At 72.4% G+C, this 230,686-nt stretch carries 194 protein-coding genes, 3 tRNA genes, 5 pseudogenes and 1 riboswitch (2 of these 203 running past the window's edge); of the genes and pseudogenes, 96 read left to right on the top strand and 106 right to left on the bottom strand.

Going from position 1 to position 230,686, the window contains the following annotated elements:
- Positions 1-861, bottom strand: the 5' portion of a protein-coding gene (gene aspS, locus CD790_RS12430; RefSeq protein WP_144383228.1) for an aspartate--tRNA ligase. Its footprint begins 933 nt before the window's first position; the window shows 861 of its 1,794 coding nt (coding positions 1-861); the start codon lies at positions 859-861; the stop codon falls past the left edge of the window.
- Positions 862-1,068: 207 nt separating this feature from the next.
- On the opposite strand from aspS, the gene CD790_RS12425 reads away from it, so the two are divergent.
- Entirely contained in the window at positions 1,069-3,297 is a 2,229-nt protein-coding gene (locus CD790_RS12425) for a SpoIIE family protein phosphatase (RefSeq protein WP_144383227.1), read from the top strand.
- Here CD790_RS12425 and CD790_RS12420 read toward each other — a convergent pair.
- Together CD790_RS12420 and CD790_RS34550 are read right to left on the bottom strand one after the other, a co-directional pair.
- Positions 3,237-4,307: pseudogene (locus CD790_RS12420) on the bottom strand (AI-2E family transporter); the annotation flags it as partial. The gene CD790_RS12425 and the pseudogene CD790_RS12420 overlap by 61 nt on opposite strands.
- A 103-nt stretch (positions 4,308-4,410) precedes the next feature.
- Positions 4,411-4,866, bottom strand: coding sequence for an ATP-binding protein (locus tag CD790_RS34550; protein ID WP_186318983.1), 456 nt, complete (start codon positions 4,864-4,866; stop codon positions 4,411-4,413).
- A 246-nt stretch (positions 4,867-5,112) separates the two neighbouring features.
- Between CD790_RS34550 and CD790_RS12410 the strand changes: the two genes are divergently transcribed.
- From CD790_RS12410 to CD790_RS12400, 3 genes are all read left to right on the top strand, one after another.
- Positions 5,113-5,967 carry a helix-turn-helix transcriptional regulator gene (locus CD790_RS12410; protein ID WP_144383225.1) on the top strand — a complete coding sequence of 285 codons (855 nt, stop codon included), beginning with the start codon at positions 5,113-5,115 and terminating at the stop codon, positions 5,965-5,967.
- Between the two features lie 11 nt (positions 5,968-5,978).
- Complete coding sequence (locus tag CD790_RS12405) at positions 5,979-6,182, top strand: DUF397 domain-containing protein (RefSeq protein WP_144383224.1); 204 nt, start codon at positions 5,979-5,981, stop codon at positions 6,180-6,182.
- Between the two features lie 231 nt (positions 6,183-6,413).
- Positions 6,414-6,818 carry a hypothetical protein gene (locus CD790_RS12400; RefSeq protein ID WP_144383223.1) on the top strand — a complete coding sequence of 135 codons (405 nt, stop codon included), beginning with the start codon at positions 6,414-6,416 and terminating at the stop codon, positions 6,816-6,818.
- A 127-nt stretch (positions 6,819-6,945) separates the two neighbouring features.
- Here the strand turns inward: CD790_RS12400 and CD790_RS12395 are convergent, their stop codons facing one another.
- The 3 genes from CD790_RS12395 to CD790_RS12385 form a co-directional block, all read right to left on the bottom strand.
- Complete coding sequence (locus tag CD790_RS12395; protein WP_144383222.1) at positions 6,946-7,311, bottom strand: hypothetical protein; 366 nt, start codon at positions 7,309-7,311, stop codon at positions 6,946-6,948.
- A 416-nt stretch (positions 7,312-7,727) separates the two neighbouring features.
- The gene (locus CD790_RS12390) at positions 7,728-8,678 is read right to left on the bottom strand and encodes a pirin family protein (RefSeq protein WP_144383221.1); all 951 of its coding nucleotides are present in this window, start codon (positions 8,676-8,678) and stop codon (positions 7,728-7,730) included.
- A gap of 182 nt (positions 8,679-8,860) precedes the next feature.
- Positions 8,861-9,358 (bottom strand): SseB family protein, encoded by a 498-nt coding sequence (locus CD790_RS12385; protein ID WP_144383220.1) that lies wholly within the window; start codon positions 9,356-9,358, stop codon positions 8,861-8,863.
- Positions 9,359-9,575: 217 nt separating this feature from the next.
- Here CD790_RS12385 and CD790_RS12380 point away from each other — a divergent pair, with 217 nt between their 5' ends.
- From CD790_RS12380 to CD790_RS12365, 4 genes are all read left to right on the top strand, one after another.
- A complete protein-coding gene (locus CD790_RS12380) occupies positions 9,576-11,402 on the top strand; it encodes an acyl-CoA dehydrogenase (RefSeq protein WP_144383219.1) in 1,827 nt (608 codons plus the stop codon).
- 100 nt (positions 11,403-11,502) lie between these two features.
- Positions 11,503-12,807: a M18 family aminopeptidase gene (locus CD790_RS12375; RefSeq protein WP_144383218.1), complete on the top strand. Its 1,305-nt coding sequence runs from the start codon at positions 11,503-11,505 to the stop codon at positions 12,805-12,807.
- Position 12,808: 1 nt separating this feature from the next.
- Entirely contained in the window at positions 12,809-14,881 is a 2,073-nt protein-coding gene (locus CD790_RS12370) for an AfsR/SARP family transcriptional regulator (protein WP_144383217.1), read from the top strand.
- Between the two features lie 167 nt (positions 14,882-15,048).
- Positions 15,049-15,906, top strand: a complete 858-nt coding sequence (locus tag CD790_RS12365) for a DUF4232 domain-containing protein (protein WP_144383216.1) — start codon at positions 15,049-15,051, stop codon at positions 15,904-15,906.
- A 76-nt stretch (positions 15,907-15,982) separates the two neighbouring features.
- Here CD790_RS12365 and CD790_RS12360 read toward each other — a convergent pair whose 3' ends face one another.
- The gene (locus tag CD790_RS12360; protein WP_144383215.1) at positions 15,983-17,788 is read right to left on the bottom strand and encodes an NHL domain-containing thioredoxin family protein; all 1,806 of its coding nucleotides are present in this window, start codon (positions 17,786-17,788) and stop codon (positions 15,983-15,985) included.
- A gap of 137 nt (positions 17,789-17,925) precedes the next feature.
- Positions 17,926-18,702 carry a carbon-nitrogen family hydrolase gene (locus CD790_RS12355; RefSeq protein WP_144383214.1) on the bottom strand — a complete coding sequence of 259 codons (777 nt, stop codon included), beginning with the start codon at positions 18,700-18,702 and terminating at the stop codon, positions 17,926-17,928.
- Between the two features lie 183 nt (positions 18,703-18,885).
- Here CD790_RS12355 and CD790_RS12350 point away from each other — a divergent pair, with 183 nt between their 5' ends.
- Positions 18,886-19,713 carry a maleylpyruvate isomerase family mycothiol-dependent enzyme gene (locus CD790_RS12350; protein ID WP_144383213.1) on the top strand — a complete coding sequence of 276 codons (828 nt, stop codon included), beginning with the start codon at positions 18,886-18,888 and terminating at the stop codon, positions 19,711-19,713.
- A gap of 83 nt (positions 19,714-19,796) precedes the next feature.
- Complete coding sequence (locus tag CD790_RS12345) at positions 19,797-20,201, top strand: DUF1992 domain-containing protein (RefSeq protein WP_144383212.1); 405 nt, start codon at positions 19,797-19,799, stop codon at positions 20,199-20,201.
- Positions 20,202-20,368: 167 nt separating this feature from the next.
- On the opposite strand, the gene CD790_RS12340 is transcribed toward CD790_RS12345, so the two are convergent.
- The 4 genes from CD790_RS12340 to CD790_RS12325 all read right to left on the bottom strand — a co-directional run bounded on the left by CD790_RS12340 (position 20,369) and on the right by CD790_RS12325 (position 24,893).
- Positions 20,369-21,682, bottom strand: coding sequence for a nitrate/nitrite transporter (locus tag CD790_RS12340; protein WP_144383211.1), 1,314 nt, complete (start codon positions 21,680-21,682; stop codon positions 20,369-20,371).
- Positions 21,679-22,413 (bottom strand): GntR family transcriptional regulator, encoded by a 735-nt coding sequence (locus CD790_RS12335; RefSeq protein WP_144383210.1) that lies wholly within the window; start codon positions 22,411-22,413, stop codon positions 21,679-21,681. The genes CD790_RS12340 and CD790_RS12335 overlap by 4 nt, the downstream gene beginning before the upstream one ends.
- 99 nt (positions 22,414-22,512) lie before the next feature.
- Entirely contained in the window at positions 22,513-23,712 is a 1,200-nt protein-coding gene (locus CD790_RS12330) for a cytochrome P450 (protein WP_144383209.1), read from the bottom strand.
- 119 nt (positions 23,713-23,831) lie between these two features.
- Positions 23,832-24,893, bottom strand: coding sequence for a type III polyketide synthase (locus CD790_RS12325; protein ID WP_144383208.1), 1,062 nt, complete (start codon positions 24,891-24,893; stop codon positions 23,832-23,834).
- Positions 24,894-25,784: 891 nt separating this feature from the next.
- Here CD790_RS12325 and CD790_RS12320 point away from each other — a divergent pair.
- Positions 25,785-26,357, top strand: a complete 573-nt coding sequence (locus CD790_RS12320; protein WP_186318982.1) for a Uma2 family endonuclease — start codon at positions 25,785-25,787, stop codon at positions 26,355-26,357.
- Between the two features lie 49 nt (positions 26,358-26,406).
- Here CD790_RS12320 and CD790_RS12315 read toward each other — a convergent pair whose 3' ends face one another.
- Genes CD790_RS12315 through pdhA (CD790_RS12305) form a run of 3 tightly spaced genes read right to left on the bottom strand, consistent with a single transcriptional unit; the run spans position 26,407 to position 29,982 of the window.
- Positions 26,407-27,822 (bottom strand): dihydrolipoamide acetyltransferase family protein, encoded by a 1,416-nt coding sequence (locus tag CD790_RS12315; RefSeq protein WP_144383207.1) that lies wholly within the window; start codon positions 27,820-27,822, stop codon positions 26,407-26,409.
- Between the two features lie 23 nt (positions 27,823-27,845).
- Positions 27,846-28,826: an alpha-ketoacid dehydrogenase subunit beta gene (locus CD790_RS12310; RefSeq protein ID WP_144383206.1), complete on the bottom strand. Its 981-nt coding sequence runs from the start codon at positions 28,824-28,826 to the stop codon at positions 27,846-27,848.
- 1 nt (position 28,827) lies between these two features.
- On the bottom strand, positions 28,828-29,982 hold the full coding sequence (gene pdhA, locus CD790_RS12305; RefSeq protein ID WP_144383205.1) for a pyruvate dehydrogenase (acetyl-transferring) E1 component subunit alpha: 1,155 nt from the start codon (positions 29,980-29,982) through the stop codon (positions 28,828-28,830).
- Positions 29,983-30,329: 347 nt separating this feature from the next.
- On the opposite strand from pdhA (CD790_RS12305), the gene CD790_RS12300 reads away from it, so the two are divergent.
- The 3 genes from CD790_RS12300 to CD790_RS12290 all read left to right on the top strand — a co-directional run bounded on the left by CD790_RS12300 (position 30,330) and on the right by CD790_RS12290 (position 32,779).
- Positions 30,330-31,031: a response regulator transcription factor gene (locus CD790_RS12300; protein WP_144383204.1), complete on the top strand. Its 702-nt coding sequence runs from the start codon at positions 30,330-30,332 to the stop codon at positions 31,029-31,031.
- Positions 31,032-31,264: 233 nt separating this feature from the next.
- Positions 31,265-31,690, top strand: a complete 426-nt coding sequence (locus tag CD790_RS12295) for a pyridoxamine 5'-phosphate oxidase family protein (RefSeq protein WP_144383203.1) — start codon at positions 31,265-31,267, stop codon at positions 31,688-31,690.
- Between the two features lie 24 nt (positions 31,691-31,714).
- Positions 31,715-32,779 carry a phosphotransferase gene (locus tag CD790_RS12290; protein ID WP_144383202.1) on the top strand — a complete coding sequence of 355 codons (1,065 nt, stop codon included), beginning with the start codon at positions 31,715-31,717 and terminating at the stop codon, positions 32,777-32,779.
- Positions 32,780-32,958: 179 nt separating this feature from the next.
- On the opposite strand, the gene CD790_RS12285 is transcribed toward CD790_RS12290, so the two are convergent.
- Positions 32,959-34,584: a protein kinase domain-containing protein gene (locus CD790_RS12285; RefSeq protein WP_144383201.1), complete on the bottom strand. Its 1,626-nt coding sequence runs from the start codon at positions 34,582-34,584 to the stop codon at positions 32,959-32,961.
- A gap of 322 nt (positions 34,585-34,906) precedes the next feature.
- Here CD790_RS12285 and CD790_RS12280 point away from each other — a divergent pair, with 322 nt between their 5' ends.
- Complete coding sequence (locus tag CD790_RS12280) at positions 34,907-36,592, top strand: protein kinase domain-containing protein (RefSeq protein ID WP_144383200.1); 1,686 nt, start codon at positions 34,907-34,909, stop codon at positions 36,590-36,592.
- 141 nt (positions 36,593-36,733) lie between these two features.
- Here the strand turns inward: CD790_RS12280 and CD790_RS12275 are convergent, their stop codons facing one another.
- From CD790_RS12275 to pdhA (CD790_RS12225), 10 genes and pseudogenes are all read right to left on the bottom strand, one after another.
- Positions 36,734-37,297 carry a bacterial proteasome activator family protein gene (locus CD790_RS12275; protein WP_144383199.1) on the bottom strand — a complete coding sequence of 188 codons (564 nt, stop codon included), beginning with the start codon at positions 37,295-37,297 and terminating at the stop codon, positions 36,734-36,736.
- A gap of 72 nt (positions 37,298-37,369) precedes the next feature.
- Positions 37,370-37,912 carry a PadR family transcriptional regulator gene (locus tag CD790_RS12270; RefSeq protein ID WP_144383198.1) on the bottom strand — a complete coding sequence of 181 codons (543 nt, stop codon included), beginning with the start codon at positions 37,910-37,912 and terminating at the stop codon, positions 37,370-37,372.
- A gap of 72 nt (positions 37,913-37,984) precedes the next feature.
- Positions 37,985-38,776, bottom strand: a complete 792-nt coding sequence (locus CD790_RS34545; RefSeq protein ID WP_186319003.1) for a hypothetical protein — start codon at positions 38,774-38,776, stop codon at positions 37,985-37,987.
- Between the two features lie 359 nt (positions 38,777-39,135).
- Positions 39,136-40,119: an NAD(P)H-quinone oxidoreductase gene (locus CD790_RS12255; protein ID WP_144383196.1), complete on the bottom strand. Its 984-nt coding sequence runs from the start codon at positions 40,117-40,119 to the stop codon at positions 39,136-39,138.
- 10 nt (positions 40,120-40,129) lie between these two features.
- The gene (locus tag CD790_RS12250; RefSeq protein ID WP_144383195.1) at positions 40,130-41,185 is read right to left on the bottom strand and encodes a TrkA family potassium uptake protein; all 1,056 of its coding nucleotides are present in this window, start codon (positions 41,183-41,185) and stop codon (positions 40,130-40,132) included.
- Positions 41,182-43,545, bottom strand: a complete 2,364-nt coding sequence (locus CD790_RS36805) for a molybdopterin-binding protein (protein WP_260867509.1) — start codon at positions 43,543-43,545, stop codon at positions 41,182-41,184. The genes CD790_RS12250 and CD790_RS36805 overlap by 4 nt, the downstream gene beginning before the upstream one ends.
- A gap of 296 nt (positions 43,546-43,841) precedes the next feature.
- Positions 43,842-44,687 (bottom strand): annotated as a pseudogene (locus tag CD790_RS12240) (NTP transferase domain-containing protein); the annotation flags it as partial.
- Between the two features lie 31 nt (positions 44,688-44,718).
- Positions 44,719-46,242: a dihydrolipoamide acetyltransferase family protein gene (locus CD790_RS12235; protein WP_144383193.1), complete on the bottom strand. Its 1,524-nt coding sequence runs from the start codon at positions 46,240-46,242 to the stop codon at positions 44,719-44,721.
- Complete coding sequence (locus tag CD790_RS12230; RefSeq protein WP_144383192.1) at positions 46,242-47,291, bottom strand: alpha-ketoacid dehydrogenase subunit beta; 1,050 nt, start codon at positions 47,289-47,291, stop codon at positions 46,242-46,244. The genes CD790_RS12235 and CD790_RS12230 overlap by 1 nt, the downstream gene beginning before the upstream one ends.
- Positions 47,288-48,448, bottom strand: coding sequence for a pyruvate dehydrogenase (acetyl-transferring) E1 component subunit alpha (gene pdhA / locus CD790_RS12225; RefSeq protein WP_144383191.1), 1,161 nt, complete (start codon positions 48,446-48,448; stop codon positions 47,288-47,290). Before pdhA (CD790_RS12225) ends, CD790_RS12230 begins: the two co-directional genes overlap by 4 nt.
- Before the next feature lie 171 nt (positions 48,449-48,619).
- Between pdhA (CD790_RS12225) and CD790_RS12220 the strand changes: the two genes are divergently transcribed.
- Positions 48,620-49,108, top strand: coding sequence for an Lrp/AsnC family transcriptional regulator (locus CD790_RS12220; RefSeq protein WP_186318981.1), 489 nt, complete (start codon positions 48,620-48,622; stop codon positions 49,106-49,108).
- Positions 49,109-49,460: 352 nt separating this feature from the next.
- On the opposite strand, the gene CD790_RS12215 is transcribed toward CD790_RS12220, so the two are convergent.
- Both CD790_RS12215 and CD790_RS12210 read right to left on the bottom strand, forming a co-directional pair.
- Positions 49,461-50,048, bottom strand: coding sequence for a TetR/AcrR family transcriptional regulator (locus CD790_RS12215; RefSeq protein ID WP_144383189.1), 588 nt, complete (start codon positions 50,046-50,048; stop codon positions 49,461-49,463).
- Positions 50,045-51,631, bottom strand: coding sequence for a 3-hydroxyacyl-CoA dehydrogenase (locus CD790_RS12210; RefSeq protein WP_144383188.1), 1,587 nt, complete (start codon positions 51,629-51,631; stop codon positions 50,045-50,047). Before CD790_RS12210 ends, CD790_RS12215 begins: the two co-directional genes overlap by 4 nt.
- 177 nt (positions 51,632-51,808) lie before the next feature.
- Between CD790_RS12210 and paaN the strand changes: the two genes are divergently transcribed.
- Entirely contained in the window at positions 51,809-53,512 is a 1,704-nt protein-coding gene (paaN, locus tag CD790_RS12205) for a phenylacetic acid degradation protein PaaN (protein WP_144383187.1), read from the top strand.
- 125 nt (positions 53,513-53,637) lie between these two features.
- Here the strand turns inward: paaN and CD790_RS12200 are convergent, their stop codons facing one another.
- The 3 genes from CD790_RS12200 to CD790_RS12190 form a co-directional block, all read right to left on the bottom strand.
- Complete coding sequence (locus CD790_RS12200) at positions 53,638-54,390, bottom strand: RNA methyltransferase (protein WP_144383186.1); 753 nt, start codon at positions 54,388-54,390, stop codon at positions 53,638-53,640.
- On the bottom strand, positions 54,387-55,901 hold the full coding sequence (locus CD790_RS12195; RefSeq protein WP_260867508.1) for an HTTM domain-containing protein: 1,515 nt from the start codon (positions 55,899-55,901) through the stop codon (positions 54,387-54,389). The genes CD790_RS12200 and CD790_RS12195 overlap by 4 nt, the downstream gene beginning before the upstream one ends.
- 506 nt (positions 55,902-56,407) lie before the next feature.
- Positions 56,408-57,070, bottom strand: coding sequence for a DUF5819 family protein (locus CD790_RS12190; protein ID WP_222108239.1), 663 nt, complete (start codon positions 57,068-57,070; stop codon positions 56,408-56,410).
- A gap of 184 nt (positions 57,071-57,254) precedes the next feature.
- On the opposite strand from CD790_RS12190, the gene paaA reads away from it, so the two are divergent.
- The 6 genes from paaA (at position 57,255) to CD790_RS12160 (ending at position 62,285) form a co-directional block, all read left to right on the top strand.
- Positions 57,255-58,214 carry a 1,2-phenylacetyl-CoA epoxidase subunit PaaA gene (paaA, locus tag CD790_RS12185; RefSeq protein WP_144383184.1) on the top strand — a complete coding sequence of 320 codons (960 nt, stop codon included), beginning with the start codon at positions 57,255-57,257 and terminating at the stop codon, positions 58,212-58,214.
- Positions 58,211-58,564 (top strand): 1,2-phenylacetyl-CoA epoxidase subunit PaaB, encoded by a 354-nt coding sequence (gene paaB, locus CD790_RS12180; protein ID WP_260867507.1) that lies wholly within the window; start codon positions 58,211-58,213, stop codon positions 58,562-58,564. Before paaA ends, paaB begins: the two co-directional genes overlap by 4 nt.
- The gene (gene paaC / locus CD790_RS12175; protein ID WP_144383183.1) at positions 58,561-59,262 is read left to right on the top strand and encodes a 1,2-phenylacetyl-CoA epoxidase subunit PaaC; all 702 of its coding nucleotides are present in this window, start codon (positions 58,561-58,563) and stop codon (positions 59,260-59,262) included. The genes paaB and paaC overlap by 4 nt, the downstream gene beginning before the upstream one ends.
- Positions 59,256-59,753 carry a 1,2-phenylacetyl-CoA epoxidase subunit PaaD gene (paaD, locus tag CD790_RS12170; protein ID WP_144383182.1) on the top strand — a complete coding sequence of 166 codons (498 nt, stop codon included), beginning with the start codon at positions 59,256-59,258 and terminating at the stop codon, positions 59,751-59,753. Before paaC ends, paaD begins: the two co-directional genes overlap by 7 nt.
- Positions 59,753-60,844, top strand: coding sequence for a 2Fe-2S iron-sulfur cluster-binding protein (locus tag CD790_RS12165; RefSeq protein ID WP_144383181.1), 1,092 nt, complete (start codon positions 59,753-59,755; stop codon positions 60,842-60,844). The genes paaD and CD790_RS12165 overlap by 1 nt, the downstream gene beginning before the upstream one ends.
- Positions 60,845-61,133: 289 nt before the next feature.
- Positions 61,134-62,285: an acyl-CoA dehydrogenase family protein gene (locus CD790_RS12160; protein ID WP_144383180.1), complete on the top strand. Its 1,152-nt coding sequence runs from the start codon at positions 61,134-61,136 to the stop codon at positions 62,283-62,285.
- 87 nt (positions 62,286-62,372) lie between these two features.
- Here the strand turns inward: CD790_RS12160 and CD790_RS12155 are convergent, their stop codons facing one another.
- The 4 genes from CD790_RS12155 to CD790_RS12140 all read right to left on the bottom strand — a co-directional run bounded on the left by CD790_RS12155 (position 62,373) and on the right by CD790_RS12140 (position 66,293).
- Positions 62,373-62,717, bottom strand: a complete 345-nt coding sequence (locus CD790_RS12155) for a rhodanese-like domain-containing protein (RefSeq protein ID WP_144383179.1) — start codon at positions 62,715-62,717, stop codon at positions 62,373-62,375.
- A 39-nt stretch (positions 62,718-62,756) separates the two neighbouring features.
- A complete protein-coding gene (locus CD790_RS12150; RefSeq protein ID WP_313956500.1) occupies positions 62,757-63,779 on the bottom strand; it encodes a hypothetical protein in 1,023 nt (340 codons plus the stop codon).
- Positions 63,780-64,006: 227 nt separating this feature from the next.
- Positions 64,007-65,437, bottom strand: coding sequence for a DUF2252 domain-containing protein (locus CD790_RS12145; RefSeq protein ID WP_144383178.1), 1,431 nt, complete (start codon positions 65,435-65,437; stop codon positions 64,007-64,009).
- A 484-nt stretch (positions 65,438-65,921) separates the two neighbouring features.
- Positions 65,922-66,293 (bottom strand): helix-turn-helix domain-containing protein, encoded by a 372-nt coding sequence (locus tag CD790_RS12140; protein WP_144383177.1) that lies wholly within the window; start codon positions 66,291-66,293, stop codon positions 65,922-65,924.
- 229 nt (positions 66,294-66,522) lie between these two features.
- Here CD790_RS12140 and CD790_RS12135 point away from each other — a divergent pair, with 229 nt between their 5' ends.
- Positions 66,523-67,176 (top strand): FMN-dependent NADH-azoreductase, encoded by a 654-nt coding sequence (locus tag CD790_RS12135; protein WP_144383176.1) that lies wholly within the window; start codon positions 66,523-66,525, stop codon positions 67,174-67,176.
- A 22-nt stretch (positions 67,177-67,198) separates the two neighbouring features.
- Here the strand turns inward: CD790_RS12135 and CD790_RS12130 are convergent, their stop codons facing one another.
- Both CD790_RS12130 and CD790_RS12125 read right to left on the bottom strand, forming a co-directional pair.
- Positions 67,199-68,791: an AlkA N-terminal domain-containing protein gene (locus CD790_RS12130; protein WP_222108243.1), complete on the bottom strand. Its 1,593-nt coding sequence runs from the start codon at positions 68,789-68,791 to the stop codon at positions 67,199-67,201.
- 390 nt (positions 68,792-69,181) lie between these two features.
- Positions 69,182-69,265, bottom strand: a tRNA-Leu gene (locus tag CD790_RS12125).
- A gap of 340 nt (positions 69,266-69,605) precedes the next feature.
- On the opposite strand from CD790_RS12125, the gene CD790_RS12120 reads away from it, so the two are divergent.
- The 6 genes from CD790_RS12120 (at position 69,606) to pknB (ending at position 77,892) form a co-directional block, all read left to right on the top strand.
- On the top strand, positions 69,606-70,472 hold the full coding sequence (locus tag CD790_RS12120; RefSeq protein ID WP_144383174.1) for a DUF3662 and FHA domain-containing protein: 867 nt from the start codon (positions 69,606-69,608) through the stop codon (positions 70,470-70,472).
- 10 nt (positions 70,473-70,482) lie between these two features.
- A complete protein-coding gene (locus CD790_RS12115; RefSeq protein ID WP_144383173.1) occupies positions 70,483-71,034 on the top strand; it encodes an FHA domain-containing protein in 552 nt (183 codons plus the stop codon).
- A gap of 75 nt (positions 71,035-71,109) precedes the next feature.
- A complete protein-coding gene (locus CD790_RS12110) occupies positions 71,110-72,774 on the top strand; it encodes a PP2C family serine/threonine-protein phosphatase (protein ID WP_144383380.1) in 1,665 nt (554 codons plus the stop codon).
- Between the two features lie 22 nt (positions 72,775-72,796).
- The gene (locus CD790_RS12105; protein ID WP_144383172.1) at positions 72,797-74,221 is read left to right on the top strand and encodes an FtsW/RodA/SpoVE family cell cycle protein; all 1,425 of its coding nucleotides are present in this window, start codon (positions 72,797-72,799) and stop codon (positions 74,219-74,221) included.
- Positions 74,218-75,681: a penicillin-binding protein 2 gene (locus CD790_RS12100; RefSeq protein ID WP_144383171.1), complete on the top strand. Its 1,464-nt coding sequence runs from the start codon at positions 74,218-74,220 to the stop codon at positions 75,679-75,681. The genes CD790_RS12105 and CD790_RS12100 overlap by 4 nt, the downstream gene beginning before the upstream one ends.
- A gap of 168 nt (positions 75,682-75,849) precedes the next feature.
- The gene (gene pknB / locus CD790_RS12095; RefSeq protein ID WP_144383170.1) at positions 75,850-77,892 is read left to right on the top strand and encodes a Stk1 family PASTA domain-containing Ser/Thr kinase; all 2,043 of its coding nucleotides are present in this window, start codon (positions 75,850-75,852) and stop codon (positions 77,890-77,892) included.
- Positions 77,893-78,064: 172 nt separating this feature from the next.
- Here the strand turns inward: pknB and CD790_RS12090 are convergent, their stop codons facing one another.
- Genes CD790_RS12090 through CD790_RS12070 form a run of 6 tightly spaced genes read right to left on the bottom strand, consistent with a single transcriptional unit; the run spans position 78,065 to position 82,730 of the window.
- Positions 78,065-78,826, bottom strand: coding sequence for a class E sortase (locus CD790_RS12090; RefSeq protein WP_144383169.1), 762 nt, complete (start codon positions 78,824-78,826; stop codon positions 78,065-78,067).
- A gap of 22 nt (positions 78,827-78,848) precedes the next feature.
- On the bottom strand, positions 78,849-80,366 hold the full coding sequence (locus CD790_RS12085; RefSeq protein ID WP_260867506.1) for a class E sortase: 1,518 nt from the start codon (positions 80,364-80,366) through the stop codon (positions 78,849-78,851).
- Entirely contained in the window at positions 80,363-81,013 is a 651-nt protein-coding gene (locus CD790_RS12080) for an aminodeoxychorismate/anthranilate synthase component II (protein WP_144383168.1), read from the bottom strand. Before CD790_RS12080 ends, CD790_RS12085 begins: the two co-directional genes overlap by 4 nt.
- The gene (locus CD790_RS34535) at positions 81,010-81,186 is read right to left on the bottom strand and encodes a hypothetical protein (RefSeq protein WP_186318980.1); all 177 of its coding nucleotides are present in this window, start codon (positions 81,184-81,186) and stop codon (positions 81,010-81,012) included. The genes CD790_RS12080 and CD790_RS34535 overlap by 4 nt, the downstream gene beginning before the upstream one ends.
- Positions 81,187-81,246: 60 nt before the next feature.
- Entirely contained in the window at positions 81,247-81,918 is a 672-nt protein-coding gene (locus tag CD790_RS12075) for a class E sortase (RefSeq protein WP_144383167.1), read from the bottom strand.
- 38 nt (positions 81,919-81,956) lie between these two features.
- A complete protein-coding gene (locus CD790_RS12070) occupies positions 81,957-82,730 on the bottom strand; it encodes a DUF881 domain-containing protein (RefSeq protein ID WP_144383166.1) in 774 nt (257 codons plus the stop codon).
- A 148-nt stretch (positions 82,731-82,878) separates the two neighbouring features.
- On the opposite strand from CD790_RS12070, the gene crgA reads away from it, so the two are divergent.
- Positions 82,879-83,139, top strand: coding sequence for a cell division protein CrgA (crgA, locus tag CD790_RS12065; protein WP_144383165.1), 261 nt, complete (start codon positions 82,879-82,881; stop codon positions 83,137-83,139).
- Between the two features lie 512 nt (positions 83,140-83,651).
- On the opposite strand, the gene CD790_RS12060 is transcribed toward crgA, so the two are convergent.
- Together CD790_RS12060 and CD790_RS12055 are read right to left on the bottom strand one after the other, a co-directional pair.
- Positions 83,652-84,551, bottom strand: a complete 900-nt coding sequence (locus tag CD790_RS12060) for a rhomboid family intramembrane serine protease (protein WP_144383164.1) — start codon at positions 84,549-84,551, stop codon at positions 83,652-83,654.
- 101 nt (positions 84,552-84,652) lie between these two features.
- The gene (locus tag CD790_RS12055; RefSeq protein ID WP_144383163.1) at positions 84,653-85,186 is read right to left on the bottom strand and encodes a peptidylprolyl isomerase; all 534 of its coding nucleotides are present in this window, start codon (positions 85,184-85,186) and stop codon (positions 84,653-84,655) included.
- Between the two features lie 271 nt (positions 85,187-85,457).
- On the opposite strand from CD790_RS12055, the gene CD790_RS12050 reads away from it, so the two are divergent.
- The 8 genes from CD790_RS12050 (at position 85,458) to CD790_RS12005 (ending at position 98,175) form a co-directional block, all read left to right on the top strand.
- Positions 85,458-86,183, top strand: coding sequence for a DUF5324 family protein (locus tag CD790_RS12050; RefSeq protein WP_144383162.1), 726 nt, complete (start codon positions 85,458-85,460; stop codon positions 86,181-86,183).
- Between the two features lie 225 nt (positions 86,184-86,408).
- On the top strand, positions 86,409-87,293 hold the full coding sequence (locus CD790_RS12040) for an effector-associated domain EAD1-containing protein (protein ID WP_144383161.1): 885 nt from the start codon (positions 86,409-86,411) through the stop codon (positions 87,291-87,293).
- Positions 87,294-87,483: 190 nt separating this feature from the next.
- The gene (locus tag CD790_RS12035; protein ID WP_260867505.1) at positions 87,484-88,698 is read left to right on the top strand and encodes an FxsB family cyclophane-forming radical SAM/SPASM peptide maturase; all 1,215 of its coding nucleotides are present in this window, start codon (positions 87,484-87,486) and stop codon (positions 88,696-88,698) included.
- Between the two features lie 300 nt (positions 88,699-88,998).
- On the top strand, positions 88,999-90,339 hold the full coding sequence (locus CD790_RS12030; protein WP_144383160.1) for a hypothetical protein: 1,341 nt from the start codon (positions 88,999-89,001) through the stop codon (positions 90,337-90,339).
- Positions 90,336-94,262 (top strand): FxSxx-COOH system tetratricopeptide repeat protein, encoded by a 3,927-nt coding sequence (gene fxsT / locus CD790_RS12025; protein WP_144383159.1) that lies wholly within the window; start codon positions 90,336-90,338, stop codon positions 94,260-94,262. The genes CD790_RS12030 and fxsT overlap by 4 nt, the downstream gene beginning before the upstream one ends.
- A gap of 36 nt (positions 94,263-94,298) precedes the next feature.
- Positions 94,299-95,414, top strand: coding sequence for a hypothetical protein (locus CD790_RS12020; RefSeq protein WP_144383158.1), 1,116 nt, complete (start codon positions 94,299-94,301; stop codon positions 95,412-95,414).
- Positions 95,411-96,967 carry a hypothetical protein gene (locus CD790_RS12010; RefSeq protein WP_186318979.1) on the top strand — a complete coding sequence of 519 codons (1,557 nt, stop codon included), beginning with the start codon at positions 95,411-95,413 and terminating at the stop codon, positions 96,965-96,967. Before CD790_RS12020 ends, CD790_RS12010 begins: the two co-directional genes overlap by 4 nt.
- Positions 96,964-98,175, top strand: a complete 1,212-nt coding sequence (locus tag CD790_RS12005) for an amidase (protein WP_144383155.1) — start codon at positions 96,964-96,966, stop codon at positions 98,173-98,175. Before CD790_RS12010 ends, CD790_RS12005 begins: the two co-directional genes overlap by 4 nt.
- Before the next feature lie 91 nt (positions 98,176-98,266).
- Here CD790_RS12005 and CD790_RS12000 read toward each other — a convergent pair.
- Positions 98,267-98,339, bottom strand: a tRNA-Ala gene (locus tag CD790_RS12000).
- A 119-nt stretch (positions 98,340-98,458) separates the two neighbouring features.
- On the opposite strand from CD790_RS12000, the gene CD790_RS11995 reads away from it, so the two are divergent.
- Together CD790_RS11995 and CD790_RS11990 are read left to right on the top strand one after the other, a co-directional pair.
- Positions 98,459-99,004, top strand: coding sequence for a DNA-binding protein (locus CD790_RS11995; protein ID WP_144383154.1), 546 nt, complete (start codon positions 98,459-98,461; stop codon positions 99,002-99,004).
- A 25-nt stretch (positions 99,005-99,029) separates the two neighbouring features.
- Positions 99,030-100,967 carry a serine/threonine-protein kinase gene (locus CD790_RS11990; RefSeq protein ID WP_144383153.1) on the top strand — a complete coding sequence of 646 codons (1,938 nt, stop codon included), beginning with the start codon at positions 99,030-99,032 and terminating at the stop codon, positions 100,965-100,967.
- Positions 100,968-101,081: 114 nt separating this feature from the next.
- Here CD790_RS11990 and CD790_RS11985 read toward each other — a convergent pair whose 3' ends face one another.
- The 11 genes from CD790_RS11985 to dnaA form a co-directional block, all read right to left on the bottom strand.
- Entirely contained in the window at positions 101,082-102,455 is a 1,374-nt protein-coding gene (locus CD790_RS11985) for a hypothetical protein (RefSeq protein WP_260867504.1), read from the bottom strand.
- A 125-nt stretch (positions 102,456-102,580) separates the two neighbouring features.
- A complete protein-coding gene (locus CD790_RS35165) occupies positions 102,581-102,715 on the bottom strand; it encodes a DLW-39 family protein (RefSeq protein WP_003958712.1) in 135 nt (44 codons plus the stop codon).
- A 218-nt stretch (positions 102,716-102,933) separates the two neighbouring features.
- Positions 102,934-103,007, bottom strand: a tRNA-Ile gene (locus CD790_RS11975).
- Positions 103,008-103,080: 73 nt separating this feature from the next.
- Positions 103,081-103,818, bottom strand: a complete 738-nt coding sequence (locus CD790_RS11970) for a DUF3566 domain-containing protein (protein WP_186318978.1) — start codon at positions 103,816-103,818, stop codon at positions 103,081-103,083.
- 3 nt (positions 103,819-103,821) lie between these two features.
- Positions 103,822-106,455: a DNA gyrase subunit A gene (gyrA, locus tag CD790_RS11965; protein WP_144383152.1), complete on the bottom strand. Its 2,634-nt coding sequence runs from the start codon at positions 106,453-106,455 to the stop codon at positions 103,822-103,824.
- Between the two features lie 50 nt (positions 106,456-106,505).
- Entirely contained in the window at positions 106,506-108,536 is a 2,031-nt protein-coding gene (gyrB, locus tag CD790_RS11960) for a DNA topoisomerase (ATP-hydrolyzing) subunit B (protein ID WP_144383151.1), read from the bottom strand.
- 487 nt (positions 108,537-109,023) lie between these two features.
- Positions 109,024-109,590, bottom strand: a complete 567-nt coding sequence (locus tag CD790_RS11955; protein ID WP_260867503.1) for a DUF721 domain-containing protein — start codon at positions 109,588-109,590, stop codon at positions 109,024-109,026.
- The gene (recF, locus tag CD790_RS11950; RefSeq protein WP_144383150.1) at positions 109,587-110,768 is read right to left on the bottom strand and encodes a DNA replication/repair protein RecF; all 1,182 of its coding nucleotides are present in this window, start codon (positions 110,766-110,768) and stop codon (positions 109,587-109,589) included. Before recF ends, CD790_RS11955 begins: the two co-directional genes overlap by 4 nt.
- Positions 110,769-110,840: 72 nt before the next feature.
- The gene (gene gnd / locus CD790_RS11945) at positions 110,841-111,716 is read right to left on the bottom strand and encodes a phosphogluconate dehydrogenase (NAD(+)-dependent, decarboxylating) (RefSeq protein WP_144383149.1); all 876 of its coding nucleotides are present in this window, start codon (positions 111,714-111,716) and stop codon (positions 110,841-110,843) included.
- Between the two features lie 123 nt (positions 111,717-111,839).
- Complete coding sequence (dnaN, locus tag CD790_RS11940; RefSeq protein ID WP_144383374.1) at positions 111,840-112,970, bottom strand: DNA polymerase III subunit beta; 1,131 nt, start codon at positions 112,968-112,970, stop codon at positions 111,840-111,842.
- Between the two features lie 1,047 nt (positions 112,971-114,017).
- Positions 114,018-115,889, bottom strand: coding sequence for a chromosomal replication initiator protein DnaA (dnaA, locus tag CD790_RS11930; protein ID WP_144383148.1), 1,872 nt, complete (start codon positions 115,887-115,889; stop codon positions 114,018-114,020).
- A 415-nt stretch (positions 115,890-116,304) separates the two neighbouring features.
- On the opposite strand from dnaA, the gene rpmH reads away from it, so the two are divergent.
- The 9 genes from rpmH to CD790_RS11885 all read left to right on the top strand — a co-directional run bounded on the left by rpmH (position 116,305) and on the right by CD790_RS11885 (position 122,946).
- Positions 116,305-116,442: a 50S ribosomal protein L34 gene (gene rpmH, locus CD790_RS11925; protein ID WP_125638610.1), complete on the top strand. Its 138-nt coding sequence runs from the start codon at positions 116,305-116,307 to the stop codon at positions 116,440-116,442.
- A gap of 15 nt (positions 116,443-116,457) precedes the next feature.
- Positions 116,458-116,829, top strand: a complete 372-nt coding sequence (gene rnpA / locus CD790_RS11920; RefSeq protein ID WP_144383147.1) for a ribonuclease P protein component — start codon at positions 116,458-116,460, stop codon at positions 116,827-116,829.
- Positions 116,826-117,143 carry a membrane protein insertion efficiency factor YidD gene (yidD, locus tag CD790_RS11915; RefSeq protein WP_144383146.1) on the top strand — a complete coding sequence of 106 codons (318 nt, stop codon included), beginning with the start codon at positions 116,826-116,828 and terminating at the stop codon, positions 117,141-117,143. Before rnpA ends, yidD begins: the two co-directional genes overlap by 4 nt.
- Positions 117,144-117,146: 3 nt before the next feature.
- On the top strand, positions 117,147-118,295 hold the full coding sequence (yidC, locus tag CD790_RS11910) for a membrane protein insertase YidC (RefSeq protein WP_144383145.1): 1,149 nt from the start codon (positions 117,147-117,149) through the stop codon (positions 118,293-118,295).
- A 14-nt stretch (positions 118,296-118,309) separates the two neighbouring features.
- Positions 118,310-118,819, top strand: a complete 510-nt coding sequence (locus CD790_RS11905) for a R3H domain-containing nucleic acid-binding protein (RefSeq protein WP_144383144.1) — start codon at positions 118,310-118,312, stop codon at positions 118,817-118,819.
- Positions 118,820-118,934: 115 nt separating this feature from the next.
- Positions 118,935-119,648 (top strand): 16S rRNA (guanine(527)-N(7))-methyltransferase RsmG, encoded by a 714-nt coding sequence (gene rsmG / locus CD790_RS11900; protein ID WP_144383143.1) that lies wholly within the window; start codon positions 118,935-118,937, stop codon positions 119,646-119,648.
- Positions 119,649-119,966: 318 nt separating this feature from the next.
- Positions 119,967-121,043 (top strand): ParA family protein, encoded by a 1,077-nt coding sequence (locus CD790_RS11895; protein WP_144383142.1) that lies wholly within the window; start codon positions 119,967-119,969, stop codon positions 121,041-121,043.
- Positions 121,040-122,149 carry a ParB/RepB/Spo0J family partition protein gene (locus tag CD790_RS11890; RefSeq protein ID WP_144383141.1) on the top strand — a complete coding sequence of 370 codons (1,110 nt, stop codon included), beginning with the start codon at positions 121,040-121,042 and terminating at the stop codon, positions 122,147-122,149. The genes CD790_RS11895 and CD790_RS11890 overlap by 4 nt, the downstream gene beginning before the upstream one ends.
- Positions 122,150-122,328: 179 nt before the next feature.
- Positions 122,329-122,946, top strand: a complete 618-nt coding sequence (locus CD790_RS11885; RefSeq protein WP_144383140.1) for a GNAT family N-acetyltransferase — start codon at positions 122,329-122,331, stop codon at positions 122,944-122,946.
- Between the two features lie 98 nt (positions 122,947-123,044).
- On the opposite strand, the gene trxA is transcribed toward CD790_RS11885, so the two are convergent.
- From trxA to CD790_RS11850, 7 genes are all read right to left on the bottom strand, one after another.
- Complete coding sequence (gene trxA / locus CD790_RS11880; protein ID WP_144383139.1) at positions 123,045-123,371, bottom strand: thioredoxin; 327 nt, start codon at positions 123,369-123,371, stop codon at positions 123,045-123,047.
- Between the two features lie 42 nt (positions 123,372-123,413).
- The gene (trxB, locus tag CD790_RS11875; RefSeq protein WP_144383138.1) at positions 123,414-124,364 is read right to left on the bottom strand and encodes a thioredoxin-disulfide reductase; all 951 of its coding nucleotides are present in this window, start codon (positions 124,362-124,364) and stop codon (positions 123,414-123,416) included.
- A 105-nt stretch (positions 124,365-124,469) separates the two neighbouring features.
- Positions 124,470-125,519 (bottom strand): hypothetical protein, encoded by a 1,050-nt coding sequence (locus tag CD790_RS11870; RefSeq protein ID WP_144383137.1) that lies wholly within the window; start codon positions 125,517-125,519, stop codon positions 124,470-124,472.
- On the bottom strand, positions 125,516-126,205 hold the full coding sequence (sigM, locus tag CD790_RS11865; RefSeq protein ID WP_144383136.1) for an RNA polymerase sigma factor SigM: 690 nt from the start codon (positions 126,203-126,205) through the stop codon (positions 125,516-125,518). Before sigM ends, CD790_RS11870 begins: the two co-directional genes overlap by 4 nt.
- Before the next feature lie 31 nt (positions 126,206-126,236).
- Positions 126,237-128,024 (bottom strand): protein kinase family protein, encoded by a 1,788-nt coding sequence (locus CD790_RS11860; RefSeq protein ID WP_144383135.1) that lies wholly within the window; start codon positions 128,022-128,024, stop codon positions 126,237-126,239.
- A gap of 118 nt (positions 128,025-128,142) precedes the next feature.
- Complete coding sequence (gene murJ / locus CD790_RS11855; protein ID WP_144383134.1) at positions 128,143-130,542, bottom strand: murein biosynthesis integral membrane protein MurJ; 2,400 nt, start codon at positions 130,540-130,542, stop codon at positions 128,143-128,145.
- Positions 130,543-130,587: 45 nt separating this feature from the next.
- On the bottom strand, positions 130,588-132,954 hold the full coding sequence (locus tag CD790_RS11850; RefSeq protein ID WP_144383133.1) for a DUF6049 family protein: 2,367 nt from the start codon (positions 132,952-132,954) through the stop codon (positions 130,588-130,590).
- Between the two features lie 183 nt (positions 132,955-133,137).
- Between CD790_RS11850 and CD790_RS11845 the strand changes: the two genes are divergently transcribed.
- Positions 133,138-134,622, top strand: a complete 1,485-nt coding sequence (locus tag CD790_RS11845; protein ID WP_144383132.1) for a CCA tRNA nucleotidyltransferase — start codon at positions 133,138-133,140, stop codon at positions 134,620-134,622.
- Between the two features lie 133 nt (positions 134,623-134,755).
- Here CD790_RS11845 and CD790_RS11840 read toward each other — a convergent pair whose 3' ends face one another.
- The 4 genes from CD790_RS11840 to CD790_RS11825 all read right to left on the bottom strand — a co-directional run bounded on the left by CD790_RS11840 (position 134,756) and on the right by CD790_RS11825 (position 138,572).
- Positions 134,756-135,184: a hypothetical protein gene (locus CD790_RS11840; protein WP_144383131.1), complete on the bottom strand. Its 429-nt coding sequence runs from the start codon at positions 135,182-135,184 to the stop codon at positions 134,756-134,758.
- A 108-nt stretch (positions 135,185-135,292) separates the two neighbouring features.
- Positions 135,293-136,561 carry an MFS transporter gene (locus CD790_RS11835; RefSeq protein ID WP_144383130.1) on the bottom strand — a complete coding sequence of 423 codons (1,269 nt, stop codon included), beginning with the start codon at positions 136,559-136,561 and terminating at the stop codon, positions 135,293-135,295.
- Positions 136,562-136,739: 178 nt separating this feature from the next.
- Positions 136,740-137,822, bottom strand: coding sequence for an inositol-3-phosphate synthase (locus tag CD790_RS11830; protein ID WP_144383129.1), 1,083 nt, complete (start codon positions 137,820-137,822; stop codon positions 136,740-136,742).
- A 51-nt stretch (positions 137,823-137,873) separates the two neighbouring features.
- On the bottom strand, positions 137,874-138,572 hold the full coding sequence (locus CD790_RS11825; protein ID WP_144383128.1) for a PadR family transcriptional regulator: 699 nt from the start codon (positions 138,570-138,572) through the stop codon (positions 137,874-137,876).
- A 368-nt stretch (positions 138,573-138,940) separates the two neighbouring features.
- On the opposite strand from CD790_RS11825, the gene CD790_RS11820 reads away from it, so the two are divergent.
- Positions 138,941-141,673, top strand: a complete 2,733-nt coding sequence (locus CD790_RS11820) for a transglycosylase domain-containing protein (RefSeq protein WP_144383127.1) — start codon at positions 138,941-138,943, stop codon at positions 141,671-141,673.
- A 210-nt stretch (positions 141,674-141,883) separates the two neighbouring features.
- The gene (locus tag CD790_RS11815) at positions 141,884-143,419 is read left to right on the top strand and encodes a glycosyltransferase family 87 protein (protein WP_144383126.1); all 1,536 of its coding nucleotides are present in this window, start codon (positions 141,884-141,886) and stop codon (positions 143,417-143,419) included.
- 22 nt (positions 143,420-143,441) lie between these two features.
- Here CD790_RS11815 and CD790_RS11810 read toward each other — a convergent pair whose 3' ends face one another.
- The 3 genes from CD790_RS11810 to CD790_RS11800 form a co-directional block, all read right to left on the bottom strand.
- On the bottom strand, positions 143,442-144,473 hold the full coding sequence (locus CD790_RS11810; protein ID WP_144383125.1) for an alanine racemase: 1,032 nt from the start codon (positions 144,471-144,473) through the stop codon (positions 143,442-143,444).
- 83 nt (positions 144,474-144,556) lie between these two features.
- Positions 144,557-145,675, bottom strand: a complete 1,119-nt coding sequence (locus tag CD790_RS11805) for a peptidoglycan bridge formation glycyltransferase FemA/FemB family protein (RefSeq protein WP_144383124.1) — start codon at positions 145,673-145,675, stop codon at positions 144,557-144,559.
- Positions 145,676-145,857: 182 nt separating this feature from the next.
- A complete protein-coding gene (locus CD790_RS11800) occupies positions 145,858-146,181 on the bottom strand; it encodes a hypothetical protein (protein WP_144383123.1) in 324 nt (107 codons plus the stop codon).
- A gap of 254 nt (positions 146,182-146,435) precedes the next feature.
- Between CD790_RS11800 and rpsF the strand changes: the two genes are divergently transcribed.
- The 4 genes from rpsF (at position 146,436) to rplI (ending at position 148,211) form a co-directional block, all read left to right on the top strand.
- Complete coding sequence (rpsF, locus tag CD790_RS11795) at positions 146,436-146,726, top strand: 30S ribosomal protein S6 (RefSeq protein ID WP_004950685.1); 291 nt, start codon at positions 146,436-146,438, stop codon at positions 146,724-146,726.
- A gap of 70 nt (positions 146,727-146,796) precedes the next feature.
- Positions 146,797-147,372, top strand: a complete 576-nt coding sequence (locus CD790_RS11790; protein WP_144383122.1) for a single-stranded DNA-binding protein — start codon at positions 146,797-146,799, stop codon at positions 147,370-147,372.
- 137 nt (positions 147,373-147,509) lie between these two features.
- Positions 147,510-147,746 carry a 30S ribosomal protein S18 gene (gene rpsR / locus CD790_RS11785; protein WP_003978893.1) on the top strand — a complete coding sequence of 79 codons (237 nt, stop codon included), beginning with the start codon at positions 147,510-147,512 and terminating at the stop codon, positions 147,744-147,746.
- A gap of 18 nt (positions 147,747-147,764) precedes the next feature.
- On the top strand, positions 147,765-148,211 hold the full coding sequence (gene rplI / locus CD790_RS11780) for a 50S ribosomal protein L9 (RefSeq protein WP_144383121.1): 447 nt from the start codon (positions 147,765-147,767) through the stop codon (positions 148,209-148,211).
- A 161-nt stretch (positions 148,212-148,372) separates the two neighbouring features.
- Here the strand turns inward: rplI and CD790_RS11775 are convergent, their stop codons facing one another.
- Positions 148,373-149,758 (bottom strand): MATE family efflux transporter, encoded by a 1,386-nt coding sequence (locus CD790_RS11775; protein ID WP_144383120.1) that lies wholly within the window; start codon positions 149,756-149,758, stop codon positions 148,373-148,375.
- Between the two features lie 439 nt (positions 149,759-150,197).
- On the opposite strand from CD790_RS11775, the gene dnaB reads away from it, so the two are divergent.
- A complete protein-coding gene (gene dnaB, locus CD790_RS11765; RefSeq protein WP_399217448.1) occupies positions 150,198-151,709 on the top strand; it encodes a replicative DNA helicase in 1,512 nt (503 codons plus the stop codon).
- A gap of 13 nt (positions 151,710-151,722) precedes the next feature.
- Here dnaB and CD790_RS35695 read toward each other — a convergent pair.
- Positions 151,723-151,821 (bottom strand): annotated as a pseudogene (locus CD790_RS35695) (dienelactone hydrolase family protein); the annotation flags it as partial.
- 254 nt (positions 151,822-152,075) lie between these two features.
- Between CD790_RS35695 and CD790_RS11755 the strand changes: the two are divergent.
- Positions 152,076-153,488 carry a serine hydrolase gene (locus CD790_RS11755; RefSeq protein ID WP_144383117.1) on the top strand — a complete coding sequence of 471 codons (1,413 nt, stop codon included), beginning with the start codon at positions 152,076-152,078 and terminating at the stop codon, positions 153,486-153,488.
- Positions 153,489-153,643: 155 nt separating this feature from the next.
- Here CD790_RS11755 and CD790_RS36800 read toward each other — a convergent pair.
- Both CD790_RS36800 and CD790_RS11745 read right to left on the bottom strand, forming a co-directional pair.
- A pseudogene (locus CD790_RS36800) lies at positions 153,644-154,058 on the bottom strand (GNAT family N-acetyltransferase).
- Positions 153,995-154,534 carry a MarR family winged helix-turn-helix transcriptional regulator gene (locus CD790_RS11745; RefSeq protein WP_144383116.1) on the bottom strand — a complete coding sequence of 180 codons (540 nt, stop codon included), beginning with the start codon at positions 154,532-154,534 and terminating at the stop codon, positions 153,995-153,997. Before CD790_RS11745 ends, CD790_RS36800 begins: the two are co-directional and overlap by 64 nt.
- Positions 154,535-154,718: 184 nt before the next feature.
- On the opposite strand from CD790_RS11745, the gene CD790_RS11740 reads away from it, so the two are divergent.
- The 4 genes from CD790_RS11740 (at position 154,719) to CD790_RS11725 (ending at position 160,231) form a co-directional block, all read left to right on the top strand.
- Complete coding sequence (locus tag CD790_RS11740) at positions 154,719-155,942, top strand: MFS transporter (RefSeq protein ID WP_144383115.1); 1,224 nt, start codon at positions 154,719-154,721, stop codon at positions 155,940-155,942.
- A 199-nt stretch (positions 155,943-156,141) separates the two neighbouring features.
- A complete protein-coding gene (locus CD790_RS11735; RefSeq protein WP_144383114.1) occupies positions 156,142-156,774 on the top strand; it encodes an HAD family phosphatase in 633 nt (210 codons plus the stop codon).
- Between the two features lie 363 nt (positions 156,775-157,137).
- Positions 157,138-159,231, top strand: coding sequence for a globin domain-containing protein (locus tag CD790_RS11730; protein ID WP_144383113.1), 2,094 nt, complete (start codon positions 157,138-157,140; stop codon positions 159,229-159,231).
- A gap of 49 nt (positions 159,232-159,280) precedes the next feature.
- A complete protein-coding gene (locus CD790_RS11725; RefSeq protein ID WP_222108238.1) occupies positions 159,281-160,231 on the top strand; it encodes a pyridoxamine 5'-phosphate oxidase family protein in 951 nt (316 codons plus the stop codon).
- A 50-nt stretch (positions 160,232-160,281) separates the two neighbouring features.
- Here CD790_RS11725 and CD790_RS11720 read toward each other — a convergent pair whose 3' ends face one another.
- From CD790_RS11720 to CD790_RS11700, 5 genes are all read right to left on the bottom strand, one after another.
- Positions 160,282-160,782 carry an NUDIX domain-containing protein gene (locus CD790_RS11720; protein ID WP_144383112.1) on the bottom strand — a complete coding sequence of 167 codons (501 nt, stop codon included), beginning with the start codon at positions 160,780-160,782 and terminating at the stop codon, positions 160,282-160,284.
- 41 nt (positions 160,783-160,823) lie between these two features.
- A complete protein-coding gene (locus CD790_RS11715; RefSeq protein ID WP_144383111.1) occupies positions 160,824-161,720 on the bottom strand; it encodes a LysR family transcriptional regulator in 897 nt (298 codons plus the stop codon).
- 215 nt (positions 161,721-161,935) lie between these two features.
- Complete coding sequence (locus CD790_RS11710) at positions 161,936-163,222, bottom strand: cystathionine gamma-lyase (protein ID WP_144383110.1); 1,287 nt, start codon at positions 163,220-163,222, stop codon at positions 161,936-161,938.
- 2 nt (positions 163,223-163,224) lie between these two features.
- Positions 163,225-163,737: a low molecular weight protein-tyrosine-phosphatase gene (locus tag CD790_RS11705; RefSeq protein WP_144383109.1), complete on the bottom strand. Its 513-nt coding sequence runs from the start codon at positions 163,735-163,737 to the stop codon at positions 163,225-163,227.
- A gap of 24 nt (positions 163,738-163,761) precedes the next feature.
- Positions 163,762-164,142 (bottom strand): phage holin family protein, encoded by a 381-nt coding sequence (locus CD790_RS11700; protein ID WP_144383108.1) that lies wholly within the window; start codon positions 164,140-164,142, stop codon positions 163,762-163,764.
- A 48-nt stretch (positions 164,143-164,190) separates the two neighbouring features.
- Here CD790_RS11700 and CD790_RS11695 point away from each other — a divergent pair, with 48 nt between their 5' ends.
- The 3 genes from CD790_RS11695 to CD790_RS11685 all read left to right on the top strand — a co-directional run bounded on the left by CD790_RS11695 (position 164,191) and on the right by CD790_RS11685 (position 165,863).
- Positions 164,191-164,508 carry a cupin domain-containing protein gene (locus tag CD790_RS11695; RefSeq protein ID WP_144383107.1) on the top strand — a complete coding sequence of 106 codons (318 nt, stop codon included), beginning with the start codon at positions 164,191-164,193 and terminating at the stop codon, positions 164,506-164,508.
- Positions 164,509-164,672: 164 nt separating this feature from the next.
- Positions 164,673-164,885: a DUF5326 family protein gene (locus CD790_RS11690; protein WP_144383106.1), complete on the top strand. Its 213-nt coding sequence runs from the start codon at positions 164,673-164,675 to the stop codon at positions 164,883-164,885.
- A gap of 540 nt (positions 164,886-165,425) precedes the next feature.
- Positions 165,426-165,863, top strand: a complete 438-nt coding sequence (locus CD790_RS11685; protein WP_144383105.1) for an SsgA family sporulation/cell division regulator — start codon at positions 165,426-165,428, stop codon at positions 165,861-165,863.
- Positions 165,864-166,066: 203 nt separating this feature from the next.
- Here CD790_RS11685 and CD790_RS11680 read toward each other — a convergent pair whose 3' ends face one another.
- Positions 166,067-167,578 (bottom strand): YibE/F family protein, encoded by a 1,512-nt coding sequence (locus CD790_RS11680; RefSeq protein ID WP_186318998.1) that lies wholly within the window; start codon positions 167,576-167,578, stop codon positions 166,067-166,069.
- A gap of 43 nt (positions 167,579-167,621) precedes the next feature.
- Positions 167,622-167,762: riboswitch (TPP riboswitch) on the top strand.
- Here CD790_RS11680 and thiC point away from each other — a divergent pair.
- Positions 167,755-169,500: a phosphomethylpyrimidine synthase ThiC gene (thiC, locus tag CD790_RS11675; RefSeq protein WP_144383103.1), complete on the top strand. Its 1,746-nt coding sequence runs from the start codon at positions 167,755-167,757 to the stop codon at positions 169,498-169,500. It overlaps the preceding riboswitch by 8 nt.
- 57 nt (positions 169,501-169,557) lie before the next feature.
- Here thiC and CD790_RS11670 read toward each other — a convergent pair whose 3' ends face one another.
- The 3 genes from CD790_RS11670 to CD790_RS11655 all read right to left on the bottom strand — a co-directional run bounded on the left by CD790_RS11670 (position 169,558) and on the right by CD790_RS11655 (position 173,637).
- Entirely contained in the window at positions 169,558-170,424 is an 867-nt protein-coding gene (locus CD790_RS11670; RefSeq protein WP_144383102.1) for a hypothetical protein, read from the bottom strand.
- A 194-nt stretch (positions 170,425-170,618) separates the two neighbouring features.
- Entirely contained in the window at positions 170,619-172,004 is a 1,386-nt protein-coding gene (locus CD790_RS11665) for a metallophosphoesterase (protein ID WP_399217347.1), read from the bottom strand.
- A gap of 532 nt (positions 172,005-172,536) precedes the next feature.
- Positions 172,537-173,637 carry a LacI family DNA-binding transcriptional regulator gene (locus CD790_RS11655; RefSeq protein ID WP_144383101.1) on the bottom strand — a complete coding sequence of 367 codons (1,101 nt, stop codon included), beginning with the start codon at positions 173,635-173,637 and terminating at the stop codon, positions 172,537-172,539.
- 414 nt (positions 173,638-174,051) lie between these two features.
- On the opposite strand from CD790_RS11655, the gene hisC reads away from it, so the two are divergent.
- From hisC to CD790_RS36795, 6 genes and pseudogenes are all read left to right on the top strand, one after another.
- On the top strand, positions 174,052-175,131 hold the full coding sequence (hisC, locus tag CD790_RS11650; protein ID WP_144383100.1) for a histidinol-phosphate transaminase: 1,080 nt from the start codon (positions 174,052-174,054) through the stop codon (positions 175,129-175,131).
- Positions 175,132-175,613: 482 nt separating this feature from the next.
- Positions 175,614-177,209 carry a cytochrome ubiquinol oxidase subunit I gene (locus tag CD790_RS11645; RefSeq protein WP_144383371.1) on the top strand — a complete coding sequence of 532 codons (1,596 nt, stop codon included), beginning with the start codon at positions 175,614-175,616 and terminating at the stop codon, positions 177,207-177,209.
- Positions 177,210-177,243: 34 nt separating this feature from the next.
- Positions 177,244-178,245, top strand: a complete 1,002-nt coding sequence (gene cydB, locus CD790_RS11640) for a cytochrome d ubiquinol oxidase subunit II (protein WP_144383099.1) — start codon at positions 177,244-177,246, stop codon at positions 178,243-178,245.
- Between the two features lie 12 nt (positions 178,246-178,257).
- A pseudogene (gene cydD, locus CD790_RS11635) lies at positions 178,258-182,619 on the top strand (thiol reductant ABC exporter subunit CydD); the annotation flags it as partial.
- Positions 182,620-182,889: 270 nt separating this feature from the next.
- Positions 182,890-184,569, top strand: a complete 1,680-nt coding sequence (locus tag CD790_RS11630) for a GAF domain-containing sensor histidine kinase (RefSeq protein ID WP_144383098.1) — start codon at positions 182,890-182,892, stop codon at positions 184,567-184,569.
- A 292-nt stretch (positions 184,570-184,861) separates the two neighbouring features.
- On the top strand, positions 184,862-186,457 hold the full coding sequence (locus CD790_RS36795; protein WP_399217343.1) for a peptidoglycan DD-metalloendopeptidase family protein: 1,596 nt from the start codon (positions 184,862-184,864) through the stop codon (positions 186,455-186,457).
- Positions 186,458-186,483: 26 nt separating this feature from the next.
- On the opposite strand, the gene CD790_RS11620 is transcribed toward CD790_RS36795, so the two are convergent.
- Positions 186,484-187,362: a Cof-type HAD-IIB family hydrolase gene (locus CD790_RS11620; RefSeq protein WP_144383097.1), complete on the bottom strand. Its 879-nt coding sequence runs from the start codon at positions 187,360-187,362 to the stop codon at positions 186,484-186,486.
- Positions 187,363-187,625: 263 nt separating this feature from the next.
- Between CD790_RS11620 and CD790_RS11615 the strand changes: the two genes are divergently transcribed.
- The 3 genes from CD790_RS11615 (at position 187,626) to CD790_RS11605 (ending at position 190,319) form a co-directional block, all read left to right on the top strand.
- Positions 187,626-188,540: an LLM class flavin-dependent oxidoreductase gene (locus CD790_RS11615; RefSeq protein WP_144383096.1), complete on the top strand. Its 915-nt coding sequence runs from the start codon at positions 187,626-187,628 to the stop codon at positions 188,538-188,540.
- A 269-nt stretch (positions 188,541-188,809) separates the two neighbouring features.
- The gene (gene htpX, locus CD790_RS11610) at positions 188,810-189,724 is read left to right on the top strand and encodes a zinc metalloprotease HtpX (RefSeq protein WP_144383095.1); all 915 of its coding nucleotides are present in this window, start codon (positions 188,810-188,812) and stop codon (positions 189,722-189,724) included.
- A gap of 4 nt (positions 189,725-189,728) precedes the next feature.
- Positions 189,729-190,319, top strand: a complete 591-nt coding sequence (locus CD790_RS11605) for a PspA-associated protein PspAB (protein WP_144383094.1) — start codon at positions 189,729-189,731, stop codon at positions 190,317-190,319.
- A gap of 63 nt (positions 190,320-190,382) precedes the next feature.
- On the opposite strand, the gene CD790_RS11600 is transcribed toward CD790_RS11605, so the two are convergent.
- Positions 190,383-190,835 (bottom strand): hypothetical protein, encoded by a 453-nt coding sequence (locus CD790_RS11600; RefSeq protein ID WP_144383093.1) that lies wholly within the window; start codon positions 190,833-190,835, stop codon positions 190,383-190,385.
- 62 nt (positions 190,836-190,897) lie between these two features.
- On the opposite strand from CD790_RS11600, the gene CD790_RS11595 reads away from it, so the two are divergent.
- The 3 genes from CD790_RS11595 to CD790_RS11580 all read left to right on the top strand — a co-directional run bounded on the left by CD790_RS11595 (position 190,898) and on the right by CD790_RS11580 (position 193,948).
- A complete protein-coding gene (locus tag CD790_RS11595; protein ID WP_144383092.1) occupies positions 190,898-191,422 on the top strand; it encodes an SMI1/KNR4 family protein in 525 nt (174 codons plus the stop codon).
- Between the two features lie 339 nt (positions 191,423-191,761).
- Positions 191,762-192,667, top strand: a complete 906-nt coding sequence (locus CD790_RS11585; protein ID WP_144383091.1) for a LysR family transcriptional regulator — start codon at positions 191,762-191,764, stop codon at positions 192,665-192,667.
- A gap of 303 nt (positions 192,668-192,970) precedes the next feature.
- A complete protein-coding gene (locus CD790_RS11580; RefSeq protein ID WP_144383090.1) occupies positions 192,971-193,948 on the top strand; it encodes an aminoglycoside phosphotransferase family protein in 978 nt (325 codons plus the stop codon).
- Positions 193,949-193,963: 15 nt separating this feature from the next.
- On the opposite strand, the gene CD790_RS11575 is transcribed toward CD790_RS11580, so the two are convergent.
- From CD790_RS11575 to CD790_RS11560, 4 genes are read right to left on the bottom strand one after another with little or no spacing between them, the layout of a single operon-like run.
- Positions 193,964-194,722, bottom strand: coding sequence for an ABC transporter permease subunit (locus CD790_RS11575; protein WP_144383089.1), 759 nt, complete (start codon positions 194,720-194,722; stop codon positions 193,964-193,966).
- A gap of 16 nt (positions 194,723-194,738) precedes the next feature.
- Positions 194,739-195,656 (bottom strand): ABC transporter ATP-binding protein, encoded by a 918-nt coding sequence (locus tag CD790_RS11570; protein ID WP_144383088.1) that lies wholly within the window; start codon positions 195,654-195,656, stop codon positions 194,739-194,741.
- Between the two features lie 4 nt (positions 195,657-195,660).
- Positions 195,661-196,545, bottom strand: a complete 885-nt coding sequence (locus CD790_RS11565; protein ID WP_144383087.1) for an ABC transporter permease subunit — start codon at positions 196,543-196,545, stop codon at positions 195,661-195,663.
- On the bottom strand, positions 196,532-197,575 hold the full coding sequence (locus CD790_RS11560) for an ABC transporter ATP-binding protein (protein ID WP_260867502.1): 1,044 nt from the start codon (positions 197,573-197,575) through the stop codon (positions 196,532-196,534). Before CD790_RS11560 ends, CD790_RS11565 begins: the two co-directional genes overlap by 14 nt.
- 373 nt (positions 197,576-197,948) lie before the next feature.
- On the opposite strand from CD790_RS11560, the gene CD790_RS11555 reads away from it, so the two are divergent.
- The 5 genes from CD790_RS11555 to CD790_RS11535 all read left to right on the top strand — a co-directional run bounded on the left by CD790_RS11555 (position 197,949) and on the right by CD790_RS11535 (position 203,738).
- Entirely contained in the window at positions 197,949-198,794 is an 846-nt protein-coding gene (locus tag CD790_RS11555) for a M24 family metallopeptidase (protein WP_144383369.1), read from the top strand.
- Positions 198,795-198,901: 107 nt separating this feature from the next.
- Positions 198,902-200,665 carry an SDR family oxidoreductase gene (locus CD790_RS11550; protein WP_260867532.1) on the top strand — a complete coding sequence of 588 codons (1,764 nt, stop codon included), beginning with the start codon at positions 198,902-198,904 and terminating at the stop codon, positions 200,663-200,665.
- Between the two features lie 121 nt (positions 200,666-200,786).
- The gene (locus CD790_RS11545; RefSeq protein ID WP_144383085.1) at positions 200,787-201,689 is read left to right on the top strand and encodes a metal-dependent hydrolase; all 903 of its coding nucleotides are present in this window, start codon (positions 200,787-200,789) and stop codon (positions 201,687-201,689) included.
- A gap of 274 nt (positions 201,690-201,963) precedes the next feature.
- A complete protein-coding gene (locus CD790_RS11540; RefSeq protein ID WP_144383368.1) occupies positions 201,964-202,989 on the top strand; it encodes a MerR family transcriptional regulator in 1,026 nt (341 codons plus the stop codon).
- Positions 202,990-203,288: 299 nt separating this feature from the next.
- The gene (locus CD790_RS11535) at positions 203,289-203,738 is read left to right on the top strand and encodes a phospholipase (RefSeq protein WP_144383084.1); all 450 of its coding nucleotides are present in this window, start codon (positions 203,289-203,291) and stop codon (positions 203,736-203,738) included.
- A gap of 172 nt (positions 203,739-203,910) precedes the next feature.
- On the opposite strand, the gene CD790_RS11530 is transcribed toward CD790_RS11535, so the two are convergent.
- From CD790_RS11530 to CD790_RS11490, 9 genes are all read right to left on the bottom strand, one after another.
- On the bottom strand, positions 203,911-204,756 hold the full coding sequence (locus CD790_RS11530; RefSeq protein WP_144383367.1) for an HAD family hydrolase: 846 nt from the start codon (positions 204,754-204,756) through the stop codon (positions 203,911-203,913).
- A gap of 224 nt (positions 204,757-204,980) precedes the next feature.
- Positions 204,981-206,264 (bottom strand): serine--tRNA ligase, encoded by a 1,284-nt coding sequence (gene serS, locus CD790_RS11525; protein WP_144383083.1) that lies wholly within the window; start codon positions 206,262-206,264, stop codon positions 204,981-204,983.
- 703 nt (positions 206,265-206,967) lie between these two features.
- Positions 206,968-207,903 (bottom strand): prephenate dehydratase, encoded by a 936-nt coding sequence (gene pheA / locus CD790_RS11520; RefSeq protein ID WP_144383366.1) that lies wholly within the window; start codon positions 207,901-207,903, stop codon positions 206,968-206,970.
- 187 nt (positions 207,904-208,090) lie between these two features.
- A complete protein-coding gene (gene efeB, locus CD790_RS11515) occupies positions 208,091-209,563 on the bottom strand; it encodes an iron uptake transporter deferrochelatase/peroxidase subunit (protein ID WP_144383082.1) in 1,473 nt (490 codons plus the stop codon).
- The gene (locus tag CD790_RS11510; RefSeq protein ID WP_144383081.1) at positions 209,560-211,860 is read right to left on the bottom strand and encodes a copper resistance protein CopC; all 2,301 of its coding nucleotides are present in this window, start codon (positions 211,858-211,860) and stop codon (positions 209,560-209,562) included. The genes efeB and CD790_RS11510 overlap by 4 nt, the downstream gene beginning before the upstream one ends.
- A gap of 20 nt (positions 211,861-211,880) precedes the next feature.
- Positions 211,881-212,381 (bottom strand): copper chaperone PCu(A)C, encoded by a 501-nt coding sequence (locus CD790_RS11505; RefSeq protein ID WP_144383080.1) that lies wholly within the window; start codon positions 212,379-212,381, stop codon positions 211,881-211,883.
- Complete coding sequence (locus tag CD790_RS11500; RefSeq protein ID WP_144383079.1) at positions 212,381-213,037, bottom strand: SCO family protein; 657 nt, start codon at positions 213,035-213,037, stop codon at positions 212,381-212,383. The genes CD790_RS11505 and CD790_RS11500 overlap by 1 nt, the downstream gene beginning before the upstream one ends.
- Positions 213,038-213,402: 365 nt before the next feature.
- Positions 213,403-214,170, bottom strand: a complete 768-nt coding sequence (locus tag CD790_RS11495; protein WP_144383078.1) for a YcnI family protein — start codon at positions 214,168-214,170, stop codon at positions 213,403-213,405.
- Between the two features lie 118 nt (positions 214,171-214,288).
- Positions 214,289-215,083, bottom strand: coding sequence for a hypothetical protein (locus CD790_RS11490; RefSeq protein WP_144383077.1), 795 nt, complete (start codon positions 215,081-215,083; stop codon positions 214,289-214,291).
- 451 nt (positions 215,084-215,534) lie between these two features.
- Between CD790_RS11490 and CD790_RS11485 the strand changes: the two genes are divergently transcribed.
- The 6 genes from CD790_RS11485 to CD790_RS11465 all read left to right on the top strand — a co-directional run bounded on the left by CD790_RS11485 (position 215,535) and on the right by CD790_RS11465 (position 221,504).
- Positions 215,535-216,035 carry an ATP-binding protein gene (locus CD790_RS11485; protein ID WP_144383365.1) on the top strand — a complete coding sequence of 167 codons (501 nt, stop codon included), beginning with the start codon at positions 215,535-215,537 and terminating at the stop codon, positions 216,033-216,035.
- Between the two features lie 809 nt (positions 216,036-216,844).
- Positions 216,845-217,465, top strand: a complete 621-nt coding sequence (locus tag CD790_RS11480; protein ID WP_144383076.1) for a carbonic anhydrase — start codon at positions 216,845-216,847, stop codon at positions 217,463-217,465.
- 35 nt (positions 217,466-217,500) lie between these two features.
- Complete coding sequence (locus CD790_RS11475; protein ID WP_144383075.1) at positions 217,501-219,021, top strand: SulP family inorganic anion transporter; 1,521 nt, start codon at positions 217,501-217,503, stop codon at positions 219,019-219,021.
- Between the two features lie 408 nt (positions 219,022-219,429).
- A complete protein-coding gene (locus CD790_RS34530) occupies positions 219,430-219,582 on the top strand; it encodes a hypothetical protein (RefSeq protein ID WP_186318976.1) in 153 nt (50 codons plus the stop codon).
- 135 nt (positions 219,583-219,717) lie between these two features.
- A complete protein-coding gene (locus CD790_RS11470) occupies positions 219,718-220,956 on the top strand; it encodes a hypothetical protein (protein WP_144383364.1) in 1,239 nt (412 codons plus the stop codon).
- Between the two features lie 26 nt (positions 220,957-220,982).
- A complete protein-coding gene (locus CD790_RS11465) occupies positions 220,983-221,504 on the top strand; it encodes a hypothetical protein (protein ID WP_144383074.1) in 522 nt (173 codons plus the stop codon).
- A 157-nt stretch (positions 221,505-221,661) separates the two neighbouring features.
- Here CD790_RS11465 and CD790_RS11460 read toward each other — a convergent pair whose 3' ends face one another.
- The gene (locus tag CD790_RS11460; RefSeq protein ID WP_260867501.1) at positions 221,662-222,036 is read right to left on the bottom strand and encodes a helix-turn-helix domain-containing protein; all 375 of its coding nucleotides are present in this window, start codon (positions 222,034-222,036) and stop codon (positions 221,662-221,664) included.
- Positions 222,037-222,100: 64 nt separating this feature from the next.
- On the opposite strand from CD790_RS11460, the gene CD790_RS11455 reads away from it, so the two are divergent.
- The 4 genes from CD790_RS11455 (at position 222,101) to CD790_RS11440 (ending at position 224,554) form a co-directional block, all read left to right on the top strand.
- Positions 222,101-222,796 (top strand): NAD(P)-binding domain-containing protein, encoded by a 696-nt coding sequence (locus tag CD790_RS11455; RefSeq protein ID WP_260867500.1) that lies wholly within the window; start codon positions 222,101-222,103, stop codon positions 222,794-222,796.
- Positions 222,797-222,982: 186 nt separating this feature from the next.
- A complete protein-coding gene (locus CD790_RS11450; protein ID WP_186318975.1) occupies positions 222,983-223,363 on the top strand; it encodes a PadR family transcriptional regulator in 381 nt (126 codons plus the stop codon).
- Entirely contained in the window at positions 223,360-223,926 is a 567-nt protein-coding gene (locus CD790_RS11445) for a hypothetical protein (RefSeq protein ID WP_144383072.1), read from the top strand. Before CD790_RS11450 ends, CD790_RS11445 begins: the two co-directional genes overlap by 4 nt.
- A gap of 148 nt (positions 223,927-224,074) precedes the next feature.
- Complete coding sequence (locus tag CD790_RS11440; RefSeq protein ID WP_144383071.1) at positions 224,075-224,554, top strand: nuclear transport factor 2 family protein; 480 nt, start codon at positions 224,075-224,077, stop codon at positions 224,552-224,554.
- 26 nt (positions 224,555-224,580) lie between these two features.
- On the opposite strand, the gene CD790_RS11435 is transcribed toward CD790_RS11440, so the two are convergent.
- The gene (locus tag CD790_RS11435) at positions 224,581-225,135 is read right to left on the bottom strand and encodes a methylated-DNA--[protein]-cysteine S-methyltransferase (protein WP_144383070.1); all 555 of its coding nucleotides are present in this window, start codon (positions 225,133-225,135) and stop codon (positions 224,581-224,583) included.
- A 202-nt stretch (positions 225,136-225,337) separates the two neighbouring features.
- Between CD790_RS11435 and CD790_RS11430 the strand changes: the two genes are divergently transcribed.
- Positions 225,338-226,177, top strand: coding sequence for an isocitrate lyase/phosphoenolpyruvate mutase family protein (locus CD790_RS11430; protein WP_144383069.1), 840 nt, complete (start codon positions 225,338-225,340; stop codon positions 226,175-226,177).
- A gap of 32 nt (positions 226,178-226,209) precedes the next feature.
- Here the strand turns inward: CD790_RS11430 and CD790_RS11425 are convergent, their stop codons facing one another.
- From CD790_RS11425 to CD790_RS34525, 3 genes are all read right to left on the bottom strand, one after another.
- Positions 226,210-226,590 (bottom strand): hypothetical protein, encoded by a 381-nt coding sequence (locus CD790_RS11425; protein ID WP_144383068.1) that lies wholly within the window; start codon positions 226,588-226,590, stop codon positions 226,210-226,212.
- 164 nt (positions 226,591-226,754) lie between these two features.
- A complete protein-coding gene (locus CD790_RS11420) occupies positions 226,755-227,681 on the bottom strand; it encodes an AraC family transcriptional regulator (RefSeq protein WP_144383067.1) in 927 nt (308 codons plus the stop codon).
- A 5-nt stretch (positions 227,682-227,686) separates the two neighbouring features.
- Positions 227,687-227,848, bottom strand: a complete 162-nt coding sequence (locus tag CD790_RS34525) for a hypothetical protein (RefSeq protein ID WP_186319002.1) — start codon at positions 227,846-227,848, stop codon at positions 227,687-227,689.
- Between CD790_RS34525 and CD790_RS11415 the strand changes: the two genes are divergently transcribed.
- The gene (locus CD790_RS11415) at positions 227,841-228,311 is read left to right on the top strand and encodes a DUF1772 domain-containing protein (protein ID WP_313956495.1); all 471 of its coding nucleotides are present in this window, start codon (positions 227,841-227,843) and stop codon (positions 228,309-228,311) included. The genes CD790_RS34525 and CD790_RS11415 overlap by 8 nt on opposite strands.
- A gap of 127 nt (positions 228,312-228,438) precedes the next feature.
- Here CD790_RS11415 and CD790_RS11410 read toward each other — a convergent pair whose 3' ends face one another.
- Both CD790_RS11410 and CD790_RS11405 read right to left on the bottom strand, forming a co-directional pair.
- A complete protein-coding gene (locus CD790_RS11410; protein ID WP_144383065.1) occupies positions 228,439-229,923 on the bottom strand; it encodes an aminopeptidase P family protein in 1,485 nt (494 codons plus the stop codon).
- 101 nt (positions 229,924-230,024) lie between these two features.
- Positions 230,025-230,686, bottom strand: partial view of a PP2C family protein-serine/threonine phosphatase gene (locus CD790_RS11405; RefSeq protein WP_144383064.1) — the end only. 970 nt of this gene lie beyond the right edge of the window; the window shows 662 of its 1,632 coding nt (coding positions 971-1,632); the start codon falls outside the window, past its right edge — the gene reads right to left on this strand; it ends in the stop codon at positions 230,025-230,027.

Genomic DNA, 230,686 nt, shown 5'->3' with positions numbered 1-230,686 from the left:
GCCGTACTTCAGCAGCGCCTCGCGGAACGGGACGCGCGGGAAGGGCGAGGTCACGTGGCGGCCCTTGCCGAACTCCTCGAAGAGCTCGGTCATGACCTTCTCGATGACCTGGAAGACGTCCTCCTGCTCGACGAAGCTCATCTCGACGTCGAGCTGGTAGAACTCGCCCGGGGAGCGGTCCGCGCGGGCGTCCTCGTCGCGGAAGCACGGCGCGATCTGGAAGTAGCGGTCGAAGCCGGCGATCATCAGCAGCTGCTTGAACTGCTGCGGGGCCTGCGGCAGCGCGTAGAACCGGCCCGCGTGCAGCCGGGAGGGGACCAGGAAGTCGCGCGCGCCCTCCGGGGAGGTGGCGGACAGGATCGGGGTCGCCATCTCGTTGAAGCCCTGCGCGGTCATCTTCTGCCGGATCGCGGCGATCACCGCGGAGCGCAGCATGATGTTGCGGTGCATCCGCTCGCGACGCAGGTCGAGGAAGCGGTACTCCAGCCGGCGCTCCTCGTTCACCCCGTCCTCGGGGAAGACGGTGAAGGGCAGCGGCTCGGCGGCGCCGAGCACCTCGACCTCGGTGACCTCGACCTCGATCTCACCGGTCGGGAGCTCCGGGTTCACGTTGTCGGCGCCGCGGCTGACGACCTTGCCGTCGACCCGGACCACGGTCTCCTTGGTGAGGTGGCTGAGCGCCTCGTTGGCCGGGGTGCCCGGACGGGCGACCAGCTGGACCAGGCCGTGGTGGTCGCGCAGATCGATGAAGAGGATGCCGCCCAGATCGCGCCGATTGTGCAGCCAGCCGCTCAGCCGCACGTCGGAGTCGACATCAGCGGCGCGGAGCTCGCCGCAGGTGTGGGACCGGTACCGATGCATCGTTCATCCAAGTCGTCTGGTCGGGCACGTCGTCTGGTCGGGCACTGGGGCCGTGCCGCCACGGGCGGTGATCTACGGTGAATCTTGAACGTTGAATCACGGTGGATCACAGTGGGCGGTACATACCACGCAGGAGGCCACCCGCAAGGGTACCGGCGTCACGGCGTTCACTGGTAAGCCCGTAGCAAATCCCCCTAAGGTGGTGCAATGCACACCGAGGATCTCCTGGCGGCCATCGCGACGGGCCTCTGGCGCTGGGTCAATGCCTCGCGCACGGTCAACCTCGACGCCGAGGCGGCCCGGCTCATGGGGCTGCCCGCCGAGCCCACGACGCTCACCGAGGCCGCCGCCCGGGCCCGCTTCCACCCGGTGGACTGGGTCGAGGTCATGGGGATCGTGCGGCTCGCCGTCGCCGAGGGCACCCTGGCCGAGGCCCGGGTGCGGATCGTGGACGAGCAGGGGAAGGTGCTGCGCACGGTGCGCAGCCGCACCCGCCCGGTCCGCACCTCGGGGGACTTCGAGCTGATCGGCACCATTCAGGAGGTCGTCGAGCCGCAGCCGGGCACCACCGCCACCGCCGGCCCCGCGATCACCGGCGACTGGCGGCGCAGCCGAGAGGCGTTCCTGCTGGACGCCGGGCGGGCGCTGGCCGAGGCCCGGTCCACCGCGGAGGTGCTGCGGGTGGCCGCCGGCCTGTCGATGCCCGGCTTCGAGCCCTCGGGGCTGGCCGTCTTCAGCCTGGAGGGCGACCGCATCCACATCATCGGGCAGCACGGCCACGACCTCGGCAACGAGCGGGCCTTCACGGACCTGAGCCTGGACGCCGCCTACCCGGCGGCGGAGGTGATACGCACCGGCCGGGCGATCTATCTGCCGTCCCCCGACAGCTACCGCAAGCGCTACCCGACCGCCTGGCCGATCATCGCCCCGTACCGGCGCCAGTCCTGGGCCTATCTGCCGCTGATCGCCGCCGGACGCACCATCGGCGCCTGGGTGGCGACCTTCGACAGCCCGGTCAGCTTCTCCCCCGACGAGCGCTCGGTGCTCACCACCGTCGCCCGGATGCTCGCCCAGGCGCTCTCCCGCGCCTCCCTCCAGGAGACCGAGCGGGAGCTGGCGGACGGCCTCCAGCGGTCCATGCTGCCCGCCCGCAAGCCCGACATCCCCGGTCTGACGGTGGCCGCCCGGTACATCCCGACCGGCGGCGGACTCCAGGTCGGCGGCGACTGGTACGACGTGATCCCGCTGCCCTCCGGCCGTACCGCGCTGGTCATCGGGGACGTCCAGGGCCATGACGTACGGGCGGCGGGGCTCATGGGCCAGCTGCGGATCGCGCTGCGCGCCTACGCGGCCGAGGGCCACCACCCCGACGCCGTGCTCTCCCGCGCCTCCCGCTTCCTGTACGGACTGATCGACGGCGACGGCCACGAGGAGATCGCCGACCCGCGCTTCGCCACCTGCCTCTACGCCGAGGTGGACCCGGTCGCCGGAACGCTCGACATCGCCCGCGCGGGCCACTGCGACCCCGCCGTGCGGCTCGCCGACGGCACCCTGGTCACCCGACCCACCGCCGGCGGGCTGCCGCTGGGCGTCAACCCCGACAGCGACTACCCCACCACCCGCATCCTGCTGGACCCCGGCGAGACGCTGCTGATGTGCACCGACGGCCTGCTGGAGACCGGCGGCCACGACCTGGAGTCCGGCTGGGAGCGGATCCGCTCCGTCTGCGAGGAGCGGGGGCAGCTCCAGGACAGCCCCGGCGAGGACCTGGAGGCGCTCGCCGACGCCCTGGTGCAGGCCGTCCACGGCCCCTCCTCGCACCACACCACCGGCCCGCTCGCCGACCGCCGCGAGGACGACATCGCGCTGCTGCTGGTCAGCCGGGACTCCGAGGTCTGCGTGGTCGGCCCCGGCACCGCCCCGGTCCGCCGCACCGCGGTCACCGTCGCCCAGGCCGAGCCGGAGCGCATCGCCAGCTCCCGGCACCAGCTCCGCGAGATGCTGCACGACTGGTCGGACCCCGAGCAGATCGAGTCCGGCGTGCTGATGCTCTCCGAGATGATCACCAATGTGCTGGTGCACACCGACGGCGACGCGCTCATCGTCGCCGAGGTCAGCGGCAGGCAGGGCACCCGACGGCTGCGCGTCGACGTCGCCGACGGCAGCGACGAGCTGCCGCACCGCCGCCACCCGGGCGAGCTGGCCTCCTCCGGGCGCGGCCTGCTGCTGATGGAGATGCTGGCCGACTCCTGGGGCGTGGACCCGCGGGGCGCGGGCAAGTGCATCTGGTTCGAGCTCTACGAGGCCGAGTCCGGACCGTCGACCGGACCGGGGTCGTCGGGGGAGCGCTCGACGGCGTCGGAACCGGAGTCGGGGCCGGGAACGTCCCCGGAGCCTCCGGGGCGGGGCGAGCCGGCGGCCGCGGCGGCCGAGTAGCCGGCCCGCAGCTCGGAGAGGATGCCGAAGGCGGCGGCCGTGAGCGGCACCGCGAGCAGCATCCCCAGGATGCCGGCGACGCTGGCACCCGCCGTGATGGTGATCATGACGATGGCGGGATGCATCTGGACCGTGCGGCTCTGGATCACCGGCTGGAGCACATGACCCTCGATCACCTGGACCGCCACCACCACGCCCAGCGCCCACAGCGCGGTGACGATGCCGCCGTCGGCGAGCGCCACCAGCACGGCGACGGCGCCGGAGAGGAAGGCGCCGAGGTACGGGATGTAGGCGCCCACGAAGACCAGCGCGCCCAGCCCCACCGCGCCCGGCACGCTCAGGATCAGCAGCCCGATGGTGATGAGGGTGGCGTCGATCAGCGCGATGAGCGTGGTGCCGCGCATGAAGCCCTCGACCGCCTGGAAGGCCCGCCTGCCCATCGCCTCCAGGTGGGGCCCGCGCCCGCCGGGGGCCAGCTCGTGCAGGGCGCCGACCACCCGGTCGCCGTCGCGCAGGAAGAAGAAGGTCAGCAGCAGCGCCAGCACCGAGATGGCCAGCATCTCGCCGACGACGCTGATGCCGGCCAGCAGCCCGGTCGCCGCCTTGCCGCCGTACTTGCGCCCCAGCTCCCGGAGGTTGGAGGCCATGTCGCCGAGCGAGTTGCCGGCGATGCCGAAGTGCTCCCGGAACCGGGTGGCGACCTGCTTGATCGAGCTGACGATCTGGTCACCGCTCTCCAGCAGGGCGCTGACCACGATGTATCCGGCGCCGCCGACCACCGCGACCAGCACCAGACAGGTCAGCCCGGCGGCCAGCGAGCGCTGCACCCCCACCCGGATCAGCCGCCGGTGCAGCGGCGCGAGCAGCCCGGTGCCGAGCACCGCGAGCAGCACGGGCGTGACGGCCGCCTTCAGGTGCCAGCACAGCCACAGCCCCACCGCCCCCACCCCGGCGACCAGCAGCAGCACCCCACACCACGCGGCGACCCGCCGCGCGACGCGCGGCAGCAAGGCACGCTCCCCTGACTCTCCGATGGCCACCCACCCAGCCCACCACGGGCTCGCCGGGGGCGCCCGCTCACAGGACCCGGCGGGGTGACGCCCCATCACCTTCTCAGGGGGCGTCGTGTCTCCCGTCGTCGTCCAGCCGGAACCAGACGGACTTGGATTGCGGCTGCCGGCCGCCGTAGAGGTCGGTCCCCCAGTCGGCGGCGAAGGCGTCCAGGATGCGCAGCCCGCGCCCGCGTTCCGCTTTCGAGGACAGGGCTCTCGCCACGGGGAGGGCGGTGCTGTCGTCGTGCACGTGCACGGTCACCTGACGGTCCGTGACCGTGACGGAGACGGTGACCAGGGGCGCCCGGGTGTGCCGGTGGGCGTTGGTGACCACTTCGGACACGCACAGCTGCGCCACGGAGACGAGCTGGGAGTTCCGGTGGCCGGTGGCCAGCAGCAGATCCCTGAGGAACCAGCGCGCCAGGCCGGCGAGGGCGGGTGTGTTGGGCCCGGTGAAGCTGTAGTTCTCGGGCGGACGGCCGGGCGGCGGTACGGAAGCGGTCAAGGCCATCGTCATGTCGTGGTCTCCCAACGCGGACTGTCGCTGCCTGGGTTTGCGGACGGCTCGCCGCCGTGGCGTCGCCGACCCGGGGGTGTCCAACGGGTCGGCGGTGCCGTGGAGTTGCCGGCGTGCCGCGCCGCACTCTTGGGTGACCATAGGGACATACATGCCCCGGAGCAAGGGTGCCCCCAAAGTCCCATACGAACGGGTGGACCGCCGGATGGATACCCGGCAGACTCTGGGCAGACAGAGGAAGGTGACATGCCACCGAGAGACCATCCGACCGCGCGCCAGGCGCGACTCGGCGCCGAGCTGCGGAAGCTGCGAGAGAGCGCGGGCATGGCCGCTCGCGAGGCAGCCGGACTCCTGTCGATCGACCAGGCCAAGATCAGCCATATAGAAGCCGGGCGAGTGGGCGTCAGCGAGGAGCGGATCCGCCGCCTCGCGACCTTCTACTCCTGCGACGACGCCGGGCTGATCGACGCTCTGTGCACCATCGCCCGCGAGCGTCGCGGGCAGTTCTGGTGGGACGAGTACCGAGGAGTCCTCTCGCCCGGATTCCTCGACATCGCCGAGCTGGAACACCACGCCACCCACCTGCGCTACCTGCAATCCGTGACGTTCCCCGGCGTTTTCCAGACGGAGGACTACGCCCGAGCGCTCTTCGCCGGCGTCATCCCGGCACTTCCGGACGACGAGGTCGAGGCGCGTGTCGAGCACCGCATGAAGCGTCGCCGGATCTTCGAGCGCACCGCTCCACCGGCTTTCGAAGCCACCATCCACGAGGCCGCACTGCGGATGCGCATCGGTGGCCGCAAGGTGATGCGGACACAGCTCGAATTCCTCATGGAGGTGTCCGAGTGGCCATGTGTCACCCTGCGCGTCATCCCGTTCACCGCGGAAGAGTTCGTCGAGGCGACTCAGACCGTGCTCTATGCGGGCGGCGTCGTCCCGCAACTGGACACCGTGCAGATCGACACGCCGTTCGGCGGTCGCTTCCTCGACGCTGTCGCCGAACTCAACAAGTATCGGGCGCTGTTGGATTTCACGCACCGAGTGTCGCTCGATCCCCAAGAGTCTCGGCAATTCATCCATCATGTCGCACGAGAACTGTGAGAAGCCGAAGAATGAGCGCTGACATCCAGTGGCAGAGGTCCTCTTTCTCCGGGGGCGGAGGTGAACAGTGCATAGAGCTCGCGCAGACGTCAGACGCCATCCTGATCCGCGAGAGCGACGACCCGCGAGCCGTCATCACCACCACCCGAAGCAAGCTTGACGCGTTCATCAGCGGAGTGAAGGCGGGAGAGTTCGACCACCTCGTCGGCGGCTGACACTCCCACCTGCACCACAGCCCCTCGCCTCCGGCGGCGAGGGGCTGTTGCCTTTAATCAAGCGACAACCATGCCCCGTAGCACGCTTGCCACTTAGCATTACGTGACGCTACGGCTGCGGCACGTAACCGGCCGGGGCGCGCAGCCCGCCACCGCCGTGCCCGCGTTCGGGCTGCTCACCGCACTCGCCCCCCGCCGGGACGCCCCACGCGTCAAGGATCCGGAGCCGCCATGCCCACCCAACCCCTACCGCTCAGCACACTCGGGGCCGCATCCCTCTTCAACATCCCCGCCACTGCGGGCCCCGGCGTCCTCTGCACATGTGTCGTCGCCAAACCGGGGCCCTCGGGAATCACCCACCGCACCACCGCGCAGAAGCGAGCCAGGACCCCGGCCGAAGCCATCGACTGGATCCGCGTGGCCCTCCGCGCCGCCGCGCCCGCCCTGCCCCCGCAGAAACGCCGCCACGTCCTCTCCTGGGCCGACGGCGACGGGCACCGCACGGCGCTGTCACAACTGCAACGCGGCGAGCCGTACGGCATCTCCGTCTACGCGGACGGCGGGAAGATCACCTGGACGGTGGCGCCACACGCTCCCCGACCGCCCTCTTCAGGGGCGCGACATGAGAACCCCTAACGCACTGCGCCCCGCCAGACAGGGCGGGGCGCAGCGCGGGTGGCGGAGCACGTCTCCGCCGTGAGTCCGTCGGACCCCGGGCCGGGTCGCGCCGATGGCGGCGACGCCCGGTCCGGGCCTGGCTCGACTAGTCGTCGTGCTTGTACAGGTAGACCCAGTTCTCCTTGCCCTGGTCGGCGGGCACATGGACATCGTCAGCGGACCAGTAGTTGGTGCAGCCGTAACCGTGGTAGTACTCGACGCGGACGTCGCCCTTCCACCACCAGCCGGACGTCAGGATGGTCATACCGGAGCGGTTGAAGCACCCCGAAGACCACTGACCATTGTGGGCCGGTCCGCTGACCCGCATCGACATGATGGTGCTCGACGCGTCGGTGAGGCGGATCTGCTGGCCGTTGGTGCCGGCGGCAGCCGTGCCGGCACCGACGACCAGGCCGGCTCCGGCCAGACCGAGTGCGGCGACGGCCGTCACGACCTTCTTCGCTATGCGCATGATTTCCCCCGTGGAATTCGATGACGTACAAGATCATCTTATGGGGGGTGACGGGGCCATGTCCATCATGACCGCGTCAACACGTTCGCCGGTCGGACACGCCGCCGGCCCCCTCAATCGGCTTGCGCTGGAAGACGGTTGACGTACGCCTCCGGTCCGACAACGTCGACAGCCGGGGGCGGCGGGCGCCGCGCGGCAGGTGCAGGAACCGCGCGGCGCGTCCGGGGCCGGCCCGGGGCCGGGATGCCACTCGCCCCCCGAAGGGGGCGGGTGGGTGGGAAAGAGGTGGCGCCTCGAGCCGGGGCCGACTGCGGACCGACGCCCGGGGCACCCGCCCCGGGAGGGGGCGGGTGGGTGGGGAAGACGGGCGCCGGGGTCTCGGACCGGTGGGCCAGAAGGGGCCCGGCCCGGAGGGCTCAGGCGTCGGCCGGGATCGTGCCCAGGCGGCCGGCCTGGAAGTCCTCGACGGCCTGGGCCAGCTCGGCGTGGGTGTTCATCACGAACGGGCCGTAGTGCATCATCGGCTCGCGGATGGGGAGCCCGCCGAGCAGGACGACCTCGAAGTTGGCCGAGCGGGAGTCCTGGGTGCGGTCGGCGCGCAGGGTGAGCGTGTCGCCGGCGCCGAAGACGACGGCCTGGCCCATCCGGAAGGGGCGACCCTCCGCACCGGCGAGGCCGCTGCCGGCCAGGCCGTACGCCAGGGCGTTGAAGTCGGCGCGCCAGGGCAGCACGACCTCGGCACCCGGGCTCACCGACAGGTGGGTCATGGTGATGGGGGTGTGGGTGGCCCCCGGCCCCTGGTGACCCCCGATGTCGCCGGCGATCAGCCGGATCAGCGCGCCGCCGTCGGCCGAGGAGAGCAGCTTGACGCTGCCGCCCCGGATGTCCTGGTACTTCGGCGCGATCATCTTGTCCTTGCGCGGCAGGTTCACCCACAGCTGGAGGCCGTGGAAGAGGCCGCCGCTCAGGACGAGCGCCTCGGGTGGGGTCTCGATGTGCAGCAGGCCGGAGCCCGCGGTCATCCACTGGGTGTCACCGTCGGTGATCACACCGCCGCCCCCGTGCGAGTCCCGGTGCACGAAGGTGCCGTCCATGATGTAGGTGACGGTCTCGAAGCCGCGGTGGGGGTGCCAGGGCGTGCCCTTCGGCTCCCCGGCCGCGTAGTCCACCTCGCCCATCTGGTCCATCATGATGAACGGGTCGAGGTGCTTGTAGTCGATGCCCGCGAAGGCGCGGCGGACGGGGAAGCCCTCCCCCTCGAATCCGCCGGGCGCGGTGGCGACACCGAGCACCGGGCGCTGCCGACCCTCCGCCGGCGCCGCCACGCGCGGGAGGGTCAACGGGTTGTCAACGGTCACAGCTGGCATCACGGCCTCCTCGGTCGTTCAACATTCAACTTAGTTGAAGGGTGAACGACCCGCAAGAGCGCCTTTATTTCCCAGCCATGTCCGGAATGCACCTCGGCCCCCGCGCCCGCGCCCGCGTGGCGGGAGCCGGGCCCCGCGCCCGCGTGGCGGGCACCAGCGGCGGCGGGCACCCGGACCACCGGCTATCCGTACATCCGCCGCATCGCGAAGTCGACCATCTGCTCCACCGCCTTGGCATCGAAGACCATCCGGTGGTCCCCCTCCATGTCGAGCACGAAGCCGTAGCCGGTGGGCAGCAGGTCGATCACCTCGGCGCCCGTGATCACGAAGTACTTCGACTCCTTGCCCGCGTAGCGGCGCAGCTCCTTCAGCGAGGTGAACATCGGGATGACCGGCTGCTGGGTGTTGTGCAGGGCCAGGAAGCCGGGGTTCTCGCCGCGCGGACAGTAGACCTTGGAGGTGGCGAAGATCTGCTGGAAGTCCTCGGCCGACATCGACCCCGTGGTGAAGGCCCGGACCGCGTCGGCCAGCGACGGCGGCGACGGCTCGGGGTAGAGCGGCTGCTCGCCGTAGCCCGGCATCTGCATCTCGGGCGACATGTGCATCTGCGGCTGCTGCGGCGGTGGCGGCGGCGCCGCGTAGCCCTGCCCCACACCCGCGTTCTGGTCGTAGCCGTACATGCGCAGCAGCGTACTGACTGCGGCGCTCCCCGGCTAAAGGGCGCGGTTTCCCGACGCCCGTCCGACCACTCGCCGTCACCGGACGGCTCCACCCAGGGGCCTTGGTCACAGTTGTCCGATAGAGGGTTGCCTCTTATTACCGACGGGTAGCATCATGGCGACTACCGATCGAAGCCTGAAGAGGTCCTGCCTCCCGAGCCTTACGGAGCCCGTCGCCATGGGGCACTACAAGTCGAATCTCCGCGACATCGAGTTCAACCTCTTCGAGGTTCTCGGCCGCGACAAGCTGTACGGCACCGGCCCGTTCGCTGAGATGGACGTCGAGACCGCCAAGAGCGTGCTCTCCGAGATCGCCCGGCTCTCGGAGAACGAGCTCGCCGACTCCTACGCGGACAGCGACCGGAACCCGCCGGTCTTCGACCCCGAGACCAACACCGCCCCCGTCCCGGCCTCCTTCCGGAAGAGCTACGAGGCGTACATGGACGCCGAGTGGTGGCGCCTGGGCGTGCCGGAGGACCTCGGCGGCACCGCCTGCCCGCGCTCGCTGCTCTGGGCCTGCGCGGAGACGATCCTGGGCTCCAACACCCCGATATGGATGTACGCGTCCGGCCCGGCCTTCGCCGGCGTGCTGCACCAGGAGGGCACCGAGGAGCAGCTGAAGATCGCCCAGCAGATGGTGGAGAAGCAGTGGGGCTCCACCATGGTGCTGACCGAGCCGGACGCCGGCTCGGACGTGGGCGCCGGCCGCACCAAGGCGATCAAGCAGGAGGACGGCTCCTGGCACATCGAGGGCGTCAAGCGCTTCATCACCTCGGGTGAGCACGACCTCTCCGAGAACATCATCCACTTCGTGCTGGCGCGTCCGGAGGGCGCGGGCCCGGGCACCAAGGGCCTGTCGCTGTTCGTCGTCCCGAAGTACGACTTCGACTGGGAGACCGGCGAGCTCGGCGAGCGCAACGGCGTCTACGCCACCAACGTCGAGCACAAGATGGGCCTGAAGGCGTCCAACACCTGTGAGATGACCTTCGGCGCCAACCACCCGGCCAAGGGCTGGCTGCTCGGCGAGAAGCACGACGGCATCCGCCAGATGTTCAAGATCATCGAGTTCGCCCGGATGATGGTCGGCACGAAGGCCATGGCCACCCTCTCCACCGGCTACCTCAACGCCCTGGAGTACGCCAAGGAGCGGGTGCAGGGCCCGGACCTGGCCGCCTTCACCGACAAGGCCTCGCCGCGCGTCTCCATCACCCACCACCCCGACGTGCGTCGCTCGCTGATGACCCAGAAGGCGTACGCCGAGGGTCTGCGCGCGCTCGTCCTCTACACCGCCAGCGTCCAGGACGAGATCGAGGTCCTGACCGCCGCCGGCGAGGACGCCTCCGCCGCGAACCGCCTCAACGACCTGCTGCTGCCCATCGTCAAGGGCTACGGCTCGGAGAAGGCGTACGAGCAGCTGGCCCAGTCCCTGCAGACCATCGGCGGCTCCGGCTACCTCCAGGAGTACCCGCTGGAGCAGTACATCCGGGACGCCAAGATCGACACCCTCTACGAGGGCACCACCGCCATCCAGGGCCAGGACTTCTTCTTCCGGAAGATCGTCCGCGACCAGGGCCTGGCGCTCACCGCCCTCTCCGAGGAGATCAAGAAGTTCCTGGCCGAGGCCGCCGGCGGCGAGGACCTGGCCGCCGCCCGCGACCAGCTCGCCAAGGCCGCGGTGGACCTGGAGGGGATCGTCGGCGCCATGCTGACCGACCTCGCCGCCACCGAGCAGGACGTCAAGGCCATCTACAAGGTCGGCCTCAACGCCACCCGGCTGCTGATGGCCACCGGTGACGTGGCCCTCGGCTACCTGCTGCTCAAGGGTGCCGCCGTCGCCGCCGACAAGCTGCCGTCCGCCTCCGCCAAGGACGTGGCCTTCTACACCGGAAAGATCGCCGCCGCGAAGTTCTTCGCCAAGGAGATCCTGCCGGGCGTCTCCGTGCAGCGCACGATCGCCGAGAGCGTCGACCAGTCGCTGATGGAGCTGGACGAGGCCGCCTACTAGGCCCGCCGACGGCTCATCCCCGGGGGGATCTCCCCCTCGACCCCGCGCCGGGGCCCGTTCCTCCAAGGAGCGGGCCCCGGCCGCTCCTTATCCTGAGGACATGAGCTACGCGTACCGCTTCGACCGCGGCCACACCGACGACCTGCTCTCCTTCCTCGCGGCCGGCCCCTCCCCGTACCACGCGGTGGCAGCCGCCGCCGAGCGCCTGGAGAAGGCCGGCTTCCGTCAGGTCGAGGAGACCGACGCCTGGGACGGCCAGGCGGGCGGCAAGTACGTGCTCCGCGGCGGCGCGATCGTCGCCTGGTACGTGCCCGAGGGCGCGAGCCCCGCCACCCCGTACCGCATCGTGGGCGCCCACACCGACTCGCCCAACCTGCGGGTGAAGCCGATCCCGGACACCGGCGCGCACGGCTGGCGGCAGATCGCCGTCGAGATCTACGGCGGCCCGCTGCTCAACACCTGGCTCGACCGCGACCTGGGGCTCGCCGGCCGGCTCTCGCTGCGCGACGGCGGCGAACGCCTGGTCAACATCGACAGACCCCTGCTGCGCGTGCCCCAACTCGCCATCCACCTCGACCGGTCGGTCAACACCGAGGGCCTCAAGCTCGACCGCCAGCGCCACATGACCCCCGTCTGGGGCCTCGGCGACACCCGCGAGGGCGACCTGCTGCGCTTCCTCGCCGAGGAGTGCGGGGTGCACGCGGCCGACATCACCGGCTGGGACCTGATGACGCACAGCGTGGAGCCCCCGGCCTATCTGGGCCGCGACCGGGAGCTGGTCGCCGGTCCGCGGATGGACAACCTGCTGTCGGTGCACGCCGGTACGGCCGCGCTCGCCGCCGTCGCCTCCCGCACCGACCGCACCACCCCGCTGCCGTACATCCCGGTGCTCGCCGCCTTCGACCACGAGGAGAACGGCAGCCAGTCCGACACCGGCGCCGAGGGCCCGCTGCTCGGCAACGTGCTGGAGCGCTCGGTCTTCGCCCGCGGCGGCGGCTACGAGGACCGGGCGCGGTCCCTCGCCGGCACCGTCTGCCTGTCCTCCGACACCGGCCACGCCGTCCACCCCAACTACGCCGACCGACACGAGCCGGGCCACCACCCGGTGCCCAACGGCGGCCCCATCCTCAAGGTCAACGTCAACCAGCGGTACGCCACCGACGGCCGCGGCCGGTCCGTCTTCGCCGCCGCCTGCGAGCGCGCCGGCGTGCCGTGGCAGAGCTTCGTCTCCAACAACGCGGTGCCCTGCGGCACCACCATCGGCCCCATCACCGCCGCCCGACACGGCATCACCACCGTCGACATCGGTGTCGCGATCCTGTCCATGCACTCGGCGCGCGAGCTGTGCGGCGCGGAGGACCCCCATCTGCTGGCCACCGCGCTCGCCTCGTTCCTGGAAGGCTGAGGTGGAGTTCGGACTGCTCGGCCCGGTCGCCGTCACCACCCCCGGGCACGGACCGCTGCCCCTGGGCCCGACCAAGCGGCGCAGCGTGCTGGCCATGCTGCTGCTCCAGCCCAACACCACCGTCTCGGTGGAGCAGTTGATCGCCTGCCTGTGGGAGGAGGAGCCGCCGGTCCACGCGCGCACGGTCATCCAGGGCCATGTCTCCCAGCTCCGCGCCGCCCTCGCCACCGGGGGCGCGGAGGCGTACGGCGTCGAGCTGGACACCGTCGGCCGCGCCTACCGGCTGCGCACCCCGGAGACGCTGGTGGACGCGCACCGGTTCAGCGAACTGGCCGCGCTGGCCCGGCCGGAGGACGAGCCGGCCCACGCCATCGACCTGCTCCGCGAGGCGCTGTCGCTGTGGCGCGGCCCGGCCCTGACCGGCACCGTCTCCAGCCCCCCGTTCGCCGCGGCCGCGCACGCCCTGGAGGAGCGCCGGCTGGCCGCCGTGGAGTCCCTCGCCACCGCCCACGTCACGCTGGGCGAACACGACCGCGCCGCCGCCGCCCTGGCCCCCCAGGCCGCCGCCCACCCCCTCCGCGAGGGGCTCGTGGCCGCCCTCATGCTCGCCCTCTACCGCATCGGCCGGCAGTCCGACGCCATCGACTGCTACCACCGCACCCGCCGGATGCTCGCCGACGACCTCGGCGTCGATCCGGGCGAACGGCTGCGCGGGGCGTACGAGGAGATCATCACCGGGGCGCCGACCCGCCGTCCGGAGACGCACGGCCGCCCGGCCGGTCGGCCCGCTCCGTACGGGGCGCCGTCCCCCGCCGGCCCCGGCCTCGGCTCCGGCCTCGGCTCCGGCCTCGGCCCCGGCCCCGTCTCTGGCCCCGTCTCTGGCCTCGGCTCCGGCCTCGGCGGGCCGAGGGACACCACGGCCCCGCAGCAGCCGGGAGACACCCCCGCCGTGTCCTGGGGCGTGGGTCCGGCGGGCGGGACCGAGGCCGCCGCGCCCCGCCCGCGATGGGCGCGGCCGGAGAGCCCCGCCGCCTCGGGGAGCGACGCCCCCGCGACGCCCGCGCCGCAGCTGCTGCCCCGGCCGCCCGCCGGATTCCTGGGCCGGGACGCGGAGTTGGCGCAGCTCACCCGGCTGGCGCTGCCGGAGGCGGAGTGCGCGGAGGACAGCAGGGTGGCCCTGGTGACCGGGCCGGCGGGAGTCGGCAAGACGGCGCTGGCGGTGCGCTGGGGGCACGCGCACGCGAGGGCCTTCCCCGACGGGCGGCTCTTCGCCGACCTGCGCGGGTTCAGCGCGCAGGAGGCCGCCGAACCCGCCCACGTCCTGCGGGACTTCCTGCTGACCCTGGGTGTGGCCGCCGACCGCATACCCGAGTCGGTGGAGGCGGCCTCCGCGCTGTACCGGTCGCTGGCGGCCGGCCGCCGGCTGCTGGTGGTGCTGGACAACGCGGGCAGCTCCGCCCAGGTGCGTCCACTGCTGCCGGCCGGCCTGAACTGCGTGACCCTGGTGACCAGCCGCAGCCGGCTGGACGGGCTGGTGGCCACCGACTCGGCTCGCTCGCTGCGGCTGCACGCGCTCGGCCCCGAGGACGGCGTGGCGCTGCTCGGCGCCGTGCTCGGGCCCGATCGCGTCGCCGAGGATCCGGCGGCGGCCCAGGAGCTGGTCGCGCTCTGCAACGGGCTGCCGCTGGCGCTGCGCGCGGCCGCCGCCCAGCTCACCGCCCGCCCCCGCTGGCGGCTCGCCCGCCTCGCGGCCGCGCTGCGCGACGAACGCCAGCGACTCGCCCTGCTCTCCGCCGAGGACACCGGCGTGTCGGCGGCCCTGCGGGCCTCCGTCGCCCGGCTCTCGGCCGACGACGTACGGCTCCTCGCCACCCTCGGCACCAGCTTCGCCCGAGAGGTGGACGCGGCCGCGGTGGCCGAGGTGGCCGGCGCCGACCCCGAGCGCACCAGGGACGCGCTGGACCGGCTGGCCGAGATGCACCTGATCGACGAGGAGGCCACCAACCGGTACGTCATGACGGACCTGGTCAAGCTGTTCGCCCAGGACGAGGAGGGCCCGACGGAGCCGCGTTAGGGGATGCGGTCGCGGCCGTTGACGACGGGCAACCCGATCGCGTTAGCGAGACGTTAGCGGCGCGGCAACGCGCTGGCAGTGAAGCGGCAGCGTGGCACGGCAGGCTCATAGCCGTACCGACCGACAGGCCGTCACCAGCCGCTCGCTTCACTTTCGGGGGACCCGTCATGAGCATCAACTCCGCCGCCCGCCGCGCCCGCCTCCACTCCGTTCGCATCGCCGCCACCGCCGTGGCCGCGCTGGCCGCCACGGTCGTGCTGAGCGCCTGCGGCTCCGACGACGACGGGGTGAAGAAGTCCCGGGGCCAGGCGAGCACCACGGTGACGCCGGAGGCGGACGCGCCGCAGGGTGCCGGGGGCACCGAGGCGGACGCCGCGTCGACCGGGAAGACCGGCGGCACCGGCGGTACGGGGGGCGGCGCCCACAAGCCCGGCTCCGGCGCGACCGACGTGACGGGCGGCTCCGGCACCCAGGGCAAGAACGGCGGCACCGGCACCGGCACCGGCACCGGCACCGAGAAGAGCGGTGGCACCGGCGCCGAGAAGAACGGCGGTTCGGACACCGCGAAGAACGGCGGCACCGGCGGCGGCACCGAGAAGGGCGCCATCACGCCGTGCACCAACGCCGGCACCTCGCTCGGCGTCGCCCCCGCCAAGCGCCCGGTCAACTACCAGCTGATCACCCTGACCAACACCGGCAGCCGCAGCTGCACGGTGATCGGCTACCCGGTGGTGACCTTCGGCCCCGACCTGGACGGCTCCGCCGACAAGCGCCGGGACACCCACCCGCAGGCCGTGGTGACCCTGAAGCCGGGCGAGTCGGCCTACGCCGGGCTGAACACCAGCCCGGCGGACCAGCAGGACGACGGCAAGCGCCCGCACGCCACGTCGATCTCGGTGGACCTGATGAAGGAGGACGGCGCGACCTACGTCGGTCAGCCGCGCCGCTCGCCGGTCTCGGACCTGTTCGTCTCCGACCCGACCGTCACCGCCTGGCAGCAGGACGTCGCCGACGCCCTCCTCTGAGCGCCCGCACCGAAGCGCCCGAGGCCGGGCGCCCGCACCGAAGCGTCCGGGGCCGAGAGCCCGGACCCGAACGACGTCAGGCGTCCATGCCCGCCAGCACCAGCGGCAGCCGGGGCGTGCCCTCCGCGGTCACGCGGACCGGCACGCCCCAGTCCTGTTGGTGGACGTGGCAGGCGGGGTACTCGTTGGCCGGGTCGTCGTCGCAGGAGGCGGCCATCGCGGAGACGTGCAGCACGCCCTCCGTGACACCGTCGGCGAGCACCAGTTCCCGGCTCAGATCGGTTCCCTGGCCCGCGCCCTGCGCCAGCAGCTCCGGCGGGGTGGAGCTGACCAGCAGCCGGGTCGACGGCCCGTAGCGGGTGTCGAGCTTCTGACCGGCCGGGGCCTGGAAGATCACGTCCAGCCGGAGGCCGCCCGGGGCGACCTCGGTGGCCGCGCGCTGGGTGCGGTGCGCCACCGCCTCCACCCGCACGGCCTCCTCGGGCAGGCGCAGCCGCGTCAGCCGGTGCCGCGCTGACTCCACCACCACGATGTCCCCGTCGACCAGCACCGCGTCGGAGGGCTCGCGCAGATCGGTGGCGAGGGTGGTGACCTCGCCGGTGGCGGGCTCGTAGCGACGCAGCGCGTGGTTGTACGTGTCGCTGACCGCGACCGAGCCGTCGGGCAGCGCGGTGACGCCCAGCGGGTGCTGGAACAGCGCCTGGTCGGCGGCGCCGTCGCGGTGGCCGAAGTCGAAGAGTCCGGTGCCGACGACGGTGTGCACCACCAGCTCCCGGTCGATCCAGCGCAGGGCGCTGGTCTCGGAGTCGGCGATCCACAGCCGGTCCTCGGTGGCGGCGAGCCCCGAGGGCTGGGCGAACCACGCCTCGGCCGCGGGCCCGTCGACCAGCCCCTCGTTGGTCGTGCCGGCGGCGACCTCGACGGTGCCCTCCGCCGGGTCGTAGCTCCACAGCTGGTGGACGCCGGCCATCGCGATCCACAGCCGGTCGGCGAACCAGGCCAGGTCCCACGGCGAGGAGAGGTCCACCTCCCGGGCGGGCCCGCTCGTCGCCGAGCCCTGCCACCACTGCCGGCCGGTGCCGGCGATCGTGGTCACCTCGCCGGTGGCCGGGTCGAGCCGGCGCAGCGCGTGGTTGACGGTGTCGGCGACGACCACCGCGCCGTCCGGCAGGAGCGCGAGCCCCTGCGGCTCGCTGAACCGGGCCTGCTCGGCCGGCCCGTCGACGAGGCCGCGCTCGCCGGTGCCGATCCGCCGCACCACCGTCTCCCCGTCGGCGGCCAGCTCCACGAGCTGGTGCCGGGTGGTGTCGGAGACCAGGAAGCCGCCGCCCTCCAGCAGCAGCGCCTTGCCGGGGAAGCGCAGATCGGTGGCGACCGGCTCCGGCGCCACATACGGGCCGTCGCCGCGGCGCAGTGTGCCCTTGGCCCCGTGCTCCGCCTCCAGCTCCGCCACCAGGGTGGCGATGGCGTGCGCATGGCCCTCGCCGGCGTGCTGGGCGACCACATAGCCCTCGGGGTCGATCACCACCAGCGTCGGCCAGGCCCGCACCGCGTACTGCTTCCAGGTGGCGAGCTCGGGGTCGTCCAGCACCGGGTGGTGCACCTCGTACCGCTCGACGGCGTCGACGACCGCCTGGTGGTCGGCCTCGTGCGCGAACTTCGGGGAGTGCACCCCGATGATCACCAGGGTGTCGCGGTGCTTCTCCTCCAGCTCCCGCAGCTCGTCCAGGACGTGCAGGCAGTTCACACAGCAGAACGTCCAGAAGTCCAGGATCACGATGCGCCCGCGCAGCGCGGCGAGCGAGAGATCGGTACCACCGGTGTTCAGCCAGCCGCCCTCGCCGATGAGCTCGGGGGCGCGGACGCGTGCACGTGTAGCCATGTCGACATCCAACCTCACCCCCCGGGGGCCCATTCCCGGCGTCCGGCATCCGGGACGCCCGGTGTCGTACGGCGGACACCCGGTACGTGGTCAGGCCGGACACGCGGTACGGCGGACGCCCGGTACGCCGCGTCCCGCTACAGGCGCCGGTCCTTCAGCGCCGGGAACTCCTCGCGGGTCTTGGCCACCCGCGCCAGGTCCAGCTCGACGCTGAGCACCTCCTCCTCGGCGCCCGCCTCGGCGAGGACCTCGCCCCAGGGGTCGACGACGACGCTGTGCCCGGCCTGCGGAACGCCGCCGTGGGTGCCGGCGGTGCCGCAGGCGAGGACGTACGCCTGGTTCTCCACCGCGCGGGCGCGGGCCAGCAGGGTCCAGTGCTCGCGACGGCGGGCCGGCCAGCCGGCGGGGATCACCAGCAGTTGGGCGCCGCCGTCGACCAACAGCCGGAACAGCTCGGGGAAGCGCAGGTCGTAGCAGGTGGCCAGGCCCAGGGTGACCCCGGGCAGGGAGACGGTGACGGCCTCCTCGCCCGGCGCCATCATGACCGCCTCACCCTGGTCGAAGCCGAAGCGGTGGATCTTGCGGTAGGTGCGGACCAGCGCGCCGTCGGGCGCGAAGACCAGCGAGGTGTTGTAGAGGACGCCGCCCTCGGCCCGCTCCACGACGGAGCCCGCGTGCAGCCACAGCCGCGCGTCGCGGGCGGCCGCCGACATCGCCTCGGCGGTGGGCCCGTCGAGGGCCTCGGCCTCGGCGGCGAAGGACTCGTAGGCGAAGGCGCCGACGGGCCAGAGCTCCGGCAGCACCACCAGGTCCGCCCGGCCCTCCTGCTCGCGGACCAGCCCGGCGGCGCGCGCCCGGCGCCTTTCCACCGACTCGTCCGGGTCCACACCGATCTGGATCAGGGAGGCGCGCACAACTACCACCGCTCTCACTCGTGTCGAGTCACGTCGAGCCACGTCGGTCCGGTCACCGGGACCTACGAGGAGCCTTGCGCAGAGCCTACGATCAGAGGCGAAAGACCTGCCGGGGTGCCCTTGCGCAGCGTAACTTAATCGCCTAACAGCACCCAGCCCGCGTACAACCGCCCGAGGGGTCCCGTGACCGTCCATCCCAGCCTGCAGACCTCCGTCGACGCTTGGACCCATTCCGTCGAAGCGATATCCGAGTTGGTGGCGCCACTCGTGGAGGGCGAGTGGAACCGGGCCACCGAATGCCCCGGTTGGTCGGTGCGGGACGTCGTCTCGCACGTCATCGGCCTGGAGACCGAGATGCTCGGGGATCCCCGCCCGATCCACTCGCTGCCGCGCGACCTGTTCCACGTCACCGATGAACTCTCCCGGTACATGGAGGTTCAGGTGGATGTGCGGCGCTGCCACACCGCGCCCGAGATGACGTCCGAACTGGAGTACACCGTCATCCGCCGGTCCCGCCAGCTGCGCAACGAGAAGCGCTCCCCCGACACCCTGGTGCGCGGCCCGCTCGGCGGCGCGGAGGTCACCCTGGAACGCGCCCTGCTGCTGCGGGCCTTCGACGTCTGGGTACACGAACAGGACCTGCGTCGGGCGCTGGGCCGGCCCGGCAACCTGGACTCCCCCGGCGCCCACGTCGCCCGTGATGTGCTTCTGCACGGCCTGCCCAAGATCGTCGCCAAGCTCGCCGCCGCGCCCGCCCACTCGACCGTGGTGCTCGACGTCACCGGCCCCGTGGAGTTCATGCGCACCGTCCGCGTCGACGCCGAGGGGCGCGCGACGCTCGACGGCAGCGTCTCGCTCGGTCCCACCGTCACGCTCTCCATGGACTGGGAGACGTATGTGCGGCTGAGCTGCGGCCGGGTGCGCCCGGAGGCCGTCGCCGACCAGCTCAAGACCGACGGCGACCTGGACCTCGCCCAGGCGATCCTGCGGAACTTCTCCCTGACCCCGTAGCCGCGCCCCGGAGCCGGACGCCGCGGCCGGACCCCGTGGCCGGGCCCCCTGGCCTCCGCGGCCGGTCGCGGGACAATCGAGGTATGACCGAGCGCAAGCCCCCCGGCGTCAGCTTCGAGTCGTTCGCCGACAAGCAGATACGCGAGGCCGAGGCCCGCGGCGACTTCGCCGACCTGCCCGGCTTCGGTAAACCCCTCCCCGGCCTCGACGTGCCGTACGACGAGGAGTGGTGGATCAAGCGCAAGATGGCCCGCGAGCACCTGTCCGTGCTGCCTCCGACGCTCGCCCTGCGGAAGGAGGCGGAGGACGCGCTGGCCGCGGCGGAGCACGCCGCGAGCGAGTCCCAGGTGCGCCGGATCATCGCCGAGATCAACGAGAGGATCCGGGAGAACCTCCGGCGCCCGCCCAGCGGCCCCCCGCTGGGCCTGACGCCCTTCGACCCGGAGGCCGTCGTCCGCGACTGGCGTGAACGCCGCCACGGCGCCTGAGAGCCTGCCCCGTACGCAGGGGCTCCGCGGGACGTGCCTGCATGGGCCGTCGATCGTCTGCGGGTCCGTTGTCGCTGGTCGCGCCCACGCGGCGGCAGCCGCACATCTGGCACAGCCCCGCGCCCCTTCGGGCGCTGCTGAGCCGCAGCCGAACGCACTACAGCCGCTCAGACCGGTACGTGGACGGCCTCCACGCGGCTGGCCACCACCCGCTCCCGCTCCCGTCGGTGCGCGCGTCCGCGCAGCCGCAGGATCTGGACGGTGCCCAGCGCCTGGAGTACGAAGATCGAGGCGAAGGCGGCCCGGTAGTCGTCGCCGGTGACGTCCAGGAGCACGCCGATGGCCAGCAGGGTGGTCATGGACGCGATGAAACCGCCCATGTTGACGATGCCGGAGGCGGTGCCGATGCGCTCGGGCGGGTTGGCCGGCCGGGCGAAGTCGAAACCGATCATGGAGGCGGGGCCGCAGGCGCCCAGCACCACGCAGAGCGTGATCAGCAGCCACAGCGGGGCATGCCCGCGCGGCCAGGACAGCACCGCCGCCCAGCTGAGCGCGGTGGCGGCGACGGTGCCCAGCGCCAGCGGCGTACGGGCGGCGTGGTGGCGGGCGATGATCTGCCCGTAGACCAGGCCGATCACCATGCTGGAGAGCACCACCAGGGTCAGCAACTCGCTGGCGGTGGCGCGGGACAGCCCCTGCGCCTCCACCAGGAACGGCATCCCCCACAGCAGCAGGAAGACGAGGGCGGGGAACTGGCCGGTGAAGTGCACCCACATCCCCAGCCGGGTGCCCGGCTCCCGCCAGGCGTCGGCGATCTGCCGCCGGACGAAGCCCCGGCCGCCGCCGCGGGCGGCCGGGGGCGGCTCGTGCCCCTTGGGGTGGTCGCGCAGGAAGAGCACCGCCAGCGACACCACCAGCGCCCCGCCGACGGCACTGCCCGCGAAGGTGCGCGTCCAGCCGAAGTGGTGCAGCAGTTGGGCAAGGACCAGCGTCGAGATCAGGTTGCCCGCCATTCCGCACAACGCCGCCACCTGGGCTATCAGCGGCCCCCTGCGGGCGGGGAACCAGCGGGCGCCCAGCCGCAGCACGCTGATGAAGGTCATCGCGTCCCCGCAGCCGAGCAGCGCGCGGGAGGCCAGCGCCATGCCGTAGGAGTGCGAGAAGGCGAAGCCGGTCTGGCCCAGGGTGAAGAGCAGCGCGCCCAGCGTGAGGACCTTGCGGGTGCCCAGCCGGTCGACCATCAGGCCGACGGGTATCTGCATGCCGGCGTAGACCAGCAGTTGGAGGATGGAGAAGGTGGACAGCGCGGAGGCGTTGATGTCGAAGCGCTCCGCCGCGTCCAGCCCCGCCACTCCCAGGCTGGTGCGGTAGGTTATGGCGACGAAGTAGACCGCCACGCCCAGCCCCCAGACGAGGACCGCGCGGCGCCCGCCCGGTGGGTCGCCGGGCAGGGCGGCTATCTCTCCCCCCGCCGCGCTCATCGCACGTCACCGCGGGCGAGGTTGCGCACCCATCCCACGTGCCGGTGCACCACGGCGGCGGCCGCGTCCGCGTCGCCCGCGCGCAGCGCGTCGAGGATCTCGCCGTGCTCGGCGATGTTCTTGGCGATCCGGTCGGGGTGGGCGTGCATCACCGCGACGCCCATCCGCAGCTGTCGGTCGCGCAGCTGGTCGTAGAGCCGGTAGAGGATCTGGTTGCCCGCACTGCGGACGATCTCGGCGTGGAAGGCGCGGTCGCTGTCGGCGACGGCGGCCAGGTCGCCGGCGTCCGCGTGCCGCTGCTGCTCGGCGAGGAGCAGCGCCAGCCGGTCCAGCAGCTCGGCGCGCGGCGCCAGGGCGGCCTTGCGCACCGCGTGCTCCTCGACCAGCAGCCGGGTCTCCACCACGTCGGCGATCTCCTGCGCCGACACCGGCAGCACCAGGGCGCCCTTCTTGGGGTAGAGCTTGATCAGCCCCTCGACCTCCAGGCGCAGCAGGGCCTCGCGGACGGGGGTGCGGGAGACGCCGACCGCCTCGGCGAGATCGCCCTCGGTCAGCAGTGTGCCGCCCTCGTAGCTGCGGTCGAGGACGGCACGTTTGACGTGGGCGTAGACGCGCTCGGCGGCGGGTGGCTGCTTGGCCGACGCGGGGGCCGCCGCGGAGGGCGCGGCGGCTTCGGACCCCGCGGCGGAGGCGCGCGGACGATGGGCTGCGGGAGCGGGGGCGGGGACCATGCACACATCATAGATACAACACGTATACGTGGGCAGGGCCCGTCCGCGATCCGGGATGAGCCCTGCCCAAAGCCGCTGTCCTCGGCTGCCGTTCGGCCCTCACCAGGCGACCGGCAGCTCCAGCGGGTAGCGCCAGATGGAGTTGGTGTTCCAGGGCACCTCGTCCTCCGACACGGCCAGCTTCAGGCCGGGGAAGCGGTCCAGCAGCGTGCCGATCGCGACCTCGAACTCCAGGGAGGCCAGCGGGGCGCCGAGACAGTGGTGACCTCCCCAGCCGAAGGTCATGTGCGGCTGCGAGGGCCGCTCCAGGTCCAGCTCGTCGGGCCGCTCGAACCTGTCCCCGTCCCGGTTGGCGGCCAGGTAGGAGACGTGCACGAAGTCGCCGGCGCGGATCGTCACCCCGCCCAGCTCCACGTCCTCCACGGCGACCCGCGGGATGCCGACGCCCTTGCGGAACGGGATGTAGCGCAGCAGCTCCTCGATCGCCTGCCCGCGCTTCTCCGGCCGGTCGCGCAGCGTGGAGAGCACCTCGGGCCGGGTGAGCATGGTGTACGAGATGTTCCCGATCTCGTACGTGGTGGTGTCCTGGCCGGTGATGAGCAACACCATGGCCATGACCGTCAGTTCGTCGTCGTCGAGGATCTCGTCCCCGTCACGGGCCGTGGCCAGGGTGCTGATCAGGTCGTCGCCGGGGTTCGCCCGTCGCTCCGCGGTCACCTCGGCGAAGTAGGCGCGCAGCTCGGCCTTGGCCCGGATGGCGTCCTCCTTGCCCGCGGCCCCCATGCGCATCATCGTCCAGGCGTGGGAGCGCAGCGTGGGACGGTCCGACTCCGGAATGTCGAGGACCTCGCAGATCGTCGTCATGGGCAGCGGCTGCGCGAGGTGCTTGAACAGGTCGGCGGGCGGGCCGTGCTCCGCCATCCGGTCCAGCAGCTCGTCCACCACGTGCTGGGTGCGCTCCCGCATGCGCTCCACATGCCGCGGCGCGAAGCCCTTGGAGACCAGGCTGCGCAGCCGGCTGCTGGCGGGCGGGTCCATCACGTTGATCGCCTCGGGCTGCACGATGGGCTCCGGCGTCAGCCGCGGGTAGTCCCGGCCCACGACCGCGTTCCGGCTGAACCGACGGTCGGTGGTGACCGCCCGCACGTCCTCGTACCGGGTGACCAGCCATGCCTCGCCGTCGCCGTACGGCAGCCGGATGCGGGCGATGGGGCCCTCCTCCATCAGCTTCCGCAGCGTGGGGTCGAACTCCAGCCCCTGGGCGAAGTCGAAGGGGCAGGTCGTGACGTCGGGTTCCATGACGGGTGCTCCAAACTAGGCGGATACGCGGCGGGTACGCGGCGGGGGGGGACGCGGGCACGCGGCGGGTACGGGGTGCGGTACGGCACGGCTACGGGCGCGACGCGGGCGCCGCCGCCTCAGCGGTGGCCGTTCTCCTGCCAGGTGCCGATCGTCATCTCGGCGGTGATCCCCGGCCCGAAGCCCGCGATGATGCCGCGCGCGGAGTGCTTCATCGAGCCCTCCTCGAAGAGCCGGTCCAGCGCGTCCAGCACCAGCGCACTGGCGATGTTGCCGTACTCGGTCAGCGTCGCCTTGCTGTGCCGGAACACCTCCGGCGGTACGTCCAGGAACTTGACCAGGTCGTCCAGGAGCCGGGGACCGCCCGCGTGCACGATGTAGAAGTCCAGCCCGGAGGCGTCCCAGCCATGGCCCTCCATCAACTCCCGCAGCACCGGGGCGAGCTGCTCCATCGTCCCCGGCACCCGCTTGTCCAACTGGAAGTGGAAGCCGGTGGCCTTGATCGCGTAGCTGATCCAGTCCTCGGTCCCCGGCACCAGGTGCGAGCCGTTCCGCTCCAGCCGGATCCCGCTCCCGGTCTCCCCGCCCTTGATGACCGCCGCCGCGATGCCGTCGCCGAACAGCCCGTCCGACAGCAGCTGCCCGATGCCCACGTCCGTCGGCTGGTAGCACAGCGAGCAGAACTCACACGCCACGATCAGCGCGTTCTTGTCCGGGTAGGCCATGCAGAAGTCATGCGCCCGGTTGATCGCCGCCCCACCGGCGGCACAGCCCATCTGCGCGATGGGCAGTTGTCGCGTCACCGGCTTGAAGTCCATCGCGTTGATCAACCACGCCGTCATCGACGGCATCATGAAGCCGGTGCACGAGACGTAGACGATCAGGTCGATGTCCGTCGTCTCCAGCTCCGCGTTGGTCAGCGCCTGCCGGATCACGTCCGGCACCCGCTTCTTCGCGTGCTCCTCGTACAACCGGTTCCGGGTCTCGAAACCCGGGTGCTCCAGGGTCTCGGCCATCGGCCGGATGATGTGACGCTCACACACCCCCGTGTGCTCGATGAGCCGTAGTACCAGCGGTAGATGCGGATGGTCCGCATGTATTCGACTGGCCAGTTCGAGGGTTTCGTCCAGGGTGACGACGTGCTCCGGCACCGCCACCGCTGGCCTGCACAAGACCGCCACGGTTCGCATCCTTCGCGCCTGGCCCAGGGCATGTCCCCTTGGCTGTAACCCGATGGCACCACGCCCCCGGGCGAGCCGCCCGCGGTATACGTCCGTACGAGCGACCCCACCGACGCACCGCCCGGAAGGGCAGTGCCTTGCGCCGTACCTTGCGCCGTACCTTGTGGCCACGCACCACGGGGCGGCATTCGGCCCGGCCGGGTGCGGCTTTCGTCTCGCGCCTTCGGCGCAGAACGGGCAACAACGGCGAGGGAGGGGGCGAGCACAGCACCATCGCCGCCCGGCGGCCCGGTGGAAGGTGACGGCCCCCACCGGCAGCGGCAGGGCGCCGGTGACCGAGATCGCCCGTCTGATCCATCTAATGCGCTGATCCGCGACGCCTGCGGTACCCCTTCTCCGAGTCGTTTGACCGGTTACTTGCCCTGGATCAAGCGATTATGAGGAGGGGTGTCTGGTCCCAGCGGAAACCGGAAGCTCCCCCTCCGCTGCGAATCTTTGCGCCGGAGGCGCGAGACGATACCCGCGCCCGGCCGATCCGAATGCCGCCCAACGCCACTGAGCCGCCCCACGCGTTCCGGCCACAACGCGATGGCTAGTCCGGCGCCGCCCTCATCGTCTGCGTGGTACTGACGGTTCCCGTCACCGAGGTCTTCGTCAGGGAACGCTGGCTTCGCCGCTGGTGGTACGCGCTTCCAGTGGCCCTGGGTTTGGCCGCACTGCTCCGGCTGACAGCTTTCGCACCCTCGCTCTGACATGGGTTACGGGCGAACGAAGTCCTCGACTCCGCCCACACCCGATCGGCATTCCGGCAGGCGCACTGTGGCTGGTCAGCCCCGGGCGAGCCGCGCCGCCGATTAAACTCGAAGGGCCATCGGTCCGCGAGGAGTCGCCATGGACACCAAGACCTACGACCGTCTGCGCGCCATCGCCGTCGAACTCCCCACCGAGCCCCCCATCTGGGCCGTCGAGATCGACGAGGAGGGCATCACTCTGATGATGAGCCCGGTCAAGCGGCACGAGCTCATTACGCTGCGGCTGCGGCGTCAGCTCGACGCGCAGTTGGCCGAGACCCATCCGGAGCTGGTGGCGCACAGCGGGCCGGAGATCGAATCGCCCGCGATACAGCGCATGCGTCGACCCGACCTGCTCGTTCTCCCCGAGTCCGTGCTGGAGGAGGAGGGCGACTACGTGGACCCGGTCGATGTCGTCCTCATCGCGGAGGTCGTCTCACGCTCGAACCCGGACAACGACTACGAACGCAAGATGCGGGACTACCCGGCGATGGGCATCCCCACGTACCTGATCATCGACCCGCGCAAGGGGACGGTCGCCGTGCTCGGTGACCCCGGAGCAGGGCCGGACGGGCCCCGCTACCGGGCTCGTCACGACTACGTCTTCGGGGACACCGTTCCGGTCGGTCCGTGGAAGGTCACGACGGACGAGTTCCTCTTGTACGAGCAGTGAAGTCGGCCGGAGCGGGGCACACAGCGTCCCCGCCCCGGCCGACGACAGGTCAGCCCCAGGTGATGAGCCGCTTCGGGTTCTCCAGGATCGCCGCCGTGTCGGCGAGGACCTTGGAGCCCAGTTCGCCGTCGACCAGGCGGTGGTCGAAGGAGAGGGCGAGGGTGGTCACCTGGCGCGGCTTGACCTTGCCCTTGTGGACCCACGGCTGGAGCTTGATGGCTCCGACGGCGAGGATCGCCGACTCGCCGGGGTTGAGGATGGGGGTGCCGGTGTCGACGCCGAAGACGCCGACGTTGGTGATGGTGACCGTGCCGCCGGACATGTCCGCCGGGCTGGTCTTGCCCTCGCGGGCGGTCGCGACCAGGTCGGCCAGGGCCGTCGCCAGCTCGGGGAGGGTCTTGGCGCCCGCGTCCTTGATGTTCGGGACGATCAGACCGCGCGGCGTGGCGGCCGCGATGCCGAGGTTGACGTAGTCCTTGTAGACGATCTCCTGCGCGGCCTCGTCCCAGGCGGCGTTGATCTCCGGGTTGCGCCGGATGGCGAGCAGCAGCGCCTTGGCGACCAGCAGCAGCGGGTTGATGCGCAGCCCGGCCAGGTCCGGGTCCTGCTTGAGCTCCGCCACGAGCTTCATGGTGCGGGTGACGTCGACGGTGACGAACTCCGTGACGTGCGGGGCGGTGAAGGCGCTGGCGACCATCGCCTGGGCGGTGGCCTTCCGTACGCCCTTGACGGGGACGCGGCGCTCGCGGGCGCCGGCCGGTACCACCTCCGCGACGGGCTCCGCCACCGGCTGGGCGACCGGCGCCGCGGGCGCGGCCGCCTTGTGGACGTCCTCGCGGGTGATGGTGCCGTCCGGGCCGGTCGGGGTGACCGTGGCCAGGTCGATGCCCAGGTCCTTGGCGAGCTTGCGGACCGGGGGCTTGGCCAGCGGCCGGGCGGCGGTGGGGGCCGCGAAGGCGGAGGCGGTCGGCAACGGCGCGCCGACATGGCCGTTGAGCTCGCCCTGGAGGGCCGCCGCCGCGGGGTTCGGCTGCGCCGGGACCGGCTGGCCCGGGCGCGGCTTGCGCGGGCGGCGCTTGGTGGAGGACGGGGCGGCGCCGTAGCCGACGAGCACCGCCTGACGGCCCTGGGGCTCCTCGTCCTCGGTGGAGGTGGTGGCAGCGGCGGAGGTGGCGGCCGCGGGGGCCGGGGCCGGCTCGCCCTCGGACGCCCCCGTGTCCACGGTGATGATCACCGTGCCGACGTCCACCGTGACGCCCTCGCCGAAGCGCAGCTCGTGCACCACTCCGTCGTAGGGGATGGGCAGTTCGACGGCGGCCTTGGCGGTCTCGACCTCGCAGACCACCTGACCGTCCGACACCGTGTCGCCCGGGGCGACGTACCACTTGAGGATCTCGGCCTCGGTGAGCCCCTCGCCCACGTCGGGCATCTTGAACTCGCGGAAGCGCTGATCGGTTGCAGCCATGGTCACGACTCTCCTCAAGCCCTTCAGTACGCCAGCGCGCGGTCGACGGCGTCGAGCACTCGGTCCAGTCCCGGAAGGTACTCGTCCTCGAGCCGGGACGGCGGGTACGGGGCGTGGAAGCCGCCAACCCGCAACACCGGGGCCTCCAGGTGGTAGAAGCACCGCTCGGTGATCCGAGCGGCGATCTCCGAGCCCGTGCCCAGGAAGACCGGAGCCTCGTGCACCACCACCAGCCTGCCGGTCTTCTCGACCGATCGCTGGATGCTGTCGAAGTCGATCGGCGACATGGACCGCAGGTCCAGCACCTCGATCGACTTGCCCTCCTCCGCGGCGGCCGCGGCGGCGTCCAGGCAGACCTTCACCATCGGGCCGTAGGCCGCCAGCGTCAGGTCGGCGCCCTCGCGCGCCACCCGCGCCGCGTGCAGCGGGTCGGGGATGGCGGAGACGTCGACCTCGGACTTGTCGTGGTAGCGACGCTTGGGCTCGAAGTAGATCACCGGGTCGTCGCTCTGGATGGCCTGCTGGAGCATCCAGTAGGCGTCCGAGGCGTTCGACGGGGAGACCACCTTCAGGCCCGCGACATGCGCGAACAGGGCCTCGGGAGACTCGCTGTGGTGCTCGACGGCGCCGATGGCACCGCCGTAGGGGATGCGGATGACGACCGGCAGCTTGACCTTGCCGAGCGCACGGGCGTGCATCTTCGCCAGCTGCGTGACGATCTGGTCGTACGCGGGGAAGACGAAGCCGTCGAACTGGATCTCGGCGACGGGGCGGTAGCCGCGCAGCGCCAGACCGATGGCGGTGCCGATGATGCCGGACTCGGCCAGCGGGGTGTCGATGACGCGGTCCTCACCGAAGTCCTTCTGCAGACCGTCGGTGATCCGGAAGACGCCGCCGAGCTTGCCGACGTCCTCACCCATGATCAGGACCTTGGGGTCGTTCTCCAGCGCGGTGCGCAGCGACGCGTTGATCGCCTTGGAGAGCGACATCTTCTCGCCGGCCATGTCAGTTGCCCTCCTCGGTCACGAACGAAGCCTGGTACTCGGCGTAGGCGGCGCGCTCCTCGTCCACCAGGGCGTGACCGTCGGCGTAGATGTGGTCGAACATGGCCATGTCCTCCGGGTCGGGCATGGACCGCACGGCCTCCCGGACCCGCTTGGCGAGCGCGTCGGCCTCGGCCTCGACCTCGGCGAAGTACGCCTCGTCCGCGTGGCCCTCCTCGGTGAGCAGGGTGCGCAGCCGCAGGATCGGGTCCTTGGCCTCCCACAGCTCCCGCTCCTCGGAGGTGCGGTAGCGGGTGGGGTCGTCGGAGGTGGTGTGGGCGCCCATCCGGTAGGTGAACGCCTCGATCAGCATCGGCCCCTGGCCGGTGCGGGCCCGCTCCAGGGCGGCCCTGGTGACCGCGAGGCAGGCCAGGACGTCGTTGCCGTCGACCCGGACGCCGGGGAAGCCGAAGCCCTGGGCGCGCTGGTAGAGCGGAACGCGGGTCTGCCGCTCGGTGGGCTCGGAGATGGCCCACTGGTTGTTCTGGCAGAAGAACACGACCGGCGCGTTGTAGACCGCGGAGAAGGTGAACGCCTCGGCCACATCGCCCTGGCTGGAGGCGCCGTCGCCGAAATACGCGATGACCGCGGAGTCCGCGCCGTCCTTCGCCACACCCATCGCGTAGCCGGTCGCGTGCAGCGTCTGCGAACCGATCACGATGGTGTAGAGGTGGAAGTTGTTGCTGTTGGGGTCCCAGCCGCCGTGGTTCACGCCGCGGAACATGCCCAGCAGATTGGTCGGGTCGACCCCGCGACACCAGGCGACGCCGTGCTCGCGGTAGGTGGGGAAGACGTAGTCGTCGTCGCGCAGCGCCCGGCCGGAGCCGATCTGCGCGGCCTCCTGGCCCAGCAGCGAGGCCCACAGGCCCAGCTCGCCCTGGCGCTGGAGGGTGGTGGCCTCGCCGTCGAAACGGCGGGTGAGCACCATGTCCCGGTACAGCCCGCGCAGCTCTTCGGCGGTCAGGTCGATGGAGTAGTCCGGGTGCTCGACCCGCTTGCCTTCGGGGGTCAGCAGCTGGACGAGCTGGGGTTCGTCCGCCGGGCGTTGCTTCGCGCTGCTGGCGCGCTTGCTGCTGCTGCGGCGTGGCTTGCGCGCGGCAGGGCTGTCCACGGTCACGTGTGCTCCTCCGTCTGTCCGGCCTCCGGGTTCGCCGGTGGCCTTGGTGTCCCCCCGGTCGAAGACTGGGGGAGGCTCGCCTGTGGGCCCGCGGCGCACGGGGTGGGTGCGTCGTGGTCCGACGAGGCGCGACAGGTGTCCCGGCGGTTGGCCCGCAAAAGGCACGTTACCCAGTGCGTCGCATCTCTGCGAAACCCCCTCTGACCTGCAATTTTGCTTGGATTTCCAAGTAAATCGAGAGCCATCGGGAACATTCACTGGTCACGGCCCCACGGGACGCCGGAACAGCGGCACGTTATCCCGCAGGACAAGAGCAAGGGAAGACTTTGTGTGTGAGACTGGATCCCGTGCACGAAGAAGGAAAAATCACGGTATTTCTGCTCGATGACCATGAAGTAGTCCGGCGTGGCGTGCACGAGCTCCTGGCCGTGGAACCCGACATCGAGGTGGTCGGAGAGGCCGGCACCGCGGCGGACGCGCTCGCCCGCATCCCGGCCGCCCACCCCGATGTCGCCGTGCTGGACGTTCGTCTGCCGGACGGCAGCGGGGTCGAGGTCTGCCGTGAGGTCCGCTCGCGTGACGACTCCATCAAGTGCCTGATGCTCACCTCCTTCGCGGACGACGAGGCCCTGTTCGACGCGATCATGGCGGGTGCCTCGGGCTATGTCCTCAAGGCCATCCGCGGCAGCGAACTGCTCTCCGCCGTACGGGACGTGGCCGCCGGGAAGTCGCTGCTGGACCCGGTCGCCACCGCGCGCGTCCTGGAGCGGCTGCGGGACGGGACCGGCCCCAAGGGCGACGAGCGGCTGGCCGCCCTCACCGAGCAGGAGCGCCGGATCCTCGACCTGATCGGCGAGGGCCTCACCAACCGCGCCATCGGCGAGCGGCTCCACCTCGCGGAGAAGACCATCAAGAACTACGTCTCCAGCCTGCTGTCGAAGCTGGGCATGGAGCGGCGCTCCCAGGCCGCGGCCTACGTCGCCCGCCTCCAGGCCTCCGGCCCGCCCCGGGAGGGCCGGCAGGGCGGCGTGGGCGGCAAGGCCGACTGACCGAGGCGGTGGGCCGGGACACCGCGCGGCCGACCGAGATGGCCGAGCGGTGAGACGTACCGAAATATGCCCCATCGGGTGAAAGGCACGCCTCCGTTCGGGGGAGTTAAGAACCGGAGCGTCCCGGCCCGCCCCAGCCCGTGACCTTTCCGCCGCAATCGGGACCTACGGCCCCACCCGAGAGGGGCCGCCGCCCCTATCGAAGGGCGCCGTCGTGCCGCGAAGGTGGGGCCATGCCTCCCGATGCCACCGTCGACGACCGCGCCATGGCGCTGCTGGCCCGCAGCCCGTACGGACGGCTCTCGGTGAGCATGGGGGCGCTACCGTCCGTCACCGTGGCGCGGCACATCGTCACCGACGACGAGGTGGTGCTGCGGATGCACCGCGGGCACGGGTACCACCGCGCGTGCGACGGCCATGTGGTGGCGTACGGGGTGGACACCGTTGACGCGGGCGAGGACGAGTTCTGGAGCGTGCAGTGCGTCGGCACCGCACGCGTGGGCATCCCGGGGCCGGCGGAGTTGGAACGCTTCGGCGCGGCCCCGCGGACCGCCGACGGCGCCCCCTTCGAGCCGGTCTATCTCCGGGTGCGGCCACGCTTCATGACCGTCCATCACATCGCAGGCGTGCCCAACCGTCAACCCGGGCAACCCGGATGACCCGGGTGATTTAACATCTGGCGCGTGCCGCGCTCACATGTCACCCTCGCCGAGACCACCGCTTCTCCCGACGGGGCGACACTGAACGCCCTGCTGCGCCGCTACGAATCCACGCTCATCGGAGAGTTGCTGTCCTGCGAACCGCTCACGCAGGGCCTGCTCAACCGCGGGTACCACCTCACCACCACCCGCGGCCGGTTCTTCCTCAAACACCATCTCGACGGCGACCGGACCGCCCTCGCCCGGCAACACCGCGTCACCCGCCGGCTGGGCGCGCGCGGACTGCCGGTGGCGCCGCCGATCGCCGACGTCGACGGCGCCACGGTCTCGGTCCTCGACGGGCGCTGCTACGCCCTGCACCCGTGGGTGGAGGGGCGCCACCGGGACGGCGCCGAACTCAGCCGCGCCCAGTCATGGCGCCTGGGCGCCCTGCTCGGGCTGGTCCACACCTGCCTGGAGGAGGTCATCGACCCGCGGACGCCCGCCCCCCGCGACGCCTCGCACGCCCCGGACGTCACCGGCGCCGACCCGGACCACACCTTCGCCCTCATCGACCAGCTGTTGGCCCTCGCCCGCTCCCGCCGCTCCCGCGACGCCTTCGACGAACTGGCCGAACACCGACTGCTCGAACGCCGCGCCCTGCTGGAACGGCACGCCCACCGCCGCCCGGAGGCGAGCACCGTCCCCGCCACCGGCTGGGTACACGGCGACTTCCACCCGCTCAACCTGCTCTACCGGGACGCCGAGCCCGCCGCGATCGTCGACTGGGACCGGCTGGGCGTACAGCCGCGTGCGGAGGAGGCGGTACGGGCCGCCGCCATCTTCTTCGTGCGCCCCTGCGGCACCCTGGAGCTGTCGAAGGTGCGCCCGTACGCGCGGGCCTACCGCTGCGCCATCGGCGCCGGACAGGACGAACTCGCCGCCGCCGTACACCGCGTCTGGTGGGAGCGCCTCAACGACTTCTGGATGCTGCGCTGGCACTACCAGCTCGGCGACCACCGCGCGGACCCCCAGTTCCCCGCCGCGGCGGCCCTGGCCGTGTGGTGGACCCGCGAATACGACGCCGTACGCGAGGCGTTCGTCGCCTGACCCGGGGCCGTGGGGGTCACGGCCGGGCGGCCGTGCCACGCGACAGCCGGTACGGCCGCCGGAGCGGGCGTACCACCGCGGGACCGCCGGGGAACGGCGGTGGGAAACGCGTACGCCCCGCGCGGGGCGTGAAGAGCCCCCGCGCGGGGCGTACGGACGGCTGGGGGCCGCGGGGCCGGTCAGCCCTCCACGGGGTCCTCGCCGCCGCCCGTGGGCGGCTCCGGGTCCGTCGGGGTCTCCCCGCCGCCGCCGCTGTCGTCGCCCGTCGGGTCCGTCGTCGCCGGCGGCGTGGTGACCGGGTCCGACGGCGGGTCGGTCGGGGCGGTGGTCACGCCGCCGCTCGGCTCGCCGCTGGGCACGTCGGTCGGGCCGGGGCTGTACGTGTTGGTCGGCCTGTTGCCCGTGGGCCAGTTCCCGCCGTTGCCACCCGTCTGCGGGGCGCCGGTGTTGTCGTCCGGCACGTCGCCGCCGCCCGGGATCGAGGTGTCCGGCGGGGCCGACGTCGGCTTCTTGCTCGGCTCCTTGGACTTCGGGTCCTTGCTGGAGCTCTGGCTCTGCTTGGGCCTGGTCGGCGTTTCCTTGTCGTTGCCACTGAGCTTCATCGCGAAGGCGACGCCGGCCGCGATCGCGATGACGGCGAGCACCGCCAGCAGCCACACCCGGCGGCGTCCGCCGCCGCCGGAGGGCCGGGAGCCGCCGTCGAAGCCGCCGTCGTCGTCGCGGTAGCCGCCGGTCAGCAGCGGCTGCTGGGAGGTGTCGCCGTGGGCCGGGTGCGGCAGGGCGGTGGTGCTCGGCATGCCCATGGCCGGGGTGGAGGCGCCGAGGTGCTGGGTGACCGGCCCGGTGTTCCAGGTGCCGGTGTGACCGCCGGCCTCCTGGAGCATCTGCAGCGCGTACTGCACCAGCCCGCGCATCTCCTCGGCGCTCTGGAACCGGTCGTCCGGGTCCTTGGCCAGGGCGCGCATCACCATGCCGTCCAGCTCCGGAGGCACCGCGCCGCCGGAGACCTCCGAGGGCGGCACCGGGATGTCCTGGACGTGCTGGTAGACCACGGAGAGCGGGGTCTCGCCGACGAACGGCGGGCGCTGCGCCAGCAGCTCGTACAGCAGACAGCCGGTGGCGTAGAGGTCCGAGCGGTGGTCGACGGCCTTGCCCAGCGCCTGCTCCGGCGAGAGGTACTGGGGGGTGCCCATGACCATGCCGGTCTGGGTCATGGTGGTGGACGCCCCGTGCAGCGCCCGGGCGATGCCGAAGTCCATGACCTTGACCGCGCCGCTGTTGGTGATGATCACGTTCGCGGGCTTGATGTCGCGGTGCACGATGCCGTGCTGGTGGCTGTAGGCCAGCGCCTCCAGCACCCCGGAGACGATGATCAGCGCCTGGTCCGGCGGCGGCGCGTCCGCGTTGAGTAGCAGATCGCGGATGGTGTGGCCCTCGACCAGCTCCATCACGATATAGGGGACGGTCTGCTGGCCGACCACGTCCTCGCCGGAGTCGTACACGGCGACCACGGCGTGGTGGTTCAGACCGGCGACCGACTGCGCCTCGCGCGTGAAGCGGGCCTTGGAGACCGGGTCCTCGGCGAGGTCGGCGCGGAGCAGCTTGACGGCGACGGTGCGGCCCAACCGCACGTCCTCGGCGGCGAACACCTCCGCCATACCGCCACGGCCGAGGCGGCCGGTGAGGCGGTAGCGGCCGTCGCCGACCAGTCCGCCGTTACCCCACAGGTCCGGAGATTCCGACATTCCGGACGTCCCGTTGGCGTCAGGTTCGGAGGGCCCCTGGGCGCTCTGGGTCTGTGCCATCGGTCCTCGCCGTCGTGGTCTGTCCGCTCGCGCGGGCGGTTACGGTGCGTACGGTGCGCGCTGATTGCTCTGACAGTGAACGCTACAGGCTCCGCGGGGTGCACCGGTCCGTGATGGACCGGTCATCAAACCCGTTGAGGTCGAAGCGACGCAAATCACGTGACGGCTTCTTGCGCATCCGGTCACGGAACGGGCACTCGGCTTGACGTGTCCGTGGCCTGGGGCAGACTTGGCCAAGATATCGAGTCATCTAGATCAAGACACGCCGATCCAAGCGCGGGTTTCAGCGTCGGGGCAGGGCGCCGAGGGGGAAGTAACAACGATGAGCCAGCACGGCGCTTCGGGCCGCTACGCGGGCCAGTCGATCGGCGGGGGCCGTTACCAGCTGCAGGACCTGCTGGGTGAAGGCGGCATGGCCTCCGTGCACCTGGCGTACGACACGGCGCTGGATCGCCAGGTCGCCATCAAGACGCTCCACACCGAGCTGGGCCGGGAGGCGTCCTTCCGCGAGCGCTTCCGGCGCGAGGCCCAGGCGGTGGCCAAGCTCTCGCACACCAACATCGTCTCCGTCTTCGACACCGGCGAGGACGAGATCGACGGCGCGCTGATGCCGTACATCATCATGGAGTACGTCGAGGGCAAGCCGCTGCGCGCGGTGCTCGACGAGGACGTGCGGCAGTACGGCGCGATGCCCACCGACAAGGCGCTGAAGATCACCGGCGATGTGCTGGCGGCGCTCGAGGTCAGCCACGAGATGGGGCTGGTCCACCGCGACATCAAGCCCGGCAACGTGATGATGACCAAGCGCGGCGTCGTCAAGGTCATGGACTTCGGCATCGCCCGCGCCATGCAGTCCGGGGTCACCTCGATGACCCAGACCGGCATGGTGGTCGGCACCCCGCAGTACCTCTCCCCCGAGCAGGCCCTGGGCCGCGGCGTCGACGCCCGCAGCGACCTGTACTCGGTCGGCATCATGCTCTTCGAGCTGCTGACCGGACGGCTCCCCTTCGACGCGGACTCCCCGCTGGCCATCGCGTACGCGCATGTCCAGGAGGAGCCGGTCGCGCCGTCCACCATCAACCAGTCCATCCCCCCGGCGGTGGACGCGCTGATCGCGCGGGTGCTGAAGAAGAACCCGAACGAGCGCTTCCCCACCGCCGAGGCCATGCGCGACGAGTGCGCCCGGGTCAGCCGCACCGGCCAGACCGGCGCCTCCCCGATCATCATCTCGGGCGGCCCGCCGGCGCAGAGCGGCGCCGGCCTGGGCGCGGCGGTCTTCCCGCCCGTGGACGCCCCCGCCGCCGGCGCACACGGCGTCCAGACGCCGTACCAGACGCCGCAGGGCCCCGCGGGGGCCCAGGGCCCGGGGCAGCCCGGCTCCGGCCAGTACAGCGGCTTCGGCCCGTCGACCCCGGCGCCCCCCACGCACCAGCAGGGCTACGCGACGACCCCGACGCCCGCGTTCCAGGGCGGCGCCCACACCCCGCCCCCGTACAACGCCACGCCCACCCCGGTCCCCTCCGGCGGCGGCAACCGCGACAACGGCAACAAGCGGGTGATCATCGGTTCGGCGGTCGTCGCGGCGCTCGCCGTGATCGGCGTGATCGTCGCCATCGCGGTCAGCGGCGGGGGCAAGTCCGAGGACGACCCGAAGGCGGACGACACCCACAGCAGCTCCTCCGCCCCGACGCCCTCCGACACCCCCTCGGGCTTCAACCCCGGCGAGGACGTCAAGACGAAGACGATCGACCCGGAGGAGTGCCAGAACGCCAGCGAGGCGTACGACGAGGCGGGCGCCTACAACGTCCCGGACTTCCAGTACCTGTACGTGGACTCCGTGAAGGCGTGCATCAAGGCGGCGGGCTGGAAGTACAAGGTCATCGAGGTCGACGAGAACGTCTTCGGCAAGGGCTCGATCATCAGCTACACGCACAAGGACAACGACGCGTACAACCCGCAGACCGAGACGATCGAGCTGACCGTCTCGACCGGCAAGCCGGGGGCGTAACCCGCACGCGCGACAACGCGACGCCCCCGCGCGGCGAGAGCCGCGGGGGGCGGACGGCGGTCGGGTCGCACTCACGGCGACCGCGTGTCGCACGGGGACGTCGAAGATCCGAAGATCAGAGATACGGGGAAGACCCGAAGATCAGAGGTAGGGGCCGGAGCGCTCACCGCCGCGATGCTGACCCCCGTCGGAGTCGTCTCCGCCGAGCACGCCCGGCGGCAGCGCGCGGCGCATCTGCTCAAGCTGCGCGCGGGCGGCCATCTGCTGCGCGAAGAGCGCCGTCTGAATGCCGTGGAACAGCCCCTCCAACCAGCCGACCAGCTGCGCCTGGGCGATCCGCAGCTCGGCCTCGGTCGGGATCGCCTCGTCCGTGAAGGGCAGCGAGAGGCGCTCCAGCTCCTCGATCAGCTCCGGGGCCAGGCCGTCCTCCAGCTCCTTCACCGAGCTGGAGTGGATCTCCTTCAGCCGCACCCGGCTGGCCTCGTCGAGAGGCGCCGCCCTGACCTCCTCCAGAAGCTGCTTGATCATGCTGCCGATGCGCATGACCTTCGCCGGCTGTTCGACCATGTCCGTCACGGGAACCTCGCGCGACTCGTCGTCATTGCTGCCGTCGCCAGGGGCGGCGCCGCCGAGGGCCATGCCGTCCGGGCCGACGACCAGGACGTGCGGGCTCTCCTGCGACCGTTCGTTCATCGGCTGGTTCATGTGCCCATTCTCTCGCACCCGTCTATCACCGAGATGGTGCCCCCATCGGGGGCTGATCCACCTCCCCGGAGGCTACGGACACTCCAGAGCGGCGAAAGAGCCGGTCAACCGGGCCTCGCACCCGTCCAGCCAGCGGGCCTCCGCCTCGGCCTGGGCGATGAGCCGGTCGAGGACCAGCAGCCGGGCGATCCCGTCGCGCGTGGCGGGCCGCGCCGCGTCGGTCCGTAGCCGCGCGTAGTCCCGCAGGGCTCGCGCGGTGTGGCGACGCTGCTCCTCGAGGACCGCGCGGACGTCCACCTCCGGCGCCGCGACGGCCATGGCCAGTTTGATGGCGAGTTCGTCACGCGGCGGGTGGGCGCGGTCGACCGGGGACTCGTACCAGTCGCGCAGCTCCGCCCGGCCGGCGTCGGTGATGGCGTAGAGCACGCGCCCCGCGGCGTCCACCCCCTCCTGGACGACCAGGCCGTCGCGCTCCAGACGGCCCAGCGTCGTGTAGACCTGACCGACGTTCAGCGGCCAGGTCGTCGCGGTCCGCGCCTGGAACTCGGTCCGCAGTTGGGCGCCGTACCGGGTGCCGCTTGCGAGGAGGGCCAACAGTCCGTGGCGAATCGACATATCGCGTATGTATAGCCGCTCGGAGGATGAACGGAATATCGGGGGGACGGGCGGGGAGGAGAGGTGAGGCATTCAGGAACGCCGGAGGCGGAGGCCCAGAAAGGCCAGGCCGAGGCCGGTGAGGGCCAGTCCGGTCCCCAGCGGCAGCACCCGCGTCACCCGCCCCGAGTGCACCGCCTGCTGTGCCCTGCCGTCCCACCCGGTCGCCGCTCCGTCCGGCGGCTCCGCGGTCCCGCCGGTCCCGGAGACATACGGCGGCGGGGCCGGATACGAGGTCGGGGCCGGCGAGGTCCAGGCCGGCACGATCAGCTGTCCGGGCTGCCGGGGGCGGGGCCGCTGCGCGTCGCGGGTGACGAGCGGGGGCCGCTCGCTGGGGCCGGGCGTCGGCGGAACCGTGGTCGAGGGGGGCGCCGCGGCGGTGGCGGCGGGGGAGGCGCCGGCGGAAGCGGAAACCAGGCCGGAAGGGGAAGCCGGGCCGGGTGCGGGTGCGGGTGTGGGAGCGGGTGCGGGTGCCGGGTCCTGTGGGGCGGCGCCGGCCGCCGGAGGTACGCCGCCCGGCGCCTGGGTCTCGGCGGGGGCGTGGGGGCGCGTCGTCGCGGCCTTCCCGGCCGGGGGCGCCCACCCCGGCTCCGGGGCGGGCCAGACGTCGAGCGCGGCTTCCTCGTCCGCGGGCGCCGCCGCACCGTTCTCGGGGGTCGCCGGGTCCTCCCCGGGGGGCGTCCGGTCGCTCGCGCCACGGCCGTCGTCGACGGCTATGCCCGCGTGGTCCCGGGGGTCCTCGTGCGCCAGCGCCGCGGGCCCGCTCAGCGCGCATACCGCGGTCAGCAGAGGGACCGCCAGTCGTGAACCAAGCGCGGTAGCCACGGCCGTATCCCTCCCGTGCTGGCGCCGTCGAGTGACGGATTCAGCGTCACATGAGGGGAGGGATACGGCACCTCAGGCGGTCCGTTGGTGGGCGGCCCGGTCGAACCGTCGGCGAGCCCGAGCGAACCCGCCCGGCCAACCGTCGGCGAGCCCGGTCGAACCCGCCCGGCCAACCGTCGGCAAGCCGGTCGAACCGTCGACGCCGTCGGCGGGGCCGGTCGTCGCGTCGTCGGTCGTCAGTCGTCGGCTGTCAGCAGTCGGCCGTCAGTCGCCGGCCGTCAGCAGTCGGCCGTCAGTCGCCGGCCGTCAGCCGTCGGTCGTCGGTCGCCGGTCGCCGGTCAGCGGTCAGCGGTCAGCGGTCAGCGGTCAGCGGTCAGCAGCACCTTCCCCACGTGCCCGCTCTCCTCCAGCACCGCCTGCGCCGCGCCCGCGTCCCGCAGTGGGAACGTCCCATGCACGATCGGCCGCACCCGGCCGCCGCCGATCAGCGGCCAGACGTGCTCCCGCACGGCCGCCACGATCGCCGCCTTCTCCGACAGCGGGCGCCGCCGCAGCCCGGTGCCGGTCACGGCGCAGTTCTTGGCGAGCAGCGCGCCCAGGTTGAGCTCCGCGCGGGTGCCGCCCTGGAGGCCGATGATCACGAGCCGGCCGTTGACCGCGAGCGCGGAGACGTTCCGGTCGAGGTACTTCGCGCCCATGATGTCGAGGATGACATCGGCGCCGGCACCGTCGGTGGCCCCGCGCACCTCCTCCACGAAGTCCTGCGCGCGGTAGTCGATCAGGATGTCCGCGCCCAACTCGCGGCAGGCGGCCAGCTTCTCCGGGCCGCCGGCGGTGACCGCGACCCGCGCCCCGATCGCCTTCGCCAGCTGGATGGCCATGGTGCCGATGCCGCTGGCGCCGCCGTGCACCAACAGCGTCTCACCGGGCCGGAGATGGGCGATCATGAAGACGTTCGACCAGACGGTGCAGACGACTTCGGGCAGCGCCGCCGCCGTGACCAGGTCGACGCCGTCCGGCACGGGCAGCAACTGGCCCGCCGGCACGGCGACCTTCTCCGCGTAGCCGCCTCCCGCCAGCAGCGCGCACACCTCGTCGCCGACGGACCAGCCGGAGACCCCGGGGCCGAGCGCCGCGATCCGGCCGGAGCACTCCAGGCCCGGGTACGGGGAGGCGCCGGGCGGCGGTGGGTAGTGGCCCCGGCGTTGCAGCAGATCGGCGCGGTTGACGGCACTGGCCACGACCTCGACCAGGACTTCGCCCTCGCCGGGCACGGGGTCCGGGACCTCCGCCCACACGAGGGCCTCGGGGCCACCGGGTTCGGGAATGGTGATCGCATGCATGGCCGCGAGGCTACTCCGGGGGCCGCGCCCGGACGATGGTGATCAGGCGGTCGGTGGCCTGCAGCGGGCTCGCCTCCGGATCGTCGTAGCCGAGCAGCCGGTGGCCGCGCAGCACGGAGACCACCAGGTCGTCCGTCTCCCGGACCGACCTGCCCACCTCCGCCTTGACGACCGTGCGCTCCACCAGGTCCAGGCCGGTGCCCTGCTGGATCAGGTCCTCGATCACCGCGCCCGCGCTGGGGCTCTGCACGCTCATGCCCAGCAGCCGGCCGGCCGCGCTGGCGCTCGTGATCACGGCGTCTGCGCCGGACTGGCGGAGCAGCGGGGCGTTCTCCTCCTCCCGGACGGCGGCCACGATGTTGGCGCCCTTGTTGAGCTGCCGCGCGGTGAGCGTGACCAGCACGGCGGTGTCGTCCCGCTGGGTGGCGATGACGAACTGCCGGGCCCGCTGCGCCTCCGCGCGGAGCAGCACGTCGCTGCGGGTGGCGTCGCCCACGACGCCCACGAAGCCCTCGGAGTTGGCCGCCTCGATCACCTTGGGATTGGGGTCCACGACCACCACCCGGTCCTTCGGCAGGCCGGTCGCGCGCAGGGTCTGCACGGCGGAACGGCCCTTGGTGCCGAAGCCGACGACGACGGTGTGGTCGCGCAAGGCCGACCTCCAGCGGTTGAGGCGGTACTGCTCGCGGGTGCGCTCGGTGAGCACCTCGAGGGTGGTACCGACCAGGATGATCAGGAAGAGCACGCGGAGCGGGGTGACCAGCAGGATGTTGGTCAGCCGCGCGCTGTCGCTGTGCGGGACGATGTCGCCGTACCCGGTCGTCGACAGGGTGACGGTGGAGTAGTAGACCGAGTCGAGGAAGTCGACCCTGCCGTCGGCGTTGTCGTGGTACCCCTCGCGGTCCACGTAGACGATGGCCACCGTGGCGACCAGCACCAGCAGCGCCAGCAGCACCCGGCGGCCGACCTGCCGCAGCGGGCTGCCCACCACGAGGTGCGGCAGCTGGACCCGGAGTCCGCGGTCCTCGGGCTCGCGGGCGGCGGAGTCGTGCGCGGGCAGCTTCACGGGGTGCTCCGGGGCGGGGTGGTGGGTCGGCCGCCGCGGAGTCCGGGTGGCGCGGGCGACCAGCCGTCGGCGGCCCCGGGGGGCCGGGTGTCCGGGTTCGCGGCGGCCCACGGCAGGCGCAGGACCTCGACCGCCTCCCCGCGCTCCACCCCGCCGGGCGGGATGGCGGCGAGCCCGTCGGCCAGCGCCAGGCCGCGCAGCATGGCGGGGCCGCTGAAGCGCAGCGGAACCGCTTCTCCGCCGCGGTGGGCGACGGGGACGAGGCGGGTGTCGCGCGCATGACCGGGCACGGCGGCGGCCAGCGGGGCCGCCGAGCCGGGCGCCCCGGGCGCCGGGCGCGCGCTGAGCCCGTGGAGCAGCGGCTCGGCGAGGGTCAGCAGCCCGGCGACGGCCGCGAGCGGGTTGCCGGGCAGCCCGACCAGATACTGGTGGGGCAGGGGGTGTTCGGGGGCCGGGCGCTTGGCGGTACGGCGCTTGCGACCGGCGCGCTGGGGCTCGCCTCCGTCGACTCCGCCGCGCGGCAACCGCGCGAGCAGCATGGGGTGGCCGGGGCGTACCGCGACCCCGTCGACCAGCAGCTCCGCCCCGAGCCTGCGCAGGGTCGGATGGACGTGGTCGACCGGGCCTGCGGCGGTGCCGCCGGTGGTGAGGACGAGGTCGGCGGAGGACGCCTCCACCACCGCCGCGTACAACGCCTCGGCGTCATCGGGGACATGGCGGGTGGCCAACACCTCCGCCCCGAGCGCCGCCAGCCAGGGGCCGAGCATCGGACCCAGCGCGTCACGGATCCGGCCGCTCTCCGGCAGCCCGGCGGTCAGCAACTCGTCTCCCACGACCAGCACTTCCACGCACGGCTTGCGGGCGGTCTCCAGCTCGTCGTAGCCGGCCGCCGCGGCGAGACCGAGCACGGCGGGCGTGATCAGCGTCCCGGCGGACAGCAACCGGTCACCCTCGACGCACTCCTGGCCCCGGGGCCGGATGTCCTGCCCGGGGACGACGGGGTGGGCCGGGCGGGCCCGCAGCCAACTGCCGACGCCCCCGCTCTCGTCCACGACACCGTGCTCGGTGCGCAGCACGGCGGTCGTCCCGGGCGGCACCGGGGCCCCGGTGGCGATCCGCACCGCGTGCCCGTCGGCGAGCGGCGCCGCCCGCCCATCGCCGGCGAGGATGCCCCGCGCCGTCCGCTCACCCTTGCCGGGCGCCGGCAGCCGCCACGGCCCGGGCCCCGCCAGGGCCCAACCGTCCATGGCGGAGGTGTCGAAGGAGGGCAGGTCGGTCAGCGCGGTGAGCGGGGCGGCGAGCACCTGTCCGAGGGCCTCCGCCAGGGGGCGCTTCACGGTCGCCGGCATCCCGGCGCCACCGGGCTGGTCCCCGTGGCCGACGGCCTCGGCGGCCCAGGCGCCGCCCGCGTCGAAGGCGAGGCGGCGGGCGGCCGCCCAGGCCAGGGCCCCAGACCGGGGCTTGGGGTGCTGGCCGGGCTCGCCCGCCCAGCCGGAACCACCTGAGCCACCTGAGCCACCTGAGCCACCAGGACTGTTGGGGCTGTGCGCACCGCCGGAGCCGTGCGGGCCGGTCGAACCGCCGGTGGCATGGCGCTCGCGAGGGGTCCGCGGGTCCTGGCCACCCGGCCGCTCCCCCTGGCGCTCCCCCTGGCGCCCACTCCGACCGTCGCGGCTGTCACGGCTGTCCCGGCTGTCGCGGCTGTCCCGGGCGTCGCGGCTGCCCCGGGTGCTGCCGGCGGGGCCGTCCGTGCCACCTTCGCGACCGGAGTGGCTGGAGCTACCGGGGTTACTGGAGTAGCCGGAGTAGCCGGAGTAGCCGCCATAGCTGGAGCGCCCGGCGCCTTCGGGGTGACGAGACCGGGCGGAGTGGCCATACCCGTCGCGCGCGTCCCGGCTGTCGCGGGCATCCCGACCGTCACGGGCGTCGCGGGCATCCCGGCTGTCACGGGCATCCCGGCTGTCACGGGCGTCGCGCTCATCGCGACCATCGCGGTGAGCGCGGTCATCGTCACCGTGGCGGCGAGCGCGGCCGTCGCTCAGTCCCAGGACGTCGCCGTACGGATCGTCGTCGCGGCCGGAGCTCCGCCTCCCGCCCGCCCCGCCCCGCGGTGGCTGCGGCTCCCGGCTGCTCGGGCCGTTCCACATCCCGAGAACGTCGTCGTACGGGTCCTCGGCCGCCGGCGAGAAGCGACGTGAGCCGCCCGCCGCAGCCGCGGCACCCGTCCCCCCGAAGTCCCCGGGCTCGCTGTGGCCCTGGGCCGCGCGGGGCTCGCCTTTGCCCTGCGCGGGGCCGGTCTCCGCTCGGGGCCGACGCCCCTCGTTGGCGAGCGCCAGCGCCTGTTCGAGCTCGCGATCCACGTCCCGCTCCGTCATCCCGCGGACTGCCCCGGCGCCGCGCTGCCACCCGCCCGGCCGGACCCGCCTGCCTCCCCGGATCCACCGGACCGGCCCGTGCCACTCGACTGGCCCGCGCCACCAGGCTGGCCGATGCCACCGGACTGGCCCGTGCCGCCAGGCTGGCTCGCGCCATCCGTCTGGCCCGCGCCACCGGACTGGCCTACGCCACCGGACTGGCCCGTGCCGCCGGCGGCGGACGTCCCTGCGGCGACGCCGGACTCGGCGGCGGGCGTCCCGGCCGGGGCAGCGGACTCGGTGGCCTCCGCCGCCCACCGCGCGGCCAGGTCGGTGGCCTTCCGCATCGCGTCGGCGAGGGCTTCGGGGCCACCGCCCCGCTGCGCCGCCGCGTAGCCGACCAGGAAGGTGGTCAGCGGGGCGGCGGGCCGCGCCACGCCGTGCGCGGCGTCCCGGGCGAGGTCGAGGAGCGCGGCGGTGTCGACATCGAGGTCGACCCCGAGCTCGGCCTTGACTGCGGTGATCCATTCATCCAGCACATGCCCATGCTCCCTGATACGCGCGCGGGCGGCGCCGATGTCGTCCCAGGTGTCGCAGTCGAAGGACGCGGTGGGCTGGTGGAGGCGGCCGAGCGACAGCTCCGCGGTGAGCAGCCGCAGTGGCAGCCCGGAGAGCGTGCCGTGCTCGGCCGCCAGCAGTCCGAGCTCGCGGCGCAGGGCCTCGGCGCGGTAGACGGCGACCAGCGGCTGCTCTCGACCGGAGGCATCGGTCGACAGCACACCGTCGCCGCCCGCCTCGCCGCCCGCGTCGCGGCCGAGCCCGGCGCGAAGCGCCCGTACCGTCGCGGCGGTGAGGAACGGCAGGTCCGCGGAGACGACCAGGACGACCGGGGCGGTGACTTCCGCCAGCCCCGCCGCCAGCGCGGCCAGCGGTCCGCCGCCGGGCGGCGCCTCGCGTGTCCAGCGCACGGGCCGGCCGGTGGTGCGACGCGGCCCGACCACGACCGTGCGCCCGGCGTCCGCGCAGGCGCTCAGCACCCGGTCGAGCAACGGCCGTCCGCCCACGCTCAGGCCGGGCTTGTCGGCCCCGCCCAGCCTCCGCGCCGCGCCTCCGGCCAGCACTACCGCGTCATATCCACCCGCGCTCACCCCACGAGTATGGCCGCTTCGCGCGGCGGCGCTACAGCGTCCGCAGCAGCATCACCGGCCGCTCGACGCAGTCCGCCACGTACCGCAGGAACCCGCCGGCGGTCCCTCCGTCGCAGACCCGGTGGTCGAAGGTGAACGACAGCTGCACCACCTGCCGCACCGCCAGCTCGCCCTCGTGCACCCACGGCTTGGGCACGATCCGCCCCACGCCCAGCATGGCGGCCTCGGGGTGGTTGATGATCGGCGTGGACCCGTCGACTCCAAAGACCCCGTAGTTGTTGAGCGTGAAGGTGCCGCCCGTCAGCTCCGCGGGGGTGAGCCTGCCCTCCCGGGCCGCCTCCGTCAGCCGCCCCATCTCCGCCGAGAGGTCCTCCGCGCTCCGGGTGTGGGCGTCCCGTATGACGGGCACCACCAGCCCGCGGTCGGTCTGCGCGGCGAACCCGAGGTGCACCGAGGGCAGCCGGACGATCTCCCGGGCCGCCATGTCGACGGTGGCGTTCAGCTCGGGGTAGCGGGCCAGCGCCGCCGTGCAGATCCGGGCCAGGAGCGCGAGCAGGGACACCTTGGCACCGCCGGCCGCGTTCATCGCCGCCCGCGCGGCGAGGAGTTCGGTCGCGTCGGCGTCCACCCAGCAGGTGGCGTCGGGGATCTCGCTCCGGCTGCGGGAGAGCTTGTCGGCCACCGTGCCGCGCAGACCGCGCAGCGGCACCCGCTCCTCGCCCGGCACCGGCGCGACCGCCGCGGGGGCCGCCTGGAGCCGGGCCGCCGGGACCGGCTCGGCCGCAGGGCCCTCGCGGACCACCCGCTCGACGTCGGCCCGCAGGATCAGGCCCTCGGGTCCGCTGCCGCGCACCTCCCGGAGATCCAGCCCGTGCTCGCGCGCCAGGCGCCGGACCAACGGCGAGATCACCGGGATGGGCCCTTCCGGAACGCTCTGCGGCCGCGTCATCACGCCGACGGCCGCGGGAGCCGGCGAACCGCCGGAGACCACCGGCCGCGCGGAGCCGGTGTCGCTCCCGGAGCGGGCCGCGGAGGCGGCGTCCGCGCGGGGCGCGGAGCGGGCGTGCGCGGCGGCGCCATCCCGGGCCCCGGTGGCCGGGGCGCCCGACAGGAGCGACCCCGCTCCGGGCGCCCGACCAGGACCCGTCGGCCGGATCCGCCGACGACGGGCGGCGGGCGCCCCCGTGCCGTACCCGACGAGGACGTTGCCCGAGCCCTCGTCGCCGCCTTCCCGAGCGCCGCCCGCGCCGCCCTCGGCGCCGTGGCCCTCCGCGCCGCCGCCCTCGGCCGGCGCGCCGTCGCCGTGGACCGTCGGCACCGCGACCGTCAGCAGCGGAGCGCCCACCGGCAGTTCGGTGCCCTCTTCACCGAACCGGGCGGTCACCACCCCGCCGTACGGGCAGGGCACCTCCACCATCGCCTTGGCCGTCTCCACCTCGACCACCAGCTGGTCGATGGTGACGACGTCACCCACCTCGACCAGCCAGCGGACGATCAACGCCTCGGTGAGTCCCTCCCCGAGGTCGGGCAGGGTGAACTCGCGCACGACGGGCATCAGCCCACGCTCCCCTCGGTCCAGTCGGACTCCCACTGCAGCCGGGCCACGGCGTCCAGGACCCGGTCCACGCCGGGCAGATGGTGTCGCTCCAGCATCGGCGGCGGATACGGGATGTCGAATCCCGCGACCCGCAGCACGGGCGCCTCCAGGTGGTGGAAGCAGCGCTCCGTGATCCGCGCGGCGATCTCCCCTCCCGGACCGCCGAAGCCGGTGGACTCGTGCACGATCACCGCCCGCCCGGTGCGCCGGACCGAGGCGCAGACCGTCTCGTCGTCGAAGGGCACCAGCGAGCGCAGATCGACGACCTCGAGGTCCCAGCCCTCCGCGCGGGCCGCCTCCGCGGCCTCCAGGCACACGGGCACGGACGGTCCGTAGGTGACCAGCGTGGCCGCGCGGCCGCCGGGCACCGAGGCGCGGCGGCGCACCACCGCGCGGCCGATCGGCGCGACCTCCTCGGGGTGGTCGGGCGACCAGTCGGCCTTGGACCAGTACAGCCGCTTCGGCTCCAGGAAGACCACCGGGTCGTCGGAGGCGATGGCGGCGCGCAGCAGCCCGTAGGCGTCGGCGACGGTGGCCGGGGTGACCACATGGAGGCCGGGGGTGGCCATGTAGTACGCCTCGGAGGAGTCGCTGTGGTGCTCCACGCCGCCGATGCCGCCGCCGTAGGGCACCCGGACGGTGATGGGCAGCGGCATGGCTCCGCGCGTCCGGTTGCGCATACGGGCGACATGGCTGATGAGCTGCTCGAAGGCCGGGTAGGCGAAGGCGTCGAACTGCATCTCGACCACCGGCCGCAGCCCGTACATCGCCATGCCCACGGCGGTGCCCAGGATCCCCGCCTCGGCCAGCGGGGTGTCCGTACAGCGGTCGTCGCCGAACTCCTTGGCGAGCCCGTCGGTGATCCGGAAGACCCCGCCGAGCGTGCCGACGTCCTCGCCCATGACATGCACGGTCGGGTCCGCGGCCATCGCGTCGCGCATGGCGCGACCGAGCGCCTGCGCCATGGTGGCGGGCTTACGGGCGGTCTCCACGGCCGTGGCGGTCATCGCGTCCCCTCCTGGGCCTCGTTCTCGCGGTCTTCCTGGCCCTCGGCGTCGAGCTCGGCGCGCAGCTGCGCCGCCTGCTCGCGCAGTTGGCCGGTCTTCTCCGCGTACACGTGCTCGAACAGGTCCATCGGGTCGAGGACCGGGTCCCCGTTCATCCGCTCGCGCAGGTCCGCGGCCATCGCCTCCGCGTCCTGGCGTATCGCCTCGACGCGGTCGTCGTCGATGAGGTCCCGCCTCCTCAACTCCGCGGTGATCAGGTCGATGGGGTCGTGGCCGCGCCACGCCTCCAGCTCCTTCTCCGAGCGGTAGCGGGTCGCGTCGTCGGCGTTGGTGTGCGCGTCGACGCGGTAGGTGATGGCCTCGACCAGGGTGGGGCCGCCGCCCTCCCGGGCCCGCCGCACGGCCTCGCCCAGCACCTGGTGCACGGCGGCCGCGTCGTTGCCGTCGACCAGCCGGCCCGGCATGCCGTACCCCACCGCCTTGTGCGCCAGGGACGGGGCGGCGGTCTGCTTGGCGAGCGGCACGGAGATGGCGAAGCCGTTGTTCTGCACCAGGAAGACGACGGGGGCCTGCCAGACCGCCGCGAAGTTCAGCGCCTCGTGGAAGTCGCCCTCGCTGGTGCCGCCGTCGCCGACCAGGGCGAGCGCCACCACGTCGTCGCCCTTGAGGCGCGCGGCGTGCGCGAGGCCGACGGCGTGCGGCAGCTGGGTGGCCAGCGGGGTGCACAGCGGGGCCACCCGGTGCTCGCGCGGGTCGTAGCCGGTGTGCCAGTCGCCCCGCAGCAGCGTCAGCGCCCGCACCGGGTCGAGGCCGCGCACCACGGCGGCCAGGGTGTCCCGGTAGCTGGGGAAGAGCCAGTCCTGCTCCTCCAGCACCAGTGCGGCGGCCACCTGGCACGCCTCCTGACCGGTCGAGGAGGGGTAGACGGCCAGCCGGCCCTGGCGGGTGAGCGCGGTGGCCTGGGTGTTGTACCGGCGGCCGCGCACCAGCTCCGCGTAGAGCCTGCTCAGCAGGTCGGGCGAGACGTCGTCGGCGGCTGAGGTGCCCAGCAGGCGGTACGGCTCGGCATCGGGCAACAGCGGCGCGGCGTCGACGCGGGGGCGCCAGGCGGGCGGGGGCGTGGGCCGGTACGCACCGGGCTGCTCAAGGACCGTCATGGCGACCTCAACCTCCTCATCGTCGGGGAGTGGGCAGGACCTCACGGCCCTCCCCTACCGATTGTTCGGTCGATGGCACATTTTGGCTACAGGCGACGGCGGCCTGTGGACAAACGGTTCTCCACAGCCTGAGATGAAAGCAGGGCGTCCATGAAGGGGAGGCGGGACGGTATGCAGGGCGAACAGATGGCCAGTTCCGGTGAGAAACCCCCGGCACGTCCCCTCGACCCGATCGACCGCGACATCCTGCGAATGCTGCAGGCCGACGGCCGCGCCTCGATACGCTCCGTCGCCGAGCATGTGCACATCTCGCGCGCCAACGCCTACGCGCGGATCAACCGGCTGCTGGACGACGGGGTGATCCGGGGCTTCACCGCCCGCGTCAACCAGGAGCGGGCCGGGCAGGGCGCGTCGGCCTACATCACGCTCAAGATCGTGCAGAACTCCTGGCGCACGGTCCGCGAGAAGCTCGGCGAACTGCCGGGTGCCGCGCACATCGCACTGGTCAGCGGGGATTTCGACGTCCTGCTGCTGGTCCACACCCCCGACAACCGCTCCCTGCGCGAGCTCGTCCTCACCCGCATCCAGGCCATACCGGAAGTGCTGAGCACCCGCACCCTGCTGGTCTTCGAGGAGACGGACCTCGACGCGGAGCACTGACGGCGGCACGGCGGGCCTGGGACGGTTCGGGCCCGGCAGGGGAGTGGGGACGGCCGCCCGAGGTGGCGGTCGACCATACGCAGGCGCGCCGGCGCGGGGCGCAGCCGTGCGGCTCCGGGCCTGCACGCGAGCACGCAAACGCCGGACGTGCGGTACGGATCGGGTCCGTACGGTACGCCCGGCGCTGTTCGGGAGCGGGGTCCTTCGAGGGCATGTGCGGGCAGGTCAGGGCCGAGGCGCCCGGTCCGCCGGCCGCCGGTGCGGGCAGGCCGAGGCCGAAGCGCCCGGTCCGCCGGCCGCCGGTGCGGGCAGGCCGAGGCCGAAGCGCCCGGTCCGCCGGCCGCCGGTGCGGTCAGGTGCGCAGGCCGGCGAAGGCGGTGCGGACCACGGCCTCGGCGACGTCTTCGCTGCTGGCGACCCCGCCGCGGTCGGGCCGGTACCACTCCACGATCGAGTTGATCATCCCGAAGAGCAGTCGGGTCGCCAGCCGCGCGTCCACGTCACCGCGCAGGTCGCCGTCGGCCGCGGCCTGCTTGAGCAGCTCGGCGACCTCGTGGTCGAACTCGCGGCGGCGCGCCATCGCCCACCGCTCGGTGTCGGTGTTCCCGCGCACCCGCAGCAGCAGGGTGACGTACGGCAGCTCCGCCATGAGCACCTCCGCGGTGCGCCGAGCCACGTACTCCAGCCGCTGCACCGCCCGGCCCTCGACCGCGCCGGGCTCCTGGAGGATGCCGAAGAGCCCGTCCAGGGCGCGGGTTATCGCCCGCTGGAGCAGCTCCTCCTTGCCCTTGACGTGGTGGTAGATGGAGGACTTGGAGATCCCCGCGGCGCGTGAGAGGTGCTCCATCGAGGTGCCGTCATAGCCGCGCTCGTTGAACACCTCGACGGCGACCGCGAGCAGCGAATCCGGCGTGTAGGTGTCGCGCTTGGCCATGGTCATGAGGAAATCACATCCTTCGCGCCGGCGTCGTCGGTGTCCGTGTCGCGGTCACCGTCGTCCGCGTCGACGGCCGCGAACGCCGCCTCGCACAGCGCCAGGGACGGGGCGTAGCGACCGGTCGGGTAGCGCTGATGAAGCTCGTCGAGGAGGTCACGGGCCCAGTCGGCGCCCAGCCGCCGCCCCCACTCGACCGGCCCCAGCGGGTAGTTCACGCCGGCCCGCATCGCGGTGTCGATGTCCTCGGCGCTCGCCACGCCCCGGGCCACGGCGTCGGCGGCGAGGTCCACGAGCATCGCGACGGTACGGGCCACGATCATGCCGGGGGTGTCGCCGACCAGGCTGACCTGCTTGCCCAGCGCCTGGAAGAAGCCGATGGACTCCGCGCGGGTGCGCTCGGTGGTGTCGCGGGAGGCGGACAGGGCGATCCGGGTGGCCGCGCGGTAGTCCAGCGCCAGGTCGAAGTAGACGACGTCCCGGAACTCCATCGAGGTCTGGCCGTCGGCCAGCACCAGCTGTCCCCCGCCGGGCAGCACGAACCGGGTGCCCTGGTCCTCGTCGACCTGGCGCACCTCGATGCCCGCCTCGCGCGCCAGGGCGACCAGCTCGGCGGCGGGCCCCAGATCGCCTTCGGCCACGACGTACGCCGGGGGCTCCGCGGGCGGCGCGGTGTGCGGCCGCGGGCGTTCCGCGCCGTCCGCGTAGTCGTACCAGCCGCGACCCGTCTTCCGGCCGTGCAGCCCCGCCTCCACCAGCCGGCGCTGCGCCAGGGAGGGCGTGAACTTCGGGTCCTGGAAGAAGGAGGTCCACACCGACCGGGTCACCGCCTCGTTCACGTCCTGGCCGATCAGGTCGGTGAGCTCGAAGGGGCCCATGGCGAAGCCGCCGCACTCGCGGAGCACGGCGTCGATGGTGGCCGGGTCGGCGACCCGCTCCTCGTAGACCCGGAACGCCTCGGCGTAGAAGGGTCGGGCGATCCGATTGACGATGAAGCCGGGGGTGTCGGTGCAGCGCACCGGCGTCTTCCCCCAGTCGGCCATGGTGGCGTACGCGCGGTCGGCGGCGGCCGCGTCGGTGGCGAAGCCGCTCACCACCTCGACCAGCGGCAGCAGCGGAGCGGGGTTGAAGAAGTGCAGGCCGACGACGCGCCCGGGCACCCGCAGCGCACCCTGCACGGCCGTCACCGACAGCGAGGAGGTGTTGGTGGCCAGCAGACAGTCGTCGGAGACGACCGTCTCGAGCGCGGTGAACAGCTGCTGTTTGGCCCCCAGTTCCTCGAGGATGGCCTCGATGACCAGGGCGCAGTCCGCCAGCCCGGAGAGCTCGGCGACGGGGTGCAGCCGGGCCCGCGCCGCGTCGCGCTCGGCGGCCGAGAGCCCGCCCTTGGCGACCAGCCGGTCGAGCCGAGCCATGATCGCCCCGGCGGCCGTCTCGGCCCGCCCCGGGGCCACGTCGTGAAGTCGCACGGTGTGGCCGGCAACCAGCGCCACCTGGGCGATTCCCTGCCCCATGGTGCCGGTGCCGACGACGGCGACGGTGCTCGTGCGCGCAATCCCCAGGGTGTCTTCCCGGTCGTTCGCAGTCATGCCGCTCATCCTCTCGGACAAGTTGTCCACAGCTTCGACAGGCCCCCTTGTACCGACCGATCGTTCGGTTAATCTATCTCTGTCGGCACGCCGTCGCCCACCGTTCCGCACCACCGACCGCACCCGGGGCGCCCTCCGCGCCCCGATCCATGGAGCTCACCGAGGAGTTGGTCAGTCGTGACCGCCGGATTCACCACAGCGCAGTTGATCGAGAAGCACCGCCCCACCCTCGACCAGGCCCTGGACGCGATCCGCACGCGGGCGTACTGGTCGCCGCACCCCGAGCACCCCAAGGCGTACGGAGAGGGCGGCAGCCTGAGCGCCGCCGACGGCCAGGCGGCCTTCGAGGCGCTGCGCGGCAAGCGCCTGGAGCTGGACCAGCCGGGGACGGTCGGCTGGACCGGCGGGGAGGTCTCGCCGTACGGGATCGATGTGGGCGTGGAGTATCCGCACGCGGACCTGGACGTGTTGCTCCCGGCGATGCGGGCCGGGATGGCTGCCTGGCGGGATGCCGGTCCGGAGGCGCGCGCGGCGGTCTGTGTGGAGATCCTGTCGCGGATCAGCGCCCGCACCCACGAGTTCGCGCACGCCGTCATGCACACCAGCGGCCAGGCCTTCATGATGGCCTTCCAGGCGGGCGGGCCGCACGCGCAGGACCGCGGCCTGGAGGCGGTGGCGTACGCCTTCGCCGAGCAGACCCGCACCCCGCAGACCGCCGACTGGTCCAAGCCTCAGGGCAAGCGCGACCCGCTGGAGCTGCGCAAGGCGTTCATCGCCGCCCCGCGCGGCATCTCGCTCCTGATCGGCTGCAACACCTTCCCCACCTGGAACGGCTACCCCGGCCTCTTCGCCTCCCTCGCCACGGGGAACGCGGTGCTGGTCAAGCCGCATCCGCGGGCCGTGCTGCCGCTGGCGCTGACCGTCCAGGTGGCGCGCGAGGCGCTGCGCGACGCGGGCTTCGACCCCAACCTGGTCGCCCTGGTCGCCGAGCGGCCCGGCGAGGGCATCGCCAAGACCCTCGCGGTGCGCCCCGAGATCCGCATCATCGACTACACGGGCTCGACCGCCTTCGGCGACTGGCTGGAGGCCAACGCCCGCCAGGCGCAGGTCTTCACCGAGAAGGCCGGCGTCAACACCGTCGTCATCGACTCCACCGACGACTACAAGGGGATGCTGGGGAACCTGGCCTTCTCCCTCTCCCTCTACAGCGGCCAGATGTGCACCACCCCGCAGAACCTGCTGATCCCCCGCGACGGGATCACCACCGACGCCGGGCCCAAGAGCTATGACGAGGTCGTGGCCGACCTGGCGGCGGCCGTCGGCGGGCTGCTGGGCGACGACGCCCGGGCCAACGCCCTGCTGGGGGCCATCGTCAACCCCCAGGTCGGCGAGCGCCTCGACGCGGCGCCGGGCCTCGGCGAGGTGGCCCTCGCCTCGCGTACCGTGGCCAACCCCGACTTCCCCGGCGCCACCGTCCGCACGCCGGTGATCGTCAAGCAGGACGGTGCGCGCAAGCGGTGGGAGGGCACCGAGGAGCCGGCCTATCTGGCGGAGTGCTTCGGACCCGTCTCGTTCGCCGTCGCCGTCGACTCCACGGCGGACGCGGCCGATCTGCTGCGTCACACGATCCGGGAGAAGGGCGCCATGACGGTCGGCGCCTACACCACCTCGGCGGAGGTGGAGCGCCTGCTGGAGGAGGCGTGCCTGGAGGAGTCGGCGCAGCTCTCCCTCAACCTGACAGGGGGCGTGTACGTGAACCAGACCGCCGCGTTCTCCGACTTCCACGGCACCGGCGGCAACCCCTCGGCCAACTCCACGCTGTGCGACGGCGCGTTCGTCGCCACCCGCTTCCGCATGGTGGAGGTCCGCCGCCAGGGCTGAACCTCCGGGTGGCCGGGCCTCGGGACGTCGAGGCCCGGTCCGGCCGGTCCGCCAAGGCCGGACGGCGCGGTCCCTCACAGCGGCCGGCGCGGTCTCTCCGCCGGCTGGCGCGGTCGTCCCGCCGGCTAGCGCGGCCCTCCCCAGTGGAAGAGCGTCATGGCCACGCTGGTCGCGAGGTTGTAGCTGGAGACCTGGGGCCGCATGGGGAGCGAGAGCAGCCGGTCCGCCCGACCGCGGAGCTCCGGGGAGATGCCGTGCCGCTCGGAGCCGAAGGCGAGCAGCGCGTCGTCGGGGAGGACGACGGATCGGATGTCCTCCCCCTCCGGGTCCAGGGCGTACAGCGGACCGGCGGGCAGCGCGTCACGGTCGACGTGCTCCACGGCGGTGGCGTAGTGGAGGCCGGCGCCCGCGCGCACCGCGTTGGTGTGCCAGGGGTCCAGGTCGCCGGTGGTGACCACCCCGGTGACCCCGAAGCCGGCGGCCAGCCGGACCACCGCACCGACGTTGCCGAGATTGCGGGGGTTGTCCAACACCACGATCGGCGCGGACCTGGGGCGCCGGTCCAGCGCCTGCCGGTTGTCCACGCGGGCGCGGCGGGTCGCCAGCGCGGCGACCTGGGTGGCGTGCCCCTTGGGCACCAGCTCGCGCAGGGCCTCCTTCGGCACCTCGACCACGCGGTCGTCGAACGCGCCCGTCATGTCCTCGGCCAGCCCGGCGGCCAGAGCCAACACGGACTCCTTGTCGCTGGTGATCGCGCACCGGATGTCCGCCCCGAAGCGGAGGGCGTGCTTCAGAGCGTGGAAGCCGTCGAGCAACACGGCGTCGGGGGCGGCCTCGCGCCATTGCCGAAGGGCACGCGCGGCTTCGTGGTCGGTCACTTCGTCAGCCTACGGCCATGGCCGTCACCGGCCGACTCGCGGCCTTCGCTCCACCTGGGCGGCACGACCGCCGCGGTCACGCCCCTTCGGACACGCCCGTCCGCGGCACTTTCCACCTCCGGCGCACCCGTCCGCGGCGCACCCGTCCCCGGTGCACCCGTCCCCGACACGTCGGGCGTGGTCGCCGCGGGGCCGGGCAGGAGCCGGTCTCGTATCCGCCGGACGCGGCCCCCGAGCCAGCGCAGCGCGCTCGTCGGAAGGAAGACCGAGTCCGCCGCGATCATCGCCAGAGACAGGAAGGGCAGGCCCAGGGCGATCGCGATCCCGATGTGCTCCATCACCATCACGGCGAGCAGGACGTTCTTCACACGCCGGTTGAAGAGCGTGAAGGGGAAGGCGACCTGGACGGCGACGGTGCCGTACGTCAGCGCCATCACCAGCAGACCGTTGTCGGCCAGTTGGTCGGCGAGGCCGGGCCAGGGGGAGAAGTAGTCCAGGTGCAGCGCGTAGTAGAGCGCGGTGCCGTCCTGCCAGCGACTGCCCTGGATCTTGTACCAGCCGGCGGTCGCATAGATCAGACACACCTCGGCCATGATCACCAGCAAGGCGCCGTTGTGCACGACGTTCGCGAGCGCGTCCAGGACCAGGCGCGGCTCTCCGGGCGCGTACCGACGTACCAGCCACCAGACCGCGTGCACCAGCCACAGGCCCCACAGCACCGCGGCCCAGCCCAGACCCGGGAGCGGGCCGCGGGCGGCCCAGGCCAGGTCGGCGTCGGTTCCGAGGTGGACCATGGCGAGCGCGACTCCGGTCGCAGCCCAGAGCACGATGCCGACCCTGTCGCGTGGAAGCCGGCCCTCCCGCTCCCGCCCGGACCGCCGGGCCGCGCGGCGCGCGTCCAGCGACCAGACCTGGCCGCACCGCGTCAGCACCAGGTAGGTCGCCATCAGATGGACGACGTTGTCGCCGCCGTCCCCGATGAAGATGCTGCGGTTCTGCAGCGACAGCACACCGACCATGAAGAGCACGGACATCGTGCGGGTGCGCCAGCCGAGCAGCAGCAGCGCGCTGGAGGCGAGCGACAGGCCGTAGACGAGCTCGAACCACAGCGTGCCGCTCGACCACATCAGCGCGCTGAAGGCGTGGTTGGCATCCAGCACCTGACGGGCCATGTCCCAGTCCAGGGGGGCGTCCGGCCCGTACAGCTGGCGCCGGTGCGGCCACTCGCGCACCAGGAAGGCCAACCAGGTGAACGCGAATCCGATGCGTATGACGGCGGTCTGGTACGGGCCGAGCGCGGAGCCGGTGACCCGCGCGAGGCCCCGCCCGAAGGCCGCCTCGACCGGCGCACTCAGGCGGGCGGCGACGGACGACCGAGCGGAGCGGGCCGCGACCCCGGCGGGCGCCGCGGAGCCCGGAGGGACACCGGGATCCGCCGGGCCTCCCGCCCGGGACGGCACGCCGCCACCACCCTGCGGCGGCACCGTGGCACCGCTCCGCGGCGGCACCATGGCACCGCTCCTGGAGGGGACACCCGCACCGCCCTGCCGCGGCACGGCGGACGGCGGCACGGCAGGCGGAGGCGGCACGGCAGGCGACGGCGGCAGGGCGGGCGCCGGCGGCGGCACGGCAGGCGACGGCGGCAGGGCGGGCGCCGGCGACGGCACGGCTGGTGCCGCCCGCCCCGCGCCGCCCGCGGGACCCGCCTCGCGCTCGGGATCACGCTCGAGCGCAGGCTTGGGCAGCCCGGACCAGGGAGCAGAGGTGACCGCCGCGCCGGCGGGGTCGCGAGTCGACCCGACCCCGAGCTCTGTTGCGCCCGCGTCCGCGGGGCCGCCGGAGTCCGCAGGGGCGGCCGGGGCGATCGCCGGGCCTGTCCCGGCATCGGCCCCGGAGTCGGCGGCCCCGGAGTCCGCGGCGCCGGAGCCCGCGGGGAAGGCGGAGGCGTGCGGAGCGGCCGGGGCGATCGCCGGGTCCGTCTCGGGGTCGGGGGCGCCGGCGGGAGTGGCGGGGTCGGTCACCGGTTCGTCCCTTCCGGCAGGTCGGCTTCGGTCACCGGCCACCAGGGCAGGACCCGGTGGAACGGCTTCGTGTTGATCTTCTCGTCGCTCCACGGCGGCGGGGCGACCGGCGTGGTCACCGAACGCACCTGCACCCGCTCCACCGTGCCACCCTCCTCCTTCGCCCCGAGGCGGTACATCACGATCCGCCGCAGATACCTCTCGAAGAGCAGGGCGCGCTCGGTCACCGGCTGTTCCTTGGCGTCGTGCGAGCCCGCGTAGAAGTCCCAGGCGCGGCGCAGCACGTTCTGCTGCATGTGGCTGGGCAGCAGGTTGTGCCGGATGGCCGCGCCGTCCTGGGCGGACAGATCGACCCAGTCGGTGACGGCGGTCCCGCCGTCACGGGTGCGGATCTCGGCGCGCGCCTGGACGGCGATGTTCTGCTGGAGCGGATTGGGGGCGAAGAGCTTCCAGTTCTGTTCGAACTCGGGGTAGACGTACTCGTCGATCAGGTCGCCGTGCTGCTTGCTGGCCGTGTTGGGCGGAGCGACGTGCAGAAAGACCATGGCCACGTGCACCACCGCGGCCACCGCGACGACCGCGACCGCCACCGCGACGATCAGTTGCGCGGGCGTGGAGAGCCCGGCCACGCCACCCGGCTTCCCGGCTTCCGGCTCCATATCCCCGCCCCGATCCCCGTGCGGCCCGACCTGTACGCCCCCGGAACGGTACCCACAGGGACCCACCAGGCCCAGCGGGCCCGAGTTATCCACAGGGTTGACACCCTACGTGCCCTCGGCTCACCATTGAACCGAACGATCGGTCGGTTGGTCGGCCGGTCGCCCGGCAGCGAGGGGGCTTCGCATGACCACGATGGCGGCGGATGCCGCGGACACCGCGGCGTATGAGGCGGTGTTCGACGCCGCGCTGGCCGCGGAGGAGCGCATCGAGCCGCGTGACTGGATGCCCGAGGAGTACCGGGCGTCGCTGGTCCGGCAGATAGCGCAGCACGCCCACTCCGAGATCATCGGAATGCAGCCCGAGGCGAACTGGATCACCCGCGCGCCCTCACTGCGCCGCAAGGCGATCCTGATCGCCAAGGTCCAGGACGAGGCAGGCCACGGCCTGTATCTGTACAGCGCCGCCGAGACCCTGGGGACCAGCCGCGAGGAGCTGCTCGACAAGCTCCACGCGGGCCGCCAGAAGTACTCCTCGATCTTCAACTACCCCACCCTGACCTGGGCCGATGTCGGCGCCATCGGCTGGCTGGTGGACGGCGCGGCGATCACCAACCAGGTGCCGCTGTGCCGCTGCTCCTACGGGCCGTACGCGCGCGCGATGGTCCGGATCTGCAAGGAGGAGTCCTTCCACCAGCGCCAGGGGTTCGAGCTGCTGCTGGCTCTCAGCCAGGGCACCGAGGAGCAGCACGCCATGGCGCAGGACGCGGTGGACCGCTGGTGGTGGCCGTCGCTGATGATGTTCGGCCCCCCGGACGACGAGTCGGCACACTCCGCCCAGTCCATGGCCTGGAAGATCAAGCGCCACTCGAACGACGAGCTGCGCCAGCGCTTCGTCGACATCTGCGTGCCCCAGGCCGAGGCGTTGGGCCTCACGCTGCCCGACCCGGACCTGCGGTGGAACGAGACCCGCGAGCACTACGACTTCGGCCCGATCGACTGGGACGAGTTCCGCCAGGTGCTGCGGGGCAACGGCCCGTGCAACGAGCAGCGGCTCTCCCAGCGCCGCCGGGCCCATGAGGAAGGCGCCTGGGTGCGCGAAGCGGCCGCGGCCTACGCCGCGAAGCACGGAGAGGCACGGTCATGAGCACGGGCGCGAACACGCACCCCGCGGATGCGCGACAGCCGGACACCCGCCCGGAGGCGGCCGGCGATCCGGCCGACTGGCCGCTGTGGGAGGTCTTCGTCCGCAGCCGGCGCGGACTCAGCCACACCCATGCCGGCAGTCTGCACGCCCCGGACGCGGCGATGGCCCTGCGCAACGCGCGCGATCTGTACACCCGTCGCTCCGAAGGCGTCTCGATATGGGTGGTGCCGTCCACGGCGATCACCGCCTCCTCGCCGGACGAGAAGGATCCCTTCTTCGAGCCCTCCGCCGACAAGCCCTACCGCCACCCGACCTTCTACGCCATCCCGGAGGGGGTGCGTCACCTGTGATCGCCGCACTCGCCCTGGGCGACGACGCGCTGGTGCTCTCCCACCGGCTGGGGGAGTGGGCCGGCCACGCCCCCGTGTTGGAGGAGGAGGTGGCCCTCGCCAACATCGCCCTCGACCTGCTCGGACAGGCCCGGGTGCTGCTGTCCATGGCCGGCGACGAGGACGAACTGGCCTACCTCCGCGAGGAGCGGGCCTTCCGCAACCTCCAGCTGGTGGAGCAGCCCAACGGGGACTTCGCCCACACCATCGCCCGCCAGCTGTACTTCTCCACCTACCAGGAGCTGCTCTACGACCAGTTGGCCGCCGGCTCCGGTCCCTTCGCCCCGCTCGCCGCGAAGGCGGTCAAGGAGGTCACGTACCACCGGGACCACGCCGAGCACTGGACGCTGCGGCTCGGCGACGGCACGGCGGAGAGCCATGAGCGGATGCGCGCCGGGCTGGAGGCGCTCTGGCGGTTCACCGGCGAGCTGTTCGAACCCGTCGAGGGGTGCGAGGTCGACTGGACCGCGCTGCACGACGGCTGGTTGACCCGGATCGGCGACGTCCTGGCGCGCGCGACGCTCTCGCTCCCCGAGGGGCCGCGGCACACCGCCTGGACGGCGGGCGGCGGGCGCCAGGGCATCCACACCGAGTCGTTCGGCCGGATGCTCGCCGAGATGCAGCATCTGCACCGCAGCCACCCGGGGGCGACATGGTGACCACGACCCCCCTGGAGGCGAGGCTGCTCGAGCTGGCGGGCTCGGTGCCCGACCCCGAGCTGCCGATGGTGACGCTGGCCGAGCTGGGCGTGGTGCGGGGCGTGCGGATGCTGGCAGCCGGCCGGGTCGAGGTCGAGCTCACCCCGACCTACACCGGTTGCCCGGCGATCGAGACGATGGCCGCCGACATCGAGACGGTGCTGCACGACCACGGCATAGCCGAGATCGAGGTGCGCACCGTGCTCTCGCCGCCCTGGAGCACGGACGCCATCACCGATGAGGGCCGCCGCAAGCTGGCCGAGTCCGGGATATCCCCACCGCGCCCCACCGGCCCCGCACACGGCCCCGTGCCGCTGGCGCTGGCCATCCGCTGCCCCCACTGCGGCTCCACCGACACCGCGCTGCTCAGCCGCTTCTCCTCCACGGCCTGCAAGGCGCTGCGCCGCTGCGAGACGTGCCGCGAACCGTTCGACCACTTCAAGGAGTTGTGATGGCCCGCACCTCGACCGCCGCGGTCCACCACGGCGCCTTCCACCCGCTGCGGGTGACGGCGGTCGACCGCCTGACCGCCGACGCGGTGGCCGTGACCTTCGCCGTCCCCCCCGAGCTGCGCGAGACCTTCCGCTACACCCCTGGGCAGCACATCGCGGTCCGCCGGGTGGCCAACGGCTCGGAGGTCCGCCGTACGTACTCCATCTGCACCCCGGTCCTCGGCGCCGAGGGGCCGGAGGCCGTGCAGGTCGGGGTGCGGCTGGTGGACGGCGGCGAGTTCTCCACCTACGCCCTCAAGGAGCTGGCGGTCGGCGATGTGGTGGAGGTGCTGCCTCCGGCCGGCCGTTTCACCCTGGCCCCGCGGGCGGGCAGCTTCGCCGCGATCGTCGGCGGCAGCGGCATCACCCCCGTGCTGTCGATGGCGGCCACCCTGCTCGCCACCCGGCCGGACGCCCGCTTCTGCCTGATCCGCAGCGACCGCACGGCCGCCTCCACGATGTTCCTGGAGGAGGTCGCGGACCTGAAGGACCGCTGGCCGGACCGGTTCCAGCTGGTGAGCGTGTTGTCCCGGGAAGACCAGCAGGCCGGGCTGGTCTCCGGTCGGCTGGACCAGGAGCGGCTGGCCACGCTGCTCCCCACGCTGCTTTCGGTGGAATCGGTGGACGGCTGGTTCCTGTGCGGGCCCTACGGTCTGGTGCAGGGCGCCGAGCAGGCGTTGCGCGCTCTGGGCGTGCCGCGCGGCCGCGTCCACCAGGAGATCTTCCATGTGGACGACGGCGCCTCCCCCGCGCCGAGCCGCTCGGGTCCCCCGGTGCACGCCACGCTGACCGCCACCCTGGACGGCCGATCCGGCAGCTGGCCCGTCGAGGACGGCGAAACGCTGCTGGATTCGGTGCTGCGACACCGCGCGGACGCGCCCTACGCCTGCAAGGGCGGGGTCTGCGGGACCTGTCGGGCGTTCCTGGTCTCGGGCGAGGTGCGGATGGATCGGAACTTCGCGCTGGAGCCGGACGAGGTCGAGGCGGGCTATGTGCTGGCCTGCCAGTCCCATCCGGCGGGCGAGGAGGTGGAGCTCGACTTCGACCGCTGACGACGCGACGACCGGCGGCCGGCGGCGGCCGGCGGCGGCCGGCGGCGGCCGGCGGCGGCCCGACGAGTGGTGGACGCCACCAAAGAGACGGCCGGCTGATGCACCGGCGCCAGGCATCGCACTGGCGCTATGCATCGCACCGGTGTCGGCGCCGACACCGACACCGGCATCGCACAGGACCGTTCCCTTCTTCTAGAACCTGTTCTATCTTGACGGGCTGTCAGATGGGGCTGAAGAGCTCCCTGACTGACCGTCGGAGCGGCAGGGTGCGCGGAGGGGACGGCGAGACGTGGACTTCACCTTCACCGAAGAGCAGCAGGCGGCCGTCGAGGCGGCGCGAGCCGTCCTCTCCGGCGTCGACCCGGACGGCGTTCCCAGCCCCGCCCGGGGACGCGGTGCGGTGGCCGAGGACTTCGACCGCCTCCTGTGGCGGCGTCTCGCCGCGGCAGACCTGCTCTCACTCACCCTCGATCCCCGCTACGGCGGCGCCGGACTGGACCCCATCGCCCTCTGCCTGGTGCTACGGGAGGCCGGACGGGTCCTGGCCCGGGTGCCTCTGCTGGAACACTGCGCCGCCGCGCTCACCGTGCAGCACCACGGCGGCGCGGAGCTACGCCAGGCGGTGGCGGCCGGCGCGGGGCGGGGCGAACGCGTGCTGACCGTCGCAGCCCACGGCCGCACCGGCCACGATCCGGCGGAACTCGCCGTCCGGGCGGACCACGACGGCGCCACATGGACCCTGGACGGCGTCCAGACCGCCGTCCCCTGGGCCCAGAGCGCCGACGATGTGCTGCTCCCGGCGCACACCGACACGGGTCGGACGGTGTTGGCCCTGGTCCCCCGCGGCCAGGAGGGAATGACCCTGGAGGAGCAGACCTCCACCAGCGGGGAGCGGTACGCCCGGCTCCGGCTGGAGGCCGTACGGGTCACCCGCCGCGAGGTCATCACGGCGGACGGAGCCTGGGAGCGGCTGCGTCTCCTGCTGACCACCGGCACCTGTGCGCTGGCGCTCGGTGTGGGATCGGCGGTACTGGACCTGACCAGCGGGTACACCAGCAAGCGCGAACAGTTCGGCTTCCCGCTGGCCACGTTCCAGGCCGTCGCCGTCCAGACAGCCGACCGCTATATCGACCTGCGCGCCATGGAGGCCACCCTGTGGCAGGCCGCCTGGCGGCTCTCCGCCGACGGCCCGGACACACCGGCCGTCCGCAGTGGGCTGCCACTCGCCGCGGATGTCGCCGTGGCCAAGATCTGGGCCGCGGAGGGGGTGCGTCGCGTGGTGCAGACGGCACAACACCTCCACGGTGGCTTCGGCGCCGTCACCGACTACGCGCTCCACCGCTACCACGCCTGGGCCAAGCAGCTGGAACTGTCGCTGGGCCCCGCCGCGGCCCATGAGGAGGCGCTGGGGGAGCTGCTCGCCACCCATCCGCTGAGCTGAGCCGGCAGTCCGAACGCGGGCAACCGACGGACGCGATCGACCGGCACGGCCGAGGCGGCGCACCGCACGAGACGGGACGGAGGACGGTCAGATGACGCTGCCGGCGCCGCCCGCGGCGTCCACCACCGGTCGACCGACGGCCGCCCAGTGCTGCATCCCGCCGCCGACGTTCACCGCGTCCACGCCCTGCTGCAGCAGATACGCGGCCACCTGGGCCGAGCGACCGCCCGCGCGGCAGATCACATAGACCGTGCCATCGGCGGGCGCCTTCTCGGTCAGCTCGCCGTAGCGCGCCACGAACTCGCTCATCGGGAGGTGCAGCGCTCCCTCGGCGTGCCCGGCAGCCCACTCGTCGTCCTCCCGGACGTCCAGCAGAAATCCATCGGACGGCACCTCGGCGGCCGCCACCTCGGGCACCCCGGCAAACTGCATGATCCGTACCTTTCTCGCGTCGCCTCGGACCTGAGGAACTTAACCCACCAGCTCCGCCAGGCGGGCTTCCTTCTCGGCGACCTGGGCGAGCAGCTGTTCGGCGATCTCCTCCAGCAGCCCGTCCGGGTCCTCCGGCGCCATCTTCAACATGGCGCCGATGGCGCTGGACTCCAGCTCCGCGGCCATCGCCGCCAACAGCTCCTTGCGCTCGGCCAGCCACTCCAGCCGTGCGTACAGCTCCTCGCTGCGGCTCGGCCGTCGCTCCGCCGGGCGCGGCCCCGCCGCCCACTCCTCGGCCAGCGCCTGGAGCACGCCCTCGTCCCCGGCGGCATAGGCGGCGTTGACCCGCACGATGAACTCGCCGCGCCGCCGCCGCTCGCCCTCGTCCTCCGCGAGGTCGGGGTGCGCCTTGCGGGCCAGCTCACGGTAGAGGCGCCGGGCCTCCTCACTCGGCCGCACCCGCGCCGGCGGCCGCACCGGCTGCTCGGTGAGCATCGCGGTCGCCTCCGGGGACAGCCCCTCGGAGTCCATCCAGCCGTGGAACAGCTCCTCGACCGACGGCATCGGCAGCACCAGGCCCCGCGCCTCCCGCGCCCGGCGCTGATCCTCGGGGTCGCCGGTGCGTGCCGCGACCGCCTCCGCGATCAGCGCGTCGAGCTCGTCCAGCCGCGAGTACATCGGGCCGAGCCTCTGGTGGTGCAGGCGGGAGAAGTTCTCCACCTCGACCCTGAAGGTCTCCACCGCGATCTCGAACTCGATCAGCGCCTGCTCCGCGGCCCGCACCGCGTTGTCCAGCCGTCGTGTGCCCTCGTCCTGCTCCGCGTCCCCCGCCGGCTCCGCCGCCTCGTCGGCAGACTCGGCGGACCGCGCGGCCGCCTTCCCGGACTCGGTGGACTCGGCGGGCTCGGTGGGCTCGGGTTCGGCGGGCTGCCCAGCCGGCTCGGCGGGCTCGGCGGGCTCCGCCGCGGTGTTCCGCGCCGTCTCGGCCGCCGTCTCGTTCTCCGGCCGCGACTCCGCGGCCGAGGCCGACTGGCGGGCGTGCTGCGCTTCCGGGTTCGTCACCCGCACAGCCTACGTCCGGCGACCGTCGCCGGACGTCAACGGCTTCGCCCACCGGTCACCGACCCAGCCCTACCCGGCCACCCGACCGGCGCAGGGAAGCCGGGCCCACCCCGCGCGCCGGGCCCACCGCGCTCACCGGCCCACCCCGCGTGTGACGGGCCGCCCCCGCGCCGGGCCCGGACCGGCTGCTCCGCACCCGGCCGCCCGGACACGCGCCCACGCCCCGGTCAGACGCCCGGCTCGGCCGCTATTCGACCGTTGCGGATCGCGGTCACGAGCTCGGCGTGATCTGCCTCGGTGCGGTCGGCGTAGGCGACGGCGAAGGTCGCCACCGCCGTGTCCAGTTCGTCGTTCTTGCCGCAGTACCCGGCGAGCAGCCGAGGGTCGACGCTGTGGGTGTGGGCGCGGGCCAGCAGGGCGCCGGTCATCCGCGCGTAGTCGTCGACCTCCGCGGGGGCGAGGGCGGCGGGATCCACACTGCCCTTGCGGTTGCGGAACTGCCGCACCTGGTAGGGCCGCCCCTCGACCGTCGTCCAGCCGAGCAGGATGTCGCTGACGACCTGCATGCGCTGCTGCCCGCGGATCACTCGCCGCCCCTCGTGGGAGACCTCCGGCACCACGAACCCGGCCTTCACCACATGGGGCACCAACGCCGACGGCCGGGCCTCCTTCACCTGGAGCACCAGGGGCTCGCCCCGGTGATCGAGCAGCAGCACCACATAGGAGCGCGTGCCCACGCTGCCCGTGCCGACCACCCGGAAGGCCACGTCCTGCACCGCGTAGCGCGCCAGCAGCGGCAGCCGGTCCTCCGGCAGCGTGTCCAGATAGTGCCCGAGCGATGCCGTGACCGCCGCCGCCTCGGCGTCCGGCACCCGCCGCAGCACCGGCGGCGCGTCGACGAAGCGTCGCCCGGCGCCCGCGCCGGGGACGGCCTCGGTCGCCTTGGCGGCGAAGCGGGCGCTGGTGTTCCGCCGGGCCTTGTCGGCGACGCGCTCCAGCGTGCCGAGGAGGTCCTTGGCGTCCGCGTGCGAGACGAGTTCCTCGTCCGCGATCGCGTTCCAGGCGTCCGCCGCGGACAGCTTGGCCAGCAGCCGCAACGTGCGGCGGTACGCGCCGACCATGTCGTAGGCGGCCGTACGACAGGCGGCCGCGTCCGCCCCGACCTCCCGCCCCACCAGCACCAGCGAGGTCGCGAGCCGCTTCACGTCCCACTCCCAGGGGCCGTGGATGGTCTCGTCGAAGTCGTTGAGATCCATGACCAGATGGCCGCGCGCGTCGCCGTACAGCCCGAAGTTGGCGGCGTGCGCGTCACCGCAGAGCTGGGCACCCACGCCCGTGACCGGCGTCGTCGCCAGGTCGTACGCCATCAACCCGGCCGAGCCGCGGAGGAAGGCGAACGGGGAGGCCGCCATCCGGCCCACCCGGATCGGGGTCAGCTCCGGCAGCCGGCCGGCGCTGGACTGCTCGACCGCCGCGACCGCGTCCGGCCGCCCGGCACCGATCGACAGCTCCTGGTGCGCGGCCCGCGGCACCCGCTGCCGCAGCTCCTTGCCACGCCGGCGCAGCACCCCGCCGTAGGGCTCGCGCGCGAAGCCCGGCACATGGGGCAACCGCCGGGGCGCGATCGCTTCCCGCCCGTCGGCCGCCCGCACCCCCACCGCCGGCCCCGATGGCCCCGATGTCGATGTGGGCCGTGACCCCGATGCCCCGTCCGCCGAACCCGCGGTGCGCCGCCCCGGCCCCGACGATGCCGCGGTCGTCTCCGCGACCGACGCCCGCGCCGAGGCCCCCGCCAGGGACCGCGCCGGCGGCCCCGCCGCCTCCCCCGCGTGCATGGCTTCGGACATCGCGCACCCCCGTTCCTCCGGCCGGCCGCAGATCAGCGTCGACCCGAGCACGACCGTACCCCGCTCCACCGCAGCCGTCAGATCCTGTGGATAACCGCCTGTGGACAACGTCCGGCGGCGTGCGGCGACGGACGGCGACAGTCGACGACGGACGGCGACAGTCGAGGGCAGACGGCGGCGGTCAGCGACGCCCCGGCGACGGACGGCGACGGACGGGCGACCGCTGCCGGGCCGACGGCCGCCAGCAGACAGCGCCGTACGGCCTCAGCGCCGTACAGCCTCAGCGCGTACGTCCTCAGCGCCGGAACCGCTCCGGGCAGTCCCCGCCGTTCGACAGATAGGTCTCCGCCCACCGCCCCAGCTCGCGCAGCGCGGGCTCCATCGCCCGGCCCGCCTCGGTCAGCCGGTAGCTGACCCGCAGCGGCGGGCCCGCGTCCACCTCCCGCACGACCAGGCCGGCCGCCGACAGCTCGGCGAGCCGGTCCGACAGCATGCGCTCGCTGATCCCCGGGATGGCTCGCCGCAGGTCGGCGAAGTACGCCTGCTGCTCCAACAGCACGGCCACGACCAGGCCGGTCCACCGCTTCCCGAACAGCTCGAAGACGCGCGTCATGTCGTCCCCGACCTTCTTGCACGTCTGCTCGGGGTGTGCGCCGCGGTCTGTCATGCACACCAGCGTACTGCCGCCAGGTAGTGGACTATAAAAAAGTAAGTAGCTGTGTTATCAATAGCTACGTACGGAACGGCGGCACCTCCCCGCCGCCGGACCCGATCGACGGCGGCACTGCCCCGCCGCCGAACCCGACGGAACGGCGACCTTCCCCGCCGCCGAACCCGCCCAAGCCGACCCGAGCCGACCCGAGCCGGCCCGACCGAGCTGATACGGAGCCCTCCGCATGCCCACGCTTCTGCACATCGACTCGTCCGTCTTCCCCGCCGAGGGGTCCGCCTCCCGGTCGGTCACGGCCGCCTTCCGCAAGGAGTGGGAGGCCCAGCACCCGAACGGCAGGGTCGTCTACCGCGACCTCCACGCCGACCCGGTGCCTCACCTGGCCTTCGACGGCGCGTTCGCCGGCTTCATAGGCCCCGACGAGCGCACGCCGGAGCAGCGGGCCGCCTTCGCGCTCCGCGAGGAGCTGGCCGGCGAGCTGGAGCAGGCCGACGCGGTGCTGATCGGCGCCCCGATGTACAACTTCACGATCCCGTCCGGCCTCAAGGCGTGGCTGGACCACGTGATCATCAACGGGCGCACCTTCGGCACGGAGAACCCCACCGCCGCCGGCACCCCGGTGGTCGTCGTCGCCAGCCGTGGCGGCGGCTACGGCCCGGGCACCCCGCGCGAGAGCTTCGAGTTCGTGACCACGTACCTGGAGAAGGTGCTCAACGGCGGACTCGGCCTGGAGGTCGAGTTCATCGTTCCCGAGCTGACCCTGGCCCGCTCGGTCCCGGCCATGGCCGACCTCGTCCCGCTCGCCGACGCCTCCCGGGAGGAGGCCCACGCGGCGGCCGTCGCGAAGGCCAAGAGCCTCGCCGCCCGCTTCGCCGCCTGATCCCCCTCGAGACCGCCCGCCCTCAGAGAAGGCCCTCGCCTCTGGGCGCGTTCCACAGGTGGTGCATGGCGTACGAACGCCACGGCCGCCAACCGTCCGCGTCCGCGGGCGAGGCACCCACCCGGCGCATGGCGGCCCGCACCGCCGCGTCGCCCTCCAGCAGGACGTCGGGGTCGCCCAGCGCGCGCATCCGGATGTAGCCGGCGGTCCAGGGCCCGATGCCGCGCAGCGCCAACAGGTCCCGTCGGGTCCGCTCGCGGTCGGCGCCCGCGTCGAGCCGGATGGAGCCCTCGGCCAGGGCCACGCTCAGCGCGCGCAGCGTGGCCCGCCGGGTCTCGGGCATGCCGATCTCCGTCAGCTCCGCCGCGGCCACCTCCGCGACCTGTGGGAAGAGATGGGTGAGAGTGCCGCTGGGAGCGCACAGCGGCTGCCCGTACGCCGTCACCAGGGCGTCCCCCAGGCGGCGCCCGGCCGCCACGGACACCTGCTGTCCGAGGACGGCGCGCACGGCCAGTTCGTGCGGGTCCGCGGCGCCCGGCGAGCGCAGCCCCGGCCGGGCCGCCACCAGGCGGCCGAGCACCGGGTCCGCGCCGAGCCGTGCCACGACCGCGTACGGGTCGGCGTCCAGGTCGAAGAGCCGGCGCATGCGCTGCGCGGCGGTGGTCAGGTCACGCAGGTCGCTCAGGAACAGCCGGCACTCCAGCCAGCCGTCGCCCACCACCTCGTCCACCTCCGCGATGCCGACCCCGACCGGCAGTCGCAGGGTGCGCCGGTAGGTGCGGGTCCCGCGCTCGCCCACCATCTCCTCGACACCGGTGATCGCGCGCCGCGCGAGGTAGTCGAAGATCTCGGCCGCCGCGTAGGGGCCGCGGAACGCCAGCCGCAGCGGGACCCCGCCCGGGCCGGAGCCGTTCGCCGGGCCGGAGCCGTCCGCCGGGCCGGCGGCCTCGCCCGTGGCCGCCCCGGCGCCCCCCGCCGCAGCCGTTCCGCCCACCGTTCGCGGCCCTGCCGCCGTCCCGCCCGCCGGTCGCGCCACCGGCCCGAAGCGCGAGGTGCGGCCGGGAACGGCGACGCGCAGCTCGCTCGGCGTGGCCGCGTAGATCTCCCGGATGGTGTCGTTGAACTGACGGATGCTGGAGAAGCCGGAGGCGAAGGCGATCTCGGCCGCCTGGAGTCCGGTGGTCTGCAACAGCACCCGCGCGGTGTGCGCGCGCTGCGCCCGGGCCAACGCCACCGGCCCGGCGCCCAACTCCGCGTTGAGCTGGCGCTGCACCTGCCGGGCGCTGTAGCCGAGCCGGGCCGCCAGCCCCGCCACGCCCTCCCGGTCCACGACTCCGTCGCCGATCAGCCGCATGGCCCGACCCACCACGTCGGCCCGGGCGTTCCAGTCCGCGGAGCCCGGCACGGCGTCCGGCCGGCAGCGACGGCAGGCCCGGAAGCCCTCACGTTGCGCGGCCGCCGCGGTGCGGTAGAACCTGACGTTCCGGCGCTTGGGGGTGGTCGCCGGGCAGCTCGGCCGACAGTAGATCCCGGTCGTGGCGACGGCGAAGAAGAACTCCCCGTCGAAGCGTGCGTCCCGGCTGCGCACCGCCTCGTACCTGCCGTCTTCGCCCAGCACATCCGCGTCCGTCTTCACGCCTCCACTGTGCTGCCGGCCGGGCCGGGCCGCTGGCGGAAATCGGACATGACGTCCGCGACGAATCCGCCGCTCCGCGCGGCGGTCATCTTCACTCCACCGCACCATGTGAGCCGGATCACGCCGCCGGCGGTCCGCGTCGCGCCGGAGAGACCACCGAAGAGAGCACCGGCGAGATCGTCGGAGGCGGCACCCGGAGAAGAAACCGGAGAGACAACTGGAAAGGCAACCGGAACGTGCGTCACCGTGCGCCACAAGACAGACAAGGGGAACAGACGGGAACAGAGGCAACAGAGGAAGCGCGGACACACAACGAGAAACGGGCCCCCACCGATGACTTTCGTCACCGACGGAGACCCGTCTCACTTGTGCGCGAGGGGGGAGTTGAACCCCCACGCCCTTTCGGGCACTGGAACCTGAATCCAGCGCGTCTGCCTATTCCGCCACCCGCGCATGGGTGCTGTCGTTAGTTTGTCACACACTCACCGGAGTGTTTTGGTCCGGATCTCTCCGGGCCCCGTGTGCGGCGCCTTCCGACATGCAGAACATTAGCACGCTGTGGAGCGTGTCCTCACACGCGTTCTCGTCGGCCTCCTCCCGGCCGCCCCTCCCCCCGACCGGAGACCTCGCCGGTTGCGGGACACTGTCTTGAAGGCGCCTCTACGATCCCCTGTGAGAGGTGACACTGCTCCACAGGGCCAGGAAGGGGAACCACCCGATTTCCCGACGCGTGGATACGATCAGTAAGCAGTATCAGGACGACACTGAGGATGACTGAGGAAGGAGGTGCCCCGTGGGAGTACTGAAGCGCTTCGAGCAGCGTCTCGAAGGACTCGTGAACGGCACCTTCGCCAAGGTGTTCAAGTCCGAGGTGCAGCCGGTGGAGATCGCGGGCGCGCTCCAGCGCGAGTGCGACAACAACGCCACGATCTGGAACCGCGACCGGACCGTCGTCCCCAACGACTTCATCGTCGAGCTGAGCGCGCCCGACTACGAGCGGCTCAGCCCGTACGCCGGACAGCTCGGCGACGAGCTGTCGGGCATGGTGCGTGACTACGCCAAGCAGCAGCGCTACACCTTCATGGGCGCGATCAAGGTCCACCTGCAGAAGGCCGACGACCTCGACACCGGGCTGTACCGCGTGCGCAGCCGCACGCTGGCCGCCAGCGAGTCCCAGGCCGGGGCGTCCGGCGGACCGGAGCCCCAGCTCCAGCAGCACCCGCAGCCGCCCACCCAGCGGCCGACCGGGGGGCGCCCGGGCTCGTCCGGCTTCCCCGACCGGCCCGCGGGCGCGCCTCCCATGCCGAGTGCGCCGCCGCCCGCCGGCGGGGCCCGGTCCGGAGCGCGGCCTCCGGGGGCCGGCGGGGCCTCGTATCCGCAGGTCCGACGTTGGATCGAGATCAACGGCACGCGCCACCAGATCTCCCGGCCCACGCTCGTACTGGGCCGCAGCACCGATGCGGACGTCCGCATCGACGACCCCGGAGTCTCGCGCAGACACTGCGAGATCCGGGTCGGCACACCCTCGACCATCCAGGATCTGGGGTCGACCAACGGCATCGTGGTAGACGGGCAGCACACCACGCGCGCTACGCTCCGCGACGGCTCGCGCGTCGTCGTGGGCAGCACCACCATCGTTTACCGGCAAGCCGAAGGGTGAAGCGGGGGCAATGTCAGAGCTGACCCTCACGGTCATGCGGTTGGGTTTCCTCGCCGTACTGTGGCTGTTCGTCATCGTGGCCGTACAGGTCATCCGGAGCGACCTGTTCGGGACCCGGGTGACACAGCGGGGATCCGCCCGCCGCGGTGGGCGCGGACCCGCCGGCCCCGACCGCGGCCAGCAGCAGCGGCAGCAACAGCAGCAGTCCGCCCCGCCGCAGCAGCGCCAGCAGTCCGGCGGCCGGGCCGCCAACCGCGGCCGGCGCGGCGCGCCGACCAAGCTGGTCGTCTCCGAGGGGACGCTCACCGGCACCACCGTGGCCCTGCAGGGGCAGACCATCACGCTCGGCCGGGCCCACGACTCGACGATCGTGCTGGACGACGACTACGCCTCCAGCCGGCATGCCAGGATCTACCCGGACCGTGACGGCCAGTGGATCGTCGAGGATCTCGGGTCCACCAACGGCACGTATCTCGACCGGACCCGGCTCACCACGCCGACCCCTGTTCCGCTGGGCGCGCCGATCCGTATCGGCAAGACCGTCATCGAGCTGCGGAAGTAGTACGACCATGACGACCGGAGGGTGGGCAGCGTGGCAGCAAAGGGGCTGTTCCCGGAGCCGACGGGCGAGGTGCGCATGAGTCTGTCACTGCGTTTCGCCGCCGGGTCGCACAAGGGCATGATCCGGGAGGGCAACGAGGACTCCGGCTACGCCGGTCCGCGGCTGCTCGCCATCGCCGACGGCATGGGCGGTCAGGCCGCCGGTGAGGTCGCCAGCTCCGAGGTGATCTCGACCCTCGTCCAGCTCGACGACGACGTCCCCGGCTCCGACCTCCTGACCTCGCTCGGCTCCGCCGTGCAGCGCGCCAACGAGCAGCTGCGGGTGATGGTCGAGGAGGACCCGCAGCTGGAGGGCATGGGCACCACGCTCACCGCCCTGCTGTGGACCGGGCAGCGGCTGGGCCTGGTGCACGTCGGCGACTCCCGCGCGTACCTGCTGCGGGACGGGGTGCTGACCCAGATCACCCAGGACCACACCTGGGTGCAGCGGCTGGTCGACGAGGGCCGGATCACCGAGGAGGAGGCCACCACCCACCCGCAGCGCTCCCTGCTGATGCGCGCGCTGGGCAGTGGCGACCACGTCGAGCCCGATCTGTCGATCCGCGAGGTCCGGGCCGGCGACCGGTATCTGATCTGCTCGGACGGCCTCTCCGGGGTGGTGAGCCACCAGACCCTGGAGGACACCCTCGCCAGCTACCAGGGCCCGCACGAGACGGTGCAGGAGCTGATCCAGCTCGCCCTGCGCGGCGGCGGCCCCGACAACATCACCTGCATCGTCGCCGACGTCATGGACGTGGACGACAGCGACTCCCTGGCCGCGCAGCTCAGCGACACCCCGGTGATCGTGGGCGCGGTGGCCGAGAACCAGATCCAGCTGGGCGACGGCGGTGCCGCGCAGACGCCGGCCGGCCGCGCCGCCGAGCTGGGCCGCGCCAACCGCTCGGTGCCGCAGCAGGGCGAGGTCCCCGGCGGCTTCGGACCGCCCGGCAGCGGCGACCCGAGCCTGGGCGAGCTGCCGGACGGCAGCTACGGGGCCTACGCCGACGCGGACTTCACCAAGAAGGGCGGCCGCGGCAGGTGGATCAAGCGGTCGCTGTACATCGGCCTGGGCCTGGCCGTGATCGCGGGCGGGCTCTACGGCGGGTACCGCTGGACGCAGAAGCAGTACTACGTGGGTGCCAACGGCGACCACGTCGCGATCTACCAGGGCATCAGCCAGGACCTCGCGTGGATCAGCCTCAGCAAGGTCCACGAGGACCACGCCGAGATCGAACTCAAGTACCTCCCCGTCGACCAGCGTGACCGGGTCGAGGACACCATCGCGGTCAGCGACCTGAGCGACGCCCGGAAGAAGACGAAGGACCTGCAGACGCTCGCCAGCGCCTGCAGGAAGGCGGACGAGCTGGCCAAGGCCGAGGAGCAGCGGCGCAAGGCCGAGGCGGACCGGCGCAAGGCCGAGGAGCGACAGAAGGATCTGGCCAAGGACGGCCGGGGCGGCGGCGCCGCCGGCCAGCCGAGCACCACGCCGCCGGCCAGCCCGGCCGGCGACACCGAGGGCGGCATCGTCGTCCGCACCTCCTTCGTGGCCGCCCCGACGCCGACCCCGACCGCCGACCCGTCGACCTCCACGCCGTCCACCAAGCCCGCGACGCCGAGCGCCACTCCCACCCCGAGGCCGGGCCCCAGCCTCACCGAGGAGGAGCGTCAGGTGGTCCCGCAGTGCAGCAGCGCCCAGCAGTGAAGCCGTAGGGGGCCGACCAGCAATGAGCAGTACCACCACTACGACCACCATCAGCACGGTGGGGCCGCCCAGTCGGCGCAACACCGAGCTGGCGTTGCTCGCCTTCGCGGTGATCATCCCGGTCTTCGCGTACGCCAACGTCGGCCTGGCGCTCAGTGACGAGCTGCCCTCCGGGCTGCTCAACTACGGTCTGGGCCTCGGCTTCATGGCCGCGGTCGGCCACATCATCGTGCGCAAGTTCGCGCCGTACGCCGACCCGCTGCTGCTGCCGCTGGCCACCCTGCTCAACGGCCTGGGCCTGGTGCTGATCTGGCGGCTGGACCAGTCCCAGCGGCTGGCGCGGCTGGCGAAGGGCGAGTACGTCGCCTCCGCCCCCAAGCAGCTGATGTTCTCCGCGATCGGCATCGCGCTGTTCGTGGCCGTGCTGCTGATGCTCAAGGACCACCGCAGGCTGCAGCGCTACACCTACATCTCCATGGCCGGGGCTCTGGTGCTGCTGCTCCTCCCGCTCGTGCCCGGCCTGGGCATGAACGTCTTCGGCGCGAAGATCTGGATCCGGGTCGCCGGCTTCTCCATCCAGCCGGGAGAGTTCGCGAAGATCGTCATCGCGATCTTCTTCGCCGGCTATCTGATGGTGAAACGGGACGCGCTGGCACTCGCCAGCCGCCGCTTCATGGGCCTGTACCTGCCCCGCGGCCGTGACCTGGGCCCCATCCTCGTCGTCTGGGCGATGTCCATCCTGATCCTGGTCTTCGAGACCGACCTGGGCACCTCGCTGCTGTTCTTCGGCATGTTCGTCGTCATGCTGTACGTGGCGACCGAGCGCACCAGCTGGATCGTGTTCGGCCTGCTGATGGCCGCGGGCGGCGCGGCGGTCGTCGGCTCCGTCGAGCCGCACGTCAACATCCGCGTGATGGCCTGGCTGCACCCCTTCGCCGTCTACGACGAGTCGCCGCCGAGCTGGGCCACCACGGACCAGATCGCGCAGGCGATGATGGCGTTCGGCTCCGGCGGCACCATGGGCACCGGGCTGGGCCAGGGCAACTCCGACCTGATCGGCTTCGCCGCCAACTCCGACTTCATCCTCGCCACGGTCGGCGAGGAGCTGGGCCTGGGCGGCACCATGGCCATCCTGCTGCTCTACGCACTGATCGTGGAGCGCGGCGTGCGCACCGCGCTGGCGGCCCGCGACCCGTTCGGCAAGCTGCTGGCCGTCGGCATGTCCGCGGCCTTCGCGATCCAGGTGTTCGTGGTCGCCGGCGGCGTCATGGGCCTGATCCCGCTGACCGGTATGACCATGCCGTTCATGGCCAACGGTGGTTCATCGGTGATCGCCAACTGGGCGCTGATCGCCGTGCTGATCCGTATCAGCGACACCGCGCGCCGTCCGGCACCGGCGCCGGCACCGAATCCAGACGCCGAGATGACCCAGGTGGTCCGCCCGTGAACAAGCCCGTGCGCCGCATCGCCATCTTCTGCGGCCTTCTGGTCTTCGCCCTGCTGCTCCGAGACAACTGGCTGCAGTTCGTCCAGGCCGACGAGCTCAAGGACCACGAGCACAACCGCCGGGTGCTGATCGCCCGCTACAGCCAGCCCCGCGGCAACATCATCGTGGACGGCAACGCGATCACCGGTTCGGTGGAGACCGACAGCACGGACTTCAAGTACAAGCGCACGTACAAGAACGGCGAGATGTGGGCGCCGGTCACCGGCTACGCCTCGCAGGTCTACGGCTCCAACCAGATCGAGAACCTCGAGGACAAGATCCTCACCGGCGACGACGACCGGCTGTTCTTCAACCGCACGGTCGACATGTTCACCGGCAAGGAGCGCAAGGGCGGTGACGTGATCACCACCCTCAACTCCAAGGCCCAGCAGGCCGCCTTCAAGGGGCTGGGCGACAAGCGCGGCGCCGTCGCCGCGATCGACCCGCGCACCGGCAAGATCCTGGCGCTCGCCTCCACCCCGTCCTACGACCCGTCGACCATCGCCGGCGGTACGGACAAGGACGAGGACGCCTGGAAGGCGCTGGACAAGAAGAACAACCCCGACGACCCGATGCTCAACCGGGCGCTGCGTCAGACCTACCCGCCGGGCTCCACCTTCAAGGTCGTCACCGCGGCCGCCGCGCTGGAGAACGAGCTGTACGGCAGCGTCGACGAGCCCACGGACACCCCGCTGCCCTGGACCCTGCCCGACACCCGGGTCCAGCTGAAGAACGAGGGCAACATCCCCTGCAAGAACGCTTCGCTGCGGGTCGCCCTCCAGTACTCCTGCAACACCGTCTTCGGCAAGATCAGCGCCGACCTCGGCAACAAGAAGATGAAGGAGCAGGCGGAGAAGTTCGGGTTCAACGAAGAGGTCTTCACCCCGGTCCGCGCCGACGCCAGCATCTACCCGAAGGACAACCGGCCGCAGAACGCCATGGCCGGCATCGGCCAGGCCAGCAACCGCGCCACCCCGCTCCAGATGGCCATGGTCGCCGCCGCGATCGCCAACGACGGCGAGCTCATGGAGCCGTACATGGTCGACAAGCTGCGCGCCCCGAACCTCAGCATCATCGAGCAGCACGAGCCCAAGCCGATGGGCGAGCCGATCTCCTCCGACACCGCGCACAAGCTGCAGGACATCATGGAGACGGTGGTCGAGAAGGGCACCGGCAAGAACGCCCGGATCCCGGGCGTCACGGTCGGCGGCAAGACGGGTACCGCCCAGCACGGCGTGTCGAACAGCAAGAACCCCTACGCCTGGTTCATCTCGTACGCCAAGGGTGACAACGGCTCCCCGGTCGCGGTCGCCGTGGTGATCGAGGGCTCGGACACCACCCGTGACGACATCGCGGGCGGCAGGCTCGCCGCCCCCATCGCCCGCTCGGTGATGAAGGCGGTGCTCGACAGCGAGAAGTGACACCGGTCACGCCTGACGCCGATTCCGCAGATCCCTGTACCGGTCGGGTATCAGGTGAAGGTCACGGCCGGGACCCGCACACCGTGCCGGGTAGCGTAGGCGCAAGCAGCACATCGCCGGGCCCCACACCGGTGCGGTCGGGAAAGACGGAAGAGGGCTGGAGTAGCTATGGAAGAGCCGCGTCGCCTCGGCGGCCGGTACGAGCTGGGCTCGGTGCTGGGCCGCGGTGGCATGGCGGAGGTGTACCTCGCGCACGACAGCCGCCTCGGCCGCACCGTCGCCGTGAAGACGCTGCGGGTGGACCTCGCCCGCGATCCGTCCTTCCAGGCCCGGTTCCGCCGAGAGGCCCAGTCGGCCGCCTCGCTCAACCATCCGGCGATCGTCGCCGTCTACGACACCGGCGAAGACTACGTCGACGGCGTCTCGATCCCGTACATCGTGATGGAGTACGTCGACGGCTCCACCCTGCGTGAGCTGCTGCACTCCGGCAGGAAGCTGCTGCCCGAGCGCTCGATGGAGATGACCATCGGCATCCTCCAGGCGCTGGAGTACTCGCACCGCAGCGGCATCGTGCACCGCGACATCAAGCCCGCGAACGTCATGCTGACGCGCACCGGCCAGGTCAAGGTGATGGACTTCGGCATCGCCCGCGCGATGGGCGACGCCGGCATGACCATGACGCAGACCGCCGCGGTGATCGGCACCGCGCAGTACCTCTCGCCCGAGCAGGCCAAGGGCGAGAGCGTGGACGCGCGCTCCGACCTCTACTCCACCGGCTGCCTGCTGTACGAGCTGCTGACCGTGCGCCCGCCGTTCGTCGGGGACTCCCCGGTGGCGGTGGCCTACCAGCATGTGCGGGAGGAGCCGCAGCCGCCGAGCACCTACGACCCCGAGATCACCCCGGAGATGGACGCGATCGTCCTGCGGGCGCTGGTCAAGGACCCGGACTACCGCTACCAGTCGGCCGACGAGATGCGGGCCGACATCGAGGCTGCCCTGGAGGGTCAGCCGGTGGCGGCCACCGCCGCGCTGGGCGCGGCCGGCTACGGCGGTCCCGAGGACCAGCCGACCACCATGCTCCGCCCGCAGGACCCGACGGCCGCGCCGACCTCGATGCTGCCGCCCGTGCGGGACGACGACGGCGGCTTCGGCTACGACGAGCGCCCGGACCGGCGCCGCGGCGGCGGTGAGAAGAAGAGCCACACCTCCACCGTGCTGCTGGTCGTCGCCGGCATCCTGGTGCTGGTCGGCGCGATCTTCATCGGCAAGGCGGTGTTCGGCGGGAGCGGCAACAAGGACAAAAAGGTCGATGTGCCCGTGCTCACCGGGAAGACGCTGAAGGAGGCCCAGGAGGCGGGCGTCAACGGCGGCTTCACGGTCAAGGCGACCGGCTCGGAGTTCTGCGAGCAGAAACGCAACACCATCTGCAGCCAGGAGCCGAGCGGCGAGGGCGCCCAGGTCGAGCGGAACGGCACCGTCGAGGTGGTCCTGTCCAAGGGCAAGAAGCCCGCGGAGAAGGTCCTGGTGCCGGACGTCCTGAACATCCAGTTCGAGGACGCCAAGGCGGCGCTGGCGGCCAAGGGCTTCACCAACGTCAAGCAGGTCACCCAGATCTCCGAGCAGACCGCGGGCAAGGTCATCGACCAGAGCCCGCGCGACAAGCGGGTGACCCCGGACACCGAGGTGACCCTGACGGTGGCGATCGCGCAGACCAAGGCCGTCGTGCCGGACGTCACCAACAAGTCGCTCGCCGAGGCCACCGCGACCCTGACCGGCAAGGGCTTCAAGGTCCAGTCGAAGGAGGTCGAGAAGGCCGACGTGGCGCCCGGCACGGTGATCAGCCAGACCCCGCCCGGCGGCCAGGAGGTGGTCGCTGGCTCGCAGATCAACCTCGAGGTCGCCAAGGCCCCGGCGACGCCGCAGAACGTCCCGGTGCCGGACATGAGCCGGATGACCCTCAAGGACGCCAAGAAGGCCCTGGAGGGCGCCAAGCTCACCGTCGGCACCGTCACCGGCCCGCCGGACGACAACGCGACCGTGCTGATCAGCACCCCGGCCGCCGGCACCCAGGTGCCCGAGGGCACCGCGGTCAACCTGCTGACCATGGTCGGCCAGCCCGGCGGGGACAACGGCAACGGGGACGCCAACGGCAACGGCGACCCCGGCGGCGGGGAGGAAGACGACGGCTGGTGGGGCGGCACCAGCGGCTGACGCCAGCGCCTCCGGGCCGCCCAGCGGCCCATCGACAGCCACGAGAGAGCCCCCGGCACCGTTCAGGTGCCGGGGGCTTCTCCGTAGCCTCAGGGGCCTCCGGGATCGTCGGGGAGGCTGCGGCGTCGCCCGCGGAGCACGGGCTCGTGGGCTCTACGGCTCACATGGTCGGCTAGCGCAGCTCCGCGGGCGGCGTGCGGTCGGCGTCGACCTTCTCGGTGCGCACCAGCTCGCCCCAGACGATGTAGCGGTACTTCGAGGTGTAGACCGGGGTGCAGGTCGAGAGGGTGAGGTAGCGGCCGGGCTTCTTCCGGCCCGAGCCCTCGGGGACGGCGTTCAACACGCCGACGTCGAACTTCGAGGTCTCGTCGAGCTTGGCGAAGACCTTGTAGACGTACCAGGTGTCGCGGGTCTCGAAGACCATCGGATCCCCGTCGTCCAGCCGGTGGATGTTGTGGAACTTCGCGCCGTGCCCGTCGCGGTGGGCGGCCAGGGTGAAGTTGCCCGTCTTCTCCCACGGCATCGCCGACTTCACCGGCTCGGTGTAGAAGCCCGCCACGCCGTTGTTGAGGACGCCGCTCGAGGTGCCCTTCTTGACCAGGATCTCGCCCTCCTTCAACGCCGGTACGTGGAGGAAGCCGATGCCGTCCTTGGTGTCGAGGCCGCCGGGGCCCTGGGCCCACTGCTTGCGCACCCGGTCGCCCTGCTTCCTGGCCTCGCGGTCGGCGAGCACGTTGGTCCACCACAGGGAGTAGACGACGAAGAGCGCGAGCAGCACCCCGACGGTGATCAGCAGCTCGCCGAAGACGCCGACGGCGGTGGCGATCCGGCCCCGGGTGCCGCGGTTCGGGCGCGGGGACGCGGCCGTGGGGGTCGTCTCCGGTGCGGCCCCGGCGCTCTCGTCCCGGTCGTCTGTCGTGCTCGTGCCTGCCACCGCGTCGTGCTCCGTTCCTCGCTCACCCGACGAGCGCGTCCGGCTTGCCCTCGCTGCGCGGCCGCTCGTCGACCATCTTGCCCCAGACGATCATTCGGTACGTACTGGTGAACTCCGGCGTGCAGGTGGTCAGGGTGATGTACCGGCCGGGGCTCCTGAAGCCGGAACCCGCCGGCACGGGGGCGATGACACCGGTGTTGGAGGGCGGGGTCTGCGGGAGGATACTCCGCATCTCGTAGGTGAAGAAGGCCCGCTGGGTCTCCACGACGATCTTGTCGCCGGGCCGCAGCCGGTTGATGTAGCGGAACGGCTCGCCATGGGTGTTGCGGTGCCCGGCGATGGCGAAGTTCCCCTTCTCGTCCCACGGCATCGCGGTCTTCAGCCGACCGTCGGCGTAGTGCCCGACCATCCCGCGGTCCAGGACCTTGTGCTTGTCGATGCCCTCCGCGATGGGCGCCTTCACATCGAGCTTCGGGATGTAGAGGATGGCGAACCCCTCGCCGGGCGAGAAGACGCCCGGGTCCCGGTCGCCCCGGTCCCACTTCTCGTGGAGGTTGTTCGCCGCGCCGTTGGCGAGCTGGTGGGCTCGTATGTTGCTCCACCACAGCTGGTACGTGACGAACAGCAGCATCAGCACGCCGACGGTGATGAACAGCTCGCCGACCAGCCGACTGATGATCACACCGGGGCCGGCCCTGCGCGCCCGCGCCGCCCGCCGGGCCTCCATACGGGTGCGGGGCGGCCCCGCGTCGGCGGTCTCCGCGCGGCCCCGCGGCCGCGGCGCCGCTTCCGGCGTCCCGCGCGGGCCGCGCCCGCGTCTGCCGCGGCGGGCGGCCTCCTGGGCGGCCCTGCGGCGGGCGGCCCGCCCCTCGGCGATCGGCCCCGCGGCCGCCGGCGACGCCGCACGCCCTTCTCCCGCCCCGCGCGGGGGCTCCGCCTCGATCCTGCGGAGCACGGTGGTCACCTCGGCGGCGGTCTCCGGCTCGACCCGCCGCAGCACCGTCGTCCCGTCCTCGGTCGGCGGCTCCGGGAGCTCCGTGGGCTCCGTGGACTCCGTGGACTCGTCCGTGGAGGAGGACGTCGGGGCGGGAGACTTCGGGCCGGCGGGCTTCGAAGCGGCGGGCCGCGGGTCGGCGGGCTCTGGGTCGGCGGGGCGCGGGTCGGCGGGCTCCGCCTCGATCCTGCGGAGCACCGCGGTCGCGTCGGCGGGCGGCGGCGTCCGACCGGCGGCGGTCACGTCGGCCACGTCGGCCACGCGCAGCATCATCGTCTCGTCGTCCCGCAGCGGCTGTGCCACCTGGAGCGACACATACGCCCCGTAGCCCACTCCGCTCGTGGTCGCGGCGTCCGGCGGCGCGCCCGGCGGCTCCGCCGTCGGCAGCGGGTCGTTCAGCGGGTCCTCAAGGCCCTCGACAGCCGCCACGAACGCGGCGTCCTCGTCCTCGTAGCCACCGCGGACGTCCGGGACGTCGGGCGGGTACGGGACGGGCCGCGGGGCGCCGTGCGGGGCGCCCTCGCGCTCGGGGCGGAGTGCGGTCACTCGCCGGCCTTGCCGCCCGCCGTGCCGACCACCGGCGCCAGCCCCGCGGACCGCGCCACCGCCCCGGTGTCCCCGCACATGGCCAGCCAGTTGGCCAGCATCAGGTGACCCCACTCGGTGAGCACCGACTCGGGGTGGAACTGCACCCCCTCGACCGGAAGTTCACGGTGGCGCAGCCCCATGATGATGCCGTCGGCGGTCCGCGCGGTGACCTCCAGCTCGTCCGGCAGCGCGGACGGCTCAGCGGCCAGCGAGTGGTAGCGGGTGGCGGTGAACGGGGAGGGCAGGCCGCGGAAGACCCCGGCGCCCTCGTGGGTCACCGGCGAGGTCTTGCCGTGCAGCAGCTCGGGGGCGCGGTCCACGACCCCGCCGTAGGCCACCGCCATGGACTGCATGCCCAGGCAGACGCCGAAGACCGGGACTCCGGTGTCGGCGCAGTGCCGCACCATGTCCACGCAGACGCCCGCCTGTTCCGGGGCACCGGGGCCGGGCGACAGCAGCACGCCGTCGAAGCCGTCCTGCGCGTGCGCGGTGGAGACCTCGTCGTTGCGCAGCACCTCGCACTCGGCACCGAGTTGGTAGAGGTACTGGACGAGGTTGAAGACGAAGCTGTCGTAGTTGTCCACGACCAGGATGCGCGCGCTCATCGGTTCCCTGCCATTCCCTCGTCCACGGTCACGTCGTTGAACGGCAGCAGTGGCTCCGCCCAGGGGAAGACGTACTGGAAGAGCACGAAGACGATCGCCAGGATCAGCACAAGGGAGATCAGTGCCCGAACCCACGCGTTCCCCGGCAGATGTCGCCAGATCCAGCCGTACATGCCGTCCCTTCCGATCGCGGTGCAGCACCAGACTAAGGGGCCGGACCGGGCGCCGGAGGGTCAGCTGCGCAAAGCGTCCGGCTTCCCCGCGCCGACCGGCGCCGTGGCGTCCAGGTGCGCCCAGGCGATCAGCCGGTGGCTGTGGCCCCACTCCGGGTCGCAGGTGGTGAGCGTCAGATAGCGGCCGGGCCGCCGGTGGCCGGAGGCGGCCGGCACCGGGTCGAGGACGGCGGTGTCGGTGGGCCGGGTGCGGTACGGCCGGCGGTCGACGCGGTAGGTGTACCAGGTGGTGCCGTCGCTGAGCACCACGGCGTCACCGGGGCGCAGCCGGGGGAAGTCCTTGAACGGGTCGCCGTGGGTGCGCCGGTGACCGGCCACCGCGAAGTTTCCACGCTCGCCGAGCCGCGCGGTGCGCGGATAGTGGCCGAGCCCCTTGGCGAGGGTGCCGGGGGACGTGCCCTCCAGCACGGGCTTCACCCAGTCGGCGCCGAAGCGGGGGACGTACATGGCGGCGAAGGGCTCGCCGGGGGCGTAGGGCCGCCGCCTCGGCTCGGGGGAGGTGGCGACCGCGCCGGTCGACCAGCGGTCCCGTAACCGGTCCAGCTGCTCGTCCATGGCGGCGTCCGCGCGCACCCCGCTCCAGTAGAGGACGTAGCCGACGAAGAGCACGAGCACGGCGCCGACGGTGATGCACAGCTCGCTGAGCGCTCTGACGACCAGCCGCACCGACATCGCCGGACCGCCCCCTCTCCCCCAGAGGCTTCGGCCCTCTACTTGAGCGGCCGAGCCTCGTGGAGTTCCACTGTGCCCGAGTAGCCCGGCAGCGTCACGGCGTCCTCGTTGTCGACCTTCCAGCCGAGGCCGTACGCCTCGACGTACTGCCGGTAGTTCTGGATCGCCGGCGAGGCGCTCAGCGCCGCGCGCAGCTTCTCCGGATCGCCGACCGCGGTCACCTTGTACGGCGGCGAGTACAGCCGGCCCTGCAGGATCAGGGTGTTGCCGACGCAGCGCACCGCGCTGGTGGAGATCAGCCGCTGGTCCATCACCTGGATGCCCTCGGCGCCGCCCTGCCACAGGGCGTTGACCACGGCCTGGAGGTCCTGCTGGTGGATGACGAGGTCGTTGGGTTGCGGGTCGGGCACGCCGGGGATCCGGGGAGTGGCGTTCGGCGGGGCGTCGTCGAGGGTGACGGTCAGCCCCGACCCTTTCAGCGGGCGGGTACCCGCCGCCCCCTCCAACTGCTCGATCCGGGCCTGGGCCGCCTTGGAACCGCCCTCGTCGGCGCCGCGGGTCAGGGCGTCCACCTGGTCGCGCACCCGCGCCGTGGAGTCGTCGAGCTTGGTGTTCTTGCGGCTGCGCTCCTGGATGAGGTCCGACAGCCGCAGCATCGATTCGTCACTGCGCAGATCGGTGCCCTTGGCGGTGTTGAAGCTGATCCAGAAGATCAGACCGGCGAGGGCGAACACGGCGACGGTCAGCAGCCGTACGGGGCGGAAGGAGGGGCGGCGCGGGCTCGGGGTGGGGGAGTCAGCGGAATTGCTCAACGTACCCTTACTCCTTACGACGCCGCGGAAGGACTACGCTAACGGACGGCCGGGGGAAGGAAGAGCTCAGCGTCGCCGTCCGCCTCGGCGCCGCCCTACCCAGACCATCCCCGCGCGGTCACGCAGCGCATCGACAGGAGAGTTCCTCGTGCCGAAGTCACGGATCCGCAAGAAGGACGACTACACGCCGCCGTCCTCGTCGAAGCAGGCGACCACCATCAACCTCAACAGCGGTCGCAGCTGGGTCGCGCCGTTGATGCTGGCGATGTTCCTGATCGGCCTGGCCTGGATCGTCGTCTTCTACGTGACCACCGGGGACATGCCGATCAAGGCGTTCGGGAACTGGAACATCGTGGTCGGATTCGGCTTCATCGCGGCCGGTTTCGTCGTCTCCACCCAGTGGAAATAGCCGTCTCGGCCGTAGCTTCCCCCTAAGGTGTCCACAGAGTTATCCACAGCAGGGGAAAACTCAGAAGATCTGTGGATAACCTCTGTGAGGTTGACGCCGGTCTGACAGTCGAGACTCCACAGCTCCGCAGGTCAGCGCGGAGCGGACAGATGTTCTCCACAGGTTGCGCAAGATCGGGCACATGCTGTGGACAACTGTCATCCAAGCCGATCGCCGAGTGGCCCCCACGGTCACCGGCGGTCGGCTTCATGGCGTTGGGGACGAGGACACCGGGCGCCCCACGACCTCCCGTCGGCCCCCTCCACCACCGTCCACAGCCGGGGCCGGCGGAGCCGCCGCACGGCCGATGACCCGGCCGATGACCCGGCCGGAGACACGACCGATCCACGCGCCTTCACAGCCGGTCAACACGGCCGATGACGGGGACGCTCCACAGCCAGGGGCACGGTGTTCCACAGCCTGGGCACGGCGCCGGCCGGCGGGCCGCGCACAGCGCGCCCCGGCGGTGACGCTCAGCGCGTGAGCTCCAGGGTGCGGACACCGATCATCACCACGATGCCCAGCAGCACCACCGCGCAGGTCACGGCCTGCACCAGGTCGCGGCGGTCGCGCGGGGCGTGCACCATCCCGTAGGCCACCAGCGTGCCGGCGATCAGACCGCCGATGTGCGCCTGCCAGGCGATGTTGGACCAGGTGAAGGTGAAGAGCAGGTTCAGCGCCAGCAGCGCGATGACCGGCCGCATGTCGTAGTTGAGCCGGCGCATCAGCACCGCGGTGGCTCCGAGCAGGCCGAAGATCGCCCCGGAGGCGCCCAGGGATGCCTGCGTCTGATCGGCCAGCAGATAGGTGAGCGCGCTGCCGCCCAGGCCGGAGAGCAGGTAGAGGGCGAGGAAGCGGGCGCGGCCGAGCGCGGCCTCCAGCGGCGGACCCAGCCACCACAGCGAGAGCATGTTGAAGGCGATGTGCATCGGCTGTTCGTGCAGGAACATCGCCGTGACCAGCCGGTACCACTCGCCCTCGGCGACGCCCTCGCGCGCGAACGGCTCCGGGGGGAAGGCGCCGACCAGCACCAGGTCGTTCAGCAGCCGGTCGCCGACGGCCAGCACCGCGATCCACACCGCGACGTTGATCGCCAGCAGGATCTTGGTGATCAACCGCGGGTCGTCGCTGATCGCGCCGCCGGCTATGGTGCGCGGCCGCGCGGCCGTCCGGTACGAACGCCCGCTGGTCCCCGCCATGCCGGAGGCCGCCGTGGCCCCCGCGGCGTGACCGCCGCTGACGCACTCGGGGCACTGGAAGCCGACCGAAGCGGAGATCATGCACTCGGGGCAGATCGGCCGGTCACAGCGCGTGCAGCTGATGCCGGTCTCCCGGTCCGGGTGCCGGTAGCAGCAGACCGCCTGGTCTTCCATGTCTCCCCTTGTCCCCCGTTTCCTGCCTGCGCACGGGAACCGCCCCGCCTGCCCTCAAGACGGACGGGCGGGGCACAGGGTTCCCGTACGAACCGGGCGTATCAGCCCTCGCGGGTCTCCACGACGACGCTCTGGATGACGATGTCGTTCACCGGGCGGTCGGTGCGCGGGTTGGTCTGGGCGTCCGCGATGGCGTCCACGACCTTCTTGCTGGCCTCGTCGGCGACCTCGCCGAAGATGGTGTGCTTGCCGGTCAGCCAGGTGGTCGGCGCCACGGTGACGAAGAACTGCGAGCCGTTGGTGCCCGGGCCGGCGTTGGCCATGGCCAGCAGGTACGGCTTGGTGAAGGCCAGGTCCGGGTGGAACTCGTCCGCGAACTTGTAGCCGGGGCCACCGGTGCCGTTGCCCAGCGGGTCACCGCCCTGGATCATGAAGCCGCTGATGACACGGTGGAAGATCGTGCCGTCGTACAGCTTCTCCGTGGTCTTCGCACCGGTCTCCGGGTTGATCCACTCGCGCTCGCCCTTGGCGAGCTCGACGAAGTTCCGGACCGTCTTGGGCGCGTGATTCGGCAGCAGCCGGATCTGGATGTCGCCCTGGTTGGTCTTCAGGGTGGCGTAGAGCTCCTCAGCCACGATCTACCTTCCATCAGTCTTCACGGACATCTCGATCCTCGCACGGACCTGAGTACAACGAGTAGCCGCCGGCCCGGTCGCGGGCTCCGCCGGAGTCCCGCTTGACCCGGATGCCGATTCACATATGCCTCATACCTCCTCAGCAGGCATGATCTTCAAAAGGGTGGAAAGACGACACATCGCGTATTGGGGACAGACGTCCTGGGGTACAGACCCCAGACCCGGAGTACGCCACCGAGTACGCCACGCAAGGAACCGACGAGGAGGATCCGTGACCCGCAAAGACAGCGTGCGCGCCGTGACCGGCACCGCGAAGGACAGTGTCCGGCACGCTGCGGAGGTGGTGGCGCCGTACGCCGGCACAGCCAAGGACGCCGCCGCGCACTACGCCCACGAGGCCCGTACGCGCGTCGCGCCCAAGGTGTCCCACGCCGCCCACCAGGCCCGGTGCGCCGCCGGCGAGCAGTACCACGCGCACCTGGCCCCCCGCATCGAACACGCCCGCGGCGCCCTGCCGCCCAAGGTCGACGCCGCCGCCACCCGCGCCGCCAAGCGCACCCGCGAGGCCGCCCGACACGCGGCGGAGTACACCGCCCCGCGGATGGAACACGCCGTCGCGGTGACCCGGGCGGCGGCCGGACCCGCCCGAGAAGAGGCCATCTCGCGCTCCGCCGCGGCCTTCGCCGCGCTGCGCGGCGAGGTGACCCCGGAGGAGATCCACAAGATCGCCAAGAAGCGTGCCCGCCGCGCCCGGACGGGCCGGATGATCAAGCGGATGGCGCTGGTCGCGCTGGTCGCGGGCTGCGCCTACGGCGCCTGGAAGTGGTGGGACCGGCAGTCCAACCCGGACTGGCTGGTCGAGCCGTCCGCCGCCACCGAGCTGGACGACCGCTCCTCGTTCTCCTCCGTCGACGGCAGCGGCCCGAACTCCACCCTCGACCCCGAGGTCCAGGCCAAGCAGGCGGAGACCGACGACGACGGCGAGGAGAACCGCTGACCGCGCGGACCACCCGCCGCCGGACGGCGGCGCACACCGCTACGCGCGCCCCCGGCCGCGCGTAGCGGTCGCCCGCGCGGTCCGCGGTCCGCGGTCCGCGATCCGCGATCCGCGATCCGCGATCCACTGGGGCTCGACCGAGGAGAAATCGGCAGCTCTCCTGCCCTCTTGATGTCAGAACACGCATAATTGCCATGGTTCTGGCGTGACTTCGGGGGAGAGCACATGTCGACACACGACCTGTCCGCGTCCGACTCCGAACGGCGGCTGCCGGGGGACGTCGATATCACCGACGCCGAGCGGGACGAACTACTCAGCGCGGTGGCGGAGGTCTACAGCACCCTGGGCGAGGCGCGTCTGCTGCTCTCCGCCATGAAGGTGCCCAGAAGCGCTCGCGTGTCGTTCGACGGCGGCTCGGACGAGGCGTGGACCCTGCTCTTCGAGAGGCTCGACAACGGCGTCGTCGAGCACCCCTACCGCCGGATGCTGAGCGCCCTCCGCGCCCAGTACCCCTACCAGCCCGTCTTCCGCCGGCTGATCGAGCGCCACCTGGGGCCTCCGGCACCGCCGGACCCCGTCGTCGAACCGGTACCCGTCGTCGATCCCGTGCCCGTCATCGAACCGGTACCCGTCATCGATCCCGTGCCCGCCGTCGATCCCGCACCCGTCATCGGCCGCGTACCCGTCGTCGCCCCCGCGCCGCCCCGCGAACCGGCGCCCGCGCCGACCCCCGTGCCCGCCGTCGAACTCGCGTCCGCCGGCGCGTCCGTACCCGCCCCCGCGCCCGCCCCCGTGGTGCCGCCCGAGCCGGTGGACCTCGCCCCCGCGCGGGCGACGGTGGCCCTCACCGTGGAGGACGGCTCCGGGCAGCTCCACAGCGACCTGGAGGTGGCGCGCGACAGCCGGATAGGCGACCTCGCGGTGTGGGCGCTCAGCTGCTGGCCGATCGCCCCGGGCGAGGACCGCACCGGGCGCCGGGTGGAGCGCGTGCTGCCCGACGGCCGGCACGAGGAGCTCGACCCGTCGGCGACGGTGCGGGAGGCGGGGCTCGACGACGGGGACCTGGTGCGGGTGTTGGGCACCTGGCCCGCCCTCGGCGCCGGGGGGTGACCGGCGGCTGGACGGCGAGCGGGGGGCCGGGCGCCGGCCCGCCCTCGGCACGCCGGAGGTGACCGAACCGGCCCCGAGGATTGGCCGAGCAGCGACTCCACCGGGCCGGGGGCCCTCGCTACGGTGGACTGGGGGGATTGCGACCACGCGGCGGCGCCGTCAGGCTCAGGCGAATCGGGGGTACCCGTACGTGAAGACTTCCGCTCCGCGGCGGCAGGCACCCACCTTCCAGTCGGCCACCGCCCCGAGCCCACCCTGGCCGGCGCCCCCGGCGCCGGACGGCCTCCCGCGCGCCCGCGCGTTCGACCAGTTCGTCGTGAAGCTGCACAGCCGCTGCAACCTCTCCTGCGACTACTGCTACGTCTACGCCCTGCGGGACACCGGCTGGCGGGACCGGCCGCGCACCATGTCGGCGCGGACCGTGGACCGGCTCGCCGAGCGGATCGCGGAGCACGCCCGGCGCCACCGGCTGCCCGCGGTCCGGGTGATCGTGCACGGCGGCGAGCCGCTGCTCGGCGGGGCCGGCCCGGTCACCCGACTGGTGGAGACGGTGCGGGACCGGCTGCGCGGCACCGGGGCGGCGGCGCGGTTCACGGTGCAGAGCAACGGCGTGCTGCTCGACGCCCCGCTGCTGGCCGAGCTGGCCCGTCATGACATCCGGGTCGGCCTCAGCCTGGACGGCGACCGCGCGGGCCACGACCGGCACCGCCGACACCGCGACGGCCGGGGCAGCCACGCCGAGGTGGAGCGGGCCCTGGAACTGCTGCGCCGGCCCGAACACCGCCCGCTGTTCGAGGGGCTGCTGTGCACCGTCGACCTGGCCAACGACCCCGAGCGCTGCTACGACGCGCTGGCCGCCCACCGCCCGCCGATGATCGACTTCCTGTTGCCGCACGCCACCTGGGACCACCCGCCGGCCGGCGCGGCCGCGGGCGACGCCCCGTACGGGCGCTGGTTGGCGACGGCCTTCGACCGGTGGTGGGCGGCGGGCCGGCCGCTGCGGGTACGGCTCTTCGACTCCGTGGTCGACCTGTGCCGGGGCGGCACCGGACACAGCGAGACGGTCGGGACGGCGCCCGCCGCGGCCGTCGTCATCGAGACGGACGGCTCGATCGAGTGGACCGACTCGCTCAAGGCGGTGGCCGACGGCGCGGCCGCCACCGGCCTCGACATCCACCGACACTCACTGGACGCGGCGTTCGCCCTGGAGGAGACCGTCGCGGCCCTCGACGACGGGCTGTGCCGGACCTGTCGGGCCTGTCCGGTGTCCGGAATCTGCGGCGGCGGGCTGCGCGCCCACCGGTTCGGACGCGGTCAAGGTTTCGACAATCCCTCGGTCTACTGCCGCGACCTGGGACTTCTCATCACACACATCCGGAACACCCTGCGTCATTTGGCTGATTGACGCGTTCTTGAGGGACGGACCGCGTCACCTTCCCTATATTGGGGTTGTGCGATCCGACCACACGGCGTCGCACAACAACACGTCTTGCCGGCCGGTTGTCGAAACGGAAGACGGTGCTTGGGGGATGCTGTGAGGCCGCTCTTCTTCACGAGCTACGCCGCGTCAGCCGGCGACCGCGGACAAGTCCAGCGGTTTCACTACGATGTTCAGAGCGAACTCTACAGCCGCCTGGGGCGCGAGGCGAGTTCACGAGGGCATCTGAAGAGCCCGGCCCCGGTCCCGGAACCGGACCCGGCCGCGTTGGACTGCCGCGCGCTGCTGGCGCTCTACTCCGACGCCTACCTGCGCAGCCCGGACTGCGCCCGTGAGTGGTCCGTCTTCCGCGAGCGGATGGCCCGCAGCGCCCGGCAGACCGGCCATGAACCACGGGCACTGGTGGGCGTCGTCTGGCGCCCGGACGGGCTGGTGCTGCCCCTGTCCGTGGCCGAGGCCGGCCCGCTGCTGCCCAGCGGCGGACAGGGCTATCCGGCGGGCGAGTTCGGCACGCTGCGGGACCCGGAGCACTGGGCGCAGTACCGGGACCTGGTCCGGCTGGTGGCCGACCGGCTGATCACGGGTACGCAGGCGGACCTTCCGACCATGTCCACGGCGGACGCCCGGTCGATCCCGCTCCGCTTCGATCCCCACGCGGGCACCGCGCCCCCCGCCCCGGCGGCGCCTCCCCGCGCGGCCCGCCCGACCGGCGCCCCGCGCCCCGGCACTCCGGCCCCGCACCCGCCGCCCACCGCGCCGCCCGGGCCGCCGCGCGCCAAATGGCGGCCGGTGTACGACCTGCCGCGGGCCGCGGGCCGGCCGCGCGCGGACCGCGGCCCCGGCACGGCCGCCAGGCGCCACCGCGTCACCCTGCTGCTGCTGGCCGGCACCCGCTCCCGCATGGCGGCCCTACGCACCGCGTTAGCCCCGTACGGGGACAGTCCCGAGGACTGGCAGCCGTTCTGGCCGCACACCGAGGAGAGCGCCGTCGACGTCGTCCAACGGGCCCTGGAGGACTACGGGGTGGAGGAGGTGACGGTCTGCCCGTTCACCCCGGAGAGCGGCGCGGCCGAGCCGGTGGCGCTGCCCCCGGAGCCGCCGGGCGCCGACCCCGACCCGCCGGTCGTGCTGCTGCTCGTCGACCCCTGGCTGGCCCGCGAGGCCAGGCCCAGCCGGGATCCGGGGCTGTCCGCGCTGTGCGAGCGGCTCTCCGCCCGGGGCGCGGCGTTCGCCGGGGTGGTCGCCGTCCTGCCCCGTACCGACGCGGAGACCTGGGAGAACACCCCGCAGTTGCGCGACGCCCTGCTGGCCCAGGCGGCCGGCTGTCGACTGCGGGCGCCGCACCACGAGGTCGGCAGCGCCGAGGGGCTGGCCCACACCGTGATCGGGGCGATGGCGGACGTGCTCACCGTGTGGCCCGGCGGCCAGGGCCGGAGCGAGCCGGGCGAGCCGGACGGCAGACCCCCGCGCGGGGCTCGGGAGCCGGAGGAGCGCGCCGAGTGGCCGACCCGCCGCTCCCGGGAGCGGGACGCCTGGTCCCCGGTCCCGGCCGGGCCGCGCTCCGCGCTGTTGTCCCACCGGTCCGGTGGAATCTGGGGTGATGGATGACCGTCGACGGCTCCGCCGAGATCATCTCCTTCTACACCTTCAAGAGCGGCGCCGGGCGCACCATGGCGGTGGCCAACACCGCCTGGATCCTGGCCAGCGCGGGCAAGTCGGTGCTGACCGTCGACTGGGACCTGGACGCGCCGGGTCTGCACCGCTACTACCAGCCGTTCCTGACCGATCAGGGGCTCTCCGCCAGCCGTGGGGTGCTGGACATCCTGATCGAGTTCGCGATCCAGGCCGGCCACACCCGCCCCGACGAGCTGCACCGGCTGTACGAGGACCACGCCAACCTGCTGCCGTTCACCGTCCAGCTCGACGCGCACTTCGCCGGCGGCGGCCGCCTGGACTACCTGGGCCCCGGCATCCACGACGGCGAGTACCGCAACCGCATGGCCCGGATCAACTGGAGCTACTTCCTCCGGCAGGAGGGCCTGGGCTTCCTCACCGAGCTGCGCGAGCGGATCCGGCGCAGCGGCTACGACTACGTGCTGATCAACGGCCGCACCGGGCTGTCCGACGGGGCCGACGTCTGCACGCTGGTGCTGCCCGACACCGTGGTCCTCGGGCTGACCATGAACGAGCCGTCGACCGAGGGCTGCGCGGAGGTCGCCCGCCGCATCCGGGACCGGTCCCACCGGGACGGCCGGGAGATCCGCATCCATGTGGTGCCGCTCCGGGTCGAGACCTCGCAGGACGACCGGCTGGCGCACCGGCTGACGGAGCTCCGCCACACCTTCGGCCCCTTCGTGCGCCCCGCCGACGACCAGACCCAGGAGGGGTACTGGAGCGAGCTGCAGATCCCGTACCGCCCCTTCTACGCCCTCGGCGAGGAGCTGGCGGTCCTGCGCGAGGACCCGCGGAACCCGCTCGGCCTGCTGTCGCAGTACGTCAAGCTCACCGCGCGGGTCTCCGGTGGAGCGGTCGCCACCTTCCAGCCCACCTCCGAGCAGTTGCGCCGGCTGTACAACCGCGCCTACGACGCGGCGCGCCGCGGCGCCGAGCCGGAGACCGTGGTGCTGCTGCACGCCCCCGAGGACCAGGTCTGGGCGGACTGGATCCGCGAGCAGCTGCGGCTGATCGGCGTCCGGGTGGCCGACCGCGACGGCGCCGGGGCGCCCCCCGACGAGATCCCCGAGCAGACCGACGCCGTCGTGGTGCTGCTCTCCTCCCACCTGCACGGCTCGCCCGACGGGGAGACCGCCACCCGGCTGGCCGAGGGCGCCCCGGTCGGCCGGCCGCGCAGCCGGCGCACCGTCGGGGTGCGGGTCAGCGGCGCCCGGCTGCCCACCCGCTTCGCCTGGCACGACGCGGTCAACCTGTTCGGGCTGACCGCGCAGGCGGCCACCGTCGCCCTGCTGTCCCGCTTCGGCTTCCCGGGCTGGGGCGAGAACCCGCCGCCGGACGCCGCGGCCGGCCCGCGCTTCCCCGGACGGCTCCCCGAGGTGTGGAACCTCGGGCTGCGCAACTCCGCCTTCACCGGCCGCGCCGAGACGCTCTCCCTGCTGCGTGAGCGCTTCGGCCGCGGCGTCGGCTCCCCGGGCTCCGCCCAGGTGCTGTACGGGATGGGCGGCGTGGGCAAGAGCCAGATCGCCCTGGAGTACGCCCACCGGTTCGCCTCCGAGTACGACGTGGTGTGGTGGGTGCCCGCCTCCGACCCGGACAACATCCGCACCTCCCTCACCGAGCTGGCGCGCGAGCTGCACCGGGCGTCCGGCGTCCCCGGGGCGCCGGGGGCCGGCGAGGACCTGGACCAGCTCCGCCGGGACCTGCGACTGGGCCGTCCGTTCGAGCGGTGGCTGCTGATCCTGGACGACGCGGCCGACCCGCGCGCCGTACGGGACCTGCTGCCCGGCACCGGCCACGGGCACACCCTGGTCACCTCGCGGAACAGCGCGTGGAACCAGTACGCGGAGCCGGCGCGGGTGGAGGAGTTCAGCCCGGAGGAGAGCCTCACCCTGATGGGCACCCGACTGCCCACGGCCCCCGAGGGGGAGCTGGCCCGGCTGGCCGACGCGCTGGGACACCTGCCGCTGGCCGAGGAGCAGGCGGCGGCCTGGCTGCAGAGCGGCTCGCTGTCGGTCGCCCAGTTCATCGAGCGGGTCGAGACCAATGTGAACCTGCTGGACGAGGGCTCCGCCCCGGACTACCCACTGTCCTTCGCGGCCACCTACGACCTGGCCTACGACCGGCTCAAGAAGGAGGACCCGGCGGCGGCCAAGCTGCTGGACCTGTGCGCCTTCCTCTCCCCGGACGGGGTGTCGCTCTCCGTCGTCCAGTCGCCGGCCATGCTGAAGCTGCTGGCCGCGGTGGACGAGCGGCTGCGGGACAGCATGCGGCTGGGCACCGTGCTCACCAGCCTGGACCGGCGGGCGCTGGCCGTGGTGGACCAGTCCACCACCACGGTCCGGGTGCACCGCATCGTGCAGACCCTGCGCCGCGCCCGGATGGGCGAGGAGCTGAGGGAACGGACCCGCCGCGAGGTGCTGGAGGTGCTGGCCTCGCTCGCCCCCGGCGATGTGGAGGGCGACGACCTGCGGCACGACGCCACCTTCACCGAGCTGGACCGGCATCTGCTGGTCTCCGGCGCGCTGGAGTGCGACGAGCCCGTGGTGCGCCGCTGGGTGGTCAACCAGGTGCGCTACCGCTGGCGCCGCGGGCAGTGGGCCTCCGCCCGCGACCTGGGGCTGCGCATCCTGGCCGACTGGCGGGAGCGCTTCCCCGCCGAGGACGCCGCCGCGCTGCGGCTCGCCACCCAGGTCGCCAACGCGCACCGCTCGCTGGGCGAGTACCAGCGGGCGTACGAGCTGGATTCGGCCACCCTGCGCGCCCAGCGTGCCGCGCTGGGCCGGGACGACCCGTACACCCTGATGACCGCCCGGGGGTACGCCGCGGACCTGCGCGCGCTGGGCCACTTCGCCGAAGCGCTGGTCGAGGACCAGGGCACCCTGCTGCGGTTCCGCGACGTGTTCACCGACGAGCACCCCGACACCGCCATGGCCGCCAACAACCTCGCCCTGTCCTGGTACTTCATGGGCTCCTACCGGGACGCGGTGCAGTACGGGCAGATGGCGTTCGACGTCTCCCGGCGACTGCTGACCGACGATCACCCGCGGACCTGGGCCTCGTACGCCAACCTCGGCCGCTACCACCGCGAACTGGGCGATCTCGAGTCGTCGTTCACCCATCTGCGGGAGGCCCGGGACCGGCTGACGGAGATCGAGGGCGGCAGCGGACACCAGACCCTGAGCACCCTGCGCAGCCTGGGCGTCAGCTATCTGCGGGCCGGCGACCCGAACGCCGCGGTGCCGCTGTTGCGGCGCGCCCACGAGCAGAGCCGCGACCAGTGGGGCGACGACCACCCCGCGACCATGGAGGGCGCGCTGGCCATGGCCGCCGGGCTGCACGCGCTCGGCCGGGACGACGAGGCGGCCGACTACGCCCGCAAGGCGCTGGACCGCTATGTCCGGGTCTTCGGCGACCAGCATCCGTTCACCGATGTCTGCCGATCCAACCTCGCCCTGTACCTGCTGGACGGCGGACTGCCCGGGGAGGCGCACGGCTACGCCACCGACGCCGCCGACCAGCTCACCCGCACCCTGGGCCACGACCATCCGTTCACGCTGGTCGCCCGGATGAACTTCAACAACTGCCGTGCCGCGCTGGGCGATCTGGAGTACGTGCCCGCCGAGGACCGGAAGATCCACGCCGAGTGCGTACGGCGGTGGGACCGCGACCATCCGACCGCCCTGATGGCCACCGCCAACCTCGCGGCCAGCGGGCCGCCGGAGGCGGCGGCGGAGCTGCGCACCTCCGTCGAGGTGCGCGGCAGGGAGGCGCTCGGCGCCGGGCACCCGCTGACCCGGGCGCTCACGGCCCTGCCGTACCGGCGGCTCGGCACGGACGTGGAGATCAGCAGTGTCTGACGTCGGACGTGTCTGATGCAGGGGGGAAACTCATCGATGGCACAGAACGGAGCGGACACCGTGGAGGAACCCCGGGTGCGGTTCCCCGACGGTGAGAGTCCGCAACTGCGCGCCCTGTCGCGACGGCTGAGCCCGGCGCTGGACCCGGAGGAGCTGCCGCACCTCGTCCTCTACGACCACGACATCGCCAAGATCTCCGTCACCGCGGCCGGTTCCGAGGAGCCCGAGCCGTCCGACAGCCGCCATGAACGGACCGGCCGCCAGCTCTACTACCTGCTCAGTGGTCTGGAGCCGGAGCTGGCCGAGCTACGCAGCGGCGCGCTGATCCGCACCGTGGTCCGGGTGCCCGACGGCGCCCTCTTCTTCTACCTGGTCGAGGCCGGCTCACACCTGTACGGCGCCACCTCGCGCCCGGACCGGATCGAGGCCGCCGACCAGACGATAGCCCGCACGGTCAACGAGCTCCGGCGATCCGTGCGGTACAGCGAGCTGAACTACGGCGCGTACTCCAGCTGGCGCCGCGGCGACACCCCATGGAAGGCGGCGGAGGCGCTGTCGCACGACACGCTCGACACCGGCGCGCCCAGCACCACGGCCAGTGGTCCCGAGGCCACCGCGGACCGCGCACCCGGTGCGCCCCCGGACGAGAAGTCCGACGCGAGCCCGCAGGGCCCGGCGGAGGTATCCGGGGGTGCGCCGACGGACGCGCCGGAGCCCCTCCCGCCCCACGTCTCCACCTCCGCCCCGGGCTCGGCCGCCGCCCAGCTCGCCCGCGCCCTGGCCGTGTCCGGGCTGCACTACCTCGCCCACCACACCCCCGACCGCGCCCCGCGCGCCGTCGCCGACCTGCTCGACCACCCGGAGCTGAGCGACTTCTTCCGGCACATCAGCCGCGACCAGCGCCGGGAGCGCTACCACCGGGTCGGCGCGCTACTGCCCGGCCTGGTGGCGCGGCTCAACGACTCGCTGTGCGCGGTGATCGGCGGCGAACTGGTGCGGGTGGTCCTCGATGTGGAACAGGGCGCCATCTACTACCACGCGCTGCCCGACGGCGGCTATCTGGTGGGCGTCACCGTCGACCAGGAGCGGGTCGCCGAGGCGGACGAGCGCCTGGCGCGGCTGGGCCACGAGCTCACCGGGGAGGGAGGATGAGCACGCCCGCCGCGGAGCCCGCGGAGGCCGCGGAGGCCGCGGAGGCCATGGAACCCACGGAGCCCGCGGAGGCCGCGGACGCCCGCGACCCGCCGCCCGCCGGTGGCGCGCCGCGGGCCGCCGGGCGGGAGGCCCCGGAGGACGCGGCGGGTCGGGACACGCCGAAGGACGCGGCAGGTCGAGACGCGCCACGGAAGGCGGTGCGGCGGAGGGCGGTGCTGCGGGACGCGCTCCTCAGACCACTGCTGCTGCCGGCCGTCCTCGCCACCGTCGGCGTGCTGCTCGGGCAGTGGCTTCCGCTGGCGGACCACATCGAGGACCCCGGTTACAGCTATCTGACCGGCGGGCTGCTGGCCGTCGGCCTGTACGGCAGCGCGTACGGCATCGCGCGCCCCCAGGCCCGCCGGGACCTGGGCCGGATCCTGGTCGCCGTCACCTTCGGCGTCCTCCTGAAGGCCGCGCTGATCGCCGGGGTGCTGGCCCTGGCCCACCCGGACCGGCCCGAGTACCTGGTGCTCGCGGTCGCGATGGCGCAGATCGATCCGTTGTCGGTCGCCGCGCTGATGGAGCGTCGGGAGATGTCGCCCCGCGCGAAGTCGCTGCTCGCGGCCTGGGCCTCCTTCGACGATCCGGTCACCACGATCCTGGTGGTGTACGCCGGCGCGCTGGTGCTGGACGGGGCCGAGAGCGTGGGCGCCGGCGGCGCCGCCTACGGGGCCACGCTGCCGCTCAACCTGGCATTGGTGCTCCTCGCTGCGGCACTCTGGGCGGCGCTGCGCGGCCGGGCTCCCATGGTGGGGTCCGGGACGCGCGGGGCCCCGACGACGACTGCGGCGGCACCCGCCGCCGGCGTGGCCCCGACGGCCGCGACGGCCTCCATCGCCGGCGGGGTCCCCACGACCGCGGCGGACTCCTCGGACGACAAGCTCCCCACCACCGCGAACTTCTCTGCCGACGAGGCCCCCACCACCGCGGCGGGCTCGGAGGCCGGCCGGCTTCGCACCGCCGCGCAGACCACCGCGCTGCTGGCCCTGCTGGCCCTCGCCACCTGGCAGTTCCTCATGCTGGGGCTCGCGGTCACCGCGCTCTTCTTCCGCCCCGCCCTCGGCCGGCTGCTCGGCCGGGCCACCTCGCTGTCCCTGCTGGTGGCGACCCTGCTGTTGGGCATGCTGCTCACCCAGGGGGTGCACCCGGGCACCGGGGTGCTGCTCGGCGCGACCACCTTCCTGGCGCAGACGGCGGTGGCGAGCGTGATCACGCGCGGGTTCGACCGCCGCGACCGGCTCGCCCTGGCGGTGAGCCAGCAGAACGGCATCACGGCGATCATCCTCGCCCTGCTGCTCCAGCCGCTGCTGCCGGAGGCCGTCGCGATCATCGCCCCGGCGATCATCACCGTCAACGCCCTGCACGCGGCGGCGACGGGTCTGCTGGCGCTTTCCGCTCGCGGGCGTGCCGGCACGCCCGCACCCGGACCGGGTGCGCCGCCACAGGATGAGTGCTTGGCTGAGCCGTCACCCGCACCACGGCACGGCCGGGAAAGCAGGTCCCTGTGAAGCCTTCCGGGCTCGGCGTCGAGGAATACGGCCGGCTGTCCGCCTGTCGGATAGCCACCGAGGTCAACGCCGGCCGTCTGTCGGCACGGGAGACCGTCGCGGCCGCGCTGTCCCGGATCAGCGACACGGATGAGGAGTTGCGGGCGTTCACCGCGCTGTGGCCGTCCTTCGCCGCCGAGCGGGCGGAGGCGGTGGAGCGACAGGTGCGCTCCGGAGTGAACCTGCCTCTCGCCGGGGTGCCGCTGGCTCTCAAGGGCACCGAGGGGGTCACGTCCGTGCAGGCGGTACGCCTCATCGAAGCAGGCTGCGTGCCCGTGGGCACCACCGCCACCCCGGGCGGGGGGACACGTTGGCAGACCTGGGGGCACACCGATCGCGGCCCGACGCTCAACCCCTTCGACTCCTCCTGGACCCCAGGGGGGTCGTCGGCCGGATCAGCGGTCGCCGTCGCCGCACGGATGGTCCCCCTCGCGACGGGGAGCGACGGCGCTGGATCCGTCCGCATCCCCGCGGCCTGGTGCGGAGTCCTCGGGCTGAAACCCACCAACGGCCGGGTGCCCGCTCGCGACCGGGCGGGCCTGAATGTCGGCGGCCCGCTGGCCCGCTCCACGGAGGACGCCGCCGCCTATGTCGACACGGTCGCCGGCATGACGACGCGGAGCACTCTCACAGCACCGCCACGAGCCCTGCGCACCGCATGGTCGGCCACGCTGGGCTTCGCCACGACGGAGGCGAGGATCGCCGAGACGGCGTACGCGTTCCTGAGCAGGCTGGCGGATGCCGGGGCGGTCGAGATCCACGACACCTCCGTGCGGCTCGCCGATCCGGCGCCGTGCTGGCGAGCGCTGCGGCGATCTCCCGTGATGGACGCTCAGGCCCGCGGCGTAAGAGACCTCAACAACGGAGAGCTCGAACGCGTACTCACCCGGTGTGACCTCATAGCCACCCCCACCACACCCAGCGCACCCCATGGTCACCAGGGGCCGGGAGAGGCCATGAGCGTGGCGCTGACCTGGGCCTTCAACATCAGCGGTCACCCCGCCATCAGCATTCCCGCGGGTTTTACGGCATCGGGCGAACCGGTCGGCCTGCATGTGGTGGCCCGACACCACAGGGAAGCGGATCTCATGGCCCTCGCCACCGTCGCGGAGACCATGAACAGCGCGACGGCGGCGCCGAGCGCTCCAGCGCACACGGTGCCCGGGTGAAACCTCGGCCACGTCGGGATCCCCACCTGCGCGGTAGGCGGAAAAAAAGACCCCCCGACCGCGTTCTCGCAGGTCAGGGGGGTCAACGGGGTGGAGCCTAGGAGAGTCGAACTCCTGACATCCGCCATGCAAAGACGGCGCTCTACCAACTGAGCTAAGGCCCCGTCGCGGATCAGGATACCCGGTGCCGGCCACCTTTCCCGACCGGGTATCGCCCGTACGTACCGCTCTCCGTAGGATGCCACGCGAGATTCGCGGCAGCGAAGCGAAGGGGAGAGAGCGTATGGACGCAGCACAGCAGGATGCCACCGCCCGCGCACGAGAGCTGCAGCGCAGCTGGTACGGGGAGCCGCTGGGGGCGCTCTTCCGCCGTCTCATCGACGACCTCGGTCTCAACCAGGCCCGTCTGGCGTCCATTCTCGGCCTCTCGGCGCCCATGCTCTCCCAACTCATGAGCGGCCAGCGCGCGAAGATCGGCAATCCCGCGGTGGTGCAGCGGGTGCAGGCGCTCCAGGAGCTCTCCAGCCAGGTGGCGGACGGCAGGGTCAGCGCGGCCGAGGCCGCCGAGCGCATGGAGGAGATCAAGAAGACCGCCGGCGGCTCGGTCCTCAACACCAGCCAGACCGCCGCCAGCACCGGCGCCCCGACCGTGCGCCGCGTGGTGCGCGAGATCCAGTCGCTGCTGCGCTCGGTCTCCGCCGCGGGCGACATCATCGACGCCGCCGACGCGCTCGCCGCGACCCACCCCGAACTGGCGGAGTTCCTCCGCGTCTACGGCGCCGGGCGGACCGCCGACGCGGTGGCCCACTACGAGGCGCACCAGAACTGACCACGGACAGCGCGGGGGCGGGGCGATGGGCGAGGTCTTCGCGGGCCGTTACGAACTGGTGGATCCGATCGGCCGCGGCGGCGTGGGCGAGGTGTGGCGGGCCTGGGACCAGCGTCGACAGCGCTATGTGGCGGCCAAGGTGCTCCAGCAGAGCGACGCGCACACCCTCCTGCGCTTCGTGCGCGAGCAGGCGCTGCGGATCGACCACCCCCATGTGCTGGCGCCGGCCAGCTGGATGGCCGACGACGACAAGGTCCTGTTCACCATGGACCTCGTCGGCGGCGGGTCGCTGGCCCACCTCATAGGCGACTACGGCCCCCTGCCGGCGCGCTATGTGTGCGTGCTGCTGGACCAGTTACTGGCCGGGCTCGCGGCGGTACACGCCGAGGGCGTGGTGCACCGCGACATCAAACCGGCCAACATCCTGCTGGAGGCGACCGGCACCGGCCGCCCCCATGTCCGCCTCTCCGACTTCGGCATCGCGCTGACGAAGGGTGAACCCCGGCTCACCGAAGCCGACTTCGTGATGGGCACCCCCGGCTACTTCGCGCCGGAACAGATGAGGGGAGCCGAACCCGACTTCCCCGCCGACCTCTTCGCGGTCGGGCTGGTGGCGCTCTATCTGATCAACGGTCGAAAACCCGACGCCGAGGCGCTGGTACGACGGTTCACCGAGCACGGGGTGCCCCATCCGCCGGACGGGGTGCCCGAGCCGCTGTGGCAGGTGATGGCCGGGCTGCTGCAGCCGGATCCGGACGTCCGCTTCCGCACCGCGACCGGAGCCCGCAAGGCGCTGCGCGACGCCACGGAGCTGCTCCCCGAGCCCGACCTCGACGACGAGGTCATCGAGGTCTTCGACCAGCTCGGCCCGTTGCCGGCGGGCTTCGGCCCGGACGGCCCGGAGCGCAGGCCCCGCCGCTCCCACCGCAAGCCGCCCCCGGAACCGCCGCTCGCGGCCCCGGGCACCGCGCCCACCCCGGAGACCGCCCCACTGCCGGACAACCCGCCGTCGCCGGGGACCCCGGCCCACCCGGGCATCCACCCCCTGTCCGGAACCCCCGCTACGCCAGGCGCCCACCCGGGCGTCCAGCCCCCGTCCGGGATCCCCGCCCCGCCAGGCGCCCACCCGGGCGCCCACCCGGGCGTCCAGCCGGCCGCCCCCGGTACGCCGCCGGCCGCCCCGGGTCCGCCATCCCCCGCCTACGGCACGCCGCCACCCGTCCCGGGTCCGCCATCCCCCGCCTACGGCACGCCGCCACCCGTCCCGGGTCCGCCCGGGCCGGGGGCGACGGCCCCGCCATGGCCCCCACCACCACATCCCGGCGCACCGCTGTGGACGGCCGCCCCCGCCCCACCCGGCGCCGACCACGGGCTCCCACCGGGCACACCCCCCTGGCCCGGCACACCCTCAACGGCCGCCGGGCACGGGCCCGGACACCACGACCCGCGCCACGCACCGCCCAGCCCCGGCGCCGAGCCTCCACCGACTCCGGGCACACCCCCCTGGCCCGGCACAACCTGCCCTCCCGCCGCCGGGCACCAGGCGGCGGGACAGGCGACCCCGCGCCAGCCGTCCCCCTGGCCGCCCACACCGTCCCCACCCGACGCCGGCTCGCACCCCCACGCCCTCGGCGCGCCGGGCGCCCCGCCCTGGGCCGGCGGGTCCGCCCCGTCCGGTTCGCCGTCGCGGTCGGACTCCGGCGGGCTTCCGCTGCCGCCGCCGGTGACGCCGCCCCCGCCGGGCGCCGCCGCGCCGGCGCCGTCGTACGTACCGCTCGCCCCGGCGCACCCGCCCACGCCCGCGCCGGGCACGCCGGTCTCCGGGGCCGGGGCGGGGGCGTCGACTCCAGGCGGTGGACGGCGGCGGCGGGACGGGCCGCCCGCGAAGGCGGTCATGGCGATCCTGGTCATCGCCGCGCTCTGCTACGCGGTCGGGCTGTGGGCCTGGCTGGCCTCGGGCTGAGCGGGCCGGCCGGGCGTCCTCGCCCGTGGCCCCGCGCGACCGCGCACCACCGCCGCGGGAGCGGCGGGGGTCGCCGCCTGTGACGAGAACGGCGCCGCGGCCCGCACGCCCGGCTCAGTGGGCCGTGGGCCCGTGCCCCGTTCCCGTGCGGCGCCGGGCGACCAGCGTCCACAGCCCCAGTCCCAGCAGCAGGGCCGTCCCCGTGCCGAAGCCGGCGTACGCGACGGCCCGCAGGCCGTCGTCGTCGGTTGCGGCCGCGCCGCCGTCCGCCCGGTCCGGCCCCTCCGTGCCGCCGGTGGCGGCCGGCGCGTAGCGCGGGCCGACCTGAGCCCGTCCCGTGACGACCACCCGCAGGGTGACCGGGACGGCGCCGCCGGCGCGGGCCTCCGCCTTGGGGTCGAGGGTGACGGCGAGGTAGTAGGACCCGGCGAGGCTCATCGCCCGGACCTCGCCTCTCGTTCGGTCATAGCGGTTGGCGTACGCCACCGGGGCGGTCGGGCCGACCGCGTCCTCGGTGGGCCGGCTGGCGGCCCCGACGGTCCGACCGTGTCCGACGAGGCCACGCTCGGGGTTGTACACGGTCAGCCCGACGGCGTCGTCCAGGGCTCCCGGGCCTTTCCGGTCGGCGTCGGCGGGCGGCTCGACGATCGCGTAGAGCCGCTGGCCCCACAGCAGCGGCACCCGGTAGAAGCGGGTCTCGCCGGGCTTGATCTCGCCTTCCCACACACCTGTGGACAGGAACTCCGCGTCGCGGAACGCACTGCCGCCCTTGCGCGCCCGGGCCGGCTGGTCGGGCACCGTGGGCGGCTCGGTGCTCCAGCCGTCCCGCGGCGGCCCGGCCTCGCGCCCGTCGTCCGTGGCCACCGGACGCTCCAGGGTGAACCTCAGCTCCATCGGCCAGCGCTCGGGGCCGGCTCCTTCGCCGCCGAGCCGCTCCACGGCGACGTCGTAGGCCCCGGCCCGCTGGCACTCCGGCGGCGTGCCGGGGCCCGGCTGCCGGGAGGCGGAGTCGGCCAGCGGCTGCGCGGTCCCCGCCATCACGATCGTCGGGCGGGCCTGCCCGCAGAGCTCTCCGGACCCGCTCCGTAGCGAGATCCGGATGCCGTCGACGTCCGCGGTCACCGTCGAGCCCGGCGCGGGCACCGCCACAGCCGAGACATGGGCCGTGGACTCCGCGTCCAGCCGCACCGTGTAGTGCCGCGTCTCGCCCGGACCGATGTCGTCCCGGTAGCCGCGCCGCACGGTCATCGACGGGCCCTTGCCGGCCCGCGCCGCCCCGCGTACGCGCTCTCCCTGCGGCTCGTATGACTCCGCGTTCGCGGCCTCGTCAGCGGGCCGGTGGGGGAGGGACGCGCCCCGCTCCGGTGCCTCCCCGGCCTTCCGCGGCACCGCCCCGGCTCCCGGGGCCGCGGCCACGGCCAGCGCGCACACCGCCGCCGTCACGGCCAGCCGTCCCCGGCCGCCGCCCCCGCCGCCGACCTTCACCACGCGTCACCCCTCGCCGTACCAGCCGCCGAACCGCGCACTCTTTGCCTATGCAAGCATTTCGTTCGCAAAAGCCAACGAGGCCCCGGCCGCCACAGCGGCCAGGGCCTCGCGCAGAACGCTTTGTCTCACACACCCGAACCTGCGGGCACGGAGTCGGTCGCCTCCGTCCACAGATCCTGCTCGGCGCGATCCGCCTGGATCTGGCGGTACACGAGGAGCCCGCCGATGGCGGCCAGTGCGACCAGGAGAAGCTTCTTCACCGCGCGACCTCGTCTCTTCCTTGACGTAGGGGACCTCTGGCGCCCGATGATACACACCAGCCGATACCGATCGGTTACCTATCTCCGCCTTGCGGGCGGCAACAACCGGACAGACATCCGTTCGCCCCTGGCACCAACTCCGCCGCCGGCCGGCCGGGTCGACGACGCCGGGAACCAAAAGACCCCCAATCCCGAGGGATTGGGGGTCTTTCGCACGGTGGGGCTAACAGGACTTGAACCTGTGGCCTCTTCCTTATCAGGGAAGCGCTCTAACCGTCTGAGCTATAGCCCCGCGCTGCACCGAAAGATTAGCGCACCAGAGCCCGTGTCCCAAAATCGGTCTCCGCCGACCGCCCCGGGAGGGGCTACTCGTCCTCCGCCAGGGTCACCTCGACACCGCCCACGAAGCCCGCGGAGAGGTTGTAGATGAAGGCCCCGAGGGTGGCCAGAGCGGTGGCCAGCACCACGTTGATCGCGGCGACGATCGAGGTGAAGCCCAGGACCCGCGGCAGGGACAGGAAGGACTCCAGGTCGAAGCCGCTGTCCTGCTTGGACTCGGTGGCCTCGCTGATGGTGCCGCCCACGGCGGAGAAGACGCCCATCGCGTCCATCACCATCCACAGCACTCCACAGGCCACGACGGTGCAGATGCCCAGCGCTATGGCCAGCAGGAAGCTGACCTTCATCACGGACCAGGGGTCGACCTTGGCCACCCGCAGCCGCGCCTTGCGGGTACGGGGGACCGTGCGGGCCGCCGCGGGGGCCACGGCGGCCCCGCCGCGGCCCCGCCGGGCGGCGGACTTGCCGGAGCCGCCCGCGGGGGCTCCGGAGCCCGCCGGCGGCGCGTACGCCTGCGGCGGCTGATAGGGCTGGGCGCGCTGCTTGCCGCCGGAGCGCTCACCGGGCAGCGGGCCCGGGGTGGACACCTCCTGCTGCCGCTTCGAGCCGCGGGCGGCGTCGCGAGCGTCCGTCACGGTACGCGTTCCCCCTTGGGACTCGTGGGAGTCGGCGGAGCCACGGGCACCGTCGCCTTCCGGCGCCTTCGGCGGCGTCCGCTTGGCGTCCTTGCCGCCGCTCGACGCGGTGCCCGTGGCTCGGCTCACGACCTACTCCTCGGTCTGCTCGGCCGAGGACACGGCGCCCTCGGCTGCCTCGGTCTCGGGACCGCCCTCGGCGCCCTCTTCGACCTCTTCAGCCTCGCGGCCCGCCTCGGCGTTCCTGGCGATGCCCACGACGGCATCCCGCTTGCCCAGGTTGATCAGCTGGACGCCCATGGTGTCACGGCCCGTCTCCCTGACCTCGTTGACCCGCGTACGGATCACACCGCCGCCGAGCGTGATGGCGAGGATCTCGTCGCTCTCCTCGACCACCAGCGCGCCGACCAGCGAGCCCCGGTCCTCGACGATCTTGGCAGCCTTGATGCCGAGGCCGCCACGTCCCTGGACGCGGTACTCGTCCACGTTGGTGCGCTTGGCGTATCCACCGTCGGTGGCGGTGAAGACGAACGTACCGGGCCGGACGACATTCATCGAGAGGAGCTCGTCGCCCCCGCGGAAACTCATGCCCTTCACGCCGGAGGTGGCGCGACCCATGGGGCGCAGCGCCTCGTCGGTGGCGGTGAACCGGATCGACTGCGCCTTCTTGCTGATCAGCAGCAGGTCGTCCTCGGCGCCGATCAGCTCGGCGCCGATCAGCTCGTCCTCGCGGCCGTCCTCGGCCTCCCGGAGGTTGATCGCGATGACGCCGCCGGAGCGGGGCGAGTCGTAGTCCTTCAGCGGGGTCTTCTTCACCAGGCCGGACTTGGTGGCGAGCACCAGGTAGTCCGCCGCCTCGTAGTCCCGGACCGCGAGGATCTGGGCGATCTGCTCGTCCGGCTGGAAGGCCAGCAGGTTGGCCACGTGCTGGCCGCGGGCGTCCCGACCGGCGTCCGGCAGCTCGTACGCCTTGGCCCGGTAGACCCGGCCCTTGTTGGTGAAGAACAGCAGCCAGTGGTGGGTCGTGGAGACGAAGAAGTGGTCGACGATGTCGTCTTCCCGCAGCTTGGTGCCGCGCACGCCCTTGCCACCGCGCTTCTGCGAGCGGTAGTCCTCGGTCTTGGTGCGCTTGACGTAGCCGCTGCGGGTGATGGTGACGACGATGTCCTCCTCGGCGATCAGGTCCTCGATGGACATGTCGCCGTCGAAGGGCACCAGCTGGGAGCGCCGGTCGTCGCCGAACTTCTCGACGATCGCGGTCAGCTCCTCGCTGATGATCTGCCGCTGCCGCTCCGGCGAGGCCAGGATGGCGTTGTACTCGTTGATCTTCTGCTGGAGCTCGTCGTGCTCGGCCACGATCTTCTGGCGCTCCAGGGCCGCCAGCCGGCGGAGCTGCATCTCCAGGATCGCGTTGGCCTGGATCTCGTCGATCTGCAGCAGGCCCATCAGGCCCTCGCGCGCCACCTCGACCGTGTCGCTGCGCCGGATCAGCGCGATGACCTCGTCGATCGCGTCCAGCGCCTTGAGCAGACCACGCAGGATGTGGGCCCGCTCCTCGGCCTTGCGCAGCCGGAAGCGGGTGCGCCGGACGATGACCTCGATCTGGTGCGTCACCCAGTTGCGGATGAACGCGTCCAGCGAGAGCGTGCGCGGCACCCCGTCGACCAGCGCGAGCATGTTGGCGCCGAAGTTGGTCTGGAGGTCGGTGTGCTTGTAGAGGTTGTTCAGCACGACCTTGGCGACGGCGTCCCGCTTGAGGACGATGACCAGCCGCTGGCCGGTGCGGGAGGAGGTCTCGTCCCGCACGTCGGCGATGCCGCCGATCTTGGCGTCCTTCACCAGGTCGGCGATCTTCTGCGCCAGGTTGTCCGGGTTCACCTGGTACGGCAGCTCGGTGACGACCAGGCACTGCCGGCCCTGGATCTCCTCGACCTCGACCACCGCGCGCATCGTGATGGAGCCGCGGCCGGTGCGGTACGCCTCCTCGATGCCCTTGCGGCCCACCACCAGCGCGCCGGTGGGGAAGTCCGGGCCCTTGATGCGCTCGATGAGCGCGTCCAGCAGCTCCTCGGGGGTGGCCTCCGGGTTGGCCAGGTACCACTGGGCGCCCTCGGCGACCTCGCGCAGGTTGTGCGGCGGGATGTTGGTCGCCATGCCGACCGCGATGCCCGCCGAGCCGTTCACCAGGAGGTTGGGGATACGGGACGGGAGGACCGTCGGCTCCTGGTTACGGCCGTCGTAGTTGTCCTGGAAGTCGACGGTCTCCTCGTCGATGTCCCGGAGCATCTCCATGGCCAGCGGGGCCATCTTGCACTCGGTGTAGCGCATGGCCGCCGCCGGGTCGTTGCCCGGCGAGCCGAAGTTGCCGTTGGAGTCGACCAGCGGCATCCGCATGGACCAGGACTGGGCCAGGCGCACCAGCGCGTCGTAGATCGAGGCGTCGCCGTGCGGGTGGTACGTACCCATGACGTCGCCGACCACGCGGGCGCACTTGTAGAAGCCCTTCTCGGGGCGGTAGCCGCCGTCGTACATCGCGTACAGCACGCGGCGGTGCACCGGCTTGAGGCCGTCCCGGACGTCCGGCAGCGCGCGGCTCACGATCACGCTCATCGCGTAGTCGAGGTACGAGCGCTGCATCTCCGTCTCGAGGCCGACGGTCTCGATGCGAACGGTGCCTTCCTCTTCCTGGGGGGTGACGGCGTCGGTGGGCCGCTCGCCGTCCGGCGTGCCGGTGCCCGGGGTGGTGGTGGGAGTGTCGTCGGCCATTGCTGGTCAGAGTTCCTTTCGAAGCGGTCCGAGGCTTGCTGCCGGCCGACTCAGATGTCGAGGAAGCGGACGTCCTTGGCGTTGCGCTGGATGAAGGAGCGCCGTGCCTCGACGTCCTCGCCCATGAGCACGGAGAACAGGTCGTCCGCCTGGGCCGCGTCGTCGAGGGTGACCTGGCCGAGCACCCGGTGCTCGATGTCCATGGTGGTCACCCGCAGCTCCTCGGCGTTCATCTCGCCCAGACCCTTGAAGCGCTGCACCGAGTCGTCCTTGATGCGCTTGCCGTTCTCCCGGCCCGCCTGGATCAGCGCGTCGCGCTCACGGTCGGAGTAGGCGTACTCCACCTCGTCCCGGCCCCACTTGATCTTGTACAGCGGGGGGCGGGAGAGGTAGACGTGCCCGGCCTCCACCAGCGGCCGCATGAAGCGGAAGAGGAAGGTGAGCAGCAGGGTGTTGATGTGCTGCCCGTCGACGTCGGCGTCCGCCATCAGGATGATCTTGTGATAGCGGAGCTTGCCGATGTCGAAGTCGTCGTGCACACCGGTGCCGAAGGCCGAGATCAGCGCCTGCACCTCGTTGTTGTGCAGGATCTTGTCGACGCGCGCCTTCTCGACGTTGAGGATCTTTCCGCGGATCGGCAGGATCGCCTGGTACTGCGGGTCGCGGCCGGACTTGGCCGAGCCACCGGCGGAGTCACCCTCGACGATGAAGATCTCGCACTTGGTCGGGTCGTTGGACTGGCAGTCGCTCAGCTTGCCCGGCAGCGAGGCCGTCTCCAGCAGACCCTTGCGGCGCGTCAGGTCGCGGGCCTTGCGGGCCGCGACGCGCGCGGTGGCCGCCTGGATGCCCTTGCGGATGATGTCCGCGGCCTCGTTGGGGTTCCGGTCCAGCCAGTCCGCGAGGTGCTCGAAGACGATCTTGTGGACGTAGGTCTTCGCCTCGGTGTTGCCCAGCTTGGTCTTGGTCTGGCCCTCGAACTGCGGCTCGCCCAGCTTGACCGAGATGATCGCGGTCAGACCCTCGCGGATGTCCTCACCGGTGAGGTTGTCGTCCTTCTCGCGGAGCAGCTTCTTCTCACGGGCGTACTTGTTGATCAGCGTGGTGAGCGCCGCGCGGAAGCCCTCTTCGTGGGTGCCGCCCTCGTGCGTGTGGATGGTGTTGGCGAAGCTGTAGACACCCTCGCTGTACTGGGTGTTCCACTGCATCGCCACCTCGACCGAGAGCATCCGCTCCTTGTCCTCGGACTCGAAGCCGATGACGGTCGGGTGGATCAGCTCGCCCTTGCGGGAGTTGAGGTACTTGACGAAGTCGACGATGCCGCCGTCGTAGCGGTAACGGACGCTGAGCGGCTTGCCCTCCTCGTCGACGTGCGCCTCGCGCTGGTCGGTCAGCGAGATGGTCAGGCCCTTGTTGAGGAACGCCATCTCCTGGAAGCGCCGCGACAGCGTCTCGAAGGAGTACTCGGTGGTCTCGAAGATGTCCGGGTCGGCCCAGAAGGTGACCGTGGTGCCGGTCTCCTCGACGGCCTCGTTCTTCTGCAGCGGCGCGGTGGGCGTGCCCAGCTTGTAGTCCTGGGTCCAGCGGAAGCCGTCCCGCTTGACCTCGACCGCCACCTTGGAGGACAGCGCGTTGACGACGGAGACGCCGACGCCGTGCAGACCGCCGGAGACGGCGTAGCCACCGCCGCCGAACTTGCCGCCCGCGTGCAGCACGGTCAGCACGACCTCCACGGCCGGCTTCTTCTCCACCGGGTGCAGGTCGACCGGGATGCCACGGCCGTTGTCGACGACGCGCACGCCGCCGTCGGCCAGCAGCGTGACGTCGATGGTGTCGGCGTGTCCGGCCAGCGCCTCGTCGACGGAGTTGTCGACCACCTCGTAGACCAGGTGGTGGAGGCCGCGCTCACCGGTCGAGCCGATGTACATGCCGGGTCGCTTACGGACCGCGTCCAGACCCTCCAGGACGGTGATCGCGCTGGCGTCGTACGACGGCGTTGACACGGTCTGGCCGTCGTCGGTGGACGGGATGTTCTCGTTGAGGTTGCCGGAATCGGCCACGAAGCGCCCTTTCTGGCACAGCACAAGCCGGCTCCGGACAGGCGGGAGCGGCTGCGTCGTTCTGCGTTAGTCGACGTGTCCCGCCATCTAGGCGGGATTAGCTTCCAGTCTACCGGTAGCACTGACATGAATGGGGGTTTGCTGGCGCCTGAGTCCGCGTGTGCCGCCCTGAACCGACCTCCACCGACTCCCCATATCTGGGTGAGGGCTTCAGGAGGCTCACACCGGCACTCAGCGCTTCGGGATGTCAACCAACGGCTACCGTGAGCGGAGTCTCAACCACAGCCGCGACGATCTGCGCGCGCGGGGGGCTCACCCCGCCCGCGCCGGCCCCCGCGCACGGGGGCTCACCCGGGCCCGAAAGACGCGCCCCCGGCGCGCCGGTGCGCACTGGTGTGCGACCCGGCGGGTGCGGTGACCCCCGCGCGCACGGCGCCCCGCCCTCGTCCGTCGTCCTACGCCTCCGAACCGCCCCCGGCCCACCGGGGACGGGCCACCACGGGCGGACCGATCAGCCGTAGGTGTCGCCGGGTCCGGAGCTGCCCGGCGCCCGGAGCGGACCGTAGCGCCGCGGCGGGCCCCCCGGACCCCAGACCTTGATCAGCTTGACCGTGCCCTGCCCCAGATCCTGGTTGAGCCGCGCCACCAGTTGGGGGGCCAGCAGCCGCAGCTGCGTCGCCCAGGCCGTGGAGTCGCAGCGCACGGTCAGCACCCGCGCCTCCTCGTCGTACCGCTGGGGCTCGCAGTGCTGCGCCACCTCGGGGCCGACCAACTGCGACCAGCGGCCCATCACCCCGCCGACCGCGGCGGGGGTCTCCCAACCGCGCTCAGTGATCAGCCGGTTGATCGCCGCGCCGAGCGACAGCGGATCGCGGCCGTCGGCGCGCGCGCCGGAGCGCAGGCCCCCGCGGCGCGCCTGCTTGCGCTGCTGGGCGGCGGCACCCCGGGCCCGCGCCTGCTCCTTGGCGGCGCGCAGCGCCACCCGTGCCAGATCGATGCCGGACGGCTCCGGAGTCCCGGACCCCCCGGCCCCCGACCCCGGGGTCTGCCCCGGCTGGTGCTGCGGCTGCCCGTTCATGCCCGCTCCACCACGCCGCCGGACACCGAGAACCGGGTCCCCCGCAGGACGCCCGGCACATCGTCGTCGACCGCCGCCGTCACCAGCACCTGCTCCCCCGGCGCGACCAGCTCCGCCAGCCGCGTCCGACGCCGCTCGTCCAGCTCGGCGAAGACGTCGTCCAGCACCAGCACCGGCTCGTTCGCCCGCCGACCCCCGGCGCCCTCGTCCGCGGGTCCCGCCGGGCCCGCCGGACTCTCGGCGCGCAGCAGCTCATACGAACCCAGCCGCAGCGCCAGCGCGTACGACCAGGACTCGCCATGGCTCGCGTACCCCTTCGCGGGCAGCTGACCGAGCCGCAGCAGCAGGTCGTCGCGGTGCGGTCCGACCAGCGTGACGCCGCGCTCGATCTCCTGCTTGCGGGCCGCCCCGAGGGCCGCGAGCAGCACCTCGTACAGCTCCTCGCGGGTGTGCGCGCCCGCCATCGCCTCGCCCGCGGAGCCCCGGTACTCGAGGGCGAGCGGCCCGCCACCCGGCGCCAGCTGCTCGTACGCCTTGTCGGCCAGCGGCTGAAGGGTGCCGACCAGGTCGAGTCGGTGCGCCAGCAGCTCGGCGCCGGCCCGCGCCAGGTGCTGGTCCCAGACGTCCAGCGTGGACAGGTCCAGGGAACGACCACCGTGCCGCCGGGCCATGGCGGCCGACTTCAGCAGCGTGTTGCGCTGCTTGAGCACCCGGTCGTAGTCGGAGCGCACCCCCGCCATGCGCGGCGCGCGCGCCGTGACCAGCTCGTCGAGGAAGCGGCGCCGCTCCCCCGGATCCCCCTTGACCAGCGCCAGGTCCTCCGGCGCGAACAGCACCGTGCGCACGATGCCGAGCACGTCGCGCGGTCTGACCTGCGAGGAACGGTTGATGCGGGCCCGGTTGGCACGGCCCGGGTTGAGCTCCAGCTCGATCAGCTGACGCCGCTCGCCCTGGGTCACCGCGGCCCGTATCACGGCCCGGTCGGCGCCCATCCGCACCAACGGGGCGTCGGAGGAGACCCGGTGGCTGCCGAGCGTGGCCAGATAGCCGATCGCCTCGACGAGATTGGTCTTGCCCTGGCCGTTGGGGCCCACGAACGCGGTGACGCCCGGGTCGAGCTCGACCTCGACCCGGGCGTACGAGCGGAAGTCGGCCAGCGACAGATGTGAAACGTGCACGGTGACCGCCGACCTCCCCCGGCTGCTGAGCTGGGTACTACGACGTCGGCGCCTGGGCGCCGACGTGCTTTCCTACTTGTTCTCCACGGCGTGCCCGCCGAACTGGTTACGCAGCGCCGCGATCATCTTCATCTGCGGCGAGTCGTCCTGGCGCGAGGCGAAGCGGGCGAACAGCGAGGCGGTGATCGCCGGCAGCGGCACCGCGTTGTCGATCGCGGCCTCCACCGTCCAGCGGCCCTCGCCGGAGTCGGCCGCGTAGCCCCGCAGCTTCTCCAGGTGCTCGTCGTCGTCCAGCGCGCGAACGGCCAGGTCCAGCAGCCAGGAGCGGATGACCGTGCCCTCCTGCCAGGAGCGGAAGACCTCGCGGACGTCGGTGACCGAGTCCACCGCCTCCAGCAGCTCCCAGCCCTCGGCGAAGGCCTGCATCATCGCGTACTCGATGCCGTTGTGGACCATCTTGGCGAAGTGGCCCGCGCCGACCTTGCCCGCGTGCACCGCGCCGAACTCGCCCTCGGGCTTGAGCGCGTCGAAGATCGGCTGCACCCGCGCCACATGCTCGGCGTCGCCGCCGTACATGAGCGCGTAGCCGTTCTCCAGGCCCCAGACGCCACCGGAGACGCCGCAGTCCACGAAGCCGATGCCCTTGGCCGCGAGCTCCTCGGCGTGCTTCTCGTCATCCGTCCAGCGCGAGTTGCCGCCGTCCACGACGACATCGCCGGGGGAGAGCAGCTCGGCCAGATCGTCGATCGTGGACTGGGTCGCCTGGCCCGCCGGGACCATGACCCACACCACCCGCGGACCCGTCAGGGAATCCACAAGCTCCTTGAGGCTGTGGACATCCGCGAGGTCCGGGTTGCGGTCGTATCCGATGACGGTGTGGCCTGCGCGGCGAATGCGCTCGCGCATGTTGCCGCCCATCTTGCCGAGACCGACGAGACCGAGCTCCATCAGTGATCCTTCGTGCCGTAGTCGTAGCGCTGTGCCTGCGTCGAGCCTACGCCCGCGGGTTCGTGCACACCTGTGGGCTCAGCCGCTCAGTCTGAGCGCCGCGGACCGATCGGCTGTGCGGCCTCAGCCGGACAGCCGCACCGGCATGATCAGGTACTTGTACGCGTCGTCCGCCTCGGCGTCCAGGGCCGGCTTGCCGCTCAGCAGCGCCGGCTTGGTGGAGGTGGTGAACGACAGCTGCGCCACCGGGGCGTCGATCGCGCTGAGACCGTCCAGCAGGAAGGTCGGGTTGAAGGCGATCGAGATGTCGTCGCCCTCCAGCTGCGCGTCCACGCGCTCCACAGCCTGTGCGTCGTCGCTGGAGCCGGCCTCCAGGATCAGCACGCCCTGCTCGAAGCTGAGCCGCACCGGGGTGTTCCGCTCGGCGACCAGCGCCACACGCTTGACGGCCTCGACGAACGGAGCCGTCTCGATCACCGCGACGGAGTTGAACTCGGTCGGGAAGAGCGTCCGGTACTTCGGGAGATCGCCCTCGAGCAGCCGGGTGGTGGTGCGCCGGCCGGCGCCCTCGAAACCGATCAGGCCCTCACCCGCGCCGGAGCCGGAGAGCGCCAGCGCCACGGTGTCACCGCTGGTCAGCGACTTGGCGGTGTCGAGCAGCGTCTTGGCGGGCACCAGCGCGACGGCGGAGACGTCCGGGGTCTCCGGCTTCCACAGGAACTCTCGGACCGCGAAGCGGTAGCGGTCGGTGGAGGCCAGGGTGACGGTGTCGCCCTCGATCTCGATCCGGACGCCGGTGAGCACCGGGAGGGTGTCGTCGCGGCCGGCGGCGATGGCGACCTGGGCGACCGCGGAGGCGAAGACCTCACCGGGGACGGTGCCGGTGGCGGTCGGCATCTGCGGCAGCGCCGGGTACTCCTCCACAGGCAGGGTGTGGAGGGTGAAGCGGGAGGAGCCGCAGAGCACGGTCACCCGTACACCGTCGGTGGAGATCTCCACCGGGCGGTTGGGGAGGGCCCGGCAGATGTCGGCGAGCAGCCGGCCGGAGACGAGGACGGTGCCCTCCTCGTCGACGTCCGCCTCGACGGAGACACGGGCCGAGACCTCGTAGTCGAAGCTGGAGAGGCTCAGCGAGCCCTCCTCGGCCTTCAGCAGCAGGCCCGCGAGGACGGGCACCGGCGGACGGGCCGGGAGGCTGCGGGCCGCCCAGGCCACTGCCTCCGCGAGTACATCGCGCTCCACCCGGATCTTCACCGGAACCGCCTCCTGCTGTTGCTGGCTCGCCCTGCTGGCCTTCGTCGTCGGCTGAGTGCCGGAGACCAGTCTGACGTACGCCACCGACAGACGGTGCGGCTCGGGGTCAAGTCGAGGTCCGGGGTGTCGAGCGCCGCGAAGCCGAGTTGTGCACAGGCCCCGCTTCGAACCGAATTCCTCGCTCTAACTACGTGGTCGTAGTAGTAGGGCCTGTGGAAACGGTGGACAACTGCGTTTGCGCAGGTCAACACCGATTTTTTGTCCACTGCCCCTGTGGGCGGACACGGTGGATAACCGGGGGTGTCTGTGGACCGCGCGAAGTTACACACACCCCATGCACAGGGGAGCCCCGGTTCTCCCCAGCGCTGTCCCCAGTTTTACCCAGGTTCCCCACAGCCCAACCAGGCTTCTCGGTGTGACGCCTTTCACTCGTGTCAGCTACGGGGGGCTTTTCCTTGCCGAACAGTGGACAGGGGTGTGGAGAAGCTGTGGGCAACGGCGGTCCGGCTGTGGGCGGGCGGTGGACAACGGAGTCGGCCCCCTGTGGACAGTTCCGTCGTCCACAGTCTGTGGACTCTCGATTGCCACAATTCCACAGACCCCTGACCTGGGTGGATCTTGCCCGGACGACCGGCCCTGTGGACAGCTTCGGGATAACTTCCGCTTCCCCAGGGTGTGGATCGTGGATAACCCCCGAATCTGTGGAGAACCGGCCGCTCGGCGCGGAAATCGAACACCGCCGTGGATGTGTTCGGGGGACAGGCGCCGACAGAGGCGGTCGCGAAGCGGCCAGAAGACGCCGAGAACCGGTCGTGGAGCGGGCCGTGGAGCCCGTCCCCGGGGCTGGTCGGACGCCGGTCGGAGGGCGTGCGGGAGCGGATTCCCTGGCCTCTCGGAAGCGGTTGTCCACTGTCTGTGGAATGGCTTCGGGCGCGCGGAGGGAGGTCCGAAGCGGGCCGCCTGGAGGCCGCCGGGAAACGGCGAGGGCGCCCCGGGGAGAGTTCCCCGGGGCGCCCTTCGGCGCGAAGCACGGCGCCCTCGGCCCGCCTAGCCGTTCTTGATGCGGTTGGTCAGCTCGGTCACCTGGTTGTAGATGGAGCGCCGCTCCGCCATCAGCGCCCGGATCTTGCGGTCCGCGTGCATCACCGTCGTGTGGTCGCGGCCGCCGAACTGGGCCCCGATCTTCGGCAGCGACAGGTCGGTGAGCTCCCGGCACAGGTACATCGCGATCTGCCGCGCGGTCACCAGCACCCGGCTGCGCGAGGCGCCGCACAGGTCGTCGACCGTGTGCCCGAAGTAGTCCGCGGTCGCGGCCATGATGGCGGTGGCGGTGATCTCGGGGGCGGTGTCCTCGCCGCCGGGGATCAGGTCCTTCAGCACGATCTCCGTCAGCCCGAGGTCCACCGGCTGGCGGTTGAGGCTGGCGAACGCGGTCACCCGGATCAGCGCGCCCTCCAGCTCGCGGATGTTGCGTGAGATCCGCGAGGCGATGAACTCCAGCACCTCCGGCGGGGCGTTCAGCTGCTCCTGCACCGCCTTCTTGCGCAGGATCGCGATCCGCGTCTCCAGCTCGGGCGGCTGGACGTCGGTGATCAGACCCCACTCGAAGCGGTTGCGCAGCCGGTCCTCCAGGGTCACCAGCTGCTTGGGCGGCCGGTCCGAGGAGAGCACGATCTGCTTGTTGGCGTTGTGGAGCGTGTTGAAGGTGTGGAAGAACTCCTCCTGCGTCGACTCCTTGCTCGCCAGGAACTGGATGTCGTCGACCAGCAGGATGTCCATGTCGCGGTAGCGCTTGCGGAACGCGTCCGCCTTGCCGTCGCGGATGGAGTTGATGAACTCGTTGGTGAACTCCTCGGAGCTCACATAGCGCACCCGGGTGCCCGGGTACAGGCTGCGCGCGTAGTGCCCGATGGCGTGCAGCAGGTGGGTCTTGCCCAGCCCCGACTCCCCGTAGATGAACAGGGGGTTGTACGCCTTGGCGGGCGCCTCGGCCACCGCGACCGCGGCGGCGTGCGCGAAGCGGTTGGACGCGCCGATGACGAAGGTGTCGAAGAGGTACTTCGGGTTCAGCCGCGCGGTCGGCTCGCCGGGGCCGGAGGCCGGGGCGGGCTGGCCGGTGAGCGCACCGCTCCCGCCGGAGCTCCCGCCCGGTCCACCGGAACCCCCCGTTCCGCCGGGGCCACCGGGGCCGCCCGGACCACCGGGGCGGGCGGGGAGCACCGGACCGCCGCCGGGCGTGCCGGGGCCACCCGGTCCGCCGCGGGGCCGGTCGCCCGGCTCGGGGAGCTCGCGGCCGGACGGCTCGTAGCCGTGCTGGCCGTGCTGTGAGGCGTAGGGGTCGCCGCCCTCGGGGAAGCCGCCGAGGCGCTGCTGCTGCCAGCCGTAGTCGTCCTGCGGCCGGGGCCACGCGCCGGGCTCGGGGCGGCTCGAGGGGTAGTCGGGGTAGGCGGGGCGGGCCGTCGGCAGCTCGTCGCCGCCGCGCCCGTAGCCCTCGTACGGCTGGCGGCTCTCGTACGCGTCCCGACCCTCGTACGCGTCGCGGCTCTCGTACGCGTCGCGGGCCTCGTATGTGTCGCGATTCTCATACGCCTCGCGCTGCGGAGGCTGCGGCTGGTGGCGCTGCGGCGGGGCCGGGGGCTCGCCGGCGGAGTCGTCGACGGTGATCGCGATACGGATCGGGCGGCCGCACTCACGGCTCAGCGTGTCGCTAATCAGCGGCGACAGCCGGCCCTCGAGCACGCCCTTGGCGAACTCGTTGGGGACCGCGAGCAGCGCCGTGTCGGCGACGAGGGCCAGCGGCTGGCACCGCTTGATCCAGTGCTCGTCCTTCGCCTCGACGCCGTGGCCACGGCCTTCGCCGAGGAGTTGTTCGAGCACGCGCGGCCACACTGCGGCAAGATCGGCGGGTACGTCAGCCACAGGGCACGCTCTCTCACTCGGGGCGGGGGACGCCGACAGGTCCCACGGATGTGTGGTTCTCGCGACGGGCGGGAAGGAATCGAAGCCCAGCCACGGTAGTCAGGCTCGGGGCGTGGTTCAAGTCGTTGTCCACAGGGTGTGTACAAATGTGCCATGCGATGTTCCCGGGCGTTCTCCTGACCCTGGGGACAGTGGGACACCCCACGACCCGCCGGTTTGACCGGATGGCGTAGTCGCGCGTACCGTAACCAGGTCGAGTTGTCGATGGCTGCTGCCGCCTGCCTCCGATGGGCAAAGACCACAGACATAGTGGTTGTGAAGCGGTGCACTCGGGCGTATTGCGAGCTTCTCGTGGGCGCACGGTGACAGCCAGGCGATGTCCCGCCACCACCCGATTCATTTCTGGAGCCCCCGAGTGAGCAAGCGCACCTTCCAGCCGAACAACCGCCGCCGCGCGAAGACCCACGGCTTCCGGCTGCGGATGCGCACCCGTGCCGGTCGCGCCATCCTCGCGGCCCGCCGTGGCAAGGGTCGCGCGCGCCTGTCCGCCTGATCGCAAGGTCGTGACGTGCTGCCTGACCAGCATCGGCTGAGGCGGCGCGAGGACTTCGCGACCGCGGTACGCCGAGGACGCAGGGCCGGACGCCCGCTCCTCGTCGTCCACCTTCGAAGCGGTGCAACGGACCCGCACGCATCTGGGGAGAGTGCTCCCCCGGTGCGTGCGGGTTTCGTCGTCAGCAAGGCCGTCGGCGGCGCCGTCGTCCGCAATCTGGTGAAGCGGCGGCTGCGCCACCTGATGCGCGACCGCCTCGATCGGTTCCCCGAAGGTAGCCTGGTGGTCGTACGGGCGCTGCCCGGTGCGGGTGAAGCGGGTCACGACCAGCTGGCCCGCGATCTCGACACTGCTCTGCAGCGGCTGCTGGGAGGGGTGCCGAAGTGAAGTACCCGCTGCTCTGGCTGATCAAGCTGTACCAGTGGACCATCAGTCCCCTGTTGGGACCGGTCTGCAAGTACTACCCGTCGTGCTCACACTATGGCTATGAGGCCATCAAGGTGCACGGTGCGGTGAAAGGGACGGCTCTGACGGCCTGGCGCATCCTGCGCTGCAATCCGTGGTCGCTCGGGGGCGTCGACCACGTCCCTCCCCGGAAGCGTCCGGTCTGGCATCAGCGGCTGAGGAGCCGCCTCGGTGGGCGCACAGCCGTCCCGCCTGCCGCACAGCCCGAGACTCAGCCCAACGCCCAAGGAGTCTGATTCGTGGACACGATCCTCGGTCCTCTCTATACCGCAGTTTCCTGGATCATCGTCCAGTTCCACTCGCTGTACAGCCTTGTCTTCGACAAGGACAGTGGCTGGGCCTGGGGTCTGTCCATCGTCTCCCTGGTGGTCGTGGTCCGTATCTGCCTGATCCCGCTCTTCGTGAAGCAGATCAAGGCGACCCGGAACATGCAGGCGCTCCAGCCGAAGATGAAGGCCATCCAGGAGCGCTACAAGAGCGACCGGCAGCGCCAGTCCGAAGAGATGATGAAGCTCTACAAGGAGACGGGCACCAACCCGCTCTCGAGCTGTCTCCCGATTCTGGCCCAGTCGCCGTTCTTCCTCGCGCTCTACCAGGTCCTCAACAAGATCGCGAACAACCACACGGTCGGCGTCATCGACGACCAGGCGCTGCTGGACAGTGCGCGTAACGCCCACATCTTCGGCGCCCCGCTGGCCGCGAAGTTCATGGACTCGGCGGAGAAGGTCGAGTCGCTGGGCGCCTCGCTGCTCGACGTCCGGGTCGTCACGGTCACCATGATCGTGCTGATGTCGCTGTCGCAGTTCTACACGCAGCGCCAGCTGATGACGAAGAACGTCGACCTGACGGTGAAGACGCCGTTCATGCAGCAGCAGAAGATGCTGATGTACGTCTTCCCGATCATGTTCGCCGTCTTCGGCATCAACTTCCCGGTCGGTGTGCTCGTCTACTGGCTGACCACCAACGTCTGGACCATGGGCCAGCAGATGTTCATCATCCGCCGGAACCCCACCCCGGGCAGCATCGCCTACACGCAGCGCCAGGAGCGGCTGCGTGCCAAGGGCAAGCTCAAGGAGGAGCCGGCCGAGGTCGAGGCGAAGAAGGCCGCAGAGGCGGCCCGTGCGGCTCGCCAGCAGCCGAAGCGGCAGACGAAGTCGAAGCGCCAGTCCGGGACCGCCCAGCGTTCCGCGGGGGCCGACCAGGCCGAGTCCGGAGAGCGGCGCTCCCTGGCTTCGACGCCCTCGGGGCAGAAGATCTCCAAGGAGAAGAAGGGCGGGGCGCAGGGCGGCAAGCCGGCCGGCGGCACGGCTTCTGGCTCCTCCCGTAACGCCAAGTCCGGACAGCGCAAGGGCGGCCAGCAGCGGCCCAAGCACCCGTCCAAGAAGTAAGAAGGAGCCCATCCGTGACGGAAGGCACCACGCCCGCTGCCGAGGGTGTCGACACCCTGACCCGCCTGGAGCAGGAGGGGGAGATCGCGGCCGACTACCTTGAGGGGCTGCTGGACATCGCGGACCTCGACGGCGACATCGACATGGATGTCGAGGCCGATCGCGCCGCGGTGTCGATCATCAGCGACTCGACCAGCCGTGACCTGCAGAAGCTGGTGGGTCGCGATGGCGAGGTCCTGGAGGCCCTCCAGGAGCTCACCCGGCTCGCCGTGCACCGGGAGACCGGTGACCGCAGCCGGCTGATGCTGGACATCGCCGGCTTCCGCGCCCGCAAGCGCGAGGAGCTCACCGCCCTGGGCGCCAAGGCCGCCGAGGAGGCCAAGGGCAGCGGTGAGCCGGTGAAGCTCAAGCCGATGACGCCCTTCGAGCGGAAGGTCGTCCACGACGCCGTCGCGGCCGCGGGGCTGCGCAGCGAGTCCGAGGGCGAAGAGCCCGAGCGCCGAGTGGTCGTCCTCCCGGCCTGACCGGCTCGGTTTCCGGCTTCATGCCGTACTCGGCCCCGTCTGCTCGCAGACGGGGCCGAATCTTGTCAGCCTGACATCAGCGTTCCCAGAGTGCTTGTACGGAAGGACGGTCCCCGTGACGGAAGCAGCGGAGCTCCCCCCGGCGCCGGAGGTGGCTCGGGACGTATTCGGCGACTGCTTTCCGGAGGCTGTGCGCTATGCGGAGCTCCTGGCCGACGTCGGCGTCACCCGCGGCCTGATCGGCCCGCGTGAGGTGCCTCGGCTCTGGGAGCGCCATCTGCTGAACTGCGCGGTGCTCTCCGAGGTGGTCCCGGAGGGCGTCTCGGTGTGCGATGTGGGCTCCGGCGCCGGTCTGCCCGGCATCCCGCTGGCCCTGACCCGCCCGGACCTGCGGATCACCCTGCTCGAGCCGCTGCTGCGCCGCACCAACTTCCTCCAGGAGATCGTGGAGCTGCTGGGGCTCGACCATGTGACGGTGGTGCGCGGGCGGGCCGAGGAGGTCCTGGGGAAGCTGCCTCCGGTGCATGTGGTCACGGCGCGGGCGGTGGCCCCGCTGGACCGGCTCGCCGGCTGGGGCGTCCCGCTGCTGCGCCCCTACGGGGAGATGCTCGCGCTCAAGGGCGACACGGCCGAGGAGGAGCTGAAGCACGCCCGGGCGGCGCTGAGCAAGCTCGGCGTGGTGGACACCGAGGTGCTGCACGTCGGTGAGGGGATCGTGGACCCGCCCTCCACCGTGGTGCGCGTCGAGGTCGGTGAGAGCCCGGGAGGTGTGCGGTTCGCCGCGAAGCGGGCGAAGGCGGCCCGGAAGGGCACCCGCCGGCGTCGCTGAGTCGGCTTCCGTGGAACGAAGGCCCGTTGTCGGGTCCAGCGTCTCGGCTGGGCCCATGACGGGCCTTCGATTTTAGGCACAATGCTCCATACAAGCTGTCAAAACTACCCATTCCGGAGTGTCGTGGCGGCCGGGCGGTAGTGCGCGTGCATCGTGTTTCACGTGAAACGTCGCTCTCTGCTGCATGGAATCATCAGCCGTGGTCGCGCGGCTGCCGCGCCGCGTGGCCGCAAGCCCGTCATGAGGGGCACGGAGTTGTCCACAACGGTGGATTCCTCCACAGAAGAACGGGCCTCGCTGGTTCACGAACCCCAAAACATGGCAGGCTCTGTTCATCGCGAGCCTGATGTCGAGGAGAGTGAATCCTTGCGGTCCGACGCCAACATCGCGGGGCCGATGACCGACCCGGTCCCCGGCCCCCGTACCGAATCGGCGGGAGAGGGTGTTTCACGTGAAACACCGCCCCCGATGGACAGCGCCCCCATCGGTCGCGCCGCACAGCTGGCAGTCGAGTCGATCGGCCGCACGGGCAACGGTCTACCCCGGCCCGAGCAGACCCGCGTGATCGTGGTCGCCAACCAGAAGGGCGGGGTCGGCAAGACGACCACCACGGTCAACCTCGCCGCCTCCCTGGCGCTCCACGGCGGGCGCGTGCTGGTGATCGACCTCGACCCCCAGGGCAACGCGTCCACGGCCCTGGGCATCGACCACCACGCCGAGGTGCCCTCGATCTACGACGTCCTGGTCGACAGCAAGCCCCTCTCCGACGTGGTGCAGCCGGTCCCCGATGTGGAAGGGCTGTTCTGTGCCCCCGCCACCATCGACCTGGCCGGAGCCGAGATCGAGCTGGTCTCGCTGGTGGCCCGGGAGAGCAGGCTCCAGCGAGCCATCCAGGCGTATGAGCAGCCGCTGGACTACATCCTGATCGACTGCCCGCCCTCGCTGGGCCTGCTGACCGTGAACGCCCTCGTCGCGGGCGCCGAGGTGCTGATCCCCATCCAGTGCGAGTACTACGCGCTGGAGGGCCTGGGGCAGCTGCTGCGGAACGTCGATCTGGTGCGGGGGCATCTCAACCCCAAGCTCCATGTCTCCACGATCCTGCTCACGATGTACGACGGCCGCACCCGACTGGCCTCGCAGGTGGCGGAGGAGGTGCGCAGCCACTTCGGCAGCGAGGTGCTGCGGACGAGCATTCCGCGGTCGGTCCGTATCTCGGAGGCGCCCAGCTACGGGCAGACGGTCCTCACCTATGACCCGGGATCCAGCGGCGCGCTGTCCTATATGGAGGCCGCCCGTGAACTCGCGCTCCGGGGGGTCGGAGTGCACTACGACGGCCGGCACGCCCATGTGCTGGCCCAGAACAACCAGCACAGTGTGCAGGAGGGGATTCAGTGAGCGAGCGACGCAGAGGGCTGGGCCGTGGGCTCGGTGCGTTGATTCCTCCCGCGCCGAAGGCGGCGGACAGCGCCGGCCCTGCGGTCTCGGCCGGAGCCACCTCGCCCGCCGCGGTGCCGGTGCTGACCCCGGAGCGGGGTGTGGCCGCTGCCAAGGTCACCGCGCTGCCCTCGACGCCCGTTTCACGTGAAACGGAGCCCGCGTCCACGACCGAGGCGGCTCCCGCGCCGACGGTCACCGAAGAGGTGGCCGGAGCGCACTTCGCGGAGCTGCCCCTGGACTCCATCAAGCCGAACCCGCGGCAGCCGCGTGCGGTCTTCGACGAGGACGCCCTCGCCGAGCTGGTCACCTCCATCCAGGAGGTCGGTCTCCTCCAGCCGGTCGTCGTACGGCAGCTGGGGCCCGAGTGGTACGAGCTCATCATGGGCGAGCGCCGCTGGCGTGCCTGCCGCGAGGCGGGGCTGGAGAAGATTCCGGCGATCGTCCGGGACACCGACGACGAGAAGCTGCTCCTCGACGCGCTGCTGGAGAATCTGCACCGCGCGCAGCTCAACCCGCTGGAAGAGGCGGCCGCGTACGACCAGCTGCTCAAGGACTTCAACTGCACCCACGACGAGCTGGCCGACCGCATCGGACGCTCGCGGCCCCAGGTCTCCAACACGCTGCGTCTGCTGAAGCTCTCCCCGGCGGTGCAGCGCCGAGTGGCGGCCGGGGTGCTCTCCGCGGGCCACGCCCGCGCGCTGCTGTCGGTCGATGACGCCGAAGAGCAGGATCGGCTCGCACACCGCATCGTCGCGGAGGGACTCTCGGTGCGTGCGGTGGAAGAGATCGTGACCCTGATGGGGACGCGGCCGGAGAGCAACCGGAAGGCCAAGGGGCCCCGCGCCGGGGCGCGTGTCTCGCCCGCCCTCAGCGACCTCGCCACTCGGCTCTCCGACCGCTTCGAGACCCGGGTGAAGGTAGACCTCGGTCAGAAGAAGGGGAAGATCGTCGTCGAGTTCGCCTCGATGGAGGATCTTGAGCGCATCCTGGGCGCGATGGCGCCGGGTGAGGGCAGGGTTCTGGAACAGAGGCTCTCCGAGGAAGTGGCGGGCGCGTCCGAGTAGGGCAGAGCTCGCACAGGACGGGTCGGGTTCCACATGATCGGAACACGACCCGTTCTCTTTCCCCTTTGGCGGTATCAGCGCGATGTGCGCGCGGATACGATGCGATCAGGTAGGGCGCATCCATTGACCAGTCGGCCGCTCTCGGCGCGGCCGGCGATGGAGTGAGGAACTGGTGCTGCATGGGGCGTCGGCTCGTACCGCTCACGCTGGACAACCTTCCGGATATCCCCAAGCGCTGTCGGGCGTGTGTCTTCTGGGAGCTCGACCCCGTCAGCGGTGAGGCCGCTGTCAGAGCCGGTCGACCGGAGTTGGAGAAGGAAGCCTGGATCTCGGCGGTGCTGCTGGAGTGGGGCTCCTGCGGCCGTGTGGTCTATGTCGACGAGGTTCCCGTGGGCTTTGTGCTCTATGCGCCCCCGGCGTATGTGCCGCGCTCCACGGCGTTTCCCACCAGCCCGGTGTCCGCGGACGCGGTGCAGCTGATGACCGCCTGGCTGATGCCGGGGTACCAGGGCCAGGGACTCGGCCGGGTCATGGTGCAGACGGTCGCCAAGGATCTGATCCGGCGGGGCTTCAAGGCCATCGAGGCGTTCGGCGACGCCCGCTGGAAGGAGCCGGCCTGTGTGCTGCCGGCCGACCACCTGTTGGCCGTCGGCTTCAAGACCGTGCGCCCCCACCCGCGCTATCCGCGGCTGCGGCTGGAGCTGCGCACGACGATCTCGTGGAAGGAAGACGTCGAGCTGGCCTTGGACCGGCTGCTGGGCGCGGTGCAGAAGGAACCGGCGCTTCGACCGCTGTGAGAGGTCTTCCCCGCTGCTCGGTTTCACGTGAAACCGTTGCACGGAGACATGACGAAGGGGCCGCCCATCGGGCGGCCCCTTCGTCATGTCTGCTCGGCTCAGGCCAGGAAGTCGCTCAGGTCGCGCTCGATGGCGGCCTTCGGCTTGGCACCGACGATGGTCTTGACGACCTCGCCGCCCTGGTAGACGTTGAGCGTCGGGATGGACATCACGCCGTACTTCGCGGCCGTGGCCGGGTTCTCGTCGATGTTGAGCTTGGCGATGACGATCTCGTCGTGCTCGGACGCGATGGCCTCCAGCGACGGGGCGATCTGCTTGCACGGACCGCACCAGGCCGCCCAGAAGTCGACGAGCACCGGCTTGTCGCTCTTGAGGACGAGCTCCTCGAAGTCGGCGTCGGTCACGGTCACCGTGGCACCGGCCATGGCAATCTCCTTAATCAGTGGGTGCTGGGGGAAGCGGGGTGGTCAGACGGCGCTCTGGGCGTCGGCCAGCACGGCGAGGTAGCGCTCGGCGTCGAGAGCGGCGGAGCAGCCGGTGCCGGCGGCGGTGATCGCCTGGCGGTAGGTGTGGTCCACGACGTCGCCCGCGCCGAAGACACCGGGCACGCTGGTCCGGGTGGACGGGGAGTCGACCTTCAGGTAGCCGTCGTCGTCGAGCTCCAGAACGCCCTTGAACAGCTCGGTGCGCGGGTCGTGGCCGATCGCGATGAAGAGACCGGTCACCGCCAGCTCCGAGGTCTCCCCCGTCGTGGTGTTGCGCAGGGTCACGCCGGAGAGCTTGCCGTCGCCGTGGACCTCGGCCACCTCGCTGTCCCAGGCGAACGAGATCTTCGGGTCCGCGAAGGCCCGCTCCTGCATGGCCTTGCTGGCGCGCAGGGTGCCCCGGCGGTGGATCACGGTGACCGACTTGGCGAAGCGGGAGAGGAAGGTCGCCTCCTCCATGGCGGTGTCGCCGCCACCGACCACGGCGATGTCCTGGTCCTTGAAGAAGAACCCGTCACAGGTGGCGCACCAGGAGACGCCGCGACCGGAGAGCTCGTCCTCACGCGGCAGCCCCAGCTTGCGGTGCTGGGAGCCGGTGGCCACGATGACGGCCTTGGCGCGGTGGACGGTGCCCTCGGAGTCCGTGACGGTCTTGATCTCCTCGCTGAGGTCGACCGCGGTCACGTCGTCCGGCACCAGCTCGGCGCCGAAGCGCTCGGCCTGGGCGCGCATGTTGTCCATCAGGTCCGGGCCCATGATGCCGTCCCGGAAGCCGGGGTAGTTCTCGACTTCGGTGGTGTTCATCAGAGCACCGCCCGCCGTGACGGAACCCTCGAAGACCAGGGGCTTCAGCGCGGCACGGGCGGTGTAGAGCGCGGCCGCGTACCCCGCGGGCCCGGAACCGATGATGATCACGTTGCGGACGTCGCTCACTGATGTCTTCCTTGTCTGTGCGGACGGTGACGGTCGGGGAGACTCATCCCACCCAACGGATCCTACGGGCCCAACATTCCCGAAGACGCCAACGCTCGCCCGAGCTCATCCCCGCTTGAAGGTCTCGGTGACCAGAACCCTCCCGGCGGACGCCGGCGAGTCGCCGACACAGGAGGCGTCGATCACGAAGACGTCGACGCGCGCGCTGTCGGCCGGGTGCGGCAGGACGACCAGATAGGCGGCGGAGCCGTCATAGGTCCTCTGCTGGGCCGCAAGGGGCGTCTCGGCGCGGCCGGTGCCCGCCTGGATACAGGACGGCACCGGGAGGTCCCCACCCTGGAGCGGCGCGTTGGACGACTCCTTGGTGGTGAGGCCCCGTGTGCCGTCGGCCTGGCTCCCGCCCTGCTGGCCGGCCAGCAGCTGCCGGACCTGGGACTCCAGCTCGCTCGACGAGAGCGCGGGGGAGCCGCTCGCCTCGGCCCGGGTGTCGCCTTCGGACGTCGCCTTGTGATGACCGTCGTCGGAGCCCGAGGGGAGGAAGAGGCTGCCCACGCCCAGCACGGCGGCCGCGCACGCGGCGCCGAGCAGCACCCTCGGCCAGCGCCGGCCACGCCGGGGGACGCCGGGGCGGGAGGTCTGTCGGCCGGGCCCGCTGGCGGCCCGCGGCCGCCCTGCCGGCCGGTCGGACGCGGTGGCCGCAGTGGTCGTGGTGGCCGTGGGCGCAACGCTCTCGACGACCTTCGGTGCCGGTTCGGTGGTGTGCTCGGGCTCACGTGAGGTTTCGCGTGAGGTTTCCCGAGAGGTTTCGCATGAGGTTTCACGTGAAACGAGGACGGAGCCATGGTCGGCCGTGGAGGTGGGCGTTTCACGTGAAACGTCGACGTGGGTCTCCGGGGCGGTCGCGTCGAGGAGCGCCTCGGCGGCGAGGGCCGCGTCGATACGGCCCGCGATGTCGGCGGGCATCCGCACGGGGCCGGGGAGGGTGCCCAGCAGGGAACGGATCTCGTCGAGCGAGGTACGGACGTCCGCACACAGCTCGCAGCCCTCGAGGTGCCTTCGAAGATCGGCGGTGCGGGTCGGCGACAGCAGACCGTCGTTCATGGCGGAGATCTCCGCGACCTCCGGGTGCTCATCCGTGTCGGTCGTGGATGTCACGCTCGCCCACCTCCGCCCTTCACGGCATCTGCGTCGTTCGGTCCTGCCGCCGGTGGGACGGATGTCCCCTGCGTCCGGTTCCTTGCCCGGTCCGATGGTTCGCTATCCCTCGCACTCGGGTGGAGATGCGAGATCAGCGGCAGCAGCCGAGCACGCCCCCGGGCACAGCGACTTTTGACCGTGCCCATGGGGATATCCAGGATCTGCGCCGCCTCGGCTACCGGGTATCCCTGCATATCGACCAGCACCAGGGCGGCGCGCTGCTCGGCGGGCAGCCGTTCCAGGGCGCGCAGTACCTGCCGGTGCAGATCGCTGCGCTCGGCGGGCGCGGCGGCGGACTCATGGGGTTCGAGAAGCTGCTCCAGCCGCTCGGTGTCGGCGACCGGTGAGGTGCGCCGCGTGGCCGACTTGCGGGCACGGTCGAGGCAGGCGTTGACCGTGATGCGATGCAGCCAGGTGGTGACGGCCGACTGGCCCCGGAAGGTGTGAGCGGCCCGGTAGGCGGACACCAGGGCGTCCTGGACCGCGTCAGCGGCCTCCTCGCGGTCCCCCAGCGTGCGCAGGGCCACCGCCCACAGCCTGTCCCGGTGCCGCCGGACGATCTCCCCGAATGCCTCGCGATCGCCCCGCACGTGGGCAGAGAGGAGGTCGGCGTCGCTCACCCCGCCGTACACGGCGTCATCCAACGTCCAACCCCCCTCCCCATGTGGCCTCTGGCTAGCCGGTGAACGTGATCTCTCTGATGGCCTGCTTGTAGCGGTTCACGTAGTTCGGCTCGGGGGGTGACTCCGGAAGTGCCGTGATCCAGACGAGGACGTAGCGGGTCTTGACGACCTTGTTCTCGGGGACGGAGAGCTTTGCGGTCGTGCCAGGCTCCGTGGTCGTCGCGAGCTTCTTGAAGCTGCTGACCGGGTTGCGGGCGTCTGCCCAGGGCTCCAGGGAGTCCGTGGCATACAGGGCGACCGTGGTGTGACCCCCCGGATTCGCGCTGTACTGCAGATCGAGGGAGGCCCCGGTGACCTTCTGCGGCGACCCGAGGTCGTAGACGATCCCCACGCCCTTCTTGACGTGCGGGTTGAATTCAGGGCCTTCGATGAAGCTCTTGGTGCGCCAGACCGTGGAGGCGTTGCCGTCGTAGGTGCTGTCCGCGGCTTCGGGGCTCTGGAGGTTGGAGCCCGGAGAGAACTCCGCCGCGTCCTTGATGTCCAGCTTCTTGGCGACAGGCTTCGGCTTGTCGTCGTCCTTCTTCTCCTCGCCGTGGTCCTGGCCCCCCGACTGCTCCTCCTTCTTCAGGAGGGCGTCCGCCAGCTGCCAGCTGCCCAGCCCGAGGGCCGCGATCAGCAGGGCGGAGACGGTCCACTTCAGGGCCTTGCCGGTGCGGGTCTGCAGCGGCGGCGGGGGCGGCGGAGGCATCGGCATGGGGCGGCCGGCACGGGGATGGGCGCCGTGGGACGGCGGCTGACCGTATCCGCCGCGCTGGTAGCCCTGGTGCTGGTAAGCCTGGTGCTGGTACGCCTCAGGAGGCGTGAAAACGGGCTCCGGGGGCCGGATGCGGGGCATCGCGGCCACCGCCTTGGCCAGCTCCTCAGGCGTGGTGCAGGGCGGCTCCTGGCGGGACGCCGTGGCGCCGTCGTTGACCAGGGCGCGCATGGCGAGGTCGGAGAGCCCGCGGTGGACCCCCGCGCGGACCTGGTCCGGCGCGATCAGCCCGATGCCCTTGGGGAGGCCCGCGAGGCCGTACGCGTCGTCCTCGTAGGGCCAACGCTGAGTCAGTGCGGCGTACAGCAGCGCGCCGATCGACTCGGTGTCGGTGCGCTGCGGGTGGTCGGAGGAGATCCCGCGGAGCGCGGCCATGACGGCTAGGCCGCGAATGCGGTACTGCCCCGAGGAGGTGCGCAGCACGGAGCCGGGGGTGAGTCGGAGGTGGGCCAGGCCCTCGCGGTGGGCGGCGGCCATGGCCTGGGAGACCTGGCTGACGAGTTGGTAGGCGTCGTGCGGCTCCAGCGGACCGCCGGCGAGGACCGCGGTCAGCTCCGTCGCGTCAGGAAGCCACTCGTGGACGACGTAGACGAGGTCGTTCTCCTCGACGGCGTCGAGGACCTGGACGAAGCGCGGGTCGCCCAGCAGCGCCGCGGAGCGCGCGGCGGCGAGCACGGGGCGGGCTCGGGAGTGGTCGGCGGGCAGCACGTGAATGCCCACGGCCCGGCGCAACTTCTCGTCGACGGCCCGCCAACTGCTGAATCCGTCCAGACGTGTGACGCACTCTTCGAGGCGATACCGTCTGGCGAGTTTGTGGCCGCTGTGCAGTTCAGGTGGGCTCGCCTTGGCCGCGGAGCCTTTGCCCGCGACCGAGTTGGCCGCCGCGTCGCCGGATTGCCCGGCGCCCGCGCCGGCCTTCTTGTCGGTCCCCGCCCCGTCGGTCATGGCCTCGTCCGCCTCAGCGGTCAGCGGCTCCTCGCCGCCGCTGTCAGCCACGTCGACGGCAGCCGTGCTCCGTTCCGCCACCGTCGTTCCTGCCTCCCCATCCGTTGCGCTTTGGTCCACAGCCGAAAGCCAAGACCAATTGTGCCCACAGTCCGCCGCTATGCACGACACACGGTGGCGCACGAAGGTTGTGCTCAGGTCAACGGCCGAGACGTCCGCGGACCATACCAACCATGGCGTTCAGCTCGGCGATGCGCATCCGCTTCGCAGCCAGATAGAAGATGACGATCAGGGTGATGCCGCCCGCGGTCAAGGCCGCGACGGAGCCCGCGATGCCCTTGCCCAGCACGTTCATGACGGCGTATGCGGCGGCGCCGCCCAGCAGCGCGGCGGGGATGCTGGCACCCGCCAGACGGGTGTACGTACGGACCACGTGGCGGCCGTCCAGATCGCCGCCCAGCCGCGTGCGCAGGCGCTTCCAGGCGACGCCTACGCCGATCGCGTAGGCGAGGCCGTAAGAGGCGGCCATGCCGGCCACGGCCCACTGTGCGGGGAGCAGCACGTAGCAGAGGGCGGAGGCGGCGGCGTTCACGGCGGCGACGATCACCGTGTTGTAGAAGGGCGTGCGGGTGTCCTCGTAGGCGTAGAAGCCGCGCAGGACGACGTACTGCACGGAGAACGGGATCAGGCCGAGGCTGAACGCCATGAGGATGTAGCCCATGGTCACGGCCTGGTTGGTGCCCGAGGCGCCGAAGAGCAGGGTGCTGATGGGGACGCCCAGCGCGAGGAAGGCGAAGGCGACCGGGACGATGGCCACCGCGGAGGTGCGCAGGCCCTGCGAGATGTCGTCGCGTACGGCGCCCGCGTCCCCGTCGTGGGCGGCCCGGGAGAGCCTGGGCAGCAGCGCGGCCATCACGGAGACGGTGATGATCGCCTGCGGCATGCCCCAGATCAGCTGGGCGCTGGTGTAGCCGACGAAGCCGGCGCCCTTGACGCCCTCCTGACTGGCTTCGGCGCCGGCCGCGGTGGACAGCCGGGTGACCACGACCAGGCCGACCTGGTTGGCCAGGACGAACAGCACGGTCCACTTGGCGAGCCTGGCGGACTTGCCCAGGCCCTTGCCGCGCCAGTCGAATCGCGGCCGGTAGCGGAAGCCGGTCGCCCGGAGGTAGGGGAACATCGCCAGCGCCTGGACGGTGAGGCCGAGCAGGGTGCCCATGCCGAGCAGCCGGATGCCCTCGGCGGTGATCGTCGTTTCCGTCATATTGGACTCGGCGTGAGTGCCGAACACCCAGATGAACAGGGAGAAGGAGGCGATCACGACGACGTTGTTGAGGACCGGGGTCCACATCATGGCGCCGAAGCGGCCGCGCGCGTTGAGGATCTGCCCCACCACCACGTGCACACCCATGAAGAAGAGGGTGGGCAGGCAGTAGCGGGCGAAGGTGACGGCGACCTCGTTGCCTGCGGGTTTGCTCGCGATCTCGGGGGAGAGCAGCTGGATCAGCCAGGGTGCCGCGAACATCGACACCACCACCAGGGCGCCGAGGACCACCATGGCCAGGGTGAGCAGCCGGTTGGCGAAGGCGACGCCCCCGTCGTCGTCCTCCTTCATGGCGCGGACGAGCTGGGGCACGAAGACGGAGTTCAGGCCGCCACCGACGGTGAGGAAGTAGACCATCGCCGGAAGCTGGTACGCGACGCCGTAGGCGTCGCCGAGCATCAGGCCGCCGAGCGCCGCGACGATCACGATCTGGCGGATGAAGCCGGTCAGTCGGGAGACCAGGGTGCCGGCGGCCATCAGCGCGCTGGACTGGAGGACGCTCGCGGCCTTGCCGCGCTTGCGGGCGGTGGCCGGTGCGGGCGCCTCCATCTCCTCCAGGGGCTCGGGCTCCGCCGCGGGCGGCGGCATGGGCCCGCCCATCGGCGGCGGCACCGGCGGGTACGCCTGCTGGTGCTGCTGGTGCTGCTGCACCTGGGGGTAGGGCTGGGTCTGCTGCTGCGCGGACTCCATGGTGTGGGCGGGCTCCATGGTGGCCTGCTGCCCGTACGGCTGCTGGTCGCGGTAGAGGTGCGCGAAGGCGTCCGGCTGCGGCCGGTCGTCGGCGGCATGGGTGACCAGGTCGTCCACGCCCACGTACTGGGTGTGTGCCGGGTCGTCGCCGTAGGGGAGGTGCTGGGAGGGCCCCTCGGGCTGGGGCGCGGGCGTGGGCGCCCACACGTGCGGGTCCGGGGCGTGCTGGCCGGGGGTCGGCTGGCCGTACAGCTGCCCCTGCGCCGGGGGACCGGCGGGCGGCGGCGGGTGCGCGGCGCGGTCGTAGCGGGCGTCCGTCAGCGGATCGTGCGCATAGGGATCCTGCGTCGGGTACGGGTAGGCCTCGAAGGTGCCGGTGTCGTAGCTGCCTCCGCCGTACGGGTCGTGCGCGTACGGGTCCTGGAGGTACGGCAGCCGGCTGTACGAGATCTGGCGGGGGTCGCCCAGATACGGGTCCTGCTGGTGCGGCTCCGGGGCATACGGAGCGTGGGGCGCGTGCGGCACCCGGCCTGCCGGGTCCTCACCCCGGCCATGGCCGCGATCACCGTCGTACGGCGCGTTCATCGCTACCCCACCTCATCGTCTGCGGCCGACCGGCCCCGCCATTGCTCAATGGTCCACTTTCTCACCTGAGCCGGATGGCTCAGCGTTTTGCGAACCGGTGTCCGGGGTCGGGTCACTCGGCTGCTCGGGGACGACGGCGTTCGGACCACCGCTCTCGTCAGCCCTTTCGTCCTCGTCCGCGGCTTTGGCCCCGTCGGTCATGTCGGTTTTGTTGTTCTCGTCACTGTCGCCGTCATGGCCGGCGCGCTTGCGCTGGACGTAGATCCGGATCCCCGCCAGGACCAGCAGCAGGACGCCGCCCGCGATGACCAGGATGACGGTCGAGGTGGCCTCCGTGACGTTCACCTCGAAGGGCATCTCCTCGCCGTAGGGCTGACCGTCCGCGGTGATCAGCTGGGCCGTGACGAAGACCCGGCCGTTGGCCTTGGCCGTGGTGCCGAACTTCAGCGACTGGCTGTGGCCGCGCTCGATGTCGATCGTCTGGGCGTCGCTCACCTGGAGGCGGATGGGTTGGCTGGACTTGAGGCTCAGCGTCAGCCCCTTCACGTCCTGGGCCAGCCCGTTCTGCACGGTCACCGGGATCGTCGCGCTCCGCCCCGACAGCGTGACCTTGGTCTTGGGAATCAGCCTGACCTTGCCGCTGAGCTCCTTGAGGTACGCGTTGATGGAGCGGCGGTAGTCGGTGGCGCCCGTGGCGTCGGCACGCCAGGACGTGGACATCTCCCGCATGATCGCGGTGCCGAAGGGGGTGACCACCCGCTCCTTGGCCGTGAGGATGACCTTGAAGCGGTTCAGCGCCACCTGGGTCTTCTGGATCTCCTCGAAGGCGCCGGTCGGCAGCTCGTGGCGGCGCAGCGCGGTGCGGTACGCGCGGTCGCCCGGCACCTTGCGGGTGGCCCCGGGGTCGGGCTTGGCCCTGGCGGCGTCCCCGAGGGTGGAGGGCTGGGTCCAGCGCCCGCCCTGGAGCCCGCGGAGGGCGGCGGCCATGGCCTGGGCCTGGCTGGTGGTCGGCATGCGCTGTGGCGCGACGACGATGCTGCGCTGCTTGTCGGGCGCCTGCATGGTGAGCATCTGGCTCTGGGCGAGGAAGCGCTGCACGGCCGGGGTGGCGTTCTCGGCGCGGGTCATGTCCCCGGAGAACACGGTGGACAGTCGGGCGTCCGCGACGATCGCCGTGTTGCCGCCGCCGATCTGCCGGGCGGCGGTGGGCGTGTACAGCAGGTCACCGGTCTCGCGCAGGCTGTCGCCGCGGGCGATGATGTTGTGGGCGCCGGCCGAGGTGGCCACGCCGACGATCGAGCGGTCGATCGCGCCGTCCACCGGCCAGGCGAAGTCCGTGCGCGGCTTCACCCCGAGGATGGACTCCACGGTGGTCGCGGAGAGCTTGGTGGCCGACTGGAGGTGACTGAGCGTCCCGGAGACCTTGGTGCCCCGGTGAGCGAGCGAGGCGAGGTCGGGGTCGGCGAAGGGCAGGGCGACCACCTGATGCCCCTGTACCGCCTTCTGGAGCTCGCCGAGCCACTGCCTGGCGTCGGCCTGGCCCTCCCCGTCCTCGGTGGAGCCGTCCTCCTTCTCGATCAGGTAGTCCTCGGTCATCGCATGGGCCGAGGCCAGGAGGTCGGGGTCGATGACCCAGGTGACCGGGAGGTCCTTGCCGAGCGCGACCATCTGCTGCAGCCGCCCGCCGGGGGCGAGGTCGGCCCGCAGGGTGTCGTCACGGAAGATCGGAGTCTGCTGCTCGTCGGCCTCGGTGCGGGCCATCAGGTGGCTGGTGGAGATCAGCGGCCACAGATAGGTGAGGCGGGTCTTCTTGGGGGCGCCGGACGGCTGCCAGGGCAGGAAGGTCCGCTCGATGCCGAGCACGTGCGGCCAGGGCTCGCTGCCGGACTCGCCGCTGAGCGCGACCCCGATGAGGTAGGCGCCGGGCTGGTTCAGCCTGAGCTCCTTGACCGGCACGGAGAGCGTGAAGTCGCGGCTGACTCCGGCCGGCAGCTTGGCGACCTTCCTGGCGTACTTGCCGCCGATCTCCAGACCGTCGCGGCTGGAGTCGTACCCCTTGCGCTCGGCCGCGTCCTCGATCGCGGTGCGGCTGTTCATGGGCGGGCCGACCCGCAGGGCGACGGAGGCGCCGCGGACCGTGGAGCGGCCGTTGTTGGTCACCGTTCCGGTGATCTTGAGGGTGTCGTTCTCCGACGGCGTGGTGGGGGTGAGGCCGGTGATGTCGACGTCGACCGTGCGGGAGCCGCTGGGGGCGGCGGCCGGCTGGGGGCCCGTCGCCCGGGCCGCCGGTGCCGCGGGGAGCTGAAGCACCCCCGCGAGGAGCGGCACACCGGCGAGCAGTGCCGCGGTGCGCCGGAACCACCGGCGGGCGGGAGCAGAAGGGGTCCCCTGGAACTCTGCCGCCTCGGCCACGCGCTCGCCCGTCCCTCGTCGTCGTCAGTGGTCGTCGGATTGTGCGTCCACGCATGGTAACGATGCCTGCTGGAGCGAAGTGCCGCGGAGGGTTCTACAAGATCACGCCACGATTGACGCGTTCACAAACCCGGGCATAAACGAGGACGCTTCCCTCCGTGCGGCCACGTACCCTGTTCTGTTGTGCCGAATGCCAACAATGACAGCCCCACCCAGCAGCCGACGACCGAACTGAGCCAGGCGCAGCGCCGGGCCGTGAGTGAACTTCTGCGGGTGTCCCCCGTCGCCGACGATCTTGCCAGCCGATTCCAGGAGGCCGGGTTCCACCTCGCCCTGGTCGGTGGCTCGGTCCGCGACGCGCTGCTCGGGCGGCTCGGCAACGATCTCGACTTCACCACGGACGCCCGTCCGGAGGATGTGCTGAAGATCGTCCGGCCGTGGGCCGACGCGGTGTGGGAGGTCGGCATCGCCTTCGGCACGGTCGGCTGCCGTAAGAAGTCCCCGATCGCCAACGCGGCCGTTCAGGACTATCAGATCGAGATCACGACTTATCGCTCCGAAGCATATGACCGCACCTCGCGCAAGCCGGAGGTGTCCTACGGCGATTCCATCGAGGAGGATCTGGTCCGCCGGGACTTCACGGTCAACGCCATGGCGGTCGCCCTGCCGCAGAAGGAGTTCATCGACCCGCACAACGGCCTGGAGGACCTGGCCGCGCGGGTGCTGCGTACCCCGGGGACCCCGGAGGAGTCCTTCTCCGACGACCCGCTGCGCATGATGCGCGCCGCGCGCTTCGCCGCGCAGCTCGACTTCGAGGTGGCTCCCGAGGTCGTCGACGCGATGAAGGCGATGGCCGACCGGATCGAGATCGTCTCCGCGGAGCGCGTGCGGGATGAGCTCAACAAGCTGATCGTGGCGGCGTACCCCCGGAAGGGGCTCACGCTGCTGGTGGAGACCGGTCTGGCCGACCGGGTGCTGCCCGAGCTGCCGGCGCTGCGGCTGGAGCGCGATGAGCACCACCGGCACAAGGACGTCTACGAGCACACGCTGACCGTGCTGGACCAGGCGATCGCCCTGGAGGAGAACGGCCCGGACCTGGTGCTGCGGCTGGCCGCGCTGCTGCACGACATCGGCAAGCCGAAGACCCGCCGGTTCGAGAAGGACGGCCGGGTCTCCTTCCACCACCACGAGGTGGTCGGGGCGAAGCAGACCAAGTTCCGCATGACGAAGCTGAAGTACTCCAACGACCTGGTGAAGGACGTCTCCCGGCTCGTCGAGCTGCACCTGCGCTTCCACGGCTATGGCACCGGGGAGTGGACCGACTCGGCCGTGCGCCGCTACGTCCGCGACGCCGGGCCGCTGCTGGACCGGCTGCACAAGCTGACCCGCTCGGACTGCACCACGCGGAACAAGCGCAAGGCCGCCGCCCTCTCCCGTGCCTACGACAGCCTGGAGGAGCGCATCGCCCGACTCCAGGAGCAGGAGGAGCTGGACGCGATCCGTCCCGACCTGGACGGCAACGAGATCATGGAGATCCTCGGCATCGGCCCGGGTCCGCAGATCGGCAAGGCGTACAAGCACCTGCTGGAGCTGCGGCTGGAGCACGGGCCGATGGAGCGCGACGCGGCGATCGCGGCGCTCAAGGAGTGGTGGGCCGCACAGGGCTGATGCCACGGGGCGGTTTCACGTGAAACATCGTGAAACCCCCCTCCCACCCATACGACGAGGGGCCGTTGTTTCACGTGAAACAACGGCCCCTCGTCGTATGGAACGGCTCCCTCGGTGGAGAGCGGTAGCGGGGTTACTTCTTGGCGTTGCCCAGGCAGAGCACGAAGGAGTCGCTGCCTTCCTTCCAGGTGATGGCGGCGACGGTGCCCGCGGTGCTCTGGCAGGCAAGATCCGAGAGGCTGGTGCCGTCGACCTTCTTCAGCACCTTGTGGGTGGCCTTGGCGTCGGTGCACTCCAGCTTCTCGATGTCAGGGTTGCTGGTGGAGCCGGTGTTCTGCAGGCAGTCGCCGGCGGCCAGCTCCAGCGTGTCGTCTCCGACGCCGCCGAGGTACGCGCCCACCGCGATGCCGATGCCCGCGATCGGAAGAACGATGTTCCGGGCGATCTTCTTGAAGTTGCGGCGGGGCGGGGCGGGGGCCGGCGGAGCCGGGTAGGCGTTGAACTGCCCGCCCGGAGCAGGGGGCTGCTGAGCGAACGGGTTGCCCTGAGGCGGAGTGGTCACGGAGTTCCTCGAACTGATGCGTGCAGACAAGTGATTGCCGGGCGTAAGTTACCTGCGCGCCGCCGCCGAACTGCAATTCGCAGAGGCTCTGTGGCACTGATGTGACACTTACCGGCGGCGAAATCCCAGGAAAGCGACCGCAATCACCGCATAGATCACCGCCACCCCCACCACCAGCACCACCGACCGTCCGTCAGGCGGCAGCATCAGCGCGGCGACCGCCGCGGCGCCGACGAAGGCGACGTTGAAGAAGACGTCGTAGAAGGAGAAGATCCGGCCGCGGAACTCGTCGTCGACGGTGGCCTGGACGACCGTGTCGGTGGCGATCTTCGCGCCCTGTGTGGTGAACCCCAGGACGAAGGCGGCGGCGAGCATCGGGGCGGGCTCGAAGGGGAGGCCCAGACCGGGTTCGAGAACGGCCGCCGCCGCGGCGCAGAGCCCGATCCAGCCGGTGGTGCCGAAGCGGGCCACCGCCCAGGGGGTGACCACCGCCGCGGCGAAGAAGCCCGCCCCCGAGAGCGCGACGGCGAGCCCCAGCAGCGCCAGGCCGTCGGACTCGCTGTCGCCCCAGGCGTACCGGCAGAGCATGAGCAGCATGACGGTGAGCGCGCCGTAGCAGAAGCGCATCAGCGACATCGCGGCCAGCACGCGCGCCGCCAGGGGCCGCTCGCGCAGGTGGTGCAGGCCGGCCGCGAGACCGCGGGCGGTGCTTCGCAGGGCCGTGCGCAGCCGTGGCTGGAGTTGGCCCGGCTCGGGTCCCAGCAGGCCGGGCGCCATGCGGAGGGCGGCGAGCCCGGCGCCGAGGTAGATCACCGCACCGACCAGCACCACCAGCGCGTCCGAGGTCGAGCCCTCCGGGGCCGCGAGGCGCACGGCGAACGCCAGGGTGCCGCCCAGGGTCGCCGCGAGGGTGCCGGCGGTGGGCGAGAGCGCATTGGCCATCACGAGCCGCTCATGGGTGTCGACGACGCGCGGCAGGGCGGCCGAGAGACCGGCGAGGACGAAGCGGTTGATCGCCGTGACGGTGAGCGCCGAGGCGTAGAAGAGCCCGTCGGGGACGTCCGCGAGGATCAGCACCGCGGTGCCGGCGGCGAGGGCGCCGCGCAGCAGATTGCCGTTGAGCAGCACCTGGCGCCGCCGCCAGCGGTCCAGGAGCACCCCGGCGAAGGGGCCGAGCACGGAGTAGGGAAGCAGCAGCACGGCCATGGCGGAGGCGATGGCGGCCGCCGAGGTCTCCTTCTCCGGGGAGAAGACGACATAGGCGGCGAGCGCGACCTGGTAGACGCCGTCGGCCAGCTGGGACAGCAGACGGACGGTCAGGAGGTGGCGGAAGTCGCGTAGCTGGAGCAGCACCCGCAGATCGCGCACAACAGGCATGGCGCTCAGCCTCACACACCGCACCGGCCCCCGGGTGCATTACCCGGGGGCCGGTGATCATCGGTTCGGCCTTCCGCGCGGGGGGACCCGGCGCATGGCGCGATGCGCGGGGCGATCCCGGCGGTGTGCCGGCCTAACGCGCCGAGCGGCTCGGATGCCGACGCGTCATGAGCGCTTGTCAGCTCTCGACCTCGCCCTTGATGAACTTCTCGACGTTCTCCCGCGCCTCGTCGTCGAAGTACTGCACCGGCGGGGACTTCATGAAGTAGGAGGAGGCGGAGAGGATCGGGCCGCCGACGCCACGGTCCTTGGCGATCTTCGCGGCGCGCACCGCGTCGATGATCACACCCGCGGAGTTCGGGGAGTCCCAGACCTCCAGCTTGTACTCCAGGTTCAGCGGGACGTCGCCGAACGCACGGCCCTCAAGGCGGACGTACGCCCACTTGCGGTCGTCGAGCCACGCCACGTAGTCGGACGGGCCGATGTGCACGTTCTTCTCGCCGAGCTCCCGGTCGGGGATCTGCGAGGTGACGGCCTGCGTCTTGGAGATCTTCTTGGACTCCAGGCGCTCACGCTCGAGCATGTTCTTGAAGTCCATGTTGCCGCCGACGTTCAGCTGCATCGTGCGGTCCAGGATGACGCCCCGGTCCTCGAACAGCTTGGCCATCACGCGGTGCGTGATGGTGGCGCCGACCTGCGACTTGATGTCGTCACCGACGATCGGCACACCGGCCTCGGTGAACTTGTCCGCCCACTCCTTGGTGCCGGCGATGAAGACCGGGAGGGCGTTGACGAAGGCGACCTTCGCGTCGATGGCGCACTGCGCGTAGAACTTCGCCGCGTCCTCGGAGCCGACCGGGAGGTAGCAGACCAGAACGTCGACCTGCTTGTCCTTGAGGACCTTGACGATGTCGACCGGCTCCTCGGCGGACTCCTCGATGGTGGCCCGGTAGTACTTGCCGAGGCCGTCGAGGGTGTGGCCGCGCTGGACGGTCACGCCGGTGCTCGGCACGTCGCAGATCTTGATGGTGTTGTTCTCGCTGGCACCGATGGCGTCCGCGAGGTCGAGGCCGACCTTCTTCGCGTCCACGTCGAAGGCGGCCACGAACTCCACGTCACGGACGTGGTAGTCGCCGAACTGCACGTGCATAAGACCCGGCACGCGGCTGTTCGGGTCGGCGTCCTTGTAGTACTCGACGCCCTGGACCAGCGACGCGGCGCAGTTGCCCACGCCGACGATGGCTACGCGAACCGAACCCATTCCGGTTGCTCCCTGTGTGTACTCGACAGAGCTCTGCGGGGGTGCAGAGCCTCACTTAGCGGTGTCATCGGACGGATCCGGCCGGGAACCACCCCGGTGCCGGGGCAGGCCGCCCGTGTCTCCTGACCGGTCCTGTCTCCGGGCCTGCGGCCCGGGGGACTCCGGCTCGGCGGCACCGTTGCGCTGGTCGCGCCCGGCCCGCTCGCTCTCGATCAGCTCGTTCAGCCACCGAACCTCGCGCTCCACCGACTCCATGCCGTGCCGTTGCAGCTCGAGCGTGTAGTCGTCCAGGCGCTCGCGGGTGCGGGCCAAGGAGGCCCGCATCTTCTCCAGGCGCTCTTCGAGCCGGCTGCGCCGACCCTCCAGCACCCGCATCCGCACATCGCGCGAGGTCTGGCCGAAGAAGGCGAAGCGCACGCCGAAGTGCTCGTCCTCCCAGGTGTCCGGCCCGGTGTGGGAGAGCAGCTCTTCGAACCGCTCCTTCCCCTCGGCCGTCAACCGATAGACGATCTTCGCCCGCCGGCCGGCCAGGGTGGCCGCGAGGGCCTCTTCCGGCGCGCTGCCGGGCTCCTCGATCAGCCAGCCGTTGGCGACCAGCGTCTTGAGGCAGGGGTAGAGGCTGCCGTAGCTGAAGGCACGGAACACCCCGAGTGAGGTGTTGAGGCGTTTCCGCAGCTCATAGCCGTGCATGGGAGACTCGCGCAACAGGCCGAGGACGGCGAACTCAAGGATGCCGGAACGCCTGCTCATCCCCCGCCTCCCTTGTCGCTTACGTGCCCCTATGCCGGACTATGCCGTGCTGATGTATCGACTCGATACATCCTGACGATAGAACGAGCCCCCTGTCGCGACAAGTGGGGGCACGGTGAACGGCATCACATCACCGATTCGTGGGAGTCAACCTGCCTGATTTGGAGTGAAGATGTCGGGTCAGCGCCTTTTGGCCATGCGTACTCTGGTCGCCATGCAGACCACCGGGAACCGTGTGACACCAGAAAACGTCCTCGTCCCGGATGCAGTGCGCCCGGACGCTGCCAGCGGCCGGATCGCGCATCGGGGGGACCGGAAGCCACCTGCCGCTTTCAGGCGATAGCGCCTGCCCGAGGAGTAGTCGTTCCATGAGCGAGCACCGTCGCAAGCCGCCGCAGCCGCAAGGTGGCGGACGCGCAGCGGCCCGACGTGCCGCGCAGCAGCCACCAGGGCGCCGCGCGACACCACCGCACAGCACCACGGGGTCGGCCGCCGGCCCGCACAGCGAGGAACACCCCTACGGCGGCCGGGCGGAGGCCCGGCGCGCCGCGCAGCGCGGTGGCAGACGACGCGGGGCCGATCCGGCGGCCGCCCACGGCTCGGGCCCCGGCGGCGCCGGCGGCGGGCGCCGCGGCGGCGGAGGAGGCGGCGCGGGCGGCCGGGGCCACGGCCCCGGTGGCGGCGGTCGCCCCGGCAAGAAGCGCCTCATCGACTATCCGCGGTTCGGCAAGAGCGGCTTCCGCCGCTGGCTGCCCTCGTGGAAGCTGGTCACGGGCACCTGTCTGACCTTCATGGCGCTGCTGGTCGCGGCCGTCGGCATCGGACTGATGCTGGTGGAGGTGCCGACCGCGCAGGCCGCCTCCAAGACCCAGAAGAACGTGTACTACTGGGCGGACGGCGAGCGCATGGTCGTCTCCGGCGGCGGTGACCTCAACCGCCAGATCGTGCCGCTGAGCGACATCCCCGAGTCCATGCAGAACGCGGTCATCGCGGCCGAGAACGCCAGCTTCTACGAGGACTCCGGCGTCGACCCGATGGGCATCGCGCGCGCGGTGGTCAACATGGCCAAGGGCGGTCAGACCCAGAGTGGTTCGACCATCACCCAGCAATTCGTGAAGAACACCTACCTGGGCCAGGAGCAGACGCTCAAGCGCAAGGTCACCGAGCTGTTCATCTCGATAAAGGTCGGCGCCACCGAGAAGAAGACCGACATTCTCGAGGGCTATCTGAACACCGCCTACTACGGCCGGGGCGCCTACGGCATCCAGGCGGCCGCCCAGGCGTACTACGGCAAGGACTGCAAGAAGCTGACCGTGAGTGAGAGCGCCTTCCTGGCAGCGACGCTCAACGGTCCCAACCTGTACGACCCGGCCGGCGGCGTGGGCGCCAACGCCACCGCGAAGAAGAACACCAACCGCGCCAAGGCCCGTTGGGAGTGGACGCTCCAGCGCGAGGTCGAGACGGGCAGGCTCGAGGCGTCCGAGCGCGACAAGGCGGTCGCCAAGGGCTTCCCGCAGCCGCAGAAGCCCAGGCCCGCGACCAACAAGGCGGGCCAGATCGGCTATCTGACCGACCTGGCCGACAACTACATCATCGCCAACAGCGGCATCTCCAAGGCCGAGCTGGACCGGGGCGGCTACCAGATCCACACCACCTTCGACCGTAAGAAGGTGCAGGCGCTGGAGAAGGCCGTCACCAAGGTGAGCAAGGAGAACATCAAGCCGCAGCAGCGGCCCGACAAGGACACCTTCGTGCAGTTCGGCGGCGCCTCCGTGGAGCCGAAGACCGGAAAGATCGTGGCGATCTACGGCGGCAAGGACGCGCTGGAGCACTACACCAACAACGCCGACTACACGGGCGTCCAGGTGGGCTCGACCTTCAAGCCGTTCGTGCTCGCCGCCGCGATGACCGACGGCGTCCGCGACAAGAGCGGGCCGCGGGACCAGCCCGCCTCGATGCGCACCCCCGTCTCGCCGAAGAGCATCTACAACGGCGACAACAAGCTGGCCCTCCTCGACTACAACGGCACCGTCTGGCACGACAAGAACGGCAAGGAGTGGCACCAGCGCAACGACGGTGACGAGAGCAAGGGCAAGGTCGATCTGCGCACCGCGATGCAGTACTCGGTGAACACGCCCTACATCCAGCTCGGCATGGACGTCGGCACCGACAAGGTGCGGGACGCGGCCATCGCCGCCGGTCTGCACAAGGACCAGCTGACCTCCATCACCCCGACCTTCTCGCTCGGCACCTCGGCGCCCAGCGCCATCCGGCTCGCCGGGGCGTACGCGACCTTCGCCGCCAGCGGCAAGCAGGCCGACCCGTACTCGGTGGAGTCCGTGGAGCGCAAGGGCGTCGAGGTCTACAACCACAAGGACCACGCCGAGATCAAGCAGGCGTTCTCGCCCGAGGTGGCCGACAACGTCACCGACGTGCTCAAGACCGTGGTGGAGAAGGGCACCGGCACCAACGCGCAGATCGGCCGCCCGGCGGCGGGCAAGACCGGCACCACCGACGACAACAAGTCGGCCTGGTTCTCCGGGTACACCCCCCAGCTGGCGACCGCGATCGGCATGTGGCGCGTGGACGACCGGGCCACCAACCAGAAGTTCCTGCCCATGTACGGCGTGGGCGGCCAGCCCTCCATCCACGGTGCCTCCTTCCCGTCCGAGATCTGGGCGGACTACATGCGCGAGGCGCTGAAGGGCACCAAGGCCAAGGACTTCCCGAAGCCCGGTCCGATCGGCGACACGGTCTACGGCGAGGGCGCCAGCCCCTCCGCGACGACCGCCGAGCCGACCCGGACCGAGGAGGAGAAGGAGAAGGAGAAGACGGAGGAGCCGGAGAAGAAGCCGTCCAAGAAGCCCTCCAAGATCCCGTCCCAGTCCCCGTCCAGCACCAGCCCGTCCCCGAGCCCGTCGTGCGACCTGTTCGACCCGACCTGTGAGGGCGACTCAGGCGGCTCCGACGGCCCGGGCGGCGGCAACGGCAACGGCGGCGGGAACGGCAACGGCGGCTCCGACGACACCAGCCCCAGCCCGTCGTCGAGTCCGCCGGCGACCGAGGACGAGGACTTCTTCGGCGGTGGATCGGGCTACTAGCCCACCGGAGGAACCCACCGGCACATCCCAGACGGCCGTGGCCGCGCGGAGCACCCGCTCCGCGCGGCCACGGCCTTTTCCACGCCCGCTACCACGGACCGCGCGGTCGCGCATGTGGGCGGCGTGCGCCCGTACGGCGCACACCGCGCGGGTCGCTCGACTGGGGCGGCTCCCGCTGCCGCCCACAGACCCGTACGGCAGGATGGCCGCATGAAGAGCGCGCGTGACGATTCTCAGCCGACGCGGCCGACCGCCGAGGACGAGGTGGCGGCGGCCGGCAGCGAGCTGATCGGCGGGCCGGCAGGACGCCGCGCGCTGTTCGGCACCAGTTGGTGGACACCGGTGCGGGTGATCGCGCTCGTCGCCATCGGGATGTTCGCCCTCGGCATGGTGCAGAAGGCGCCGTGCTACGACGGCGCCTGGTTCCACGGCGCCAGCAGCCAGTACACCCACGCCTGCTACTCCGACATCCCACACCTCTACAGCGGGCGCGGCTTCGCCACCGACCTGGTCCCCTACTTCGACCGGATCCCGGTCAACGTCTCCGGCGGCATGGACTACCTGGAGTACCCGGTGCTCACCGGGCTCTTCATGGAGGTCGCCTCCTGGCTGACCCCGCAGGACGGCTCCATCCAGGACCGCGAACAGATGTACTGGATGGTCAACTCCGGGATGCTGATGGCCTGTGCGGCCGTGGTCGCCATCTGCGTGGCCCGTACCCACCGGCGCCGCCCCTGGGACGGCCTGCTGGTCGCCCTCGCCCCCGCCTTCGCGCTCACCGCCACCATCAACTGGGACCTGTTCGCGGTGGCGTTCGCCGCCGGCGCCATGCTCATGTGGTCACGCGGCCGGTCCTTCAACGCGGGCATCCTCATCGGCCTCGCGACCGCCGCCAAGCTCTACCCGGTGTTCCTGCTCGGGCCGCTGCTGCTGCTCTGCCTGCGCGCGGGCCGCTGGCGCGCGTTCGCACGGGTGGCGATCGGGGCGGTGGGGGCCTGGCTGGCGATCAACCTGCCGATCATGCTCACCACCGCGGGCGGCCATCTGCACCTGCGCGAGGGCTGGCTGAAGTTCTACACCTTCAGCCAGGAACGGCCGGTCGACTTCGGCTCGTTCTGGCTGATCATCTCGCAGCGCACCGGGAACCCGCTGGAGGACGTCAACACCTACGCCACGGTGCTGATGCTCTTCGCCTGCGCCGGAGTGGCGGCCCTGGCGCTGTGCGCGCCGCGCCGGCCGCGGCTGGCGCAGCTGGCCTTCCTGATCGTCGCGGCCTTCGTGCTCACCAACAAGGTCTACTCGCCGCAGTACGTGCTGTGGCTGGTTCCGCTCGCCGCGCTGGCCCGCCCCAAGTGGCGGGACTTCCTGATCTGGCAGGCCTGCGAGGTGGTGTACTTCGTCGGCATCTGGATGTACCTCGCGTACACCACCAGCGGCGACCAGCGCCACGGCCTGCCGCCGGAGGGCTACCAGCTGGCGATCGCCATCCACCTGCTGGGCACCCTGTACCTGTGCGCGCTGGTGGTGCGGGACGTGCTGCTGCCGGAGCGGGACGTGGTGCGCAAGGACGGCTCGGACGACCCCTCGGGCGGCGTCCTGGACGGGGCGCCCGACGTGTTCGTCCTGCGGGACCTCGGCGGGCACCACGGCCACCACGGACGGCCCGAGGACGCCCCGGTGGTGCACTGGGGCCGGCCGGAGGGCGACGGCACCCCGCCGCCCCCGCCGATATCCCCGAAGGGCTGATCCGCGACCGGCGCGACCGGTCCTAGCAGTCGAGCATCCGGTCGAACTGCGTGGTGGTGTGCCGCAGATGGGCCACCAGCTCGTCACCCACCTGCGGGGCCGCCACATCGCCCGGCACGAAGAGGATCGACACCTGCATGTGCGGGGGCTCGGCGAACCAGCGCTGCTTGCCGGCCCAGACGAACGGCGAGAGGTTGCGGTTGACCGTCGCCAGACCCGCCCGCGCCACGCCCTTGGCCCGCGGCATCACGCCGTGCAGGGCCTTCGGGGCCTCCAGGCCGACGCCGTGCGAGGTGCCGCCCGCGACGACCACCAGATAGCCGTCGGAGGCCACCTTCTGCTGGCGGTAGCCGAAGCGGTCGCCCTTGACGACCCGGGTGACGTCGAGCACCGAGCCCCGGTACTGCGTCGACTCGTGGTCGCCCAGCCAGAGCCGGGTGCCGATACGGGCGCGGAACCGGGTCTGCGGGAACTGCTGCTGGAGGCGGGCCAGCTCGTCCGACTTCAGATGGCTGACCAGCATGGTGTGCAGCGGCAGCCCGGCCGAGCGGAGCCGGTCCATCCAGGCGATGACCTCCTCCACCGCGTCGATGCCGTCGGCGCGGTCCAGCGGCAGGTGGATGGCGAAGCCCTCCAGCCGGACGTTCTCGATGGCCGCGTGCAGCGCCGGCAGGTCGTGCTCGGAGACGCCATGCCGCTTCATGCTGCTCATGACCTCTATGACGACCCGCGCCCCGGCCAGGCCGTGCAGACCGTCGATCGAGGAGACCGAGCGGATCACCCGGTCCGGCAGTGGCACCGGCTCCTCACCGCGGCGGAACGGGGTCAGCACCAGCAGGTCGCCGCTGAAGAGGTCCTTCATCCGGGCGGCCTCGTAGGTGGTGCCCACGGCGAGGACGTCGGCGCCGATGCGGGTGGCCTCCTCGGCCAGCCGCTCGTGGCCGAAGCCGTATCCGTTGCCCTTGCAGACGGGCACTATGCCCGGGAACTGCTGGAGCACGGACTGCTGATGCGCCCGCCAGCGTGCGGTGTCGACGTAGAGGGTGAGCGCCATGGCGGGAGCGGACCTTTCTCGTTTCCGGCGGTGAATCCGAGGGCTGGGGGTGGCGCGGGGCCGTTCGGGCCCCGCGCACGGGTCTAGCGACGCGACATGTAGATGTCGAGCGCCTTGTGGAGCAGCTTGTTGAGCGGGAAGTCCCACTCGCCGAGGTACTCGGCGGCCTCGCCACCGGTGCCCACCTTGAACTGGATCAGGCCGAAGAGGTGGTCGGTCTCATCCAGCGAGTCGCTGATGCCGCGCAGGTCGTAGACGGAGGCGCCCATGCCGTAGGCGTCGCGCAGCATCTGCCACTGCATGGCGTTGGACGGACGGACCTCGCGCTTGTGGTTGGCGGAGGCGCCGTAGGAGTACCAGACGTGCCCGCCGACGATGAGCATGGTGGCGGCGGCGACGGCCTCGCCCTCGTGCAGGGCGAAGTACAGCCGCATCCGGTTGGGGTCCTCGGAGTTGAGGACGCTCCACATGCGCTGGAAGTAGCTGAGCGGGCGCGGCCGGAACTTGTCGCGCTCGGCGGTGATCTCGTACAGCCGCTGCCACTCGCTCAGGTGCTCGTAGCCGCCCTGGACGACCTGGACGCCGGCCTTCTCGGCCTTCTTGATGTTGCGGCGCCACAGCTGGTTGAAGCCCTTGTGGACGTCCTCCAGCGAACGCTGCTGCAGGGGCACCTGGAAGACATAGCGGGGCTGCACGTCGCCGAAGCCCGCGCCGTCCTCCTCGCCCTGCTGCCAGCCCATGCGGCGCAGCTTGTCGGCGACCTCGAAGGCCCGCGGCTCGATGAAGGTCGGCTGCACGTCGCGCAGCCGCTTGACCTCCGGGCTCTGGATGCCGGCCTTGATGGCGGCGGCGTCCCAACGGCGGATGATGACCGGCGGGCCCATCTTCACCGAGAAGGCGCCCTGCTGCTTGAGGTGGGCCAGCATCGGCCGCAGCCAGTCCTCCAGGTTGGGCGCGTACCAGTTGATGACCGGGCCCTCGGGCATATAGGCCAGGTAGCGCTTGATCTTCGGGAGCTGGCGGTAGAGGACCAGACCGACGCCGACCAGCTGTCCGGTGGGGTCGAACCAGCCGAGGTTCTCGGAGCGCCACTCCGACTTCACGTCCGCCCAGGCCGGCACCTGCATGTGGCTGGCCGCGGGCAGGCTCTGGATGTACGCCAGATGCTGCTCTCGGCTGATAGTCCTCAGGGTCAGGCTCATTGCGGGGCGCTCCTCGGCAGGTTTGTCCCCAGGGTCGGGGCTCCGGCTCTCGCGCCGAAGCCTACTGTGACCGTGGAGCGCACCGTCTGGGCGTTCGGGTTCAGGCCCGCGTGCCGCGCCCGTTCAGCCTCGCGCGCCGCGCCCCGAAGCGGGCCGCGGCGCGCCGGCGGCGGGTCCGACCGCTAGCCGATCACACCGCCCCACAGGCCGCCGTGGGCCAGGCCGAGGTAGAAGCCGACACCGGATGCGCCCAGGCCGATCATCAGCAGAAATCGTTCGCCGGTGGTCGCCGAGATCATCTGCCCCCACAGTCCGACCCCGATGCCCACCAGCCCCGTCCAGGAGCTGAGCAGGTGCAGGTGGTCGAACTGCGCGGTGATGAACGCGACAGCGCCGAGGGCCAGCGTCACGACCGCGAGCGTGTTCTCCAGCGGATGTGGCTTGCCGTCCGTGTCGAGCAGGGAGAAGAGGCCGTGGCGGTGGTTGGTCCGTGCTGCCTGTGCCATGTGGCACCTCCATAGGCCAAGGCGGCGCACTGTAACGCCGCTCACACCCGATGCGTACAGATTGCGGCGACCCACGGGCGGATTTCAACCGGAAGCGCCGGGCCGGGTACTCTGTACGGTCTGCACTGGTGTCTGTCTGGATGCCGGGACCATGCGATCGGCTGAAACGACGGTCGACGCCGGTGCGGAACGCATCACGACCCTCCTGCCACGGAACGACCGTGGCCGCTGAGTCCAAAGGAGGTGGGTTCCACATGCGTCACTACGAGGTGATGGTCATCCTCGACCCCGATCTGGAGGAGCGCGCTGTCTCCCCCCTGATCGAGAACTTCCTTTCCGTCGTCCGTGAGGGCAACGGCAAGGTCGAGAAGGTCGACACCTGGGGCCGTCGTCGTCTCGCTTACGAGATCAAGAAGAAGCCCGAGGGCATCTACTCGGTCATCGACCTGCAGGCCGAGCCTGCGGTCGTCAAGGAGCTCGACCGCCAGATGAACCTGAACGAGTCGGTCCTCCGGACCAAGGTCCTCCGTCCCGAGACCCACTGAGCTCCTAGCTCACTGCTCGGGTCCGAGTAGCAACAAGCAGCCAGAAGCAATCCCGCCGAGAGGTTCACCCATGGCAGGCGAGACCGTCATCACGGTCGTCGGCAATCTTGTCGACGACCCCGAGCTGCGCTTCACCCCGTCCGGTGCGGCGGTCGCGAAGTTCCGTGTCGCGTCCACTCCCCGCATGTTCGACCGCCAGACCAATGAGTGGAAGGACGGCGAGAGCCTGTTCCTCACCTGCTCGGTGTGGCGTCAGGCAGCGGAGAACGTCGCCGAGTCGCTCCAGCGAGGCATGCGCGTCATCGTGCAGGGCCGGCTGAAGCAGCGTTCCTATGAGGACCGCGAGGGCGTCAAGCGCACGGTCTTCGAGCTGGACGTCGAGGAAGTCGGCCCCAGCCTCAAGAACGCCACGGCCAAGGTCACCAAGACCACCGGTCGCGGCGGCCAGGGCGGCTATGGCGGCGGTGGCCAGGGTGGCGGCGGCTGGGGCGGCGGCCCCGGCGGCGGCCAGCAGGGCGGCGGCGCTCCGGCCGACGACCCGTGGGCGTCCAGCGCGCCCTCCGGCGGCCAGCAGGGCGGCGGTGGTGGCTGGGGCGGTGGCTCCGGCAACTCCGGCGGCGGCTACTCGGACGAGCCGCCCTTCTAGGTCCGTACGCGCTGTTTCACGTGAAACGCGATTCACGTGGAACACGGGTCGCGTGAAGCCTCGGTTTCACGTGAAACAGCGCGCGACGCGGATCAAGGGCGACAGCACAAACTTCTTGATCACACTGGAGAGAGACAATGGCGAAGCCGCCTGCTCGCAAGCCTAAGAAGAAGGTTTGCGTGTTCTGCAAGGAGAAGATCTCCTACGTCGACTACAAGGACACGAACCTGCTGCGGAAGTTCATTTCCGACCGCGGCAAGATCCGTGCCCGCCGGGTGACCGGTAACTGCACCCAGCACCAGCGTGACGTCGCCACGGCCGTGAAGAACAGCCGTGAGATGGCGCTGCTGCCCTACACCTCCACCGCGCGCTAAGGGAAGGGTGACCGAAACATGAAGATCATCCTCACCCACGAGGTCTCCGGCCTCGGCACCGCCGGCGACGTCGTGGACGTCAAGGACGGTTACGCTCGCAACTACCTGGTCCCGCGCGGTTTCGCGATCCGCTGGACCAAGGGTGGCGAGAAGGACGTCGAGCAGATCCGCCGTGCCCGCAAGATCCGCGAGATCGCCACGATCGAGCAGGCCAACGAGATCAAGGCTCAGCTCGAGGGCCTCAAGGTCCGCCTGAACACGCGTGCCGGCGAGGCCGGCCGCCTGTTCGGCTCCATCACCCAGGCCGACATCGCCTCCGCGATCAAGGCCGCCGGTGGTCCGGACGTGGACAAGCGCCGCGTCGAGGTCTCCGCGCCGATCAAGACCCTGGGCGCCCACCAGGTGTCCGTGCGTCTGCACAGCGACGTTGTCGCCAAGCTCGGCGTCGAGGTCGTCGCCGCCTGAGTGCCGCGTGATCGCTGCCGCTCGGCATAGCGTGACGAGGGGCCGCATCCCATGGGGGTGCGGCCCCTCGCTCATGCCTCGTGGGCGGTCGCCTGTGGTTTCCGGGTGGGTCGCCCGTGGTTTCAGGGTGGGCGATCTCGGCGGCGGGACCCGTCGGAGTGCTATCCGCGCACCGCGCCCGTGATGAGCCAGCGGCCCGACCGGGCGCGGAACCAGAGGGTCGCCATGCGGGTCGTGGTCATCAACGCCAGGGCCCACCAGAGGGCCGTCAGGCCGCCGTCCAGCGAGGGGACGAGCAGGGCGACGGGAGCGAAGACGGCAAGCGTGGCGAGCATCGCCCAGGCCAGGTACGGCCCGTCTCCGGCCCCCATCAGGACCCCGTCGAGGACGTAGACGACGCCCGCGACCGGTTGGGTGAGGGCCACCACGAGCAGCGCGGGAAGCAGGGCCTCCCGGACCGCGTGGTCGCCGGTGAAGAGCGGGATGAACAGGGGCCGGGAGGCCACGACGAGCAGCCCCAGCAGCGCCCCTGAGGCGATCCCCCACCGGACCATGCGGCGGCAGACGGCACGGGCGCCCTCCGTGTCGCCCGCGCCCAGATAGCGGGCGATGATGGCCTGCCCGGCGATGGCGATGGCGTCCAGGGCGAAGCTGAGCAGGCTCCACAGGGTCATGATGATCTGGTGGGCGGCGATGTCCGCGTCGCCGAGGCGGGCGGCCACGGCGGTGGCCAGCAGCAGCACGGCGCGCAGCGACAGGGTGCGGACCAGCAGCGGGACGCCGGCGCGGGCGCAGGCCCGTATCCCGACGGCGTCGGGGCGCAAGGAGGCACCGTGCCGTCTGGCGCCCCGGACGACGACGGCGAGGTAGACGGCGGCCATGCCGCACTGGGCGATGACCGTGCCCCAGGCGGAGCCGGCGATGCCCAGATCGGCCCCGTAGACCAGGATGGCGTTGAGCGCGGCGTTGGCGGCGAAGCCGCCGACGGCGACGTACAGCGGTGTACGGGTGTCCTGGAGGCCCCGCAGCACGCCGGTGGCGGCGAGCACCATGAGCATGGCGGGGATGCCGAGGGCACTGATCCGCAGATAGCCGATGGCGTGCGGTGCGGCGGAGCCGGAGGCGCCGAAGAGGTCGACGAGGGCGGGCGCGGCGGGCTGGGCGACGGCGACGAGCACGACGCCGATGAGGAGGGCGAGCCAGACCCCGTCCATGCCCTGGCGGACCGCGGCGGCCGGTTCGCCCGCGCCGACGCGGCGGGCGACGGCGGCGGTGGTGGCGTAGGCGAGGAAGACGAAGATGCTGACCACACTGGTCAGCAGTGCGGCGGCTACGCCGAGGCCGGCCAACTGGGGGGTGCCGAGGTGGCCGACGACGGCACTGTCGACCATGACGAAGAGGGGCTCGGCGACGAGTGCGCCGAAGGCGGGGACGGCGAGCGCGATGATCTCGCGGTCGTGGCGGCGGGCGCCGCCGCGGGGGGCACGCCGGGCCGGGCGCCGGATGCGGGAACGCTCGCTCGGCGCGGTCACGGGTGCCTGGTTCATGGCGTCAATCTAATCTTCCACAGGTAAGATACTCAAGTGCATTGCACTCCTTACTTCCCGTCACGCAAGGCGATCTTCTCTGTGCCCTTTGTCGCGATCTTGCGCTGGCCGAGGAAGTTTTTCTTCCTCACAGCCCTTGGAAGGAGAATCCGCAGGTCAGAGCCGTGGCGTAGGGGTGTGTGTGGTGTTGTCCACAGCGCTGTCCCCCGTGTCGTGCACAGGTTCAGCGGCGTTCTCCACAGGAAGCGCTCCCTCGTCCACATGGCCTGTGGATAACCAGATTGGCGGACGGCCCTCATGGGCCTACCGTGGTCCGGCGCCCGCCGCTGTGACCGGAGCCCGAGCGCCCTAGTTTTCAGAGCGTTGTCAGAGCCGTGCCGTCAGCAGAAGGGGCACCGCGAAGTCCGCACCGCGGACGGGAGGAGGTGGCGGGGTGAGCATGCCCGAGCCCCTGGACGACCCCTGGGCCGACGCCGGCCCCGGTGACCGGTTCCCCGCTCCCCGGCCGCGCCGCGACGGCGGCGGCGGAGCCGGCGGCGCCCGAGGCGGAGGCGGCGCCCGAGGCGGCCGCGACGACCAGCACGATCGCGACCGGGACGGCGGCGGCGCCTGGGGGGACGGCGCGGGGTTCGAGCGGGTCCCTCCCCAGGACCTGGACGCCGAGCAGTCGGTGCTCGGCGGCATGCTGCTCTCCAAGGACGCCATCGCGGACGTGGTCGAGGTCCTCAAGGGCCACGACTTCTACCGCCCCGCGCACGAGACGATCTACCAGGCCATCCTGGATCTCTACGCCAAGGGTGAGCCCGCCGACCCGATCACCATCGCCGCCGAGCTCACCAAGCGCGGCGAGATCACCCGGGTCGGCGGCGCCTCCTATCTGCACACCCTGGTGCAGTCCGTGCCGACCGCCGCGAACGCGGAGTACTACGCCGAGATCGTCCACGAGCGCGCCGTGCTGCGCCGCCTGGTCGAGGCGGGTACCCGCATCACGCAGATGGGCTACGCGGCCGACGGGGACGTCGACGAGATCGTCAACAGGGCCCAGGCGGAGGTCTACGCCGTCACCGAGCAGCGCACCAGCGAGGACTATCTGCCCCTCGGCGACATCATGGAGGGCGCGCTCGACGAGATCGAGGCGATCGGCTCGCGCAGCGGCGAGATGACGGGCGTGCCGACCGGCTTCACCGACCTGGACGCGCTGACGAACGGTCTCCACCCCGGCCAGATGATCGTCATCGCGGCCCGCCCCGCGATGGGTAAGTCCACGCTGGCCTTGGACTTCGCACGGGCCTGCTCCATCAAGAACAACATGCCGAGCGTGATCTTCTCGCTCGAGATGGGCCGCAACGAGATCGCGATGCGTCTGCTCTCGGCCGAGGCCCGCGTCGCCCTGCACCACATGCGCTCCGGTTCCATGACGGACGACGACTGGACCCGGCTCGCCCGCCGGATGCCCGACGTCTCCGCCGCCCCGCTGTTCATCGACGACTCGCCGAACCTGTCGATGATGGAGATCCGCGCCAAGTGCCGTCGGTTGAAGCAGCGCAGCGACCTCAAGCTGGTGATCATCGACTACCTCCAGCTGATGCAGTCCGGTGGCTCCCGACGTGCCGAGAGCCGTCAGCAGGAGGTCTCGGACATGTCCCGTAACCTCAAGCTGCTGGCCAAGGAGCTGGAGCTGCCGGTCATCGCGCTCTCCCAGCTGAACCGTGGTCCCGAGCAGCGCACGGACAAGAAGCCGATGGTCTCCGACCTGCGTGAGTCCGGTTCGATCGAGCAGGACGCCGACATGGTCATCCTGCTGCACCGTGAGGACGCCTACGAGAAGGAGTCGCCCCGCGCGGGCGAGGCGGACATCATCGTCGGCAAGCACCGTAACGGCCCGACCGCCACCATCACGGTCGCCTTCCAGGGCCACTACTCGCGCTTCGTGGACATGGCCCAGACCTGAGCCGTCCCCTACCCGCGGGCCGGCGGTCGACACCGGCGGGGAGCGCGAGGTGCCCGACCATCGTCAGGCCCTCGGCGGGGTATTCGACCGTGCGCGTGGTGACCGTCGTCATGAGACGAGACCGCAGTGATCGTCGAGCCCGGTCGGGCCGGTCTTCACTGTCGGCGGAACCGCGCGGGCGGGGGCCCGTGGATCGGCGCTGGGGAAGGCTCCGGTTCCGGCGGAGCACGTCGACCCCGATGCGAACCAGGCCGCCGGCCACCGCCACGTCGGTGAGGGAGCCCCGTCTGACCACGGCCACTCCGCCTGAGGCGGCCGTGCCGGTCGTCTACGGTCTCGAGATCATCGGCGTCTAGGGTGCGGGGCATGACCGCCGAATCCGTCGCCCAGTACGACGCCCTCGAGTTCGCCGCACCGCTCCCCGCCACCCGCCGCGCGCTGCTGCACCGGCTCGCGGTCGGCCAGACGGAGGGGCGCACCCCGTCGCTGGTGGGGTGCGTGGTCCGGGATGGCCGCGTGGTGTGGACGGGGGCGCGCAGCTGCGTGGACGGGCACGCCCCGGACGGCGACACCCAGTACCGCATCGGCTCGCTGACCAAGACCTTCGTCGCGGTGCTGGTGCTCAGGCTGCGGAACGAGGGGCTGCTGCGCCTCGACGACCCGCTGGTCGACCATCTGCCGGAGGCCACCGAGGCCGGCACCGCCACCGTCGCCCAACTGCTCTCCCACACCGCCGGACTCGCCGCCGAGCCGCGCGGGCCCTGGTGGGAGCGGACGCCGGGAGCGCTGCGCCCCGAGCCGGGAGACGTGTTCGGCGAGCGGCCGCTGGTGCACCCGGCCGGCCGCCGGTTCCACTACTCCAACTCGGGCTTCGCGCTGCTCGGCGCGGTGGTGGAGCGGCTGCGCGGCGCACCCTGGAACGAGGTGCTGCGCCGCGAGGTGCTGGAGCCGCTGGGCCTGCGCCGGACGACGACCCGGCCGTGCGCGCCGCACGCCGGCGGCTGGGCCGTGCATCCCTGGGCGGATGTGCTGCTGCCCGAACCGGCCGCCGAGACCGGGCTGATGAGCCCCGCCGGGGAGCTGTGGTCGACCGCCGAGGACCTGGGTCGGTGGGCGGCGTTCCTGCTCGACGGCGACGATCGGGTGCTCGACGCCGCCACCCTGGCCGAGATGCGTACGCCGGCCGCGGTCCAGCAGCCCGGCGACCGGGACGGCGGCTGGGGCCTGGGCCTGCAACTGACCCACCACCAGGACCGGTTCCTCTTCGGCCACGGCGGCTCCATGCCCGGCTTTCTCGCCGCCCTGTGGATCAGCCCCGAGGACCGGCTCGCCGCCGTCGTGCTGGCCAACGCCACCTCGGGCCCGCAGGTCGGCCCGGTCGCCGCCGACCTGGTGCGGATCGTGGCCGAGCACGAGCCGCCCATCCCCGAGCCCTGGCGGCCGCTCCCCGCCGACGAGGTCGACCCGGCGCTGTTGGAGCTGACCGGCCCCTGGTTCTGGGGCGCCGCCCCCTTCGTGCTGCGGCTGTGGGCCGGACGGATGCTGGAGCTGTCCCCGGTCGGCGCCGTGGGGCGCGCCTCACGGTTCCTGCCGGAGTCGGACGGCACCTGGACCGGGCTGGACGGCTACTACCTGGGCGAGACGCTGCGCGTGGTTTTCGACGCGGACGGCGCGCTCAGCCACCTCGACGTGGGCACCTTCGTCTTCACCCGCGAGCCCTACGGATCGGAGGACGTGGTGCCCGGCGGGGTCGACCCGCGGGGCTGGCGGGGGCTGTGACGCCGGGAGCGGGCTCGGATCAGGCCCGGATGGCGCCCGGATGAACCGGAACGGGGCGGGCCCGCCGCCGGGCCCGCCCCGTCCCACGGGCGCTCAGCCGCGTCGGGCCCCGTTCCGCAGACGCTCAGCCGCGTCGGGCCCCGCTTCGCGGGCGCTCAGCCGAGCCGGAGCTTGAAGCCCACACGGGAGGCGGCGCATCCCAGCCGCTCGTAGAACCGGTGCGCGTCGGTGCCGGTCGCGTCCGAGGTGAGCTGCACCAGTCGGCAGCCCGGGCGGCGCGACTCCTCGATCGCCCACTCGCTCGATCGCCCACTCGATCAGCAGGGTGCCGAGCCCGCCGCCGCGCTCGTCGGCGTGGACGCGCACCGCCTCGATGAGGGAGCGGGCGGCCCCGCGCCGGGACAGCCCGGGGATGACGGTCGTCCCGTCCGGCTGCGCGTTCCCTCCGGCGGCGTGGTCACCTCGCCCCCGTGTCCCGTCTCGCCCGCGTACCCGCGCGCCGGCGCTCAGCGGCGCGCCGCGGTCTTCCGCGGCGACAGGAGGGCCCAGGGCCCCGTCGCTCGCAGGGATTTCACGGCCTCGACCAGGGGGGCCAGCTCGGGGCGCCGGGCGGCCTCCTGGAGGGCCTCACGCAGCGCGGACTCGTTGGTGGGGCGCGCCTCCTCCAGGAGCGCGAGACCGGCCGGGCTCACGTCCGTGTAGATCCCGCGCCGGTCGGTCGGGCAGATGTAGCGAGACAGCAGACCGCGCTCCTCCAGGCGGCTGACCAGCCGGGTCGTGGCGCTCTGGCTCAGCACGACGACATCGGCGAGCTGGTGCATCTGGAGGTGCCCGCCGTCCCCCTCGTGCTGGTAGCTGAGCACGTCCAGGACGGAGAACTCGCGGGCGCTCAGCCCGTGCCCCGCCTGGAGGGCGCGCTCGACATGGGACTCGATGCGGCCGTGCAGGGAGGACAGGGCGCACCAGCCCTGCGCCAGCACCCGTCCGCCCCCGGGGTCGCCGGTCGCGCCGTCCTCGACGGTCTTCGGCTCCTGCTGTCGCGGCATGGGCCCTCCTCTTCCGATGTCGCCGGGGCCTCCCCTGACGCGGCCCCCTCCCAGGATAGGGCAACAGCGAAATAGTCAGCCCTTGCAAGTAAAGCGCGTCTGCAACTATTGTGTTCGCGTCTTACGTTCTGGCGCAATGGATCCCGCTCCGGGACGCCCGCGCACCCCGACCGAGGAACCCCCTATGCCTCTCGCCCTGCTGGCGCTCGCGATCGGCGCCTTCGGTATCGGCACCACCGAGTTCGTGATCATGGGTCTGCTGCCCGAGGTGGCCGACACCTACGACGTCTCCATCCCCGTCGCCGGATACGCGACCACCGGGTACGCCCTCGGTGTCGCGGTCGGCGCCCCGCTGCTGACGCTCCTCGGCACCCGCTTCACCCGCAAGCAGATGCTGATGCTGCTCATGGGCGTCTTCATCGCGGGCAACCTGCTCTCCGCCCTCGCCCCCACCTTCGGGTTGCTGCTCGCCGGCCGAGTGGTGGCCTCGTTCTCGCACGGCGCGTTCTTCGGCATCGGAGCGGTGGTCGCCGCCGACCTCGTCGCTCCGGACAAGCGGGCCAAGGCCATCGCGACCATGTTCACCGGCCTGACGATCGCCAACGTCGTCGGCGTGCCGATGGGCACCTGGATCGGGCAGCACTTCGGCTGGCGCGCCACCTTCTACGCCGTGGCCGCGCTCGGCCTGCTGGGCCTGGCCGGCATCGCCGCGCTCGTTCCGGCCCGCCCGGGCCCGGCCGCGGCACGGCTCGGCAGCGAGCTGGCCGCCTTCCGCAACCCGCAGGTCTGGCTGGCCATGATCATGACGGTGCTCGGCTTCGGTGGCGTCTTCTCGGCCATCACCTACATCACGCCCATGATGGCCGAGGCCGCCGGATACGCGGAGTCCTCCGTGGCCTGGCTGCTCGTCCTGTTCGGGCTCGGACTGGTCGTCGGCAACCTGATCGGCGGGCGCTTCGCCGACCGCGCGCTGATGCCGATGCTCTACGTCTCCCTGGGCGGTCTCGCCGTGGTCCTCGCCCTCTTCGCCTTCACCGCCCACGACAAGGTCGCCGCGGCCGTCACCCTCGCCCTCATCGGCACGCTCGGCTTCGCCACCGTGCCGCCGCTCCAGAAGCGGGTGATGGACCAGGCGCCGACCGCCCCCACGCTCGCCTCCGCGGCCAACATCGGCGCCTTCAACCTCGGCAACGCCCTCGCCGCCTGGCTCGGCGGCCTGGTCATCTCGGGCGGCCTGGGCTACACGGCCACCAGCTGGGTCGGCGCCGCGATGGCCGCGGCCGCCCTCGGCACCGCCATCCTCTCCGCCACCCTGGAGCGGCGCGCCGCGAGCGGTGGTCGGATCGTGACGCGCGGCGGCGCGGCGGCGACCTCGACCGTGGAGGAGGCCGCGGCCTCCACGCACTGACGCACCGACCGCGGCGGGCCGGGGAGGCGAGGACGGAGCCACCGGCCCCCGGCGTCACGGCTGCTCCCGTGTCACGGCCGCCTCCGTGGCACGGCTGCCCCGTGCACGGCCGCTCCCGTGCACGGGCCGTGTCCGGGGGCGGCTCGGCCGGGAGACGCCGGTACCGGGCCGTCCCCAGACCCACCCCTACCCTCGGGCCATGACCAGACTGCATCTGTTCGACCTCGACGGCACGCTGATCCACGGGTCGGCCGCCGCGATCGAGATATCCCGGCAGCTCGGCGTCGAGCGGGAGATCGGCGAGCTGGAGCGGGAGTTCGCGGCCGGCGGGCTCAGCACGGCGCGGTTCGCGGAGCGCGCCTGCGCGTTGTGGGGCGACCTGTCCGAGGCGCAGGTGACCGCCGCCTTCGACGGAGCGCCCTGGCTGGCCGGGATCCGGGAGGTGTGGGCGGACATCCGGGCCCGCGGCGAGCGCTGCGCGGTGATCTCCCTCTCGCCGAACTTCTTCGTGGAACGACTGCTGGACTGGGGCGCCCACGCGGCGCGCGGCTCGCACTGGCCCGCCGTGCCGTTCCGCGATCCGGTGGACCCGACGGGCATCCTCACCCCGGCCGCCAAGGTGCGGATCGCCGACGAGCTCTGCGCGGAGTACGGACTGACCCGGGCCGACTGCGTGGCGTACGGGGACTCGATGTCGGACGCCGAACTGTTCGCCGTGCTCCCGCGGTCGGTGGCGGTGAACGCCGACCATCATCTCAGTGGAATCGCGTCATACACGTATGCCGGGAGGGATCTCCGCGAGGCATACGAATTGGTGGGTAACCGCGGGTAATTACCGTTAATGCCGCGATGGGTGAGGTGTTCACGGCGGGGGGTTGTGCATTTATTCCAGGCCGGTAGGGTCGACTGCGGTTACCCGCCGGCAGGGCACGGAGCGCGGTGCCGCGACAGCCGACCACCCTAGGGTAAATCGGCTCCCGCCACGTGGACTTCCGGCTTTTGTCCTATGCCACCCAGGACTGCTGGCATGCTGCACGACGGGATACGCGGCCGGCTTCGAACGTTCGAAGACCGGCTGGACCGAGTGCACCGGAACGGGAATGCGCAGGGCACCGCACGGCGTCTCCGCTCTCTCGATCGCGGACCGCCGTGGACGTGCGAAGACCGGCAGAGAGATGTTCGAGGCGAGGCAACCATGGACGCTCCGACCACCACGTCGTCCGACGGCGACGACTCCGGCGGCAACAGCGGCGACTGGGGCTGGTTCACCCCGAGCAGGGGGAGCGGCAAGGGCGTGGAGTACGCCGAGCTCGTCGAGCCCACCCTGTATCCGGCGAACACGGCGTACGGAGAGCCGGCCGAGCACACCGGTCGCCTTGAGCACACACGGCCCGCGGAGCACCCCGACCCCGCGGGCCCCGCGGCCCGTACCCCGGACACGCCTTCCGCGGCCGACCCGCGCCGGCCGGGCCCCGGCGGCCGGGCCTGGGCCTCGGAGGGCGGAGCACCGCACCCGTCCGGCCGGTCGGTGAGCCCGGCCGGGCCGGAGGGCGGCGCGCCGGAGCGTCGTACCGAGCCGGCGGCGGGGCCCGCACCGGCACAGTGGGAACGGGTCTCCGGCCCGGCCCCGGCCGCCCCGGCGACCGCCCTGCACCGGACGGCCGCCGCCCCCGCCTCCGCCCCGTATCGAGCCCCCGCAGCCCCGTCCCCGTCCCCGGCGTCGGCACCGGCACCGGCGTCGACGTCGTCGGTGCCGGCCCGGATCGGGCACCAGCGCCCCGCGGAGGCGGCACCCGGTCCCGCCGCCACCAGACCGGGCGCCGGACCGGTTCCGGCTCCGGCCCGTACCCAACCGCCCCGACGGGACGCGCCCGCGGCCCCGGCCAGCGGGGTCTCAGCCCCCTTCCCCGCCGGAGCGCCGACCGCGCGGGCCGGTGCGGTGTCCCCGACAGCGCCGGCCCCGTCCGCCCCGGCCCCCATCACCCCGGCCTCGCCCGCGCCGGCCCCGACCACTCCGGCTCCGCCCACCCCGGCCCCGGCACCGTCGACGCCCTCCACCCCACCAGGGCCGATGCCCGCCGCCGCGCCGCCGCTCCCCGGGCCGATGCCGCCCGCCGCGCCGCCGCTCCCGGCCGTGGAGTCCCCGCGCGAGACGACCGCCCCGTCGCCGGACGCGATCCTCATCCGTCGCACCATGGCCGAGTTGGAGCCGATCGCCGACAAGGCGACCTCGTACTTCTACGCGCTGCTCTTCCTCCGCAACCCCGGGGTCCGGGACCTGTTCCCCGCCGCCATGGACGCCCAGCGGGACCGGCTCTTCAAGGCGCTGCTGACCGCCGCCAAGCACGTCGACGACACCGACATCCTCACCGAGTACCTCACCCACCTCGGCCGCGGCCACCGCAAGTACGGCACGCTGGCCGAGCACTACCCGGCCGTCGGCGAGTGTCTGATCGACGCGCTCATCCGCTACGCCCCGGAGTCCTGGGACGCGGCGACCGAGGCGGCCTGGGTGCGCGCCTACACCGCCATCTCCCAGATCATGATCGACGCCGCGGCCGAGGACGAGCTGCGGGCTCCCGCCTGGTGGAACGCCGAGGTGGTCGCCCACGAACGGCGCACCTCCGACATCGCCGTGCTCACCCTCCGGCCCGACCAGCCCTACCCGTTCCTCGCCGGGCAGTACGCCTCCCTGGAGACGCCGTGGTGGCCTCGGGTGTGGCGGCACTACTCCTTCGCCGCCGCCCCCCGCCCGGACGGCCTGCTCGCCTTCCATGTGAAGGCGGTCCCGGCGGGCTGGGTCTCCACCGCCCTGGTGCACCGCGCCCGACCCGGCGACGTGATCCGACTCGGTCCCCCGGCCGGCTCCATGACCGTGGACCACAGCACCGACAACGGGCTGCTGTGCCTGGGCGGTGGCACCGGCATCGCCCCCATCAAGGCGCTGGTGGAGGACGTCGCGGAGCACGGGCGACAGCGCCCGGTCGAGGTCTTCTACGGCGCCCGCAGCGACCAGGACCTCTACGACATCGACACCATGCTGCGGCTGGCGAAGTCGCATCCGTGGCTCGCGGTCCGGCCGGTCGTCGCGGACGGCCCGACCAACGGGATCAGCGGCCGGCTTCCCGACGCCGTGCGCAAGTACGGACCCTGGAACAGCTATGACGCCTATCTGTCCGGCCCACCCGGAATGATCCGCAGCGGAGTGCACGCCCTTCAGGGCATCGGCATCCCGTCCCACCGGATACGCCATGACTCCGTCGAAGAACTCGTCGCGGCCGGGAGCTGAGTTGGGGCCGCGAGCAGACCACGAGGCCCAGATGGGATGGGAGGCCGAGATGAGGTGGGAGACCGACGCGCCGCCGCCCGGCGCCGTGCCGGCCCGGGGTTCCGTCCCGGCTCTGGACGGCGTGCCCGCGCGGGGTCCCGTCCCGACCCTGGGCGGCGTGCCGGCCCAGGGTCCCGCTCCGGTCCGGGGGGCCGCCGCCAGGCCGGGCAGCGAGGGTGAGCGCGCGCTCCAGCAGCGCCTCGACACCACCGCGCGCGCCGACCGCTTCTACGACGAGCAGGTGCTGGACCGGCTCAACTCCCGGATGCGGGAGTTCATCGCCCGCCAGGAGATGTTCTTCCTGGCCACCGCCGACCGGCGGGGCGAGTGCGACAACACCTTCCGCGCCGGACCGCCCGGCTTCCTCCGCGTCTTCGACGACCGGACGCTCGCCTACCCCGAGTACCGGGGCAACGGGGTGCTGGCCAGCCTCGGCAACATCGAGGAGAACCCCCATGTCGGCCTGCTTCTGGTCGACTTCGTCCGCGACCGGATCGGCCTGCACGTCAACGGGCGGGCCCGGCTGCTGGACGACGCCGAGCTGCGCGCCGAGCGGCCCGGGGTTCCGGTCGACCCGGTGCCCGGCCGCCGGGCGGTGATCTGGGTCGAGATCACGGTCGAGGAGGCGTACGTCCACTGCTCCAAGCACATCCCCCGGCTGCGCAGGGCGGATCCGCCCCGGCCGCGCGGCGCCGTCGACCGCGAGGGCGACCCGGTCGGCCGGAGCGGCCGTGCGGCCCCCGGGGAGACCGACGGCGACCGCGAGCGGGACTGGGGGACGGACGACCACCGGCGCAAGGGCGGTGACTTCTTCGGCGCCGCGGCCCAGGCGCCCCAGCGCCGTGCGGAGCGAGCCACGGCCCACCACGAGCGGTGGCACCGGGAGGTGCGGCGCACGCTGGACCGCGCGGAGCGCCCGGATCTGGCCGTGGGGCAGCCGTTCACCCACTGGTTCGGCTGACCGTCTCGCCCGTCGTACGACCGTGCGCCGGGCGGGTGCCCGGGACGGCGCTATCCGGCGACGCCGAAGTCGTCGGCGAGCAAAGCCAGCACGCCCTCGATGTTGGCGTCGAGGTAGGCGGCGAGCGAGGGCGGCACCACGTCCACGGAGGCGATCCCCTTGCGGGTGAAGGGGATGCGCACCACCTCGTACTCCCCGCACGGCTCTTCGACCTCGGGGCCGTGCCGCCGGGACAAGTCCATCGATTCCAGTCGGCAGACGAAGAAGTGCTGGACCTTCACCCCATGCGCGGCGTGGTGCAGGCTGTGCGAGACCGTGTCGACGAAGGCCGGGACGACCCGGGTCACCGTGCCCCCCAGCTCCTCGTCGACCTCCCGGTGCAGCGCGGCCACGACGCTCGCGTCACCGGGCTCCACCCCGCCGCCCGGGGTGATCCAGTAGGGAGCCTCACCGGGCTTGGTCCGCTTGATCACGATCATTTCGAGGCTGGAGCCGACGCCGTCCAGCAGGATGGCGCGGGCGGTGCGCTTGACCACGAGTCGTTCGGCCATAGAGGACAGATGCCGCGCACGGCGCCCGGTGAAACACCGGTTCACCAGTCCACGGCGGCACGCAGCAGCCACTCGTGCGCGCGCGCGAGGTGCGGATGGGCGAGCGCTCCGACCCGGACGACCAGGAAGTACGTGCGCAGCGGCGGCACCGGGGGGTTGAGCAGTGCCACCACCTCACCGCTGTCCAGCGCGTCCATGCACAGATAGCGGGGGAGCACGCCGAGCCCGGCCCCGGCCGCCACCGTGGCCAACACGGCGCGCAGATCCGGCGCTATCACCGTGCCGGGCGCGGCCGGCTTGGCGTCGAAGACCGTGGTCCAGTAGCGGCTGACGAAGGGGAGGCACTCGTGCACCTCGACGATCGGGAGGCGTTCCAGCGCGTCGACGCCCTTCATCCGGAGCATCGCCTGGCCGCCCAGCCGGGCCGCCCACCGCGGCGCCGCCACCAGCACATGCTCCTCGTCACAGAGCGGGGTGGCCCTGAGCAGTCGGCCGCGCGGACGGCCGGTGGTGATGGCCAGATCATGGTGGCCCGCGGCCATCCCGGCGAACAGCTCCTCGGTGCCGCCGAAGGCGGTGCGCACCGTCAGCCCCTGGGCGATCAGCGGGGTCAGCGCGGGCAGCACGCGCAGCGCGGTGAACTCCGGGGGCCCGGCCAGGTGCAGGGTGCGCGGCGTGGTCGGGTCGTCCAGCCCGGCCTCGGCGATCTCCACCAGTGCGTCCAGGTGTGGGGCGACCTTGTGGGCGAGTTCGTCGCCGACGGTCGTGGGGGTCACCCCGCGCGCCCTGCGCAGGAACAACGGGCGTCCCAACTGCCGCTCCAGGGCGCGTATCTGGCCCGTGACGGCAGGCTGGGAGAGTCCGAGGAGAGCGGCGGCGCGGGTGAAGGACCCGGCGCGGTGCACGGTGACGAAGGTGCGTAAGAGGGCCAGATCCATATGGTTCCCCTCGGCTCGACGGGCCCTGGCCGCCGGTCAACTATAAATATGCCGATAGGGCCATGTCGCTACGGTGATTGGACACTGACGCAGAGTCAACTAGCCTTGTTCGAGCGGCTCTAGAAGCTGAGAGCCGGGGCGTCTCAAGCCACGAGGGGGGAGGCTTGAGACGCCCGCCTGACGTAGCGGCGGCGTAGCGCGGGCGTGCGGCGCGTTCAGTCGGCCGATCGGGCGGCGGCCCGGTCCAGCGCGTCCAGCAGATCCGCGATCAGGTCCTCGGGGTCCTCGACGCCCACCGACAGCCGGATGAAGCCCTCCGGCACGGCGTCGCCGCCCCACCGCGCGCGGCGCTCGGCCGTGGAGCGCACGCTGCCGAAGCTCGTGGCGTCGTCCACCAGCCGCGACGCGTCGAGGAAGCGTCGGGCGTGCGCCCGGTCCGGCAGCACGAAGGAGACCACGCAGCCGTACCGTCCGGCGCGCATCTGCCGGGCCGCGACCGGGTGCGCGGGGTCGCCCGGCAGGCCCGGGTGGCGCACCCCGGTGACCTCGGGGCGCGTGGCCAGCGCGGTGGCCACGGCGAGCGCGTTGGCGGCCTGTCGGTCCACCCGCAGCGCGAGGGTGGCCAGGGAGCGGTGGGCGAGCCAGGTCTCCATGGGGCCGGGGATCGCGCCGACCGTCTTGCGCCACGCGCGCACGGTGCCCGCCAGCTCCGGGTCGCGGGTGGCCACGTACCCCAGTAGCACGTCCCCGTGGCCGGACAGCGCCTTGGTGCCGCTGGCGACCGAGAAGTCCGCCCCGAGCTCCAGGGGCCGCTGGCCGAGCGGGGTGGCCAGGGTGTTGTCCACCGCGACCAGCGCGCCGCGCGCGTGCGCCGCGGCGGCGAGTCGGCGGATGTCGCAGACGTCCAGACCGGGGTTGGAGGGCGTCTCGAGCCACAGCAGCCGCGCGCCGTCCAGCACGGCCAGCTGCGCGTCGTCGGCGGTGGGCGCGGTGCGCACCTCGACGCCGTAGCCCTCCAGTCGCCGGCGCACGGCGGTCAGCAGCTGGTAGCCGTCGTCGGGGAGGACCACCGCGTCGCCCTGGCGCAGCTGGGAGAAGAGCACGGCCGAGATCGCGCCCATGCCGGAGGCGAAGGCGACGGTCTCGGCGGCGGCGTCCGGCGATTCCAGCTCGCCGATCGCCCGTTCCAGCAGCGTCCAGGTGGGGTTGGCGTCCCGGCCGTAGGCGTACGGGGCCTGCCCGAGGTCGACGGCGTCGGGCAGGTGGTAGTGCGCGGCGAAGACGGGGCCCGGCAGGCTCGGCCGGTAGCTCTCGGCGTCGGGGAGCCCGGCCCGTACCGCCCGGGTGGCGTCGGCGTCGCCCCGGCGCCTCGCCTCGCCGGCAGGCGCGCGACCGGTCGGCGGGGAGTCGCCGGCGGTCGCGCCGTCGCCCGCGGGTGTCCCTCGCGCCGGGTCCGGGCTCGCGGGCCCGCGCCCGCCGGCGCGCACGTCCTCGCCGCCCATGGTCACACCGCCGCTCGGACCCCGAGGTCGGCGACCGCCGCACGGACCGCGTCCAGCAGCCCCTCGCTGGCCGACTCGACCATCTCCAGGCACTCGTGGAAATGGTCCATGCCGCCGTAGTACGGGTCGGGGACGTCCAGGTCGTCGGGCTCGGACGGGTCGTAGGAGCGCAGCAGCCGTACCTTCGCGGCGTCCTCGGGGGTCGGGGCGAGGTCGCGCAGCGTGCTCAGGTGCTCGCCGTCCAGGGCGATCACCAGGTCGAGCTCGTCGAACCAGTCGGGCTGGAACTCGCGGGCGGTGTGGTCGAGCTCGTAGTCGTTCTCGGTGAGGACGGCCAGGGCGCGGCGGTCGGCCCCGTCCCCCTCGTGCCAGCCACCGGTGCCGGCGCTGTCGACCGTGACGAGGTCGCCGAGGCCGGCCTCCTCGACGCGGGCGCGGAAGACCGCTTCGGCGATAGGGGAACGGCATATGTTGCCGGTGCAGACGAAACAGACACGGAATGACGGGACTCTCATGAGCCCCATCATCCTCGACGGTGTTCAGTCCTTGTCATCGGGCAGGATCGCGTTCATCGCCCAGGAGACCACGGCGATGATCAGGCCGCCGAGCACGGCCGTGCCGAAGCCGTCCACATGGAAGCCGAGGTCGAACTCTCCGGCGAGCCAACTGGTCAACAGCAGCATCAGCGCGTTGATCACCAGGATGATCAGGCCCAGGGTGAGGAGGTACAGCGGCAGCGCCAGCAGTTTGACCACGGGCTTGACGACGGCGTTCACCACACCGAAGAGAAGCGCGACCAGGAGCAGGGTGAGGATCTTGCGGCCGGTGTTCTCTCCGGTGAGAGTGATGTCCTTGAGCAGCCAGATGGCGACCGCCAGGGCCGCCGCGTTGGCGATCGTCTTGACTAGGAAATTCCTCATGGTTGAGATCGTTGCAGACGACCACGGCCGGACAAGGGGAAAGATCACATGAAGGCGTTCCGACTCGACGAGCTGGAGGCCGAGCGCGCCGCCAACGACGGCGCGTATCTGCAGTTCCTGCGCGAGCGCAATATGTCGGTGGGGCTGTACGCATTGGACGCGGGCGCCGTGGACCCGCAGCGGCCGCACGGCCAGGACGAGGTCTATCTGGTGGTCAGCGGACGCGCGTCCATCACGGTCGGCATGGAGACGACACAGGTGGCGCGCGGCAGCGTGGTGTACGTGCCGGCCGGTGTGGCGCACAAGTTCCACCACATCAGCGAGGATCTGCGGGTCGTCGTGGTCTTCTCCCCGCCGGAGGGCTAAGCCCACAAGGGCGGCTCCTCCGCCTCGGAGCCGACGCGGCCCCGGCCACCCCGTAGGGGGACGGTCAGGGGCGGACGGGGGCCGCGCGGCCGGATTTCCCCGTCTTGGCGTCCTAGCATCGAAAGTGCGAGACGACGGATTCCAGGAGAAGGCAGGGACCGAGTGTGACCACCAAGATCTTCAAGGGTTTGCCGTGGTGGGTGACGTGGATCGCCATTCCGGTGCTGGTGCTCGCGGTCTTCGGCGGATTGATCATGAGCGTGGTCAGCGTCGTCCTCTGGCTGGTCTTCCGGATCCTGCTTCTGGTGGCGCTCGTCGGCGGACTGATCTACGCGGTCCGGAAATTCACCGCCTCCTCGTCGCGCCGCGATTGGTGATCTTGCGACACCACCCCTGACGAACTCCCGCGCCGCCCGGGCGGGCGTCACTCCCCGCCCATGGGAAAGTCATCACCCGCCCATGGCGGAAGTCCTACTGCCGTCGTGTCAACGCCCCACAAGTACGCCTCGGGAGGGACATCGCGCACCCATCCGCCGCCGTGAGGCATTACTCCTGTGAAGACACACCCAGGGGGTGCCTGTTGGCGACGGAGCAGCGGGGCGCGGTGTATGCGCCGGCCCTGATCACATCGAGCACATCGGCCGCATCGAGCCCATCGATCGCACCGATTTCGGCTGAGCGGGGCGGAGGCGCTGGCCATTTCCAGGCCCTTGATCCGCGCACGATGACTCCGTTCCGCAAGCGGTTCGCTACGCTCCAGAGTCGACCGGGTCATCAGCACGCTCGCGTTCTCTTTCGGTATCTGAAGACCCACTCCTTGTGATCAGTCAGCCCTCGGCGGAGCATGGCGTCAAGAGGGCTTGGCATCCAAACCTGGCCATTCCCAATCGAATTCGGGGCGGCGAACGATGCGAGACATGCGCGACACAGTCCAGGCGGAAGTGACGATGTCCTTCGTGGTCTCCCACGACCTCTCCTTCCGCATCCCGGTCGAGCTGGGATACGACAGCGCCGACCCGTACGCGGTGGAGATCACCTTCCATCTACCCGGAGACGCCCCGGTGACCTGGGCGTTCGCCCGGGAGCTGCTGCTCGACGGGCTCAGCGGACCCATCGGCGAGGGCGATGTCCATATCGCCCCCACCTCCCCCAAGGGCCTCTCCGACGTCTTCATCCGGCTCCAGGTGGGCGGCGAGCGGGCCCTTTTCCGCTCCGCCGCCGCCCCGCTGGTGGCGTTCCTGGACCGCACGGACCGGCTGGTGCCGTTCGGCGAGGAGCGCACCGCCATCGACCCGGTGGGCGATCTGGAGGCGGAGTTGGACCGGATCCTGGCGGAGGACCGCTACGCGGGCTGAGGACGGCTGGCGCGGGCTGAGGACGGCTACGCGGGCGGAGGTCCGCTGAGGCGGGAGGACGGCTACGCGGGCGGAGGTCCGCTGAGGCGGGAGGACGGCTGGCGCGGGCTGAGGACGGCTACGCCGGCTGAGGTCCGCTGACGCGGACGGAGGCGGACCGGGCCCGTGCGGCCCGGTCCCTCGGCGGCGTGCCGCGCGGGCTCCTATCGCCCGCGCGGCTTCGCCCGCCGGCGTCGGCCGCGGCCGCCCGCCCCGATCTGGGACGCGCCGTCCTTGCCGCCCGCCCCGGCCCGTGCGGCGCCGCGCCCGGCGCCCGCCGGTCCGCGGTCGGCGGAGACCACCAGCGCGGCGAGCGCGGTGGTCACCGGCACCGACGCGACCAGCCCGATGCTGCCGACCAGCGTCCGCACGATCTCCTGGGCGACGAGCTCGCTGGTGGCCACCGTGCCGACGCTGCTGTCCGCGATCGAGAACAGCAACAACAGGGGCAGCGAGGCGCCCGCATAGGCCAGCACCAGCGTGTTGACCACCGAAGCGATGTGATCCCGTCCGATCCGCATCGCGGATGCGTACAGTTTGCGCCAACCCGCCTCGGGGTCGGCGTCCTTGAGCTCCCACACCGCCGAGGTCTGGGTGACCGTCACATCGTCCAGCACACCCAGCGAGCCGATGATGACGCCCGCCAGCAGCAGGCCCTGGAGTTCGATGTCCGGGTAGAGGCCGTGCACCAGGCCGGTCAGGTCGTCGGTGTCGCCGGTCAGAGCCGCCCACTCGATGAACACCGAGCCCAACACCCCGATCAGCAGCAGGGAGATGAGCGTCCCGAGAACGGCCACCGAGGTGCGGGCGGTCAGTCCGTGACACAGATAGAGCGCGATGAGCATGATCGCGCTGCCTCCGATGACCGCCACCACCAGCGGGTTCGACCCCTGGAGGATGGCCGGCAGGATGAACATCGTCAGCACCGCGAAACTGATGGCCAGCGCCAGCAGCGCGAAGACGCCGCGCAGCCGTCCCACGGCCACCACGGCGAGCGCGAACAGCGCGGCGAGCACGGCCATCGGCACCGACCGGTCGATGTCGCTGACCGAGTACTGGAGGTTCTCGGGCGCCTTGGGCGCGTACGCCAGCTTCAACTCCTGGCCGGTGGAGTACTGCCGCGAGGCGTTCGGCTGCACGATCTCGGAGAACGTGCGGCCCTTGTCCTTGCCCGAGGTGACCTCGATCGTCGCTCGCTTGCAGAGGTCGTCCCCCTCGGCCGGGGGCTCTCCCTGCGGCGGCTGCCCCGGTTCGCCCGGCGGCGGCGCCTGCGGCTGCGCGTTGACGTCGGCGCACTTCACCTCCTCGACCTTCACCACCCGGCCGGAGACGGTCTGCTGGTCGAAGCCGAGGCCGGAGCGCTCGCCGCCCTTGCCCTCGGGCGCCCCGCCCGGCCACAGCACGACCAGGCCGACGACGACGGCGGCGGTGAAGGGGATGAGGACGGCGGCGATGATCTTGCGGAGGTGGGCCGAGACCGGGGTGGCGGGGCCATGGCCGTGACCATGGCCGTGACCATGGCCGTGCGCATGGCCATGGCCGCCGCCGGATCCGGCGCCGGGGCCGCCGCCGTGGTCGCCGCCCGCTCCGGGTGCGGCGGGCGGTTCGCTGGACGGGGGGTGCGGTGGGGGCTGTGCTGAGGGGCTCACCGTTCGATCATCGCAAGGAAAGTCCATCCCCCTGTTCAGCACGCCGGAGCAACCGTTAGCGTTGGGGCACCTTTGCAATCGCGGGAGCTCGGAGCACCGGGCTGAGAGGGCGCTGACCTCCGTACGGAACGGACACGTACGGAAGCCGCTGCGTCGACCGCTGAACCTGTTACCGGGTAATGCCGGCGTAGGGAGTGGGTCTCATGACCATGCAGGATGCACGCACGCGCGCGATCGGCTGGCACAAGTCGTACATCGCGGGCTCGCGACCGGACCTGAAGGTCCCGGTCCGTCAGGTGCACCTCACCAATGGCCAGGACGTGACGCTGTACGACACCTCCGGCCCGTACACCGATCCCGACATCGAGACGGACGTCCGGCGCGGGCTGTCGCCGCTGCGGGAGAACTGGATCGTGGCGCGCGGCGACACCGAGGAGTACTCCGGCCGTCCACCGCGCCCCGAGGACGACGGGATCAAGCACACCTCGCCGCGCGGCGGGCTGCGCAACCTCGACGCGGTCTTCCCCGGCCGGCCCCGGCTGCCGCGCCGCGGCCGCGACGGGCAGCCGGTGACGCAGCTGGCCTACGCCCGCCGAGGGGAGATCACCCCGGAGATGGAGTACGTCGCGATCCGCGAGAACGTCTCCCCGGAGGTGGTGCGGGAGGAGATCGCCGCGGGCCGCGCGGTGCTCCCCGCCAACGTCAACCACCCGGAGATCGAGCCGATGATCATCGGCAAGCGGTTCCTGGTGAAGGTGAACGCCAACATCGGCAACTCCGCCGTCACCTCCTCCATCGAGGAGGAGGTGGAGAAGATGACCTGGGCCACCCGCTGGGGTGCCGACACGGTCATGGACCTCTCCACCGGCCGCAACATCCACACCACCCGCGAGTGGGTGCTGCGCAACTCCCCGGTCCCCATCGGCACCGTCCCGCTCTACCAGGCGCTGGAGAAGGTCGACGGCAAGGCCGAGGAGCTGACCTGGGAGGTCTACAAGGACACCGTCATCGAGCAGGCCGAGCAGGGCGTCGACTACATGACGGTCCACGCCGGCGTGCTGCTGCGGTACGTCCCGCTGACCGCCCGCCGCAAGACCGGCATCGTCTCCCGCGGCGGCTCGATCATGGCCGCCTGGTGCCTGGCGCACCACAGGGAGAACTTCCTCTACGAGAACTTCGAGGAACTCTGCGAGATCCTCGCGGCCTACGACATCACCTACTCCCTCGGCGACGGGCTGCGTCCGGGCTCCATCGCCGACGCCAACGACGAGGCGCAGTTCGCCGAGCTCCGCACGCTGGGCGAGCTCAACCGGATCGCCAAGCGCCACCACGTGCAGACCATGATCGAGGGCCCGGGCCATGTCCCGATGCACAAGATCAAGGAGAACATCGACCTCCAGCAGGAGATCTGCGAGGAGGCGCCGTTCTACACCCTCGGTCCCCTCACCACCGACATCGCGCCCGCCTACGACCACATCACCTCCGGCATCGGCGCCGCGATGATCGCCTGGTGGGGCACCGCGATGCTCTGCTACGTGACCCCGAAGGAGCACCTGGGCCTGCCGGACCGGGACGACGTCAAGACCGGCGTCATCACCTACAAGATCGCCGCCCATGCGGCGGATCTGGCCAAGGGCCACCCGGGCGCCCAGGAGTGGGACGACGCCCTCTCCGACGCCCGCTTCGAGTTCCGCTGGGAGGACCAGTTCAATCTGGCCCTCGACCCGGACACCGCCCGCGAATTCCACGACGAGACGCTTCCGGCGGAGCCCGCGAAGACCGCGCACTTCTGTTCCATGTGCGGTCCCAAGTTCTGCTCCATGAAGATCTCGCAGGACATCCGGCGCCAGCACGGCGGGGAAATGGACGAGGCCGAGGCCGGAATGGCCGAGAAGTCCAAGGAGTTCGCCGCGTCCGGCAACCGGGTCTATCTCCCGATCGCCGACTGACGCGCGGAGTGGACGGCCCGAAGTCGCGTTCCATGAAGGCGGCTTCGGGTCCTCCCGTTATTCCGGTCCGTGCTCAGGGCCCCCGAAGTCGGGGCTGGTGAAGTCCGGGCTGCTGAAGCGGGGACGGGTGGTGGGGCCACCGTCGCCGTCGGTGCTGAAGCCGGGACGGGAGTAGCCCAGGTGGGGGGTGCGGCCGGCGCCCTCGACCGAGCGGGGAGGGTGCGGGGAGGCCGCCGCGGAAGGTGGGGACGCGGCGGCCTCCGTCAGGGCCTCGTGCAGGAACGGCAGCACGCCGCGCTCCAGCAGCGCCCGGCGCCAGGTCTCTCTGGCCCGCGCCACCTCCTCCGCCCGCTCCAGGGCCGCCGCGCCGCGGATCGCGCTGGCGCCGTTGCGCACCGCCGTGAGCAGCAGACCGACCGCGGCGAGCAGGATGCCCGCCGCGGTGAGGGCGGCGAACAGCCAGCCGGCGGTGACCATCGGCTGGGCGATGGAGGGAGCGGGGTGGATCATCCGCAGCGCATAGCCGAAGATGAGGAAGATCACCGAGGCGGCGCCGGCCAGCACCGGCGCCAGCACGGCCACAACGGCCACTATCCCGGGACCGGGACCGGGGCCGCTCCCGAGCCCCGGCGCCGCGTCGCCCTCCGGGTCGGACGAGCCGCCATCGCCCTCTGCGGTGTGCGGATCGCGCGGCGCGGGCGCGCGCAAACGCTCGCGCGTTTCCACATACGCCTGGTACTCGGCGGCCGCGCACGCGGAAATGGCGGCGGAGGCGCTGAGCGCCATGGTGCGCAGCTGCGCGGTGGTGAGCTGTCGTCCCATGGCGGCCAGCTCAGGGTGACGGTCCGCGGAACGCAGTGCCTCGTTGAGGACGCGCTCGAATTCCGGGCGGTCCTCCTTCAGCAGGTGCGGAGCGCTGTTCATGTGGGTCCCCCGATGCTCCGTAGGGCCTTGGTGCCGGCCGGGTGGTGCCGGGCAGTGGGGCGGAAACGGAGGAGAGCCTTGCTACGGATAAGCCGATGGTAGAGCGGATCCTGGACGGGGTGACAGGGTGTTTCCCGAATTGGCCCCGCCCGGGTGGAACTCCCCACCCGCCCACACGGCCTTCCGTCGAATCCTCAGCCGGCCAGGGGAAGTTGCGCGACCAGCAGCTTTCCGGCCATCGTGACGCCGCCGTCCATCGCCACCACGAGGTCGTCGGCGTAGACATGCGGACCGTCCACGGAGGGTGTGCCGTCGTCCTCGCCGTCCTCCGAACCGACCTCGCCGAGCAGGTACGGGATCGGGCTGTGGCCGTGGACCAGCCGCCGGCCGCCGTAGGTCTCCAGCAGCTCCCGCACCGCCTGCGGCCCCGCCTCCTCGTCGCGGAAGGCGAACCGCTTGGTGAACTTGCGGAACAGCTCCCAGCACTCGTCGGCGTCGCTGCGCTGCAGCGCCTCGGTCACCGCGTCGTTGACGGCCTCGATCGAGTCGCCGTACTCGAGGTAGGCGGTGGTGTCGGAGTGCACCAGCAGGTGGTCGTCCTCCTCGGCCATCGCGTCCAGCCGCGCCATCCACTGCAGGTGGTGGTCCTGGAGTCGCTCCATGTCGGTGCGCTGGCCGCCGTTGAGCAGCCAGGCGGCCTGGAACGAGGCGGTCCCGGCACCGGAGTTGACCGGGGTGTCGCCGAACCGCTTGGCCCCCAGCAGCAGCAGCTCGTGGTTGCCCATGAGTGCCTTGCAGTAGCCGCCGGCCGCGGCGGCCTGGGCGGACAGCTGCATCACCAGGTCGATGACGCCGATGCCGTCCGGGCCGCGGTCGGTGAAGTCGCCGAGGAACCACAGCCGGGTGTTGCCCGCGGCCCAGTCGCCCTTGGCGTCGATGAGCCCCTCGGCGGCCAGCGCCTCGCGCAGCTCGTCGTGGTAGCCGTGCACATCGCCGACGACGTACAGCGGGCCGGGGCCCTCGGGTGCTCCGCCGCGGGCCGGGTCGGGCACCGGGGTGAGGGTCACCGTCGGGCGGTCCGGGAGCCCCCCCGGCGGCACCAGCGGGGTGTCCGGCAGCGTGTGGCCCGGGCCCATCAGCGGCAGGCTGCGCTCGGTGGGGGTGTACTCGGCGGGCTCGACGTACTCCGGCTCCCGGTGCTCGGGGCGCGGGGGCTGCGCGGGAGGGGCCACGGGCGGGTGCTCGGAGTGGTGCGGGTGCTCCGCGACGACGGGCCGCGGCTGCTCGGCGCCCGGGTGCCGAGGCGGTGCGGCGGGCTCCGGAGCCGGGTGGTGCGGGTGCGGCTGGCCGGCGGCCTGGTGCGGCGCGTGGGCGTGCTCCGCGACGGGCGGCTGAGCGGTGGGGCGCTGGGCCTGCGGGTGCTCCGCCGCGGGCTGCCGCGCGGGGGCGTGCTCCGCGGTCGGCGGGGCGGGCGCGGGCTGGTCACCGGCCGGCGGGGCGTACTCCGCCGGCGGCACCGGGTGGGGTGGCTGCGGCGAGGTGGCGCGGGGCTCGGTGGTGGCATAAGGGCGCGTGCGCACGGGCGGGGGTACGGGCGCGGGCGACGCGGCGTACGCGGGTACGGGCGGAACGTCCGCCGTGGTCCGTGCCGTGGGTCCCAGACCGGCCCCCTGAGTCATCGACCCCTCCACCATCGCGCCGCCGTGCACCTTGTGGACCGTGCCTGGTCGAGGGCGGTCCACGGTGTCGTCCGCCCATCATAGGAATGACCGTCAGGGCTTGTGACGCACCAGGGTGCCGTCAATCGAGGTGAGGCTCCACTCGGCCGGTATTTTCTCCCGAATTGGCCCGGTAGGCGGTCCGCTCCGACTCTAGTCCGGCTTCGCCCGGCCGGCCGTCAGCCGCCCGAAGGCCGCGCGTCCGCCCCACGGGGCGGGCCCGGCAGGCGCCACGGCGTCCGCGGCGGACCTACCGGGCCCCACCGCCCGGGCGTGCGGACGAGCCGGCGGCCCGATCCGGGGACCTGCTCCGGAGCTGCTCCGGTCCGAAGCCCCGGCCCGGACCGCTCCGAAGCAGGTCCGCGAGCCGGTCCGAGGCTCGCTCGCCGTGCCGTCAGTCGCCCGCGGGGCCCCGCTGCGGGCTGATCGTGGTGCGCGGCGGCCGACGCTGGGAGGAGGTGCGCACCATCAGCTCGGTCGGTATCACCTGCTCCACCGGGCGCTCGCTGTCCAGCCCCTCGATGGCGTCGATCAGCAGCTGGACGACGGCGGTGCCGATCCGGCGCGGCTTGAGGGACAGGGTGGTGATGGGCGGCTCGGTGTTGGCGTACACCGCCGACTCGCTGCAGCACACCAGCAGCAGGTCGTCCGGGACCCGCAGCCCGTAGCGCCGGGCGGCGGCGAGCAGGTCGGTGCCGTTGGGGTCGAACAGGCCGTAGACGGCGTCGGGGCGGTCGGGGCGGGCGAGCAGTCGGTCGGCGGCGACGGCCCCGGCGCACGGGTCGTGGGCCGGGTACTCCTCGTACACCGGGTCCTGGCCGACCCGGCGGCACCAGTTGAGATACGCCGTGGTGGAGAGCCGGGTGTAGGTGTCGGTCGTGGTCCCGGTGAGCAGCCCGATGCGGCGGGCCCCGGCGTCCGCGAGGTGGTCGAGCAGCCCCTCCACCGCGGCCTCGTGGTCGTTGTCGACCCAGGCCGTGACCGGCAGGGTGCCGGCCGGGCGGCCGTCGCTCACCACCGGGATGCCCTGGCGCAGCAGCTCGGCCACGACCGGGTCGTGGTCGGAGGGGTCGATGACCACGGTGCCGTCGAGGGCGACGTTGGACCACACGTCGTGGCGGGAGGTGGCGGGCAGGATGACGAGGGCGTAGCCGCGGGCCAGGGCCGCCGATGTGGCGGCCCGGGCCATCTCCGCGAAATAGGCGAATTCGGTGAAGGTGAAAGGTTCATCCCCGTAGGTCGTCACGGTCAGGCCGATGAGCCCTGACTTGCCGGTACGGAGCGTGCGGGCCGCCGCCGACGGGCGGTAGCCCAGTCGGTCGGCGACCTCGCGGACATGGCGGCGGGTGGCGTCCGGGAGCCGGCCCTTGCCGTTGAGCGCGTCGGAGACAGTCGTGATCGAGACACCGGCTGCGGCGGCCACGTCCCGGATGCCCGCCCGCCCCAACCGGCGGCCGGCCGACCGGCTCACCTGGTGCTTCCCTGCTGCTGTCATGGCGAGCCGATAGTAGGGCTCGGGTGGCAGGTCTGCGGGGTCCCCCAAACGGCCCTGGGAAGGCACGATTCTGCAAGACCGCTTGCGCTAACTACCTTGGAAATGCAGGTAGTTGGAAGATTAGGTAAGCCTCCGGAGGCCCCTGGCATATCTACACCTGGCGATTGGTCCATGTTTCGAAGAGGTCTCAACTCACCTGCACGGGTGAAGCGCGCCACCGCTTCCGCCACCCGCGCACGGAAGCGCGCGGGGAGCGCCGGGTCCGCGCCCTCGCGTCTCCTCCCACCCGATCCGGTGTGTGTCGCCGATCCCCGGATCCCTGGACCTTTGGTCCTTACGGAGCAGCCGCGAATCCTCTTAAGGTGTGCAGTATTGATGTGCTGATGTGCTCGGAGCGGTCGAGGAGGACCTGCGGTGTCTGAGAAGAGCCCCAAGCTGCGCGCTGCGCTGGATGGCATTCCGACGTACAAGCCCGGCAAGCCGGCGGCCGCCGACGGTCCGGTGAGCTTCAAGCTGTCCTCCAACGAGAACCCGTATCCGCCGCTGCCGGGGGTGCTGGAGCAGGCGACGCGCGCCGCCGGCACCATCAACCGCTACCCCGACCTGGCCTGCACGGCCCTGGTCGCCGAGCTCGCCGAGCGCTTCGGCGTACCGGCGGAGCACATCGCCACCGGCACCGGCTCGGTCGGCGTCGCGCAGCAGCTGGTGCAGGCGACGGCCGGTCCGGGCGACGAGGTGCTCTACGCCTGGCGGTCCTTCGAGGCGTACCCGATCATCACCCAGATCGCGGGGGCCACCTCGGTCCAGGTGCCGCTCACCGAGGGCGAGGCGCACGATCTGGACGCGATGGCGGCCGCGATCACCGACCGCACCCGGCTCATTTTCGTCTGCAACCCGAACAACCCCACCGGCACCGTGCTCCACCGCGAGGAGCTGGAACGATTCCTCGACCGGGTCCCCTCGGACATCCTGGTGGTGCTGGACGAGGCGTACCTGGAGTTCATCCGCGACCCGCAGGTCCCCAACGGCGTCGACCTCTACCGGGACCGGCCGAACGTCTGCGTGCTGCGCACCTTCTCCAAGGCGTACGGGCTGGCCGGACTGCGCATCGGCTTCGCGATCGCGCACGAGCCGGTCGCGGCGGCGCTGCGCAAGACGGCGGTCCCCTTCGGGGTGAGCCACATCGCCCAGGAGGCGGCGATCGCCTCGCTGCGCAGCGAGGAGGCGCTGTGGGAGCGGGTCGAGGCGCTGGTGGCGGAGCGGGCCCGGGTCTACGAGGCGCTCGTCGGACAGGGCTGGACGGTGCCCGAGTCGCAGGCCAACTTCGTCTTCCTGCGGCTGGGCGAGCGCACCGCGGACTTCGCGGCGGCCTGTGAGAAGGCGGGCGTGATCGTCCGTCCGTACCCGGGCGACGGCGTGCGCATCACGATCGGCGAGGTCGAGGCGAACGACATCTTCCTGCGGGCGGCGGAGGAGTTCCGCATGTCCCTGTAGCGCCCCGGTGGGCGAGAGTCGCTCTCGTGCCCCGGTGATCGAGGGTCGTCGCGTCGCGCGGCGGCCCTCGTCGGCGTTGACGGGGGTGGCGGGCCGGCCGAGTCACCCGAGGGGCCCGAGACGCCAGGGGAGACGGCGGCGCGCGGCGCACGGAGCGGGGCGCGCGGTGGCGCGCGGCGGATCGAGTCGTCGGCGCGCGCCGGAGCGAGCCGCTAGGCGCGGCGGAACGAGCCGGTGGCGGACCGGCCGGTTTCGGTCGGCGTTTTTCGGCTCAACCTTTCCACACTCTCACATTGGCCCGTTCGGCCCTTGCGGCCCCCCGGTGGAAAGGGGCGAATCCGGGTGCGCCATAATTGCTTGTGAATGTGAACGCGTTCACAAGCTCCGCGTTTCGTCCCTCTTTGTACGGACATAGCCGTGTGTCAACGAGGGGCGCAGTCGGGCGGAGGGCACGACGGTAAGGAGAGTCCTGCGTGGATACGGTGACCCTGGCCCTGGCGCCGGAGACGCTGGCGCGATGGCAGTTCGGCATCACGACCGTCTACCACTTCCTCTTCGTCCCGCTCACGATCAGCCTGGCCGCGATCACGGCCGGGCTGGAGACCGCCTGGGTGCGCACGGGCAAGGAGAAGTACTTCCATGCGACGAAGTTCTGGGGAAAGCTCTTCCTGATCAACATCGCGATGGGGGTGGTCACCGGCATCGTGCAGGAGTTCCAGTTCGGCATGAACTGGTCGGACTACTCCCGCTTCGTCGGTGACGTCTTCGGTGCCCCGCTGGCGATGGAGGCGCTGATCGCCTTCTTCTTCGAGTCCACCTTCATCGGTCTGTGGATCTTCGGCTGGGACAAGCTGCCGAAGAAGCTGCACTGCGCCTGCATCTGGATCGTGGCCATGGGCACGGTGCTGTCCTCGTACTTCATCCTCGCCGCGAACTCCTGGATGCAGCACCCGGTCGGCTACACCATCGACAAGGCCACCGGAAAGGCGCAGCTCACCGACTTCTGGGCGGTGCTGACCCAGAACACCACCCTGGTCGTCGTCTTCCACACCCTCACCGCCGCCTTCCTCACCGGCGCCGCCTTCATGGTCGGCATCTCGTCCCTCCACCTGTGGCGCGCCAAGCGGGCGCAGGACCGGGGCCGGGAGCTGGGTGAGAAGCAGAAGAAGCAGATCGGCGCCATGCGCTCCTCGCTGAGGGTCGGCCTGGTCATCGCCGTGCTGTCCGGCATGGGCACCGCGATCAGCGGCGACCAGCTGGGCAAGGTGATGTTCGAGCAGCAGCCGATGAAGATGGCGGCCGCCGAGGCGCTGTGGGAGACCCAGGCCCCCGCGCCGTTCGCGATCTTCGCCGTCGGGGAGGTCGGCGAGGGGCACAACAGCACCGAGCTGGAGATACCCGGCGTCCTCTCCTTCCTCGCGCACAACAACTTCACCGACCCGGTGCCCGGCATCAACGACATCGCGGAGCGCGAGGCCGAGCTCTACGGCGGTGAGCCGGAGGACTACATCCCCGACATCTTCATGGCCTTCTGGGGCTTCCGGCTGATGATCGGCTTCGGTATGACCTCCTTCGCCGCCGGCCTCATCGGGCTGTGGACCACCCGCAGGAAGCTGTGGCTGGCGCCGCGGTTCCGCACCGGCGAGGACGAGGTGCCGCGCCTGATGCTCACGAAGAACCGCGAGCTCACCCCCTTCCTCACCGCCTGGGCCTGGCGACTGGGGATCCTCACCATGGGCTTCCCGCTGCTCGCCAACTCCTTCGGCTGGATCTTCACCGAGATGGGCCGTCAGCCCTGGGCGGTCTACGGGCTGATGAAGACCGGGGACGCGGTCTCGCCCGGTGTCGGCCAGGGCCAGGTGCTGATCTCCATGGGCGTCTTCACCCTGCTCTACGGCGTGCTCGCGGTGATCGAGGTGCGGCTGCTGGCCAAGACCGCCAAGGCCGGGCCGGACGTCGACGAGCGGCCGCCGGCGAAGGACCCCCGGCTGCGGCTGCCGGGCGGCCCCGGCGGCACGGGGGCCGGGGCCGCCGAGGCGGCGGCCGAGGCCGACCGACCGATGACCTTCGCGTACTGAGCGGCCGGACGACCGGGCAAGGAGACACCAGGCCATGCACCTTCACGACATCTGGTTCGGGCTGATCGCCGTCCTGTGGATCGGCTACTTCTTCCTCGAGGGCTTCGACTTCGGCATCGGCGTGCTGACCAAGACGCTGGCCCGAGGCCGCACCGAGCGCCGCGTCCTGATCAACACGATCGGGCCGGTCTGGGACGGCAACGAGGTGTGGCTGCTGACCGCCGGCGGGGCCACCTTCGCCGCCTTCCCCGACTGGTACGCCACCCTCTTCAGCGGCTTCTACCTGCCGCTGCTGGCCATCCTGGTCTGTCTGATCGTGCGCGGCGTCGCCTTCGAGTACCGGCACAAGCGCACCGACGAGCGCTGGCAGACCAACTGGGAACACGCCATCTTCTGGTGCTCGCTGGTGCCCGCCTTCCTGTGGGGCGTGGCCTTCGCCAACATGGTGCGCGGGGTGCCCATCGGGCCGGACAAGAACTACGCCGGCGACCTGCTGGACCTGGTGAACCCGTACGCGCTGCTGGGCGGCGCCACCACGCTGGCGCTCTTCACCTTCCACGGCGCGGTCTTCGCCGCGCTCAAGACGGTCGGCGACATCCGGGTCCGGGCCCGGCGCCAGGCCGGGGTGCTGGGGCCGGTGGCGGCGGTGCTCGCGGTGGCCTTCCTCGCCTGGACCCAGGCCGACAGCGGCGACGGCCGCAGCGCGGTCGCCCTCGGTGTCGCCGTGGCGGCACTGGCCGGGGCGCTGCTCATGAACCGCGCGGGGCGCGAGGGCTGGGCCTTCGCCCTGTCCGGGGTGACCATCGCGGCCGCCGTCGGGATGCTCTTCCTCGCCCTCTTCCCCGACGTCATGCCCTCCTCGCTCGACCCCGCCTGGAGCCTGACCGCCTCGAACGCGGCCTCCAGCCCGTACACCCTCAAGATCCTGACCTGGGTCGCGGTCATCATGACGCCGCTGGTCATGGCCTACCAGGCGTGGACGTACTGGGTCTTCCGCAAGCGGATAGGCACCCAGCACATCCCCGTCGGGCACTGAGGCGGTGCCGCGGTGAAGCCCGTCGACCCCCGGTTGCTGCGCCACGCCCGCGCCACCCGCCTCTTCCTGGGCGCCTCGGTGGCGCTCGGGCTGGTGGGCGCCGGGCTCGTCATCGCCCAGGCGATGCTCATCGCCGAGGTGGTGGTCGGCGCGTTCGAACGCGGCCGGGATGCCGGCGACCTGGCCCGGCCGCTCGCCCTGCTGGCCGCGGTGGCCGTCGGCCGGGCGGCGGTGTCCTGGCTCACCGAGCTGGCCGCGCACCGCGCGAGCGCGGCGGTCAAGTCCACCTTGCGGACCCGGCTGCTCTCCCACGCCACCCGGCTGGGGCCGGGCTGGCTGGACACCCGACGCACCGGCGAGCTCACGACGCTGGCGACGCGGGGCGTCGACGCGCTCGACGACTACTTCGCGCGCTATCTGCCGCAGCTCGGGCTGGCGGTGGTGGTGCCGGCGGCGGTGCTGGCCCGGATCGTCACCGCCGACTGGGTCTCGGCGCTGATCATCGCGGTCACGCTGCCGCTGATCCCGCTGTTCATGGTGCTCATCGGCTGGGTCACCCAGTCCCGGATGGACCGTCAGTGGCGGCTGCTGACCAGGCTCTCCGGTCACTTCCTGGACGTCGTGGCCGGACTCCCCACCCTCAAGGTCTTCGGGCGCGCCAAGGCCCAGGCCGCGTCCATCCGCGCCATCACCGCCGACTACCGCCGCGCCACCCTGCGCACGCTGCGGATCGCCTTCCTCTCCTCCTTCGCCTTGGAGCTGCTGGCGACCGTCTCGGTGGCCCTGGTCGCCGTCGGCGTCGGCATGCGGCTGGTCCACGGCGAACTCGACCTCACCACCGGCCTGGTGGTGCTGATCCTGGCCCCGGAGGCGTATCTGCCGCTGCGTCAGGTGGGCGCCCACTACCACGCGGCCGCGGAGGGCCTGGCGGCCGCGGACGAGGTCTTCGCGGTGCTGGAGACCGAGCCGTCCGCGACGGGGCGCCGGCCGGTGCCGGACGGGATCGGCACCCGCGAGGCGCCGGGTGCGTCCGGTACGGCTGACGGACTCCGCGCGTCCGGTGCGGCTGACGGACCCCGTGTATCCGGTACGGCTGATGGATCTGGCGCGTCCGGTACGGCCGGCGTGCCCGGCACGCCGGGCACGCTGGCGGTCGAGGGACTGGTCGTACGACACCCCGGCCGTGCGGAACCCGCCCTCGACGAGACGACGTTCGAGGTCCGCGCGGGCGAGACGGTGGCCCTCGTCGGGCCGAGCGGCGCCGGGAAGTCCACCCTGCTCAACGCCGTTCTGGGCTTTGTGCGCCCCGCGCGGGGCCGCGTTCTGGTCGACGGCGTCGACCTGGCCGAGCTCTCGCTCGAGGAGTGGCACCGTCGGATCGCCTGGGTCCCGCAGCGCCCCCGTCTCTTCGCCGGCACCGTCGCCGACAACGTGCGGATCGCCCGGCCGGACGCCGACGCCTCCGCCGTACGGGACGCTCTGCGGGCGGCGGGCGCGCTGGAGTTCGTGGAGACCCTGCCCGGCGGCCTGGACGCCGCTCTCGGCGACGACGGCGCGGGGCTGTCCGCCGGGCAGCGCCAGCGCATCGCGCTGGCGCGCGCCTTCCTCGCCGACCGGCCGGTGCTGCTGCTCGACGAGCCCACCGCGGCCCTCGACGGCGAGACCGAGGCGGCCGTCGTGGCGGCCGTCCGCCGCCTCGCCGCCGGCCGCACCGTCCTCCTGGTCGTCCACCGCCCGGCGCTGCTCGCGGTGGCGGACCGGGTCATCACGTTGCCGGGTGCCCTGCCGGGTGCCCTGCCGGGCGGGGCGGCGCTGGCGAGCGGGGGTTCGGGGGACCCTGTGTCCGCCGCGCCGCGGGGGGATTCCTGGCCCTTCGGGCCGGAGGACGCGCCCACCCACCCGCCCGTTCACCCCGGTCCGCGGGGTGCGGCCGGTGTCACGGGGGAGGGCTCGGCCGACGGTGCGGGTCTGAGTGGTGGTTCTGGGCCGTCTGGGTCGGGGGATGTGTCCGTCCACCCCGGTCCGAGGGGGGCGGTCGCCGGGGCGGGGCGGTCTGCCGGACAGGGCGGCGGGCCCGGCTCGCCGTTGGAGCCCGGTCCGCAGGGCGGGGAGGGGATGACGGGCCCCTCAGCCGGGGCGGAGGCCGTGGCTCGCGACGTCGCGCGGGCAGACCGGTCGGGCGCGCCCGAGTGCGCGGCGGCGCTGCCGGGTGGGGCTCGGGCGACCGCGATCGCGTGTGACGTGCCGCTCTCGGCCGGGGCGCGGGCGGCCGCGCCCGACGGCTCCGCCGTGGGCACCACCGTGGCCGTTGCCGCGGGCGCCACCCCGTGGGCGGCGGCCGGTGCGGGCGTTGGCCGGGCCGGCGAGGAGGCCCATGGGGAGTCCGAGGGGGCGGAGGCCCGGCCGGTCGCCGGACCCGGTGCCGACCCCACCGTGGGCGTGGGGCGGGATGGCGGGGGGACCCGTGGCGCTCGTCGGGAGGGTGGCGCATGTCCCCCTGCGGGGGTCGGTGCCGGGTCTGCCGGGGGCGTGGGGCGGGATGGCGGGGGGACCCTTGGCGCTCGTCGGGAGGGTGGCGCATGTACCCCCGCGGGAGGCGGTGCCGGGTCTGCCGGGGGCGGGGGCGGCGGACGGGGGGCCGGAGACGATCTCGTCGGGGAGGCGGGGCCGTTGGCGGCGGTGCGTCGGGCGGGGCGGGCGCGGGCCGGGCGGTTCGGGTTGGCGTTGCTGCTGGGGGCGCTGGCGCTGGGCAGCGCCGTAGGGCTCATGGCGGTGTCGGGCTGGCTGATCTCGCGGGCGTCGCAGCAGCCGCCGGTGCTGTATCTGATGGTGGCCGTCACCGCGACCCGCGCGTTCGGCATCGGCCGCGCCGTCTTCCGCTACGCCGAGCGCCTGGTCTCGCACGACGCCGCGCTGCGGGTCCTGGCGGACCTGCGCGTCACCGTGTACCGCAGGCTGGAGCGGCTGGCGCCGGCCGGGTTGCGGGACGCGCGCCGCGGCGACCTGCTCTCGCGGCTCGTCGCCGACGTGGACGCGCTCCAGGACTACTTCCTGCGCTGGCTGCTTCCGTTGGGCTCGGCCGTCACCGTCAGCGTGGTGGCCGTGGCGTTCACCGGATGGCTGCTGCCCGAGGCGGGCGTCGCGCTGGCGGTGGGGCTGCTGGTGGCAGGGGTGCTGGTGCCCCTGGTGTCCGGCGCGGTGGCCCGCCGCGCGGAGCGGCGACTCGCCCCCGCGCGGGGCGCGCTGACGGCCGAGGTGGTCGACCTCCTCTCGGGCACGGCGGAGCTGACGGTCGCCGGCGCGCTGCCGCGCCGGCTGGAGGACGTGCGCGGCGCCGACCGCGCGCTCACCGGCATCGCCCGCCGCACCGCCGCCGCCACCGCCGCCGGGGCGGGGCTGTCCGCGCTGGCCGCCGGGCTGACCGTGGCCGCGAGCGCCTGGGCGGGCGTGGCCGCGGTGGCGGACGGTCGGCTGGGCGGGGTGTGGCTGGCCGTGGTGGTGCTGACGCCGCTGGCCGCCTTCGAGGCCGTCGCCGGGCTGCCGCTCGCCGTGCAGTACCGGCAGCGGGTGCGGCGGGCCGCGGAGCGGGTGTACGAGGTGGTGGACGCCCCCGCCCCGGTCGTCGAGGGCGACGGGCCCGCTCCCGCGTCGCCGTTCCCGCTCCGGGTCAGCGGGCTGACGGCTCGCTACCCCGGCCGTACCGCCCCCGCCCTCGAGGACTTCGCGCTGGAACTGACCGCCGGCCGGCGGGTGGCCGTGGTCGGGGCGTCCGGCGCCGGCAAGACCACCCTCGCCCAGGTGCTGCTGCGCTTCGTGGACGTGGAGTCCGGCACCTACACCCTGGCGGGCCGCGACGCCACGGCGACCGACGGGGACGGTGTCCGGCGGCTGGTGGGGCTGTGTGCCCAGGACGCGCACATCTTCGACAGCTCGCTGCGCGAGAACCTCCGCGTCGCGCGGACTGCCGCCACCGACGACGAGCTCTGGGGCGCGCTGCGCGCCGCGCGGCTGGCGGACTTCGTGACCGGGCTGCCGGACGGGCTGGACACCCTGGTCGGGGAGTCGGGCGCCCGCCTCTCCGGCGGTCAGCGGCAGCGGCTGGCGCTGGCCCGCGTGGTCCTCGCCGACTTCCCCGTCCTGCTGCTGGACGAGCCCGCCGAACACCTCGACCTGGCCACCGCCGACGCGCTGACCGCCGATCTGCTGGCCGCCACGCGCGGGCGGACGACGGTCCTGATCACCCATCGGCTGACCGGGCTGGCCGGGGCGGTGGACGAGGTGATCGTCCTCGATCGCGGGCGGACGGTGCAGCGCGGCGCGTACGAGGCGCTGGCGGCCGTGGACGGGCCGTTCCGGCGGATGCTGGAGCGCGAGCGGGAGCAGGAGCGCCTGCGGGACCCGGGGCGTGAGCAGGCCACCCGCGGGCGGGAGCCGGGCCCGGAGGCGGCGGGGTGGTACGACGGGGAGCGTCGGGAGGCGGCCTCCGAGGACGGAGAACGGGAGGCGGCGCGGCGGGAGGGCGACCCCGGGGAGCGGGAGGCGGCGTCCCAGGGCGCTGCGGCGGCCGCGGTGGATCGGGACGGGCAGCGCGCGGAGGACAAGCGGTTGCTTTCCCTGGCAAAAGGGTCTTATTAGTCTCAGGGCATGGCAGCCTCCGCAGGACCTCAGGAGCCCCAGGGCCCTCCCGGCGCACCAGCGCAGCCGCCCCCGGACCCCAGCGAGTCCCTCGACGCCGCCACCGAGGCGACCCGCTCCCTCCAGGGTCTGTCCTTCGAGCTGACCGCCCGCGTCCCGCGCCTGCTGGAGGCCATGCGCACCATCGGCAGCGGCCTGGACGTGCACACCGTCCTGGACCGGATCGCCGAGACCGCCGCGGAGTTCGCCGACGCGCGCTGCGCCGCCATCGGGGTACTCGACCCCGCCGGGGGCGGCGCGCTGGCCGACGTGATCATGTACGGCGTTCCGCCCGCGGACCGGGACCGGATCCGCGACCTGCTCGCCGATCCCACGGCCGCCCCCACCGCGCCCGGCTGCCTCATGTTCCCGATCCGGGTCCAGGGCGAGCTCTTCGGCGATCTCTACCTCACCGACAAGCGTGGGGGCGGCGAGTTCAGCCTCTCGGAGGTGGGCATGGTGAAGGTGCTCGCCACCGAGGCCGGGATCGCCATCGGCAACGCGCGGATCTACGAGGCCACACGGCAGCGCGAGCGCTGGATCGACGGCTCGGTGGCGGTGACGACCGCCCTGCTCTCCGGCGGCGACGCCGAGGAGGCCCTGTCGGTCGTGGCCGAACAGGCCCGCCGGTTGGCGGTCGCGGCCGCCGGACTGGTGCTGTTGCCGGAGGAGGACGGCGGCCTGGAGATCGTCGCCGCGGCCGCCGACGACCCCGCGGGGCTGCTCGGCACGGTGGTCCCCGCGCGGTCGCCGATCGTGCCGCACCTGCTGGGCGGCGAGCCCGTCTTCGTCGACGACGCGGCGACCGACCCGCGCATGCCCACCGAGTTCGGCCGGCCCCACGGCCCGAGCATGATGCTTCCGCTGCGCAGCGGCGACCGGGTGCTCGGCATCCTGGCCACCCCGCGGCTGCGCGGCGACCGGGCCTTCAGCGAGACCGAGCGCACCCTGGCCACCCAGTTCGCCGACCAGGCCGCGCTGGCCCTGGTCCTCGCCGAGGCGCAGCGCGACCGGGAGCAGCTCGCCGTCTACGAGGACCGTGACCGCATCGCGCGCGACCTGCACGACCTCGTCATCCAGCGGCTCTTCGCGACCGGGCTGATGCTGGAGAGCGCCCAGCGGCGCACGGACACCCCACAGGAGGTGCGCGAGCAGGTCGGCCGGGCGGTCGACGAGCTGGACGCCACCATCCACGAGGTGCGCACCGCCATCTTCGCGCTGCAACAGGGGCCGGCCGAGGTGCCCTCGGGGCTGCGCACCCGCGTGCTGCGCGAGATCGGCACCGCCGCGGTGCCGCTCGGCTTCCAGCCCTCCGTCGTCTTCAACGGGCCGGTCGACGCGCGGGTCGGCGAGCTGACCGCGAAGAACCTCATCGCCGCGCTTCGCGAGGCCCTCTCCAACGCCTTTCGGCACGCCCGCGCGGAGCGCATCGAGGTGTCCGTCGACGCCACCGTGCGGCTGCCGGACGGACGGGAGGGGGTGCGGCTGACCGTCGCCGACGACGGCGTCGGCATCCCGGAGGGCGGCCGCCGCAGCGGGCTGCGCAACCTCGCCCATCGGGCCGAGGCGCTGGGCGGCTCCTGCGTCTACGGGCCGGGCCTGGGGCCGGGCGGCGGCGGCACCCGGGTGGTCTGGGAGGCGCCGCTGTGAGCCGAGGACACGGCCGGGCCGCCGGTTAGCCGGTGTGGTCGGACTGCCCGCGTGGTCGGGCTGCCAGTGGGGTCGGGGCTGACGGCGCGGTCGGGCTGACAGCGGGGGGCGAGGCCGCCGGCGCGGTCGGGAACCGTCAGGGCCCCTGCCGCGATGGACCGACCCGGTCATGCTCCGCGTACGGCCGTACGGGGGGTCGCCTCGGCCCCCGTACCCCGTTCGGCACGCGATTGCGGGTGCGTTCGGGTGGGTGGGCGGGCGGCCGCCGACGGCGCGGGCCACGATCCGTTTCATGCGATATGTGCACCGGCGAAGTGGTGTCACCCACCGCGTCAGGCGCCGCCTCTCGGTGGCGGTGTGCGCGCTGCTCGTGGCCGGATCCGGGGCCGTGGTGGCCGGGGTCCAGTCCGGGCGGGCGGACACACGGGTCGTGGACGGCGAGGAGCGGAGCGCCGCCGCGCAGGCCGCGCGGTTGAGCGTCGACGTGGTCCGGCTCAGCGAACGCGCGGACGGCGTCGCCCGCCGCTACACGCGGGAGCGACGCTCCGTACGCGACCAACTGGCCGTCACCGAACGGGTCTGGCGCGAGTTGCGCCGTGTCCGTGGCACGGTGGTGCAGTTGGAGGACGCGACCGACTACGGCGCGGACGGTGCGGACGGTGCGGCCGGGTCACCCGACGGCTGGGACGACTCCAAGGCGCCACGCGGCACGAGCCGCCGGGCCGCGGTCGCCCCCTCCTCCGGCGCGGTCACCAGGTCCTCCGGCGCGGTCGCCAGGTCCTCCGCCACGGTGCCCCCGGGCTCCGGGGCCCTCACCCCGTCCTCCGCCGCGGCCGTTCGGGGCCCCGCCGCGGGCAGCGTCGCGGCCACCCCGTGGACCCTCGCCGTGTCGCCGTACGCGCCGGCCCACGCCGCCGTGGGCTCGCGCCCGTCCCACGGACCCTCCGCGGGCCGGTGGCGCGCCGGCGGCACGCCGCCGTACGTGGAACCGCCCTTCACGGCACGGCGGGGCGGCCCGCGTTCTTCCGTGCTTCCGGGAGTGGGCGGCTTCCGCGTGGAGCCACCGCCGGCGGTGGGCGAGCCGAGCGGAGAGCGGGCCCTGGCGCGGCGGTTGGGGGCGGCACGGGCGAACAGCCGGCGGCTGGAGCGGAAGTTGGACCGGGCGGCCGAGGCCGGGCGGGTGCACGCCGCGCGGGCGCGGCGACTCGGCGCGGAACAGCGAAGCGTCCAGGGGAGGTTGCAGGTCACGCGGGAGCGGCTGCGTTGGATGACCAGGGACGCGGCGGACGACGAGGAGTGCTTCGTCCTCGACCCGAGGACGCTGGAGCGGTACACCCCCGCCTCCGGCCGTCGCCTCCCGCGCGGGCGGCTGCTGCGCGGCGTACCGCCCTATGCCGTACGCCCCGACCTGCCGCTGCGCTACGACGCCCGGAGCCCGCGCCGGGTGCTGGCCGGTGAGCGCTCCCCCGCGCCGCGGCCGACGCCGTCCTGGACCCGTCCGGTGGAGCGCTATGAGCTCTCCGCGGGCTTCGGCAGCGCCGGGGCGCACTGGGCCAACCGCCACACCGGGCAGGACTTCGCGGTGCCGGTCGGCACCCCGGTGCGGACGGTCGGCGCCGGCGAGGTGGTCTCCATGCGGTGCGGCGGAGCCTTCGGCATGAGCCTGCTGGTGCGACACCCGGACGGCTACTACACGCTCTACGCGCACCTCGCCGCCGTCCTCGCCGTCCCGGGGGAGCCGGTGCGCACCGGACAGTGGATCGCGCTCTCCGGAGACACGGGCAACTCCACCGGGCCGCACCTGCACTTCGAGGTGCGGCGGACCCCCGAACTCAGCTCGGCGATCGATCCGGTGGCGTGGCTGCGCAAGCGCGGCGTGCGCCTCTAGCGCGGCGCCTCGCGCTCACCCGGGCGTCAGCGGCGGCCCAGGAGCTCCTCGATGACCGCCGCCACGCCGTCCTCGTTGTTCCCGTGGGTGCGGTGGGTGGTGGCGGCCAGCACCGCCGGGTGGGCGTTGGCCATGGCGTACGAGGTGCCCGCCCAGGTCAGCATCTCCAGGTCGTTGGGCATGTCGCCGAAGGCCACCACCTGGGAGGGCAGGATGCCGCGCTCCGCGCACCAGCGGGCCAGGGTGCTGGCCTTGCTGACGCCGAGGCCGCTGATCTCCAGCAGCGCGGTCGGGCTGGAGCGGGTGAAGGAGCCGTGCTCCCCGGCGGCCGCGCGGGCCAGGTCCAGGAAGGCGTCGGGGGCGAGCTCCGGGTGGTGCGCCAACAGCTTGAGGATGGGCTGGTCGGCGGCGTCGTGCCCGTCCGCGAGCAGCTTCTCGGCGGGAGCGATGTCGGCCCTCGGGTCGACGATGTACGGCGGGTAGTGCGGCTCGTAGTGGACGCCGGAGGCGCGGTCCACGGCGAAGGAGACACCCGGGGCGACGGCGCGCACCGCCTCCACCACGGCGATCGCGTCGGCGGCCGCGAGCGGGTGGACGTCGATCAGCCGCCCGCCGTCATGCAGGTCCACCAGGGCCGCGCCGTTGGCGCAGATGGCCAGCCCGTGGCCGTGCACATGGTCGCTGACGACGTCCATCCAGCGGGCCGGGCGCCCGGTGACGAAGCACACCTGGAGGCCCGCCCGCTCCGCGGCGGCCAGCGCCGCGACGGTGCGGGCGGAGACCGTCTTGTCGTCGCGCAGCAGGGTGCCGTCGAGGTCGGTGGCGATCAGGCGGGGAGTGGCGGTGGGAGTCCTGTCCGCGGCCGGAGTCTCGGGCTGCTCGGTAGCTGGAGTCACGGCATCCATCCTCCCGCATATGCCGAACAGCTCTGTCCGAAAGGCCGGACCACGGGCCTGCGCACGGTTTCGCTCACTCGGCGTAGGCGAAATGGCTCGCGCGCCTACTGTCCGCTTACGCCCGGCCCGTGCCCCATGCGCGCCCGCGCCCATCGTCGGCCCGAGCGCGCGCCCGGGGAAGCCCCCGCGCCGTGGCCCCCGCCCGTCCCGTGGGTGAGGGCGGTCCGCCGTGGCCCGCCGCGCTGTGGCCGCCACCGCTTACCCTCGACGGCATGCGCTTGAGCACTGTGATTCTTCCCGTCCGCCGCTGGTCCGAGGGCGGCCGCGAGGTGTGGCAGCGCGCCGAGGAGCTCGGCTTCCACGCGGCCTACACCTATGACCACCTGTCCTGGCGTTCCTTCCGTGACGGCCCCTGGTTCGGGGCGATACCGACGCTCACGGCCGCCGCGGCGAGCACCTCCAGGCTGCGCCTGGGGACGCTCGTCACCTCCCCGAACTTCCGCCACCCGGTCACCCTGGCCAAGGAGCTCATCTCGCTCGACGACATCTCGGGCGGGCGGGTCACCCTCGGCATCGGCGCGGGCGGCGTGGGCTTCGACGCCACCGCCCTGCTGCGCGCGGACGAGGAGCCCTGGCCCGTGCGCGAACGCACCGCGCGGTTCGGCGAGTTCGTCCCGCTGCTGGACCGGCTCCTCAGCGAGGACGTGGTGACCGCCGAGGGCACGTACTACAGGGCCCGCGAGGTCCGGAACATCCCCGGCTGTGTGCAGCGGCCCCGACTGCCCTTCGCGATCGCGGCCACCGGCCCGCGCGGTCTGCGGCTGGCGGCGCGGTACGGGCAGGCGTGGGTGACCACCGGTGACCCCAGGCTCGCCGAGACCGGCACCCCGCGGGAGTCGCGGGCCGCGGTCGCCCGGCAGATCGAGGCCCTGGGCGGGGCGTGCGCCGAGGCCGGCCGGGACGCGGCCGAGCTGGACAGGATCCTGCTCACCGGCTTCACCCCGGAGCAGAACACGGTGCTGGACTCGGTCGACGCCTTCGTGGACTTCGCGGGCGCCCACGCGGAGCTGGGCATCGACGAGATCGTGGTGCACTGGCCGATCGCCGACTCGGTCTTCGCGGCCGACCCGGCGATCTTCGAGAAGATCGCCATGGAGGTGCCGGCGCAGCTGGGCGCGGACACCTAGCCGACGGCCGCGACCCGGCACGACGGCCATGGGCCGTCCCGTTGGACCGTTGTCGGCGACCGGGAGTCGTTCTCGACGGCCGAGGCGCTACGAGGCGCTTCCAGGCGCTTCCAGGCGCTTCGAGGGGCTGAGAACCACCTTCGGTGGCTGAGGGCCGCCCTCGGCGAGTCGGTCGAAATTCGGTTGATACCGCCGATAAAGGGGAAAATCGGGTGTGTGGGGGGCATGCGCGCCCAGGGAGGTGCGTGCGCCCGCGGAGGTGTCATCCCATGTCACGCACCCGATTCACCCCGGACCGGGGGTTGGCCACCCGGATGGTCGGCACGATGTTCCTCATCGGGCTGCTCTACGTGGCCGTCGTCGGCGTTCTGCTGGTGCTGCTGAGCGGCTACTGGCCGGTGATCCTGCTCATCGCGGGTGGGCTGTTCGTCGCGCAGTTCTGGTTCAGCGACCGGATCGCCGCCCTGAGCATGGGCGCGCGCGAGGTCACCCCCGAGCAGGCGCCCGAGCTGCACGGCGCGGTGGACCGGCTGTGCGCGCTCGCCGACATGCCCAAGCCGCGGGTGGCCGTCGCCGAGAGCGACGTGCCCAACGCCTTCGCCACCGGGCGTAACGAGCGGACCGCGCTGGTGTGCGCCACCACCGGGCTGCTGCGGCGGCTGGAGCCGGAGGAGCTGGAGGGCGTGCTGGCCCACGAGCTGTCCCACGTCGCCCACCGCGACGTGGCGGTCATGACCATCGCCTCCTTCCTGGGGGTGCTGGCCGGGATCATGACGCGGGTCGCGCTCTGGGGCGGGCTCGCCAGCGGGGACGGCGACGGAGACGGGGACGACGGCGGCGCGCACCTCGCCCTGCTGCTCGTCCCGCTGGTCAGCACCGTCGTCTACGCGATCAGCTTCGTGCTCACCCGCATGCTGTCCCGCTACCGCGAGCTGACCGCCGACCGCTCCGCGGCGCTGCTGACCGGTCGCCCCTCGGCGCTGGCCGCCGCGCTCACCAAGGTGACCGGCGACATGGCCCGCATCCCGACCCGCGACCTGCGGCAGGCCGAGCCGTTCAACGCCTTCTACTTCGCCCCGGCCTTCTCCGGCGCCACGCTGAACCGGCTGCTGTCCTCGCACCCCACCCTGGAGCAGCGACTCGACCAGCTCGGGCGCATCTCCGCGGAGCTGGGCAGGGGCTGAGACCGTGGGCCTCCTGGACACCATCCTCGGGCGCAGCAAGCCGGTCCGCCCCGACCTCGACCAGCTCTTCGCCCTGCCCTCGGCGGCCATCACCCTCCAGGCCGGGGCCGGGTTCACCCCCACCGGCGTCGGCTCCGTCTGCTTCGCCAGCGTGGAGGGCGGCGCCTTCGAGCAACTGCGGCAGGACGTACAAGCCCTGCTCGACGCCGACACGGAGCGCGGCGGCGTCCCGGTCGAGTTCAGCCGGGACGGCTACGGCTACACCTGGCTGCTGGTCCGCCAGCCGCCCGAGGACACCCCGGCCCTCGTCAACGACCTGCACGCGGTGAACACCGCCCTCCAGGACGGCGGCTTCGGCCCACAGCTGCTCTGCTCCCTGATGGCCTTCCGCGCCGCCGACCCCGGGCGCGTGCTCGCCCTCGTCTACCTCTACAAGCGCGGCACCTTCTACCCCTTCGCCCCGCTCCCGGGCGCACGCGGCGAGCGGCGCGACAACGCCCTGGAGCTCCAGGTGCGGTCGCTGCTGGCGGACGACCTGCGGGTGGAGCGGGAACTCGACCGGTGGTTCCCGGTCTGGGGGGCGCCGGGGCTGTAGTGCCGGCTCCCGGCCCGGCCGGGGCTCAGCGCACGCGCGAGCCGCGCCCGGGCCCGGCTGGGCTCAGCGCACGCGCGAGCTCAGCCAGGGTGTCAGGCCGGGCGTGTGGACGAGCTCCCGGTACGTACGGTCCCCCGGCAGCGGGACCACCAGCCGCCACCCCGGCGGGAACAGCCGGCCGCTGACGTGCGCCAGTCCGCCGTAGACCGAGCGTAGGAAGTCGGGCACGTCGGCCCGCGGCAGATCGTGGAAGACGACCCCGTCGACGTCGATCGTCGCGTCCCCCTCGGAGTACAGCTCGATCTCCACCCGCGGCGAGCCGTCCAGCTCCACGAACGCCTCGTGCGGCAGCGAGCCGTCCGCGTCGGTCACCGTCCCCACCCCCGCGGCGAGCCGCCGCGACGTCCGGTCGGCCCCGATGTCATGGGTCGCCGCCATCGTGCGTCCCCGCTCCTCCGCGACCTCCCGGATCGCGGCGAGGACGGATTCGGTACTGGCGAAGGGTTGTTGGTCCATACCACCCGATCCTGCCCTACGGCGGTGGCCCGGGTGTCGGTGCCCGGGGTTAACCTGCGCCCGTGACCACCACCGACGATCGCGACTTCCCCGCCGCACTCTCCGCCCTCGCCCGTGTCGAGTTCGACTACGCCGACGGCGACGGGGTCGACTACGAGCCCTACGACGCCTTCCACTCCGCCGAGCGGACCACCTTCTGGCTGCGGCACTGGACCGGCAACCACGACCTGGACGGCGACGACCTCCGGCCCTTCGGCCAGGACGGCAGCGGCGGGTACGCGGCGTTCTGGCTGGCTCGGCCGGACCGGCCGCTGGCCGACCAGCCGGTGGTCTTCTTCGGCTCGGAGGGCAGCCTGGGCGTGGTCGCCCCCGACCTCGACGGCTTCCTGTGGCTCCTCGCCGACGGCTTCGGCCCGATGGAGGCCGTCGAGGACCCGGAGTGGGAGGGGGCCGGTCCGAACGCGGAGGTGGCGCGCATCGCCGAGCGTCACGCCCGGGGTCCGCGGCAGCCGGCCGCGACGGTGCTGCGCCGGGCGCGGGAGGAGTTCCCGGACTTCGTAGACGCCATCAAGTCGCTCTGTCGCTGAGGCGAGCGGCACGCCGCGCCCGCGCGGCTCGCCTGTCGTCGAAGCTGTCGAAGCCGTCCAAGCCGTCCAAGCCGTCCAAGCCGTCCAAGCCGTCCAAGCCGTCCAAGCCGGCGACGCCGGCACGCCGGTCCCGCGCGGTCGGCCGTATCGCTGTAGCCGGCGCGCCGGTCCCGCCGATGACGGCGGGTCGGCACCCGTCCACCGCGGCCGTCCGGTCCGGATCCGGCCGACCGCGGTGGACGGGTTGCCGCCCTGGGCCCAGACAGATCGTCGCGGTGAGCCGAGCCCCAAGTCAATCCTCGGGTTTTCTTTCAAAGGCCCAAGTCATAGCTTGGGTTGGTGACTCTGGATGATCTACGGGCCTTCGTCGCCGTCTGCGACACCGGCAGCCTCAGCGCGGTCGCCCGCGACCTCGGCTGCACCCAGTCCGCCGTGAGCCAACGGGTGAAGCGGCTCGAACAGGAGCTGGGCATCGCCCTGCTGGAGCGCCAGCCGCGCGGGGTGGCGGCGACTCAGGCGGGATGGATCCTGCACCGCGCGGCGGCCGAGGGGCTGAGCGGCCTCGACCACGCGCTGCGCCGACTGCGGGACCTGCGGCGGGGCGAGGTCGGCACGGTACGCGTGACCACCGGGGCGACCAGCGTCCGCCACTTCATGGCGGCCGGCGTGGTGGACTTCCGGCGCCGCCACCCGCTGGTGAGCCTGGAGTTCCAGACCGAGAACTCCAGCCGCGGCTGTCTGAAGGCGCTCGCCGACAACAGCGCCGACCTGGCCTGGATCACCATCCGGGAGCCGGTGCGGGGCGTGGAGCAGCGGACCGTCGTCGAGCTGCCCTGGGTGCTGGCCGTACGGGCCGACGACCCGCTCGCGGAGCGCGCGGCCATCGGGCCCGAGGAGTTCGCCGCCATCCGCCACATACGGCTGCCCGAGAACTCGCTGTCCCGGCTGCGGCTGGACGAACACCTCACCCGGCGGGGCACCGAGGCGGTGTCCACCACCAGCGTCGCCGACTGGGACACCGCCATCCTCCTGGCCGAACTGGGTCTGGGCCACGCGGTGGTGCCCGCGCTGCCCGGCTGGCGCGAGCCCGACCGGCTCGACCTGCGGCTGATCCCGATCCCCTGGCTCCCGCCGCTGGCGGCGGGATGGGCGGTGCGGCGGTGGGAGGCGCTCAGCCCGGTCGCGATCGAGTTCGCGGAGACCGTCACCGCCGACCTCGTCCGCCGTGCCACCGGGCCTTCCTGACGCGCGCCGGGCGGATTCTGACACGCCGCCGGGCGGACTCTGACACGCCATCGGGCCGTCCCCGGCGGGCCGTCCGAGGCGGTCTGCGGCGGGCCGTCGGGGGCGGTCTCCGGCGGCGCTGTACGCGTCCCGCGCAGTCCCGGCACTCCCGGGACTCGCCGCTGGTCGCGAACGTAGGATGCGAAGCGCCGGGCCACCCCATGGGCTGACGGCCCGCAGGGGGATAAGGCGCCGTCGGGTCAGGGGCGTTGAGGGGTGCGGAGGCTTCGTTCCCGTACCAGCCGCACCGAGGAGCCACCCTTCATGAGCCGAATCGCCGTTCCCGCCGGACTCGCCGCCGCCTACGCGGAGCACGGGGACGAGAGCGCCGCCGCGTGGATCGCCGCCCTACCGGAGCTGGCGGACGGCTTCCTCCAGCGGTGGGAGCTGCGGCCGGACGGCCCCTCGGCCCATGGCGCGGCCGCGCTCGTCGTGCCCGTGCGGCGGGCCGACGGCACCCCGGCCGCGCTCAAGCTCCAGCACGTCACCGACGAGACCGTCGGCGAGCCGCTGGGCCTGCGAGCCTGGGCGGGCGACGGCGTCGTGCGCCTGCTGGAGCACGATGAGCCGTCCGGGACCATGCTCCTGGAGCGGCTGGACGGCCGGCGCTCGCTGGCCTCCGTCCGGGACCCGGAGGTGGCGCTGCTGACCCTGGCCGGGCTGCTGGCGCGGCTGGTCGCCGTCCCGGGCCCGGCCGGGCTGCGCACCCTGGCCGGCGTCGTCGACGGGATGCTCGCGGACGCGCCGGTGGCGTTGAAGGCGGTGCCCGACGCCGACGAGCGGGAGCTGCTGGAGCGCTGTCTCGCGGCGGCGGAAGAGGTCCGCGACGAGCCCGGTGACCGGCTGCTCCACTGGGATCTGCACTACGAGAACGTGCTGGCCTCGCTGCCCGGCTCCGGGCGCGGACCGTGGCTGGCCATCGACCCCAAGCCGCTCGTCGGCGACCCCGGCTTCGAGCTGTTGCCCGCCCTGCGCAACCGCTGGGAGGACCTGGTCGCCACCGACGACCTCCCGCGGGCGATCCGTCGCCGCTTCGACCTGATGACCGAGGTGCTCGGCCTTGACCGGCAGCGCGCCGCCCGCTGGACGCTCACCCGCGTGCTGCAGAACGCGCTGTGGGATCTCGAAGACGCCGAGGACGCCGCCGAGCTTGAGGACGCCGCCGAGCTTGAGGACGACGACGAGCTGCTCCAGGAGGAGCAGCTCGTCATAGCGAGGGCCTTGGCGCCGCGGCTGCAGTGACCCCGCGGCCCGGGCTCACTCCTCCCCGGAGAGCGTGAGCGCGCGCAGCTTGCGGCCGGCGTACCAGGTGGCGGTGACCGTCACGCCGACCAGCAGGACGACGGCGAGCGGCAGCCCCACGTCCGAGGTGATCGTGTCGTGCTCGGCGATCTTCTGCGCGACCGCCAGCGACCACTGCTGGACGCTGAGGGTCCGGGCGCCGGCGACCAGGTTGCCGAAGACGGACTCCCAGACGAGGGCGTAGACCAGGCCGGCGACGACCGCGTGTCGGGTGACCGTGCCCAGCAGCAGGAAGATCGCGCTGTAGGCGACGGAGGCCACCGCGGCGGCCGCGGCGTAGGCGACCGCCAGGCCCTGGCTGTTGCCGTTGAGGACGAAGCCGGCCACCAGGGTCGGCAGCGCGGAGAAGGTGACCGAGACGCCGATGGCGACGACCAGCTTGGTGAAGATGATCGTCGGACGCTTGACGGGCTTGGCGAGCAGATAGACCACCGAGCCGTCGTCGATCTCCGGGCCGATCGCTCCGGTGCCGGCGATCACGCCGATGAGCGGCACCATGGTGGCGAGGGCGAAGCCGCCCAGGACGCCGTCGGCGGTGGCGTCGTCGGCACCGCTGAGCACCCGTACGGCGACGGAGATGAGCAGCAGCAGGGCGGGCAGCGCCGCCAGGATCAGCGCACGGCGGCGGCCCAACAGGGCGCGGTAGGTGAGCCGGGCGACGGTGGGGTGGTAGAGCGCGGGGCCGGACCTGGCGGAGACGGCGGTGGTGGACATATCGCTTTGGCTCCTTTCAGGCCGCGACGAGGTAGGAGAAGACGCTCTCCAGGGACTCGTCGGAGGGCGAGACCGTGAGGAGCCGGATGCCGTGCTCACGGGCCACGCGCGGCAGTAGTTCGGTGAAGCGGCCGAAGTCGACCGCCTGGACGCGCAGCTCGCCCTCCCGGGTGTCGACCTCGATCCCGGAGGTGGAGGGGTCGGCGATGAGCGCGGCGGCGAGCGCGCGGTCGTCGCTGGAGCGCACCAGGTAGCGGTGCGGGCGGTCGGTCATCAGCCGGCGGATCTTGCGGAAGTCGCCGGAGGCGGCGTGCCGGCCGGCCACGATCACCTCGATGTGCGCGGCGAGCTGCTCCACCTCCTCCAGGATGTGCGAGGAGAACAGCACGGTGCGGCCCTCGGCGCCCATCCGCCGCAGCAGGTCCATCAGCTGCATGCGCTGGCGCGGGTCCATTCCGTTGAACGGCTCGTCCAGCAGCAGCACCGACGGCTCGTGCACCAGCGCCGACGCCATCTTCACGCGCTGCCGCATGCCCTTGCTGTACGTGGAGATCCTGCGGGTGTCCGCGTGCTCCATCTCGACCGTGGCGAGCGCCTTCTTGGCGGCGGCGACCGGCCGCTCCAGGCCGTGCAGCTCGGCGTTGGCGAGCACGAACTCGCGCCCGGTGAGGAAGTCGTACATCGACTCCCGCTCGGGGACGATGCCGATGTGCCGGTACGCCTGCTCGTTGCGCCAGATCGGGGCGCCGTCGAGGGTGACGCTTCCGGTGGAGGGGGCCAGGAAGCCGCCCATCATGTTGATGAGCGTGGACTTCCCGGCGCCGTTGGGGCCGAGCAGACCGGTGACCCCCGGGCCGATGGTCATGGTCACGTCGTTCACGGCGACGACGTTTCCGAACCAGCGCGAGACGTTGTCGATGGCGATGGTGGTCACGGTGTTACAGCCCGGCCTTTCGGTAGCGGCGCATCAGCAGGCCGTACGAGCCGGCGATGAGGCCGAGGAGGACGAGGAGGTAGACGGCTCCGGTCGCGGCGTCGGGGCCGTACTGGCCGGGGAACTGCGAGGTGGCGCCCAGGAAGGCCGACTGCACGCCGTCGACGAGGGTGATCGGCGAGAACAGGCCGAGCCAGCTGATGGCGTCGGTGCTGCCCTGGCCGAAGGCGATGGCCTGGACGGCGCTGACCGCCCCGTAGGAGATGGTGAGGACGGCGATGATGGCGGCGACGCCGAAGCCGCGGCGCGGGGTGAGCGCGGCGACGACCAGGCCGATGCCGGCGAACAGGAGGGACAACAGGGCCACGGAGACCAGTCCTTGCGCCACGCCCTTCGTCTGTTCCACGAAGTCGAGCTTGGCGAGCAGGGCGCCCACGTACAGGATCAGCACGGGGGCGGCGGTGAGCAGGAAGAGGGCGGAGGCCATGGCCGCGAACTTGGCCAGGACGTAGTCGACCGTCTCGATGGGGCGGGAGAAGTACAGCGGGACGGTCTTGAAGCGCAGGTCGCGGGAGACGGACTGCGGGGCTTGTGCCGCGATGTACAGCCCGATGACGGCCTGGAGCAGGAGCGCGTACTCCGTGTACTCCACGGGCAGCTTCTCCGACTTCAGGGTGACCGCCGTCGCCACGATGATCCCGGCGGGCAGGCACATCACGGCGAGCAGGATGAACGGCAGCACCTTGGACTTCGCCGACCGGCCCAGGCCGTAGGCGCCGCGCAGGCTCTGGGAGAACAGCGAGCGGCGGGCGTAGGCGCGGCCCAGCCGCGGTCCGTCGTAGTGGCGGTAGCCGATGTTGTGGATGACGTTGACGTCAGGCTGCGTCATGGCCGACCGCCTCCTTCTGCTGTGCGGGGTGCTGCGTGTGGTCGCCGGTGCCCGGGGCGTGCGGGGCCGGGGGGCCGCCCGCGCGGTCCGCGGTGTCGCCCGCGCGGTCCGTGTCGCGGAAGATCTCGGCGATGCGGTGCCGGCGTTGTTCCATGCGCACCAGGCCCACGCCGAGGTCGACCACCGCGTCCCGCACGGTGTCGTAGGTCTCCTCGCCGGCGATGTCGACCAGCAGCAGCCGGCCGTCGGTGCCGACCTCCAGGCCGGCGGCGGTGAGCCGGGCCAGCAGCGTGTCCTCGTGGTCGGTGACCTCGACCGCGAGGGAGGCGGTGGCCTGGGTGAAGTCGCTGGTGGAGCTGGAGCGCAGCAGCCTGCCGCCGTCGATGACCACGACGTGGTCGCAGGTCCGCTCCAGCTCGCCGAGGAGGTGCGAGGTGACCAGGACCGAGATGCCGAAGTCGGTGTGGACGCGGCGGATCAGGCCCAGCATCTCGTCGCGGCCGACCGGGTCCAGGCCGTTGGTCGGCTCGTCCAGCAGCACCAGCCGCGGGTCGTGGACCAGCGCCTGGGCCAGCTTGACGCGCTGTTTCATACCGGTGGAGTAGCCGCCGATGGGGCGGTAGCGCTCCTCGTAGAGGCCGACGTGGCGCAGCGTGTCGGCGGTGCGCTCGCGGGCGGCGGCCGGCGGCAGCCCCGACATGCGCGCCATGTGGACGACGAACTCGGTGGCCGAGACGTCGGGCGGCAGACAGTCGTGCTCGGGCATGTAGCCGACCCGCTCGCGGATGGCGCTGCCCTCGGTGGCCACGTCGAGCCCGAGCACGCGGGCGGTGCCCTCGCTGGCGGGGGAGAGCCCCAGGAGGATCTTGATGAGCGTGGATTTGCCGGCGCCGTTGGCACCCACCAGGCCGGTGACGCCCGGTGTGATGTCGACGGAGAGCCGGTCGAGCGCGGTCACCCGGGGGTACCGCTTGCTCAGGCCTTCGGTAGCGATCACAGTCACGCCTTCGACGGTAGTGGCGCGCGCCACAGCCGACGTCAGTCCTGACGGCTGGATTCGCGTACTCCTCGGGTCTGACCCACCCGTAGGGGGGCGGGGTCGGCGCCCCGGGTGACCTGCGGGCGTGGCGGGGAGCCTGGGCGTGTCCGGCGGGTGCCTGACGAGCGGGTGCCCGACGAGGGTGCCTGGCGGGTGCCTGGGGCGGCGGGGTCGGTGGCCGGGGCGCGGGCTTGTGCCGTGCGCCCGTTACCGCGAGTATCCCCAGGGCGCGCAGACCCCTTGACGTCGCCACGGGAGATTGTCACATTCATTGGTGTCACGTTACGGACGCGTAGCGCGCACGACGCGCGCCTCGCCCTGGACGAGCGGACAGACGGAGAGCGGGGACGGTGGCGCCATGGCCATGACCTCAGCGGTGGGCGGGTGGCAGGACACGGAGCTGCGGGGCTTCAGGGAGGTGCAGCGCCTGGGGTACGAGTGCGCGGAGGCGGTCGCCGCGCGGCTGCGCCCCGGGGTGACCGAGCGGGAGGCGGCCCGGATGCAGCGGGAGTGGCTGCGCGAGCGCGGGGTGCGGGACTGGTTCCACCTGCCCTTCGCCTGGTTCGGGGACCGCACCGCCTTCGTGGGCTTCCGCGTGCCGCTCCAGTTCTTCCCCACCAACCGGCGCCTGGAGCCGGGTATGCCGTTCATCCTCGATCTCGCCCCGGTGTTCAAGGGGTATCCGGCCGACGTGGGGTACGCGGGCTGCCTCGGCCCCAACGCCCTGCACGAGCGGCTCCTGACCGACCTGCGGGAGCACCGGGAGCTGATCCTGCGCGAGGTGCGCGAGCGGCGCACGCTCCGCGAGATCTACACGGACGTGGACCGGCTGATGGCCCGCCAGGGCTACGCCAACCGACACCGGGCCTATCCCTTCGGGGTCATCGCGCACCGGGTGCACCGGGTCCGGGAGCGCCGCTGGTCGCCCCGGCTGTTCGGGTTCGGCACCCAGAGCCTCAAGGGCCTGGCCTCGGACGCGGTGCGCGGCCACCGCGAGGGCTGGTCCCCGCTGTGGAGCCCGCACCGCTTCTCCGACCACCCGCCGCGGCCGGGCCTGTGGGCGGTCGAGCCGCACCTCGGCTTCCGCGGCACCGGAGCGAAGTTCGAGGAGCTCCTCGTGGTCACCGACTCCCGGGACCCCGAGGAGAGCGCCTTCTGGCTGGACGACGATCTGCCGCATGTGCGGCGCTGGAACGAGGAGGGCTCGTGACCGACGCACCCCAGGCACCCGGCACCGGCGGCGCGGGGGAGGCCCCCGGAGCGAGTGCCGCCCCCGGCGCGGACGAGGCGCGCGAGCGCCGGGTCCGCAGCGGCGAGGTGGAGCTGTGCGTGGCCGAGTGGGGCCTCGCCGGGGCGGCGGACCCCGACCGCCCCACCGTGCTGCTGCTGCACGGCTACCCGGACAGCAAGGAGGTCTGGGCGCCGGTCGCGCGGCGGCTGGCGGACCGCTTCCACGTGGTCGCGTACGACGTGCGCGGCTGCGGGAGCTCCACCGCCCCCTCCCCGCTGCGCGGCGGCTACCGCCTGGAGCTGCTCACCGACGACTTCCTGGCCGTGGCCGCCGCGGTGAGCCCGGACCGCCCTGTGCACGTGGTGGGCCACGACTGGGGCTCGGTCCAGGGGTGGGAGTGCGCCACCGTGCCCCGCGCCGAGGAGCGCATCGCCTCCTTCACCTCCATCTCCGGCCCCTCGCTCGACCACTTCGGGCACTGGATCAAGCGGCGGATGACCCGCCCCACCCCACGCCGGACGGCCCACCTGCTCGGCCAGACCGCCAAGTCCTGGTACGTGTACGCGCTGCACACCCCCGCCCTCCCGGAGGCGCTGTGGCGCGGCCCGCTCGGCAGGCGCTGGCCACGGCTGTTGGAGCGCACCGAGGGGGTGCCGGCCGGGGACTACCCGACACGGTCGCTGCCCGACGACGCCGCGCACGGCGCCTGGCTCTACCGGGACAACGTGCGGGAGCGGATGATTCGGCCGCGCGAGGACGCCTACGCCCATGTGCCGGTGCAGCTGATCGTCCCGACCGGGGACGCCTTCCTCTCCCCGCGGCTCTACGACGACCTGGAGCAGTGGGTGCCGCGGCTGACCCGGCGCACCATCGCCGCCAAGCACTGGGTCCCGCGCACCCGGCCCGACCAGCTCGCGGCCTGGATCACCGAGTTCGTCACCTCGGTCGAGGGGCGCGACGGCCGGGAGACCGGCGGCTGCGTCCCGAGCCCGGCCGCCTCCGCCCGCAAGGTGAACAGCGCCTACGCCGAGCGCTTCGGCGGCCAGCTGGTGCTGGTGACCGGCGCGGCCAGCGGCATCGGCCGGGCCACGGCCTTCGCCTTCGCGGAGGCGGGGGCGCGGGTGGTGGCGGTGGACCGGGACGCGGAGGGCGCCGCGCGCACCGCCGAGCTGGCGCGACTGATCGGGGCACCCCGGGCCTGGGCGGAGACCGTCGACGTCGCCGACGAGCAGGCCATGGAGAAGCTCGCCCACAAGGTCGCCGCCGAATACGGGGTGGTGGACGTGCTGGTCAACAACGCCGGCATCGGGCTGTCCGGCTCCTTCCTGGACACCACCACGGACGACTGGCGCAGGGTCCTCGACGTCAATCTGTGGGGCGTGATCCACGGCTGCCGGGTCTTCGGCCGACAGATGGCCGAGCGCGGCCAGGGCGGACACATCGTCAACACCGCCTCGGCCGCCGCCTACCAGCCCACCCGCTCGCTGCCCGCCTACGGCGCGTCCAAGGCGGCCGTGCTGATGCTCAGCGAGTGCCTGCGGGCGGACCTCGCCGACCAGGGCATCGGTGTCTCCGCCGTCTGCCCCGGCTTCGTCAACACGAACATCGCCGCCACCGCGCGCTTCGCGGGCGTCCCGGACCACGAGCAGCGGGACCGGCAGGAGAAGGCCGCACGGCTGTACGGGCGGCGCAACTACCCGCCGGAGAAGGTCGCGGACGCCATCCTGCGCGCGGTGCTGCGCGACCAGGCGGTGGTGCCGGTCACCCCGGAGGCGCGCGTCTCCCGGCTGCTGGCGCGCGTCTCGCCGCGGGCGTTGCGCGCCATAGCCCGCATCAAGCCGCCGCTGTAGCCCGGCGGCCGCCCGTGTACGCGGGGCGGCCCCCGACGCCCCGCGCACACACCCCGCACCCGTGCTCCGGCACCCACCCGGCGCCGATGCCCCGTGACCACCCCTCGTGAAGGGCAGGGAGTTGACCGATCACTATCCGATCCGCCCGCGCCGGGTCGCCTTCGACTGGCGGCGCACCCCGCTGCACTGGATACCGGACGAGCCCACCGCTACTCACGTCATCAATGTGCTCCACCTGCTGCTGCCCGCCGGGGAGCGCTGGTTCGTCAAGGTCTTCAAGGAGGCCCTGCCACTGGTGGACGACCCGGTGCTGCTGAAGGAGGTCAAGGGCTTCATGGGGCAGGAGGCCACGCACAGCGTCCAGCACTCCCACGTCCTGGACCACCTGGCGGACCAGGGCCTGGACACCACCCCCTACACCCGCCGCGTGGAGTGGATGTTCGACCGGCTGCTCGGCGAGCGGCCGCCGCTGGGTCTCCCCCTCACCGACCGGGAGTGGCTGCGCTACCGGCTCTCGCTGATAGCGGCGATCGAGCAGTTCACCGCGGTGCTCGGGGACTGGGTGCTGCGCGCGGAGGCGCTGGACCGCGCCGACTGCGACCCGGTCATGCTGGACCTGCTGCGCTGGCACGGCGCGGAGGAGGTGGAGCACCGCGCGGTGGCGTTCGACATGTACCAGCACTGCGGCGGCTCCGGCCTGCCGCGCTACGCCCGCCGCGTCGAGGGCATGGCCGTGGCGGCCCCGGCGCTGCTGTGGCTGTGGGCCGTCGGCGCCTCCTACCTGATCCGCCACGATCCGCGGCTCGCCCGACGGCTGCGGTACTCCCTGCGGGAGCACAACCGGGCCGTGCGCAAGGGGCTGCTGCCGAGCTGGCGCGAGCTCGGCGGCGCGATACCCCGCTACCTCAGGAGGTCGTACCATCCCTCGCACGAGGGGTCGCTGCGCCGGGCCGTGGACTATCTGGCCACCTCACCCGCGGCCCGTGCCGCGGCGGGCGCGATAGGCCGCGCGGCCGCCTCGTAGGGAGGCGGCGAGGTTGTCCGAGCACGACGGTGACGGGCGGTTGCGGTACGGCGGGCGGGCCGGGCACGGCGGGCAGAGGGCGCGACAGGACGCACCGGGCGACGGGCACGGCGGTCCGAAGGCGAAGCACCCCGGACCGGGCGACGGGCACGATGGACCGGACGGCGGGCACGGCGGACCGGGCGGCGGGCAGGTTGCGCCGGATGGGGGGCCCGACGCGCCGGGAAGTGGGCACGCCGCACCGGGTGAGGAGCGGCGGCCCCGGGAGTACCGGATCGAGGACCTGGCCCACCACAGTGGTGCCACCGTCCGCACGATCCGCGCCTATCAGGACCGCGGCCTGCTGCCCCGACCGGAGCGGCGGGGCCGGGCCAACGTCTACGGCGACCCCCATCTGGCCCGACTGCGGCAGATCGCCGACCTGCTCGACCGCGGCTACACCCTGGCCAGCATCAAGGAGCTGTTGGAGGCGTGGGACGCCGGCCGCGGCCTGGGCGGGGTGCTCGGCCTGGTCGCCGAGGTCGACGGCCCCTGGACCGACGAGGAGGCCGGCCGCATCAGCCGTGCCGAGCTGAACGCCCGCTTCGGCGGGCGGCCGGACGACGCGGCCGTGGCGGAGGCGCTCGAACTGGGTGTGCTGGAGCCGCTGCCCGGCCACGACGACGAGTTCCTCGTCCCCAGCCCGCAGGAGCTCGCCGTCGCCGCCGAGCTGTACGCCGCCGGGGTGCCCCTGCTCGCCATCTCGGGCCACCTCCGGGAGTTGCGCACTCAGGTCGAGCACATCGCCGGTCGCTTTCTCGACTTCACCACCGAGCATGTCTTCCAGCCGTATCTGGACCACCCGCCGACCGACGCCGAGGCCACCGAGGCGGCCGCCCTCGTCCGTCGGCTGCGGCCCCTCGCCCAGCAGACGGTCGACGCCGAGCTGGCCCGCGCCATGCGCACCCTCGCCACCCGCCATCTGCGTCGACATCTCGACGAGGCGACGGCGCCACCCGACGCGGCCGGGCGCCCGACGCCGCCCGCCGCTCCGGGGGCCCTCCCCGTCGAGGCGGTGCCCCTCCCCGCCGAGGCGGTGTCTCTCCCCGCCGAGCCGGGACCTCTCCCCACCGAGCTGGTGTCCCTCCCCGTCGAGGCGGTGCGGGCCGTTCGGTCCCTCGTCGGACCCGCCGACACCGCCGCCTTCATCGCGGCCGCCGCCATCCGCGAGGTGAACGCTCGCACGATGGACGCCCTGGTGGCCGGCCGCGGCGAAGCCGCTGGCGGGACGGGACCGGGCGGTGCGGACAGCCGGAGCTGACAGGGCGGAGCGGAGCGGGTGCCCCGGCGCCCGGTTCCCTCCGGGCGAGCCGGTCTGACTGGTAGGCCAGCGGGTCGGCAGGTCGGCAGGTCGGCAGGTCGGCAGGTCGGCGGGTCCGCTTCCGCTTCGCGACGCTTCACGTCCTGTTCATGCCAGTGCTGGCAGAGATCTTGACCGTTGTCAGGTACCTGGCGAATCCTTGGCCTGCGTCACCTCGTTCTTGCTCCGCCCCACATCAACGGCGCCCGAAAGGCCCCCACATCCACGCCTGGAGGGACCGTCAGACATCGGAGGAACACATGCGTCGGCTGACCACCAGCCTCGCCGCGACGGCCGTCACCACGGCCGCGGCGATCGCTCTCGCCTCGCCCGCCGAGGCCGCCCCCGCGGACAAGCAGCAGGTCCTCTCCGGTTGGACCCAGACCAGCGCCACCAGCTACAGCTCCTGGAGCTCCGCCCGCGCCAACCAGGGCGGCTGGTCCGCCTACGGCTTCGACTGGTCCACCGACTACTGCAGCAGCTCGCCCGACAACCCCTTCGGCTTCCCCTTCGAACTCTCCTGCGCCCGCCACGACTTCGGCTACCGCAACTACAAGGCGGCCGGCACCTTCGAAGCCAACAAGTCCCGCCTGGACAGCGCCTTCTACGAGGACCTCAAGCGGGTCTGCAACCGCTACAGCGGCGCCACCAAGAGCTCGTGCACCACCACGGCGTGGACCTACTACCAGGCCGTGCGCATCTTCGGCTGACTCCGCTCACGCACCCGACCGCCCACGCACCCGACCGCCCACGCACCCGACCGCCCACGCTCCCGACCGCGAGCGACCCCGGCCACCGCGCGGGCGCGTACACCGCTCGGTACGCGTGACCGGTCCGTGTCGCCGTCGCCTCCGTCCACGGAAGCGGCGGCGACACGGAACGTCAGCCGATCGGGAACAGCCGCTCCAGGACCACCGCGATGCCGTCCGCGTCGTTCGAGGCCGTGACCTCGTCCGCGACGGCCTTGAGCTCGGGGTGGGCGTCGGCCATGGCGACCCCGCGCCCGGCCCAGCGGAACATCGGGACGTCGTTCGGCATGTCGCCGAAGGCGATGGTGTCGGCGGCCTTCAGCCCCAGCCGACGGGCGGCCAGCGACAGCCCCGTCGCCTTGGACAGCCCCAGCGGCAGCAGCTCCACGATGCCCGGACCCGCCAACACCACCCCGACCAGGCCCCCGGCCGCCGCATGGGCCGCCGCCACCAGCGCGTCGTCGTCCAGCCGCGGATGCTGGATGTAGACCTTGTTGATCGGCGCGGCCCACAGCTCGGTGGGATCCTCGAACCGCCGCACCGGAAGCGGCCCCTCCTGCGTGCGGTAACCGGGGCCGACCAGCACCTCACCCTCGATGCCGTCCCGGGTCGCGGCCAGGAACAGCGGGCCGACCTCAGCCTCGATCTTGGCCAGCGCCAGCGCGGCGAGCTGCCGGTCCATCGTCACCGACGTCAACAGCCGCCGCTCGCCCGCGTGGTAGACCTGGCCGCCCTGGCCGCACACCGCCAGGCCCTCGTAGCCCAGGTCGTCCAGTATGTGCCGGGTCCACGGCACGCCGCGGCCGGTGACCACGATGTGCGCCGCCCCCAGCGCGCAGACGGCTTCCAGCGCCGCACGGGTGCGCGTCGAGATCGTCTCGTCGGAGCGCAGCAGCGTCCCGTCGAGATCCGTCGCGATCAACCGGTACGGAAGCCCCGCGGGCGCGGAGCCCGAGGACTCCACGTGCGGCGCGGCCATCGTCGCCTTCTGCGGCTCGGCGGCCGCGCCCGCGTCGCTCGCTGTGTTGTTTTCGTTCGCTTCTCCGCCTGCGCGGCGCAGAGGTGCGGCCATCGTCGCCTTCTGCGGCTCGGCGGCCGCGCCCGCGTCGCTCGCTGTGCTGTTTTCGTTCGCTTCTCCGCCTGCGCGGCGCAGAGGTGCGGCCATCGTCGCCTTCTGCGGCTCGGCGGCCGCGCCCGCGTCGCTCACTTGGCCCGCTTCACCGGCTCCAGGAACTCCCGCCCGCCCAGGTACGGGCGCAGCACCTCGGGCACCCGCACCGAGCCGTCGGGCTGCTGGTGGTTCTCCAGAATGGCCACGATGGTGCGCGGCACCGCGCACAGCGTGCCGTTGAGCGTCGCCAGCGGGCGCACCTGCTTGCCGTCGCGCATCCGGATCGACAGCCGGCGCGACTGGAACTCGGTGGTGTTCGAGGTGGAGGTCAGCTCGCGGTACTTGCCCTGGGTGGGGATCCACGCCTCACAGTCGAACTTCCGCGTCGCCGAGGAGCCCAGGTCGCCCGAGGCCAGGTCGATCACCCGGAACGGCAGCTCCAGCGAGGTCAGCCACTGCTTCTCCCACTCCAGCAGCCGCTGGTGCTCGGCCTCGGCGTCCTCCGGGGTGGTGTAGACGAACATCTCCACCTTGTCGAACTGGTGCACCCGGAAGATGCCACGGGTGTCCTTGCCGTACGAACCCGCCTCGCGGCGGTAGCACGGCGAGAAGCCCGCGTAGCGCCGCGGCAGCTCGCCGACGTCCAGGATCTCGTCCATGTGGTACGCGGCCAGCGGCACCTCGGACGTACCGACCAGGTAGAGGTCTTCCTTGTCGAGGTAGTAGACGTCCTCGGCGGCCTGGCCGAGGAAGCCGGTGCCCTCCATGGCCTTCGGCTTGACCAGGGCGGGGGTGAGCACGGGCGTGAAGCCGGCCGCGGTGGCCTGCGCCATGGCCGCGTTGACCAGGGCCAGCTCCAGCAGGGCGCCGACGCCCGTCAGGTAGTAGAAGCGGGAGCCGGAGACCTTGGCGCCGCGCTCGGTGTCGATGGCGCCGAGCAGCTCGCCCAGCTCCAGGTGGTCCCTGGGCTCGAAGCCCTCGGCGGCGAAGTCGCGTGCGCTGCCGAACTCCTCCAGGACGGTGAAGTCGTCCTCGCCGCCCACGGGCACGTCCGGGTGGACCAGGTTGCCCAGCTGGAGCAGGAGCCGCTGGGTCTCCTGCGCCGCCTCGTCCTGCTCGGCGTCGGCGGCCTTGACCGCCGCGGACAGCTCGCCGGCCTTCTTCAGCAGGGCGGCCTTCTCGTCGCCGGCGGCCTTGGGGATGAGCTTGCCGAGCGACTTCTGCTCGGCGCGCAGCTCATCGAAGCGGACACTGGAGGACCTGCGCCGCTCGTCGGCGGAGAGCAGCGCGTCGACGAGGGCGACGTCCTCTCCACGGGCGCGCTGGGAGGCGCGCACACGGTCGGGGTCCTCACGGAGCAGGCGAAGGTCAATCACCCCACCAGGTTACCGGTGTGTCCTCCAGAAGCTCGACCCGATATTCCCTTGTGTTGTGTTTTATCCCTTTTGGGCGATGTGAAGAAGGCGGTGAAATACGTCGCGGGGCGCCGTCGGAGCTCCCGTCGCCCCCTGCCGGCGCCTCTCCGGGGCGGGTCAATGAATTCCCCTCATTCGCCGAAATGGGGCATACGCGTCGGGTTTGGCTGACCGACTGCCCTGTGGGTGCGCGGAGTTGAGCTCGGGCTTGTCCACAGCGGCACGGGGATGAGTCGACGTTATCCACAGCCTGTGTGTGAGTTCTGTGGACTTCGGAATTGATCATTCCGCATAGAGGTGATACGCCGTTCATTCAAGTGGCAAACCCTCTTTGTGCACTCTTTCGGGTGGGATTGATTCCCTTCTCCTCGCCCTAAAGGGTGGATTTGCGGAATTCCTGTGACGCGATGGCGGCGTCGGAGCGGGGTCGGGGCCATGGACGCCGTAGGGACGACAACGCAGACTTGTCGACTCCGCGGTATCGGTCTGTCGACTTATCCCCAGGTCGAGTGAGTGCCCTGTGGATAACCCTGGGGATGTCGGTGTATGGGGATGCCGGGATGCGGGAGTGCCCGGAGGCCGGGATACGGGGATGCCGGCATCGCGGGGCGCCGGCAGACGGGTCCCGCGGTCCCGCGGTCCCGCCGGTGTGCCGAAGCCCCGCTCAGGTCCGCCCGTCCTGGATGCGGGCCAGCCAGTCCGCCGCCGCCACGAACTCCTCGTCGGACGTCCCGCGCCGCAGCCGCCCGAGGTCCGCCGGGTCCACCCCGGCCCGGGGGTACGACCCCAGGAACCGCACCTTGGGGCAGATCCGCTTCAGCCCCATCAGCGCCGAACCCACCCGCCGGTCGGTGATGTGCCCCTCGCAGTCCACCGAGAAGCAGTAGCGCCCCATCCCCTCGCCGGTGGGGCGGGACTCGATCCGCATCAGGTTGACCCCGCGCGCCGAGTACTCCTGCAGCAGCTCCAGCAGGGCGCCCGGGTGGTCGTCGCCGAGCCAGATGACCACCGAGGTCTTGTCCGCTCCGGTGCGGGCCGCGGGCCGGGCCGGGCGACCGACCAGGACGAAGCGGGTCACCGCGTTCGCCGCGTCGTGGATCTCGGTGACCAGCGGGTCGAGCCCGTACCGGGGCGCGGCGAACTCGCCCGCGAAGGCCGCGTCGTAGCGCCCCTCCTGGACCAGCCGGGCGCCGTCCGCGTTGGACGCCGCCGACTCCCACACCGCGTCCGGCAGGTGCGCGGCGAGCCAGTTGCGCACCTGCGGCTGGGCCACCGGGTGCCCGGTCACGGTCTTCACGTCCGTCAGCGAGGTGCCCGGCCGCACCAGCAGCGCGAACGCGATCGGCAGCAGCACCTCGCGGTAGATCATCAGCGGCTCGCCCGTCGCCAGCTCGTCGACGGTGGCGGTCACCCCGCCCTCGACCGAGTTCTCGATCGGCACCAGGGCGGCGGCGGCCGAGCCGGACCGCACCGCGTCCAGCGCCGCCGGGACCGACACCATCGGGACCAGCTCGCGGGTGGCGGCCTCGGGCAGGGTGCGCAGGGCGGCCTCGGTGAAGGTGCCCTCGGGCCCGAGATAGGTATAGCGACTGGCCGACATCACGCTGAACTCCCTGTGATCAGACGAGAACCGTCACGATACCCACGTCGACACCCGGTGGCCCCGATCCGTCCGAGCAGTGGGACCGGGGCCGACGCGGCCGACGGCGGGGCCGTGGGGCACGGCGCCGGCCGCGGAGCCGTGTGGCACGGCGCCGCGCCCGACGTCGTCGGCGACGAGACGGTGCTCACCCCTCCAGCAGCGGCTGGCCCACGTAGGAGCCCCGCTCCGCCGCCGGCGGCACGGCGAACAGCGCGCTCGCCTCGTGGCGCAGGAACCGGGACAGTCCGTCCCCACGATCCAGCTTGCGCTGCACCGGCACGAATCCCTTCATCGGATCGGCCTGCCAGGCGATGAACAGCAGACCCGCGTCCGGCGCGCCGTCGTCGAGGAAGCCGTCGTGGTACGAGAACGGCCGCCGCAGCATCGCCGCGCCCTGGTTGGTCTCCGGTGCCGCGACCCGCACATGCGCGTCGCCGCCGATGGCCAGCGCGCCCTCCTTGGTGAGTTTGGCGAGGTCGACGGGGGTGGTCTCGGTGCCGCCGGAGAGCGGGGAGCCGTCGGACTTGCGGCGGCCTATCACCCGTTCCTGCTGGTCGAGGGAGAGGTTGTCCCAGGTGTCCAGCAGCATCCGGATGCGTCGGACCACCGCGTACGAGCCGCCCGCCATCCACTGGGGCGATCGCGTGGAGCCGCCCTTGGGCACGAAGATCCGCTTCTGGAAGTCGGCGTCCCGCTGCTTGGGGTTGTTGGTGCCGTCGACCTGCCCCATCAGATTGCGGCTGGTCATCGGGTGTGCGGTGGCGCCGGGGGTGCGGTTGAAGCCGTTCATCTGCCAGCGCAGCCGCACGGTGTCCCCGGCCTCCCGCTGGAGCGCGCGCAGCGCGTGGAAGGCGACGAGCGCGTCGTCGGCGCCGATCTGGAGCCACAGGTCGCCGTTGCTGCGCTTGGCGTCGAGCGCGTCGGCGGAGAAGTCCGGCAGCGGGGCGAGCGCGTTCGGCAGCCGTTCGGTGAGGCCGGTGCGGCCGAAGAAGCCGCGGCCGAAGCCGAAGGTGACGGTGAGCGAGGAGGGGCCGGCGTCCAGCGCGATGCCGGTGTCGTTCGCCAACCGCTCCTCGTCCGCCATCAGCTGCCCGGCCAGCGCCGACCAGCGGCGCATCAGTGCGGCGGCCGCCTTGCGGTCCGCCCCCGGGGCCAGGTCGAAGGCGAGCAGATGGCCGCGGGCCTGGAGCGGGGTGGTGATGCCCGCCTGGTGCAGGCCCTCGGTGCCGTCCGTCCCGTCCGCGCCGTCGGTCCGGTCCTCCCGGTAGAAGGGGACGGTGGTGGAGCCGACGGTGCTCAGGGCGGTGGGCGCCTCGCCCCGCAGGGCCTCGGCCCCGGCCGCGCCCCCGGCGCCGCCGACCACCAGCCCGGCGGCGCCGGCCGCGCCCGCGGTGCCCAGCAGCCGGCGCCGGGTGACGCCGCCCTGCGGCGGGACCGAAGCCGCCGGGGCGGGAGCGGTCCCGCCCGCGGCCTTCGCCTTACCGGCGCCCCCGGTCCCGTCGGCCGCCTTGGCGGTGGCGCCGGCCGCCGCGGCGGTCCTGGCGTTCTTCTGCTGCGGGGGCCGGTTGGCCGCCTTCGACTTGGAGGGTTTGGGTCGTGCGGAGTTCTGCTCGGTCATGGGCTGACTTTCACGGTCTTGACCTCGGTCACCTGGTCGATGTCGGAGGTCCGTACGGTCAGGGACAGCTGCCAGGAGCCGGCCATCGGGAGCTGGAAGCGGTCGACGCTCCAGTGGCCGGTCGACAGGTGACGAAGAGGGACGACGAGCGGGCCGATGTCCTGCTTCCGCAGGGTGAACGAGAGCTTCAGCTCCGCCAGGTCCACGGCGCGCCCCGCGCGGTCCTTCAGATAGAGGTGGATGGTGTTGGCGCCCTTCCGCGCGGGGTCGACGGTGAGCTCGGCGGTGCCACGGCCGCTCTCGGTGCCGGTGTCGTACGGGACGGTGACGGTGACCGGGCCCGCGGCCGGCCCGGCGGCGCCCGCGCGGGCCGCCGCCTGTGCGGCCTCCGCGCGGCCCGGCTGGGTGCCGGTCAGCACGGTGGTCACCGCCAGCAGCACCACGGCGACGGCCGTCTCCACGGCCACCGCGCGGCGCAGCCCGCTGCGCTCGGCATCGGCGTCCCGCCGCCGGAGCCCCGCCGTCCGGTCCACCGCGGCCCGCTGGCGGGCGAGCTGTGCGGCGCGCACCGGATCGCTCGCCGTGGACCCCGCGCGGTCGTGGCGCCGCCCCGCGCGAGCGCCGTCGGACCGGCCGGCGCCGTCGTGGCGGCCGGTGCCGTCGCCGCGACCGGCGCCGTCGTGGCGGCCAGTGCTCTCGCTGCGACCGGTGCCGGCGCCGCTGCCGCCGTCGTCCGCGCGGCCGCGCGGGTCGACGGTCGTGTCGGAGGTACGGAGACCGGCCCCCGCGCCGACCCGGCGGGGCGCGTCCGCCGCCCCCGAGGCGGCCGAGACCGCCCCCGGAACAGGCGCGTCCGCCTCCTGAGCACCGGCCTCCCGCGCGTCGGCTCCCCGCGCGTCGCCGCCGGGCGTGGTCGCCGTCGGTTCGGCGGCCTCCCGCGCCGCGGCGTCCCGCGCCGCGCCCTTCGGCGCCTTCGCCCGGGTCTTGGTCGCCTTGTTCCGGGCGGCCTTGCCGGGGGGCGCGGGTTCGGGCTCCGGGGCGTCGGTCAGCCGCGCCGTCCAGCGACGGGAGCCGGCGGCCAGCCCGACGAGCACGGCCACCAGCGCCACCTTCACCAGCAGCCACCTGCCGTACTCGGTGCCGGTCAGCGCGGACCAGTCGCCGACCTGCCGCCACGACTGGTAGAGCCCGGTGACCACCAGCGCCAGGACCGAGCCGAAGGCCAGCCGCGAGAAGCGGCGCACCGCCGTGCCGGGGACGGGCTCGCCCGCGCGGAGCGTCACCAGCAGGGCCACCAGCCCGCCCAGCCACACGCCGACCGCCAACAGGTGGGCCACGTCCACCGGCATCGCCAGCCACGGCTGGATGCCGACCGACGCGTGCTCGGCCATCGCCCAGGTGGCGCCGAGACCGGCCGCGAGCACCGCGCCGCCCACGCCCAGCCCCACGGTGAGCTCGCGCCGCGCCGTCGCCTTCGCCCGCTGCCGCGCGTACGGCCCGAACAGCACGGCCAGGAAGCCGGCCGCCGCCCCGAGCAGAAGCAGTCGGGCCAGCAGCGCCGCGCCCGGCTTGGTGGACAGCACCTCGTCCAGCCGGCCCAGGTCGAGGGCCGCCCCGAGCGTGTCGCCGCCGGTGTACGGGGAGCGCAGCAGCAACAGCAGCACGGTGGCGGCGAACAGCGTCGCCCAACCGGCCGCGGCGACCCGCTCCACCGGCTTCGACGAGCGGCAGGCCGCGGCGAAGACGCAGCCGCCGACGAGCAGCACGAGGCCGGCGTAGGCCGCGTACCGGCCGACGCCGTAGAGCGTGTCCACGGTCGGGTCGGGCTCGGCGGTGGTCGGCACCGAGACCGTGGTCGCCGACGGCGCGCCGATGGAGAAGGTGAACGCGCCGCCCACCGGGTGGCTGTCCTCCGACACCGCCTGCCAGGCGACCGTGTAGGTGCCGTCCGGCAGCCCCGCGCGGAGCGCCACCGACATGGTCGACGACTCGCCGTCCCGGTGGTCGGGCTCGCCGTCGTCCACCCGCCGGCCCCGCGGGTCCAGGACCCGCACGGAGTCGTCGGAGACCAGCACCCCCTCCGAGAAGGTGAGGGTGACCCGCTGGGGCTGGGTCGGCAGCACCGCGCCGTCGGCCGGGTCGGTCGCGGTGAGCGCGGCGTGCGCCGACGCCGGGGTGGCGCCGAAGCCCAGCGCGCACGCCAGCACGGCCAGCAGCAGGACGCCCAGCCGGGCCGGCCCTGGCAACCGTCGCGGCCGGGCGGGCCGCTCGGCGGTCGTGGTCGGGGAGGAGCTCATGGGGGGAGGGTCCTACGGTTTCAGTGGTGCTGGGGGCGGTACGTCGTCGGCTTCACCGGGACGTCGACCTCGATCGGTTCCGAGGAGGCGAAGTGGAGGGTGAATCGCACCTTCTCGCCGACCTCGGGTCTGTGGTCGAGCTTGCCCAGCATGAGGTGGGTCCTGCCGCTGGCGAGGGTGAGTTCGCCGCCCGCCGGCACGTCGAGCGAGTTCACCTGCTTCATCCGGGTCCCCTCCGTGGTGTGCAGGGTGACGTCGGAGGAGAGCGGCGTGGTGACCTTGGTCAGCCGGTCGGCGGTGTCGCCGGTGTTCCGCACGGTCAGAAAGCCGGCCGCCATGTCGTCCATGGCGGGCCGCGGCAGGTAGGCGCCGTCGACCGACAGCGACGCGGGGCTCTTCTTCGCGCCGTCGGACCCGTCCGAGCCGCCGCAGGCGGTGAGGGCGAGCGCCAGCGCCACGCCGGTGGCGGTGGCCCCGGCGACGGCGTAGGTCCTCGTGCGCAGTACGGGTGTGGCGGGCATTACGGGTTGACTCCCTTGATGATCTTCGGGAGGTCCTTGGTGTAGGTCTCCGACGTGGTCTCGGTGGTGTAGATCCAGTGGGCCTTGTCGTCCTTGGGCGAGAAGCCGAGCACCTGCGCGCCGTGGTTGACGGTGATGGTGCCGTCCTTCTCCTTCTTGGGCGGATCGACCAGGATGCCCAGCGGCCGGGCGGCGGCCTGGATGGTGTCGAAGTCGCCGGTCAGGCCGATGAAGTCCTGGCCGCCCTGGCCGTCCAGCCAGGAGCGCATCCGCTTGGGGGTGTCGCGCTCGGGGTCCGTGGTCACAAAGATGACCTGAAGCTTCTCGCGCTCCTCTGGCGAGAGCTCCTGCTCCGCGATCGCGACGTTGCTCATCACCAGCGAGCAGACGTCGGGGCAGAAGGTGTAGCCGAAGTAGACCAGCGTGGGCCGGCCCTTGGTCTGCTCCAGCAGGTCGAACTTCTTGCCGTCGGTGTCCTTGAGGATCAGGTCCGGCTTGGGCTTCGGCTTGTCCAGGACGATCGCCGACTCCTTCCTGTCGCCGCCCTTGACGTCGGCGACGGAGTCGGAGTCCTTCGCCTTGTCGCCGGAGCCACAGGCGGTCAGGGCGAGCGCGGCCGTGGCGGCCAGGGCGGCAGCAAGGATCTTGGTGCGCATGGGGTGCTCTCCAGATGGGGTCGATGGGTCGGTGGGCCGGTGCGTCGAGGTTCGGTCAGGAGCGGGCGGGTCGGTACGTCGCCGTGTGGCCATGGCGTCGCGTCGACGGATCGATGGACCGACGGATCGACAGATCGGTGCATCGGTGGATCGGCGTGTCGGCAGGTCGCCGAGTCGTCGAGTCACCGAGTCGCCGAGCCGGTCAGTCGACCAGTCGGTCGATCGACGGGTCGACGTACCGGGACACGCGGGTGTCGGTACGTCGATTCGTCGACACGGTCCGTGCGGGGATCGACACCGTCCGTACGGGCTGTCGTGCGAGGCGCCACAGGGGCGCTCCGCCCGACCCGCCCGCTCCGGGTCGATCAGGCGGCGGACCGGCGGCGACCGGCCAGCACGCCGAACGCGACCCCGGCGACGCCGACGACGATGCCGACGATGCCGAGGACCCGGGCGGTGGTGTCGCTGTCGTCGTTCGAGGCGGCGGTCTTCTTCGTCGCCGCGGCCCGCGCGTCATGCTCCGCGGCGTCCTCGCCGTGCCCGCCCTTGCCGTTCCCGCCCTGGTGGCCGGCTCCGTGGCCATGGCCGCCCGAGCCCTCGGCGGGCTCGACGAGCTTGAGGACCGGCGCCGGGTGGTCCGGCTCCGCCTTGCCCTCCTCGGGCACCTCGATCCAGCGCACGACCTCCTTGTTGTCGTACGTCTGGAGCGCCTTGAAGACGATCCGGTCGGCGTCCTCGGGGAGCTGGCCCACGGACAGCGGGAACTGCTGGAACATCCCCGGCTCGATGGTGCCGCCGGTCCAGGTGACCTTGCTGACCGCCTCGCTGATCTTCTTGCCGTGCATCTCGATCGGCTTGTCGAGCTTGGTCCTGGTGACCTCGACGTCCCAGCCCGGGACGGGCTGCGGCATCACCGAGGCGATCGGGTGGTCGGTCGGAACGGTGACTTCGAGCTTGACCGTCGAGGCGTTGTCCCGCTCGTTCGGCACCTTGAGGTTGACGGTGCTGAAGCCGCCCTTCTCGGCCTGCCCGGGCTGCACGCTGACGTGCGCGAAGGCGGGGGCGGCGAGGAGGGCGACGGTACCGGCGGCGGCACCGCCGACGACGGAGAGACGACGAAGCATGGCGTTCATGGCAGATATTCCAGGTGGATCAAACGTCGGAGACGTCATGGCGGAGAGACGAGCGTGGGCGCGTGCGGCACCGCGCGACGCCCTCCCGGATCCCTGCCCGGAGTGGTGGTCGCGTGGCTCAGGCCGCGAGCTCGACCTCTGGCGGACCGCGCCTGATCACGCTGTGCTGGAGCACCACCGAGCGCGGCTCCACCGCGTCGCGTTCGTCCGCGCGGGCCGCGCGCAGGCCACGGCCGGCCTCCTCGGCGCCGCCGAGCAGCCCGGCGCGCAGCGCCCGCACCAGCCGCAGGGCGACGCGCAGCGCCCGCGCCGAGACCCCGTCCGTCGACAGCCACGCCAGCCGCGCCAGCCGCCACAGCGCGGCCTCGCCGCGGCGCAGCAGCCAGCCGGCCGCCAGCGCGGCGAGCAGATGACCGAGCACCATGGGCAGGGACGGCAGCAGCGCGTCCCAGAGGGACGGGGCGTGGTGCGGCGGCGCGACGCCGGCCGCGCCGGGGTCGATGCCGGCGTCCGCTATCAGGCGGTTCGCCTGCTCCGTGTCCATGGCGCCCGGGCCGGAGTCGCACAGCATCCGCGCGGCGAACGCGACCAGCCGACCCTTGTGGGCGTCCTGTCGCGCCTCCCAGGCGACCGCCGTGGCGTCGCCGTGCTGGGCCACCGTGAACAGGCCGTGCAGCAGGAGCTGCCCGATGCCCAGCGCCACCGCGATGCCGGGCAGCGACCGCTCGCGGCCGGCCAGCGGCGCCGCGACCGCGAACACCGCCAGACCTCCCACGCCCAGCGCCCACAGCGGCACCGGCGCGCACGACGCGAGAGCGTGGCCACCCGCGGACAGCACGACGCAGACCGCGGTGAAGACCGCGGCCCGCAGCATTCGCAGATCGGCGCCGGCACGCACGACGGGGGCAGACATGGCTGCGCCATCATCCCATCGGCCCGTTTTCTTCCCCACGGCAGGGCGTGGCGTGGCCGCCCCGGCCAGGCGGGACGGGCCCGGCGCGGGCCGGCCCGGGGCCACGGGCGGGGTCCGGTCGGGACCGGGTGGCGGGCCGGGGCGGGCGCGGCGACGGGACGGCGGCCGGGATTCGAGACCGTGACGGGGTGGGGCGGCCGGGATTCGAGACCGTGACGGGTGGGACGGCCGGGGTTCGACACCGTGACGGATGGGTATCACGGGGCGGGAGCGCTACGGCCCGGCGCCCGGTGGCCTCCGCCATGTGGCCCGGTGCCGCCCCGCCTCATACACCGGTCGACGCGTGTCGCGCTTCCGCCAGATGAGTGGAGTCACATACCTCGCGCGCTTACCGACCATGGACACCGGCAATACGTATCGGTATGTCGAGCCGCTGCCGGGAGGCTGGAACATGAGCATCTGGTGGTCTCTGCAATTGCGGCGCGAGCTGGCCAGCGTGCCCCTCGCCCGGAAGCTCTTGCGGCGCACCATGGAGACGGCCGGCGTCGACCCCGAGATCTGCCACGATCTGTCCCTCGCCGTCTCCGAGGCCTGCGCCAACGCGGTCGAGCACGGCGGTAGAGGCGGCGCCGGTGAGGCGTACCGCGTCACCGCGTTCATCGACGGCGACACCTGTCGCATCGAGGTCACGGACTGCGGCCCGGGCTTCGCCCCCGCCCCGGACCCGACCCTCGCCCCGCCGACCCTCGAGTCGGGCCTCGCTCCCCTCCCGCACCGCCCCGAGTCGCCCGCCCCCGCCGGCGTCCACGCCGAGCACGGCCGCGGCCTGTTCCTGATCGAGGCCCTGACCGACCACGTCCGCTACCGCAACCGGCAGGACGCGACCGGTGCCGTGGTGAGCTTCGACAAGATCCTCAAGTGGCGGGAAGGCGCTCTGCTGAAGGCCTCCTGACCGGGGACGGGCACCGGGGCCGGGGCTCCGCGTCCCCCGTCGTGGGCCCGCACGCCGGAGGACGAGCCCGGCGGGCCGGACCCGAGGGGCCGGACCCGACGGTCGGTGCCCGCGTCCCCGGCCCGCCCCCGCCTCTTCTCGAGTGCGCACGGATGAACCGTCCGTGATGACGTGCGTCGCCCCCTCGCCTCTCGCCCCGTCCCGTTCCGCCGCGCCGGCGGTGTCCCGGAGCGGCCGCGCCGCGTGGCCCTCGGCTGGCCGAGCAATCGTCGCGAATGGGAACGCGCATCGCGTCGGCGGCGGGCGGTGTGGTCACCACGTACCGATGGCCGCGCCGTTGTTCCCGCTGTGTCGCTTTTCACTCTTCGGCTGCCCCACGTGATTCCGAGACGGTCGCGGAAGTGGCCGAAATCTTTCCCTGGCGCGCGGCGTCGAGGAGGGCGCCCCCGGGGCGTCGTGTCGGCGGTTTGACCAGGTGACGCCCTACGACGGTCGGCGATACGAACCTGGTACGAGGACGTCCATGGACTGGCGGTTTTCCGACAGCCCCGACTGGTGCGGCCGTTCCACCCGGAGTCATGTCAAGTGCCCGATTGCATACCGGTTTTGACGAGATTTTAATCTGTCATCGGCAGGTAATGCGCTGGTAAATTGCCGGATGCGGCCGTGAACCAGAATGTGCCGCAGCGGCGCGGCATAAGCCCCGAGGACGTGGTGTCTGACCCATCGCCGCCGCGCCCGCAGCTCTTGACCGACCCGACCACACCGCGCCTCGACGAACGCCGTCGAGGCGCAGGAGGCAGGCCATCATGAAGTCACTGATCGACCACGCGCGCTCCTTCTCGGCCACCCATGTGGCCGACCCCCGGCACGCCGAAACCTTCCGGGCCCTCGAAGCGGGCCAGGCCCCCGAAGTCCTGTTCATCACGTGCTCGGACTCGCGCGTGGTGCCGGCTCTGATCACCGGGGCGCGCCCGGGTGAGCTCTTCGAACTGCGTACCGCCGGCAACATCGTTCCGTCGTACCCGGGCGACAGTCGCCCCACGGGCGAGGCGGCCACCATCGAATACGCGGTGCGTGTGCTCGGCGTCCGCGACATCGTCGTCTGTGGGCACTCCCACTGCGGCGCGGTGGGCGCCGTGGTCCGGGACGAGGACCTCTCCGCCGTCCCCGCCGTCCGCGGCTGGCTGGAGGAGGCCGTGCCGCCGCACGCGTCCGTCCGCTCGCTCGAGGTGGCGACCGAGGACGTGGCGGAGGCCGTACAGGCCCACGCCGTCGCGCAGTTGGCGACGCTGCGCGGCTACCCCTGCGTCAGGGAGGGCGTCGCCGACGGGAGGCTCTCCCTGCACGCCTGGTACTACGAGGTGCACACCGGCGAGGTCAGAGTGCATCGGCCGGACAACGGCGGTCTGTCGTTCGGAGCCCTGTGAACCGGCCCGACACGAAGACAGGGGGACCCTCACCCGTGCTTTCCGCCTTCTCCACCCTCAAGAACCCGGCCGTCCTCCGTCAGGACGCGCTCGCCTCGCTCGTCGTGTTCCTCGTGGCCCTGCCGTTGTGCGTCGGCGTGGCCGTGGCGTCGGGCGTACCCGCCGAACTCGGCCTGATCACCGGCATCGTCGGCGGCCTGGTCGTGGGCTTCATGCCCGGCAGTGCCCTCCAGGTCAGCGGCCCCGCCGCCGGCCTGACCGTGCTCGTCTTCGAAGCCGTACGAGAGTTCGGGCTCGGCATGCTCGGGGCGATCGTGCTGGCCACCGGGGTGCTGCAGATCGTCCTCGGCCTGCTGCGGTTCGGCCGCTGGTTCCGGGCGATCTCCGTCTCGGTCGTCCAGGGCATGCTGGCCGGCATCGGACTCGTCCTGATCTTCGGGCAGTTGTACACGATGGCCGGCGTCAAGCAGCCGCGCTCCGGCCTGGACAAGATCGCCGGAATCCCGGGGCTGATCGGCGACATCGCCACCAGCCGCACCGCGCTGACCGCCTTCGCGGTCGGCCTCGGCACCATCGTCGTGCTGGTCGGCTGGAAGAAGCTGCCCGCCAAGGCGCAGCTGGTCCCGGCTCCGCTGGTCGCGGTGGCCCTGGCCACGGCCGTCACGGCGATCGGCGGCCTGGACGTCGCGAACGTGAAGGTCCAGGGGCTCGTCGACGCCATCCAGCCGCCGGCCCTGAACGACCTCACCTCGTTGGGCACCGTGGCCGCGCTCGGTACGGTCCTCGCCTTCACCCTGATCGCCTCGGCGGAGTCGCTCTTCAGCGCGGCGGCGGTGGACCGGATGCACGACGGGCCGCGTACGCACTACGACAAGGAGCTGGTCGCGCAGGGCGTGGGCAACACCGTGTGCGGCGTCCTCGGGGCGCTGCCGATGACCGCGGTGATCGTCCGCAGCTCCGCCAACGTCCAGGCGGGCGCCAAGACCGTGCTCTCCCGCATCCTGCACGGGCTGTGGCTGCTGCTCTTCACCGTGCTGCTGCCGGTGGCGATCGGGATCATCCCGCTCGCGGCGCTGGCGGGCGTGCTGGTGCACGCGGGCTGCAAGCTGATCCCCGTCAAGGAGATCGGCCCGCTGTGGCGGGAGCACCGCGGCGAGGTCGTCATCCTCGCCGTCACGGCCATCGCCATCGTGACGACCAGCATGTTCGAAGGTGTGGTGCTGGGCCTGGTGCTGGCCGTGGCGAAGTCGGCGTGGGAGACCTCGCACGTCCACCTCGACACCCGCGAACTCACCGGCGGGCGAACGGTGGTGACCCTCTCCGGCAACGCCACCTTCCTCCGGCTCCCGCGCATCCTGGAGACCCTGGAGGCGTTGCCGAAGGACCGGCCGATCGAGCTCGACCTGACGGCGGTCCGGCACCTGGACCACGCCTGCCGGGCGGCCCTGGAGAACTGGGCCGCCCGCCACAACACCACCGGCACCGAGCCGGTGCGGATGACGGGCCCGGCCGAGGCGGCCGACGAGGCCGCCGCGTCGGTGCGCGTGGCGGGGTGATCGAGGCCGAGCCGGGCTGATCGGAGGGCGGCCGGCCGACCCGGCTGATCCGCCCGGCGGTGCCACCGTCGGAACCATCCGAAGTGCCGTGCCGGGGTGGCTCGTAGGCGACCAGCCGCGGGCCGCCTCGGCACGCGCTCCGGGCCTGGTGGCGCACCACCGGGACTCCTTCGGCATGCCCTGCCCTGGGGTTGCCACGGGGTCGTCCGGGGCCGCCCGAGGTCGTCCGGCGTGCCCTCGGGCCCCCTGAGTCGCGGCGGGTCGAGGCGCGGCCGCCCACGCCCCGCATCGCGGCGATCACATCAACTGACCATGCGTTGACACTCAGTTGGTCAAACCTTTACGGTCGGTGCAGAGCGGTACATATGCCAATCTTCGCCGCAATTAACGTATTTCGGAGGTTTCATCATGGAACAGCTGATCAAGAAGATGGCTCAGGACGCGGTCTGGCAGCGCTGGGTCGCCGCCAACTCGGCCCAGGGCGCCAAGGACGGCTGCATCAGCGCGGCGCCGAAGACGGGCTGCATCAGCGCGGCGGGCAAGACCGGATGCATCTCCTGACCCGTCGGCGACACCGCGGCACCGCATGACCGGAGTGGGCGTCGCGACCACCGCGGCCGTGACGCCCACTCCGCCCTTCTGTCCCGCGCCGCCCGTGCGGGGCTTCCGTTTCTTCGAGGACACCCGAGGGTGGCAATGGACGGTCAGCCGACGCCCGACATCATCGACCGGGTACGGGACATCCCGATCTACCGCGCGTCGGTCGCGCGGGGGTACTTCCCCATACTGGAGAAACCCGAGATAGCACGGGGTTTCCCGGACAACTGGATGACCCCGGGGCTCGCCCGGGCGCTGGCGGACGGCGACGCGGAGTACGTGCTCTCCACCGGCACCAACCACGCCCGGATGCGGCTCATCCGGCCCCCGTACTTCCTGCTCCACTCCTACTACCGGCTCTGGAGCGAGCACCCCGACATCGCCGAGACCTGGCGGCAGGGCTGCCAACGCGTCTCCCTCACCACGGTGCTGGCCACCGAGCACGTGGCCCGGGTCAACGCCGCGAAGCGCGGCGCCGAACCGGAGGCGGCCCCGTCCCTGGAGGAGCGGAGGTTGGACGAGCGGACGCTCTACCTCAACCTCCGGCTCGACCCGGCCCTGTGGGATCGCGCGGAGGTCGAGCGCATGCTGGCCGAGATCCGCGCCGTCCGCGCGGCCCATCCGCGGGGCCGCTACCACCTGGACTGCTCCGGCTACCACCTCGCCCACCTGGTGCGGAAGGTGGACGAGTGGGGCCTGTGGGCCGACTTCCCCCCGCCCGCCAGCATCATCCACGCCTACGAGTACACCCCGCACGGGGTGCGGCGGTACCTGCGCGACCACTTCGACTGCCCGATCGTCGACCTCTTCGGCAGCACCGAGCTGGGCTACCTGTACTACAGCGACCGCGACGGCCGGTACCGGCCCTACCTGGACCGGATGAGCGTCGAGCTGATTCCCGTCGCGCCCGACAGCGAGATCCACAGCCTCATCGTCACCAGCGTCCGCAACCCGTACATGCCACTGGTCCGCTACCGTTCGGGCGACTGCGTGCGCACCCTCGACGGAACCCCCGACCCGGAGAAGATCGCCGCCTTCTGCGGCCGCGAGAAGGAACTGCTCGCCACCGAGCGGGGGCCCGTGGCGCAGGCGGACCTGGACGACCGCATCAGCTCCGTCTCCAGCCGGGTGTTCCTGCACCAGCTACGACTCACCGGCGCGTCGGAGTGCCGACTGAGCTACACCACCTTCGACGGCCGGCCGCTGGACCCCGAGGAGACCGCCGCCCTGGAGCGGGCGGTGGCCGAACTGACCGGCCGCGACTGCGCCCTGAACCATCGGGGGCGTCTCCCCGTCGGGAAGTCCGGCAAGTACACCTGGCTCGCCACCGACCGCTGAGCCTCGATCCGACCAGGGGACCCTCCATGACCGCACAGACCAGCCGGCCGCGCCTCACCGCCCAGGACCTGAAGGACCTCCTCGGCGCCCGTCTCCACGAGGAGGCGGTGCGGTACGTCACCGACAGGACGGGCGCCGAGCGGGAGTACGCCGAGCGCCAGGTCCTGGAATGCCTCCGCTACCTCTACCTCGTCTCACTCCACCGTGAACGGCTCAGCGGGCTCTTCCTGCCGGTCGAGCAGGAGATCGACGAGATCTGGCACTACCTGATCCTCCAGACCCGTGAGTACCGAGCGCTGTGCGAGGAGCGGCTGCCGGGACGCTACTTCATCCACCACCGCAGCGTCGGCTACGAGGACTACCAGCGGGAGCCGGGCCGCGAGCAGGTCATCGAGGAGGCGCTGCGCTGGCTTCCCCTGTACCGCGCCGCGTTCGGGCCCTTCGACGAAGGGGCGCTGCCGCACTGGACCGTCGTGCGCTTCCTCCGCGAGCAGCTGGACATGTCCCTGGACGAGATCGCGGAGCTGGAACCGCTGACGAGCGCGTAGCCGCCCCGGTGCCGCCGGCGACGCGTGGGGGCGAGGTTCGCCGTTCCCAGGCGACGACCTGGTGGAGGAACTGGGGGAGGACCCGGGCGACGACCTGGGGGAGGACCTGGGGGACGACCTGGGGGAGGACGGCACCGACCGGCGTCCCCGGACTCGCTCAGGGCTTGCGGTCGAAGCGGTCCTGGGCCGCCAGGACGGCGTCCGCGTGGGTCACGGCCCAGGCGCCGAGCGCCTGGATCGGGGGGATCAGGGCGGCGCCGGCCGCGGTGAGGGAGTAGTCGACGCGGGGCGGGACCTCGGCGTAACGGCGCCGCTCCACCAGGCCGTTGTACTCCAGACGGCGCAGCGCCTCGTTGAGCACCTTGGAGCTGATCCCGCCGATCCGGTCCCGCAGCGCCCGCGGCCGCATCGGGCCGCCCTCGTGGAGGACGTAGACCACCACGCTGTCCCACCGGTTGGCCAGCACCTCGAAGGCGACCCGGGCTCGGCAGTCGGCCGCGAACACGTCCCCCTGCATGTCCACCTCGTCCATGCGCCCATCCTGCCCTGCCGATGCCTACCAGGTGGTGCGCATCGGCCCGCCTAGCGTCCCGGGCATGACATCCCTCGACGTGAAAAGGGGCAGGACGATGCGGATCGGCGTTCTCGGCACGGGAGCCATGGCGGCGGCGCTGGGCGGCGCCTGGGTGCGGGCCGGACACCAGGTGATGGTGGGCGGCCGGGACCCGGGCGCCGCCGCCGGGACGGCGGCCCGTATCGGCGCGGCCGGGCACGGCGGCCTCGCCGAGGCGGCGCGGTACGGCGAGGCGGTGCTGCTGGCCGTGCCCGCTGCCGCCGCCGAGCGGCTGGCCGCGGAGCTGGCCCCGGACCTCGCCGGGCGGACCGTGCTCGACTGCACGGTGCCGATGGAGCCCGCCGCCGGCGGCCCGGCCCTGACCACGGCCGGCGGCCCGGACTCGGTCGCCGCGCGGATCGCGGCCGCCGCCCCCGAGGCCCGGGTCGCCAAGGTCTTCGGCATCTGCCACGAGAGCATCTGGACCCTGCCGCGACCGTCCTTCGACGGCGCGCCGCTGGCCGTGCCGTTCTGCGTGGACGACGCGGCCGCCGCCACCCTCACCACCGAACTGATCGGGTCCATGGGCTGCGTTCCGCAGCCCTGCGGCGGCCTGGACCGGGCCGCGCTGCTGGAGGCGACCGCGGTCTTCGCCATCGGCGTCTGGTGGTCCGGCGGTGAGGCCCGCCACGCCTTCCCCGCGCCCGCCCTGGCGCCCGGCGCGGTGGACGACGAGTAGCCCGCGGCGGAGTGACCGGCGGCGCCGGGCCCGCCGCCGTCGGGCGAGCCGGCGTCGTCGAAGCCCACCGCCGTCGGGTGACCCGGCGCCGTCGCAGCCCGCCGCCCTCGGGGTGAGCCGACCGCGGCGGGGCCACCCCCTCCATTGTCTTGCGGAGCAAGGTAATCGCCGACTATCATGCACCGCATGACAAAGGGGCTGCCCGCGACCGGCGACCAGCGGCGCAGTCAGCTCCTGCGCGGCGTGCTCGATCTCTGTCTGCTGTCGCTCATCGCCGAACGGCCGCGATACGGATACGAGTTCACCGAGGCGCTCGCCGCGGGCGGGCTGGAGCTGGTGAGCGAGGGCAGCGTCTATCCGCTGCTCGCACGGCTGGAGCGGACGGGGTTGATCTCCTCCTATCGCGCCCCGTCCGCCAGTGGCGGCGCCCCGCGCAAGTACTACCGCCTCACCGAGGCGGGGCGTGCCGAACTGACCGACGGACGGGAGGTGTGGCGCGCCTTCAGCGGTCAGGTGGGACGGATCCTCGCCGCCCACACCGAATCACCGGGGGACACCACACCATGACGAACGACCAGGTCCTCGCGATCTGCCGCAGCAACTGGGAGTACCGGGGGCTCAGCGACGCCTCCGTGCGGGAGATGCTCGACGAGCTCTCCACCCACTTGGAAGACGCGGAGGCCGCAGGCCGCACGGCGCGGGACGTGGTCGGCGAGGACGTCAGGGCCTTCGCCGCCACCTGGGCCCGGGCCCGCGCCCCGCTGCACCGCCGCGTGCTGCGCACCGCGGCGATGGCCGGCTTCCTGCTCGGCGTCCTGGTGCTGCTCACCTGCCTCGTCAGGTGGACCCCCGAACGGGATGTGGAGGCTAATGACATCGTCTTCTACGCCGCCCTCGCCCTCGTCACGGTCGGGTACGAGCTGCGGCGCGGCGGCATGGGCCTGCGCCGGAGCTGGGGCCTGGCCTTCCTCGTCGGCGTGCCCGCGATCCTGCTCGGCAACTGGCTGATCGGCGACGACCCGCTGTTCACCGTCCCCTTCTGGGTCGGCTTCCCGCTGCTCCTCCCCGCCCTGCCGCACGTCGTCGACGACATCCGCCAGGGGAAGGACGCCGTGCCCGTCGCCGAGTAGGCGGCGGCCGGGCGAGGGGCGGAACGGTGGGGCCGGCGGGCGTTGAACCGGTCGGACCGAGGGCCGGAACGGCCGGATCGAGCGGCGAACCGATCGGGAGTGCGGTCGCGCTTGACTTCAACAAAGGTTGAAGTGTGAGAGTTTCGGCATGGACATCGAACAGATGCGGCGTCAGCTGCAGACCCTGACCGACCGTGCCGAGATCACCGACCTCATGGACCGCTACCTCCGCTCCTTCGACGAGGGAGTCTTCGACGAGGAGTGGGCCCGCGCCTTCCACACCGAGGACGTCACCGCCGAGATGCCCGTCGGCACCGTCCACGGGCGGGACGCCCTGACGGCCCACATCCGGCGTGCGATGGCGCTGTTCGACCGCACCGTGCACTTCGGGACCAACGCGGCCATCGAGATCGACGGCGACCGGGCCACCGCGCGGGGGGCCCAGCTGAGCACGCATGTGCTGGCCGACGGGTCGGAGGAGTTCTTCGCCTCCGGCGGACACACCGAGACCACGCTGGTCAGGACGGCCGACGGATGGCGGATCGCCGCCACGGCGCTGCGGGTGGTGTGGACCCGGGGCACCAGGCCCCAGATCCCGGCGGAGTGGACCGCTCCGCCCGCCGCCTGAGCGGCGGGGCGCCGCCGCGCGGCCCGTCACCCCGCCCAGTCCAACGTCGGCGGCAGGCTCCCCTCCAGGGTCAGCAGCCAGCGCTTGGTCTCCATGCCGACCGCACCGCCGCCGTAGCCGCCGATGCCGTCGGCGGCGATCACCCGGTGGCAGGGGATGAGCAGGCTGACCGGGTTGGTGGACATGATGGAGCCCACCGTACGGGCGGCGAGCGCCCGCTGTTCTGGCTCGTCGGTGTCGAAGGCGCCGCTCAGGTCGGCGAGTTCGCCGTAGGCGATGGTCTGGCCGAAGCGCACCCCGCGCTGGAGGGCGCCCAGGACGGCGCGTTGGGGGCCCGCGGTGAGCCGCCAGTCGATGGGAAGCGTCAACTCCCGTCGGCGAGCGGCGAAGTAGTCGCCGAACTGCTCCGCCACGGCGGCGGCGCGCCGGTCCCGCGAGGGATCGGCCAGGGGCGGCCCGGGCGGGAAGGCCACCGCCTCGCGCGAGGTGAAGGTGGCCGCCGCGACCCCCTGGTCCGTCACCGCCACCCGCATCCGCCCGCTGGGGAGCGGCGTAGCGAGGGTGAACCACCGCGCGGTCATCGGGCGCCCGTCCCGTGGCCGGGAGCCGGCCCGGCCGGCCTCGCGGCCTCTCTGATCACATCCACCTGATCACATCCACGACGCCGACCTTACGCAAGCGGACGGACGTTCGCCGCGCGTGGACCGCATCCGGGCCCCGCACCGACGTAGACGTCGGATTCCCGCCAGTGGGGCTCCCACCGCCGGTGATCTACTGCTGTCCATGACGGAACAGCACGCTCTCGCCCGGCACTTCCACTCCCTCCACCTCCCCGGCACCCCGCTCACCCTCGCCAACGCCTGGGACGCGGCCAGCGCCCGCCTGGTAGCGGCGACGGGTGCCCCGGCCGTCGCCACCACCAGCGCCGGAGTGGCCTGGGGGCTGGGCGCCGCGGACGGCAACCGGCTGCACCGCGACGAGGCCGTCGCCCTCATCGCCCGCGTCGCCGGGGCCGTCGAGGTGCCGGTGACCGCCGACATCGAGAGCGGCTTCGGAACCACCCCGGACGAGGTGGCGGAGACGGTGGCCCGGGTCGTCGCCGCGGGAGCGGTGGGCATCAACATCGAGGACTCCCCCGGCCCGGACGGCGCCGCGCTGCGTCCGGCGGCGGAACAGGCCGAGCGGATCGCCGCCGCCCGGTCGGCCGCGGACGCCGCCGGGGTGCCGCTCTTCATCAACGCCCGCACGGACGTCTACCTGCTGGCCGTCGGGGATGAGCGGGACCGCCTGGACGAGACGCTCCGCCGGGCCGGCGACTACCTGGAGGCCGGCGCCGACGGCGTCTTCGTGCCCGGCACCACCGACCCGGACGTCGTCGGCGCCCTCACCAAGGGCATCGCGGCCCCGGTCAACATCATGGCCGGCCCCGGTGCGCCCACCGTCGAGCGGCTGGCGGGCCTGGGCGTGGCCCGGATCAGCCTGGGCTCCGCGGTCGCCGAGGCCGCCTACGCCGTCGCCCTGCGGGCCGCCCGCGAACTGGCCACCACCGGCACCTACGCCCACCTCGCCGACCCCGTCCCGTACGGCGAGCTCAACGCGCTGATGGCCGGCGGCCGCGGCTGACCTCCGCGACCGGCGGGGCGGTGGGCCGGCGGTCACGGTCCCCAGGACGCGGGGACCGGTGTGCACTGGAGGGCGGCACCCGCGCCGAGAAGGGTCACCTCGGTGGCGTGGACGGCCTCGTTGACCACGGCCGGACGACACAGCATCGGCGCCACCGCGTCCTCCTCCTCGCGCAGGTCCCGCCAGGTCGTCTCCGGGCCCAGGTGGTGCGGCGGACGGCAGCCCAGGTTGACCATGCCGTCGAAGAGCGTGCCCCGGGTGCAGACCTTGATCTGGCCGCCGTCCGAGACGTAGGCGTACGGCGTGGGGCCGTCGGGCGCGGCGTCGGCCACGGCCGCCGGGGCCCAGGCCGCCAGGGCGGCGAGGACGATCGTGGCCGATCCGCCGAGGGCGGAGGCGGTGCGCAGGCGCATGGCGTTCTCTCTTCCGGTTCGTCCGACTGGGTATCCGGGGGGATACGACAGGCGAACGATCGGATGATCGGAAGGCAACGCGCCCGGCCCCCGCCGGCGCCGGGTTCCGGCCATCGGCCGCACCCCGCCGTCGCTTTCGTCGCCGCCGTTCGAGAAGAGCCCGCTCAGCCCCGGTCCGCCTGCGGGCTCACGCCCCGCACCCGCTTGTAGGCGGTGCTCAGCGCGAAGGCGCTGCCGTAGCCGACCTTGCGGGCGACGGCCGCCAGGGTGGCGTCGGGCTCGCGCAGCAGGTCGGCGGCGAGCGCCAGCCGCCAGCCGGTGAGGTAGGCCATCGGCGGCTCGCCGACCAGCTCGGTGAAGCGACGGGCGAGGGCGGCGCGGGAGACACCCGTCTTGGCGGCGAGGCTCACCACCGTCCACGGGTGGGCCGGGTCGTCGTGGAGCAGTCGCAGCGCCCGGCCGACCACCGGGTCGCCCTGGGCCCGGTACCAGGACGGGGCGGCCGCCTCGGGACGGGAGAACCACGCCCGCAGCGCGGTGATCAACAGCAGGTCGAGCAGCCGATCGAGGACCACCTCCTGCCCGGGCCGGTCCTTGACGATCTCCTCCTCCAGCAGCGGGACCAGCGGCGACTCCCACTCCGTGGCGGGCAGCACCGACAGCGCGGGCAGCGCGCCCAGCAGCCGCCGGCTGATCTCGCCCCGCATCTGGTACGTGCCGACCAGCATCATCGTCGCGCCGTCGGGGCTGTCCCCCCAGGTGCGCACCCCCAGGTCCATCTCCTCGCACAGCTCGTCGCCCTCCGGCGTCGCCGAGCGCTCGCCGGGCAGGATGACGGTCTGCGGCTCGGTGGCCGGATCGTCGGCGAAGGTGTACGGATCGGGGCCGCGCATGATCCCGATGTCTCCGGGGGCCAGCCGTCGCGGCGCGTCCCCGTCCGGCACCGCCCAGGCCGCGCCGCGCACCAGGGCCACCAGCGTCAGCGGCGCCCGGTCCTCGATCCGGATCGACCACGGCGGATCCATGATCGCCCGCATCAGGAACGCGCCCCGCGCCCTCGGCCCGTCCAACAGCCCCGCGAGTACGTCCATGCGGATCAGCGTAGACGCACGCACATGGAGGCGAGCCGCTCGATCATGTTCATCTCGCCGTCGGGCCGCTTGACTTGAGGCATCGGCACGACGGCGCGAACACGGAGGATGGGCACGATGTCAGCGGTGATGCGGGGCGCGACACTGATCGCGGCGACGGTGACCACGGGACTCACCGCGGGACTCTTCTGTTCCTTCGCCTACGCGGTGATGCCGGGCCTGCGGCAGGCCGAGGACCGGACCTTCGTCGACGCGATGCAGCGGATCAACGTCTCGATCCTCAACGGGTGGTTCTTCGCCTGCTTCCTCGGCGCGCTGGCGCTGACCGCGGTCAGCGCCGGGCTGCACCTGTGGGGCGGCGGCGACCGGTCCGCGGCGCCGTGGATCGTCGCCGCGCTCGTGCTCTACCTGGCGATGTTCGTCATCACGGCGGCGGTCAACGTGCCGCTCAACAACGAGCTGGACGCCGCCGGGTCGATCGGCCGGATCGCCGACCCGGGCGCCGTACGCGAGAAGTTCGAGGCGGTGTGGGTGCGCTGGAACGTGGTCCGCGCGGTGACCTCGACCGCCGCCTTCGGCTGCCTGACCTGGGCCCTGGTGCTGCACGGCCGGGCCACCGCCACCTCCTGACCGGCGGCCGTCGGACCCGGAGCCGGCCCGCGCCGGACGCCGACACGGCCCCGACCGCCTGGGAAGGCGCTCGGGGCCGTGTCGTTGCGCACGCGGCGCGTCGGGCGCGATCGGCCCGTGCGGCGGCTCAGCCCTTGAGGCGGGCCATCCACTCCTCGACCTCGTCGGCCCGGCGCGGCAGCCCCGCCGACAGGTTCCGGTTGCCGTCCTCGGTGACCAGGATGTCGTCCTCGATGCGGACGCCGATGCCCCGGTACTCCTCCGGCACGGTCAGGTCGTCCGCCTGGAAGTACAGCCCCGGCTCGACGGTCAGACACATGCCCGGCTCCAGCACGCCGTCGACGTACGTCTCCGTCCGCGCCACCGCGCAGTCGTGCACGTCCAGGCCGAGCATGTGGCCGGTGCCGTGCAGCGTCCAGCGGCGCTGGAGGCCCAGCTCCAGGACGCGCTCCACCGGACCCTCGACCAGGCCCCACTCGACGAGCCTCGTGGCCAGCACCCGCTGGGCGGCGTCGTGGAAGTCGCGGTACTTCGCGCCCGGCCTGACCGCGGCGATGCCCGCCTCCTGCGCCTCGTAGACCGCGTCGTAGATCTTGCGCTGGAGCGGGGTGTAGCGGCCGTTGACGGGCAGCGTGCGGGTCACGTCGGCGGTGTAGAGGGTGTGCGTCTCCACCCCGGCGTCCAGGAGCAGGAGTTCGCCGGAGCGGACCGGGCCGTCGTTGCGCACCCAGTGGAGGGTGGTGGCGTGCGGGCCGGCGGCGCAGATGGAGCCGTAGCCGACGTCGTTGCCCTCGACACGGGCACGAAGGAAGAACGTTCCTTCGATGTAGCGCTCGCTGGTCGCCTCCGCCTTGTCGAGGACCTTGACGACGTCCTCGAAGCCGCGGACGGTCGAGTCGACCGCCTTCTGCAGCTCGCCGATCTCGAACTCGTCCTTGACCAGGCGCGCCTCGGAGAGGTAGACCCGCAGCTCCTCGTCGCGCTCGGCGGTGACCTTGTCGGTCAGGGCCGCCTGGAGCCCGGCGTCGTGACCGCGCACGATACGGACCGGGCCGGTGGCCTCCCTGAGCGCGTCCGCCAGCTGGCGCACGTCCTTGGCCGGGAGGCCCAGCAGCCGCTCGGCCTCGGTGAGGCTGTGCCGGCGGCCGACCCACAGCTCGCCCTGGCCGTCCAGCCAGAACTCGCCGTTCTCCCGGTTGGAGCGGGGCAGCAGGTAGACGGTGGCCTGGTGGCCCCGCGCGCCGGTGGGCTCCAGCACCAGGACGCCGTCCTCGGTCTGGTCGCCGGTGAGGTACGTGTACTCGGTGGAGGCACGGAACCCGTACTCCGTGTCGTTCGACCGGGTCTTGAGGTTGCCCGCCGGGATCACCAGGCGCTCGCCGGGGAAACGCGCCGAGAGCGCGGCGCGCCGGCGTGCCGCGTGCGGCGCCTGCTCGATCGGCGCGAGGTCCCGCATCTCGGTGTCGGCCCAGCCGGACTTCATGCTCTCGGCGAGCTCGTCGGAGACGCCCGGGTACAGGCCGTTCTTCCGCTGCTTGACGGGGGCCTCGGCATCGGTGCCCTCGGGGTTCTCCAGGGCCCCCGGCTGCTCCGTGGTCTGCTCCTCGGTCACGTATTCCTCCTCGAATGGACCTCACCCATGGTAGGTGCGGAGTGCATGCTTCCGAGAGGGGTGTGACGCCGCGCACACGCCGGTCCGGAGTGCCGTCCGGGTCATTCGAAGTGGGCGACGAGCAGCACGATGTCCTCGGCGTCGACCGCCTCCGGGCCGCCCGGGGCCGCGCCCACTGTCCCCGTCACCGTCTCCGCGTCCGCGCCCGCCGCGTCCCTCGACGTCCCGTCGGGCAGCATGGCCCGCAGCACGTGGTCGGCGACGGCCTCCGGGTCGGTGCGCGCCGTCCTGGGGACGCTCGCCGCGGCCGCGTGCAGCCGGGCGAAGGCGCGGTCCATCTCCTCGCCGCTGCGGTGCAGCAGCCCGTCGCTGTACAAGAGGAGCGTTTCTCCTGATGCCGGCTCCAGCTCCACGCTGGGCGCCTCCCAGCACGAGAGCATGCCCAGCGGGGCCGACAGGGAGGTCTCCACGAACTCGGTGCGCAGCTCGCCGATGAGCAGCGGCGGGCAGTGCCCGGCGCCGGCCAGCACCACCTTGCGCAGCGCCGGCTCGCAGTAGGCGAACAGCGCGGTGGCGGAGCGGGCGGGCTCGGTGAGCCGCAGCAGCAGCTCCAGATCGGACAGGACGGCGACCGGGTCCTCGCCCTCCATCACGGCGTACGCGCGCAGTGAGGCGCGCAGCCGTCCCATGGCCGCCACGGCGCTGGGGCCGGCGCCCGAGACGGCGCCCACCGCCAGCCCGAGCGCCCCTTCCGGCAGCGGCA

It is taken from the genome of Streptomyces sp. SAJ15, assembly GCF_007595705.1.
GTDB lineage: Bacteria > Actinomycetota > Actinomycetes > Streptomycetales > Streptomycetaceae > Streptomyces.
The sequence above is the reverse complement of the archived record's forward strand: the minus strand, read 5'-3'. Positions and strand labels throughout refer to the sequence as shown.

Excerpts from the sequence above, each read along its gene's own strand:
- CD790_RS12425 (WP_144383227.1), top strand. The coding sequence starts at position 1,069 with ATGCACACCGAGGATCTCCTGGCGGCCATCGCGACGGGCCTCTGGCGC.
- CD790_RS34550 (WP_186318983.1), bottom strand. The coding sequence starts at position 4,866 with ATGACGATGGCCTTGACCGCTTCCGTACCGCCGCCCGGCCGTCCGCCC.
- CD790_RS12410 (WP_144383225.1), top strand. The coding sequence starts at position 5,113 with ATGCCACCGAGAGACCATCCGACCGCGCGCCAGGCGCGACTCGGCGCC.
- CD790_RS12405 (WP_144383224.1), top strand. The coding sequence starts at position 5,979 with ATGAGCGCTGACATCCAGTGGCAGAGGTCCTCTTTCTCCGGGGGCGGA.
- CD790_RS12400 (WP_144383223.1), top strand. The coding sequence starts at position 6,414 with ATGCCCACCCAACCCCTACCGCTCAGCACACTCGGGGCCGCATCCCTC.
- CD790_RS12395 (WP_144383222.1), bottom strand. The coding sequence starts at position 7,311 with ATGCGCATAGCGAAGAAGGTCGTGACGGCCGTCGCCGCACTCGGTCTG.
- CD790_RS12390 (WP_144383221.1), bottom strand. The coding sequence starts at position 8,678 with ATGCCAGCTGTGACCGTTGACAACCCGTTGACCCTCCCGCGCGTGGCG.
- CD790_RS12385 (WP_144383220.1), bottom strand. The coding sequence starts at position 9,358 with ATGTACGGCTACGACCAGAACGCGGGTGTGGGGCAGGGCTACGCGGCG.
- CD790_RS12380 (WP_144383219.1), top strand. The coding sequence starts at position 9,576 with ATGGGGCACTACAAGTCGAATCTCCGCGACATCGAGTTCAACCTCTTC.
- CD790_RS12375 (WP_144383218.1), top strand. The coding sequence starts at position 11,503 with ATGAGCTACGCGTACCGCTTCGACCGCGGCCACACCGACGACCTGCTC.
- CD790_RS12365 (WP_144383216.1), top strand. The coding sequence starts at position 15,049 with ATGAGCATCAACTCCGCCGCCCGCCGCGCCCGCCTCCACTCCGTTCGC.
- CD790_RS12360 (WP_144383215.1), bottom strand. The coding sequence starts at position 17,788 with ATGGCTACACGTGCACGCGTCCGCGCCCCCGAGCTCATCGGCGAGGGC.
- CD790_RS12345 (WP_144383212.1), top strand. The coding sequence starts at position 19,797 with ATGACCGAGCGCAAGCCCCCCGGCGTCAGCTTCGAGTCGTTCGCCGAC.
- CD790_RS12340 (WP_144383211.1), bottom strand. The coding sequence starts at position 21,682 with ATGAGCGCGGCGGGGGGAGAGATAGCCGCCCTGCCCGGCGACCCACCG.
- CD790_RS12335 (WP_144383210.1), bottom strand. The coding sequence starts at position 22,413 with ATGGTCCCCGCCCCCGCTCCCGCAGCCCATCGTCCGCGCGCCTCCGCC.
- CD790_RS12330 (WP_144383209.1), bottom strand. The coding sequence starts at position 23,712 with ATGGAACCCGACGTCACGACCTGCCCCTTCGACTTCGCCCAGGGGCTG.
- CD790_RS12320 (WP_186318982.1), top strand. The coding sequence starts at position 25,785 with ATGGACACCAAGACCTACGACCGTCTGCGCGCCATCGCCGTCGAACTC.
- CD790_RS12315 (WP_144383207.1), bottom strand. The coding sequence starts at position 27,822 with ATGGCTGCAACCGATCAGCGCTTCCGCGAGTTCAAGATGCCCGACGTG.
- CD790_RS12310 (WP_144383206.1), bottom strand. The coding sequence starts at position 28,826 with ATGGCCGGCGAGAAGATGTCGCTCTCCAAGGCGATCAACGCGTCGCTG.
- CD790_RS12295 (WP_144383203.1), top strand. The coding sequence starts at position 31,265 with ATGCCTCCCGATGCCACCGTCGACGACCGCGCCATGGCGCTGCTGGCC.
- CD790_RS12285 (WP_144383201.1), bottom strand. The coding sequence starts at position 34,584 with ATGGCACAGACCCAGAGCGCCCAGGGGCCCTCCGAACCTGACGCCAAC.
- CD790_RS12280 (WP_144383200.1), top strand. The coding sequence starts at position 34,907 with ATGAGCCAGCACGGCGCTTCGGGCCGCTACGCGGGCCAGTCGATCGGC.
- CD790_RS12275 (WP_144383199.1), bottom strand. The coding sequence starts at position 37,297 with ATGAACCAGCCGATGAACGAACGGTCGCAGGAGAGCCCGCACGTCCTG.
- CD790_RS12270 (WP_144383198.1), bottom strand. The coding sequence starts at position 37,912 with ATGTCGATTCGCCACGGACTGTTGGCCCTCCTCGCAAGCGGCACCCGG.
- CD790_RS12255 (WP_144383196.1), bottom strand. The coding sequence starts at position 40,119 with ATGCATGCGATCACCATTCCCGAACCCGGTGGCCCCGAGGCCCTCGTG.
- CD790_RS12235 (WP_144383193.1), bottom strand. The coding sequence starts at position 46,242 with ATGCCCGTCGTGCGCGAGTTCACCCTGCCCGACCTCGGGGAGGGACTC.
- CD790_RS12230 (WP_144383192.1), bottom strand. The coding sequence starts at position 47,291 with ATGACCGCCACGGCCGTGGAGACCGCCCGTAAGCCCGCCACCATGGCG.
- pdhA (WP_144383191.1), bottom strand. The coding sequence starts at position 48,448 with ATGACGGTCCTTGAGCAGCCCGGTGCGTACCGGCCCACGCCCCCGCCC.
- CD790_RS12220 (WP_186318981.1), top strand. The coding sequence starts at position 48,620 with ATGCAGGGCGAACAGATGGCCAGTTCCGGTGAGAAACCCCCGGCACGT.
- CD790_RS12215 (WP_144383189.1), bottom strand. The coding sequence starts at position 50,048 with ATGACCATGGCCAAGCGCGACACCTACACGCCGGATTCGCTGCTCGCG.
- CD790_RS12210 (WP_144383188.1), bottom strand. The coding sequence starts at position 51,631 with ATGACTGCGAACGACCGGGAAGACACCCTGGGGATTGCGCGCACGAGC.
- CD790_RS12195 (WP_260867508.1), bottom strand. The coding sequence starts at position 55,901 with ATGGTGCCGCCGCGGAGCGGTGCCACGGTGCCGCCGCAGGGTGGTGGC.
- CD790_RS12190 (WP_222108239.1), bottom strand. The coding sequence starts at position 57,070 with ATGGAGCCGGAAGCCGGGAAGCCGGGTGGCGTGGCCGGGCTCTCCACG.
- paaA (WP_144383184.1), top strand. The coding sequence starts at position 57,255 with ATGACCACGATGGCGGCGGATGCCGCGGACACCGCGGCGTATGAGGCG.
- paaB (WP_260867507.1), top strand. The coding sequence starts at position 58,211 with ATGAGCACGGGCGCGAACACGCACCCCGCGGATGCGCGACAGCCGGAC.
- paaD (WP_144383182.1), top strand. The coding sequence starts at position 59,256 with ATGGTGACCACGACCCCCCTGGAGGCGAGGCTGCTCGAGCTGGCGGGC.
- CD790_RS12165 (WP_144383181.1), top strand. The coding sequence starts at position 59,753 with ATGGCCCGCACCTCGACCGCCGCGGTCCACCACGGCGCCTTCCACCCG.
- CD790_RS12155 (WP_144383179.1), bottom strand. The coding sequence starts at position 62,717 with ATGCAGTTTGCCGGGGTGCCCGAGGTGGCGGCCGCCGAGGTGCCGTCC.
- CD790_RS12140 (WP_144383177.1), bottom strand. The coding sequence starts at position 66,293 with ATGACAGACCGCGGCGCACACCCCGAGCAGACGTGCAAGAAGGTCGGG.
- CD790_RS12135 (WP_144383176.1), top strand. The coding sequence starts at position 66,523 with ATGCCCACGCTTCTGCACATCGACTCGTCCGTCTTCCCCGCCGAGGGG.
- CD790_RS12115 (WP_144383173.1), top strand. The coding sequence starts at position 70,483 with ATGTCAGAGCTGACCCTCACGGTCATGCGGTTGGGTTTCCTCGCCGTA.
- CD790_RS12110 (WP_144383380.1), top strand. The coding sequence starts at position 71,110 with ATGAGTCTGTCACTGCGTTTCGCCGCCGGGTCGCACAAGGGCATGATC.
- CD790_RS12105 (WP_144383172.1), top strand. The coding sequence starts at position 72,797 with ATGAGCAGTACCACCACTACGACCACCATCAGCACGGTGGGGCCGCCC.
- pknB (WP_144383170.1), top strand. The coding sequence starts at position 75,850 with ATGGAAGAGCCGCGTCGCCTCGGCGGCCGGTACGAGCTGGGCTCGGTG.
- CD790_RS12080 (WP_144383168.1), bottom strand. The coding sequence starts at position 81,013 with ATGAGCGCGCGCATCCTGGTCGTGGACAACTACGACAGCTTCGTCTTC.
- CD790_RS34535 (WP_186318980.1), bottom strand. The coding sequence starts at position 81,186 with ATGTACGGCTGGATCTGGCGACATCTGCCGGGGAACGCGTGGGTTCGG.
- CD790_RS12075 (WP_144383167.1), bottom strand. The coding sequence starts at position 81,918 with ATGTCGGTGCGGCTGGTCGTCAGAGCGCTCAGCGAGCTGTGCATCACC.
- CD790_RS12060 (WP_144383164.1), bottom strand. The coding sequence starts at position 84,551 with ATGGAAGACCAGGCGGTCTGCTGCTACCGGCACCCGGACCGGGAGACC.
- CD790_RS12040 (WP_144383161.1), top strand. The coding sequence starts at position 86,409 with ATGTCGACACACGACCTGTCCGCGTCCGACTCCGAACGGCGGCTGCCG.
- fxsT (WP_144383159.1), top strand. The coding sequence starts at position 90,336 with ATGACCGTCGACGGCTCCGCCGAGATCATCTCCTTCTACACCTTCAAG.
- CD790_RS12020 (WP_144383158.1), top strand. The coding sequence starts at position 94,299 with ATGGCACAGAACGGAGCGGACACCGTGGAGGAACCCCGGGTGCGGTTC.
- CD790_RS12010 (WP_186318979.1), top strand. The coding sequence starts at position 95,411 with ATGAGCACGCCCGCCGCGGAGCCCGCGGAGGCCGCGGAGGCCGCGGAG.
- CD790_RS11995 (WP_144383154.1), top strand. The coding sequence starts at position 98,459 with ATGGACGCAGCACAGCAGGATGCCACCGCCCGCGCACGAGAGCTGCAG.
- CD790_RS11990 (WP_144383153.1), top strand. The coding sequence starts at position 99,030 with ATGGGCGAGGTCTTCGCGGGCCGTTACGAACTGGTGGATCCGATCGGC.
- gyrA (WP_144383152.1), bottom strand. The coding sequence starts at position 106,455 with ATGGCCGACGACACTCCCACCACCACCCCGGGCACCGGCACGCCGGAC.
- CD790_RS11955 (WP_260867503.1), bottom strand. The coding sequence starts at position 109,590 with ATGAACGGGCAGCCGCAGCACCAGCCGGGGCAGACCCCGGGGTCGGGG.
- gnd (WP_144383149.1), bottom strand. The coding sequence starts at position 111,716 with ATGGAGCTCGGTCTCGTCGGTCTCGGCAAGATGGGCGGCAACATGCGC.
- CD790_RS11895 (WP_144383142.1), top strand. The coding sequence starts at position 119,967 with ATGGCAGGCTCTGTTCATCGCGAGCCTGATGTCGAGGAGAGTGAATCC.
- CD790_RS11885 (WP_144383140.1), top strand. The coding sequence starts at position 122,329 with ATGGGGCGTCGGCTCGTACCGCTCACGCTGGACAACCTTCCGGATATC.
- trxA (WP_144383139.1), bottom strand. The coding sequence starts at position 123,371 with ATGGCCGGTGCCACGGTGACCGTGACCGACGCCGACTTCGAGGAGCTC.
- murJ (WP_144383134.1), bottom strand. The coding sequence starts at position 130,542 with ATGAACGCGCCGTACGACGGTGATCGCGGCCATGGCCGGGGTGAGGAC.
- CD790_RS11835 (WP_144383130.1), bottom strand. The coding sequence starts at position 136,561 with ATGCCTGTTGTGCGCGATCTGCGGGTGCTGCTCCAGCTACGCGACTTC.
- CD790_RS11830 (WP_144383129.1), bottom strand. The coding sequence starts at position 137,822 with ATGGGTTCGGTTCGCGTAGCCATCGTCGGCGTGGGCAACTGCGCCGCG.
- CD790_RS11825 (WP_144383128.1), bottom strand. The coding sequence starts at position 138,572 with ATGAGCAGGCGTTCCGGCATCCTTGAGTTCGCCGTCCTCGGCCTGTTG.
- CD790_RS11820 (WP_144383127.1), top strand. The coding sequence starts at position 138,941 with ATGAGCGAGCACCGTCGCAAGCCGCCGCAGCCGCAAGGTGGCGGACGC.
- CD790_RS11815 (WP_144383126.1), top strand. The coding sequence starts at position 141,884 with ATGAAGAGCGCGCGTGACGATTCTCAGCCGACGCGGCCGACCGCCGAG.
- CD790_RS11810 (WP_144383125.1), bottom strand. The coding sequence starts at position 144,473 with ATGGCGCTCACCCTCTACGTCGACACCGCACGCTGGCGGGCGCATCAG.
- CD790_RS11805 (WP_144383124.1), bottom strand. The coding sequence starts at position 145,675 with ATGAGCCTGACCCTGAGGACTATCAGCCGAGAGCAGCATCTGGCGTAC.
- CD790_RS11800 (WP_144383123.1), bottom strand. The coding sequence starts at position 146,181 with ATGGCACAGGCAGCACGGACCAACCACCGCCACGGCCTCTTCTCCCTG.
- rpsF (WP_004950685.1), top strand. The coding sequence starts at position 146,436 with ATGCGTCACTACGAGGTGATGGTCATCCTCGACCCCGATCTGGAGGAG.
- CD790_RS11790 (WP_144383122.1), top strand. The coding sequence starts at position 146,797 with ATGGCAGGCGAGACCGTCATCACGGTCGTCGGCAATCTTGTCGACGAC.
- rpsR (WP_003978893.1), top strand. The coding sequence starts at position 147,510 with ATGGCGAAGCCGCCTGCTCGCAAGCCTAAGAAGAAGGTTTGCGTGTTC.
- rplI (WP_144383121.1), top strand. The coding sequence starts at position 147,765 with ATGAAGATCATCCTCACCCACGAGGTCTCCGGCCTCGGCACCGCCGGC.
- CD790_RS11775 (WP_144383120.1), bottom strand. The coding sequence starts at position 149,758 with ATGAACCAGGCACCCGTGACCGCGCCGAGCGAGCGTTCCCGCATCCGG.
- dnaB (WP_399217448.1), top strand. The coding sequence starts at position 150,198 with ATGCCCGAGCCCCTGGACGACCCCTGGGCCGACGCCGGCCCCGGTGAC.
- CD790_RS11755 (WP_144383117.1), top strand. The coding sequence starts at position 152,076 with ATGACCGCCGAATCCGTCGCCCAGTACGACGCCCTCGAGTTCGCCGCA.
- CD790_RS11745 (WP_144383116.1), bottom strand. The coding sequence starts at position 154,534 with ATGCCGCGACAGCAGGAGCCGAAGACCGTCGAGGACGGCGCGACCGGC.
- CD790_RS11740 (WP_144383115.1), top strand. The coding sequence starts at position 154,719 with ATGCCTCTCGCCCTGCTGGCGCTCGCGATCGGCGCCTTCGGTATCGGC.
- CD790_RS11735 (WP_144383114.1), top strand. The coding sequence starts at position 156,142 with ATGACCAGACTGCATCTGTTCGACCTCGACGGCACGCTGATCCACGGG.
- CD790_RS11730 (WP_144383113.1), top strand. The coding sequence starts at position 157,138 with ATGGACGCTCCGACCACCACGTCGTCCGACGGCGACGACTCCGGCGGC.
- CD790_RS11725 (WP_222108238.1), top strand. The coding sequence starts at position 159,281 with ATGAGGTGGGAGACCGACGCGCCGCCGCCCGGCGCCGTGCCGGCCCGG.
- CD790_RS11720 (WP_144383112.1), bottom strand. The coding sequence starts at position 160,782 with ATGGCCGAACGACTCGTGGTCAAGCGCACCGCCCGCGCCATCCTGCTG.
- CD790_RS11715 (WP_144383111.1), bottom strand. The coding sequence starts at position 161,720 with ATGGATCTGGCCCTCTTACGCACCTTCGTCACCGTGCACCGCGCCGGG.
- CD790_RS11710 (WP_144383110.1), bottom strand. The coding sequence starts at position 163,222 with ATGGGCGGCGAGGACGTGCGCGCCGGCGGGCGCGGGCCCGCGAGCCCG.
- CD790_RS11705 (WP_144383109.1), bottom strand. The coding sequence starts at position 163,737 with ATGAGAGTCCCGTCATTCCGTGTCTGTTTCGTCTGCACCGGCAACATA.
- CD790_RS11700 (WP_144383108.1), bottom strand. The coding sequence starts at position 164,142 with ATGAGGAATTTCCTAGTCAAGACGATCGCCAACGCGGCGGCCCTGGCG.
- CD790_RS11695 (WP_144383107.1), top strand. The coding sequence starts at position 164,191 with ATGAAGGCGTTCCGACTCGACGAGCTGGAGGCCGAGCGCGCCGCCAAC.
- CD790_RS11685 (WP_144383105.1), top strand. The coding sequence starts at position 165,426 with ATGCGCGACACAGTCCAGGCGGAAGTGACGATGTCCTTCGTGGTCTCC.
- CD790_RS11680 (WP_186318998.1), bottom strand. The coding sequence starts at position 167,578 with ATGGACTTTCCTTGCGATGATCGAACGGTGAGCCCCTCAGCACAGCCC.
- thiC (WP_144383103.1), top strand. The coding sequence starts at position 167,755 with ATGACCATGCAGGATGCACGCACGCGCGCGATCGGCTGGCACAAGTCG.
- CD790_RS11670 (WP_144383102.1), bottom strand. The coding sequence starts at position 170,424 with ATGAACAGCGCTCCGCACCTGCTGAAGGAGGACCGCCCGGAATTCGAG.
- CD790_RS11655 (WP_144383101.1), bottom strand. The coding sequence starts at position 173,637 with ATGACAGCAGCAGGGAAGCACCAGGTGAGCCGGTCGGCCGGCCGCCGG.
- cydB (WP_144383099.1), top strand. The coding sequence starts at position 177,244 with ATGCACCTTCACGACATCTGGTTCGGGCTGATCGCCGTCCTGTGGATC.
- CD790_RS11630 (WP_144383098.1), top strand. The coding sequence starts at position 182,890 with ATGGCAGCCTCCGCAGGACCTCAGGAGCCCCAGGGCCCTCCCGGCGCA.
- CD790_RS36795 (WP_399217343.1), top strand. The coding sequence starts at position 184,862 with ATGCGATATGTGCACCGGCGAAGTGGTGTCACCCACCGCGTCAGGCGC.
- CD790_RS11620 (WP_144383097.1), bottom strand. The coding sequence starts at position 187,362 with ATGGATGCCGTGACTCCAGCTACCGAGCAGCCCGAGACTCCGGCCGCG.
- CD790_RS11615 (WP_144383096.1), top strand. The coding sequence starts at position 187,626 with ATGCGCTTGAGCACTGTGATTCTTCCCGTCCGCCGCTGGTCCGAGGGC.
- htpX (WP_144383095.1), top strand. The coding sequence starts at position 188,810 with ATGTCACGCACCCGATTCACCCCGGACCGGGGGTTGGCCACCCGGATG.
- CD790_RS11600 (WP_144383093.1), bottom strand. The coding sequence starts at position 190,835 with ATGGACCAACAACCCTTCGCCAGTACCGAATCCGTCCTCGCCGCGATC.
- CD790_RS11580 (WP_144383090.1), top strand. The coding sequence starts at position 192,971 with ATGAGCCGAATCGCCGTTCCCGCCGGACTCGCCGCCGCCTACGCGGAG.
- CD790_RS11575 (WP_144383089.1), bottom strand. The coding sequence starts at position 194,722 with ATGTCCACCACCGCCGTCTCCGCCAGGTCCGGCCCCGCGCTCTACCAC.
- CD790_RS11565 (WP_144383087.1), bottom strand. The coding sequence starts at position 196,545 with ATGACGCAGCCTGACGTCAACGTCATCCACAACATCGGCTACCGCCAC.
- CD790_RS11555 (WP_144383369.1), top strand. The coding sequence starts at position 197,949 with ATGACCTCAGCGGTGGGCGGGTGGCAGGACACGGAGCTGCGGGGCTTC.
- CD790_RS11535 (WP_144383084.1), top strand. The coding sequence starts at position 203,289 with ATGCGTCGGCTGACCACCAGCCTCGCCGCGACGGCCGTCACCACGGCC.
- CD790_RS11530 (WP_144383367.1), bottom strand. The coding sequence starts at position 204,756 with ATGGCCGCGCCGCACGTGGAGTCCTCGGGCTCCGCGCCCGCGGGGCTT.
- pheA (WP_144383366.1), bottom strand. The coding sequence starts at position 207,903 with ATGTCGGCCAGTCGCTATACCTATCTCGGGCCCGAGGGCACCTTCACC.
- efeB (WP_144383082.1), bottom strand. The coding sequence starts at position 209,563 with ATGACCGAGCAGAACTCCGCACGACCCAAACCCTCCAAGTCGAAGGCG.
- CD790_RS11510 (WP_144383081.1), bottom strand. The coding sequence starts at position 211,860 with ATGAGCTCCTCCCCGACCACGACCGCCGAGCGGCCCGCCCGGCCGCGA.
- CD790_RS11505 (WP_144383080.1), bottom strand. The coding sequence starts at position 212,381 with ATGCCCGCCACACCCGTACTGCGCACGAGGACCTACGCCGTCGCCGGG.
- CD790_RS11500 (WP_144383079.1), bottom strand. The coding sequence starts at position 213,037 with ATGCGCACCAAGATCCTTGCTGCCGCCCTGGCCGCCACGGCCGCGCTC.
- CD790_RS11495 (WP_144383078.1), bottom strand. The coding sequence starts at position 214,170 with ATGAACGCCATGCTTCGTCGTCTCTCCGTCGTCGGCGGTGCCGCCGCC.
- CD790_RS11490 (WP_144383077.1), bottom strand. The coding sequence starts at position 215,083 with ATGTCTGCCCCCGTCGTGCGTGCCGGCGCCGATCTGCGAATGCTGCGG.
- CD790_RS11485 (WP_144383365.1), top strand. The coding sequence starts at position 215,535 with ATGAGCATCTGGTGGTCTCTGCAATTGCGGCGCGAGCTGGCCAGCGTG.
- CD790_RS11480 (WP_144383076.1), top strand. The coding sequence starts at position 216,845 with ATGAAGTCACTGATCGACCACGCGCGCTCCTTCTCGGCCACCCATGTG.
- CD790_RS34530 (WP_186318976.1), top strand. The coding sequence starts at position 219,430 with ATGGAACAGCTGATCAAGAAGATGGCTCAGGACGCGGTCTGGCAGCGC.
- CD790_RS11470 (WP_144383364.1), top strand. The coding sequence starts at position 219,718 with ATGGACGGTCAGCCGACGCCCGACATCATCGACCGGGTACGGGACATC.
- CD790_RS11465 (WP_144383074.1), top strand. The coding sequence starts at position 220,983 with ATGACCGCACAGACCAGCCGGCCGCGCCTCACCGCCCAGGACCTGAAG.
- CD790_RS11460 (WP_260867501.1), bottom strand. The coding sequence starts at position 222,036 with ATGGACGAGGTGGACATGCAGGGGGACGTGTTCGCGGCCGACTGCCGA.
- CD790_RS11455 (WP_260867500.1), top strand. The coding sequence starts at position 222,101 with ATGACATCCCTCGACGTGAAAAGGGGCAGGACGATGCGGATCGGCGTT.
- CD790_RS11450 (WP_186318975.1), top strand. The coding sequence starts at position 222,983 with ATGACAAAGGGGCTGCCCGCGACCGGCGACCAGCGGCGCAGTCAGCTC.
- CD790_RS11445 (WP_144383072.1), top strand. The coding sequence starts at position 223,360 with ATGACGAACGACCAGGTCCTCGCGATCTGCCGCAGCAACTGGGAGTAC.
- CD790_RS11440 (WP_144383071.1), top strand. The coding sequence starts at position 224,075 with ATGGACATCGAACAGATGCGGCGTCAGCTGCAGACCCTGACCGACCGT.
- CD790_RS11435 (WP_144383070.1), bottom strand. The coding sequence starts at position 225,135 with ATGACCGCGCGGTGGTTCACCCTCGCTACGCCGCTCCCCAGCGGGCGG.
- CD790_RS11430 (WP_144383069.1), top strand. The coding sequence starts at position 225,338 with ATGACGGAACAGCACGCTCTCGCCCGGCACTTCCACTCCCTCCACCTC.
- CD790_RS11425 (WP_144383068.1), bottom strand. The coding sequence starts at position 226,590 with ATGCGCCTGCGCACCGCCTCCGCCCTCGGCGGATCGGCCACGATCGTC.
- CD790_RS11420 (WP_144383067.1), bottom strand. The coding sequence starts at position 227,681 with ATGGACGTACTCGCGGGGCTGTTGGACGGGCCGAGGGCGCGGGGCGCG.